This is a genomic window from Massilia consociata, from assembly GCF_042432755.1.
Classification (GTDB): Bacteria; Pseudomonadota; Gammaproteobacteria; order Burkholderiales; family Burkholderiaceae_D; genus Telluria; species Telluria consociata.
Genome location: NZ_JBHLWP010000009.1, coordinates 338532 through 566800 on the forward strand (window position 1 = coordinate 338532; position 228269 = coordinate 566800).

Consider the following 228269-nt stretch of genomic DNA (forward strand, 5'->3'; position numbering starts at 1 on the left):
CGGATCAGCCGCCCGCGGTGAGTAGTGCCACAGGTGGAACGCTTCGAAACCAGCTTGCGTGATGCTTCCCGGTTTGGCACAATGTCTAATCCTAGACAAACAGTCTTACGAAAATGCCGTTGTCCGCATACCTCGATTCCGCTCGGAACCTAGCCGAACGTGCCTATGTTCACCGCACGATGATCGGTGCCGGTAGCCTCGTTCCACCCGGCAAGACGTGCTACGTACGGGTCAAGGACAACTACCTGCAGGGCCGGCCATGATGCACGATACCGATGTATTCGGCGACAAGGTCCAGGCTGCGCTGATCGAGCAGGTCAAGCAGATCGCCGACGGCCTGGCCCAGACGTTCGCGCCGTTTTGCGAAGTGGTCGTGCACGACCTTCGCAACCCGGAGCATGCCGTGCTTGCCATTCACAATAACCTGTCGGGGCGGGCGGCCAGCGACCCTGCTACCGAACTCGGTCTGGCACGCATTGAGGATAAATCCTTTCCGCAGATTGTGGCCAACTACGCCAACCAGTTCGCGGACGGCCGCCCGGCCAAGAGTACCTCGATCGGCATCAAGGATGCAGAAGGGCGCTACGTCGCGGCCCTTTGCCTGAACGTGGACCTGACGCTGTTCCGCTCGATGCAAAGCGCGCTGGAACAGTTCACCGCCACCGACGCCTCGCCCGTGCCCGAGTCCCTCGATCCGGCCAATGCCGAGGTACTGCGCCAGCGCATCGACCAGTATGCCGCTCGCCTGGCATCGTCGCCGCAACTGCTCAAGGCCGACCAGCGCCGGGCACTGATGCGGGAACTGAAGGCCGGCGGCTTCCTGGAAATGCGGCGCGCCATGGAGATCGCCGCTTCATATCTCGGCATCTCGCGTGCCACGGCTTACAACGACATCAAATAACCGGAGGAATCCAAGATGAATACGCTTAACCTGCCTGCGTACGACGACGTGCTCCAGGCAGCCACCCGCATTGCCGGCACCGCCAACCGTACTCCCGTGCTGACTTCGCGCACCGTCAACGAAGAATTCGGCGCCGAGCTCTTCTTCAAATGCGAAAACATGCAAAGGATGGGAGCATTCAAGTTCCGTGGCGCTTATAACGCGCTGTCGAAGTTCACGCCCGCACAGCGCCGCGCCGGTGTGGTCGCTTTCTCGTCCGGGAATCATGCCCAGGCCATCGCACTGGCGGCCAGGCTGCTCGGCATGCCGGCCACGATCGTGATGCCGCGCGACGCACCGGCGGCGAAGGTGGCGGCAACGAAGGGTTATGGCGGCAATGTCGTCATCTACGATCGCTACAAGGAAGACCGCGAACAGATCGGCCGCGAGCTCGCGGACAAGCACGGACTGACGCTGATTCCGCCTTACGACCATCCGGACGTCATTGCCGGCCAGGGCACTGCCGCGAAGGAACTGTTCGACGAGGCCGGGCCGCTCGATGCCTTCTTCGTTTGCCTTGGCGGCGGCGGGCTACTCGCCGGATCAGCCCTGTCGACCCGGGCGCTGTCACCGCAATGCAAGCTGTACGGCGTCGAGCCGGAGGCCGGCAACGACGGGCAACAATCGTTCCGTTCGGGCGCCATCGTCCACATCGATACGCCCCAGACCATCGCCGACGGCGCCCAGACCCAGCACCTCGGCCAATACACGTTTCCCATCATCCGGCGCGACGTCGACGACATCCTGACCGTGTCGGACGACGAACTCGTGCAATGCATGCGCTTCTTCGCAGAGCGCATGAAGATCATCGTCGAACCGACAGGATGTCTTGGTTTCGCAGCGGCGCGGCGCATGAAGGACGCGTTGCGGGGCAAGCGGGTCGGCATCCTCGTCAGCGGCGGCAATATCGACCTGGCCCGCCTGAGCGGTTTCCTGGCAGGTTGATACGGCTTATCCATGATCAAGGCGATCCTGTGGGATAACGATGGGGTGCTGTGCGATACCGAGCGCCTGTTTTTCGAAGCCAACCGTCGTGTCCTGGAGCCCCACGGCGTGGCGTTGACGCGAGAACAGTACGTTGCCTGGTACCTCGAAGATAATCGCGGCGCGTGGCATGTCCTGCGTGGACGCGGCTACGACGAATTGCAGATCGCACAGGTGCGGACGGCGCGCGACAACTGTTACGCACACCTGCTGTCGGATGCCGGGCAGCTGTGTTTCGCAGGCGTGGAGCCGATGCTGTCCCGCCTGGCGCAGCGGGTATCGATGAGCATCGTCACCGCGTCGTTTGCCGAGCACGTGGCCCTGGCCCACCGTGCAGGCAAGGCCCTGGATCATATCGATCACATCATCGCCCGCACCGATGGCCTGCGGCCGAAGCCGCATCCGGACGCCTACCTGCAGGCGTTGGGCAGGCTCGGCTTGCATGCCGGCGAGTGCATCGCCGTCGAGGATTCGCCGCGCGGACTGGCCGCGGCACGCGCCGCCGGGTTGCGCTGCATCGTATTGCGCAGCGAGCTTCTGGACGGCTACGGGTTCAGCGGTGCATACCGTGTCGTCGACTCGCATCGGCAACTCGAATCCGAGCTCGATGCACTCCTGGGACCGATTGGACCCACGATTCTCCATACCTCACATTCATGACTGAATCATCGAATCCGCCAGGCGTCGGCCCCACGCCAGTGTTTGTCAAACTGGTCGAACTCCTGTGCGCCGAAGCTGCCCGCTATCGGGTCATCGAACATCCCGCTGCCGGCAAATCCGAAGAAGTTGCCCGTATCCGTGGTACGGAAGTCGGCCAGGGCGCCAAGGCAATGGCCTGCAAGCTCAAGGTTCCGGATGCGCCACCCAAGTACGTACTGGCCGTGCTGGCCGCCGACCGACAGCTCGACCTGGAAACGCTTGCCGCCTACTGTGGGGCGAAGCGGGCCAGCCTGCTGAGCCCGCGGGAAATCGAAGGACTGACCGCTTGCGTGCTCGGGGCTATTCCGCCGTTTTCGTTCCACCAGGACCTGCAACTGGTAGCGGATCCCGAGCTCTTCACGCGCTACCGGGAGATCGCTTTCAACGCGGGCCGGCTGGATGCATCGATTGTTCTCGCCACCGAAGACTACCTGCGAATCGCCCAGCCACAGTTGGCCGATATCCGCCAATCTTGAGCCTCCTGTTCACTTTCATCGGAGACTTCCCATGTCCAGCCAGGCCCAACTGCTGATGCTCGACCGAGACGCCGTCGCCGCCGTCATGACGACCGACATGATCGACCGTGCTGTCCGCGACGCCTTTGCACTGCATAGCGCACGGCAAGGCCGTGTTTTTCCCGTTGTACGGGAAGCCCTGAGCACGGGCGGGATTTTCGGCATCAAATCGGGAGATGTGGCGGCACGTGCCCTGTTGGGCTTCAAGGCCGCCGGCTTCTGGCCACGCAACCGCGAACTCGGCGGCGAGCCGCATCAGGCCACGATCATGCTGTTCGATCCGGCGACGGGCCGTCCGCGATGCATCATGGACGGCAACGCCATCACGACCGCCCGGACTGCGGCTGCCGGCGAGCTCGGCCTGCGTATCCTGGCACGTGCCGACAGTACGTCGGTATGCGTATTCGGCACCGGCGTGCAGGCACGAGCCCAGTTATCGGCCGCGCTGCGTGCGTTCCCGTCGTTGCGTACGGTTCGCTATGTCTCGCAAGATGGAAGGCCCAAGCCGGATTTCGAAGCGTGCTTCGACGGCACATGCCGCCCGGTCCTGGCCCTCGACGTCGACGCAGCCGTTGCGGCCAGCGATGTCGTCATTACCGCTACCCCGGGCGCCGGGCCGCTGTTCAGTGCAGCGGCGGTGCGGCCCGGAACGCACCTCAATTGCGTCGGTGCCGATACGCGCGGCAAACGCGAACTGCCAGGGAGCCTGCTTGAGCGGTGCCGGCTGGTGGTGGATGACAGCGAACAAGCCAGGAGCCTCGGCGAAACGCAGTGGGCACCATCCGTGCCCCATGCGGAACTCGGCGATCTCCTGACGGGGAAATGCGCGTTCGATCGCCAGGCAGATGACGTTACGGTGTTCGATATGACCGGACTGGCCTTGCAAGACTTGGTGGTGGGTGAATACCTTTACGACGCGGCCAATGCTGCTCGAGTCGGCTGCCTCATCTCTTGGCCTTGGTGAGTCACATCAATCGACTGATAATTTGCGTCGACTTGAACGTGCTTGGGATATCCTACGATGAACCTGCACTGCCAGTCGAACGCGATGTCCGGTTTTGCTCCGAAGGCAGCCGTTGGGCTCGGCATGGTTGCTCGCAGGGCCGAAAAATCGCAGGTATCACGATTGGCAGAACCGACCCGAAGAGGACCTCGCAGGAACGAGGAGCACCTACTGGGCTGCGATGAACCAGGCGTTAGCTCGGTTTCGTCCGGCCGGACTTGGCTTCCCTGGTTCGGCATAGACACGGGCGTACCAATGATTCGCTGGCGCTGGATGGCCGGTGCCAGGCTGCACAAGCAAGCTGCACGGCCGGCGCCTGGCGGTTTTTTCGTCTCCGTTTCCTTCGCCGCCAACCGTGCGCGCCTGTCGCGCGCAGGCGATTCATACTGCTTGCCTCCGACTACGCGTAAAGGATTAGCCATGTCCACAGTCAATCTGGACGAACTCGAAGGGGCGGCCATGATGGTAGAGGATGGCGGCGGCACGGTCACGGCCCTGGTGTCGCGCGAGACAGGCATGATCCACCTCTTGAACGACGAGTACATGGACGACGAGGCGCCGATGCCCTCGGCATCGGAAGGCGACGAGCGCTATGTGCCGGTTCCGCCCGCGGGCATGCTCGGCATCGGAGACGGGCTCGTGCTGCGCTTTGCCGCCACCCACCTGGCCGACGACCAGGACACTGTTCGCGACCTGTTCCGTGACCGGAACACCGAAGGTTTCGCCCGCTTGCTGGAAGAGCGTGGCGCGGGCGAGGCCTGGGATCGTTTTCACGAGGAAGTCACGCGGACCGCCCTGCGGCAGTGGTGCGAAGAAAACGGCTTGCAACTGGCCGGTTGAGCGTTCGCCGCTTCTGCTTCACCCAATAAAACTATCGGGCAAGTTCCAGCGCCCTGGTGGCATCGACGCGATACAGCTGTGCCGGTAGACTTACCGAGGCGTCACAGCTCATCGCGACCTTGCTTCCGTCCCGCATGCCCAGCACCGTCTTCCCCTGCGTCCGGCAGGCGGCCACCGACGCCTCGAGGGCGGCACTGCCGTCGAACAGCGGCAAGCCTTCCGCACTGGTGACGATCATGCCCGGGCGGAGTGTCTTGCACGTGGGGCCGTCGGCAATCCGTGCCGATGCCGGTTCGTGGTACATGCTGATGCTGCCGTTGCAGTCGGCGCGCATCAGCGCGCCCACATGGCGGAATGCGAGCGGCTTGACCATGGCCGGGGCGATCTCGCTCGTGGTGCGCAACAGCGAGCCGGGCTGGCGCGCATAGGCCTGCAGGACGGTATCGAGCGGTTCGCTGCCGGCCATGCGGGGAATCCAGCGTGGGGCGCAGCCTTGCGCGGCGCCGCATTCGAGCGCCTGCGCAAAGTCCGTGGGCTGGCCTTGCTTGGCCTTTACGTAATAATCGCGCAGCCGCAACAGTGCCGGGGTCGAGGCTGGCCCTCGTTCCAGGCCGACCAGGTAGAACGTCAGGCCGCAGTGGTAGGGGTTCATTCCCCAGTTCCTGTTGCGCATCGTTTTCCAGGACTTTCCTTCGGCCGCCAGCACGCAGGCGTTCACGGCCTGGTCGAGTTCGGCCTGCACGCCCGGACGGTCGAGCCAACCCAGGCGCGACGCCGTGACCACCCGGAGAAACTCGGCGCCCCCTTCGCCGATGGTGGCGCTGTCTTCCTTCCAGCTGTCGTTCCAGACCGACGGCTGGGAGAGGTGGGCCATTTCGTGCGTCACGAACGCATGCAGGAGCTTTTCCTGTTCGGGGCCGGGCGTGGGGAAGAAACTCAGGCGCATGACGGTGCGGTTGGCGACGTCGCCCCAGTAGGTACCGGGTTCGGATGGGGAGGCGACGATGAACGGTACCGTGAAGGCGAGTCCGGGCAGCATCTTCCTGAGCTCGCCGTCGATGCTGGCCACGGCATCGGCCAGGAACGCCTTGCTTGCCGGTGTGAACGCGCTGCTGGCATGGATGCGCGGCATCGCGCCCGAGGGAAAGCCTCCTTCTATCAGCACGGTCGGCATCGCTTCGCCACCGCCGTCGGCGGCGCGGCGGGTGGCGCTGCCGGCCGCCATCTTCCCGTCGATCACGACCGTGCCGCCGGGAACGTCGAACGTCCAGTCGACCGGGCCACAGGCATCGGTTGGCGCATAGGCGCTCGTATGCACGTATAAACCGCGTTCTACCGGATACGCCTACGGATAGACGCGGTCTGCGGTACGGTTGCTTGCCGGGACGCGCAGGCGCAGTGCGGTGCAGGATGGATGCTTGCGGCGCAGTTGTTTCCCGTCGAATTCGGTACAGTCGTCCGCAGCCTGCCAGTCCTTGCGGACGTCGGCGCCCATGCCCGGACGCCAGCCTTCGTTGCGAAAATCCAGCGCGGCACACGACGCCGGAACCCGGTAACTGACTTCAAGAAAAGCTGGATCCCGCATTGTCAGGCTCGCCTGTACCGGCGCCTGGCCCGCAGACGTCTGCGGCACGGCTTCCTGGGCGACGCACACCGGCGCGATCGCCAGCGCCAAGCAAGACAAGTGAAACTTCATTACCGGGCTCCCGTGATATCGACGGGCAAGGGTAACATCGCCGGGGCGCCAGAATTGCGCAGATTCTCACGGCAGATCGTGAGACGGATCGATTCGAATCCGTGCCTCAGTCGTTGCGCGGGTAGCGGCGCCGCTCGCTGCGCCGACGCCTTTCGGGCTGCTCGATGGCACGCAGCAGGATGTCGCGAGGGATATGGCAGTTGTCGAGGTAGTCGAGCGCGAAGCGCAGCCCCCGGGTTTCCGCCAGGAAGAAGGCGTACTCGGCAGTAACAGCAGTCTCGTCGTCTCGTCGTCGTTGCGGCATGGCTAGCTTTCTGCCGGAGACGCGGTGCAAGACCGTCGTTCCGGCGCATCCAGGGCGGCAGAGACATCGCCTCCGCCTGGCCGGTACCCCCGATTCACGTACCGACTTGTTGCCAATAATACATGACCAAGACGGGCGCACGGCTGGATTATGTTAGCGATTGTTACAGTAACAACGAAACAGCAGCGATGGCGGTTGACAGCATCGACGACGGCATCAGCACCGGTTTACTGGCGCAGCAGGCGGCGCAGCGTCGTGGCCAGGTCCTCGGCCGAGAACTTGGCGACGTAGGCGTCGGCCTGGACGTTCCTGACGTGTTCCTCGTTGGTGGTGCCGGAAAGCGATGAATGGATCACCACCGACATGCCGCCGAAGCGGGCGGTCTTCTTGATGTTGCGGGTGAGGGTGAAACCGTCCATCTCCGGCATCTCGAGGTCGGTCAGCACCAGCGCCACCTTGTCGTGCACGCTCTTGCCTTCGGCTTCGGCGGTGTTGGCAATGCTGTTGAGCTGGTCCCAGGCTTCCTTGCCGCTCTTGGTCATGACGAAGGGCAGGCCCATCGCGTTCAGGCCTTCTTCGATGAGGGCGCGCGCCACCACCGAATCGTCGGCCGCGAGGATCACCGAGCCGGGCTTGATATGGATCTTCGCGCCGACGGTCTGCTGGGTGATCTGGGGCGTGGCGTCGGGGTTCATGTCGCGCAGGATGGTCTCGACGTCCAGCACCTGTGCCAGCCGTTCGGGTTCGCCGTTCTCCGCAGGCAGGCGGGCGATGCTGGTGACCATCCCGCTGGCGGCCGTGCGCTCGGCCGACATCACCTGGTTCCAGTCCAGGCGTACGATTTCTTCCACGCTCTCGACCGCGAAGGCCTGGGTGGTGCGGGCGAATTCCGTCACCAGCATGATGTTCAGGCCGGTCTTCGGCTTGACCCCGGCGATGGCCGGCAGGTCCAGCACCTGGATGATCTGGCCGCGCAGGTTGACCACGCCCAGCACGTGCGGCATCGAGCCGGCCACGGCGGTGATTTCCGGCATGGCGACGATCTCGCGGATCTTGAAAACGTTGATGCCGAACAGCTCGCTGCGCTCGCCATGCTCGTCGCCGCCGAGGCGGAACAGTAGCAGCTCGAACTTGTTGGTGCCAGTCAGGTTACTGCGCTCGTCGACTTCTTGTTGAACCGATTTCATAGTCCGCCATGTAATGTGGGTAATGCCGATAGGAAAGCATTTTACGTTCGAACTGTCCGGAAACGTAAAGACTCCGTCAACATCGGCAATTTTTTCAACGGGCGGCGGCGGGAAAACAACGAAATGTAACAAAATGACAAGCGTTTCCCGCGTGGGCAAGCGCTTGAATCGGCAGCGCCGGAGAGTGGCGGGCGTGCCGGGCGCTCAGGCCTGGTGCGCCCGGTCCGGCGCCACGAAGGCCAGTCCTTCCTCGAACGAGCGCAGGATCATGTCCACGTACGCTTCCACCAGCGCGCGCTTCGGCAACTGCTCGTCGTATGGCAACAGCACGGTGACCAGCAGCGCCTCAGGCAGCCCGGCGCGCAGTTCGGTGACCGCGCCGACCCATTGCTCGAAGTTGTCCTGGCGCGGATAGGTGATGAAGACGGTGGAGACCAGTCCGGGGGCGCCCCCTTCCGGACGCTCCTGCGGGACGCCGGCAACGATGCTGCGCGCATCCACGTCCGCTTCGCGCAGGGCGCGCACCAGCAGCTCGGTGAGGAACTCGTCGCGTTCGGACGGCAGGCCGGCGCACAGCACGACCGAGCCGGGCGGCACGTCGAGCGAGCCCTGCCAGCGGCCGGAGCGGGCTTCGCGCATCTGGCGCAGGTGGGCGCCGATATTGGCATCGAGCAGCGGCACGGGCTTGCGACGCGCACGCGCGCCGCTTTCCGAGGCCGAGGCGACGGTCTCGGCGATATTCGCGATCACGGCGCGCATGCGCAGTTCCTGCGCCTTGTCGATCGTGCCGGCGCCGAGGTCGGACACGGCCATGCGCAGGCCCGGCAGCAGGACGTGGTCGCAGTAGCGCGCGAAACTGTAGCGGCGCACGTAGGCGCGCGCGTCCTTGGTCAGTTCGTCCGCTTCGCCGGCCAGCACGCGCTGGTGGAAGCGTTCGGCGTCGCTCATGTTGGGCGCGTCGCCCAGCAGGATGGTGACCGGGGCCAGCGCGCGCACGTGGCGCCCGGCCACCACCAGGCACAGGGTCAGCGGGGTCGACAGCAGCAGGCCGACCGGGCCCCACAGCGCGCCCCAGAACAGCGCCGACACGATCACCGCCAGCGGAGACAGGCCGGAGCTGTGGCCGTACACCTTGGGCTCGATGAAGCTGGCCAGCACCAGCTCGAAGGCCAGGAACACCGCCATGCAGGTCGCCGCGAGCGTCCAGCCGGGGTCGATTGCCGCGACGAACACGGCGATGATGGCGCCGGCCAGCAGCACGCCCAGGTAGGGCACGAAGCGCAGCACCCCGCTCAGCACGCCCCACAGCACGGCATGGGGCACGCCGATGAGGCCGAGCGACAGCCCGATCACGGCGCCGAAGGTCGCATTCACGATGAACTGCGAGAAGAAGAAGCGCGACACGCCCTGGGCGGCGTCACCGAGCGTGCGGATGGTGCGGCTCACTTCCGCCTGGCCGGCCAGGCGCACCAGGCGGTCGCGCAGCGAGCCCTGCTCCAGCAGGATGAACACCAGCAGGATCAGGACCACGCCGGCCTTGCCGATCGGGCCCCAGACCAGGGCGATGGCGCGGCCCAGCGTGTCCTTCATGGTGCGCGGTGTGCGCACTTCGACCGGCACCGGCTGGTTGCTCGCGGCCAGGTTGCCGCGGCGCGGCTTGACCGGCTCCACGGCGCCGGCCGGGGCGACGGCGCTCAGCTCGGCCTCGATCCGGGTGATCGGCCGCTCGACGACTTCGCGCACCTTGGCCACCTTGGTCTTGATCGCGGCCCGGTACTGCGGCAGGTCGCGCGTGATCGTCACCAGCTGGCCGGCCAGCACGGCGCCAATGCCGACTACCAGGGTGGCCACCAGCGCGACCGACAGCAGCACCGCCGGCATGCGCGCCAGCCCGGCCCGCGTCATGCTGCGCACCAGCGGCGCCAGCACCAGGCTCAGGATCAGGGCGAGGGCCAGCGGTTCGAGGACTTCACGGCCAAAGTACAGGAGGGCGACGACGCAGGTGGCGCTGACCACGGTGTTGGCGTTCAGGCGCAAGGAGGGTGGCGGGGCGTTCATGCAGGGCGTCGGCCGTTCTAAAAGGATGAGAAACGGCTATGTATAAAGGAAAACGTTGCATTCGCCAAGTAGATGCGCGCCGATCATGCCGTCAAGCTGTGCTCCTGCACCCTCACCGGCGGGCGCCGGTGAGGCCGGACGCCGCGGGGCGGATCAGTCCGCCGGATCGGGCTTCACGCGTGTGAAGTTGTAGTCGGCGGCGGAGCGCTCGAGCGCCAGGCCGAGCACATCCTTGAGTTCGTCGGCACGCGCACCATTGTCGAGCTGGCGCTTCGCGAACGTGTTGCGCAAGGTGCGCCCGCCGGAACGCGCCAGGTCCATTCCGGCACGCTCGAAGGTCGCCCGCATCTGCACGTAGACCGTTTTCCTGGTCATCCGTGCGCCGGTCAGGTTGGCCGGGAAGACGAACTGGCCCGGGATCGCCATCGCTTCGCGCTCCTGCAGCCAGTGCCGCAACTCATCGGCGCCTTGGCGGGGGAGGGTGACCGTGTGTTCATGGCTCGTGTCGTGCTTCTCGTCGGGGGTGATGGTAAGCACGATCGATCCGTCGAGCGCGATCTGACGGCCCACCTCCGGGAGCAGCAGGCCGACCGCTTCGGAAACCCGCAGGCCGGTCAGCGCGATGACGACCTGCATCGCGCGATCGCGCCGGCGCTTCCAGCCATCGAACGGGGTGTTGCGCCGCAGTCGCGGCGCCTGTGCCGGCAGCGCCGCGAAAAAGCGCTGCAGCTGATCCTCGGACAAGGTTCGCCCAGGCTCGTCCTTCGACATATGGGCGCGGTCGATACCGATGATCGCCTGCTGTGCCGGGTTGGGCGCCACTTCGAGGTATTCATAGCAGCGTTCGAGCAGGCGCAGGTAACGGTAGGCGATCTTGCTGTTCAGGACGCGCTTGCCGTTCTCGGTGCGGTTGATGAAGCGCAGCAGGTCGGCATGCGTCACCGAGGAGAAGCTAAGCCCTTGCTCGAGGATCCAGCTTGCCACGTTACCGAACATGAAGATATAGATCTTTGCCGATTCCGCAGAGAGCGCCCTGAGCGTGCCGTCGGCGCGCAAGCGCCGGCCGGTCTGGGCAAAAGCAGTGGTGGACACGAACTCCTTGAAGGCGCGAACTGGATCGGTATCCCACGGGATGAGCTTGTGCATGACGGGACGGGTCGAAATCGAAAGGTGCAGACTACCATAAAAATGTAACTAACCAACGTGTGACCACACACAATCCGTAAAACGACACGTCGACAACTACGGCAACGATCACAACTACACGAACAAGGCCAGCAAAAAGGAGGGCACGGCAGTCAGAGCAGGCGCCCGGGGGGCATGCCCGGTCTCAGGACTGCAGCACGTAGCTGCCCGGCGCGTTGTCCAGGCCGGCAGCAGGCGCCGGCGGCGCGACCTGCGGCCCCGCCTGCCGCGCCAGCCAGGCTTCCCAGGCCGGCCACCAGCTGCCTTCGTGTTCCGGCGTGTCGCGCTGCCAGCGCTCGGGGTCGACATACGGGTCGTCGTGCAGGTGGGTGGCGAGCTGGTAGCTGCGTCCCTGGATGCCCGGCGGCGAGACGACGCCCGCGTTGTGGCCGCCGGAGGTCAGCAGGAAAGTCACGTCGGTGTCAGTCAGCGCCCCGATTTTATAGACCGAGCGCCATGGTGCGACGTGGTCGGTGCGGGTGCCGACCGCGAAGATCGGCACGTGGATATCGGTCAGCGCCACCGGGTGACCCTCCACGATGTAGCGCGCGCTGGCCAGGCTGTTCTTCAGGAACAGCTTGCGCAGGTATTCGCTGTGCATGCGGTAGGGCATGCGGGTCGCGTCGGCGTTCCACGAAGCCAGGTCGTTGTCCTTGTCCGGGATGTCGAGCAGGTAGTGGCGCAGGCGCCGCGACCAGATCAGGTCGTTCGAGCGCAGCAACTGGAAGGCGCCGGCCATCTGGCGCGCGTCGAGATAGCCCTGCTGCCACATGACCGCCTCCAGGAAGCTGACCTGGCTTTCGTCGATGAAAAGCGACAGCTCGCCCGGTTCGGTGAAATCGACCTGGGCGGCGAGCAGGGTCATGCTCACCAGGCGGCGGTCGCCGGCGCGCGCCATCGCCGCCGCCGCGATTGCCAGCAGCGTGCCGCCGAGGCAGTAGCCGCAAGCATTGATGCTCGCCGCGCCGGTCTGCCGCCCGATGGTCTCCAGCGCGTCCATCACGCCGAGCCGGCGGTAGTCCTCGAGTGCCAGGTCGCGGTCCCCGGCCCCCGGGTTCTTCCAGGAGATGATGTAGACCGTGTGACCGTGCTCGACCAGGTAACGCACCAGCGAGTTGTGCGGCGACAGGTCGAGGATGTAGTACTTCATGATCCAGGCCGGCACGATCAGGAGCGGCGCCGCGTGGACGGTGGGCGTCACCGGATCGTAGCGGATCAGTTCGACGAGCCGGTTCCGCATGACCACCGTGCCCGGCGTGACCGCGACATCGCGGCCCGGGCGAAAGCGCACCGGGGGAAGCGCGCCGGTCAGGGCGCGCCGGGCGTCCTCGGCCGCGCGCAGGGCGCCGTGCATCAGGTTGCGCCCGCCGCTGGCGAGCGTGGCCTGCTGCGCCACCGGATTGGTCGCGATGAAGTTCGATGGGGCGACCCCATCAAGCAACTGGCGCGCGACGAAGGTCACCACGTCCGTGTGATGGGCCGAGACCCCGCGCACGCCGCAGGTGGCGCGGTGCCACCACTGCTGGGTGAGCAGGAAGGCCTGGCTGAGCTGGTTGTAGGGCCAGGTGTGCCACAACGGGTCGGTGAAACGCTTGTCCTGGGCCAGTGGCCGTACCGGCGCGGCAAGCGACCCGAACATCGCGCCCGCGCTGTACTGCAGCCAGCGCTGCCCCGCAACGGCGGCCTGCATGCCCAGTTCCATCTGCTTGCTGGGCGACAGGAGCAGGTGGCTGGCCCAGTCCTGCCATGCCCCGGCCAGGGCCGCCGGCGAGACGTGGCCGGTGAAACGGCCCAGCCAGGCATTCAGGAGAAGGTCGACCTGCGCGTGCTCGGCCTGGGCCTCCGGATGATGCGCGCGGACATGCGTACCGCCTTGCCAGGTGCTGCCCTCGCGCCGCTGCTCGCTCGGTGGGATGTCGGAAACGGTATTCATGCGTTCAGTGGGCAATGAGGAGCGGGGCCGGGATGCCTGTCGATCCGGTCGTCAGCGCGAGCCCTCGACACGCGTCGGCTGGCCAGGTGCGGCTCGCCTGGCCGCGGCGGCCCGTTCCGGCAGGTGCGTGGCGGACCGGAGGCGATGCGCGCGTGCGACCGAGTGGCGTCCGCAGTCGGCGTGCAGGACGCCTGGCACCGTGACCGGCCAGCCCGTGGCAAGGACCCCGGCCATGGCGTCGATGACCTGCCGCCCCAGCCCGATATCGCCGCCCTCGACCCGGGCCATGGCGCGATGCAGCCCGGACAGGATAAGCCCATGGCTGGCACGCAGCGCATGGAGGCAGTCGTCGCCGAGCAGCTCCAGGATGATCTCTTCGTGGCGGAATGCCGCTTCGACATGCGCCACGACCGCGGGGAAATGCCGCGCGAACGATCCGTCCGGCTCGGACTGGAGCGCGACCACGCGGGCGCGCACCAGCTTGCGCCGGTGATGGAGCGCGGAACACGCCACGCGCGGCGACATGTCGATCGGGCGGTACATGCCTCGGACGCCGCGGTCAGCGGTGCACCGGCACCGGGGTGCCGGTTCGGGCAAGCACCTTCCGGGCGTCGGCGCCAGGGAATTTCGCTGGCGCGACGCCGGCAGCGACTGGGCGGCGGGTGGCATCGGTACCGCCCTTCGGCGGGAAGATGCGCTTGTACATGGCCTGGTCCTCGATAAGTCGATCTAAGTCGGTTGGGATCGGGGCACCCGTCGGACCGCGCCCCGGACCACGCATTAGATCGCCGGGACAACTGGCGGTTCCCCGCGCGTCGAAGCCAGTTAAACGGGCCGCCGCTGCAGTTTTTTTGAATCCGGCGCCAACTCGACGGCGTGGCGGTTGTCATATGGTTGGGCTCCTTCGCCGCATCCGGCGGGAGCGCAACCCAATGACGGAGACGCCATGAACATGAAAAAATTCGCACTCGTGCTGTTGACGGCCGCCCTCGTGTCCTGCGGCGGTGGCGACAACGGTCCTGCGCCGGGCAGTGAGGACTTCACCACCAGATTCAGCGCCCAGGTCAGCTTCGGCGACAGCCTGGCCGACGTCGGCACCTATGCCGTCGGGGCGGTGGCCGCGCTGGGCGGCGGTAGATTCACGATCAACGGCGACAACACGGCGCGCTCGCCCGACCTCACCGGCCGCAACTTCACCGAGCTGCTGGCCGCGCAGTTCCGGCTGCCGGCGCCATGCCCGGCCCAGACCGGCCTGCAGGGCGACCCCGCCCGCAACCTGCGGGTGGCCGTCACCAATCATGCGGGCTGCTTCGGCTATGCGCAGGGCGGCGCCCGGGTCAGTACGCCGGCCGGAGCGGGGAATGGCCGGGACGACGCCTCGATCGGGCTGCTCATGCTGCCTGTCACGGCCCAGGTCGGCAATCACCTGGCGGTGTCGGGCGACCGCTTCCAGGGAAGCGAAATCGTGTTCGTCACCGCCGGTTCCAACGACGTGCTGGCCGAGCTGGAGGCGTTGGCGGCGGGGGCCGCGGCAGCGGGCAGTGCCGAGGCCGCGTCCAGCTACCTGCTGGCGAACGCGCCGCTGGCCATCGCCCGGGTGGCGCGCGCGGCCGAAGAGCTGTCGGTGCTGGTGCGCACGCAGGTGGTCGGGAAGGGCGCCAATCACGTGGTGGTCAACAACGTTCCCGATATCGCCGCCACGCCCCTCGGCCAGGGGCAATCGGCGTCGCTGCGCCAGCTGCTCACGACCATGGTCACCACCTTCAACAACCAGCTCTCGGCAGGGCTGGCCGGCGAAGACAAGGTGCTCCTGGTCGACCTGTACACGCTCACGCGCGAGCAGGCGGCCAACCCGGCGGCCTACGGCTTGGCCAATACCACGACGCCGGCCTGCCTCCAGAATGCCTTCGGCGGCAGCGCACTGGCCTGCAACGGCGGCAACATCGTGCCGGCCCCGGACGTGGGGCGCTACATGTTCGCCGACAGCCTCCACCCGACGCCGTACACCCAGGCCCTGGCGGTGCGCCACATCCTGGCCCAGATGATGATCAAGGGCTGGATCTGACGCCGGGTCAGGTGCCGGCGCAGCTGATGGCTCAGTCGTCGTTGCGCATGGCCCGCGCCTGCTTCATGTCGCGCAGCACCTCGCGGGCTGCATTGTGTCCGGGCGCCCCGGTCACGCCGCCGCCGGGATGCGTGCCCGATCCGCAGGTGTACAGGCCGGGCACCGGTCCGCGATAGTCGGCGTGGCCCAGCATCGGCCGCGCCGCGAACAGCTGGTCGAGCCCGAGCGCGCCATGGAAGATGTCGCCGCCGACGAGTCCGAAGGTGCGCTCCAGGTCCAGCGGGCTCATGATCTGCCTGCCCAGCACCGCGCGCTTGAAGTTGGGGGCGTAGCGGTCCACGGTATCGATCATCAGGTCGGCCACGCGTTCGCGGTGCGCATCCCAGCTCGAGCCGTCGGGGAGTTCGGGCGCCACGTGCTGGCAGAACAGGCTGGCCACATGCTGGCCGGGCGGCGCCAGCGTCGGGTCCAGCGTGGACGGAATCAGGAGTTCGACGATCGGCTCGCGCGACCAGCCGAAACTGCGCGCGTCATGGTATGCGCGTTCCATGTACTGCAGGCTGGGGGCGATGATGATGCCGCTCCCATGGTGCTCCGCCATGAGCTTGCCGGGCAGGCAGCTGAAGTCCGGCAGTTCCGACAGCGCCACGTTCATGCGGAAGGTGCCCGAGCCGCAGCGCCAGGCTGCCATGCGCCGCAGGAAGTCGGCGGGCAGGGCGGCCGGATCCACCAGCCTGGTATACAACAGCCGCGGATTCAGGTTCGACACGACCACCCTTGCATCCAGGCGCTCGCCGTCCACCGTGACGACACCGGTGGCACGGCCCTTGGCCAGCAAGACCTCGCGCACGGCGCAACCGGTCCGGATCTCGGCGCCGCGGGTCCGGGCGGACTTCGCCATCGCCTGCGTGATGGCGCCCATGCCGCCGATCGCGTGTCCCCAGGCGCCTTTTTTGCCGTTCACCTCGCCGAACACGTGGTGCAGCAGCACGTAGGCCGAACCGGGCGTATAGGGGCTCGCATAGTTGCCCACCACGCTGTCGAAACCGAACGCGGCCTTGATCGGTGCGCTCTCGAACCAGCCGTCCAGGTAGTCGCCCGCCGATTTGGTGAACAGGTCGAGCAGTTCACGCTGGGCCGCGAGCGACAGGCGGCCCACCCGGTTCCCGAGCCTGCCGGCCTTGATGAGCTCGGGCAGGGCATGGAGCCAGCCGCCTTGCACCATGTTCGGCGGCGTCTGCAGCACCAGGTCGCGCAGGAGGTCGGCCGCCATGTCCAGCTGCGCCGCATAGGCTTCCAGGCGCTGCGCGTCACGTTGCGAGTAACGGGCCACCTCGGCGGCGGTCCGGCCTGCGCCGACCTTGAGGTAGCACGTGTCGTCCAGGGGCAGGAAGTTCGAGAGCGGACGCTCGACGATGCGCAGGCCATGATCGGCCAGCGACATGTCCCGGATCACCTTGGGATTGAGCAGGGAGACCGTATAGGCGGCCACCGAGTTGCGGAAACCGGGATGGAATTCCTCGGTCACCGCGGCGCCGCCGACCACGCCGCGCTGCTCCAGGACCGTGACTGTCAAGCCTGCGCGGGCAAGGTAATACGCGCACACCAGACCGTTGTGGCCGCCACCAATGATGATTGCATCGCGCATTCGATTTCTCCTGGTTACACGGGATACACGGGAGCATTGTGTGCCGGGTATCGCGCAATTGCACCTAACATAGTGACGAGGTGTGTGTGCCGCGTCAAATGCAATTGTTGGGAGAATATCGGTGGCGGTAACAGCTTGCAGTTGAATGTTCGTGCAGGCAGGTGCCCGGGCCGGTTTGCCGCCCGTTTCCGGCATTGCAGTGCCTGCGAATCCTCAGTGCGCGAACAGGACCGGCACCGGAGCGCGTTCGAGAAGGATGCGCGTGACGCCGCCGAGCACGATCTCCCGCAAGCGGCTGTGGCCAAAGGCCCCAGTCACGAGCAGGCCGGCGCCGGCGGCACGCGCAATGCCAAGGAGCGCCTCGCCTACCGGCGCATCGGTGCGTTCGCTCACCACTTCCACGCGCACGCCGTGGCGCGCCAGGTAGAGCGCCATGTCGGCGCCGGGCTCGTCGCCATGCAGCCCGGTCTCGCGCTCGGGATTGACAAGGGCCAGGCGTACCACGGTGGCGCGCTTGAGCAAGGGCAGCGCAGCTGCGATGGCGCGTATCGCGGGAACGCTGCCGTCCCAGCCGACCACGATATTGTCCTCAATGGGCTCGCTCGCATAGGTCGGCGGCACGGACAGGACGGGCCGCGCGCCGTGCAGCGCCAGGTACTGGGGCAATCCGCGCACGGTCAACATGTCCGCACTGTCCTGGCTCGTGATCAAGAGGTCGGCATAGCGCGCCTGCAGCAGTAATCCACTGCGGTCATCATCTTCTACCAGGCGCTCTTCGAACGATCCGATCCCGAGGCGGCGCGCCGTTTCGGCGAAGCGCGCCAGGTGCGTGCGCGCCCGCGTGCACAGTGAATTGAAGTCGTTGCCGGGGCCTACTGGCACCGATCCGGCCAGAATCTTGAATGCGGGCAAGGACAGGCCGGTTGCCGCCGCACCAACCACGTGCGCATCGTGTGCGTCGGCCAGCAGGGCGGCCGCCCGCAGCCGGGACTCCATGGTCGGGCTCGCGTCGACATGAACGATGATGGTCTTGTACATGGCAAGTCCTTTCGGGATGAAGGAGGTGGTGTTGCATCAGCCCGTTGCAGCGAGCAATTGCGTAAACCGCTTTTTTTTCATCTGAAGGGTTGGCTCGCGGCGCGCGGTTACCTCACAACATCGGGCGTACCGGCCGGCACGTCATTGATGCACATCAAAAACGGTGCTTACGTTGACGCTGATCGACGCCGGAAGCGTCACCGGGATCAGATCGGCAACTACAAACACCGGACGGGTGCCAGCCCCTACAACATTGCCGTCGGCTCCGGCAACCGCGTCAGAGACCTCAAGCGTGCCGGAATCGGCCTTCAGAGTACTCGATGACAATCGGCCCGGCCGCGCACGTTCGTGCCGCGCTGTTGTCTAAGATGTCTTTGAGGCCGGGGCTCTTGAAGCACGCCCGCGGCTGCCGCTTCCTTGAGCCAATTTGGGTTGAGATGATTTATCAGAACTTCGATTTGGAGATCATCCGCCCGGACGGAGGTGAGCAGCTGTGTGCGAGGGTGCTTGAGTCGCCATACGGCGACTGTCGCTTCATCGACGTGAAGTGGCCCTTCAGCGCCGACGAAGAAAACCAGATGCGCTCGGAGATCTACGGCCGGCTGAGACAACACCGTGGCCGCTCGAGCCAGGCCAGCACGATCGAAGATATCGGCGGGCGGCTGTTCGAAGCCGTTTTCTCCGTTGACATCGAACATCTGTTCCGGTCTTCGCTCGATAGCGCATTCCGTTCCGGAAAAGGCTTGCGCGTACGCCTGCGGCTGCCGGAAGACAGCGAACTGCATGCGTGGCCGTGGGAATTCCTGTTCGACACCGGAAGCAGGGAATTCCTGGCAGTCAGGCATCATACCCCCCTCGTCCGTTACCTGCCGGTTGCGCAACCGATCCCGCCAATCGCGGTGGAGGGACCCTTGCGGGTACTCATGGCCATGTCCTCGCCGACAGACCACCCGCCGCTCGACATTGGACACCAGTGGGACATCCTGCGCGATGCCCTGAAGCCGTCGATTGCCGCCGGCCGGCTCGAACTGCGCCAGGTACCGGGACGCTGCACTTTCGACAACCTGCGGGATTCATTCCGGCATTACGGCGCCCATATCTTCCACTTCGTGGGGCACGGGGTGCCGGGAGCGCTGGTGCTCGAGCAGGAGTCCGGCAAGGGCATGGAGATGGAAGCGACCCAGCTGCGCGCGGCGTTTCCGATCGGTGCCTTGCCACGGCTGATCGTGCTGAAGGCCTGTGCCGGCGCCCTTAACGAAGATGGGGCGTTTTCGGGCCTGGCCCAGGCATTGCTGAGGCGGGGCGTGCCGGCCGTGGTGGCGATGCAGGCCTCGATGACGGATGACGCCGCTCTCATCTTCACCCGCTACTTTTACCGCAAGCTGATCGAGATCGGCGCGGTGGATACCGCCCTGACCGAAGCCAGGCTGCGTGTGCAGGCCAACGGCTACCCGATCGAATGGGGTACGCCGGTACTCTACATGCGGACACTCAGCGGCCAGCTGTTTCAGCCGTCAGCACACCCGGCGGTAGGCCCGGAAGTAGAAAAAAAGCCGGAGTTGTTCGTAGCGCAGCATTCCGCCGTGCTCCCTCACGAGGGTTCAGGCATTGCCAAAAGAGCACCGGCGAGGCCAAGGCGGGTCAAGCAGGCGCCGCCACCGGTTACGCGGGGACCCGCACCGGCCGAGCAGCTGAGGCCGCCGGCAAGGGAGTCGACGCCACCGCAAACATCGCAGCCGAAGATCTACCCTTTGGAGGTGCCAGCGTACGTCGAGGCGCGCGCGCCGCAGCCAGCAAAGGCAAAGCGCTCGCTGAACGTCTTTCGGTATCTGAAACAGTATCTGTCGCTTTCAAAATATGAGCAGAAGCGCGAGCCATATCTCCCCTCCCGGATCGACCCTGAGTTCGCGGACCCGGCGGGGCCGGTCAGCACCGCTTCGAGCCCGAGCACTTCGGTAGCGTGTCACTTTCTCGCGGAAATGCCCCAGCAAGTCTTGCTGAACCATACCAGCACGATCGAAGTGATCATTTCACGTGAGCTGGTCGACCCTACACCGGGATGCGAAAGTGCAGCGGCAACTGGAACAATCGACCGAACGCGGAAGTTACTCATGCAAGTCGTGCCAAAGTGCAACTTTGTCCTGGCTGACGCACAAGCGGACCGGGTCGAGATCGATCCTCCGCTCGACAACGAGCTCAAGTCCGTGTACTTCGACGTCAAGGGCGCCTGTCTGGGCCCAGGGGAAATATGGATCATCGTTCGCCAGAGGCAAACCGGCATCGTTCGCCTTGTGCTGGAGCCCAAGGTAGTCGACCGGGCGCAAGCGGCCCGTACATATCGAGCAAAGGCTGAGGCAAGCGCGGTTGAGGCACCGCTCCTAGAAAGTCCGATCGACCAGCTCCTGGTAATCGAGCAAACCATCGGGGACAAGGTGCAGTACATGTTTGAACTGGACATGCCATCCGCGAACGTATTCGAACAACATACCTCGAAACCATTGCAGGTAAAGCGAGAGGAGTACGTCCGGGCGCTGTATCGGCAAATCGAGGAACGCTATCTGAGCCACTATAGCGAGTCGACCAGAACGGCTGATGTGGAGGCATTCACGGCCGAGCTGCAGGCGTACGGCGTGACCTTGTTCGAAGAACTGTTTCCTCGAGAAGTGCAAGCGCAGTTGTGGAAGCACCATGGCAAACTAAAAAATATACGCGTGGTCTCTACCGAACCGTTTATTCCCTGGGAAATCGTACACCTCAAGGCCCCGGGCGAGCCGCTCGATCGGGGGGCGCCGACGCTGTTTTTTGGCCAGTTGGGATTGGTGCGATGGCTCCACAATGTCAATGGTCACCCACCTGTGCAACTGCAGGTTCGGGATGGACGCGCCCGGTATGTCATTCCCGACTATCCGCACCCGGACTTGGCATTGTTTGAAACGGCCGAGGAGCGTGCGTTCCTGGAACGGAACTTTACGGCAACCGCCGTGAAACCGCAGCCCAATGATGTGCGCGAACTGCTGGGTCGTGGCGGTGCGTTCGACCGCTGCACTTTGCTGGCCATGGTGAGGCCAATCAGGATGAGATCGGCTACGCGCGCATTGTCCTGGAAGGACGCATCGAAGGTTCCACTTACATCCCGACCTGGCTGGATGCGACGACCGTCGAGGCGTTTGCCAAGCTGCGCGGACAGGACGGCACACAGCCGATCGTGTTTCTCAACGCCTGCAAGGCGGGGCGCGCAGGTTACAAGCTGACTGGAATCGGGGGTTTTGCCCAAGCATTCCTGCGCGCCGGCGCTGGTGCTTTTGTCGGCACACTCTGGTCGGTGGGAGACGAGCCGGCGTTTACCTTTGGAAAGACTTTCTACGACGCGTTGCTGAGTGGTCAAAGCGTACCCCACGCGACAACGCTGGCACGCGAGGCGGCCCGGGAAGCCGGAGACGCAACATGGCTCGCCTACGTCGTGTACGCCCATCCGCATGCACGGCTTTCGCATTGGCGACGTCAGCGACGGTAGCCGAGGTGCTGCGGCCCTGGGCCACCGTCGCCGTCGGAGGACTGTTCTCAGCGACTCTGCTGACGCTGTTCATGTGCCTTCGCTTTACGTGGGGTTGAGACGTCCAAAGCCCGACGATCCTGCGTAGTGAAAATGGCGTGATGGCGATGGAAATGGAATGTAAATGCCGGCGCCCTGGATTTTGGCGGCTCATCGAATTTGCACTGGACTTGAAAAAGAACGCGTAGTGAAGAAGACACTTGCCAAATTTGCTGCGGTAACGGGTCTTGCAGCTGTTTCGACGGCCGCTTTCACTGCTACGAGCCGGTGCTGCAGCAGCATCGAATGCTGCTTCAGGATGCTGGGTTGCAGCTAAGTATGCAAGAGCGGGCAGGGCGGCAGGAACCAAACTTTTTCCATTCGCAGTCAATGAACTGATTGCTTCTTTTTCGGAGTACGGCTATATGGTCTTTCCGTTCGAGCCTGTTAGCTTAACTCCAACGCAGCGTGTTAGCTTAACTCCAACGCAGTACGAGCTGGCCGTCAAGGAGATCCTCGACGGGAGTGGTCTGCCGCTCGAACAGTTCACGTCAAACCACCTCGATGCAGTAAATGGTGTCGATGGTAGTTACGTGAACAAGGTTACTGCACGGTTTTCAGCGATGGGCGCCAGCTTTCTCGACTTGATCGAGTGTCAGCACGAGCAACGCAAAGTGGAGCGTCAGGCTATGCAGGTGCTGCATGCGAAAGTGATGTCAACCGGAGCACAAAAGGAAATGCTGTTTTCCGTTGCAGGTTTCAGTCGGGTGCTGTCGAGTACGCGAGAGTGCACGGCATCGCACTGATTCAAATGGCCGATGGGAACTCCACGTGGTTCACCAGGAGCTTTGGACCCTCTATGCTGCCGGCAGTTTTGATCGACGATCCGCGATACGTTGGGTGGTGGTGCCGCGGTAACGAATTCAGAATGGAAGTAAATGTGTCAGATCGATGCAGGTTGGGTATCTGAGAAATTTACTTCCAAAGATCTGAGCGTTTTACTTCCGAGAGCTTGAAGCTTGGGCGAGGTCCGCATGGAAATCATGCGGCTGCCCGGCTTGCACCATTAAGCGCATAATCTATATTATGTTAAATCAGGTATTTGGAAATCGATTCGATGGCGCGGCTGGTCCGTTCCCATCCGGCGAACTAAAAGTGTACATTTAGACGAACTAAATGTGAGACTCCCCGAAGGCTGCGAACTAATTTTGAGACATTCACCGAGTACAGCTAGCCTCCTCAGCTCTTTGGAGGTTGTCTTCTGCGACATGACATTGTCTCGCCGCTGTGAAATCCAGTTGGCATGACGGACGGGCCTGCGCGTGATACTGCAAGCTATGCTCATATGCAGGACGCGTAGCCGTGGTTCACCACTGCTGGACGTATGGCGGGAACGTTTATTGAGAGATCCCACCAGGTTGTAGACTATCTTTGGCTGAGCATTGCCGCGTAAGCATCCTGCTCCGAGCATAAATGGGGCTGGCGCCTGCTCGGGCATGGGCCGAGCTACGGTGGGGTCGCGTGCGTTCTAGGTCACGGTTTTGCTTATGCAGCGGCGTGGTGTTCAAGCGGTGCCACGCTGCAGTTGAAACGATTAGCGAAGTGCTAGAGCGGATCGGGCAAACGGGTGGTTCCTTCGGTTTTTCCGGTTACTTCGCGTTGTTTATACCGTACCCGCGCGTCGATCAGGTCGTCGTCTGGGTGCCTTCATTGCTTGGCCAGCCATTACCTGATTTAGTGCCTTTCGCACGGCTCGCGTGGGGATGGCGACACCACACATCGTCTACGAAAAGAATCCCTGTCCTGGCATAAGCAACCTGTCAAAAAAGACGAACTCGACATTATAAAACCTAATGTCGAGTCACTTTGAGGTCCACTACTCGACGCTGGATTGATACCAATCGCCACTAGCAAAGGGCGTAAGATTCGCCTACCAAATGGCGCAGCTCATATCTTTCGCCCCAACCTGATTGGTGCACCGCTCTTTTCCAAAATTCGCGATCCATAATTATGTTTTCGCCATCGCGCGCAGCGCCTTCCTTCAGGGCGTGTTCGATCGTTTTAGCGAAATAGGACATCGGCACTTCTGTCCTGGTATCCGCGCCGGTGGTCCGATCTGCCTCGACGAATTCCTGCCATAGGTCGCCTGCGTATGCTGCCAGACGGAAGCCGTTCAGATAAGCCTGAGGTAAGAAAAAACGGGTATGAGACCAGCCGCTATCGCGCGGAAAGCAGTCGTTGTCGAAAGCCTTGAGGCAGTGCTCGATTTCCGTTATCGAACGCATGCCGTGTAGCTCAAACGCTTCCGTTGGTACGCTGGGAACGAACGTGGGGAAGTCGCTTGCGTATGCAACACGCTTTTGTTTAAGAGTTCGTACGCGCGGATGACCAACAAGGACACTAAGTAATCGAATCCCGTTGTTCTTGAGTCGGTCCTGCAGGTTGCGCAGCGTATTTTCCGTGGTCGGATCCAATAACTGTGATTCGTCAATCCAGAGGACCAATGAGCGCTGGCCTGCCCGCTCGATCAGCTCCATAACGTGTTTTTCTAGGAAAAGACGCTCACGCCCAGGTGCGCCACTGACGGCCCCAGCGTGCACTTCCAAAAATCTAACATCTGGAAATTTAGCAGGTAGGTGTTCGGTGACATATCGTATGGCATATGTTTTGCCGATGCCGGGCGGTCCAAATATGACTGCCTGCTGTACACCTTGGTTAATCCACGCGGCAACACGGTCCGCCAATTCCTCCGCCTGCAGCGTTGAACAACTGTACGTGCGAAGGCGGACAGGATGTTTTTCGAAATCGATCGGGCGAGTTGTCGAATCCGCTTCCGGCACTGAAGAATTCGTCTGGGGGGCACCTTGGCCGTTGCTGTCTTGTAGAACAGTCATACGCTTTCCTTTCAGATGTCTAAGCGAAGCGAATACAAAGCTGCCTGGTCTTGACCAGATGATAACCTGGACTTGCAGTTAGGTGGCCGCTTCGACAGCGTTAAACCAACGATTCTTAGCGGAGCGACGGGTCGGCCCTCCAATGAGGATAGGCGGACAGTGCTTGAAGCTTACTTACTTCTTACCCTGCCACGACGCAGTCATACAGCTGGCTTTGCTTTAGCCCGGCGCGTGATGCGAATTTTCCCCTCCGAACTTGGTTTTGCTGCGCGTGCCGACGCAGAGGGACGGCGGTTTAGCTGTTCACGAAGGATCTCCGCGCGTGCCCGCTCGACCGCGATCTGCCCAGTCAAATCCGATATGGCGACCTGCAATTGCTCGGCCTTGTCTCGAGCAATGTCCCTCTCATTGATTGCGGCTTTCAGCTTCTCTTCTAGCGCGGCAAAGTCTCTGGCCTGCTTCGCCGCTTCGATCCGAGCATTCGTCAGCTCGGACTGGAGTCGCTGCGTTGACGTCGCAGACAGGCTTCGCTCTGACTCGAGAGCCTTCTCCAGTTTGTTTGCGGTCGTACGTTCGCGATCGATTTCGACCAGGGCGCGGTGTTCCAACGCAGCGAAGCGCTCCTCGGCGTGCGCAATCCGCGCCGTAACCCGCTCGATCTCCTCAGCGTGTTGGATACGCGTTACCTCAAGCCGCCGCTCCGCTTCCGAAACAGCGTGGAGAGCATCCGAAAGCCTTGCGTTCATCTCGGCAGTTGCCGCCAAACTGACGGCCGCCTCTTCACGCAAGTTCGCGTTTTCTCGGAAAGCGGTCTCCAGTTTTGCGGTGAGGATCTGCCGTTCTCGATTGGCGTTATCGAGTTGATCCTGGACAGTCTGTCTATCTTGTAGTGCCGAGTCACGTTCTTGCACTGCTGCCTGCCGAAACTGGTCAAGAGACTGGTCAGCCGCGGTCCGGGCCGAGCTCCAGAGCTTTGACACCAGATCGCCGGCGGCCTGCGCCAAGTCGACAGGCAGATCAGGTTGACCCAGATCCACCTTGCCCGACCGGCGTAGATCGGCCCAGAAAGCGCGCAGCGCCTCGGTCGGGGCCGACATGCTCCCTTTACGAACTAGCTGATACAGCTTATTGGCGGTCGGTGTAACGCCGTACCGGAAAAACATGACGATGCATACCTCCCTGTAGAGGTCAGGGGTCCGCGGATGCTCCGCGCGCAGCTTTTCCACATCCGCCTGCAATGCGGCGTCTAGATCGTTTTGCTCCGGCATAAGGCCCTCCGTATGTTCTAATATTACTACGTATTACATTAGATTTACGATCCCCTACCTCGGAAATATGACATTATTCTTATAATGTCAAACCTGGCGGCTGCCACGCGGGGGAGGTTCGCCCCGCCGTTTGTTCTCCGTCCGGCAGCAGCGCAAATCTCAGCTCTCATGTGGAAGTGCTTAGTTGTATGCGCAGTCAACGTAGAGTCCAAATTGACAATGCGAAAGGTAGCTCTATACCTATTTAGCTGGTGGTTATGCTAAGGACTGTTCGCTGATCTATAATCAAGTAGGACGATTCCTACGAGTCGCTCCGCAGCTCATGTGTTTCTAAATAACATTAACTTGATGTGGAGAATGTGTATGGCGCTGTACAAATTTGGTCAACGGTTGACGCAAACTAACGATGCGGCCTTCGACGGTACGCATACCCCCGGAACCGCTGCGCCTCATCCAGGGATCTATCGCTGCACCTCGTGCGGCGACGAGATTGCTATCGCGGGCGGCCACATCTTGCCGCCCCAAAATCATAGGCAGCATAATCCGCAAAGCGGCGACATCCGTTGGCAGTTGCTCGTTTATCCCGTTCAGCAGAAGTAAGTAGCCTGGGGCATGCTTCATGAGCTGTGCCGACAGACTTAGTCGGCGCAGCTTTCCGAAAATTCCCTACCGCCCAGTCGATAGATCGGTCACCAGGTCCATACAACGACCTTCCAAGTCTGTCGAATTCGTCGCGGAAGAAAGGTCGTACCGGCGGGCTGCTATGCCTTAGACAAACCGTTTTGAGCATTAAGCTAGAGTGGGCTGCCGCAGTTATTCTCGAGGCTCGCTGGCGACTCCAAGCCTCGGGTCAAAACCAGCGCCCTATTGCTAATGTGAGGCCGAAGCATCACTGCAGGTCGCTCCTGTCAACTGGTCTCACAGAGCTCAGTACCGGCCTGCACGGGTTCTCTAGCCCTGCCCTTGCCTGGATCTCCATGGCAGCACGGAGGGTCTGCAGTACAAGTGCGCTTCGGTTATCAAATGACGCGGCTGTTGCCAGTACATCGTCCGTCACGGCACCATCGAACCACTCCCGCGATCGCACGTCTACGCGCCAAGCGGCAAACTGCTTTTTGATTACACTCTCCCTGCGCAACGCTTCGGACTTGCTGCCGCCCACAAGGAATGCCCGGCTGCGCTCCAAGTCGAACACCTCCGCGACTGCACGGTACGGCAAGGTGAATGCCGAGACGCGGGTCGGCCACCGGTCATTCCGATCTTGACCTCGGTCCCGTCCAGCCGGCACAGTACATAGAAACAGTACACGGGAATGCGGACCGGGGCGAAAACGGCGACCGGAACTCTGAGGTTGTACCACTTCAATAGTGTCGAGACGAACGGCTGTTGTCCGGGCCAACGGTTTTGGGACTTGTCGACGCTCTTTCGCAGCTTGGCTTCACCGATCCGATTGACGAGCCAGAATAGGAGTGCACGGCCCATGTCGTTCTCGACCATTAATTGAACCGATCTGGCGGCAGCTCTTCGACTACTGGAGTTCGCTCGACAACGGTTCTAGCCGCTCGTGTAACCGTATTAGCTCTCACGGTGGCGACCTCCCTCCCCTGTCGTTGCATCGCAATATCGCGTCGTCTTTCCCACCCATCTTCGCACTCCCAAATGACGGATATTTGATGGGAGACCAGCAAGTTCGGGCGCGCGGCGGGGCGGATCGCGCGCATCTGGCAACGCCTCGAAGTACACTAGTAAAGATTCTGCGCCCAGAGGTTGTCTTAGGTCCGTGTTACCCATGGTAGAGTAATATTTTGATGGGGCCAGCCGCACAGCCAGCTGTGGCCGACCGATAAGCCAGTAACGAATAGTTCGAATCATGGACAAGATTAAGGTGAAGTACCGCTTCACGAGAGCCAATAATTCGGTCGCTGCTTTCCTGAGTAGCAACCGCGCGAGCACAGACGCACTCACTGCGCTACTCCGTTGGAAGGCCGGTTCCTCTGGGCGAGATTTTGTGAGGCTCGTCGACGAGGATGACTACATCGATGTCGAGGTCACATGCGACCCCGCTGACAAGGCCGCCGGCGCACAACTTGAGATGGAATCCGACAAGGTGGGCGTCGAAAGAAATGTTCTGACCTAAGCTGGCACTACTGAATATGGGTGAAGCAAAGTCCGCATACCTCGTTGACGTCGTTGAGGTCGACCGTGACAGGCGTGTCCGTTGCCAAGCCGAGGGATGTGGGCATTCGGTCTATGCCCGCATTCACATCTTGCTGGTCGGTGCACAGTTCCAGGTATTGGGAGGCAACTGTTTCCAGCGCCTGTATGGCCGGGTTCTGCAAGATGCGAAGTCGTACTATGGCGGCTCCGTGGGCTCGCCAACCCGGCTGGATGAGGACATGAGACTGCTGCTTGCAACGAACACCGCAGAGTTTGTCGGGCGGTTGGAAGCCAGGAGGCTCGAACTCGAGGCGTTAGCCGAAACCAGGCCAGCTCTGGTCCAGAACAAGGCCGATCGTCCGGCAGTGCATGACGAGGTTCCGCCAGCGGCTACCGGCGGCGAAGACCCCTCCTCTCGTCAACGGAGCCCAGTCGGTAAGGCTGGGTTCGATCCACCGAGCTTCGTGTACGTTTTCGATGATCCATCGGTGGCCGCGTACGAAGGCCGAGCAGTGCTTCGATGGCAGTGGCTCAAGGACAAAGCAACCGTTGCTTCGCGCCTGGCCGCATACAAGGCAAGTCCAGCTCCAGGCACGAACCAGGACATCGTAGCCAGGTGCTACGAGCAATTTGCGCACAAGACGCCGTACCTGTTCGCTCTCGCCGTAGAGTACGTTCATTTCATGCCGAAGAAAAACACTCTGCGGGCTCTTGACGAGTTGGGGCTGATCGAGCAGGTTTAACGATCAGGCTTCGCGCAATCTGACCCAGTTCGAGTGATTGTTCATCTGCGCCAACCACACAGCAAGGTTGAATGGTTGCCCCTTGTTTCCAAGAATGACAAGCAGGAAACCGGTCATATGGCCATCGAATTCGCTCAGGAAGTCTTGTGCCGTCGCGCGGTCTTGTGCCGAGGGCGTAGGATTGGCCTCTGGATGGGTATGCCATAGTCCCACGGCGTGACGGTGCTCCAGAAAATGTCGATGCCTGTCATCCGTTGCCTGTCTTGCATCGGGCACGAATGCGTGCCGACGCCGCATATCGCTTGTGTAAGGCCCGGTAGCATGCGAGATGATCACGGCCGTGTCCTGTGGTGTCGGACTGAACAGTTGTCCCCCTGCTTCACGTTGGAACCAGCGCGTTTGGGCATGCTCGTACATGTGCGCAAGCACAGGCCCGTCGAACAAGACATAACCGTGATTATCCGGAAGATAAAACAGTCGGCTGCTCATGACCATGTTCTCTCGATCAGCACGCCATCGTGTTCTGCTGCAGACTGCGCCCAATCACGGAGCTTCAAGCTGGGAAGTTGTGCGTCGAGGAAGCGCTGTCCTCGTACCCAACTGCGCACATGGGACCTCGATACAGTGCCATCGATTAGCTGCAGTGCTGTCTCTGCAACGAGAGCAATGCCATAGTTGGCTTGCACAGGCGTATAGCTCTGGAACTGGCTGCTGCAACCTGGTTCATTCTGTATGACGGTATCGGGCCAGTCGACGGCCTGATACCCCAACAGACGATCTGGCAGGCCGTTGAGCCAGTAGTCAGTGTCCTTCAGCACGCATGCATGTGCGGCAGCGACGTACGGCTCGAACCAACCGATCAGCAGATGGCGAGGATGCACCAGTCTCGCGGACTCAAGAGCTGACCTCACTTCTGGCTCGCCGGTAAAGTCCAGGACCACACTGACTTCAGCGAGTGTGGAACGTTGAAGCCATGCTTCCGCAGAGTCGCTCGTTCCACTCAACTGGCACGATGGAACCGAGCGGCCGACGTGCGTGGCCACGCTTTTGGCCTTTGGGCAGCCCAACATGTCGGCGCCAAGCAGATGTCGTCCGATATTGGGAGAGGAAAGGTAGTCCGGGTCAACTATCGTGATTTTTCCTACTCCACTGCGAGCGAGCAGGTCGATAACAGCGCTGCCAAGAGAACCAGCCCCAAGGACAAGTACGTGGGATTGCTGTCGATTTGATACTTGCGGATGCTGCGCGCGTCCGCAAGTCCAGGAGGGATCCATCCGCTCCACCCCCAAAGGCAGAAGACGGAGTGTAGGATAGGCACGCTTCGTCTTGTGCTTGACAACACGCGTTGGCGGCCCGCCAGGTAGCAGAAACGCGTATGTGCATGTCAGAGCCCTTAAAAGGACGACACGGTGCAAGGTGCGGCGCTTGCTTATCTTCTCGAACTGGTGATACTGGGCCGGGGTCAGGCGGCTCTCGAGCAAAAGGTTAACGTCGGCCAGAGTTGCGGGCCATGTCGCTGGGGTGTACGGGTAGTCGATCGGCACGTCCGCAACGACAGCGTTCGACACTTCAGTGGCACGCGGGCCGAGCGATGCCACGAAACGCGATGCCAGCGCCTCGTCGTCATTCACAATGAGCGCGCGCGAAGGTTGCACCAACCGCGCAATGAGAACGCGGGGCTCACTATGGCGCACTGCAAAGGTATAAACCCGCCTTACTGCATCGACGTCCGACGCCATCCGGCTGACGTGTATTGACCAATAATTTGCTGTCTCCTTTTCAAAATCCCCGTCGAGCCTTCCAGACAGCCAAGGGATCAGAAATTCCTGCTCAAAAAGATACAGCATGGCGCCCACCCGCTCTTCCGGAGACGCGCCGCTAGCTGGACCGGCATCGCCGGAAAAGCACAAGTCTGCAGCAGAATCGATGTGAGGAACACGTAAGACGGCGTCTTTCGAAAGCTGAATGCGCGCTCGGGCCTCAGGAAAATTTGCGGGCAATACTAACCATGCACCTGCGAAAGCACGGTCGGCCGGCATCGCAGGCAGCGCGAGCGCAAATTTACGCTCGCTACGTGTGCCCGCCGTCCTCGTCTCCGCCAGCAGAAGCGGATGGCTTTTCAAGAAATGATCGAAGGGACTGGTCACGTACAACTCAATTTAGGCGAGGCCCCGACCTGGGCGAATCGGTTGAACCTGTCGCGGCTGTGCGGGCGCAAGCCCAGTGAATATTCCCTGCGTTGCCGCATTTGGAAAGGACGCCCCTTCGCACCCAAAAGTCTTCTGGACTCGCTTGCGGACCTCTGCTGGTTCGGATGCTCCGAGAATGTATGTCAAGTCCGTGACCAGCAATCTGCACCAGTTCTTGAATGCTTGTGCACGTTGCCCTTCATCGGTATTCCAGCGCTCGGCGAAGTTCTCGCCGTGAACTGTCGGGTTGGCGACGACATACTGACCGTTATGGCATTCGACCATCGCAGGCAGCAGCACCGCAAGGTCCGCAAGAAGCTCGACTGGATGGTTGTAGAGGCGATGCCGGTCGGCGAGGCCGGCGTAACACTGCGTCAGGAGCGTCACGATGATGACCGAGATAGGTTTGAATTCGGCCGTGATATGCCCGCGGCGAACAGCCATGCAGCGGTGACGTTTGAACAGACGGATCGCTACACGCAAGGTATCCGACAGCGGCACCTCCTGGGATGGGACAGGCCGGATGTCCGCGCGCTGGGCCATGGCCTCTGCCTTTTGGAGAGGCTGAACGAGAAGCTGACGTCGTGCCTGTTCGTTCACCCATGCCGCGAAGCCGGCCGGATTCGAGGTTTTCCACTTTCCAGAAGGCCGATCAACTACTGCCAACGCGGTCGCTTCGTAGCCGGTTTCGGGCCGGTACTGAACATCACCACGCTGGCCAAGTGGTATCTTTGCCAGGGGCACCGAGGGAGTAAAGTCGATGTAATATCCCTTGTTCGGGAAGTTGATACGCCAGCACCGGCTCTTCTCTTGCGGCTCATGACCTTCGAGCGCAGCTCCAACGTCTTCAAAGAACTGCATTGGGTCCTGTGCCTCTACCCGCGACAGGTCAACTTCGCAAACTGCGTCCACGTCAAATCGCTCTGCCGTCGGAGCCCGTACTAAGGTCTTTGTGTTCGTGGATCCTTGAGGCGCGATTATGATAGCGTCCGCTGGCCAGCGCAGGCGATCGACAAGGAGCTTCCCCAGATCTTCGTAACTCGTTGCCGCTTCCCCCACCAGGGCCGGATCGACCGTAATGTGCTTGTTCACGACATCGAGCTCCCTGGCCCAGACATCGAACACATCTGTACCGTACTGGCGGAATGCCTTCTCAAGCGAATCGTTGCGGGACTGTGATGCCGACTCGACGAGCAGGCTAAACTTAGTTGTGGACATTGAGTTCTCCTGTTAGCGCAACTGAATGCTGGTAGTTCGACCACTGCCGGGCGCCAAAGCATCGGTGGCCTGTTGGCCTTCGATGATCAGAGCCGGCATGAACGATGCGGCGTGGTGCGGCCGGTCATGGATGATGTATTTGCAGTGATGTCCGGGCTGTAGAAGCTGGCCGAAGCGAAAGAGCGTACTGGCCGGAGCTACCGGAATCAGGTGTACTTTTGCGACGCGCATACTGTCCTGGAGGACAGCAACCGCTTGACGGGCAATCGCGGTAAACTGCTCGAGATCGTCAGGATGGCCAATGCACGCGTTATTCGGAGCTGTGGCACGCAAACGGATCCAGGGAACGGTGTTCTGGCGCACCGCCTCCTGCAGGTGCGAAGGAAGCGCCTGCTCATCCAGCGAAGCGGTCAACTCAATCGAGAGCAATGCTTCCGTCGAGCCGACACGGCTCTCCCCCTCCAAATAGAATTCGCCTGCTGGCTTGGGCCTCACAGCGCTATCCCAACCCCACGTACCACGATGACGGTGATACTGGAACACCTCGACCTTCCTGGCCTCGCCGACCATCCGGCCTGTCAGCAACAGCAGGGGCATCGAGTGCAGCGGGAAGACGGACAGTACCTCGGCGTAATCGTCCTGCTCGCGGTGAGCGATAAGTTCTCGCATGAACGCGTCCAGTTCCAGCGCATGCTCATGCAGTAAATGCCGCCAGAAATCCGGCTGAGTGCGATCATCTCGCTGCGTGCGCCTTAATGGATAACGGACTGACGGCAGGGAAGCAAGACCACGTTCCAACATGGCTTGGCGAATGTCTCGTTCCGAGGCCTGTGACCACACGCCTGCGACATTGGCCAATATCGCCATCGCCTTCGAGCGCGGGTACGTCAGGCAATCAAGAGACCGCCGGACCATATCCACGTGTTCCCGGCGCATCTCGCGTAGCAGCGAAACCGAAAATCCATCCGGATCGATCCGGTCGATCAGGCGATGGTGCTCATCGCACATGAGCATGACGTTCTCCGGGTCGTCCGATAAACGGTACGAATCGGTATTGCAGCCACGCGGCCCATCTGGATCAGCTGCGACAATATGGGCCAAATACCCGACAGCGGCAGATGCTGTCGTCAACGATGTTCTGCCCAGGTCCATCCCACATCCACGGAACATACATCGTCCGGCAGCATCATGCCAGACCCGTCGGCTGCCGGGGGCAGAAAGTGGCTTACCTCGCCCAATGTCGAACATTGCTGCCCGTGCCTTCAGCCAGTGCTTGATGTCGGCCTCGTCTGCACTGAATGCTGCGTGACTCCAGCCAGCCTCAGGCTTGATTGCGTCTCGCAAGACGGCTTCGGACAGTTCCAGCCGGCGCAAACGCCCTGCCCGTGCAATAAGTTGAAGTGTTTTCTTGGAGTCTCCCTCTGGGTCTGCCGGATACAGCTCGAAGGGGGAGCCGTCGCTATAAAACGCACACCGGTGCTTCGCATACACCATCGTAACAACGTGCTGTTCCCTATGGCTGCGCTTCAGCCATTCATTTGCATCGCTATCGCTAAGCATTCTCGCCGTCACACTCGACGGCCGACTTGGTTCGGCGGCAACAGTCGTGTTCGTAAAATTGTTCTGGAAAGAGGGAGTTGCTAACCTCATCATTTCTCCAACGCATTTAGCGGACGTGTGATGCTTAACAAAAAACCCTCCGAAATCCCTACGCCAAGCGTACCTCTGTCTTGCCATTTTGAAACTAGCAAACCGCTACGCAGGAAGGGACTCAGCACGCGGAAGTGCCATATCTAGTGCCGCAATTTGCAACGACACTAGATCTAGTACGTATTGATTATGCGCTACTTTAACTTAATTTCTACCGGAGACAAAGAAAAACTGTATGGTTGTACAGTTTAAAGACACGACGCAGTGCTGCCTTTCGTTCAGCCTTGTGACTGGCGGACGGCGACGGCGCGGTGGGTGTGGACCGAGAACGGCCGGGAAGGCTGCATCCATGTAGAGAACGACGCGAGCCCTGCGTTGGTCTGAGATGAAAGGCCGCGGGGTCGCGGAGGTCCTTTGGCGGCTACGAGACTTATCGTCCCTACGCTGCTTCTCGTGCGGCCTCTATTTCGCCGTACTGAAGACCCTGAAACTGGAAATGAGCTTCGCACCGCAGCTAAGCCGTCGAAGGCGAGTTGCTTGCCGTTGATGAGGTGATGAGGCGATCCAGTCGCAATCGTACATTCGCTGTGTCCAGGGATCGGGCAACTGCAGGCGTCTCCCACGCACGCTACCGGTACGCCGTGGATCTTGAAGTGGGTGGCACTGCTGCTGACTACCTTACCGCCGTGTGAGGTGGCGTCGCCTAACCGGATAACGTTGCGCATTCATTGTTCTCTCTGTTGCGTGGCTCGTGCTTCGTCGTTCCCCAAGACTTCACCAACCGTTGGCGATCTGTAGTTCTCGGGATCGATCGAGGGCTTGACTTGGTGCTTGAACACGTTCCAGTGCTCCTGGGCCTTGCGCCGTTGCACGGTCGGCGGGCTGATGAAGACAATGGTGGCCCCGGTCGGGTCACGCAAGTTGATGGCGGCCGACGGTCCACCGTCGATGTAACTGCCCATGACGCCGATCGCCATCTGCATGAAGAAGCTTGCCGCCCCCGTGTTGCCCAGTCTTCTGTCCGTGTTGATGAACTGGGCAGTCTTGCCGGTGTCGATTTCCGGTCCGCCCTGCGCCGCGTACTGATGCAATACGCCTTCCATCGCCACCAGGTGGTCGACGATGTTGTCGAAGGCGGCGATAATCCTCGCCGGTCCTTTCGCGCGCTCATCGTCCGACAGGGTTTGCAAGGCCTTGTGCCAGCCGTTTTCCAGCAGCTTCTGGCGAGCGTCGCGCCGCGACACTGGCTGGCCGTGCTCATCCTCAAACTTGACGAAAACCGGGCGGTGGATGAAGCCCAGCGACGGCAGGTTGTCGAACGCCTTCATTTGCTCGCGGTTCCACGGAAGCGGAAACCATGGCGTGGGCTTCCAGTCCTTCGGGGGATGGTTGGCCCAGCGCTTGAATGCGTCGAGCAGCGGACTGCCGTCCTTTTTTTCGAAGACCGGGCGCGTGGCGAAGGCTGCCGCCGCTTGTAGCCATTCCGATATCAATGGTTGGCGGTCGTCGTTGAACTTCTCGACATCGTCCGGTTTCTCGGGCCTAGGGACGTCCCCCTGAAGTTTGAAGTACATACGTCGCAGATTCTCTTGCAGGTAGGCGCTGTCCGGATCGTCCCACACGTAGGGCCGCAGCGGCTCCACCCGCTCGCGCCGCGCCAGCACGAACACGGCGGTCGCATCCGGCCGCTCGGGAATGTAGTAGCCGTCCTTGATTAGCGTCGGGGTGCCAGGGGGGCGAGTGCTGTCGCGCGAATCCATGTCATCGTTAGACAGCAAGACAACGTAGGGCAGATCGGGGTATTTGTCGAAGAGCGCGAATGCCTGCTCCAGCAGCTGGTCCGGACGTTCGCTAAGCTGCCAGGGTCCGGTCACGAACAGGTGCCAAGCCATGCCCGTGCCTATAGCGCTGGCAGCCAATCCCGCCATTGGCTCGATTTCGCTTGGCTGCTGAGCCGGGTTGTCAATCGGGCCGCCTGCATACATGCTCGGGACACCCCAGAACATCGGAGACGGTTCGACGCCGTTCTCCAGCGCGTCCAATGCGCGGCTCCCCGAATTGCCGATTTTGTCGGTATCTGCCCACTCATACTTCTTCGGGTCGCTTTCCCGAATGCTGGTGTACGGACTCCCTTGTTGAAGTGCATCCCACAACTTGCCCTGCCGGTACTTCTCGTAGGTGACCCCCAAGCCCAGCACCTCGAGCACATATTCGCGGCTAGCCTTCTCGGTGCGCGCGGCAGCTTCCTGCTCCTTTAGCTGCTGCGTCTTTTGGTGCCAGTCATGCTCGCGCGCGTTCGCGGCGAATGAGTCCTTGATCCATTTGCCTCCGAATAGGACAACGATTAGCAGCAAGGGCACGCCGAACCAGCGTATTCTGTCCATCGTCGTCTCCACCTCAACATTAGCAAGCTCCGGATGCAGCACGAAGTAATCAAACGCAACCCACAGTACAAATAGAAACGGAAACATTACCACTGCGCCAAAGACGTACTTCCAAGCTTTCGGTCGTCTAAGTTCCCCTGGATCCGGGAGCGCGTAGCTGTTCATGCTTGTCCCTTCCGGGGAATCGCCTGGCCCACGCGCATGCCCGTGGTCGTTTCCGAAACCACTATCTCCCACAACCCGCCCGTCAGGACCGGCAGACATTTCGGAAGCGTGCCGTCGCTGTAGTAGTCGACGTTGCCCTTGATGATCTGCAGGCGCCAGTCGGACTCGCATTCGTAGTAAGCGCCATATTTCGCCATGAACTTGTCCCAGGTGAGGACTCCTATGCGGCCTTTGTCATATTTTGTCTTTGCTGGCTTCTTCAGCCGCCAGTCCGCCACGGCGCACAGATAGGCATGGAACTGCGGATGACTGGACGCCTTGCCACTGCCGATTGCGACGTCATAAGCGGTCACATTGCGGTGGTTCGCCGGGCTGTCGTAAATCGCGCTATGGAATGACTTCTCGCCCAGCTCGTGCTGCCAACGCTTGCGCGCGGCGTTGGGACTTTCCATCACATATGCCACCACGGTACCGTCCTTCCTGCGGCTGGCACTGAGAATGGTGTAGCTGTTATCCGGACTAGCGTCATTTGGATGCTTCGCTTCGTTGTAGACTGCTTGCATCCGTTGGCACTCCAGCTTCGATAACCTTCCAGGCTTGGTATCAACGCATGCAGCGGCCACGGCGGGCGACAGCTCTTCCAGGTTGGTGTCCATGCCGCTGGTCGCGGTAACGGCGATGGCGGCGGTTATCGGATCGACTTCCTCGCTCGGCCCCCTCTTGTTCAACGGAGCCTGGGCCAGACGCGAGCTGGCCGGAATCATGTCCGGTGCTATCTGGTTGCCCCGCAGGTCGGCCTTGTACGGTGGATGCAGCGGCTCGCCGTTGATCCGGCGGATACCCCACCTCTGCGCCTCGGGTTTGTCTGTCTGGTTGATTGGCCACGTGGCGACCGGGAGCTTTTCGCGCAAACTCCGCGCGCTCGCTGCGACGTGTGCATGGCCGTCTTCGTCCTTGACGCATAGCGCGAAATCGTGCGGTGATTGTCCTATCAGTACCGGAACGGTTTTCCCGGTGTGTGGATCAAGCCGAAGTTTCGCAGTAAACACCCTTTGAAAGAAGCTGGTCCCAATTTCGTCCATAGGCTTGCGGGTCACGATTGTGTGCCGGGGCTGATAGCCGGCCTTGCTCACCGCGTAGCCGGATTGAACCTGCGGCTTCAATGAGACGGTGTGGAGATAGTCGGGCACCCCCTGCCAACCGATGCCGCGCATGTTATCCAGGGCGACCGTCATGTCTTCGGGGCAGAAGTAGAGGTACACCTTCCCGCGGTTGTCACGGTCCCCTTCAGGTTGCCAGCAACTGGCAACCATGCCACCGTTGTCACTCTCGTTGATCTTCGAAAAGGCTGGAGCGCCCGCCTTGGATTTCGCCACGCCGGCCACGATGTTCACCAGCGTCTGCAGCCTGGCGTGCATGCTCTGGCGACCATCGAGCAACTCATAGTCGGCCTCAGTCATCGCCGCATCCTTCCCGCCACGGAAGAAGGTCAAGCCCTTCATCATGAGGCTCATTTCCTCTTCCAGACTGTAAGGCGGATGGGTCAGGATCAAGGTGTCGGCCGTACGTTCGCCTCGCTCCATCAGAAGAGCTTGCGCGAGAAGGCTCAGCAGGCAGCCTTGACTGTGTGCGACGATGCTGACCGTGTCCTTCAGCTCGAACTTGCGGATCATGCTGATCAGGGCTGCAAGGCGCATTGCGGCCAGTACCATGTACATGCGCCCTGGCCCGGTCTTGATTGGCCTGAGCGCGTCCCCTACCGGGTCGCCGGCGGCGTAGACGCCGCGGTTCCACATGTCCGGCAAGGTCGCGGTCGCGTTGCCGAATGGGCCGCCTCCCTTGGTCAGGTCCTTGTCGAGACGGGTACCGTAGCGGTCAGTCTTCTGGCCGTTGACAGTCCTTGTCTCGAGGTGAAGTTCCCTGTAGCCCCAGTAAAACGGGATCACTGGGCTATCGGTGTCCGGTGTCGGTTTGCGCTTGAAGAATACGTCGTCGGGATCTTGTTCCAGTTTCTGCTTGTCCGTCTTGGTCGGGAGCCTGTATTCAGCGGGCTTGAAGTAGCGGAACAGTCGGTCTTGCAGGCCGGCGCAGATGCCCTTCTCCGCCGCGCTGTAGCCCATGCCAACATCGTTGACGCCATGAACAAGGATGATGTTGCCGGGCAGTTCACGCGGTACTTCAATCACTTTGTCCCTGACGCGGCTGCACTGGAGAACAGCGCTCTCGCGTTTGACGACATACTCGATCTTCGGATAGGGCTTCTCCGCCATGTCTTCTCCTGGAGGGCTACTTGTCGCTACCGCCACGCAGCAAACCAATGTCGGCCAGGTGCATCGCTTCACGCGCAATCAGTTCGGACTTGCCATCGGCGCCGCTACGCGCCTTCATACTCGACCCGTCACTCAGCGATATATCCATGCTCGTGTCCCGGACGATTCCGCCCATGACCGGCTCGCCGTCTTCCACCCGGGTTGAAGACGGATAGCGCAGCTCGAACTTCTGGTCCGCTCCTTCGCTGTTGAAGGTCGGACGCAGAGGCGTCATCGTTTCCGGTCCATCGTAGAGGTAGTCCGGTGCATGGAACTGGATGGGATGCTTGCTGCCGATGACAAACACACCATCACCCATCCGAATGAAGGAGCCGTCGCCCACCACCAGGTGCAGTGCCTTCGCCGAGACGGTTACCACCCCGTCGCTGGCGGTCAGCTGCATGTTCTTGCCCGAGTCGATACTGGTGTCATCGTGCTGGCTCTGGATGACCAGCTTGCCGTTATGGGCGATTGCGTTCAGCCCGCCGTGCTGTGCGAAGAGCGATATGCCCTTGCCGGCATTCACGGTGAAGCGCTGGCCAGCTGCTAGCTGCACGTGCTGCTGCGCGACCGTGTCGATGTTCCTCGCCGAGTAGCTGACGATCGCCTTGGAGCTGGCAAAGCCGATGCCCGCCGGCGACGTCACGCCGATCACCGGCTCGCGCGGCGCAGGCGCGTTCGGCGCGGTGTTGCTGCTGTCTTCCCAGTTCTTGAAGCGTGCCAGCAGTTCGTCCTGTTCCTTGGCGTCAGCCTGCAGGCCGTTGTGTTCGGCCGCATAGCTCCCGAGAGACGCGAAAAGCTCGCCGCACTCGCGCATCATGCCGAGGAACTCGCCCCGTTCCAATTGGCCGCCCTTGGAAGTTGCGGCGCCCAACAGCTTCCAGGCGCTCAGGAAGATCCCACGCGCAGCGTGCAAGGCGATCGCTTCACTGGTGCGCAGCTCGGCCCCCTCGCCCCTCGGTGCGGCCTGGCCGTCCTGCCGCAACTCGGTGAGGAAACCGAGATTCAGCTCAGTCGTCGCGTGGTCGCTCGCGAGCTGGGCGCTGATTTCTCGTGGCGTGTCGTCGAACCGTAACTGGTTTCCGCGGTGGCCGTGCACTTCACGGCTGCGCAGGCCCGATTGATACCGTGTGGCGGGCAGTGCAGCTTCGTGCCGAAACGCCGGGGGAGGCGCAACGGCGTTGTAAAGCTGGCCAACGATGATGGGTTTGTCCGGGTCGCCCCCCGCCCAGTCGACCAGTACCTCGGTGCCGACCGGCGGCAACAATCTGGCCCCGCATTGCGTGCCGCTACCGGGACCGTTGCCGGCCCAATTCGAGGCCACGCGGACCCACGCCGAGTCACGGTCGGAACCGGAAGCGCCGGCGCCACCTGCATGGGTATGGTCCTGCGGCCTTGCGGCTGGAAAGCGCACCTTCACCCGACCCATGTCGTCGCACCATACGTCCTCGCCGGGCGGGCCAACCACGATGGCGGTTTGAATTTGAGGACGCCTCAGGACGCGACGCGGCGGAACGATGCGCACTCCCCGCCGGACGCAGGAAAAGCGCGTCTTGTAGCCGGATCGCTCCCCGCTGCCTGCTGCCGGAGTGCCGTCGTCGGCCTGCTTCCAGCCATTCCGGTTGAACAGGCGCTCGACTCGGGCGCTAATGTCGACCGGCAGGTTGTTGTGAGCCACTATTCGCTGCTCAGTGATGACAAATTCCCGTTCTTTCTGCGGATGCATGTCGATCTCCGGATGCCCCGCGAGACAGAACCACTCACCGACAGCCAGATCACGCACACCTCCTTCGCCGTGAAAGGACTTCGAGACGTACTCGAAGCGCGCCATCTGGACGTCGCCTAGCGCGGTCAAATCCAGCGCCGTGTCGCCCAGGTGTGGCGCCGCGACATAGTACTCTTCGATGCCTGCCGCCAATCGGTTGCCAAGCTCGCCCTGATCCGCCCGGGACTGGGATTGCGCCGTTGTGATTGGCGTCGCGGCGGGACTCCTGTAATCGGGGCTGTACACAGAGAATCTGCCGGGCTGCAGATTGCGCTCGGCACTCCAGTCTGTGATGGCGTCACGCTCTTCGGTCGCGGCATCCCGGTGGAAGCGCACGCTCCCCGCTTCGTTCTGGCGAAGGCAAGCTGGGTCGTCGAAGAGCACAAGAGTGTGTCCGATCGCACTCTTTGGTTGACTGCCGGCGGCGACCTCCCGTTCGGGAAGCCCGGGGCGAAAGAACCAGGCGATTCCGCGCCGCTGCATCAGGCGCCGAAGGAACACTGCATCCGATTCGTTGTGCTGCATGGTGAATTCGCGCTGCGGCAGCCTTCCGTTCAATAGGCTCGCATGGATGTCGAGGTCGAACGTGGCCGCAAGAAGCGGATTGTTGGAACGCCACTCCGCGATGAGGGTCTCGACGATGTCCAGCTCGCTCATGTTTCGGAATATTCGCGTATTCACGCGGTTTTCCATCACTGACAGCGCGTCGCGCATGACCAGCTGATAGGTTGCCAGTCCACCGTCGCTCTGGCCTGACAAGGCGCCGGTAACGATGCCGCACAGGCGACGCAACTGCCCTCTGTCTGTGACGATTTGCAGCTCCGCAGGCATCCCGATGAAGTTCTTGAGAGCGAGGGATGCACTCTCGGCGAGGCACAGGATCCGAAACTCGAAGCCGCCACATATTGCTTCGTGACCGGTGATTTTCTGGGCTAGCAGCTGTCCATCCGGCTTGTCGCCAGCATGATCCAGCATGAGCCGGATCGGCCTGTTCTGTGTCGAAAGGAGATACTGGGCCAGGTCGGCAATTCGCGCGGTGTCAAACTCTGCCATATGTTGTTTCCCTTTACGGGGTTCCCGTCCATTTACTGACAGGAAAGGGATTATGTTTATTCTTCTACTAAGGAAATACTGCCAACTTCGCTCTACGGTTCGTAAGCACGAAAGCAGGATTATTAGTGTGGCAATGCCCCTGTATGCTGTGGCGCCGCAAGTTGCATGGGAAACGGGGTCTCGGGCACCTCAAGGTATCGAGTCCCAGGCCAGACGGTGGCGACAGTTAGTACCGTCGAGCCATCGGAAGTCCAACTGGAGGACATCCTGAACTGACTTATCTGGTAGTAGTATCCGTCAAGCAACCATACACGCATTGCTCAGCCGCAGTTAGGGACAGGAGCTAGGACAGATAGTGCTACCTACGAACAACACTGGATAGCAGCGGACGCCGAATCATTCGCCAGGGCGAGCGATATGATTAGCTAAGAACTCCCCGCCACAAACTAGCCAATACTCACCACTTTCAACAAGTACGCACCGAACTTGCCAGAGCAGCGGCCCTTCTCTCAGCTACCGTTAGAAATTGGTCTTTGCTACACTACTAGTCAGCAATAATGGACTGCCGGTCGAGCTAGTCGCTTTTTAACCTTGGTAAGGAGGTTCTGGTTTGCGAGTGCCCGACATCGAATTGACCGAGCGCGAGACCGCGCTCTTGAACCAAATCAGGTTCCGCTATTCATCGCATGATGAGCTCCGCGCGTCCCTTATGCCGATGGCCGGCCTGACGGAGTCTTTATTGGAACGCGGAGCCATTCCCGAGGTGCGGCTTTTATATTTCACCGATCCCGAGCGAAATCCAGGAGGGCGCGGGAAATCCCGTCAGCAGGTTTTCGAGAATAACGGCACCTCAGGCACTGAAATCTATGCTCATGGGAATTTCCTGAAGTTTCTCGAATATTTCATTTATGGTCCAGCCCTTCCGCCGAATATCGTTGCGAAATTCACGGAGGCCATGTCGTTCTCCGGGTATTTGACCGCTGGGGACATCAATGACCTGGCTCCTGCTGCACGTGCCGCTGTGCGATCAGCTCGGCTTATTCCTCATGAGGCGGCGGAAGAGTTCCACAAGTTAGCGCTTGAGTGCGGCGCAATGCCGTCTAGTGCTGAAAGTATCCGGAAGTCGATCCTGACTGTGCGCTAGCGCCTAGCTTCCAGCGACCTTGCGACCGGGCGAATACTCCTCATGCGCCAGAGCACGTTGTGAGCCCGCCCGCAGCCGGCCAATGTGCGAAATTGCGCCCTACCTGCTCTTGCCAGCCCTGCCAGGCTTTCTTCTGCCGCGCGTATTGGCTTCTTTCGCCCGGCCTTTGCGACCACGACGTCGCTGGATCTCGCCGTAAGCAATGAACCCGGCGGCGATGATGCCGAAGATGACCCCGACCAGTACCGTCAGGCCGACCATCTCGTCGGTAACAACGAAGTTCATGCGGTGCTTCCCCTCAAGCGTAGTGCATTGCCGATCACCGACACCGAGCTTAAGCTCATGGCCAGCGCCGCGATCATCGGCGAAAGGAGTTGCCCGGTAAAGGGATAAAGAAGGCCTGCAGCTAGCGGAATTCCCATGGCGTTGTAAATAAAGGCAAAGCCGAGATTCTGCCTCATGTTGCGTACAGTCTCCAGCGAAAGGAGTCGCGATCGCGCAATCGCACGCAAGTCGCCTTTGATGAGGGTAACGTGAGCGGAGTTGATCGCGACGTCGGTACCAGTACCCATCGCAATCCCGACGTCCGCCTTCGCCAGCGCCGGCGCATCGTTGATGCCATCGCCGGCCATCGCGACAATCTTGCCCTGTTGCTGCAGCCGTTCGACCAGGGCCAGCTTGTCCTGCGGTTTGACCTCGCCGTAGACGTCCGAAATGCCGAGCTTTGCAGCGACCGCCTTTGCCGTGGTGACGCCATCGCCGGTCGCCATCACCACGGTCATGCCAGCGTCGCGCAGGGTTGCCAGGGCTTCCGGCGTCGTCTCCTTGACGGGGTCCGACACTGCGATCAGGCCCACGAGCTTTCCTTGTAGTGCCAGGTACATCACGCTTGCACCGACATGTCGAAGCTCTTCCGCGGCCTTTTGTAGCGGCGTCCAGTCAACCTTCTCAATGTCCATGAGCGCGGTGTTGCCCAATGCAACCCACTCACCCTGCACGGTCCCGCGGACACCGATCCCGCTGGACGATTCGAAGTTCTCAGGCTTGTGCAGCGGCAGATTCCGCCTGCGTGCCTCAGCGACGATGGCATGTGCCAGCGGATGCTCGCTACCCTGGTCGATGCTGGCGGCGATCCGAAGCACATCCTCTTCCTGGAATCCGGATGCGGCGATCGCGCGGTCGAACGCAGGCTTTCCTTCTGTGAGCGTACCGGTCTTGTCGACAATGATCGTGTCGACCTTTCGCATTGCTTCGATTGCCGCAGCGTCGCGGAACAGCACGCCCTGGGTGGCCGCGCGGCCTGTCGCGGCCATGATCGACATCGGCGTCGCCAGTCCCAATGCACAGGGACAGGCGATGATCAGGACCGCGACGGCATTCACGAACCCATAGACCCAGCTGGGTTCCGGCCCGAACAGGCCCCACCCCAGCAGGGTGAGGAGCGCGACGACGACGACGACCGTGACAAAATAGCCGGCGACCACGTCAGCCAGGCGCTGCATGGGCGCCCGCGAACGCTGCGCCTGCGCGACCATCTGCACGATCTGCGACAACATGGTCTGCGACCCCACGCGCTCGGAACGGATGACGAGACTGCCGCTCGTATTGATGGTCGCGCCGATCACCTTGTCGCCCGGCCGCTTTGTCACCGGCAGCGGTTCGCCGGTGAGCATGGCTTCGTCCACTGCGCTTTCGCCCTCCAGGACCACCCCATCAACCGGTACCTTCTCGCCAGGCCTGACCCGCAGCGAGTCGCCGATGTGGACGTGCGAAAGTTCGACGTCTTCTTCGGTTCCGTCCGCACGAATCCGCCTGGCCGTTTTCGGCGTCAGGCCGAGCAAGGATTTGATCGCCGCCGAAGTTTGCGAACGTGCGCGCAACTCAAGGATCTGGCCGAGCAGGGTCAGCGAAATGATGACGGCGGCGGCCTCGTAGTACACGCCAATGCGGCCATGCATCGCAAAGCTCGGCGGAAACAGGCCTGGAAACAGAGTCGCGACCACGCTGTAGCCGTACGCTGCGGCGACCCCGATACTGATCAGGGTCCACATGTTGGGACTGCGATTCTTGAGCGACTGCGCCCCACGGACGAAGAAGGGCCAGCCGGCCCACAGGACGACAGGCGTGCTGAGAGCGAGCTCAATCCAGCTCTGGTATGCAAGCCCTCCGCTGAAGATCCGGTGCCCTGCCATCGCCAGGACGGTGACAACGATGGTCAGCGGCAGCGTCCACCGGAAGCGACGGCGGAAGTCCACCAACTCCGGATTCTCTTCCTCCTCCAGCGATGGCAGCATCGGCTCCAGCGACATTCCGCAAATCGGGCAGTTGCCTGGCGTGGATTGCTGGATTTCCGGATGCATCGGGCAGGTGTAAATCGTCCCCGGCGGCGCCTCCGGCATGGCGGCAGAGGCAGCTTTCTCTGTATAGCTGGTGGGGTTGGCGCGAAACTTGTCCATGCATTTCACGCTGCAGAAGTGATAGGGAGTTCCTTCGTGCTCGATGCGTCGATCCGGCCGGTCTGCAACGCTCATCCCGCATACCGGATCGGTATAGGGCTTATCCGACGAAGTGGACGGATAATGCTGGGATCCACCGGGCATACCTTCGCCAGAGTTGGCGTTGCCGGCATGATGCTCATGCGAGTGGTGACATTCCTGATTCTTATGCTGGTGACCGGCGTGATCATGCATTTCATTTTTCATGGCAGCTCCAGTAAAAAGCGACTGAGGTTCTCGCGCGGCCCACTTGTCGCAAGCGGTGCGCGGCCTGTTATGCCTATCCGTTTTCCTTGGCGTGATTCAGCGAATACCGTGGAATCTCGACCGTAAGATCCGCCTCCGCGACAATCGCCTGGCACGACAGACGGGACAAGTGCTCCACGCCCCAAGCCCGGTCAAGCATGTCTTCCTCATTGTCGCTGGCTTGCGCGAGAGATGGGAAACCCTCCCGTACGATGACGTGACATGTCGTGCAGGCACCAACCTTGCCGCAGGCATGCTCGATGTCGATGTCGTTTTCGAGCAGCGCATCGCAAATGCTGGTGCCGGGAGTGGCTTCGATCGACGCCCCGGATGGTACGCAATCCGGATGCGGCAGTACGGTAATTCTAGGCATGTGCCAACTCCTTCCCGGCACTTGGGCTTCGGTATCGGCAGAAGAGACAGCGCGAGGTCGCTGTCGCCGTCTCCGAACCGGACACCGCGCTCGTTACCTGTTTCGACCCCACCGGATCGTGCAGGCCTGTGCTGGACATTGCTGTTACGCGATCGGCGGAACGGTGGGCCTCGCGGCCAATGGACTCATACATAAGACGCCTCCGGAAAGTGGACCATTCCACTGTAAACCTTCCAATGATGGAAAGGTCAAGCGAATTTTCCGCTGAACGAAGCGCAGGTTGGGGTGCACACCATCCAGGTTGAAACGGCTTTGCAGCCGCTTCAACCCTTTCCTCGGTCAGAACTCATTGTCCTTCCGTTTGTCGCCTGTCATCGGCACAAAACCACAGTCTGAGTAGCGCTTGCACAGCATCTCGCGCATATCGTTGATTCCGTTCTTCTGAACGACCACGATGTTTTCGCAGTAACGCCGTAAACCGTCATGGTTCAGGTCGCTCTTCACTGTACAGTGCAGGCTCGGTGCAAGCGCACCCAGGTGGTGGTTACTGAACGATCTCAGGAAGACCTGGTTGAACTGTGCCCCAGCCGGCGTCGCCTCGAGCATGGCGATCATTCGTCTTCCATCGGCCGTGAGCTGCGGCTGATATTGGATGCCGTACCACTCCCTCAGGAAGCGCTGGGCACGGCCAATCTCTTCGCGCTGCTCCCGGTTGCCCATGCGCGCCATCGACTTGATCTCGTCATCGCTCGCCTTGGGCGGTGTCGCATTGAAGCCAGGGGTCGGCGATGTCCCTTCCTGGGGAGCGACGACCTGCGCGTCCCGGGTCAGGTCCGTGCCGGCCGCCAGCTCCGTCATCCGCAGGGCGGAGTAATGGTGATTAATAATAAAGACGAGGTAGTTCTTTTCGAACTGAGCGGTCGCTCCCCTGCCTGGCCCCTCGGCATGCGCCACGCCCATGCCGGGCACGAGCAGGCTCAAGCCCAGTGCGAGACTACGGCCGAGCACACGAATGTTGCCGACACCGGAAGAACTAGTAATCTGCTTGGTTGCGGTTTCCATGTTTGCTCCTTTGAATGATTGAGAACAACTCATTTGGACGACGTGAAGGCAGCGCATCGCCGGCGCCGTAAAGAGCAGGCTGCGACTCCTGCCCCCACTAGGAACATCGCGTATGACGATGGTTCCGGCACTGCAAGGACAACATTGTTCGAAGTCGCCCAGTAGACATTTCCTTGTTCGCCAATCGTGCTCAGCGAGACCTCGGTCAAAGGCGCGGTCGACAGGAATCCGAGGAACGAGGTTGGCGACGATCCATCGAGCGTATAGCTCGCGATACTTGATCCATCCATTGCCGTGAGCTCGATCGTGCGCCCGGGTACATAGCTGCCATAGGCATCGGTCGCAAAGAAGCTGCCGCCAAAGCCGAACACCCCAGGTGAAAACGCGTTGAAGCGCACGACATCCGCGGCAAGCGTCGGCGCCAGATAGACGTCGCCTTCATTCATCACTGGGAAAAAGCCGCCGCCTGCTGGCCCCGCATTGATCCGATACCCGTGTGCACCTGCGGTACGCGAGAGCTGGGCTTCCAGTGCGGAGGCTGGAAGGTCGTCAAAGCGATCGGTCCCGGTCGCCGACACTGCCGAAAGGAACGACGCCTCGCTGGTGAAGATAGTGATGTCAGCACGTGCTGGCATCACGACTGATAATAGAAGCGCTGCCAGCAGAGCCGGCTTAGGCAATGCGTTATTGCTTTTCATGTTCTACCTCATTGCTCAGTTGTTGATGCGAACGCCACCGTGCCCGCGCGGATACGCGCGGACCTGCAGCTTCGTAATTAAGCTGAAACACCTTGCGGCCCTGCACCGCTTGGATAACTGCGACGCGAGGGCGAGACACAAGGATGGAACGGCCTGCTGAGCTAAAAACGCGGAGGCGGATCGACGACGGGAGGAATGAAACTGGAAAAGTCAGTCGGCAAGGAATGCGACCGTTCGGGAGAACTAGAAGGTGCGCTCAGCGGCGCGAATGATGGAATCGGGGCGTAGGGGACGACGAAGTTCGAATAGCAGAGCGACTTCGATTTGCAACAGCTTCCGTCGCTACTTTCTGCCGTGCCGGAGCGCATGTCCGGGCAATCATCTTTCTCAGCCTGGGAATCGAACTGCACTACCTGCAATTCCGCCTTCAAGTTGTGGCATGTGACAGCCGCGGTCGCATACCCATGGTACCCGACCATCAGACACAGCAAACACCAGGCGATTTTGCGGAAGATGGCAGTCATGCAAAAACTGTAGCATCAGCCTCGATGTACCGTTGTACGATACAGATCGGCAAACCATTTCTATGGAAATGCGTGAGGAAGCGAGCATTGCGGCGCCGCTGCGCATGCTCGCGGCGCCATGCCTGCAGCAGCTTACTTGCTTGACGCCTTGTGCTTCGCCAGCCACTGGTCGAGCTTCTTGATTTCCTTGGTCTGATCCGAAATGACCTTCTTGGCCATTGCCTGCATCTGCGGATCCTTGCCATTCTTGAGCTGAGCCTTTGCCATGTCGATGCCGGCCTGGTGGTGCGAACGCATCATCATTGCGAAGTCATGATCGTGATCGCCGGTCATCTGCATGCTCGACATTTTCTGGTGCATGGCCTCCATCGACTGCATCATTTCGTGACCAGCCATGTCATGGTGCTGCCCCGCCTGGCCCGACGCGGCGCCGTGTTGCGCATGTTGCCCTGACTGCGCAAAGGAATTTGCGGACACACCAAAGACAAGTGCACATGCACCGGCCATGAGAGCGATACGGGTTTGTACTGTCTTCATGCTCGTCTCCTTGAACTAATTGATCAGTGTGCGGCGCCGGCAAACGAACGCGGCACGTCCAGTGGGATTCTGGAAGGAGTCCGATGACACATGCTGTGCGCTAACGCACCCTGTCTGTACATCTCTGCAAGTTGGCCATGCCCGGCCCCCTCGACACGTCATTTCGCCGCTATTCCACGCCTGTGTTTAGTCAGCCTTAAGCCTGCGCCCGGCCAAAATTGTCGTGCTATACTCACGGCATCTATGAACCGCTCGATCAAGACATTTCTGGTTTGGCTACTGTTGGCCGTGCTTCCGCTGCACGCGGTTGCGGCTAGCCGTATGTCGTGCGGACCGGTTCACCCGCAGTCCAGCCAGAACCTGATCGATGTTGGCTCACAATCCCACGAGCACATGGCCGATGCGCACGCCCATCACGGCGGCGAGCATGCAAGCCAGCCGGATGACACCTTGGCCGATGCCGATTCGGCAGACTCCAAGGCCGGAAAAAAGCCACACTCCACCTGCAGCGCCTGTTCCGCGTTCTGCCTGGGCGCCGTTGCGCCACCCTCCACCCATCTCGCGGTCCCGGCTTTCGATGGCTCCAATGCCGTTATCGTCGCGCCTGCGGCCTTCGCCGTAGGCTTCATCCAGGACGGCCCCCAGCGCCCTCCCCGGCACCAATCCGCTTAATCGTAGGAAGAGCTGACCCGCTGTCCTCCAGCGCTGTCGTCATCGCTCTTGAGCACTCGCGCGTGCCTGTGCACGCCCTGTCACCGATTTCGAGGATTGACCATGACCTCCAAGCTTTTGGCCGCCGTTGTCGGCGCCCTGCTGGCCCTGCCGATCTACGCGCAGGCCCAGCAATCCCGTCCGTCGGCAGACCCTGCCGACCCCACTGTGGCCGTGCCGCCGACCGTATACGAATCGGTCATCGCCAGACCTTCGCCGGGTCCGCAAGACGTCCAGACGACGCCTGACAAATCCTGGCGTGCCGCAAACGATGCGGTCGCCGGCGTGCCGGGCCACGCCGGACATGGTGCGCCTGCCAGTGAGCAGAACCACAACGGTCATGGTGCAGCGCCGGCTCCGACAACGCCCGTGGCGCCTGGAAAACCGGCCAATCCTGTGCCTGTCGACCACAGCAAACACCATTAAGCCGAACACATAATGACAACAAAGCTTTCTATTCCCACACTGCGCGCCGTCGCGGCAGGCGCCATGCTCGTCGCGTTGAGCGGTTGCGCCACGATTTCCAAGGACGGCGGCCTGGACGCAGTCTCATCCTTGACCGCTGAACGCACCGGCCAGGACGTCCGCCTGCCCAAGACAAATGCCGATGGCGCGGCCATCCAGGACGAACTGAACCAGCTGCTGAAACAGCCGCTTTCCGCCGACAGCGCCGTCCGCATCGCCCTGCTCAACAACCGCGGCCTGCGGGCCTCGCTCGCCGAACTGGGTGTCGCCGAGGCCGACCTGGTGCAAGCGGGCCGCATGGCCAACCCTGGCTTCAGCTTCAGCCGCATGTCCGGTGGCGGCGAGACGGAGATCGAACGCAGCGTCATGTTCGATCTCGTCGGACTCGTGACCATCCCGATCCGTCGCGATATCGAGTCGCGCCGCTTCGAGAGTGCCAAGCTGGTCGCGGCAACCGAAGCGGTCCGGCTCGCGGCAGACACGCGCAAGGCCTACTTCAATGCCGTCGCGGCAGTGCAGTCGGCGCACTATGCGGCGCAAGTGCGTGAAGCGGCCGGCGCGAGTGCCGAACTGGCGCAGCGCATGGCAAAGGTCGGGAACCTGAGCGCCCTCGACCAGGCGCGCGAACAGGCATTCTCGAGCGAAGCCTCGACCCAGCTGGCACGTGCACGACACAGTGCGACGGCCGCGCGCGAGCAGCTTGCCCGGCTGATGGGTGTGTGGGGAGAAAACACGGCATTCCAGCTTCCGGACAAGCTGCCCGAGCTGCCGGCGGTTCCGCGAGAGGCAGGCAATATCGAGTCGCTCGCGATGCAGCAGCGCCTCGATGTGCGCCTGGCAAAGCTCGGCACCGAGTCGACTGCGCGCGCATTGGGCCTGACGAAGGCAACCGGCGTCATCAACGTCCTCGACGCGGGATACGTCAACTCGAGCAAGTCCGGCGCACCCCGGGAAAACGGATACGAGATCGAACTCGCCCTGCCGATCTTCGACTGGGGAGGCGCACGTGTGGCGAAGGCCGAGGCGCTCTACATGCAATCGGTGCACCGCACGGCCGACACCGCCATCAATGCCCGCTCGCAGGTCCGCGAAGCGTACTCCGCCTACCGGACCACCTACGACGTCGCCAGGCAGCATCGGGACGAGCTGGTACCACTGCGGAAGAAAATCTCCGAAGAGAGCCTGCTTCGCTACAACGGCATGCTCATGAGCGTGTTCGAATTGCTGGCCGACGCACGCGCACAGATCGCGGGCGTGAATGCGGCCATCGACGCGCAGCGCGAATTCTGGATCGCCGAAACGGATCTGCAGGCCGCCATCAGCGGCAGCGGCGGTTCGTCGATCTCCATGGCTTCAACCGCCGCGCCCGCCGAAGGTGCGGCGGAACACTAAACAAGGAATGAATCAGCAATGAGTTCTCGTCGAGATTTCTTCACTGGCGCAGCCGCCCTGGTCGGCGCCGGACTGGTGAGCCGCGCCGGCGCGGCCACCCTCCCCGAAGCCCCGATCATGACCAGCGCGGCCACCCAGCCGCCGCCACCGCCGCCGAACGGCCGGCCGTACAATCCGGTCGTCACCCTGAACGGCTGGTCGCTGCCCTGGCGCATGAACAACGGCGTCAAGGAGTTCCACCTGATCGCCGAACCGGTGGTGCGCGAGATCGCGCCTGGCATGAAGGCGAACCTGTGGGGCTACAACGGCCAGAGCCCGGGGCCGACCATCGAGGTGGTGGAAGGCGACCGGGTGCGCATCTTCGTCACCAACAAACTGCCGGAGCACACCAGCATCCATTGGCACGGCCAGCGCCTGCCGAACGGCATGGACGGCGTCACGGGTCTGAACCAGCCGGGCATCCAGCCGGGTAAGACCTTCGTCTACGAGTTCGTCGCTCGCCGCCCGGGTACCTTCATGTACCACCCGCATGCCGACGAGATGGTGCAGATGGCGATGGGCATGATGGGCTTCTGGGTCACCCACCCGAAGAACCCGGCCCATCACAAGGTCGACCGCGATTTCGTGTTCCTGCTGAACGCCTACGACATCGAGCCGGGCAGCTACACGCCGCGCGTCAACGAGATGCTCGACTTTAACATCTGGACCTTCAACAGCCGCGCCTTCCCGGGCATCGACACGATGAACGTACGCCAGGGCGACCGTGTGCGCATCCGCGCCGGCAACCTGACGATGACGAACCACCCGATCCACCTGCACGGGCACGAATTCGAGGTGACCGGCACCGACGGCGGCTGGACCCGGCCGGAGTCGCGTTGGCCAGAAGTCACCACCGACGTCGCCGTGGGCCAGATGCGCGCCATCGAGTTCATCGCGGACGAGCCTGGCGACTGGGCCTTCCACTGCCACAAGTCGCACCACACCATGAATGCGATGGGCCACGACGTCCCGACCCTGATCGGCGTCGACCACCGTGGGGTCGCCGAGAAGATCACGAAGCTCGTGCCCGATTACATGGTCATGGGCGAGAAAGGCGGCTCGATGGGCGACATGGAGATGCCGCTCCCGGAAAATACCCTGCCGATGATGACCGGCCAGGGCCCTTTCGGCGGCGTCGAGATGGGCGGCATGTTCACCGTGCTGAAGGTACGCAAGGACCAGAAGCCGGGCGACTACAAGGATCCGGGCTGGTACAAGCATCCGGCCGGCACCGTTGCCTACGAATGGAAGGGCGAGGCCCCGGCAGCAGTGCGCAGCCAGAGCGCCGGCGGTCAGGCGATGCCGGCTGCGAAGAAGACACCCGATGTGGAAGTCACCGTGCGCAAGCCGACGGGCCACAAGGGCCATCACTAATCGTAACGGGAAAGGACGAACTCATGATCCGACGACTAGCAAGCAAAACAGCACTCGCCGCCGCCTTGTGCGCTCCGGTGCTCGCAATGGCGGCCGCACCGGTCATCGACGTCTTCAAGAGCGCCTCGTGCGGGTGCTGCACCGCCTGGGTGGAGCACCTGAAATCGAATGGCTTCAAGACCAGGGTGGTCAACGTCGACAACCCTTCGGACTACCGCGAACGCGGTGGAATCCCGAACGAACTCGGCTCCTGCCATACCGGAATGGTGGGCGGCTACGCCATCGAGGGCCACATTCCGGCGAGCGACATCAAGCGCCTGCTTGCCGAGAAGCCCAAAGCGAAAGGACTGGCCGTTCCGGCGATGCCGCTCGGCTCACCGGGCATGGAAGGCCCGCGCAAGGATCCGTTCGACGTCCTGCTGGTACAGGTCAACGGCAGCACCAAAGTATTCAAGCACTACAACTGAACGCTATTTCTTCACCAACGAAAGGAATGAACATGAACGCATTTTCGAAACTGACTCTTGCTATCACCCTGGCCGCCGCAGCTTCCGTTGCCGCCGCCCAGAACGGCGCCCACAGCGGCCATGGCGCTCATGACGCACATGCTGGCCATGCGGCACCGGCGACGGCCGAACTCACCGAAGGCGAAGTCAAGAAGATCGACAAGGAGGCAGGCAAGATCACGCTGCGCCATGGCGAACTGAAGAACCTGAACATGTCCGCCATGACGATGGTGTTCCGCGTCAAGGATCCGGCCATGCTTGACCAGGTGAAGGCGGGCGACAAGGTCAAGTTCGCAGCCGACCGCGTCAACGGTGCAGTCACGATCGTCCAGCTCCAGGCTGCCAAGTAAGCAGCATCCGCGAACCAGGGCTCGATACGCCTGATCGCGTTTTTCGAGCCTTCCAGGAGATAGCATGAAAACCAAATCCTTCTTTGCAGCGGCAGTAGCAGTTCTCGGACTGGTGGCCACTTCCGCGGCATCCGCTCACGCCAAACTCGAGTCTTCTGCGCCACTGGCCAATGCAGTGGTGAGTCCGGCGCCTTCGCAGGTTCGCCTCCAGTTCAGCGAGCAGCTTGAGCTGCCGTTCAGCAAGGTCAAACTGATCGACGAGAAAGGTGCCGTCGTCGAGCCAAGCAAGACCGCCCTGGACGATGCCAATCCCAAGGTGTTGGTGGCGACGGTTCCGACCCTGCATTCCGGGGCCTGGCGTGTCCAATGGTCCACCGTCACCCGGGACGGCCACAAGGTCAAAGGCCAGTTCGACTTTCGGGTAAAGTGACATGGAGTCCGACCTCACACTGGCTCAACGCTTCGTCACGGTCGTCCTGAACCTGTCGCTGGCCATCCTTGTCGGCGCCAGCGCAGCCCATGTCTGGCTGCGCAGCGCACGGTCGGCATGGGGAATCGGCCTGGTCCCGCGCTTGCGCAAGGTCTTGGTCTTCGCCGTCGCGGCGGCAGCGATGGCGTATGTCGCAGTGCTGTGGCTCGAAGCGGCATCGATGGCGGAGGTACCGGTAAGCGAGGCCTTCCCTGCAGTGCGGTCCGTTATCACCGCCACTCATTACGGCCTCGCCTGGATGATCGGCGCAGCAGCGCTGCTGGTCGTCTCCTTCACCCTTCGCACACGCAATGGTGTCCGGCCGAGTGCTGCAGCGCCGCTCATCCGTGCAGCGGCGCTCGGCGTACTGCTATATGCCCGCAGTATGGTGAGCCACGCCGGCGCCGCAGGTGATTTCACCTGGTCTGTGCTGGTCGACTGGGTCCATCTTGTCCTAGTCAGCCTTTGGGTAGGCGAAGTCATCGTCGCCGGCCTGGTCACGCTGCGCTCCCCGCCTGAATGGGAGTCGAAGAACCGGGGCGAATGCGCCCGCTTCATCACATCGCTGTCGACATCGGCCACTGTCGCCCTGGTCGGCATCTTCATCACGGGTGTCCTGAGCGCCTGGCGCGGGCTGGGAAGCTTCGAGAACGTCCTCGGCAATCCATACGGAACGACCCTGCTCATCAAGGTCGGACTGGTGCTGTGCGCAGCCGCGCTGGGTGGCCTGAACCGGTTCGTCGTGATGCCGAAGCTGCTGGCACAACTGCGCAAACCGAAGCCGGAAGGCGGGGCCAATGGGAAGTTCGCCCTGATCCTTCAGCTCGAAGCTGTCATCCTGGTGGCCGTGCTCATCGCAGCTGCCGTCCTGAGTTCCACCTCACCGCCAACGGCGTCGTGAGCACTTCTTCGTCCAAGGGATAATAATGAAAAGCAAAACCATTCCGGCTCTCGTCCTGAGCGCCCTCCTCATTGCGGTTTCTTCGGCAAGCCAGGCGGCGTCACCGAAAGAGACGCTCGCATCCTTCCATGAAGCCCTCACCAGCGGCGACAAGGCGAAGGCGCTCAGCCTGCTTTCCCCGGAGATTGCGATCTACGAATCAGGCTACGTCGAGCGATCCCGAGATGAATACGCCAGCCATCATCTAGGCGGCGACATGGAATTTGCCAAGAACTCGACCCGGAAAGTGCTGAAGCAGACCGAGCGCATCGATGGGAATACCGCTGTCGTGTGGGAAGAATCCGAAACCACGGGTACGTCTCGGGGAAAACCGGTGCACGTTTTTGGAACCGGCACGGCAGTCCTTGAAAAAAAAGGCGATTCCTGGTCCATCGTTCACGTGCACTGGTCTTCCAAGAAAGCGAAGTGATCACCGCAGGGCTGTGCAAACACAGCTCGCGGTGCGAGGAACATGGTACCTGCGAGCAGATCGGAATGTCCGCATGCAGCGCGGCGGACATCCATCCTCCGGTCAAAGTCTGTTGATCTGCTGGTCGATTGCCTTTTGCGCATGCTCGTTTCGCTCGCTGTACCGGTCGGTCAGGTAATCGGTCCGGCCGCGCATCAACAGCGTGATCTTGAATAGCTCTTCCATCACATCGACGATGCGGTCGTAATAAGCCGATGGGCGCATGCGTCCTTCGTCGTCGAACTCCTTGTACGCCATCGGCACCGAAGACTGGTTCGGGATCGTGAACATGCGCATCCAGCGTCCCAGCAGGCGCAGGGTATTCACGACATTGAACGACTGCGACCCGCCGCACACCTGCATCACCGCCAGGGTACGTCCCTGGCTGGGGCGTACCGCCCCCATTTCCAGCGGAATCCAGTCGATCTGGTTTTTCATCACGGCCGTAATCGCACCGTGACGTTCGGGGCTGCACCACACCTGGCCTTCCGACCACATGCACAACTCGCGCAGCTCGACCACCTTCGGATGTGTCTCAGGCACGCTTCCCACCATCGGCAGTTCCATCGGATCGAAAATCTTCACCTCGGCGCCGAAGTGTTCCAGGATCCGGGCGGCCTCGTAGGTGAGGAAGCGGCTGAACGAGCGCTCGCGCAAGGAGCCATACAGCATGAGAATGCGCGGCGGATGGCTCATGTCGCCGACCTGCGCGAGCTTCTCCAGCGTCGGCTGGTCCAGCAACTCCGGCTTGATGTTGGGGAGATTCGGGATCTTGTTCATTTGATTCGCTTTCCTTCGGCGTTCACAACTGGCTCGCCGTCTTCTTTCGTGAATGCGCCCTGCTGCTGGGCAGGAAAAATGTCGAGCACGGCTTCCGACGGCCGGCACAGCCGCACGCCGAGCGGCGTAACGACGAACGGGCGATTGATCAGGATCGGATGGGCGAGCATCGCATCGAGCAGCTGCTCGTCCGTCATGGCCGGATTGTCCAGGCCGAGCTCGAGGAAGGGCGTACCCTTCTCGCGAACTGCGCCCCGCACCGTCACCCCGGCGCGCTGGATCAGGTCGGCCAAGGTCACACGATCAGGCGGATTGTTCAGGTACTCGATCACGGTCGGTTCGATCCCCGCATTGCGGATCAGGCCGAGCGTGTTGCGCGAGGTGCCGCATGCAGGGTTATGGAAAATCGTGACGTCCATGGTGACTCCTTTTCAGCTCAGGCGAACGGCGAGCGCACACAGGGTGACGAAGAGGATCGGCAGCGTCAGCAGAATACCCACGCGGAAGTAGTATCCCCACGAAATCTGGATATTCTTCGCCGACAGCACGTGCAGCCACAGCAGCGTCGCCAGGCTGCCGATCGGGGTAATCTTCGGTCCCAGGTCAGCGCCGATCACGTTGGCATACACCATCGCTTCACGTACCACGCCGGTAGTGGCAGTGGCATCGATCGCCAGTGCGCCCACGAGCACGGTCGGCATGTTGTTCATGATGGACGACAGGATAGCGGTGATGAAGCCGGTACCGAGCGCCGCACCCCACACGCCATATTCGGCGCAGCGGTCCAGCAGCGCCGTCAGGTAATCGGTGAGGCCAGCGTTGCGCAGTCCGTAGACCACCAGGTACATACCCAGCGAGAACACGACCACCTGCCATGGCGCACCGCGCAGCACTTCGCGCGTCGAGATCCGGTGGCCACGTGCGGCGACGGCCAGCAACACCACTGCTCCCACCGCGGCGACAGCGCTGATCGGGATGCCGACATCGTCCAGCCAGAAGAATCCAACCAGCAGCATCGTCAGCACCCACCAGCCCGTAACGAAGGTGGCGCGGTCATGGATCGCCTCTTCTGGACGCTTGAGCTGGGCCAGGTCATAGTCGGCCGGGATGTCCTTGCGGAAGAACCAGACCAGAGCGGCGAGCGTGGCTGCGACCGACACCAGGTTGACCGGCACCATGACCGCAGCGTAGCGCGCAAAAGTAATGTCGAAGTAGTCGGCCGATACGATGTTGACGAGGTTCGAGACCACCAGCGGCAGGCTGGCGGTATCGGCGATGAAGCCTGCAGCCATGACGAAGGCAAGCGTTGCGCGTGCGGAGAAGCGCAGGGCAACCAGCATGGCGATGACGATAGGCGTCAGGATCAGCGCGGCGCCGTCATTGGCAAACAGCGCGGCCACTGCCGCACCCAGCAGGACGAGCAGGACGAACAGGCGCCGGCCATTGCCCTTGCCCCAGCGCGCCACGTGCAAGGCTGCCCATTCGAAGAAACCGGCCTTGTCCAGCAACAGGCTGATGATGATGACGGCCACAAAGGCCCCAGTGGCATTCCAGACGATGTTCCAGACGACAGGGATGTCGCTGATCTGGATGACCCCTGCAAGTAGGGCTACGACCGCACCGGTGGACGCGCTCCAGCCGATGCCGAGGCCGCGCGGTTGCCAGATAACGAAGATCAAGGTTGCCAGAAAGATGAGAAAAGCGATCAGCACAAAAATCCTTTGGACGGTGGTGGTTCACCACGAAAAAAGGCCGGGGGCATGCCCGGCCATCATGAGACCCGGCGTGTTCAGGCGCCGATAAGGCCGATTCGGTCGAGCTCCGCCTTGAATAGTTCCCGGTCGCCCTTCAGTTCTTCCAGCGGCAATGCAAGAAAGGCCTCGATCCGTGCGCGCAGCGTGGCGTAGGCTTTTTCGAATGCGGTGTTGATTTCCTCTTCCGTGCCGACCACGTGGCCAGGGTCTTCGACGCCCCAGTGCGTGCGCAGAATGGGGCCGAGATAAACCGGGCATGTGTCGCCAGCGGCACTGGCACACACGGTGACGACGACGTCTGGCGTAACCGGCAGGTCATTCCACGATTTGCTGTAATAAGCTTCCGTGGAGATGCCTTTGCTTGCCAGCAGTGCAACCGCTTTTTCGTTCAGTTTGCCAATTGGCTGGCTGCCTGCACTGATGGCATGCAGGCCTTCAGGGGCGATATGGTTGAAGACTGCTTCACTGATGAGCGAGCGGCAGGAGTTACCAGTGCAGAGGAAAAGTACGTTCACGGAAAGCCTTTCGTAGAAAAAATAGATCAGTTTGTTGCAGCGGCGTCAGCGCTGTCGCAGGAGGCATTGCCGACCGGCGTACAGGGATTGCCGCCGCAGCAGTTCTCGGTGAGGAAGCCCAGCAAGGCATTCATCGTGTCGAAATTCGCGGAGTAGATAATGAAGCGCCCGTCCTGGCGCGGAACCACCAGGCCAGCGTGCGACAGTTCCTTGAGGTGGAAAGAAAGCGAGGACGGCGGCACGTTGAGCGCCTCGGCGATCCTGGTCGCTGGCAGCCCGGCCGGGCCCGCCTGGACCAGCAGGCGATATGTGGCGAGCCGCGATTCCTGGGCTAGTGCAGCCAGGGCAGCGATTGCCGGTTTAGTGTCCATGACATGTACCCTTCTATTTGATATTTCTAGTATATTGGAATTGAAGCCATTACAGCAAGGAGTCATATGCGTGACGGTCGGGAACAGCGCCTTACAGCTTCCTCTCGGCGATTGCCCGGACGGCTTCGCGGCGTACCGAGTCGTCCTCCAGCCACTCCAAGGGCAGCGAAACGAACTGTTCGACCCGCTTTTTGATCTGCAAGAAGACCTGCCTGAAGGCTTCTTGCTTGTCCCTGTCGTTACCAGAAACCTGCGCCGGGTCCGGGTAGCCCCAATGCGCCGTCGTCGGGTGTCCCGGCCAATGGGGGCACACCTCTCCGGCCGCGCTGTCGCATACGGTGATGATGAAGTCCATGTGCGGCGCATCAGGCTGCCCGAATTCGAGCCAGCCCTTGCTGTGCATCGCCGCTACCGGGAAGCTGGAATCGAACCGTTTTATCTGTTCGATTGCCAATGGATTGACGACACCTGCCGGGCGGCTTCCCGCGGAATATGCCATGAAGCGCCCCCTGCCCAGCACAGTCAACAGTGCTTCCGACATGATGCTGCGCGACGAGTTGCCGGTACAAAGAAAGAGAACGCTGTAGCTCTTGCCTGCCATCGTCTGTCCGTTAACGCGAGGCGTTTTCAAGGCTCGCATCTGGGCGGGCAATGGCGCTCAGCTCTTCCTCGATGGCCATGCGTGAAAGTTTCGCGAAAGGCAGCATCGCGAAGATATCCAAGCGGTTCTTGATCTCACGGCACACCTTGCTAAACAGCTGCCGATGCTCCTGCGCACTGCCTACAAATGTCGCGGGATCTTCGAAGCTCCAGTGGGCCGTGATTGGATGCCCGGGCCAGCGCGGGCAAACCTCGCCAGCTGCCCTGTCGCATACCGTAATTACAAAGTGCATGTGGGGTGCATCGGCAGCGGCGAATTCATTCCAGCTCTTGCTGCGCAGATCAGCATACGGAAAACGAAGATGTTCGATCGCCTCCATTGCCAGCGGGTGAACAGAACCGGTCGGATGGCTCCCTGCGCTGTAAGCACTGAAGCGGCCGGCGCCGATCGCATTAAGGATGGCCTCGGCGATGATGCTGCGCGACGAGTTACCGGTACAAAGGAAAAGCACATTGAATGTTTCGTGGTCAGTCATCGCGGCCTCCAGGCAGACGGGTTGTTCATACGACTATTCGAAATATATCGAAGTTTCTTGACCGTTTGATGACACCGATATATTCTTTATTCGTCGAATGGCGAATAACGGCTATTGCCAGCCTCGCGCGGTGCTGACAAACAGCACGTCTGCATGCGTCTTCAAGCGGCACGCAATTCGTATTTTGTCGAATAACGAATAGTTTCCATGCGGGTCGACTACAGTCAAGCCACTTAAGGAGAGCAAACATGAAAAATGAGAACGCACAAAACTTGCCAGTCGCAGTGCTCGGCGCAGGTCCAGTCGGGCTCGCCGCAGCGGCCCATCTGATCGAACGCGGTCTAACGCCCCTGATCTTCGAAGCAGGTGCTGCCATCGGTGCGAACCTTGCGACTTATCGCCACGTTCGCTTGTTCTCGCCGTGGCAGTACAACATCGACAAGGCTGCCCGCCGCCTTCTGCTTGGACAAGGATGGAGTGAGCCGGCAGGCGAAGAATTGCCGACCGCTGGCGAACTGGTCGACCATTATCTTGCCCCACTGGCTTCGATTCGCGAGGTGAACTCGAATCTGCTGCTCGGCTACCGCGTCACGGCCATCACGCGCCCGGGGTTCGACAAGGTCAAGACAAAGGGGCGTGAAAGCGCGCCATTCCTCATTCGTGCTAACACGCCGGATGGCTCGTGCCAGTTCTTGGCCAGTGCCGTGATCGATGCTACCGGTACCTGGTCACACCAAAATCCTCTGGGTGCGGACGGCATCCCAGCGCTCGGCGAACAGGCGCTGTCCGACCGGATCGACTATGGCATGCCGGACGTTCTTGGTTCAGCCCGCGAAACCTACGCCGGGAAAAAGGTCATGGTAGTGGGAGCGGGCCATTCTGCAGCAGGCACCTTGCTCGCCCTCGCCCAGCTTACCCAGGAACATCCGGACACGCGTATCGTGTGGGTGACGCGCGGCAGCCAGCTGGCACGGTTTTTTGGCGGCGGTGAAGCCGACGCTCTCAAGGCGCGTGGGCAGCTTGGGCTGCGTTTGAAGGCATTACGCGATTCGGGCGGCCTCGAGATGCGGCAGAACTTCCGGATCCTGGAGCTGGCCGAGACCGATGGCAAGATCGCCGTGACCGCCGAGCCGATCGACGGTCCGGCCCCGGTCATCGAGGGAATCGACCGGATCATTTGTGCTGCCGGCGCACGGCCCGATCTCGCACTCACGCGGGAGCTTCGGGTCCGTCATGATCCGTGGCTTGAGAGCACGGATGCGCTGGCACCGCTGATCGATCCGAACGAGCATAGCTGCGGTACCGTGCGTCCACACGGTCACCGGGAACTGGCACATCCGGAATCTGGTTATTACGCCGTCGGTGCCAAGAGCTATGGCCGCGCCCCCAACTTCCTTTTGGCGACGGGCTACGAGCAGGTTCGCTCGGTGGCAGCAGCCCTGGTAGGAGACATGGCTGCGGCGGATGACGTCCAGCTGGACTTGCCGGAAACCGGAGTGTGCAACACGCGGCTGGCATACGAGGCAGCACCTGAGCCGACGGGCTCGTGCTGCAATGTTGCGCCGGCAGCAGCCGCTGCCTGCTGCGTTCCCGCGCCGTCGCCGACCGGCGCCTGCGGCTGCAGCAAGCCAGCCGAATCCACCTGCTGCGCTTGAGCTGACTGAACCCGCTGCCGGCAGATGCCGGCAGCGCCCAATCGGAACATTCCATGTCCCAGCCTTCGAAAACCATCGGCATACTGGCGATTACCCAAATCGTCTCCTGGGGAACGCTGTACTACGCCTTTACGATCCTGGCCGCCGGTGTGCAGCCTGAGCTTGGCCTCTCGCCTGAGCTCGTCTTCGGCGCTTTCTCCTGGAATCTTCTTGCGGCTGGCCTGGCGGCGCCCCCTGCCGGCATCCTGCTCGACCGCTAAGGGGGCCGCTACGTAATGGCCCTAGGTTCGTTTGTTTGCGCCATTGGCCTGGCCGTACTAAGCCGTGCTGGCGGTGTCGTTTCCTTGTACATCGCGTGGACGCTGATCGACATCGCGATGGCCCTCACACTGTACGAGGCAGCTTTCGCAACGATTAACCGCAAGTACGAGACCGGCTCAAGGCAAGCGATTTCGACCCTGACGCTGTTTGGCGGCTTTGCCAGTACGCTGCTCTGGCCGCTCACCGCCAAGCTGGATACGGTCTTTGGCTGGCGTGATACCAATTCGTGCTTCGCTGTCATGCAGCTGCCTCTCTGCATGCCTTTGCACTTATGGCTTGGCGCGGCCCCTGTGCGGCAGCCTCGACATCATCTCAGTGCCGAAGACCAGGGGCACACTTTGAAACATGCATTGCGTCACCCCGCGTTCTGGACGCTGGCATTGGCCATTTCGGCTAACACGTTCGTCTTTTCGGCGATGTCGGTGCACCTGATCCCACTGCTCGAGCGCCTGGGACTGTCACTGTCCACGGCTGTCTTGTTGGCCTCGCTGATCGGTCCAATGCAAGTAGCCGGACGTATCGGGGAGATGACGCTCGGCCGCAATACGTCTCTGCAAATCGTAGGAATTTTGACCTTCGCAATGCTGCCTGCTGCGCTGCTCGTGCTCGTATTGTTTGGAGCCAATGCATGGATTGTTGCCCTGTTCTGCATGCTGTACGGCGTGAGCAATGGCATCCTGACGATCGTACGCGGCTCGATCCCGCAAGCCTTGTTTGGCCGCCAGCATTACGGGGCGATCTCCGGTGCGTTGGCAGGGCCATCGCTACTATCGAAGGCTGCAGGGCCGCTCGCAGCTGCAGCATTACTGCGCCCGGAGGGTGGGACCACAATGCTGCTCATCGTGCTTCTGGCCGTTTCCATCGCCTCCCTCGTCTTCTACCTGCGTGCCGTGAGTATCGGCAGCTCGCCATCGATCGCGAAAGCCTTTGACAAGAACACAGCCTGACCACTAAGCTGCGTTCGCCGAATAACGAATGAGCGTTTCCATGTCTAAATCCTGCTGCTCCCCGGACGCCCGCAACACCCCGGGAAAAGAAATTGATGTCGATGACCTCGCACGCATGTGCAAGGCACTGTCACACCCCGCGCGAGTGCAGTTGCTCAGGCATCTTATCGATTACGGCGAGTGCTATTTCGGCAGCCTGGCGGACGTGCTGCCTTTGGCGCCATCGACAATCTCCAAGCACGTCTCGATCCTGAAGGATGCGGGCTTGATCGAAGGGTCATCGGATGTGCAACGGGTTTGCTATTGTGTCAATCACGAACGGCTTCTACAGTTCAAAGCAGTAGTACAAGATTTTTAGAATGAAGACGAGCGATCGGCATCATCGTCTGAAGTGCATTTGGGTAGGTCTGCTATCGCCGAGAATGAAGCTTCATTTCGCTGCCATTACGCGGTGATATACGGAGTTATCGCAGCACTGACTCTGGTTTTATATTCAGTGGCCTGCCGCACAGTCAGTCGTCGATCAATGCCTGAATGACTGGACAGCTTGTATCCGGAGCCCCACTGTCGCAGCGCGCAACCATTCCGGCGAGTGCTGACTTCATCGCCAGAAGGTCGCCTATCTTGGCCTCTACCATGGCGAGCTTTTTCGCCGCCAAAGCGCGCGTGCTCGAACATGTCCCCGAACCTTCCAGCTTGAGCAGGCTCGAAATTTCCTCAAGCGTAAAGCCCAGAAGCTGTGCGCGCTTGATGAAGCGAATTCGGCGTACATCTTCGTTGCCATAGGTGCGGTAGCCGGAACTTGGCCGTTCCGGCTCATCGATCAATCCACTTCGTTGATAGAAGCGAACGGTCTCGACGTTCACACCGGCGGCGTCAGCCAAGCGGCTGATGGTCATTTTCTCAGGCATGCGCTTGACTCCGTATCTATATACGGAGTTTATCCTATCTCTGTCTTAAACCGATCAGGATAAACATGAAGATGGGAACGAAAGGACCGCTAGTCGCGGGTGTGCTGGCTGCGCTGGGAGCATCGGCTTGTTGTGCGGGCCCGCTCGTCCTGCTATTGCTGGGCGTCGGCGGCGGTTGGGCATCCCGGCTTATCGCGCTGGAGCCCTACAGCCCCTATCTCACCGCGCTTACGGTACTGTTCCTCGGTACTGCATTCCATAACTTGTATCTGCGCCGGCCCGCGTGCCCCCCTGATGACGCCTGTTCCGATGACCATGTCTTGAGGAACCAACGCATTCTGTTTTGGCTCATTTCCTTGCCAGTCATACTGCTACTGACCTTCCCCTTGTACGCCGCGCTCTTCTACTGAAAGGATTCTTCGATGCACTTCTTTAACATCGCTATCGCCGGGATATTGCTTGCCAGTCCAGCCATCGCCGGTACGTCGCAAACCCTGACCCTCGACGTGCAGAACATGAGCTGTGCGACTTGCCCAATCACCGTTAAAAAAGCGTTACAGCGAGTTCCGGGCGTGATTGACGTAAAAATCGATTACGAGCGCAAGACGGCCACTGTGCAACTCGACTCCGACAAGGCTAGCGTAACAATACTGACCAAGGCGACGACCGACGCAGGCTTCCCTTCGACGGCCAGGAAAGTGCAATGAGCGATGCAATCCTCGAGTCGGTCCTGACCTGTCCGCATTGCGGACACAGCAAACAGGAAATCATGCCGACTGACGCTTGTCAGTTTTACTATGCATGCGAGGGCTGCGCCAACGTGCTGCGCCCAAAGGCCGGAGACTGCTGCGTTTTTTGCTCTTACGGCACAGTGAAGTGCCCGCCTATCCAGCTTGAGCGCCCCTGCTGTGGTTAAGCTGGGCTGTCGCCGAAATGCATCCTGTAGCTGGTTATAGTGATGGCATGGCATGTTGACAGAGCCGCGTAAGAGACCCGCGGCTCTGCTCGACGGAGGACTTGGCCGTTACATACCAAGCCTACGATCAGATCTTGAAATCGTCAAAGGCAACGTTTTCTTCCTTTACACCAAGGCCGCGCAGCATTGCCTGTGTCGCCGTCAGCATGGCCGGGGGACCGCACACGTAGAACTCGAGCGATGCGATGTCCGGGTGCGTGCGCAAACTCTCCAGCGCGGCTTCGTGTACCAGTCCCGCTGGCGCCCCGTCCCCTGCCTTTTCCTCGGACAGCACCAGGTGCCATTCGAAATTCGGGTGTTTCGCTGCGAACGCCTGCATTTCGTCCACATACGGCGCATCGCGCCGGCTGCGCGCCCCGTACCAGAAGTGCAGTGGTTCGGTCTCCCCCTTTGTCAGGAGCTCATGGATCATGGCGCGCAAGGGCGCCATCCCGGCGCCGCCACCGATGAATACTTTCTCGCGCGATCCCGGCTTCAGTGCGAAATCGCCGAAGGGGCCGCTGAAGCGAACTTCGTCGCCCACCTTCAGGGTGTACATGTAGCCTGATCCCCTGCCCGGCCGTTCTCCAGGCATGAAGCGAACCAGAAAAGTCAGTTGCCAGCCTGCGCATTCGACCGGCACCGATACCGAGTACGACCTGCGTACTGGCGTATCATTTGCGAGACTAGCCAGCGTACCGATCGCGCGCCAGTCGTCCTGATGATGCTCCGGGACTTCCACTTGGCTGGCGTCCCGCTCATACGGAGGAACATGAATCTGTACGTAGGCACCTGGACGGCAATCGACACGGCCTTGGGGGCTTAAGGTGATCTCTCGCAGGAAGGGCGTAACCGGTCTCACGCTGGTGACTATTCCAATCCGCTCGGCCGGCATTGCCAGGGCATTTCCGATATCGACATCGAGGCTGCGCTTCACGGGAAGGTTGCAGGCCAACCTGTATCCCGCCTCGAGCTTCCGGGGCGACAGCAGCGCACGGTCTGCGCTCGTAGGTTCGGGCGCCTGGCCAACGCATCTCACTTCGCACAGGCCGCAGCTTTGGCCGCCACCGCAGTTCGACGGCAGCTGCAGGCCCGAGCGGCAAAGCGCCTGGAGTACGGTATCGCCCTGCACCGCCTCGACCGAGCGCTGCGTCGTGCCGCTGCCGTCGACCAGATTCACGGTACGGCGCCGGCGCCAGCGGCTCGGGACGAATTCCGCAAGTCGGACGCTGACGAACAGCAGCCAGACACCCGTCAGTGCCATCCACAATCCGCCGATTGCACTGGAGACGAGCAAGGGATTGTTGAAGTTGGTCCGCTCGCCGTAGTCCATGATGTGAAGCATCCAGAACAGGTCAAACAGGCGCCAGGTACTGTTCCTGTGTTCGAGCACGGCTCCCGACCGGCTGGAGACATAGACCGAGGTCTCGTCCGCATCGTCGAAGTCGACGCGCCAGACGGGCTCCTTGTGGGCGCGGGCCTCCAGCGTGAAGTTCAGCAGGCGGGGCGTGCCGGCCTTGCCGCTTCCGGAGTAGGATGCACGGGCAATCTCCCTTGCCAAGCTGGCGTCCACCGCCACGGCCTTCCCGTCTGCGGCGCTGACGAGCCAGCTGCGCTTGTCGTTCTGCAGCCGATATACCGGCCGGTCGAGCAGCCAGCCGGAAGTAATCGCCATGACCTTGTCGCGGCTGGCCGCAAGCACGGCGTCCGTACTGAGCACGTCGCGCGGCCATGCCGGCGGCGCCGGCGGCTTGATGCGGAATTCGCGTCCCTGAACCTTGTTCGCGTCGAGCAGGCTCATGACAACCCCACTCGACATCCACAGCAGGAACTGGATCGCCAGGATCACCCCGACCCACTTGTGCAATCGTCTCATCCAATGGCTCATGCCTGCTTCCTCCGGTTGAAGCTGTAGAAGAGCAGCCATGCTCCGATGAGGGCAAACAGCAGGCCGGTAATCGAGGCCGTGCGCAGCAGCGTGTTGTTCACGTTCTCACGCTCCTCGTAGTCCATGATGTGGAACATCCACAGGAAATCGAACCACCTCCAGAGCTCATGCCTTCTGGCCACCAGGTCCCCGGTATGCGGGGAAAAGTACAGCGTCGTCTGGCCTGGCTCGTCGTAATGGACGGCCCACAGCGGTACAGGCCGTGAACCGACTTCCTGCGGCGCCTTCGTCACCCATTCGACGCCCTTGATGCTGCCCTCCCCCGCGTAGGCCGCATCCGCGAGGGCAACGATCTGGTCGCGATCGAGCGGGCTGATCTTCTTGCCACTGGCGGCGTCCACGAGGCTTGCTTGTTTGCCATGCTTGATCTCGTAGACTTCCTTGCCAAGCAGGCTTTTCATGCGAACGGCGGTGAGGCCTGGGTAGGCCTCGTGCAGGCGAGCCTGGCTGATACGGGTGGCTGACGGGTTGAGCCTCTCAGTCGGGACGTGGGCAAGGTGGTCGCCGTGGATCACCTCCAGCGGGACGACGACCATGTAGAGACCACTGATCATCCAGAGCAGCGCCTGCACGCCGATGACAAGCCCGATCCATTTGTGGGCGCGTCGCACCCAGAAAGCTAATTGCATAGTTGTTGTAATAGTAAAGTTACCCGGTCAGTTGGGCGGACCGGAGCGAAGCATACATGCTCGCGGACCGCCCGGCATCATTGAATGGCTAGAACTTGTAGCCCAGGCGAACGTGCCAGCGGCGACCCAGCAGGTCGTAGGTCATCGTATCGGTGTTCCCGTCCGTCCAGCTCTGGATATACGGGGCACGCTTGTCGAACAGGTTGTCGACCCCGAACGAGAGTGCCATCGCTTTGTTGAATGCGTACTTCACGCTAGCGTTGTGATACGAGATGCTCGGTGCGTGCGAGCCGATGTCCTCCGGTGCGGCGTTAATGTCGTCCGCCTTGCCGATATACTGGACCGTATAGGAACCCGACCACGGCCCGTTGGACGCCGTCAGGGATGCCGTCGACCGCCACTTGGCGTAGCTTCCTCGTCCACCCGTGATCTTGCCGGCGTACTCGATGACCTCGCCGCCAGGGAATGGCGTCACGTCGTAGCGGTTGAGGCGCGAGACGTCGGCCGTGACGGACGAGGCCCAGCCGAAGAGGCTGAAATCATACATGGCGCCGAAGTCCAGGCCAGCAACCTTCTGCTGCGCCGCGTTCTCCGGCTGGGACGACAGGAAGTTGATCTCGCCTGTGCGCGGATCGCGGGTGAAACTCGAAGGCCGGCAGAAGATGTGGGACAGTCCTGGCGAGTTATAGCACACCGACAGTTTGGTCGATCCCGGGACCGTCTCGATGGCGTTGTCGATCTCGATGTTGAAATAGTCGAGGGTCAGGGTCAGCGCCCTGGACGGCGTCCACACCATCCCGACCGTGAAGGTATCCGCCTCTTCCGGCTTCAGGTTCTGGTTGCCGCCGCCGGTCGTCAGGATCGACGGGCCGAACTGCCTGTAGCCGGCAGGTACGCCGGACGCCTGGCAGTTCTTGTAGACCGCGGAGTTCGGATCGAGCGTGTTCCAGTTGTTGCATGGGTCGGTCGTCGTCAGGTTGCCCTCGGAAACACCGCCGAACAGTTCCGGCACGTTCGGCACCCGGAAGGCCGTCGACCTGTTCGCGCGCATTTTCAGCGCCGGCATCACCTGCCAGTCCAGGCCCAGCTTATAGGTTCCCTGGGAACCGAACAGGCTGTAGTCGGAATAGCGGGCCGCCGCATTCATGGTCAGCGACTGCACCAGCGGCAGCTTGGCCAGCAAGGGAACGGACAGTTCGGCAAACACTTCACGCGCGCTGTACTGGCCGGCAATCGGGTCCATGGCAGGTGTATTTGCCGCGCCCGACACGATCAGGCTGTCCGGGTCCCGCCAGCCTTTCTCACGCCGGTATTCGAAGCCGGAAGCAAATCCCACCGGACCTGCCGGCATCGAGAACAGCTCGCCGCTGATGCTGGCATTGAAGCTCTTCTGGTCGTTTCCGCCATGGTCGCGCGTCGTGAAGTGGATGTACTCCAGCACCGCCGGGCTCAGGTTGCCGTAACCAAGGTAATTGCCGCAGGGAGCGGCGGTCGGTGTCCTGCCGCAGGTCGCAGCGTTCAGGGTCGCATCGACACGGTCCAGGTTGATGATGTTCGTCATCCCATCCACGCCTGTGTTGCGGCCCCAGTTGAGGGACGCCGACCAATCCCACTTGTCTCCAAGCGCGCCTTTGAGGCCGGCGACGATGCGGAAGGTGTTCGTTTCTTGGAAAAAGTAGCGTGGCCCCACCTCGGCCACCCTGCGCCGCTCTAGGGTCAAGTTCTGACCCGTCGGGTTGGTCGGATGGTTCGCGGCGATCTCGATCGGACGGTAGACCCCGATCGCGCCGGGCGTCGCCAGCTGCTTCGATTTGCGGTTCGTGAACATGAGCTCGCTGAACATGTCCACCCGATCGGTCAGGCGCATATTGCCGAAGGCACTGACGCCGACACGCTTGATCGGGTTGACCGCGTTCAGGAACGGATTGCTGTTGTAGGCGTGCTTGGCCGCGCTGTAGGTTTCGAATCCACGTGGATTCCCGTTCGGATCCTGGTTGAAGTTGACGCGGCGACCATCCGCGAGGCGGGCACGGCCGCCGATGGTGGACGAGCTGCCGGAGCAGACCAGTTCGCCATTCTCTTCGAATAGTGAACAAGGCGCACGCGACGCCAGGTTGACAGCGCCGCTCTCGGAGTAGTTCAACGACGCCATCAGCGATCCGCGCTCGCTCCGCGTACCCCATACGAGATCAGCGGACTTCTCGTCGCCGTCGCCGCGCTCCGTCTTGCCGTACCGGACAGAGGCCTCGGCACCGTCGATTGCCTTCTTGGTGATGATGTTGACGACGCCGGCGACAGCGTCCGCGCCATAGATCGCGGATGCGCCGTCCTTCAGCACCTCGATCCGCTCGATCATCGCGACCGGGATCATGTTCAGGTCGACCGAGCTGTTGGCGCCCGTCCCTCCCGACACGACGCGGCGTCCGTTCAGGAGGACCAGGGTGCGGTCGATGCCGAGGCCGCGCAGGTTGACCTGAGTGGTACCATAACCGTTACTGGTCCAATAGGCACTGGTCTGGCTCCCCGCGGTGCCCGCGGAAGACGGCATACGCTGTAGCAGCGTCTCGACCGAGATCGCGCCCGAGCGCTGGATGGTTTCCGCGTCGATCACGGTCACCGGGCCGACACCGGACAGCTGCTCCTGTCGCAGATTGATCCGGCTGCCCGTGATCTGGACCCGTTCCATCCCGGTCGCCTGGGTGTTCTCGGTGGTAGCGGGTTGCTGTGCATGGGCGCCTTGCTGCAGGACCAGCATTGCGAGCGCGGCTGTCGTTCTTGGGACGAATTTGTGAACCATTTACCCTCCGGGGCTATTTTTGTAAGAGCAATAAGACCGCAAAGCTTACAGCTTCGGTCGCGGCATATGGTGGGTGAAGCAATCGATTACTTCTTGTATATACAATTGCGCAGCATTTTTAATGTAGCGCGCTTTCTGCCGATAAGCAATAAACACGCATTTTTACAAAAACTTTCCGAATAAAATTTCAGAATGAGCGAATGCGCCGGCGCAAATTCGCGCCGGCATGAGCTTACTTGGTGGCGGAGGGAGTTAGGTGTCCTGCCCTGCCGCCTGTCCCTGCTCAGGTCACGATCATGCTGCAAGCATCCGGCGGCACTCTTCGGCACACCGGCGGCAGGCCGCAGCGCACTCCTGGCAATGCTGCATCTGATGCTTTCCGCACTCTTCGGCACACATGTCACACAGCGCGGCGCATGCCTCGCAGACGAGCTTGGCCGCTTCGCTGCCCCGTGCCATCATGGCGGCAGCGACCCGGCAGAGCTGAGCGCAATCGATGTCGAGTGCGATGCAGCGGGCCATCATCTTTACGTCCTCCTCCTGCAGGCAGGCGGCGGCACACATGTCGCACGCATCCGCACAGTCATTGCAGGCCTCGATACAGGTTTCGTGTTGCTGGTTCATGGTGATCTTCTAAAAACGGTTGGTCTCGGTCTCTATCAGGACAAAACTTTTGCGCGCCGCAGAACGATGCCGCGCCGCGGGTCAATCAAAACCAAAGGCGCACTCCCACCACCGCCTGGACTTCGCTCCGGTCGCCGCCACGCTGTCGCGTGTAATCAGCGGTTCCGCCGAACTGGCGGTTCCAGGTGACGCCGATGTATGGCGCGAACTTGCGCGTGATTTCGTAGCGCAGCCGCAGGCCCATGTTGATGTCGGATAGGCCTTTCCCAGTGGCCCGCTCGGGATCCGCGCGGCTGTACAGGTTCGCGCCCAGCTCGGGCTCGAGGATCAAACGGGGCGTGAACAGGATTTCGTACTTCACATTCAGGCGCGCGGCGAGGCCGCTTCCGGGCCGCCAGTACGCGGTGGCCTCGGTCTCGAACCAGTAAGGGGCCAACCCCTGCACCCCGACGGCAAGCCAGTTCCTTCCGCCACCCTCACCGCTGTCGTGCCGCACACCCAACTGGGTACTCCAGAACGGTGCGAATGCCCGGTCCCACAGTAGCTCGGTGCGGGACGAATCGAGCGAGCCGCCCCGGCGCTCTCCCTCTACCTTGAGCCAGGCCTTGTTGTAGTCATTGCCATACCACGCCTCGGCTTCGAGGTTCTGACCGTGTTCGCCATCGCCCCTGGCTGCTTCGAGCTTGTCGACCAGTACCTTCCCGAACGGAGCGTTGTCGTTCATTTCGTGGTTGCCGAAGTTGGCGTGGCGAGTCCCCTCGTTATAGGCGTTCGGATCCCGGGAGTCCGGCGGAGGGTCGCCTCCCTGCATGGGTCCCATTCGCATGGCATGACCTGCCATGACGCCCTCCGGGCCTGCCGCGCGTTCCTGGCCACCGCTTCCTGCTGCGGGAACTGCGCCGTGTCGCATGGCTGCATGATCCATGCCGGGCATGGCCCTGGTTGCCGGCTGGGCCTGCGGCTTCGCGGGAGTTGCTGCTTGTGCTGCGTGACCCGTATGGCCGGTAGCGTGACCCTGGTGTTCCGCCGCCTGCGCTGGCGGGGCCTTCTGCGCTGCGACTGGAGTGTTCGCATGCACGGCATGGCCAGCAGCATTCGACGCAGCCGGATTGGGCGGTGTCTGCTGCGGCGACTTCTTGCTGGCCGGCGCGGGTGTCCCGTGTCCCATCTTCGAGTGGTCCATGGTCGACATGTCGTGACTGCCGGTAGACTGGGGCGGCTGGGTTGGAGCTGCCGTCTGTGCTGCAGCGTGCGCCGCAACCAGGCACGCCAGCACGAGCGCGCAAGGCGCAGGCTTGATCGATGGGTTTTTCATGATACGACCACCTCCCTGAACATCCCGGCTTCCATGTGGTACAACAGATGGCAGTGGTAAGCCCAATGGCCGGGCGCATCGGCCGTGACCCGGTAGGTGATCCTTTGCGCCGGCTGTACATTGATCGTGTGCTTACGAACCTGGAATTTCCCGTCGGGAGACTCCAGCTCGCTCCACATGCCATGCAAGTGGATCGGATGGTTCATCATCGTGTCGTTCACGAGCACGATGCGCAGCCGCTCCCCGAACCGGAAGCGGATCGGCAAGGATTCCGAGAATTTCTGGCCATCGAACGACCACATGAAGCGTTCCATGTTTCCGGTCAGGTGAAGCTCGATCTCGCGGCTCGGTTCCCGTGGATCGACCGGCCCGCCGATCGTGCGCAGATCGGCATAAGTCAGGACGCGCCGGCCGTTGTCGCGCAGGTTGACGCCAGGGTCGTCGAGGTTGGTGCGCGGCATATCGACGTGCATGTCGACGCCCGGCCCGTATTCGGTGCGCGCATGCGTCGCCTTCGGCGGATGGCCCGCTGCCGGCGCGCCGGCCGCTGGCATCTGCGCATGCCCACCCATCGCATGGCCGCCCGCGGCCCCCGAACCATGCATGCCTGACATGGCCATCGCACCCATCATGTCGGTCATGCTGAGCCACTGGGCCTCGTCCATCTCGGGCACTGGAGCCTGCATTCCCGGCCGTGGTGCCAGCGTGGCGCGGACGAAGCCCGAGCGGCCGATCGACTGTGCAAAGATGGTGTACGCCATGTCGTCTCGTGGCTCGACGATGACATCATAGGTTTCGGCGACCGAAATCCGGAATTCATCCACAGTGACAGGTTCGACTTCCTGTCCGTCCGCGGAGACGACGATCATTTTCAAACCCGGGATGCGCACGTCGAAGATGGTCGTCGCGGCGCCGTTGATGAAGCGCAGGCGCACTCGTTCGCCGACGCGGAACAGGCCGGTCCAGTTCATCTCTGCTGTGGAGCCGTTGATGAGGTAACGCAGTGCCCCGCTGATATTCCGGCTGGCCGTCACATCGCTGAAGTCGGTCGGCATCATGCGCATCTGGTTCCACATCTTGCGCTTGTCCACGGCCGCAGCGAATCCCATGCTCCGCACGTCCCGGATGAACTCGCCGAAGGTGGGCTGTTTGTTGTTGAAGAAGTCGCTCATCTTCTTCAGGTTGGCCAGCACCCGCTCCGGCTTCTCGTCCGTCCAGTCCGACAGCATCACGACATAGTCGCGCTCGGCCTCGACCCACTCGCCGGCTTTCGGGAGTACGACGATCGGGCCGTACAAGCCGAGCTGCTCCTGAAGTCCAGAATGGCTGTGGTACCAGTACGTACCGCTCTGCTTGACCTCAAACCGGTAGGTAAATGTCTGCCCTGGCTGGATCCCGGCGAAACTCAGACCCGGCACCCCATCCATGTCGGCGGGGAGAAGGATGCCGTGCCAATGAATCGAACTGACTGCCGACAACCGGTTGGTCACCCGAATCGTGACGGTATCGCCCTCGTTCCAGTAGAGGGTGGGCGCCGGCACCTGGCCATTGACCGCAATGGCGATGCGGTCCGCTCCGGTGAAGTTGACGCGCATCGGTCCGATCTCGAGATCGAAACTGGTACCGCGAAGATGGCGCCTGTCCTGCGCGGCAAACAACGCGCCAGGGCTGAAGCCCGCGAGGCCTATCGCTGCGCCGATCCCTTGCAGGAAGCGGCGGCGCCAGCTGCTTGCGCAGCCGTGAGTAACTACTGAACGTTTCATAAGGTTCTCCGATTCGACATGCGACTTCTGGCACAGTACACAGTAATCTGCTCGATTCGGCCCAAACGTTCCCCATGCCGGTAACCAGGGACGCGGACACACCTGCCCCGCGGCGGATAGCCAACAGGGCACGACTCGATTGTTTGATCTGATTTGTTTGAACGCGTGCCCGGTCAGGTTGACTCATTCGCGCAGGCGCGAGCGCAGGCACGGGCCGGTCTTCCGCAAATCAGGAACGCATCGCCGGCGTTAGCCGTGAAGGATTACGCCGCGATTGACGCGGCAGTGCGTGGGGGGCGTTCGATCCGGGCAGGAATATGCCCGGGGAACGAAGGCAAGGAAAATTGCAGGGCAGTGCTGACCGCTTCCTCGACCGCAGTCACGGCCATTACAGGCGGTGGCGCATAGGCGCCGATGGAGCAATTTGCACAGGTGCCGCAGCCAGATCGCGCGTGCGCGCCGTCATCGTCGCAGTCTTCATCCTGCGCTGCGACTCTCTGCGCCGGCGCGGCGGCATGATCGTGCCCGCCATCTTGTCCCTCACCGGCCACCGTCGCCTCCATCGGCATGCCAGCGGCATGGTCAGCGTGGGCGGCCAAGGGATGATGCGCCATGCCGCACTCGAACCTCGCCACTCCCGCAATGCTCTGCAAAGGGAGGGAGACGATGAGTAGGCACAAGAAAAATGTTCGAAGCCTGGCGCGCATATGGTCAATGTAGCATGCTCCCGGCATAGCGTGCACACAATTCCGTGGCGCTGCCCGCGCGGCTCTTCGCCGCACTCACCCAGTTCGCCAGCGTCCCTTTCGGGATCCCGATCCGCTGGGCCGCTTCCTCCTGAACAATCCTTGCTCCAGCAGCTTCACCGCCTCGGCCCAGAAATCCGGCAGGTATGTCTTCGAGTTCTTGAGTTTGCTCCTTCCGACAAGACACGATCAATAATTCCTCGTCACACCCTGCATGCCTGGGGCAGATACGGCGTTTCCATGAAGGCCCATTCAATTGACAAAGACATAGGGCGAGCCTAGACTTCGAACTGACCATGAGACTTCCACGCACATCTCGACTAATTGCCGCGACAATAGTGCTGTTCAGCATATTGTTTATGCAACTCGCTGTGTCGGCTTATGCGTGCCCAGCGCTGGGTCTGGGGCATGACCGTCAGATGACCTCGTCTGTGCAGACAATGCCAGCCGATATGGTCCCATGCGAAGACATGGATAAGGAACAGCCGAATCTGTGCCATGCGTCCCACCAGACAGCTAAGCAATCGCTCGACAAGCCTGCGACGCCACCTTTGGCAGCTTTCGTTGCTGTCGGCTACGGTCTTCCGATAAACCTGGAAGTAATTTCATTCGAGCGCTTTCTCGGCAGGTCAGCTCCTGCTTTCCTCGCGCGCGCGACGGCTCCGCCTATAGCCATTCGCAACTGCTGCTTCCGAATTTGATCCTTCAGTCTGCTTGATTCCTCATCGCTACGCGTCGGCGCGAGCGATGTTACTCAATGCATTCTGGAGGTTTCATGCTTTCCCGAGATATCAAAGCGCGCCACCCCGCGCCTCGTCCGGCTGTTCGGCCTCTCCGAGCAGTCCTCTTTGTTGTATTCACAGTATCGGTCGTCGTTACCAACGCCACCGTTGCCAGCGAACGGGTACTGTCGCTGGTTGAAGCCCAGCAGCAGGCAGTCGAGCGATCCCGATTGTTGGCGGCGAAGGACCATGCTGTCCAGTCTGCACGGGAGATGTCAGTCGCTGCCGGTCAGCTCCCCGATGCGGTCCTGAAGCTCGGTGTCGACAATCTACCGATCAATGGACAAGATCGCTTCAGCATGACGCGCGACTTCATGACGATGCGACGCATCGGCGTGATGCAAGAGCTGACGCGTACCGACAAACGTCGCCTGCGTGCGCAACGATTTGAACGCGAAGCGGAAAAGTCGGTGGCGGAAAAATCTGCCACGACCGCGACAATCGAACGCGAGACCGCACTGGCCTGGCTGGACCGTTACTACGCCGAAGCAATGTCGACCGCAATAGCCGAACAGCTAGATCAGGCGAAGCTCGAGATCCAGGCGGCGGAGTCGGCGTATCGGGCCGGCCGGGGCAACCAGGCAGACATCTTCAACTCACGAAGCGCATTCGCTTTCCTGGAAGACAAGGCAAGCGATATCAGGCGCCGCATCGGCAATGCCAACATCGTGTTGGCCCGATGGATTGGCGACGCGGCTCAGTTGCCGCTCGGCGACAAGCCGGCAGTCGACTCCATCCGCCTCGACGAGGCTACACTCGAGGCCCAACTCGGACACCATCCGGAACTTGCCGTGCTTGCCAAACAGGAAGACATCGCAACGACAGAAGCGCAGCTTGCAAAGGCGAACAAGAAGGCGGACTGGAGCATCGAGGTCGCAGTCCAAAAACGCGGTCCAGGGTATTCGGACATGGCATCGGTCGGCCTTTCGGTGCCCCTGCAGTGGGACCGGAAAAACCGCCAGGACCGCGAACTGTCGTCGAAGCTGGCCCAGGTCGAACAAGCAAGGGCGGAACGCGAGGACGCGCTGCGCGCCCATGTCGCTGAAGTGCGGGCCATGTTGAACGAGTGGCATACAAACAGGCAGCGACAGATCCGCTACGAGCAAGAACTGATCCCTTTTGCTCGCTCCAGGACAGAAGCGTCGCTTGCCTCTTACCGTGGCGGCAAGGCCACGCTGGCAGACGTCCTCGTGGCGCGGCGCAGTGAAATCGATGTGCGCTTGCAGGCTTTACAGCTCGGGCAGGAAACCGATCGCCTGTGGGCGCAACTTAATTTTCTTTTCCCGCAATACGGCCATACCCAGCCATTGAGAAGCAGGGCGAACAAGGATTTTTAAATGAATGCTAGAAAATTAACAACTGTACTGCTAGTGGCTGCGGCACTGAGCGCCGCCGGGTACGGCCTCTACAAGTTTGGTATGAATCGCGGGATGGGGATGTCCCCTGCTCCACAATCGGCGCCCTCCGCCCAAGAAGCAGGTGCAGATCAAGCTACTGGACGCAAGGTGCTTTATTGGCATGACCCGATGGTCCCGGGCCAGAAATTCGACAAGCCGGGCAAGTCGCCGTTCATGGATATGCAACTCGTTCCTGTGTATGCCGACGAGGCTGGCGATGAGGGCAGTGTCAGCATCAGCCCACGAGTGGAACAGAACCTGGGTATCCGTACCGCCGAAGTCACGAAGGGCAGGCTTGCCTCCAGCGTGGAGGCTGTCGGCAACGTGGCTTACAACGAGCGTGACGTCGCCGTCGTGCAGGCGCGCAGTAACGGCTACGTCGAGCAGCTCTTCGTGCGCGCACCCCTCGACCAGGTGAAAAAGGGGCAGCCCCTGGCGGCTTTGTATGTGCCTGACTGGGTCGCAGTGCAGGAAGAATATCTGACGGCCAAGCAGATGAAAGGTCCAGGGACGGACGGCCTGGTGGAGGGCGCGCGGCAGCGTATGCGCCTCGCCGGGATGACGGACGCGCAGATCCGAGGTGTCGAATCCAGCGGCAAGGTGCAGCCTCGGGTAACCATCAGCGCGCCCATCAGTGGTGTCGTTGCAGAGCTCGCAGTTCGTGAAGGGATGACCTTCGCCTCCGGCGCTCCGATGTTCCGAATCAATGGGCTCAGTACAATCTGGGTCAACGCCGAGGTGCCCGAAGCGGCGGCGGCTGAAGTACGTCCTGGCACCAGAGTCGAAGCCCGTACCCCCGCGCTGCCAGGCACTGTCTTACATGGCAAGGTCAGCGCAATCTTGCCTGAAGTTGAAGCGACTACACGCACATTGACGGCGCGTGTCGAACTCGCCAATCCACAGCAACGCCTGGTGCCGGGTATGTTCGCGACCGTAAGCTTCACGCCGGCAGCCAGCGCGGAAACCTTGATGGTCCCGACGGAAGCGGTGATCCAGACAGGTACACGCAGTGTTGTGATGGTCGCTCAAGGTCAGGGCAAATTCAGCCCTGTCGACGTCCAAACCGGCCGCGAGAGCAATGGCCAGACTCAAATTCTCAAAGGTCTCGACCTTGGGCAAAAAATCATTGTCTCGGGTCAGTTCCTGATCGATTCGGAAGCCAGCCTGAGAGGTACCACGAACCGGCTAAGCGGCCCCGTGCCAACCGAAGGCAATCAGCAAACCGCTGGCCCGACGACGCATCGCGCTCAAGGCAAAGTCGAGGATATCGACAAGGATGAAATTACGCTTTCGCACGATCCGATCCCAAGCATGCAATGGCCGGCAATGACGATGGGATTCAAGGTGCCGGTGGCGGGCGCACCGAAAAATCTGGCAATCGGCGATACGGTGAACTTCGAGTTCCAGCAAACCAAGGACGGCTCGTTCCAGATCACCAGCATTTCCCCTGCTGGACCGTCGATGCAGGGCATGGGTGACATGGGCGCCGCCGCTATCAAGCATGGCGCCCACACTCCTGCCGCTATGGGAGACGCAAAGAAATGATCGCCAAACTCATTCGCTGGTCGATCCTGAATCGCTTCCTGGTACTTCTGGCAACAGTGGGGATCACGGCGTGGGGCATCTACGCGTTGCAGCGTACTCCGCTCGACGCCCTGCCTGATTTATCCGACGTGCAGGTAATCATCCGCACATCCTACCCGGGCCAGGCGCCTCAACTAGTCGAGAACCAGGTCACCTATCCGCTCACTACGACAATGCTGTCGGTGCCGGGCGCGAAAACGGTACGCGGCTATTCCTTCTTTGGCGATTCCTTCGTCTACATCCTGTTCGAGGACGGCACCGACCCGTATTGGGCGCGCTCGCGTGTACTGGAATACTTGAATCAGGTGCAGTCGCGCTTGCCGCCGCAGGCGAAGACCTCGCTCGGCCCCGACGCTACGGGAGTTGGTTGGGTCTACGAATACGCACTCGTCGACCGCAGTGGCAGGATGGACCTGTCGCAATTGCGCGCGTTTCAGGACTGGTTCCTCAAGTACGAGCTCAAGACGGTCGCCAATGTGTCGGAAGTCGCAAGCCTGGGCGGCATGGTGCGGCAATATCAGATCGTACTCGATCCCGCGAAGCTTCGCGGCTACAACATTGCGCATGGCATGGTCATCGACGCGGTGCAGAAGGCCAACCAGGAGGCCGGCGGTTCAGTGCTCGAGCTGGGCGAAGCCGAATACATGGTACGTGCGAGCGGTTACCTGCAGTCGCTCGACGACTTCCGCAAGATTCCCCTGATGACTTCGGAGGCCGGTGTTCCCGTCCTGCTGGGTGACGTCGCGCGAATCCAGCTGGGTCCGGAAATGCGACGCGGCATCTCCGAGCTCAACGGCGAAGGCGAGGTTGCAGGTGGCGTCATCGTCATGCGCTCAGGGAAAAATGCGCTGGAGACTATCGATGCGGTGAAAGCGAAACTGGCGGCTCTCAAGCCAAGTCTGCCCCCTGGAGTTGAGATCGTTCCGACCTACGACCGATCGCACCTGATCAGACGGGCGGTAGACAATCTGCGCGACAAGCTGGTCGAGGAATTCGTCGTCGTTGCAATTGTGTGCGCAATCTTCCTGTTCCATTTGCGCTCGGCGCTAGTTGCGATTGTCACACTGCCGATCGGTATCTTAATCGCCTTCATCGTCATGCACTACCAGGGGGTAAACGCGAACATCATGTCGCTCGGCGGTATCGCGATTGCGGTGGGCGCGATGGTGGACGCCGCCGTGGTCATGATCGAGAACGCGCACAAGCATATCGAAGTGTGGAACCACGCTCATCCGGGGACGAAGCTGGAAGGAGAAGATCGCTGGCGGGTCATTGGAGATGCAGCGGCCGAAGTCGGGCCGGCGCTGTTCTTCTCGCTGTTGATCATCGTGCTGTCGTTTATTCCAGTGTTCACGCTGGAGGCGCAAGAAGGCCGCCTGTTCTCGCCGCTTGCGTTCACGAAGACCTACTCAATGGCAGCGGCGGCAGGGCTGGCTGTGACCTTGATCCCGGTACTGATGGGCTACCTGATCCGCGGACGCATTCCCGAGGAGCACAAGAACCCACTGAATCGCTTCTTGATTGCCGTGTACCGCCCCTTGCTCGATGGGGTGCTGCGCTTCCCCAAGGCGACGCTGATCGCGGCCGCTGCGATTGCCCTTGTGACCGTGTGGCCGATGACGCGGCTCGGCGGGGAATTCATGCCGCCTCTTGATGAAGGCGACCTCCTGTACATGCCTTCGGCGCTGCCAGGACTGTCGGCAGGCAAAGTGTCGCAGCTGCTCCAGCAGACTGACCGCTTGATCAAAACCGTACCCGAAGTGCAAAGCGTGTTTGGCAAAGCAGGGCGGGCCGAGACGGCAACCGACCCTGCGCCCCTGGAGATGTTCGAGACCACGATTCAATTCAAGCCCAGGGATCAATGGCGCTCAGGAATGACCACGGACAAGCTGGTGGAGGAACTGGACAGCGTAGTCAAGGTGCCTGGACTTTCCAATATCTGGGTACCGCCGATCCGGAACCGCATCGACATGCTGGCTACGGGCATAAAGAGTCCGGTCGGCGTCAAGGTGGCCGGTAGCAGCCTGCAGGAAATCGATCGCGTTGCCAGTGAAATCGAAAGGATCGTCAAGAAGGTTCCGGGCGTGTCATCGGCATTGGCTGAACGTCTCAATGGAGGACGCTATATCGACGTCAACATCAGCCGCGACCAGGCAGCCCGGTACGGCCTGAATATCGCCGATGTGCAGAGCGTCGTCTCGGCGGCAATTGGCGGTGACAACATTGGTGAGACCGTGGAAGGCCTGCAGCGCTTCCCGATCAACGTCCGCTATCCGCGCGAGGTCCGGGATTCCATCGAAAACCTGCGGCAATTGCCCGTCCTGACGCCGCGCGGGGCACAGATTCGCCTGGGTGATGTGGCAGAGATCCGCATCAATGACGGCCCACCCATGCTCAGGAGTGAAAACGCGCGCCTGTCCGGTTGGGTGTACGTCGACATTCGAGGACGCGACATGAATTCGGTGGTGCGCGACATGCAGCAGGTTGTCGCGAAGGAGGTCAAGCTGCAACCGGGGTATTCGATTTCCTGGTCAGGTCAGTTCGAATACCTGGAACGCGCCAGTGCGAAGCTCAAGTTCGTGGTGCCGGCAACGCTATTGGTAATCTTCATCCTTCTCTACATGACATTTAAGCGCTTTGACGAGGCCATCCTCATCATGGCGACCTTGCCGTTCGCACTGGCCGGCGGTATCTGGTTGCTCTGGATACTTGGGCACCACATTTCGGTCGCCAGCGCGGTGGGCTTCATTGCACTTGCAGGCGTTGCGGCAGAATTCGGGGTGATCATGCTGCTCTACCTGAAACATGCCTGGGAAGCCCGCCTGGCGGCAGGAAAGGCGTCGGAAGCTGATCTGTTAGACGCTATTCGCGAGGGCGCGGTTCAACGTGTGAGGCCAAAGGCAATGACCGTCGCGGTCATCATTGCCGGTTTAGTGCCGATCATGATCGCCCATGGCACGGGTTCGGAAATCATGCAGCGTATTGCAGCGCCAATGGTCGGTGGGATGTTGTCCGCGCCATTGCTGTCGATGTTTGTGGTGCCAGTGGTCTACATGTTGATGCGCCGTCGGGAGGTACAACAAGAGAACGTCCGTCAATCCGGAGCCAAGGAGGCCATCTATGAAAATACATGAGTTACAACGACGGGATAGCACGAGTCGACCAGGTCTCCGTGGATTACTCAATCATTAAAGGAGACGATCATGAAGAAGATATTTGGGATGTCGTCTGCTCACGGACGAAAATTACTTTACCCACTTTGAGGAGAAATCTCATGAAACGTTTTGCCCCCCTGTCCCTTCTCGCTGCATTGGCCAGTTCCGGCGCGGCCTTCGGTCAAGCTGCCGATATGAAGGGGATGGGCATGAAACAAGCCTGTATGGATATGAAGGACATGAAGGACATGAAGGGTATGGATATGTCGGCATGCAAGGACATGATGAAGGAGAAAGCGGCCGATAGCAAAGCCCAAGGTGCATCCAAGAATGGAGTGGTACACAAAACCTCAGCTGTAGTGAAGGGGGTCGATCGAGCAAACGACAAAGTGACGCTTGCACATGACCAGGTGAAAACGCTTAAGTGGCCACCAATGACGATGAGCTTCGGCGTTAAGGACAAGTCATTGCTTGACAAGCTGGTAGTCGGCAAAAAAGTTGAGGTGGAGTTCACCCAGCAAGGGTCGGACTACGTCATCTCATCCGTCAAATAAGGCGGACGCGAGCGTTCATGCTCGTATCCGAGCTGTTCAGTGCGGTGGCAGGCCAAGGCATTCCTAGCCTCCGACATGCCATTGCGCTGAGGTTGATTGAATATGATCTTGCGCACTACATCTTCAGGAAGACGCGTCACGTGTCAGTTTTGGGTTTTGTTCAAACGCTTTTGGAAAGTGGCGTAAATAGAACCGAGAAATGGCACAACGAGCTGTCGTCCTGACCTGATTGACTCGCCAGCAGAGCGTGACGGGGTTCCCAAAGAGGCTCCCATAACCCTGAGTACATTCAAGGAGAATATCATGGTGCAAAGTCAATTCCAGTCGTGTATCAAGGCGTGTTACGAATGCGCCGAGGCGTGCGATACCTGCGCCGCGGCGTGCCTGCGGGAGACGGACCCCAGGATGATGGCGCGCTGCATTATGCTCGATGACGAGTGCGCGGCAATCTGCCGTCTTGCCGCGCAGCTGATGAGCCGCGCAACCGAGCATGCTCATCAGCTATGCCAGCTGTGCGCCGACATTTGCGACGCCTGCGCCCAGGAATGCGCAAGCCACCAGATCCAGCATTGCCAAGATTGCGCCGCCGCCTGCCGCCGCTGTGCGGACGAGTGCCGCAGGATGATGCAGCCGACCAGTGGTCAAGGAACTTCCGTAGGCACTCACGCCCACTAAAGTACCTTTTTCGGGATCTGCGGCGCGGATCCCGAAGTTGACTCTGCCGTTATGCGGGTGATCCCGTCGAATTGCTGCTACTTGCGACCTTCGAACCCACGACCCAATTCATATCGGCGCCAGCATAGACCGGCTGCGCGCTTCGCGCTATGGGATGAGCGTGGCCGACATCCAGACAGTGGTGTCCGGCGATCGGTGGCGACAACGCCCGCGAAGTCGTCGACGGGCGCCGGCGCTTCCCGATCAGCTTGCGCTACCCGCAGGACCACCGCGACTCATTCCAGGTCCTGCGCTAGCTGCCGATCGTCACCGCTGGGCCCGCAGATTCGTCTTGGCGACGTGACGACGGTCGTCGTGATGGACAGTTCCCTAACGATCCGAAGCGAGGAAGCGCGCCTGTCAGGTTGGGTATACGTCGATGCCCGCGGTGTTGGCCTGCTCACTGCGGTTCGTGCGATGCCGGAGCGTGTCCGCGACAACGTCTCGCTGCCGCCAGCTTATGCCATCGGCTGGTCGGGGCAGTTCGAATATCTCGGAAGCGCGGCCGGCTCCAAAATCTTGCAGCGCATCGATGCACCGATGATTGGCGGAATGGTCACCGCACCGCTACTTTCGCTGTTTGTGATCCCTGCCGCCTGGCGGCTACTACAAGAGCGGCGTATAGGTAAGCGTCAGAACGAAGTGACCTAGCTTCAAGGCGCCGGACGTCCATGAAGGCGTGCTTCGCATTACGATTCGAAAAGGCCGCGAACACCAACCTTCCGATCTTCGGGCGCTTGGCAGGAGGCCGCCGATCGCAGACAGTTTGACTAGCCTCCTCTTACGGGCGTCGTTTTTATTCGCATAACTGTAGGATGCTCAACAGTACTTTAAAGAGTCTGATAAGCCATTCGACTGGCATTTACCGATGAGGAATGATGGATGGGAGACCAGCACCGCCACAACGTCCACAACGGCAGCGGCAACCTCAAGGTTGCATTTCTACTGAACTTTACGTTTACGCTGATCGAATTCGCCGGCGGACTGTGGACGAATAGCGTGGCCATTCTCAGCGATGCCGTGCATGACCTCGGTGACTCGATCTCGCTCGGACTCGCCTGGTACTTCGATCGTCTTTCAAAGCACGGCAGCACCCCGAAAGACACCTACGGCTACGCTCGATACTCACTGCTTGGCGGCCTGATCACCGCTATCGTATTGATTGCCGGCATCGGCTTTATCCTGTGGAACGCAGCGCAGCGCCTTCTCGATCCGGAGGAAGTCAACGCGACGGGTATGATCGTTCTGGCGGTGGTTGGCGTCATCTTCAATGGCGCAGCGGTTCTGCGTGTTCGGAAGGGGGAGTCGCTGACCGAGAAAGTCGTCAGTTGGCACCTGCTGGAGGACACCCTCGGCTGGATTGCGGTGCTGATCGGCGCAGCGGTGATGGCAGTCTGGGACCTCCCCTGGATCGACCCGGCCCTATCGATCTGTATTTCGCTCTTCGTGTTGTGGAACGTTTTCCGCAATCTCCGGAAGTTCTTCGAAGTTTTTCTGCAGCGGACTCCGTCCACCTTTGACCTTCCTGCCTTCGAAACTGCGGTGAGGGCTATTCCCGAGGTCATCGATGTACACGATACCCACAGTTGGTCGATCGACGGCGAGAAGCACGTACTGACAACCCACGTCATCGTCTCGCAGAAAGCGTTTCCAGACAAAGTCATGTCGATCAAGTCGCACGTGACAACCCTCATTGGCGACAAGGCCTTTGAACACATTGCAATCGACATCGGAACGCCTATGGACCATATTGAAGAGAAAACACGTACAGGGTCCGAGATTCGACAAAGGCGGCAGGACTGAAGAATGACAAGAGCGCAGTCCATTGCATGAGGCCATGCTATACTTTTCCTATGACCCGCCGGTTTATTTACCTTGTGCTTACAATCATGATGCTTCAGCTTAGCTGGAGCGTCGTGGCAGAGTATTGCGAGCACGAAACCGGCCGCGCTGCACAGCATCTTGGCCACCATGCGTCGCACGACGAGCCTGCTCAAGAGGCTTTCAGTTCGCTCGACCAGCCATCCAAGTCGAAAACAGGGACGCTGCATTCGCACTGCACTTCCTGTACCCACACGCCCCTGACGTTCGAGGCGCTGCCTGTCATGGCCGCGGTTTCCGAACCTCTGCGCATTGCACCCATCTCCCCCCTGCTTCGCCTCTCCTCTATCGATGTGGCCCCGCCCGAGCGGCCCCAATGGGTTGCCGTCGTCTGATTCGGCGGCGACTCGTAACTAGTCAGTCTTAATGTCTCTCAGGAGTGTCGTCACGGCACTCCTGATGCGGATCGTCGCTGAATATCCTTCGCCTATTGTTTTCGGAGTTTATTCATGCACCCCAAACGTATTGTTGTTGGGTCGCTCGTGCTATTGGCATGGGCGCTCCCTGCGGCCGCACAACTGGCTGGCGATCCGCCAGTCGGGCGCGCGGCCGCTGTTCCCACCGTACCCGCCGCCGGCACGCTATTGACCCTCGAAAAGGCGGTCGACATGGCCATGGCCGCCAACCCGAGCCTGCGCGCCAGCGCCCTGGACATCGTCATCGCCGGCGCCGGGCGCCGCCAGGCGGGATTACTGCCAAATCCCACAATCTCCTACACGACCGAGGGAACGCAGCGCGGTACGAGAACCCGTACCTTCGAGCTGAGCCAGCTGGTCGAGCTTGGCGGCAAGCGGCGCGCCCGCGTGGAGCTCGCCGAGCGCGACAGCCGGCTTGCACTTGCGGCCGCAAGCGTGGCTCGGGCCGAACTACGCGCTGACGTCACTGCCGCCTATTTCAACGCGCTGGGCGCCCAGGAACAGGTACGCCTTGCGCAAACCTCGCTCGACATTGCGTCAAAAGCAAGGGCGGCGGCTGAGAAGCGTGTTGCCGCCGGGCGTGTCTCGCCTGTCGAACTGTCGCGTGCAAAGGTAGCCGAGTCGACTGCACGCCTCGACCTTTCCCAGGCCGACGGCGAACTGCTTATCGCGCGCGGCTTGCTGACGGCGTATTGGGGCCAGGCACAGCCGGGAACTCTGGCCCTGGTCGAGCCAGTAGACGAGCTCGCGGCTGTTCCTTCCCTTGAAGACTTGCGAACACGCCTGGCGGGCTCGCCGCAGCTGCAGCGCGCACGCCTGCAGGTCGAGCGCGAAGAGGCGCAGGTGTCGGTCGACCGCGCGCAGCGCATGCCCGACGTCACCCTTGTCGTCGGCCGCCAGAAGGATGAGGAGATGGGGCGAACGCAAACCGTGCTCGGCGTCTCGCTCCCGCTCCCCTTGTTCAACCGGAACCAGGGCAATCTGCAAGCTTCGCTCGCCCGTGCGGACAAGGCGCGCGCCGAAAGCGATGCGCAGCAGCTGAGGCTCGACCAGACCTTGACCAGTACCTATCAGCGCGCCCAGCTGGCGAGGGACCAAGTGCGCACCATGCGGCAGGAAATTCTGCCGGAAGCGCAACGTGTTTTCGATGCCGCCGTCATCGGTTTCGAGGCTGGCAAGTTCAACTTCCTGGATGTTCTCGATGCCCAGCGCACTCTGCTGCAAAGCCGCGCGCAGTACGTACAGGCACTCTACGACAGCTACCGATTCAGCGCGGAGCTTGGCCGATTTGCCGACGCTGGCACCGGCGCCACCAATACCAACAGGATTACCCCATGAAGTTCAATATCGACAAAAAATCGGCGCTTTCCATCGCGGCTGTGATCGCAGTCGGCATCGTACTGGCCCTGCTGATCGTGTTCTGGAAAAGCGATAGCACTCCGGCACCGGAAGGCGGCGAGCACGCGGAGGAAACCGCCGAGACGAAGGCCGAACACGGCGACGAGAAGGAAGAAGGTCATGCCGAAGAGCCCGGCCTCATCGAAATGAGCCCGCAGCAGATCCAGACCGCCGGCATCGCCACTGCAACGGCCGGTCCGGCAGCCATTCGCACCGAACTTGTCCTCCCCGGCGAGGTGCGCTTCAACGAAGACCGGACGGCACACGTCGTGCCGCGCGTTGCGGGCGTGATCGAATCGGTTGCCGCCTCGCTTGGCCAGGATGTGAAAAAGGGACAACCCCTGGCCGTCATCGCCAGCGCCGAACTGGCGGACCTGCGCAGTGCCGCGCTCGCTGCCGGCAAGAGGCTCGAGCTGGCGCGCATCACCTACGAGCGCGAAAAGAAGCTGTGGGAACAAAAGGTCTCCGCTGAGCAGGATTACCTCCAGGCCCAACAGGCCTATCGCGAAGCCGAGATCGAGTCGCAGGCGGCTCGCTCGAAACTGACCGCACTCGGCGCGGACGTATCGGCCGGCGCGGTCAACCGCTTTGTCCTGCGAGCTCCGTTTACCGGTGTCGTCGTCGAAAAACACCTCGCCCAGGGTGAAGCAGTGAAGGAGGACGCGAACGTCTTCCTCGTCTCGGATCTGTCGACCGTGTGGGTGAACATCGCGGTCGCGCCGAAAGACCTGGCCTCGGTCCGCGTCGGCCAAGCGGTCACAGTCAGGTCGGCAGCCGGTGGCCCGTCCGTAGCAGGCAAGGTCAGTTACGTGGGCAACCTTCTCGGCGAAGAGACCCGGACCGCAAGCGCACGGGTCGTGATCGACAATCCGGGACTCGCATGGCGCCCCGGCCTGTTCGTCAACGTTTCCGTGGTCAGTGGGCAGAAGGACGCTGCGGTTGCCGTTGCTTCCGACGCCCTGCAGACACTGGAAGGCAAGAACGTCGTGTTCGTCAAAACCGCCAAGGGGTTCCAGGCCCAGCCGGTGACCACCGGCGTCAGCGACGGAAAGCTGACGGAGATCGTCTCCGGCCTGGCCTCGGGCGCACCCTATGTCACGACCGGTAGCTTCGTCGTGAAGGCCCAGCAGGGCAAGGGCAGTGCCGAGCATGAACACTGAGCGAGGATCCGGACATGTTTGAACGCATCATTCGCTTTGCCATCGAACACCGATGGCTAGTCATGCTGGCCGTCATTGCGATGGCCGCCGTCGGCATCTACAACTACCAGAAGCTGCCCATCGACGCGGTACCCGACATCACCAACGTCCAGGTGCAGATCAACACCTCGGCGGCCGGCTATTCGCCGCTCGAAGTCGAACAGCGTGTCACCTTTCCCATCGAGACCGTGATGGCCGGCCTGCCTGGACTCGAAGAGACCCGCTCGCTGTCGCGCTATGGCCTGTCGCAGGTGACCGTCATCTTCAAGGACAGCACCGACATCTATTTCGCACGCCAGCTCGTCAACCAGAGGATCCAGGAAGCCAGGGAAAACCTGCCTCCCGGCGTGACGCCCATGATGGGGCCGATCTCGACGGGCCTGGGTGAAATCTACCTATGGACGGTCGAAAGCGAGCCAGGGGCCAAAAAGCCTGACGGCACGCCCTACACGCCCACCGACCTGCGCGAGATCCAGGACTGGATCATCAAGCCGCAGCTGCGCCAGGTTCCCGGGGTCACCGAGATCAATTCGATCGGCGGCTTCGCAAAGGAATACCTGATTGCCCCGGATCCGGCAAAACTCAGTTCCTATAGGCTGTCCTTGTCGGACGTCGTCAATGCGATTGACCGCAACAACAGCAACGTCGGCATGGGATACATCGAGCGCCGCGGCGAGCAGTTCCTCGTCCGGGCGCCCGGCCAGGTGCGCACACTGGACGACATCCGCAACACCATCCTCAGCAACGTCGACGGCGTTCCCATCCGCGTGCGTGACGTCGCGACGGTCGACGTCGGACGCGAGCTGCGTACCGGGGCGGCAACGGAGAACGGCCGCGAAGTCGTGCTGGGAACGGTCTTCATGCTCATCGGCGAAAACAGCCGGGCCGTCTCCCAGGCAGTGGCCAGCAAGATGGTCGAGGTGAACCGTTCGCTGCCGAAGGGCGTAGTGGCGATTCCCGTGTACGACCGCACGACACTGGTGGACAAGGCGATCAATACGGTCAAGAAGAACCTGCTCGAGGGCGCGGTTCTCGTGATCGTGATCCTGTTCCTCTTCCTCGGCAATATCCGCGCTGCAATTATTACGGCCCTGGTCATCCCGCTCTCGATGCTCTTCACCTTTACCGGGATGGTGACTTACCGGGTTAGCGCGAACCTGATGAGTCTTGGTGCGCTCGACTTCGGCATCATCATCGACGGCGCGGTCGTCATTGTCGAGAACTGCGTACGGCGCCTCGCGCACGCGCAGGAACACCACCGGCGCCAGTTGACCCTTACCGAACGCTTCCACGAGGTGTTCGCGGCTGCAAAAGAAGCGCGTCGCCCTCTGCTGTTCGGCCAGCTCATCATCATGGTGGTGTACCTGCCGATCTTTGCTCTTTCAGGCGTCGAAGGCAAGATGTTCCATCCCATGGCTTTTGCCGTTGTCGTCGCGCTGCTCGGGGCGATGATCCTGTCGATCACCTTCATTCCCGCAGCCGTCGCCCTGTTCATCGGCAAGCGCGTCACGGAAAAGGAAAACCGCATCATGGTTGCGGCCAAGCGAGCCTATGCACCGGCCCTCGAAAAGGTCCTCCGTAACGGCGCCTTAGTGATTACCAGCGCCGTCGTGCTGGTGCTCCTGTCGGGACTGCTGGCCACACGGCTGGGCAGCGAATTTATCCCGAACCTGAACGAAGGCGACCTCGCGCTGCAGGCGATTCGCATCCCTGCCACGAGCCTGAGCCAGTCGGTGGAGATGCAGCAGAAGCTCGAGGCCGGCCTGAAGGCGAAGTTCCCGGAGATCGATCGCGTATTCGCCCGCACCGGTACCGCCGAGATTGCTTCGGATCCGATGCCACCCAACATCTCGGACGGTTACATCATGCTCAAGCCCGAGTCCGCGTGGCCGGCACCAAGGAAGACCCGTGCCGAGCTGATCGAGGCGATCGAGGAGGAAGCGGAAAAGTATGCCGGCAATGCATATGAACTTTCGCAGCCGATTCAGCTGCGGTTCAACGAGCTCATTTCGGGTGTACGCAGCGACGTCGCCGTGAAGGTCTTCGGTGACGACATGGCCGTGCTGGAAACCACTGGCAAGGAAATTGCCGAGGTCCTCCAACGGGTGCCTGGTGCGGCTGAGGTCAAGGTGGAGCAGACCGGCGGCCTGCCGATGCTGACCGTCGATATCGACCGCGAAAAGACGGCCAGGTACGGCCTGAACATCGGCGACGTGCAGGAAGCACTGGCAATCGCCACTGGTGGGCGCGAAGCCGGCACCATGTTCGAGGGTGACCGCCGCTTTGACATCGTGGTTCGCCTGCCCGAAGCGATGCGCACCGACCTGGACGCATTGCGGCAGCTGCCAATTCCCCTGCCAGCCAAGGAAGGTAGCGCAACGACCTACATTCCCCTCGCCGAAGTCGCCACCCTGAACTTCACGCCAGGGCCCAACCAGATCAGCCGGGAGAACGGCAAGCGGCGCATCGTCGTGAGTGCGAACGTGCGAGGCCGGGATATCGGCACCTTCGTTCCTGAAGCGCAGGCTGCCATCGCAGGCAAGGTCAAGGTCCCACCGGGGTATTGGACCAGCTGGGGCGGCACCTTCCAGCAGCTAGAGTCGGCGACCCAGCGCCTGCAGATCGTCGTGCCGCTTGCCCTCTTCATCGTGTTCACCTTGCTATTCGCGATGTTCGGCAACGTGAAGGATGGCTTGCTCGTCTTTACCGGCATCCCGTTCGCGCTCACCGGCGGCGTCATCGCCCTGGCCCTGCGGGGAATTCCGCTGTCGATTTCCGCGGCAGTGGGATTCATCGCCTTGTCCGGCGTGGCCGTCCTGAACGGCCTCGTGATGATTTCCTATATCCGGACCTTGCGTGAAGAGGGAATGGACCTGGACACGGCAATCACGCATGGCGCGCTCACACGACTGCGGCCGGTCCTGATGACTGCCCTGGTCGCATCGCTGGGCTTCGTGCCAATGGCGATAGCGACCGGGACGGGCGCCGAAGTCCAGCGGCCGCTGGCAACCGTCGTCATCGGCGGGATCCTGTCCTCGACCGCACTGACGCTGCTCGTTCTTCCCCTGCTCTATCGGCTCGCGCATCGCAAGGATCCTGATGACGAACCGGTAAAGCCGGCGAAAGTGGTCGTCCAGTAAGCGTATGGGCCGCAGCTGCCGTTTGCGGCCCAACTCAGAGAGGACGATATGGGTCGAGACAATCCGGGTCGGCGTTTCCCGGTCGGGCGCCGGCTTGTCAGGCTGGACCTCGCTGCGCATGGAGCGGCCTTCGCCAGTTGCGCGGCGGGAGGAATCATTGTTGAAAGCGTTATCCTGGTGGCAGCCGCTACGCATCACGCCGCAACGATTGCGTTCCGGCTGTTATCGATCGAAAAGCTGACGATGCAAACGAGACCCAAAACCGAGGTCGCGTTCTCGGTCCTGCAGATCGCTCTATGCATGTGTTGCGTTGTCATGGTCTTGGTCGTGATCGCGCTGGGGACGCATGGCATCTTTCACGGAGAATCTTTCGATGCCGTGGCCGTTGCTGCGTTTGCCCTGCCTGGATCGGTCGCCATTGCCACGACGGCTGGATTGGCATGTGGGCGGGCTAGCGCCGGCGAGGCCCCCAGCAGAGTCGATGCAATTCTTTCCGCGGTACCGACCGCACTCGCGCTCGGCGTCGCTTTTTGCGATTTGGGCATCGCTGCAGGAAGGTTGGACGCGCTCGCCGGACTTGCAGCTGTACTGGTCCTGTGTGTGCGCACCGTGATCAATCTCGGCCAGACGCTGGATTGAATGGCTGGAAGCAAGCAAGTGAAGGACAACATCGAATGGAGGTGACATGAGACTGCCACAACAGGCACCAGAGCCATTGCACGAAAACCTCTTTGAAGTTTTCGGCATTATCGGCCTTGCATTGGTCGGGGTGATTATGGTTTTTCTCGGCTGGCTGAAGTACAGAGACCGTTACAAGCGCCCCGGGCCGAAACCTCGGAAGCGTGCAAAGGAAAATGGCAAGAAAAAGTAGGAGAAGGCAGCAACACGATCATCACAACGTGAGGGGAGCACGATGGGTTCAGGACATTCTCATGCAGCGCAGCCGGGTCAGAATGAGCGTCCGCTCTGGATAGCGCTCATTCTCACGACGACTTTTCTTGTAGCCGAAATCATCGGAGGTATTCTCACTAACAGTCTTGCGCTGATTTCGGATGCGGCGCACATGTTCACCGACACCGCGGCGCTGGCGATCTCGCTTGCGGCGATCCGCATCGGCAAGCGGCCGGCCGACAGCGAACGAACCTTCGGATACTACCGCTTCGAGATCCTGGCCGCGGCTTTCAATGCCATACTGCTGTTCCTGGTGGCCATCTACATCCTGTATGAGGCGTACCAGCGTCTGAACAACCCGCCGGAAATCCAGTCAGGAACGATGCTCCTGGTTGCTGCCTTTGGCCTGGTCGTCAATCTCATCAGCATGAAGCTGCTATCGAGCGGCAAGGACAGCAGCCTGAACGTCAAGGGCGCATACCTCGAGGTATGGAGCGACATGCTCGGTTCGATCGGCGTCATCATCGGCGCCCTCGTCATCCGCTATACCGGTTGGAGTTGGGTCGACTCGGCGATCGCCGTTGCCATCGGCTTATGGGTGCTTCCCCGCACCTGGACGCTGCTCAAGGCAAGCATGAACGTGCTGCTCGAAGGCGTCCCCGAGGGTCTCGGCATTGCTGAAGTCAAGGACGCGATCACGCGCATACCGGGCGTGGACAGCGTGCACGACCTGCACGTCTGGTCGATCACAAGCGGCAAGGCCAGTTTGACGGCACACGTCGTGCAACGTGAAGACGTCACTGACGCGCAAGCGCTCCTGACCAGCATACGCCAGCTCATCGCGAGCAAGTACGATATCCACCACTGCACCATTCAGATCGAGACAACGCCGTGCGAGCAGGCTGTCGAGGAACACAGCTTCGGCCCGGCTGCATCCCACGACCATGCCGGTCACGATGAACATGAGGGAGAAAAGCGATGATCGACCATATCAGGAACAATCTTGTTGAAGCGCGCGATGCACTTGATCGCCTCATCAGCGACGATGCCCAGCTGGGCAATATCCAGGCCGGTGCAAACCTGCTCGTCGACGCATTGGGAAGCGGGCACCGCGTTATCTCGTGCGGTAACGGCGGCTCTATGTGCGATGCCATGCACTTGGCGGAAGAGCTGTCGGGGCGGTTCCGCGAGGACCGCCCTGCCATGGCAGCGGTAGCCATCAGCGACCCAAGCTACATCAGCTGCGTCGCCAACGACTATGGTTACGAGCAGGTGTTCGCTCGCTTCGTCGAGGGCAATGGCGCCGCCGGCGACGTCCTGTTTGCGATCAGCACGAGCGGCAGCAGCCGGTCCGTGATCCTCGCCGCGCAAGCCGCCCGTGCGAAGGGCATGAAGGTGATTGGCTTGACCGGGCGTCCCGGCGCGGCGCTCGCGGAAAGTTCCGATGTCTGCATCTGCACGAGTGCGGGACGCTATGCCGACCGGGTGCAGGAACTCCACATCAAGGTGATTCACATCCTGATCGAATTGGTGGAGCGCACCCTTCAACCAGCCAACTATGTCGTAAAACCATAAGATCAGGATAACGGTCGCAAGAATGGCCCCTCCCCCATGGGGGGCGGCTGCCGGGTACAAGGCGAGCCGGCATCGCACGGCCGCCATGCCTAGCCGCGTTTCTCCCGGCTCTTGAGCAGCCGCAGTCCGTTGAACACCACGAGCAGGCTCGCGCCCATGTCCGCGAACACGGCCATCCACAAGGTAGCCGATCCTGCAATAGCGAGCACCAGGAACACAGCCTTGATCAGCAAGGCGGCGACGATGTTCTGCTTGAGGATGGCAGCGGCCTGCCTGCTCAAGCGGATGAACTGCGGGATCTTGCGAAGGTCGTCATCCATCAGCGCGACGTCGGCTGTTTCAATGGCGGTGTCGGTGCCCGCTGCGCCCATCGCGAACCCGATATCGGCCTTGGCCAGCGCCGGAGCATCGTTGATGCCATCCCCCACCATGCCGACGGTACCGAATCGCGCCACTTCGTCATTGATGGCAGAGAGCTTATCCTCGGGCAGCATGTTCCCGCGGGCGTCATCGATGCCGACCTGCCGTGCGATCGCCTTGGCCGTCACTGCATTGTCGCCGGTGAGCATGATCGTCCGGATTCCCAACCCGTGAAGCTGGGCCACAGCTTCGCGACTGGTTTCACGAATGGTATCGGCCACCCCGATCACCAGCAGTGGCGACGTTTCATCGCAGAGAACAATCGCAGTCTTGCCTTCACCCTCCAGTGTCGACAGGACGCTTTCCGTCGCGGTGCTGCAGATGCCGAGCTCCTCGACCAGGCGGTGATTGCCGAGGTAGTACCATTTCCCGTCGATCCGCCCTTTCGTGCCACGGCCGGTCAAGGCCTCGAACGCAGTCACGGATGCGAGGGGAAGGTCCAGGCCCGAGTTTTGCCAGTAGCGGCTCACCGCGGTCGATACCGGATGGTCGGACCGGTCCGCGAGCGCGGCTGCGAGCTGCAGATGAGTCTGTGCATCGCCTTGCAGGGGCAACACATCCGTCACCTCGGGCTTACCCTGGGTGATCGTGCCGGTCTTGTCCAGTGCGAGCGAGCGCAGCTTGCCACCCTGCTCCAGGTAGACGCCGCCTTTGACGAGGATGCCGGCCCGCGCCGCGGCAGCTAGGCCGCTGACGACGGTGACCGGGGTCGAGATCACCAGGGCGCAGGGGCACGCGATCACCAGCAGGACGAGCGCCTTGTAAATCCATGGCATCCATTCGGCGCCCAGCATGAGCGGCGGTACGAGGGCGACTCCGAGCGCGATGGCGAACACGATGGGCGTGTAGATGCTGGAGAAGCGGTCGACGAAACGCTGCGTGGGCGCGCGGCTGCCCTGCGCGTCCTCGACCGCGCGGATGATGCGCGACAGGGTCGAGTTGCTGTGGCCCGCGGTGACACGGTATTCGAAAGAGCCGGTTTCATTGATCGTGCCGGCAAACACCTTGTCGCCGACTGTCTTTGGTACCGGCATGCTCTCACCCGTGATCGGCGCCTGGTTGACGGACGACTGACCGGTGGTCACTTCCCCGTCCAGGGCGATCCGCTCGCCCGGCGCGACACGGGCCAGGGCGCCGATCGCGACCGTGGTGGCGTCCTGTTCACTCCAGCTACCGTCGTCAAGGCGCACGCTGACCCGCTCGGGTGTCAGTGCCATCAGGCCCTGGATGGCGTTTCTCGCACGGTCGAGCGAGCGGGCCTCGATCATCTCGGCGATGGCGAAAAGGACCATCACCATTGCCGCTTCCGGCCACTGCCCGATCAGTACCGCGCCGGTCACGGCGATCGACATCAGGGCATTGATATTCAGGTTGCGGTTCTTGAGCGCGATCCAGCCTTTCTTGTATACGTTCAAGCCCGTCGTCGCGATCGCAAGCAGCGATAGCAGGATGACTGGCCACCAGTTTTCATCGCCCGTCGTCCATGCGACGATTTCGGCACCGACTGCTGCGGCCAGGCCCAGGGCAAGGACTGCATACTGCCGCTTTCGGGAGGCAGGTGGGACCGTCTCGGCTCGTCCTTGTCCCGCTGCAACGAGCACCGCCTGCATACCGATGGACGTCAGTGCATCCTGGATCGCCGCTGCCGGCCCACTATGCCTGACGACCAAACGACGCTGGACGAGATTGAAGTCGAGCTGTTCAACCTGAGCCAGGCCGGACAGCTTGTTACGGATGAGCGTCTCCTCGGTTGGGCAATCCATGTTGTCGATGCGGAAAATGGTACCGGCTGCTGAGCCGCTTTGCTCATCGGTCTGTTCAACCACCGGGTCCATGCCGACCGCCCGTACTGCTGCAAGGATCGCATGTGGATCGCCGAGGCTATGCTCCACCCGCAAGCGGCGCTGGACAAGATTGAACTCGAGCTTTCCGACGCCTGCGACGCGCCCGAGCGCTTGCCGCAGCAGTCCCTCTTCTGTCGGGCAGTCCATCTGGTCGATGCGAATGACAAGGGAACGGTCCAGGGCTGCAGATGAGGCACCCGCGGTCTCGATCGGTGCAGATTTTTCGCAACATGATTTGGTCTGGCATTCCGACATGACGACTCCTTGAGAACTGTGTATAGTTCCCATTGAACACCCTGTAGCGGGTACGGGGTCAAGCATTAAGTTAACGTACCGGGATTTCTCTTGAAAATTGGCGAATTGGCAGACCGCTCGGGCTGCTTGGTTGAAACCATCCGCTACTATGAGCGCATCGGGTTGCTTGCCCCGCCAGAGCGGTCGGCAAACAATTATCGAGCCTATAACGAGCTTCACGCTGAGCGCTTGCTGTTCATCCGGCATTGCCGCGCCTTGGACATGACACTCGATGAGATCCGGACGCTGCTCGATTTTCGCGAGGCGCCGGGAAAAAATTGCGAGAGCGTCAACGCGCTGCTCGACAAGCACATCGGGCACATCGTCGACCGTATAGCAAACCTGTCAGTACTGGAAGCGCAGCTCAGAGACCTCAGAAGCCGTTGCGTCGCCACCAACAGCACAAACCCATGTGAAATCCTGCAGGCGCTCGGCACTGCCGACGCTTGCGACGAGCCAGCAAGGCTTGGGCGCCATTGACCAGCCCTGGACTTTCCGCGCCATCACTGCATTGCCGAATCAGCGAACAGCCGGAACAATGCGCTTGACCTTCAAGTAGCTAGAAGGTGTTTAATATCAGGTTCTCGAACCTGAAGACAAGTATCCCGATATGACGTACCCCATTTGGCGTCGGCTAATCGCCTTCGTAATGTTCTGCTGCTGCGTGATCGGTACGACACACGCTAATCCCACATCATCGGAAGCAGAAGTCCGACAGCTCTGGCAGTTGCTCGATTATGTCGCCGTCGATTACGCCGGCGCGGTCCAGAACGGAGCGATTGTCAGCGAACTCGAATACGGCGAAATGCAGGAGTTCTCGACGCGCGCGCAGAACCAGGTGAAGGCATTGCCTCCGCATCCCCTGCATGCAGAACTGGCAGCTGCCACCATCAAACTAAAGCAGGCGGTCGAGCGTAAGGAGTCGCCGCAACAGGTTGCCCAGCTTGCGCGCGAGGCAAACCGTTTGCTGCTGCAGGCCTACCCCTTCCCTGTTGCGCCGCGCGCCCTGCCCGATCTGGCCCGCGGTGCGGCGCTGTACCAGGCGCAATGCGCTTCATGCCATGGAGCGGCCGGCGCCGGCGATGGGGCACTCGCGGCCAAGCTCGAACCCAAACCAATCGCATTTACCGATGAGGAAAGAGCCCGCTCGCGCTCTCTCATGGCCCTGTATCAGGTCATCAGCCAGGGTGTCGAGGGCACATCGATGCCGGCCTTTGCAGGCTTGTCCGAGCATGACCGCTGGTCTCTGGCGTTCTATGTCGGCAGCCTGGCGTTCAAGGACACGGACATCGCAGCCGGAGAGTCTGCATTCGCACAGAACAACGCCGCGTCCGCAACGATTCCCGACATGAACACGCTAGTGACGGCAACCGAAGAAGAACTGGCGAAGGCAGGCTCACCGTCGACCGCGCGGGCGGTTCTGGCCTACGCACGCATCCACCCCGAGGCCGTACAGGAGCAGCAGGAACGCAAGGGCATCGTCCTTGCGCGCAAACTGCTGCAGGACAGCCTGGATGCCTTGAAGAATAACCAGCGGGCGAAGGCCACCGAGCTTGCTTTATCGGCTTACCTGGACGGCTTCGAGCCGCTCGAGGCCAGGCTCGACGCGACGGACCGCCAGCTCCTGGTGGACGTGGAGCGAACCATGCAGCTGTACCGGGGCGCGGTTGCACAAGGCAATGTGTTGCGTGCGACCGAATATGCCGGGCAGCTGGACGCGTATTTCGTACGTGTCGAGGAGCTTACCGGCGCGAACAAGACCGACGCGACGACGGTGTTCGTGGGCGCGTTGACCATTCTCCTGCGCGAAGGTGTCGAAGCCCTGTTGATCGTGATCGCGATGGTCGCGTTCCTCCGCAAAGCGGAGCGTCCACAGGCCTTGCACTACGTGCACGCAGGCTGGATCTCGGCGCTGGCCGCCGGCGCCTTGACCTGGGTGGTAGCCACCTATGTGGTCAGCATCAGTGGCGCAAGCCGTGAAGTGACCGAAGGCCTGTCGTCGCTCTTCGCCGCAGCGGTGCTGCTGTCGGTCGGGCTATGGATGCACCAGAAAGGCCAGGCTGGACAATGGCAAGCCTACCTCAAGCAGCATCTGACGGCGGCAATGGAAAAACGCTCCGCATGGGCCCTGTTTGCCCTGGCATTCATCGCGGTATACCGGGAAGTCTTCGAAACGGTCCTGTTCTACTCGGCGCTCGCCGCCGACGGCAACGGCCCCGCCCTGCTGGCAGGATTCGTTACAGGCCTGGTCCTGCTGTCGGTGATTGCCGTGATTTTCCTGCGTACCAGTGCACGCATGCCGATCGGCAAATTCTTCTCGTTCAGCTCCGTGCTGGTGGCCGCCCTGGCAGTTGTCCTGGTCGGAAAAGGGATTGCAGGGCTGCAGGAAGCCGGATGGCTGACGGCCACGCCAGTCTCGGGACCGCGCATGCCTGTTCTGGGCCTCTACCCGACGATACAGACTTATGCGGCGCAACTGGCCCTGCTCCTGGCGGCTGGTCTTGGCTTCGGCTTCAATCTGATGAAGGTCCGCAAATAACAAGCGGACGCTCGCAGCTGGCATCGCGACCGATGCCAGCCGGAGCAATCTTCGGCTTGAGCCTTACCTGGCTTGACGCATGCAATCATCACGTTATCGCCGGGAGGTAAACAGCTTGAACCGCGAAAGCTTGGAGCGGAATCAGATTCCAGTCTATGTTGTAAGCGCCGCCTTGGCCGTGCTTGGGGGGATCCTTGCGCCTGACGCTGCGGCCAAGCTTGACCTGTTGGTGACACCTGCCATTGCGGTCCTGATGTATGCGATGTTTCTGCAGATTCCCTTTCTCGAGCTAAAGCAGGGGTTGGGTAATAGAGCGTACATATCTGCAGTTTTGGTCGCCAATTTTGTGCTGATACCGCTTCTGGTATGGGTCTTGACGCGTGGACTGAGCGATCATCCCGCGCTCCTCATCGGCGCTCTCCTGGTCCTGCTGACCCCATGTATTGACTACGTGGTCGTATTCACCCATCTCGGGAAGGGCGACTCGCGCCTGACCCTGGCCGCTACGCCAATCCTGCTTCTGCTTCAGCTGCTCCTTCTGCCCATCTACCTCAGCGTAATGACTGGCGGAGAATCCGGGGTCGTCATCGCTGTCGCGCCGTTTGTCGACGCATTCCTGCTGCTGATCGTGGCTCCGCTGTTGCTTGCAGTGGCTACTGCCGGGCTGGCGAAGCGATCGTCCATCGTCGAGAAATGGAATGCCGGATGGGCCTGGCTTCCGGTCCCTGCCATGGCCGCAGTGCTGGTCGTCGTCATCGGTTCGCAGATCGGGGCGATCATCAGGGAGATCGAGCAATTGGTGCCGGTCATTCCGGTTTATATTGGCTTCATGGTGCTCGCCCCACTGATAGGAGCCTTTACGTCGCGCATGTTTAAACTGCCGGTAGCAGCGGCTCGCGCCGTGACCTTCAGCGCGTCGACGCGCAATTCCCTGGTAGTGCTGCCACTCGCGCTCGCGTTACCCGAAGATTTGCGTGGAATTGCGGCGGCGGCTGTGATCACACAAACCCTGAGCGAACTGGGCAGTGAACTGGTCTACGTCCGTGCAATTCCTGCCCTGGTCAAGTGAGGTGTACTGTCAATCGTGGACACGTCCGTTTCAAGCAGCCAGCTGCCGTCTGCTGATCTTTTCGGCAAACGATGCTGGCGATAGATAGTCGAGACGCGAATGGCGCCGCTGGCGGTTCCAGAAAATCTTGATTTATTTTGTAATTGCCGATTCAGCGTTGGCCCTGGTCGCATACCTCTGGCGATGGATCAATTCGTTCTTCAAGCCTCCCGAAAACCTCCATGCTTGCGTTGTCCTGGCAGTTTACTGCAAGTGCTCGGCAGCCCTAATCCAAGCCTCTTACCTGGATCTTGTTTGATATGTGCGCGCTCGCTTTGGTAACTGACGTATTCTGTGTTCATCCAAGCGCGTCCGGTCGAGAAAAGCGCAGGGCGCATTCTTCCTGCAATCTTTTGGAGATCCGATGTCGGATATTGGCAAGGACAGCGATGACGAATCAGGTCTGGACGCTTCCAACGAGCGTGATCGTGGCATTTTATGGAAGGTCTTGCTAATCAATCTGGGCCAGTGTTTGGCCGGGGTGGCTGTCGGAACATGGGCATCTTCAACTGCCGTAGTTGGCGCTGGCCTTGACAACTTGGGTGACGCTGCAGTCTATGGCGTCAGTCTGTACGCGGTCGGCAGATCCAGCACAATCAAGAAGCGTGCGGCGCAATTATCTGGCTGGCTCCTCATTGGTTTCGCTTGCCTGTTGTTAGTTGAAGTTGTCCGTCGCTTTCTTGGCGGTGAGGCACCACTGGGACCAGCCATGATGGCCATAGCTGCAACAAATGCCCTACTGAATATCTATTGCATTCGCGTGCTGAAGCAGCATCGCGGCCAGGACATCAATTTCAAGGCCTCGACTATATTCACGAATAACGATTCGCTTGTAAATGGCGCGATCGTGCTTTCGGGCGCGTTAGTAATGTGGACAAATTCAAACCTTCCTGATCTGTTGCTTGGAACAGTGGTTTCGTTCATCGCCGCCAAGGGAGGTTATGAAATCCTCTCAGAGGCAAAAGGACATCAGTCGTGATACGAGGTCTGCCATCCGAATTCTGCACGCGCAACAGAAATACATCCAGTGTGGTTCTCTGTCTGGTCGGAGCATGAATGGCGACGCAAATCAGGGAAGCCTGGCGCGGGACCCTGGACATTCTCATCAGGCAGGTATTTCCCTTCCCTCAGGTGATCAGATTTGTACATTACCAATCACAAAACGGCTGGGCGGCAACGCCGGTATGCGTGAGAGGCTCATCCGCAAATCCTGCTGAGGCACGCTGTACCGTAAGCTTGTGCTGAGAAACATAACGGCAACTTTCATCAGTTCGATGGTGATCCACTCACCAGGGCAACGGTGACCATCGAGATATTCCCCCCCTCCCTGTGGAATGAAGCTGAAAGGGCTACGCTTCCATTGACGAAAACGCTCGGGCATGAATGTATGGGGATCGTCCCAAAGCCTCGGATCGTGATTCGTCCCATACAAGTCGAGCAGGACTCTTTCGCCTTTCGGAAAACGATAGCCCTTCGATTCGAACTCCCGCCGCGTGCGTGCAGCTACCACCGGGAAAAACGGATAAAACCTGCGGACTTCTTCAACGAAATAATCGAGGTAGTACGCTTCAGCAGCCAGCAGACGCTCCCGGCATTGCGGGTGCTGATGCAAAGCCATGGCTGCGAACATGATATACCAGGCGACCGCGACGGTTGGCCTTGCAACATTGATGAGTTCCACCGCCGCAGTCCGCTTGTCGAGCAATTCCCCAGACAAATCGCGATGCCAGGAGATCGCATATAGTGCGCAGTCTTCATCCACCGTTAGCCGATGATGACGCACATCTTCTACCAGACCCTCGATCCAGCGCTCAGCGCGGTTTCTCGCCCATCTTCCACGCCAGTGTCTCGGGCCGATCGCCGCGCCAGCGTCGATCATCGCTACGAAGTCATCCGTTCTACGCCTGACTTCGGACTCAACCAGCGGGATTCCTGTCCAGGCACAGACGGCCCGGCACAAGCTTTCACACGCTTCGTCGAATAAAACCACCTGACTGCGGCGCTCCCAATTTGCCGCGGACCTGTGCCATTGCGCGGCACTGAGCTCCGCCAGTTCCGCAATACGCTCGGCGCTCATCAAGGAGAGAAACATCTCCTTTCGGCACCGATGGGGATTACCGTCCAGTCCTTGCACGCCTCCTCGGCCAAACAGTGTTTGCTGGAGTCTCGATGGAGCAACACCGGCGCGTTCGAACCTCTCATTGTCATAAAAGAGTCTGGCCAATTCTTCGCCGCGCATACAAACTGTCGATTGAAGCATCAGTCGTGAGCGGAACAGGTCGGTCCCCAGGCGCGTACAGCGTTTAGTGATGAAAAGATAGCCGTCCCAGGCGAACGAAAGAGTACTGTCCGGAACACCATCTCGCGGTATCTCATGCATGAGCGTCTCCGTCAAATTGAGCCGTCTTCATACTGCCCGAGTACATAGTTCAGCGGCGCTTGTTTCAGCACTGCTTATATCAATAGCGTCGCACGCGGGGTACGCGCACCCCGCTTGTTGTCGCCCGGTAGCTTGCATATCAGGCTTCACACTAGTTCGATGCCGCGGGCGGCTTCGAACTAGTGATAGCGCCCTACCAGAACGCCAAATGGCGAAGCTTAGTTGGCGTACATTGGACTTTCCTCAACATAGATTGTTACATTCGTTGCGTTTGGAAGGATGTTCGCCAAGGAGATCGGCAACAGGCCGAGCGTATCGAAGGTCCAGGTAACGCTTCTTGGACCGTCTACAATACGGATAGTCTCGAGTCGCTTGACGTGAATCGATCTGGTCTTGCCTGCCACTATCGTGATAACGCGGTCAGGCGCTGCATTGGAGGAGTATCCGAACGGTGCTTCTCGACCAGTCTTCGCTTCTGCAGCGCTCCTTGCGGGTATGCCCCCCTCATTGGCCCGCGAGTCGAGTGGAATGAACATGCACGCGAGAAGTACCGCGGATAAGAAGTTGATGTGAGTTTTCATTGAATTTTCCTGTTGAACATTTGATTTTTCAAGCGCACTGACTCTCGACGTGGCCGATTGTGGACCGCCATGGTCGGGAGTAAGTCAGATGCGACTGCTTTATTTGTAGAGACGGATGGAGTCGTGCAGTGCTTGTGCACGATTACCCATCAAGCGCAGGCGGTAGTTGCCGGCTTCGATGATCAGAACCATTTCGGCCGAATCGGGCCGTCCAGTATTGGAGACTGGTAATTCAGTTGACTAAGACTGGCGGGGCAGGAGCGTGACTGTCCTGACCATCCGATTGCGGAAGAACCGCTGCCGAGGGGCTGCAAGTCGCATGCCGATACACAAGTCGCGCTGCAGCCAGCTTCGAACAGCACTTCTGTTGGATTCTTAGAACCGGTGACGTCGGACACCGCTTCGGTGGCCGACGCTTCGTCGGAAATCACGCACCATCCTGCCGCCCAGCCGGTCTGTAAGGGCAAAAGCGCGAGCAATATGATCAGAAACAGGCGCTTCATGGAGTCGTTGACTGCTTGGTCACGGAAGAGAACACTGGAGTATGGCAAATTTTACAACGCCCGCTGGGCAAAAACATGGGTCTCGAATTGTTGTAGATCTGATTATCTTTGTTCTGTGGGCCCGGATCGTCGCCCTGCTCAGACCGCCCGGCGCAACTGCCCATGCTTCCGGCGGCAGTGCGCGCCCAGGGAGGCGATGACTACCTTGTCTTGTCGGTTACCGAAGGCGCTGCGCGGTCGCCGAACAGTGCGTGCAACACGATGACCGCGGCGCCGACCGTGATCCCGATATCGGCGATGTTGAAAGCTGGCCAGTGATGCGCTCCTACATGCACATCGATCCAGTCAACGACGCCCATCCGCGCAGTTCGGTCAACGAGATTGCCAAGCGCTCCGCCAAGGATCATGGCCAGAGCGATCCTTTCCGCGGAGCCTGTTTCCGGTTTCCGGATCATCCGGACGATCAGGATCGACGCGAGTACGGCTACAACGATGAAAAGGTAGCGTTGCCATCCGCCAGCCGTGGCCAGAAGACCGAACGCCGCTCCCTGGTTGATCACATGGACGATGTTCAACAAGGGTAACAACTCGATCTGCTGGCCGTAGGCCAGATGTTCCACGATTGCGGCCTTGGTGACCAGGTCGGCAAGGGCGATCAGCCCGGCGACCAATACGGCAGCGAGCGGTGAAAAGGGTTTGGCCACTATTCGTTTCCTGTGCAGTTGCCGGTCAGATGTTCAGCGCACGCTTGTCGACAGCGAGCGCCGCTTCCCTGATTGCTTCATACAATGTCGGGTGCGCGTGGCAGATCCGGGCAATGTCCTCCGAAGACGCCGAAAACTCGAGCGCCATTGCCGCTTCACCGATCATTTCCGACGCGAGCGAGCTGACGATATGCACGCCCAGCACAAGGTCCGACTGGGCATCGGCCAGGACCTTGACAAACCCCTGTGCGTCGCCGTGGCCGAGTGCGCGCCCGTTGGCCGAGAAAGGAAACTGTCCCGACTTGAATGCGCGTCCTTCGCGGGCCAGTTCCTGCTCCGTCTTGCCAACCCACGCGGCTTCCGGACTCGTATAGATGATGAAGGGGATGGCGGCGTAATTCACGTGCCCGGATTGCCCTGCGACGATCTCGGCGACCATGATTCCCTCTTCCTCGGCCTTGTGCGCAAGCATTGGCCCGCGCACGACGTCACCGATGGCGAACAGGTTCGGCAATTTCGTCCGGCAGTGTTCATCGACCGGAACATAGCCGCGCTGGTCGAGCTCCAGGCCAATTGCCTCGATTCCCAAGCCATCCGTATTCGGCACGCGCCCGATCGCCACGATCACCTTGTCGCAGGCGAGCTCCTTGGCGGCGCCGGCGCGGTCGCGATACGAAATGTGCGCCCCGCCGACGCTGAGTGCAATGCTGTCGATCGCCACGCCAAGGTCGAATTTCAGCCCCTGTCCAGACAGCAGCTTGAGCATTTCCCTGGACACGGCGGTGTCGCAGCCCGGCAGGAAGTCCGGCATGGCGTCGAGCAGGGTGACATCCGCACCCAGGCGCCGCCACACTGACCCGAGCTCGAGACCGATCACGCCGGCACCAACCACGCACAGGCGTTTCGGCACCTCGCGGAAATCGAGTGCTCCGGCGTTGTCGCAGATGATCGCATTGTCGATCCGGGTGCCCGGCAGCTGGCGCGGCTTCGACCCGGTGGCGATAATCACGTTACGCGCGCTGATCTGCTGCACGGAATCCCCGGCCGAGACTTCCAGGGAATACACCCCGTCCTGCATCCCGACGAAGCGCGCGCGCGCCTTGATAAAGTCGACCTTGTTCTTCTTGAACAGGTATTCGATCCCTTTGGCCATCTTCGAGACCACCCCGTCCTTCCGGTCGATCACCTTGTCGACGTCGATCGCCGCGCCGCCGGTGGTGATACCGTGCTCGGCAGTGTGGTGCAGGACCTGTTCGTACAGGTGGCTCGACGCAAGCAATGCCTTGGATGGGATGCATCCCACATTCAGACAGGTTCCTCCGGGGCGCGCCTGGCCGTCGGGTGCGGCGTAAGGATTCGATTCGATGCAGGCCACGGACAAGCCGAGTTGTCCGGCGCGGATTGCGGCGATGTAACCGCCTGAACCCGCGCCAACGATGACCAGGTCGTATTGCGCTTTCATGTGATTCCTTTTAATGTCCGAGTCGTTGCGTTCACTCTACTGGATTGTTCAAATTCCCTCCGCCACGTTCTCCGGCGGACGGGCGAAGCGCTGGTAAAGCGTCGGCAGCACGAACAGCGTCAGGATCGTGGCGGAGATCAGGCCGCCGATCACGACGGTGGCCAACGGGCGCTGCACCTCGGCGCCGGCGCCGGTTGCCAATGCCATCGGGACGAAGCCCAGCGACGCGACCAGTGCCGTCATCAAAACGGGGCGCAGGCGCCGCAGCGCACCTTCGCGCACCGCCTGCGCCCACGGAAGCTGTTTCGCCAGGTCGTCGATCGAACCCGCCATCACCAGCCCATTGAGGACGGCAACGCCGGACAGTGCGATGAATCCGACGGCTGCCGAAATCGAAAATGGCAGGCCACGCAGCCAGAGTGCGGCGATACCCCCGATCAGGGCGAGAGGCACACCCGTGAACACGACCGCGGCAGCGCGCCAGGAACCGACGGCCGAGTACAGCAACAGGACGATGAGCGCGAAGCAGGCCGGTACCACGACCGCCAGGCGCATCCGCGCACGCTCGAGGTTCTCGAACTGCCCGCCCCAGGCGAGCCATACGCCGGCGGGCACCCGCACGTCCGCGTTGATGCTTGCGCGCGCTTCGCCGACCACGCCGGCGATGTCGCGTCCGCGCACGTTGGCCTGAACGACGACCCGGCGCTTGCCGTTCTCGCGGCTGATCTGGTTCGGTCCCTTGGCCGTCTCCAGCGCGGCCACCGACCCCAGCGGCACGAAGCTGCCGCCCGGCGTCAGCACCGGCAACAGGCGCAAGGCTTCGACATCGTTCCTGGTCTTCTCGCCCAGTTTCACCACGACGTCAAAGCGCCTATCCCCCTCGTAGATCGAGCCGGCCTCACGTCCCGCGACGGCTGCCGCCAGGGTGTCGTGCACGTCCTGGGCGGTCAGCCCGACCCTGGCCATGGCGTCGCGGTCCAGGCGGACATCGAGCAGCGGAAGCCCCTGCACCTGCTCTACCCGGACGTCTTCCGCGCCCTCGACCGCACGCAGTTTTTCGGCAACCTGCTCGGCGGTGCGGATCATGGCGTCGAAATCGTCGCCGTAGACCTTGACCGCGATGTCGCCCCGTACGCCGGCCAGCAGTTCGTTGAAGCGCATCTGGATCGGCTGGGTCAGCTCGTAGTTCTGGCCCGGGATGCCTGCAACCGCCTTCTCGATCTTCTCAACCAGCTCGGCCTTGCTCATCCCGGGTTCCGGCCATTCCGAACGGTCTTTAACGATGACAAAAGTGTCCGTGATATTCGGCGGCATCGGGTCGGCGGCCAGTTCAGCCGTACCTGTTCGGGAGAACACCAGCTTTACCTCAGGCAGCTTGCCGACCGCTTTCTCGACAGCGAACTGCATCGCCTGGCTCTGGTCCAGGGAGGTGCCGGGAATGCGGGCTACCTGCAGCAGCACGTCCTGCTCGTCGAGTGTCGGAAGAAACTCCTGTCCAAGCGTCGTGAACAGGCCGAGCGCGCCTGCGAAACCGGCAGCCGCCAGCACGCCGACCAGCTTGGGTTTCGCGAGCGCGCGGTCCAGCCAGGGCGCGTAAGACGACGAGGCAGCCTTAACCAGCTTGTTCTCCTTTTCGTTGACATGGCGCGAAAGCCACAGCGCGATCGCAGCCGGCACAAAGGTGAGCGAGAGGATGAAAGCGAAGACCAGGGCCAGAATCACCGTTACCGCCATCGGTGCGAACATCCGGCCTTCCACTCCCTGGAACGTCAACAGGGGGACGTAGACGAGAATGATGATCGCCTGGCCATAGACGCTCGGCCGGATCATCTCGCGCGCGGCGGCGGCAACGGTATCGAGACGCTCCGCCCTGGTGAGTATCCTGCCGGTGGCGTGCTGGCGTTCGGCGATGCGGCGCAGCGCGTTCTCCACGATGATCACGGCGCCATCGACGATCAGGCCGAAGTCCAGCGCACCAAGGCTCATCAGGTTTGCGGAGAGTCCCGCTTCGAGCATGCCGGCCGAGGTCAGGAGCATGGTGACCGGGATGACTGCCGCGGCAATCAGCGCCGCGCGCAGGTTTCCGAGAAGTGCAAACAGCACCGCAATGACCAGGAGCGCGCCCTCGGTGAGGTTGGTTGCCACGGTCTTGATCGTGGCATCGACCAGGCGTGTCCGGTCGAGGACTGGCCGGATCAGCAAGTCGGGCGGCAGGGAACGTGCGATTTCCTTCAGTCGGACGTCGACGGCGGCGGCAACGGTCCGGCTGTTCTCGCCAATGCGCATCACAGCCGTACCGACGACGACCTCCTGGCCGCCTTCGGACGCCGAGCCGAAACGCAGCTCCTGCCCCAGGCCGACGCTAGCGACGTGCGACACCAGCACGGGCGTGCCGTTACGGGTGGTGATGACGGTCTTCGCCAGTTCTTCCGACGAGGTGATGCGCGCATCGGCCTTGACGGTGAGGGCCTCGCCGTTCTGGACGACGACGCCGGCGCCGGCGCTCGTGTTATTGCGCTCCAGTGCCTCGCCCAGCATCGTCAGGCTGATGCCCAGGGCCGCGAGTCGTTGCGGATCCGGTGTGACCACATACTGCTTGACGTAGCCCCCGATGACGTCGACGCCCGCCAGCCCTTCGGTATTTTTGAGCTGCGGTGCGACGATCCAGTCCTGCACCGTGCGCAGGTAGGTCGCCTTCTCGGCAGCGCTGCGCAGCACTTCCCCTTCCGGGGTGATATAGCTGCCGTCCGCCTGCAAGCCCGCCGACGTGCCGGCTTTCTGGGCCGGCTTGGAGGCATACTCCACCGTCCACATGTAGACGTCGCCAAGCCCGGTCGCGATCGGGCCCAGGCTCGCGGTAGCACCCGGGGGCAAGTTGCGCTCGACGGCGCGCAGCCGCTCCGCCATCTGCTGGCGAGCAAAATAGATATCCGTGCCGTCCTTGAAGACCGTCGTGACCTGTGCAAATCCATGCCTGGTCAGCGAGCGCGTGGATTCCAGTCCGGGAATGCCGGCAAACGCCGTTTCGATCGGATAGGTGACCTGCCGTTCGACGTCGGCCGGCGCGAGCGCTGGTGCGACGACGTTGATCTGCACCTGCGTGTTGGTGATGTCCGGTACCGCGTCGATCGGCAGGCGCGTCAGTGCGAATGCGCCGAGGATCGACAGCAGGATGGTGGCGATGAGGACGTGCCACCGCCGCGCAACGGAAAAGTTGACGATGCGAGCAATCATGGTTGGGTATCCTTCAGGAGCCGTTGAATGAGGAAATCAGTCATCGTCCCCTGCCTCTCCCTTGCCATGCTCCGCCTTCAGCAGATAAGTATTGCTGACCGCAATCTGTTCCTTGCCGTCTAGGCCGGACATCACCTTGACGTAGCCGGCAGCGTTACCGCCGAGGACAACGTGCTTGATCGCGAACCCTTCTTTCTCCCGGACGAACACGCTCGGCTGGTCCTCCACCGTCTGCACGGCGGTCCGTGGAATGGCCAGCTGAGTGCCGCTGGTACCGCCCTCGAGCGCGATCGACGCCCTGACCGTTTCGCCGATGCGCCAGCTGCCCTGCCCGTTCGACAGCCGTGCAATGGCGCGTACCTGGCGGGTGGCGGGATCGAGGACGCGCGATACGTGGGTGATGCGGCCTGCACCGGTTCGGCCGTCAGTCGACACGTCCACCGCCGTACCAACCGTGACGCGGGCAGCGTCGTTCGGCGACAGCGAAAGCTCGACGGCCAGTTCGTTGAGGTCGGCCACTTCGAACAGATGTGCGTCCGGCGCGACGATGTCGCCCAGTGCGATCTGCCGCGCCGTGACGTTACCCTTGATCGGGGAGCGCAGCATCAGGCGGTTAAGCTGCCCTCCGCCCGTTCCCCCGGCGGCGGCAAGTTGTTGCTCGGCCAGGCGAAGGCGGGTGCGTGCTTCTTGCGCGGCATTGCGCGCAATCTCGAATTCCTGTCGCGAGGTGACTTTTTCGCCAAACAGACGTTCTTCGCGCGCGAACGTGGCTTGCGAGAGTTCGTATTGCCGCTTGGCGATTTCGACGTCGGCCCTGAGCTGGGCTACGTCACGGCTTTCGATTACAGCCAGCACGTCGCCCCGAGCGACCGGGTCGCCCAGGTTGCGCCGGACCTCGACAACCCGGCCGCCAACGGCGCTCGAGACGACGGCTGCATGCTTCGGGTCTGCCGCGATGACTGCAGGCGCCTCGACCGCCCCAGCGAAGGACTGTCGAACCGACATGATCTCGATACCCGCGGCTTTGATTTGCTGGTCCGATAGCGCAACAAAGTCTTCCTTGCCTTCGGCTTCGCCTTCCCTCTCCGCGGCTTCGCCCCGCTCGCCGGCTTCGCCGCTCTTCTCGGCCTTCTCGGCTTTCTCGCCCTTTTCGGAATTTTCGGCTTTCTCGCCTGAGGCGTTCGCCGTTTTTTCACCCTGTTCGGCAGCTTCTTTTGGGGCTGTTTCTGGTTTGGGGGAGCATGCGCCCAACAGGATCATCGCGGCGCACAGGCCCGATCGGAATACCGCTTGCATGGGTCAATCCTTATAAATTGGAGAGTTGGAACCTTGGAGCCGAGCCAGACGTGCCCGGGCAGTATGGAGTGCTGCGAGCGCGTCGACCGAGCTTTCGCGGGTTTCGGCTAAAGAGCGCTCGGCCTCGATTAATTCGAGTTGCGGGAATTTCCCTTCCGCATAGCCGATTCTGGCGATGCGCGCCGCTTCTTCTGCGGCGGCGAGCGCGGGGCCATTGGCGGCCCGTGCGGCTGCCAATGCGTCGGCCACCTCGCCTTCCGCCTGCGCGCTGGATTGCTCGAATTCCAGTGCGACGGCGCGGCGCGCGGCGGAAGCCCGATCAAATTCCGCCCGCAAGCGCGCCAGCGCGGCCGTACCCTGATTGAACAATGGCAGCGGGACCGAGAGGCCGAGCACAGCGGCCTTGTCGGACGATTCGCCGTAACGGCGCATGCCTGCGGTCAGCGTTACGTCCGGTATCCGGTCGCGCCTGGCCGCATCGACGCGGGCTTCCGCAGCGGCCACCTCGGCCTCTGCTGTCGCGATCGCCAGCCCCTGCCCTGCCGGCGGCGGCGTCTCGCTGCGTTCGATCTGCTCGAACCACGTGGAAGCGATCGTGAGCGGCATCGCCATACCTGTCAGTCGTGCGATCGTTTTCTGCGCCAGTTCGACGGCGCGTAGTGCTTTGCCCAGCCGAACCTCGGCATTGATTCGCAGCACGTCCGCCCTTTGCTCTTCTATCGGAGATGCTTTTCCGACGCGTACCCGTTCACGTGCTGCATGGTGAGCACGCGCAGCCAGTTCATGACCAGCTTTTGCGATCGCGACATGGCGTTCGCTGGCAGCAAGGGTAACGAACGCCTCGGTAATCAGGAATGTCAGCTCCGCTTCAGCGGAGCGCGCTCCAATACCCGCGGCGGCCCGTTCGGCCTGTGCCACGCGCATCCTCGCGCCCCGCTTCCCACCGAGCTCCAGGGGCATCGACAGCGCGACTGTCTTTTCTCCCCCACCAAAACCGGAGTAGCGTCCCGATCCCATGACATTTTCGGCCTCAAGGGAAAGTGTCGGGTTCGGTCGAAGTCCAGACTGCCGCACATTCGCATCGGCGATGCGCAGGGCTGCTTCAGCGCCCTGCAATTGCGGTGCTTGGCTACGTGCCCGAGCGACGGCCTCGCCAAGCGTCAGTGGAGTGCCCTCAGCAAAGGCAGAGCCTGCGGTCATACACATGACCAGCAGGGCCGTGGCAACGGAAGCGTTCATCTTGATGCGCATGATTGGATTTGCTTGACGGATTAATAAATGAGCTTTATAAACCTTGAAGCCACTTTAATGTCAAGCACATGTCACGCACATTTACGATAGGACAGCTGTCCGCTGCGGCGCAGATGCCCCCAGCGACGATTCGCTATTACGAGAAAATTGGGTTGCTCGACTCTCCATCCCGCTCGGGCAGCAACTACCGGCTGTATGGGAACGAGGATGTAGCCCGCCTGAGCTTTGTTCGCCGTGCACGGGAGATCGGGTTCACGGTCGACCAAGTTCGAAGCCTGTTGGCCTTCTCCGACCAGCGAGACGGCGACTGCTGCGCCGTGACAGCGCTGACAGAACAACACCTTGCCGAGGTCGAGCAAAAGATCAGAGACCTCAACGTATTGAAAGAACACCTTTCCCGTCTGCTGGTTTCATGCCGGGGCGGTCGATTTGCCGATTGTCGGATCATTGATGCCCTCACGCCGCCGGGACAAGCCGGGTAGCTCACTCAGCCTGGCGCCGATCGCAGGTCCTGAACACACTTGACCTTAAAGCTGGTTGAAGGTTTATCCTCCGATAATCAGTCACCATAGGTTCATTGTCATGACACAAGATCAAACCACAGCGGGAACCCGCCTTGAAACCGAACTGTTCGTTTCGAAAATGGACTGTCCGTCCGAGGAAAACCTGATCAGGATGGCTTTGGGCAAAGTCGACGACGTCGATCACATCGCCTTCGACCTCAATACCCGCACTGTCACTGTGCTGCACCATGGGAACGCAGATGCCATTGTCGAGGTGCTGCAACCCTTGCGACTCGGCGTCGAACTGCGCGGATCGCGCCCGGCCAAGCCAGCCAGCCAGCGTACGATCAGCACACTTGGAATTCCGAAGATGGACTGCCCATCCGAGGAAAACATGATCCGCATGGCACTCGCTGATGTCGATGGCATCCAATCGCTCAACTTCGATCTCTCCCAGCGGCAGCTCCACGTCTCGCACACGGCAGATGTCAATCCCATATTGGCGAAGCTTGCCCCGCTAAACTTCGGCACCCATTTGATTGGATCCCGACCTGACTTGTCTCAAGCGGCCCCTGATAGCGACAAGGCCGGTGACGCATCGGAGGCGAAGACGCTTCGACTGCTGCTTGCCATCAATGCCGTGATGTTCGTGGTCGAGCTGGTGTGGGGATTGATTGCACAATCAGCCGGGTTGGTGGCTGATTCGCTGGACATGTTCGCCGACGCTGCCGTCTACGGCCTGGCCTTGTACGCGGTTGGCCGTGCGGCTGCGCTGAAGACCCGTGCAGCCCACGTGGCTGGGTGGCTGCAGCTCGTATTGGCCTTGGGCGCCCTGAGTGAAGTGGTTCGCCGCGCCTTCTTCGGCAGCGAACCCGAATCGGCGTTGATGATGGGTGTCGGCGCGGTGGCCCTCGTTGCGAACGTTGCTTGCCTGGTGTTGATCGCCAAGAAGCGCGATCGCGGAGCGCATATGAAGGCAAGTTATATTTTCTCTGCGAACGACGTCATCGCAAACCTCGGCGTGATCGCCGCCGGGGCGCTCGTCACCTGGACTGGATCGCCTTATCCGGATCTGATCGTTGGCACTGTCATCGCCGTCATCGTTCTTACTGGCGCGCGTCGGATTCTCAAGCTGAAGTGACGTTGCTGCCGAGCGCCCCCTGCCTTGACAGCGGGGGCGCAGCCCGGCGAAAGAACTTCTTCTGCTACATCATCCACTCACAGTAGCTGCACCAGTACAACGGGGCATCGGCTGCGCATATTCCCACGTCGGCTGTGGGAGTGCCGACCACTGAGCCGACTGTGCAACCCCACGTGATTACGCTCGGACAGCACGTCCGCGGGCATAAAGCACTGTTTTCAGCCATTCCCGAACACGGTAGGTCTTGGCTTCGAACGGCAGGTGGAACAGGTAAGCCCCGGCGACCAGCCCGAGATACAAGATCAGGTACACAAGCATGTCCAGCGGCTGGTTCGGGTTCAGCTTGCCATCTCCGAGGACTGGCGCGGCAAGCCGCAGTAGCGCCGCGATCAGCGGGATGTGCAGCACATACAGCGTGAACGAAAACTCCGAGAAGAATCGGCCAATCCGGTTCAGCCACTCGGTTGCGTGCCCTCGCGTACGCCGGAACTGCATGCTCGAGAGAAAGAGCACGAAGACCAGGCTGAACAACAGGTACTGGGCAAAACTGTCGACGGCGATATGGCTCTTTCCTTTCAGTCGAATAATGACTGCGGCAGCGACGACACCAAGGAATAATGCCCAGCGCAGGAGCGGGCCACATTCAATGCGCACGCGTGAGAATGCTGCCCCCAAGAGCCAGATCGAGAAGTACAGCAGGATTGCTTCGTTCAGCAAATGCACGATTGCCACGACTGCTACCAGTATCACGAGCCGATATGAAGTGGACCGCGTGCGAAACAACATCACCAGCAGTGGGAACAGCACGTAATACCAGGTCTCGTTCGACAGGCTCCACAACGGGAAATTTCCGCCGAACTCGGGCACGACAATATTTTGCAGTCCGACGAGGTTGCCGATAAACGCCGGCGCCGAGTACGCATTGTCGAGCGCAAACGAGGGGCGCGCAGGATCGAGCGTGGATGTGGCCATTCCCAACAAGAGCATTGCGCCGAACGTCGGTATCAACACGAACCACAACCTGGTCACACGGTCGATAGCGTAATTCGCGATCGCACGGTCGGTGTCTAGGCGGTTCAGCAGACTGCCTCCGACCAGCCAACCACTGAGCACGAAAAATACGATGACAGCAAGGTAGGCGAATCCTGTAGCGAAGGCCAGTCCCTGGAATGCAAGCGAGGGGTCCTGGACGGTGTCGAAGCCTGGGTATACCTGGGCGCGCAGGTGAGCTGCAGCAACCTGTAGCGCAGCCAGGCCGCGCAGAAGCGAGATGAGCATCGAATGCCATTGGTCTTCGGACAGGTTCGCGCGCTGAAGTACTGTGATCTTTGGCATGGCTGAAGTCCGGATGTCGAGGTTTACCAATCCTAGGGCCAGCCAAACTTAACGATCTGATAATGGACAAGCGCTTTGGATTCGCGCTTCAGCAATGGGAGTGCCCCCCCGGCGCCGGCGGCACAGTGATTCACTCGTTTAATTCGCCCTGGTTTCCTATAATCGGCAGACAATCCTTTAACCCTCCCCTGCTCATGCCTGACTCGAACAGCATCATTGCCACCTCACATTCCGTTGCGCCCCTTGAATTGGTTGTGGTACCAGCACATATCGATGGTTCAAACGGAAGCAACCGGGCACACGGCGGCACGCGCCAGATTCGTGCCGATAACGATATCGATGCGATCAAGGCCTGGCTAGCACGTTTCCTGGATAAGCAGACCACGTTCGACAACTATCGCAAGGAAGCCGAGCGGTTGCTACTGTGGTCCACGCTGCAACTCGGTAAGCCGCTTTCATCGCTGACCCACGAGGATTGGCTCGTTTATCAAGGATTCCTTCGTGATCCCAAACCTGTTGGCCGATGGATTAGCGCCGAGGGCCGCAAGTATCCGCGAAGCCACCCCGGGTGGCGACCTTTCGCCGGGCCGCTGTCGGCATCAAGCCAGCGTCAGGCTGCGGTTATCCTGAATACCATGTTCTCCTGGCTTGTCAACGCGGGTTATTTGGCCGGGAATCCACTCGCGCTCTCGCGTGAGCGTCGGCGCCGGCCCCAAGCAAGGGTTACCCGATATCTCGATGACGAAATGTGGCACGAGGTCAAGATGACGGTCGACACGATGCCGCGAGAAACACCGCGGGAACGCGAACGCTATTTAAGGTTGCGTTGGCTTGTTTCGCTCTCGTATGTTTGCGGGTTGCGCATTTCTGAGATTACCAGCAACAGCATGGGCGGATTTTTTCGCCGACGCGACCGCGACGGCGAAGAGCGGTGGTGGCTGGAAGTGGTCGGAAAGGGCGACAAGTTGCGCATCGTGCCGGCAACCGACGAGCTGATGGTAGAGCTCGGTCGTTACAGACGTGAGCTCGGACATTCACCGTACCCTGTACCCGGGGAGTCGATGCCTCTGCTGTTGCCGATCGGGGGCCAACTGCGGGCGATGACACGTGGCGGCGTGCACGAAATTTTCAAAGTGATTTTTGCCCAAACCGCCGATCGACTTAGTCAGCGTGGTCCCGAGTACGCGGCGGCTGCCGCCCGGATGACGCAGGCGTCAGCCCACTGGTTGCGACATACAGCAGGTTCCCATATGGCGAACAATGATGTCGATCTTCGGCACGTGCGCGATAACCTCGGGCACGAGTCGATCAGCACGACGAATACCTACTTGCATTCGTCGGACGACGCTCGCCATGCCGAGACAGAGAGCAAGCACAAGATCGGATGGTAACTGTGGTTCATCGTGATCCTGGCGATCCGATGAACGCGAGGCCCAGCTTCAGCTGGTTGAGGTACTGAACTATGCGTCAGGGTCTTGTTCGACCAGTTCCTGGGTGAGTTGAATCAATCGCACTGGCTCCAGCTTTAAGGCAGCTGCGAGCCTGAAGAGTACACGCACAGTCGGCTGCCGCTCGCCGCGCTCCATGAGGCTGACAAATGTCCGGTCTATCTCTGCAGCGTGGCCCAGCTCCTCCTGCGTCATACCGACTTCCTTCCGCACTACCCGCAAAACTTTACCGAACGCCAGTCCTGGATCCAAAGAATTCTCCCGATTGCATAGGAGAAATCATGTCTCTGCTGTATCATTTCGTCTTCGGACTATAGTCATCATTTTGGCGGCACAGAACCGGAGTCGCCTTACGCAGCTTCCGGGCTATTGGGTGCTGCACGCCTCCCTGCCTCATTCTTCAACGATGTCAACCAGCTTTCCTTTTCTCTGCTTTCTTACCGATGACCCTCTCCATCAAGCCTTCTGCCTAAGGTACTGGGCTGTGAACGACGGAGCATGGGTCGAAAAATTTGACGCAATACTGCACGATTCAGGAATCAGCAAACCCAAACTGCTTGAGATACTGAAGTCCAGTTGCCGCGCATACTTGCGTCACTTTCCCTGTGTCGATTGCGGTGCTCCACTGGAGATACGAAATAGAAGCCAGTATGCGCCGCTGAGCGGGCGGCCAGTTGGCTCCGCGTACTATCGGAGAGTGAACCGGTGTGGATCCTGTTCGGCTGCAGCCCTCGCCGCCGACAAGAGGGCCATTGAACTCGCGTTGGTGCAACACAGAGCTCGCGTAACGCAGGCACTGTCGCGTGCCCGAGGGGAGGCCTTGTCCATTGATTACTCGGAATTAAGCTATATACAGTCGTTCTTCCTTTACTCCGTACTGGTCGCAGCCAATGGCGGATGGGAAGGTAATCGGATCGCGCCGCTGGACTCGCAACCAGGGGACCTCGGTCCAACGCCAGACTTGTCGGAGCATGTCTATAGGGCGCTCTACGAAGACAAGATCATTTCTCCTGATCCCGCGTCCGATACTCGGGCGTTCAAACTTCCTGATGGGGACGGAGACATTGACTTCTCCTTAGGCAGCGTCGCGTGGGTACTGGCTCCTGATGCATCCGGGCGCACCATGAAAGAGGTCTTTTCCCTACTGCTCACGCGTCTCGACGACCCGGAGCCGGAAGCCGTTGAGCAGCTGTGGTTCATGGTCGCAGAAAGCGAATGCCGCCGGTACTTCGTCAAGCAGTGTGAGCGGTATCGCTTTTTTCAGCCGGAGATCTATTCCGCAAAGGTCGCGGCCGCGATACGTGACTTCCTGCCCCACTATTCCATTGGACAGATGTGGAACGTAATCTACTACGTATTAAAGGACATCGCTGCGCTATCGCAAGAGAGGAGTTACGCCCGCCAACACGTTTACAACATGATTCCTGGAAGCATACGGCGCTACCTCGACTACCGCTTAAGCAACAACAAAACGATACGGCCGTGGAACCGTCCGGCACCGATAACGGAATCATGGATGACCAGTATCCTTTTTGACAAGGTTCTAGGAGATGGAAATGTGTCGTTTGAAATGCTAACCGGGCAGTCGGTGGGGGCGCACGTGGAGTTCAACCACCGGTTGCCCGAGCAGATCGGCTAACTACTGGCCTGACCCATCAAAGTTGCGCCTCGCTGTCGGTGCCTGACTGGGCTAATTCATACACGGGTTCGAAAATGCGGCGGAGAGTCTTGTCATCCGCGCTCGGCTCACGGGCGTCGAGCAAGTACGCATGAATTCCAGCAAGAAAGGCTGACTCTTCCCTGTCCAGACTGAGTGCGGAATTGGTGTGCCAAGCCTTCGCGATGACTTGGGCGACGGACGCTGGCGCGTCGGATTCTTCTGAGGACTCGTCGATACCCATGCTGTGTTTAGGCGTGCAATAGCCGAACGACGAGTGTACTCAGCGCTGAGAGCAATATCTTGACGCATCACACGTCGACGAGGTCCTGTTGTGTGGGCGCTCGTTGCGGCACTTTCCTGGACCGGACAGCAGGAAGCTATCGATAGATTGTCGAAAGACGTGTGATGTGGTTCTTAAAGTGAGCCTGCCGAGTAGCTTCAGCTATTCGAGGGCGAAACGCCGGCATCGGCGATCGCACATATACATAGGTTGGGCGGTCGGCACAGTCGGCGCCTCCGACTGCCCAGTATGTGTCGTACCGGGAAGCAGTGCGCTGGCGGAGCCAGTATGTTTTGCCTCGCTCTGAGTTTTTTTGTGCTACCGCTAGTAGTTCCCGGAAACTTTCAATGCAAGCACTAGAAAATATATGGGCGAGCACCCAAACTTGTGTCGCTGGCGACCAGTGCCCAGGGCAAGGAGAAGCCCGAGCTGACAGCCAGCCGACAATACCGTACATTTCTAGATCGGTTTCGCTAAAAAGATATCGTGGAGTGCCGCAGCCTTCCCAGATCATCCTCCAGCGGATAAAAGCCTCGGCGACTGGACAGAAACTGCTGGTGATCTCTCCTTCAACCCGCCACCAGAGATGCTGGGCGGCGGTGAAAACACAACGGCGATGGGGACCTACCACGTGCCGCCATAATCGCCGACGCAGGGCTCGATACACAGCCTTTAAGCTCGCCAACTCGGCATCGCTCTTTGATGCGACTGTCCGTGCAACCGAGAGGTCAACGTCGGCGGAATCATCTGCTAAAGGGTCATCGTCTTCAAATAGAATGGTACGTGATACACCTCGCTCACAATGTTCAACGCGGTCCATTGTAAGATGCAGCTGCTGACTACCTCTGCCGTATCCAGTTTCCTCAAGTACATGCGAAACGAATCCGAGGTATCTTGAGATGTAGCCGGAGCGCTCGATCGGCGAGAATGAAATTTCCCCCTGTGCGAGCTGAAGGGTCTTTTTGCCGAGTTCGAGTTTCGAGGTAAGCACACGATCCTCGAACTGAAAAAACCGTTGAAGCCTGGTTAAGAAACCATGCTCTTTCAACCGAGGTATCAGCATGTTCGCACGCGGCGCGCGCAACCTGGGAGCCCAGTCCATTCCGCAATGGATGCATGCAAAAGGTTTTGAGAATATATCCGACCTCAACCTGTAAGGCATCTCAGAATTACATTGAGGGCATGTGGAGCGAATAGCAGTCCGATGAATAGGGCAATAAGCTGCCATCGAGACTTGGAATATAGCCGGATGAAACCCGCGCTGAAGGCATAATTCGCACCAACGCAGATTGTCGCTTGATCTGAGCCTCCCCTCGGGAAGAATTTCTTGGAGAAATGCCGAGCGCACTTGAGTTTGACCAACTCGAAAAATATTGCTCATCTCTTCAAGATCGAATACGTCGGCGCTGCGGAGGTCGACATCGGGTCGACCACATATCGCAGCCCTCCTCCGGCAATTTGCGCTCACGAATATTTTTGCAAGCTCGCGAGCGGACAGCGCGTTGAGCATAGCAAACTTCATAAGCAGGCCGAAGCTTGAGTCGATGCCGCTGTACCAGTCGTCGCGCCAGGTCCATCCAGCGACTGGTGGCCGAACAGTATCAAGAATTATTCGCGCGCTCTTCATTACGCTTCTTCGCGGCTAAATCCGTCGCTGGCAACCCTAAGCGCAGCTCCTCCTGCGCTTCTACATACATGGCATCCTTGATCGCCTTGTTCCAGATATCCCGACTAAATCGAAAATCAGGCGCGTCAAGATGCTTATTCTCTGACAGCGCGATCTCTACGGTATGGGCGAAGTACTGCATAGGAATCTCGATGTCAAAGGTAAAGCCGGCATTAGCATGCGCCGTACAAAATGCCTCCCACAGGACGTTTGCCTGATCAAGCAGCCTTAGGCCACTGTCATAAGCATTCGGATAGAAGAACCTTGTGTAGGACCAATCGGACCCTTGAGGAAAATAAGCTTCGTCGTATGCTGCTAAACAAGTAGCTATGTCTTCGGCGCTGCAAAGCCCGTCGAAGCGCATTTCTACAATCATGAAGCGTAATACGATCTGGGTGTGGTTACTTTGCCGTAATGCTGTCTTCTGATGAAGCAATTGTGGCTGCCCCACCAAAAAAGTGATCATTCGAATCCCTCTCCTTTCAAGCTTATCGTGCACATCGCGCAACCATTCGTACTCCGTCACCCCGAGCTTCTGCGCCTCGTCCCCGAAAAAAACAACCCAGTTGTGCCCCGATCTGTCGACAAGCTCACATATTCGCTCAATCAGTCGTATGCGTTTCTTCGTTACAGACCCTGGCGCTGCTCCCTTATGTCCTACTGCTTCAAGAAGGTTTGCGAAGAAGCCATCTTCCGATGGCGCTTTCTTAAACTCACAGCCGAAACTAATAAAAACCGATTCAGGGAAGTCTGCCTGGAGGACATTGATGACGTAGCGAATACTGTAGGTTTTGCCGAAACGGGGATACGCGTAGATAATCGCACCAGGAGTTCGTAGGCGAATCAGGCGTTTGACACGTTCAGTCAGAGCATCGATCGAAGGCGTCGGAACAATGTAGGTTTGCTGTGTTACCGGATGCTCAGCAAATGTGACGGGCCGGAGATACGTTATCAAAGCAACTCCTAGAATGTAACAGTACGACGGATTTTAAGAACCCGTGGCTGCGCTGGAGTCAGATCGGAGGAATTTGGTTCAGCGGTGTTTTCTTTCTGCTCCTCGCTGCTTGCACGGAGAGTTCGGCTAGCTAAACTGTTCTCCGGTACGCGTGGAGCTGGGGCGCTTGCCGGGGGAAGCAACGAAACGTTCACATGTGCTTTCGCTAAATCATTTGCCGCCTTCTTGTTTGTTTGAGCTTGGCTCCACTTGTATTTTTCCCACAGTTCGATCGGGTTTTCACCTTCTCGGACGAGCAGCTTTTTCTCTGCTATCAGGCGATGTATCTCTTGTCGAACGCGAAGCGAATGCGGCGTAAAGCACCATGGCCGCGCTGCGGTTAAAATGCCGAGTTCCGATCCATCTTCGAAGAACGCCTTCACAACTCGGATGTCCCGAACGTCATAATAGATTCGCAATTTTTTTCCAATTAATCCAGCATTACTAGCCAAGACTTCGTTGGTATACCGAGCGTTGGAGAAGTTGATGTGGGGACGGACGCCGTTTCGAAGTGAACCTTTCACTGTAACGACGCGAGCCTCCTGTAACAGGCAAAGACTTGAGCGCAGGAATACTGGAAGCTTTCGTAAATATCCAGGTCGATTCACTGAATATGCGACCGCCTCCAACGGAGTGCGCCCGCCAATGCCGCCGTGAGGTTCACCGTTATAATTTCCGAGAAGAACTTCGATCAGTTCTTCCAATTCGTGATACTCCACTAGCAGAGAGATATCAGAGCCAGGATCGCTGAGGGCCCTCTCTATTGACGACGGATCACTCCCCAGATTTCCCGGCAGTCGGTGCGCGAAGTGAAGTGAGATAAGGTGAAAAAAACGTTCGATGAAGGGTCGCTCGTTTGGCTCACCAGCCGGCCCATTGTCCGACCAACAGCCGATAATCTGGTTTAACCTGATCTGCGTATCCACGGCGAGATGCGACTTTGCGCCGTCGACACGCAACCAGTTCCAGCACGCGTACGCGGCGCCTGGAACCGATGACGATGGAAAACCTCCACCAGCCTTTATTTGGAGACCAGGAATCGTATACGAGCGTGGCGCGAATGGGCTGAGCGCTGACTGCAATGCGGTTGCCACGTCGTCCTTGTTATATTCTTTTCCAAGGGCGAGCGAATACCCAATCACGCTTCTCGAATAGACATCGAGAAGCACAAGAATCCAGATGCGGTGAAGTTCGAGACACTGCTCGAACCCGAAGGGATCCTTCAGTTTTACCGTCAAACGTAGGTCGATCTTGTGCCCGTCAAACTCAACGACTTCGAACGCACGCGTGGCAGCAGGCGCCTGTTCTTTACCACTTACCGCCGCACCCGCCTTCAGGCCGCCTGCATTGGTCACTGCTGTCCCGTATTCCTTCTCTGCCATGGTTTTGAAATACTTTTGCAGCGTTCGAAAGCCGAGTCGACTCTCGGTGAACGGGTATTCGTTTGGCTTGATCCCTTCCGTACGGCACGCTTTGAGGAATAGATCGTGCACCTCTCGAAGTGGCTTGCGCACTTCGCGCGCCGACTTTATCTTCTCGTTGCGTTTCCTTGCATGCTTGTTCAGAAGCTTCTCGATATTCGGATAGTTGCGCAACAAGCGCTGGAATGCCCCCGATGAACCGCCGTGCCCCAACATTTCCTCACGTATCGCTGCGGATCGTTCGTAGGACTTCAGTCGACTATAGGGAATGGCCCCTCGGAATCCGTAGATGCGCCCATCAGGGTGTTTTTTCCAGCAACGAGCGAGCGCACGATATAGTGAGGCCCTGGTCACTCCAGTGGTCTCGAGGATGATGGAGACAGGTGTGTGTGGGTCTGTCAGGAAGATTGTGATAGCTTCGCAAAGCTGCTTGAAGGAGGATCGCGACTCCTCTGAAAGTGCCATTGGATCGACGGCAGGCCAGCTTATGAGGTCGGCCAGGTGCTCAGGTATCGAGAATCTGTCAAACTTCAGCGCCCCAAAGACTAGCTCTTTCATGATTTAGCCTCGATCACAGTTCGGGACGAGAACGTTTCGCTTCCAAGGGTGCTGCATATTGCACGCCCCTGGTGAAGTAAGGACACGACCGCAACACGTAACAGTACGGGATCCTCTTCAGCGAAATGTTGCTCGAGTTCGGTCAGGGTTTTAAAGGAAGGAAGCGCTTTTAGTACCTGGTCCGATAATGCCTTTGGAACATATCTTCCAAAAGCAGAGAGGTCGCAGAGGAAAGACTCCCAATTCGACAACAACAATTTTTGCCGCGCAATGTCATCAGGATCCACGAAGGCAGGCTCGACGTTCGAACTAGCAGCCCAGGCCCTGAACGCTGGGATCGAAGAAGGATGATCTAATCTGGATGCAAGTTCGCTGGGGCGCAGTAGAAAAATGAATTCTTCGCGTTCCTTCCGGCAGACCCAGAAATCCACTACCCGCTTGCGCTTAAGGTCGGGGAGGCTAAGCGGACGCTCGCAATAGGCTACGACGTCTGGATCGGCCTCAAGCAGAGTCCATGCATCGAGCGCGTCACGTCCGAAGAGTGCCAACTGCCGTTGTATCTTGGGACCGAACACATCATAGCGATGGCTTCCGTGCGGACGACTATTGTCAGTGGGACTTGCGAACCTCAGTGGAACAGACATGACACCTCCTGAACCCAACGTTAGCGATTAGGCAATCTTAACTTAGAGAATCTTTTTGTGCCATAACATTTTTCCGCGGCCCTGCTCTACCCTCTGATGTGCTGTTAGGCGTTTGAGTCTAAGATCGTTGGATCCAGTTTTTGGTTGAGAAGCCTGCGATTCGCGACATTGAGGCCGCGCAAGAAGGCTATGATGAAGTCTTTGCCGGCATGTCTGCGAGATCTACAGGGACCTTCATGAAGGGTGCCGAGTGAACTCCATTGAATAGAGTATGAAGACCTTCCAATTGACTCGCATGGGCGAAACCGCTCTAGGTGGCAGCGCACCCCAGGCCAGAGTCATCGCGAAGTTTCAGAATTAGTTCGCGCGTTCGCCGAGTTTCAAAGTTAGTTCGCGATAAAGCGAACTAACTTTGAGATAGCAGAGTAAAGAAATCGCGTAGAATCAAATAGTTACATGCGAACGAGACAGGTCGAATTTAGTTCGCCGGACGGTTCCGCAGTACCCGTTACCCAAGATACACACCTACCCTCCCAGCGACGCACTGTTCCCCTTCGCCTGCCCAGGGACGACCAGGCACGCCAGGCTTTCCGCGGCATCCTCGGAACACATTGCCCCGGCAGAAAGACAGGCGCGAAAAAAACCGCGGGCTTGCGCCCGCGGCTTCGTTCAAGACAAGCAGCTCAAGGCTTAGAACTTGTGGTTGTACTCGACCGTGAAGCGCCCATAACGCGGCGTCTGGGTCGACAGGACACGCTGGTAGCTGTCCAGCCTGGTCTGGGTCGAACCGCTGTTCAGCATTTCCTGGATCGACTGGGTGGTCTGGCGATTCGCGACGTTGAACACGTCGAGTTTCACCGACAGGCCCGGGACGAAGGACGGCAGGTAGGCCACGTTCAGGTCCAGGCGCGTGGTCCACGGCAGGCGGCCTTCGGAGCCGCGCGGAGCCGGACGGCCGAAGCAAGTCGCGTAGTACGAGCCATAGCTGTGTGCGGCCGGCACGGTCGGGTCGGCGCCCAGGCAGTTCATCGGACGGCCCGATTGCGCCAGCAGGTTGCCGCCGACCATCCACTCAGGCGTGACCTGGTAGAAGCCGAAGGCCTTCAGCTGGTGGGTGCGGTCGTTCGGCAGCGGGCCGTACTTGTCGCGCATCAGCTCGGGTTTGTCCCAGCTGATGGTGTGCGACACGTCGAGCTGGCCGATATCCGATTGGGTCTGGCCCTCGGTATTGCCGTAGTTCTTCGACCAGGTGTAGTTCACGCGGCCGTACCAGCCGTTGCGGAACGGATGCTCAAGGAACAGGTCCACCGCCTTGTAGGTGCGCTTCGCATCGTCAAAGCCGAGGTCGGCCTTGGAGAGCTTCACTTCCGTCAGGTTGGTACCGGTGTTGGCGAAGTCGACCAGGAAGGTGTTGTCCTCGCCCGGGTTGAAGGCCGCGCAGCCGAAGCCGGTCCAGTTCCTGGTGTCCACGTTCGGGTTACGTGCCAGCCACGCCTTGAATGGACGGTCGTCGCACATGTCGTCGATGGTCGAGCGCAGGGTGCGGTAGGTTGCGCGGGCGCCGAACGTGAGGTCGGGCGTGAGCGCGCGTTCGAAACCGAGCGTCAGTTCGTCCTGGAAGGTCGGACGCAGGTTGGTGGCGGCAACGCTGTTCGGGTGCTTGACCTGGAAGTACTCGTTGTTGGTCGAGAACGGCGCCGGCACCAGCGCTACCAGGCCCTGCGGTGCACCGGTGGTCGGATCGACGCCGGTGTAGGTGAACGACTGGGTGGTGAACAGCGAACGCGATGCGCCACGGACCGAGATGTTGGTCGGGACCTGCACGAAGTAGCGGCCGGCGGTACCAAACACCTTGAAGCTCGAATCGCCGTTGACGTCCCAGGATGCCGCGAAGCGCGGGGCGATCTGGTCCTTCATGTCCATGAACTTCTGCTGGTCGCCGTTACGGTTCTCGAACTGCTCGTTACGCACGCCGATCGTCAGCAGCAGGTCCTTGGTGACTTGCCAGCGGTCTTCGATGTATTGCGCCGACTGGTCCGAATAGGCGTCGGTCACCGAGGTGAACTTGGTTTCGGTCACGTAGTAACCCTGGAGGCCATAGCCTCCGCCGCTGGCGGGCGCCACGACCACGTTCTGCAGCGGAATCGGGGTGGTAGGCGGCTGGGCGCTGCGCGCATAGGTCCAGAGACCGCCGCCGGCGCGGTACAGGCCGGCGTCCACCGAGCTCAGACGGTTCTCGTCGATACCGGCGCGGATCGTGTGGTTGCCGATCTTGTATTCCAGGTCCAGACGCGCGGATTCGACCGTATCCCGGCCACCCGTTACCGGAATGTTGCCGCTGATGGGGTTCGGGTTGGGATAGGAAAGTCCCGGGACGCGTGCCGCGACCGTGGACGAGACCTGGTAGACGTTCGGGTTCACGCCCGGATACGTGCCGTAGGTGTTCTCGTGCTTGGTGGTCGAACGGCCATACAGGGCGGTCAGCGTCAGGTTGTCGGTCAGGATGCCGGTGTATTTTGCAATGTTGACGATGCCGCCGACCGGCGTTTCGCCCGAGAAGTTCTTGTAGTGTTCGCTCGCGCCGATGACGCCGTTGCGAGCGCTGGTGGCGTAGTTATAGCCGGAGAGGTATTTGTCCTTCTTCGACGTATCGCCGAAGCCGGTGTACTCGAGACGGTGGTTGTCGTTGATGTTCCAGTCCAGCTTGACCAGGTAACGGGTGGTCTCGGTTTCCGACTCTTCCCAGCCGCGGATGCCGGCCGAGGTGCTGGTACGCAGGCCGTTAACGGCATTGGTGCCCGAGAAGTCGGTCCGCGACTGCTCCAGCGAACCGAAGAAGAACAGCTTGTCCTGGATCAGCGGACCGCCGACGTTGACGCCGACCAGCTTGCGATCGGTTTCGTTTTCCGAACGGCGGCGGTACAGGGTGCCGTCGGTCGCGGCCGTATTGGTCGCGCCCACGACCGGGTAGTAGATGTCGACCTGGCTGGCTCCCAGCTTCTTCGGTTCCCATTGCGCGATGCCGCCCACTTCCCAGCGGTTGGTGCCGCTCTTGGTCGTGATGTTGGCAACCCCGCCGACCGAGCGGCCGAATTCCGCGCCGAAGCCGCCGGTGAGGATCTGCGCCTGGCTGATCGCCCCGAACGGCAGTTCCATGTAACCCAGCTGGGTCAGCGGGTTGGTGACCGGGAAACCGTTGACGTAATAGGCGTTTTCAGAGACCGCGCCGCCGCCGAAGCTGTTGGCGCCGTTCGGGTAGCGGTTGTCGCCCTGGGTCGTGTTCGGCGCGATCAGGATGATCGACTCGACGTTGCGGGCAACCGGCAGGTTCTGCAGCTGGGCCGCAGTGAAGATGGCGCCGTTGTTGGTGTTGGTCACGTCGATCGCGCGGCGGCGGCCGACCACCTGCACCTGCTGGGTCGTGAACACGGCTTCGGCGCCCTGGCCGATCAGCACCTCGACTTCGCGGGTCTGGATGACCGTGCCGTTGCGCACCAGCTGGACCGAGTAGCGGCCCGGCGGCAGCGAGGTAGCCGCGAAGCGGCCGTTGCTCTCCACGGAGGCAGTCCGGCGCAGCTTGGTGTCCAGGTTTTCGATCACGACTGTCGCGCCGGCCGGGCTCTCGACCACGCCGTACACGTTACCCGTTGTATTCGATTGCGCCAGTACTGTCGAACTCATGCCCAGCGTCAGTGCGGTCGCCCCGAATGCGAGGGCAAGCGAACGGGCCAGTTTCGTTTTTACTGCCATGAACTCTCTCCTATTCTCTGTATATCTGCCGCCAAGGTGGAAGCAGGCTGACATCTCCCCCGGCCACGGGCAGCATCGTGGGCTGTCCGGCGCTAAGAAGAATGCAACGATTGTATGTATAAACTACATTGTTGCGAGCAACGTTTGCGAAATAGAAATTCCGGTTTCAGCATGCGATTAGCATGCAGATTGTCAATATTCGTAAATACGCGGGAGATACGGGCTCATCCGGCACTTTTCGCTGCAAATCGCGCAGTGGACGCGGGAGACGCCGGCCGGGGGGCGCGCCAAATTGATGTTGTGAAAACGCAACCGCCGGGAGCGGGCACCATCGTTCAAGAGTCATTCATACTGGTGAACCGGGTAGGTGTCCGACCTACCCGATAGTTCGCCTCCCACCTTGCGGTACAACGAAATCTACTCGACATTAGCATACATAATGTCGAGTTCGATCCTGGCTGGGGATGACGCCTATGGGTAACCTCTTTTGTACGTTTTTGAGCTGAGGACAGGTAGTTGCGGTAGTTCTGCCCGGCATGTTGTTTGGGAAGGCAGCCAGTTTGTAGCAGTTCGTACCGGCACCAATACGGGACGTTGGCAAACACGGCCCACTTTCCATAGACCCGCCTTTTCCGCGAGTGCCTGCCGCTACGCTTGGCGTTCCCTCCCCCTGCAAAATCCGTTTCCACCCCATGCTTTTACACGCCGGTCGTGCCGGTCCTGCCCTTCTGCCCGGGTCGCGCAGTGGGGCACGGGCGCCGCTGCCCCGCCCGCCCGTCATGGACCATGCTCCCCCGCCATGACACGCGCATACCCAGCGCAGGCAGGAGTCGCCCATCGACGCTGGCGCGGCGGTGGTGGCGCCAGTTGAGGACTACCTCCCCCGCCGCACCTGCGCTGGGGACACGCGCCCGCGCACGGATGGCGCACGCCCGTTTGCGCCCGGATGCTCAAGTGGGTAAGAATGTGCTTATGCGAACTGATCACTCGAAAGGATGAGCATGGCCATTACCGTGAAGAACACGACGCCGGACACCACCAAGGTGATGCTGGTCGGCGAGATGATGGACGGCAGCTTCGACGCCAAAGTCATGGCGGAAACCGATGTGCCCTATACCAAGTACTGGGACAACGAACTGGAGCAGCGGATTGTCTACCTGCAGCCCGACCAGGAGCAGCTCGCTTCAATCGTCGCCGCATTGAACGAACGCCGGCTCTCGCTCGACGACCTGCAGAACTTCGGCGGCTCGGCCGGCGGCACGTCCGAACTGCCCATCTGAGCGAAGGCTATCCGGACTTGTCCGGAGGGACCAGGCGCGAGCCCGATCCCAGGATCTCGTCGTGCCGTTCGTGATCGCGCTTGTGCAGGTAGGCCGCCGTGGTGGCGATGTTGGCGTGGCCGGCGGTGTCCTGCAGCGTCTTGAGCTGCACGCCGCTGTTGGCATGGTTGGTCAGCATGCTGTGGCGCAGCCAATGGGTTGAAGCCTGGCGCAGCGCCGCCGCGCTGTCGCCGTCGCCCTTCGCCGCGGCATTGCCGGCCGCGGCAAGGAACACGGCCTTCAGGGCCTCGGAGGCCGCTTCGTCGGTGATGCGCGCCGGCTCCTTGCTCCGGCTCGACAGCACGAGGGGGGTGCGGTCGGTGCGGTTGGCCTCGGGCGGCAGGTTGAAGGCCCCGCGGTAAGCGCGGTAGGCGGCCAGCATCGCCGGCGGAACCGGCAGCCGGCGCGGCTTGGCGCCCTTTCCCATCACGTCCAGCCACCAGCGGCCGTCACCCTCGCTGTACACGGCGCCCATGTTCGCGCTGACGATCTCGCTCAACCGCGCGCCGGTCTGGGCGAAGGCGATGAGCAGGAAACGGTCGCGCTCGCGCTGGCGGATCGCCGCCGGGGTGTCGGCGCTGCGCGCGCCCACCGTATCGATCGCATGGGCGATGGCTTCCGGCGTCAGGTAGCGCGTGATGCGGCTTGCATGCGGCGCCCGCACGTTACGCACCAGCCGGGCCGGGTTGCGCCGCAGGTAGCCGGTCTGCTCGGCATAGTTGAGCAAGCCCTTCACGGCGATCATCGCCTGGCGCCGGCTCGCATCCGACAGCGGGCCCGAGAACGGACGGTAGCGCGGATCGTTGCGCGGCCACTTCGTCGCCGAGACCCATTCCGGCGGTGGATTGCGGATGAACTCCTTGTAGGCGTTCAGGTCGGCCACGTTCAACTGGTGGAAGGTCTTGCGCGCCTCTTCGCGGCACCAGGTCAGGAAACGGTACAGCTCCTTCTGCGTGTTGGCGATCGACTTCGGACTGAGTTCGCCATGGCCGATGTATTCGCGTGCCAGTTCGGCGTCGGTCTGGGCGTCGGTGACCGGTTCGTCCGCGATGCCGCGAAATACCCCGCCGCGGGCGCTTGCAGCGGTGCGCTCCAGCGTATCTTCGGGCGGCGGATCGAGGTCGATCGGGAGGAAATGGGGCATGGTGATGCAAGTAATACTGTGATTATGTACAGTATAGCACCGTGCTCGACCGGCACCAAGGGCGCCGCGGGATGCCGCTTCCGTAGCCGTTCACGCCGCCGTTCCGGTATAGTATTGGCGCCTTCCGTCCCCTCATTGGAGCCTTCATGTCCCGTTTCCTGAACCAGGCGGCGCTCGCCGCCCTGCTCTCCCTTCCCTTCGCCGCCGGCGCAGCCCAACCGGTCATCGAGGTCTACAAGACCGCGACCTGCGGCTGCTGCAAGCAGTGGATCAAGCACCTCGAAGCCAACGGGTTCACGGTGAAGGCCCAGGATGTGGACGACCCGTCCGGCTACCGCGAAAAATTCGGCATCCCGGCGCAGTACGGTTCCTGCCACACCGGCCGCGTGGGCGGCTATGCGGTCGAGGGCCATGTGCCGGCCGCCGACATCAAGCGCATGCTGGCCGAGAAACCGAAAGCGCGCGGGCTCGCGGTGCCGGGCATGCCGATGGGCTCGCCCGGCATGGAAGGTTCGCGCAAGGATACGTACGAGGTGCTGCTGGTGAAGGATGGCGGCAAGACGGACATATACAAGCGCTACGAAGGGGACCGCCAGGCGGGCCGCTAGGCCGGCCGGTCCGAAAGCGCGCGCCTGGCCGGTGGCGGCTGGGCGATAATCGGCTTCCATGCACATGGAGGCCGACATGCCCAACCAGACCACTCAGAACGACCCATCCACGACGCTCGGCGTCGGCGGCACCACCAGCGGCCAGCAAGGCGCGACCCCGCAGCACGAGACCCAGCAGGAGACCGGGGGCAGCGGCGGCGATGGGCTGACGCGCAACCAGGCCGGCGAGACCGCCAACGCGCCGGACGGCACGGTGGCGGCCAGCCGGCACGGGCATGCGCACGGGAGCGAGCACGAGGGCGAGCACGTCGTGGCCGAAGGCAGTGCCATGACGAACGCGGGCCGCGGCCCGCAGGACACCCGCCCCGACCAGGCCAGCCCGACCGGCACCGGCCTGGGCACGCCGGAAACCGGCGGCAACCAGGACGAGCGCGACCTGCCTCCGGCACGCTAGGCGGTCTGCTGCCGGGGGCGGCAGGTCTGCTACATGCGGATGGTGCCGTGGTCGGCGTCCACGTCCGGCGTCGTACCGGTGACCGCGGCCTTGGCCATCGCGAACAGGCGCACCATCTTGCTGTCGTTCGAGTCCCAGTATTCGGCCGCATGCGGCATCACCCGCACCAGGACCACGTGCTCGTCTTCCGGCCCGGCCGGGAACCAGGCCTGTACCATCGGGTTCCACATCGCCTGGACCTGGGTACGGTCCACCACGCGCTCGGCGATCCCGCTCACCGAGACGTAGGTGCTGTCGTCGCTGTTGGCGAAGCTGACGTTGACTTCCGGTTCGTGGGCGATGTTGTCCCACAGTTCGGTCGTACTGCGGGTATAGAACCACAGGCCGCCCTCGGCGTCGACCTGCTGGTTGGTCATCGGCTGGCTGACCAGGTGGCCGTTGGCATCGCGCGTCGTGAACATGGCGAAGCGCATCGATCCGATCTTGTCCGACAAGGCGGCAGCGCGTGCCTGGGCATTGTGTGCTGACATGGCATTCCCCGTTGCTTGATTGGTGGTGGGATCGATGCTAGCGCGCCGCACCCGGGTCATCGGTGCGGCTGCGAACACTGTCCCGCCCTTGTCCCTCTGGCAAGGCCCCGGCGCGGAATGTGCAAATCGTCTATAGTGATGCCTCGCTACAAAAACAACATCCACAACACATCCCAATGAAATTTGACGTTGCAATCGTCGGCAGCGGACTTGCCGGCCTGTCGGTCGCCCTGCACCTGGCCCAGACCCGCAAGGTGGCAATCATCTCGAAACGCGCGCTGCTGGACGGTGCCAGCAACTGGGCACAAGGCGGCATCGCCGCCGTCCTCGATTCCGCCGACAGCCACGACCAGCACATCGCCGATACCCTGGTGGCCGGCGCCGGACTGTGCGAGGAAGCGGCAACCCGCTACATCGTCGAGAACGGCCGCGCGGCCATCGAATGGCTGATCGAACAGGGGGTGCCGTTCACGCGCGACGCCTCGGCCGAACTGGGCTTTCACCTCACCCGCGAAGGCGGCCATAGCCAGCGCCGCATCATCCACGCCGCCGACGCCACCGGCCACGCGGTGCAGGTCACGCTGGAGCAGAAGGTGCGCGCGCACCCGAACATCTCCCTGTTCGAGCACCACTGCGCGATCGACGTCATCACCTCCGACAAGCTCACCGGCTCGGGCGTGCACGGCGCGATTCACGGTGGTATTCCGCACCTGGTCGGCCAGCCGCGCTGCTATGGACTGTACGTGCAGGACGAAGAGAGCGGCCAGGTGCTGACCTTCGAGGCCGAGCACACCGTACTGGCCACCGGCGGCGCCGGCAAGGTCTACCTGTACACGACCAACCCGGACACCGCCACCGGCGACGGCATCGCCATGGCCTGGCGCGCCGGCTGCCGGGTCTCGAACATGGAATTCATCCAGTTCCACCCGACCTGCCTGTACCACCCCTATGCAAAGTCCTTCCTGATCACCGAAGCGATCCGCGGCGAAGGCGGCCTGCTCAAGCTGCCGCCAGGGGCAGGCGCCGCCGGCGGCACCCGCTTCATGCCGGCACATGACGAGCGCGGCGAACTGGCCCCGCGCGACGTCGTCGCGCGCGCCATCGACTTCGAGATGAAGAAGCGCGGCCTCGACTACGTCCACCTCGACATCAGCCACCAGGATCCGGCATTCCTCAAGGAGCACTTCCCGACCATCTACGCGCGCTGCCTGGAACTGGGGATCGACATCACGAAGGAACCGATCCCGGTGGTGCCGGCGGTGCACTTCACCTGCGGCGGCATCGTCACCGACCTGGCCGGGCGCACCGACATCCCGGGCCTGTATGCCGTCGGCGAGACCGCCTGCACCGGCCTGCACGGCGCCAACCGCCTGGCCAGCAATTCGCTGCTCGAATGCGTCGTCATCGGGCGCGCCTGCGCGCACCAGATCGCGGCCGCGCCGAAGATCGAGAACCCGGCCCTGCCGCCCTGGGACGAGAGCCGCGTCACGAACGCCGACGAGGAAGTCGTCATCGCCCACAACTGGGACGAACTGCGCCGCTTCATGTGGAATTATGTCGGCATCGTGCGCACCACCAAGCGCCTCGAGCGGGCCCAGCACCGGATCGCGCTGCTGAAGGAGGAGATCGACGAGTACTACCGCAACTTCCGCATCACGCACGACCTGCTGGAACTGCGCAACCTGGTCGAGGTCGCTTCGCTGATCGTCAACAGCGCGCTCTCGCGCCACGAAAGCCGCGGCCTGCATTATTCTCGCGACTTCCCGGACACGCTTCCCAAGGCACTGCCGAGCGTGCTGACGCCGGACCGCCGCTGACTCCCCGCTTCTACCGGCCCCGTATCGCGGGGCCGGCTTCCCCGCCATGAACCGCCCCTCCCTCACGCCTTCCACCATCCTGCTGCTGACCGTGCCGCCGGTCCTGTGGGCCGGCAATGCCATCGTCGGCCGCCTGGTGCGCGACGCCGTACCGCCGATGACGCTCAACCTGATCCGCTGGACCATCGCGCTCGCGGTGCTGGTGCCGCTGGGCAGGGCCGCATTCCGGCACGGCAGCGGCGCCTTGTCCAATTGGCGCCGCTACGCCGTCCTCGGGCTGCTGGGCGTGGGCCTGTACAACTCGCTGCAGTACCTGGCATTGCAGAGCTCCTCGCCGATCAACGTCACCCTGGTCGCCTCCGGGGTGCCGGTCTGGATGCTGCTGGTCGGACGCCTGTTCTACGGGGTACCGGTGCGTCCGCGCCAGGTCGCCGGTGCCGTGCTTTCGGTCGCCGGCGTGCTGGTCGTGCTGTGCCGCGGCGACCTGGGCGAGCTGCTAAGCCTGCAGCTCGTCATCGGCGACCTGTACATGATCCTGGCGACGATCGCCTGGTCCTTCTACAGCTGGATGCTGATGCAGAAAAAGGATGCGCCGGCGCTGCGTGCGGACTGGGCGGCCTTCCTGCTGGTGCAGGTAGGCTATGGCGTGCTGTGGTCGGCAGCATTGACCGGTGGCGAATGGGCGCTGCAGGGGGTAGAGGTCGGCTGGAGCTGGAGCCTGGGCGCGGCGCTGCTGTATGTGGCGCTGGGTCCGGCGATCCTGGCGATGGGCTGCTGGGGTGCGGGGGTTCAGCGCGCCGGCCCGAACATCGGCGCCTTCTTCATCAACCTGACGCCCCTGTTCACGGCGCTGCTGTCCTCGGCCTTCCTCGGGGAAGCGCCGCACCTGTACCACGTGCTGGCCTTCGCCATGATCGTCGGCGGGATCGCGGTGTCCGCCCGCTGAGGCGGCCGAACCTCGTTCAACAAGCCGGAAGATACGGTAGCGAAACGTGTTTCGGTGCCGTGGAGCGTGATGTTACGATCCCAGCCAATGGAGGATCACGCAACATGGCAGAAGGTTACACCGTTCAAGACCATGCCGAGAGGCTGGCGGAGTTCCTGGAACGGTATCCGCGCACGCTGGTACTGACGGGCGCAGGCCTGTCCACCGCCTCGGGCATTCCCGATTACCGCGACCGCGACGGCACCCGCCGCGGCCGCCTACCTATCCAGGGGCCGGAATTCCGGCGCTCGGTCGACATCCAGCGCCGTTACTGGGCACGCAGCATGGTCGGCTGGCCGGTCATCGCGCGGGCGGCCCCCAATCCCGGCCACCGTGCCCTTGCCGGACTCGAACAGCACGGCCGCTTCGGCTACCTGCTGACCCAGAACATCGACGGCCTGCACCAGCAGGCGGGCAGCCATGCGGTCCTCGAGCTGCATGGAAACATCCACAGCGTGATCTGCATGGGATGCCGCGCGCAGTTCCCGCGTGCATTCGTCCAGACCCAGCTCGAAGAAGCGAACCCGGAGCTGGCCAATGCCCTGGCGACGCCCTTGCCCGACGGCGATGCCGCCATCGAACCGGATTCGCTGCTGGGTTTCAATCTGCCGGCCTGCGTCCATTGCGGCGGCCCGCTCGCCCCGGACGTCGTATTCTTCGGAGACGGCATTCCGCCGCCGCGCACGGCCTGCGCCCTGGCCCAGATGGAAGCGGCCGATGCGCTGCTGGTGGTCGGCTCCTCGCTGATGGTGTATTCGGGCTTCCGGTTCTGCCGCATGGCGACGGAGAATGGCAAGCCGATCGCCGCGATCAACCTCGGACGCACCCGCGCCGACCACCTGATCGCACTCAAGATAGAAGAGTCGGCCGAGCGGTTGCTGCCGCGCGTAGCCGGCCTGCTCCACGCGGAGGAGCCGGAGGAGTCACCACCCGTCATCGACCATAGGGGAATTCTGTGACCACAAGCTACCGTAGCAGTACAAGCACCACCACAAGGACCGGCGGCACGCGCCGCTCCGGCGCGCTGAGCGCCGGCGCCGTCCTGGCAGGCATCGGCCTGGCTGCCTCTTTCTTTTATGTCCGCGCCAAGACCAGGCAGGCCGAGCGCGACAATCCGCCGCAAGGGCGTTTCGTCGAGGTCGATGGCGTGCGCCTGCATTACCTCGAACGCGGGAGCGGGCCGGCACTGGTGCTCCTGCACGGCAATGGCGTGTATGCCGAAGATTTCGCCACCAGCGGCCTGCTCGAACGCGCGGCGGAGCACTACCGCGTCATCGCGTTCGACCGGCCAGGCTTCGGCTACAGCGAGCGTCCGCGCACCACCGTCTGGACACCGGACAAGCAGGCGGCCCTGCTGCACGGCGCCTTGCAACAGCTGGGCGTCGAATCCGCGATCGTCGTTGGCCACTCCTGGGGCACGATGGTCGCGCTGGCAATGGGTCTGCAGGCGCCGGAGTTCGTGCGCGGACTGGTGCTGCTGTCGGGCTACTACTACCCCAGCGTGCGGCTCGAGGTGCCGGTCCTGGCGCAGCCGGCGGTGCCCATCGTTGGCGACCTGATGCGCTATACAGTCTCGCCGCTGCTCACGCGCCTGTTGTGGCCGAAACTGACGAAACGGATGTTCGCGCCGATGCCTGTGGCCGAGCGCTTCAAGCGTTTCCCGGTATGGATGGCGCTGCGGCCGAAGCAGCTACGTGCCAGCGCGGCCGAAACCGCCCTCATGGTGCCGGCGGCGATGTCGCTGGCGAAGCGCTACACCGAGCTGAAGGTCCCGGCGGTTGTCGTGGCCGGCACGCGGGACAAGATCATCGACTGCGGCCACAACTCGGAGCGTCTCAGCGAGCGCCTGGCGGACAGCCAGTTGTTGCTGGAACCTGGCGTCGGCCACATGACCCACTACGCCCATCCGGAAAAGGTGATGGCGGCGATCGACGAGATCGCGGCCCACGTGGGCGAACCGGTGCACATGCGCACGCCGGAGGCCGAGGCGCTGGCGCGGGCCAGCGAGAGCGGGGTCTGATCTTGCCCGACTGAAGATCAAGCAGCAAGCTTCGTCTGCCCGAGGAGTCGTTCCGGCACGGGCCGGACGAGGCCGGGAACCTGCAGTCCCCGGCCGCTCAGCCGTTGATGACGAACTTGATGACGATCCCTGCGGTCAGCGCGAGGAAGGTGACGAGTGCCAAGCCGCCGTGCAGCGCCGGCGAGCCGATCGACACCTGGGACGTCCTCGGATCCTGCTCCAGCCTCAGCGCTTTTCCGAACATCACGGGACGCAGGAAGCCCCGGATGCCTACCAGGGACATGCCGATGCCGAAGCACAGGTCGGCCGTGCTGTTCGTGCTGATGCCGATCGACAGCGACGGCAGGCCCAGGAAGAGGCCGAGTGCCAGCCACAAGATACGCGCGCCCAGCGAAAGGCGAAGTCTGCTCCAATCCATTGTTCAATCCACCTTGTCGACGATACGAAGCGAATAATCGGTAGCGCGCACGTCCTTGGTCAGGCTGCCGATCGAGATGCGGTCCACGCCCGTCTCGGCGATGGCGCGCACCGTGTCCAGGTTGATGCCGCCCGAGGCCTCGAGCAGTGCGCGGCCGGCATTCACACGCACCGCTTCGCGCATCATGGCGAGGTCGAAGTTATCCAGCAGCACCGACTTGACGCCGGCTGCCAGCGCTTCTTGCAGCTCGGCGATGGTTTCGACTTCGATCTGTACCGGCACGCCGGCGCCCAGCGCGTCGGCAGCATGCAGGGCCCTGGTGACGCCGCCGGCTGCCGCGATGTGGTTTTCCTTGATCAGGATCCCGTCGTACAGCGCCATGCGCTGGTTCTTGCCGCCGCCGACGCGTACCGCGTATTTCTGCGCCTGGCGCAGGCCCGGCAGGGTCTTGCGGGTGTCGAGAATGGCCGCGTTGGTACCCTGGATCACATCGACGTACCTGCGGGTCGCAGTCGCCACGCCCGACAGCAACTGCATGAAGTTCAGCGCGGCGCGCTCGGCCGTGAGCAACGAACGCGGGCAGCCTTCGATGGTGCACACCACCGAATCCTTCGCCATCACGTCGCCTTCGGCGTATTGCCAGTCGATCTCGGTGTCCTGGTCGACGGCCAGCATCACGCCTTCGAACCAGGGCGCGCCGCACAATACGGCTTCTTCGCGGACGACTACGCGGGCCTGTACGCGCGGCTCGAGCGGGACCAGCTTGCCGGTAAGGTCGCCGGTGCCGACGTCTTCCAGCAGCGCCGCCAGGATGTTGGTCTCGAAAGCCGACTGCAGTTTCTCGTCGAACCGGCCCTCGGAAATAAACGGGTTACGCAACGTGGTCATGCCGGGCCCACTCCCTGGAACAGCTTGGCGTTCTGCTCGAGCGCACCGCTCGGCAGGGCTTGTGCCTTCTTGGCGGCGGCGAAGTCGAGCATGCGGTCGATTGCGCGCTTGGCCTGGCGGCCGATCTCCGGATCGACGTGTACTTCGTTGGCGCCTGTTTCGAGCACGTCCGCCAGGTTCTTCAGGCCGTTCATGGCCATCCACGGGCAGTGCGCACAGCTCTTGCAGGTGGCGCTGTTGCCGGCGGTCGGCGCTTCAATGAAGTGCTTGCCCGGCGCGGCCGCGCGCATCTTGTGCAGGATGCCGTTGTCGGTGGCGACGATAAAGGTGGTTGCCGGCAGGTTGACCGCCGCGTTGATCAGCTGGGTGGTCGAGCCGACCACGTCGGCCTGCGCCACCACCGAAGCCGGCGATTCCGGATGCACTAGCACCTTGGCCTCCGGATGTTCGGCCTTGAGCAGGTCGAGTTCGACGCCCTTGAATTCGTCGTGCACCAGGCAGGACCCCTGCCATAGCAGCATGTCGGCGCCGGTCTGTTTCTGGATGTATGCGCCCAGGTGGCGGTCCGGCGCCCACAGGATCTTCTTGCCCTGCGCGTGCAGGTGCTTGACGATGTCCAGGCCGATCGACGAGGTCACCATCCAGTCGGCGCGCGCCTTCACGGCGGCGCTGGTGTTGGCATACACGACCACGGTGCGGTCCGGGTGCTGGTCGCAGAACGCCGCGAACTCGTCTGCCGGGCAGCCGAGGTCCAGCGAGCAGGTCGCGTCCAGGTCCGGCATCAGAATGGTCTTTTCCGGGCTCAGGATCTTGGCCGATTCGCCCATGAAGCGCACGCCGGCCACCACCAGGGTCTGGGCCGGGTGATCACGGCCGAAGCGGGCCATCTCCAGCGAATCCGACACGCAGCCGCCGGTTTCCTCGGCCAGGTCCTGCAGGTCGGCGTCCACGTAATAGTGGGCGACGAGCACCGCGTTGCGTTCCTTGAGCAGGCGCTTGATACGTTCCTTCAATTCCGTCTTCTCGGCGGCGGTCGGGGTGGCGGGCACGCGCGCCCAGGCCTCGGCCGTGGCCGGATTGATGGTGCAGGCGTCGCCGACCTGCGGGCGGTCGTATTCGTATGTCTTGATCGGTGCTGTAATCATGTGGGTGACGGTCTCATGATGTGTATGCGGAAGCGTTCCGGCGCTCGTAGGGTGGCCGGGTTTTCCCGGCCGCGCGTCCAGCTCCGCTATGCGTAGTAGCAGCGCAGTAGCAGATCGCGCCGGAGTCGAACGCGCGGTCGGCAGAGCCGACCACCCTACCCATCCTTATGCAATGCCCTGGCTCGTGAGGTACTCTTCGTAGTTACCCTGGAAGTCCACGATTTCGTTCTCGCGGATCTCGAGGATGCGGGTGGCCAGCGAAGAGACGAACTCGCGGTCGTGCGAGACGAAGATCAGGGTGCCGGCGTATTTATCGAGCGCAATGTTCAGCGACTCGATCGATTCCATGTCCATGTGATTGGTCGGTTCGTCGAGCAGCATCACGTTGTGGCGGCCCAGCATCAGCTTGCCGTACATCATGCGGCCCTTCTCGCCACCGGACAGCACTTTCACCGACTTCTTGACTTCGTCGCCGCCGAACAGCAGGCGGCCCAGGATCGAGCGCACCGCCTGGTCGTCGTCGCCTTCCTGGGTCCACTGGCCCATCCAGTCGGTCAGGTTCTCGCCGCCGGCAAATTCCTCGGTCGGATCCTGCGGCATGTAGCCGACGTTGGCGTTCTCGGCCCACTTCACGCGGCCCTGGTCGCTAGAGAGGCCCGTGATCTCCTGGCCGCCGATGCAACGCAGCAGCGTGGTCTTGCCGGCGCCATTGGCGCCGATGATCGCGATGCGCTCGCCGGCCTCGACCATGATCGAGAAATTCTTGAACAGCTGGCGGTCGTAGGCTTTCGACAATCCTTCGGTTTCGACGGCCAGGCGGTGCAGCTTCTTCTCGCCTTCGAAACGGACGAACGGATAGGCGCGCGAGGACGGCTTGAATTCCTCGATCTTGATCTTGTCGATCATCTTGGCGCGCGAGGTCGCCTGGCGGGCCTTGGACTTGTTGGCCGAGAAGCGGCGCACGAAGTCCTGCAGTTCGGCGACCTTTTCCTTGGCCTTGGCGTTGTTGGCCAGTTGCTGGTTGCGCGCCTGCGTCGAGGCCAGCATGTAGTCGTCGTAGTTGCCCGGATAGATCTTGAGCGTGCCGTAGTCCATGTCGGCCACGTGGGTGCAGACCTGGTTCAGGAAGTGACGATCGTGCGAGATGATGATCATCGTCGAGTTGCGCTCGTTGAGGATGTTCTCCAGCCAGCGGATCGTGTTGATGTCCAGGTTGTTGGTCGGTTCGTCCAGCAGCAGGATGTCCGGGTTCGAGAACAGGGCCTGTGCCAGCAGCACGCGCAGCTTCCAGCCCGGCGCGACGGCGCTCATCGGTCCCTGGTGCAGGTCGCCGGCGATGTCCAGGCCGAGCAGCAGTTCGCCGGCGCGCGCTTCGGCCGAGTAACCGTCGTATTCCGCGACCTTGCCTTCCAGTTCGGCGGCGCGCATATAGTCTTCGTCGGTCGCTTCCGGATTGGCGTAGATGGCGTCGCGTTCCGAGATGGCGTGCCACAGCTCGGTATGGCCCATCATGACGACGTCGAGCACGCGCACGTCCTCGTAGGCGAACTGGTCCTGGCGCAGCTTACCCAGGCGTTCGCCCGGGTCGAGGCTGACGTTGCCGGCCGACGGCTCGAGGTCGCCGCCGAGGATCTTCATGAAGGTCGACTTGCCGCAGCCGTTCGCACCGATCAGGCCGTAGCGGTTGCCTTCGCCGAACTTGACGGAGATGTTCTCGAACAGCGGCTTGGCGCCGAATTGCATCGTGATATTGGCTGTGGATAGCACTAGGAAACCTTTAGAAGCAGAGTTTGCGCGGAGTTCGCACGACATTCGCGCGAACAGCCCGATAAACCCTGCATTTTAGCACGCCCCACCCTGTTTATCGCAGCCTGGGGCGCCAATCCCCTACCCGCTTGCCTGTGTCAGGCCGGTTGGCCGGACGGGATCCCGGCCATCAAGCCGAGCGCGACTTCGCGGTTGCGCCGCGTCACACGCCGGATCTTGAAGAAAACCGCGCAGGCGGCCGCAGCCAGCACTGCCGCGGCACCGCCCGCGCCGCCGAACAGGAAGCCACCCACCGCGAAGAAAGGCCCGTACATGAGGATGTCGCCCAGTTCCTCTACCCACTCCGACCAGGTCGGATATTTCAGGATCGGCTTTCCCGAAGGAAGCTCGCGCCAGCCCAGGACGCTAGCCCAGTTCCCCGGCTCGGCAAACGCGACGGCATAGGCCGCTCCTGCCTGCGGAATGGCATTGCTCCGAAACGTAACGCCGTAATACGCGTGGCCGCCGCTCCTGAAGCTGAAGTCGCCACGGCCAGCCGCTACGTCGAACACTTCGTCGAAGTGGACTAGCTCGACTCGCATGCGCATCCTTGCGTGACGAGCCGGTCAGGCGCAGCCTGGACCGCTGCGCAGCGTCGGATAATCGGACAGCTTGAGCGTGAACCCGCAGGCATCCGCATCCAGCTGTCCCTGCGCGCCGAACGGAATCGTGACGCGCGTCGGAATGTGTCCGAAGGTGAGCCCGTGTATGACCGGAACCGGCAAAGTAGCGCGCAGGTAGGCCAGCATGGTGTCGAAATCGTAGCCGTTGTCGTTGGCGCCCAGCTTGTAGCCGGAAAAGTCGCCCAGCACGATGGCGCGCTGGCGGGCCAGGACGCCGGCCTGGTGCAGCTGCAGCAGCAGGCGCTCGACCCGGTAGGGATGCTCGGCAATGTCTTCGAGATACAGGATGCCATCGTCGATGCGCGGGAACCAGGGCGTGCCCAGCAAGGACACGAGCATGGCCAGGTTGCCGCCCCAGACCGTTCCGGCTTCCTGCACCCGCGGGTTGCCCGGCACGCATTCGGTAATGGTGTGGGTCGGCCCCGCCAGGCAGCGCCAGAAGTCGTCGAGCGTGAACCGCACCGGCTCGGCGACGCCGAAATCCGGCGTGATCATCGGGCCGGCATAACTCAGCGCGCCGGTGCGCGCGAACAGGCCCATGTGCAGGGCTGTGATGTCGGAGAAGCCGACCACCAGCTTGCCGCTGGCGGCGATCGCCTCGAAATCGACGTGCGGCAGCAGCCTGGTGGTGCCGTAGCCGCCGCGCAGGGCCATGATGAGATGAACGTCCGGGTCCTGGACGGCCGCATGGAGCTGGGCCAGCCGGCCCTCGTCGGTGCCGCCGAAACGTTCATGGATGCAGGCGTGGTCGTAGTAGTTGTGGACCAGGCAGCCCTGGCCTTCCAGGCGGGCGATGGCGCGGTCGACCGCGCACGGTTCGAGCGCCTGGCCGGCGGGCGCCACGATGGCAATGCCGATTTTCGGGGTGATCACTGATTGACGATTATTGTTTGACAAATAAGCGGGGTGTTGAGTCTGGCAACATCTTACCCCTGGCGTGGGCGTCGATCAAGGCAAGGAGCCGCTCGGCCAACTGCGGCGGGAGGTCGTGGCCCATGCCCTCGATGATCTCGAGGCGGGCGCCGGGGATCCGGCTGGCGGTGTCTTCGCCGCAGGCGGGCGGCACCAGTGGGTCGGCGGCGCCGTGGATGACCAGCGCGGGCGCGGTGATGGTGGCCAGTTGCGCGCAGCGGTCGCCCGAGGCGGCGATTGCCATCATCTGGCGTGCGACGCCGCCGGGACAATAGCTGCGGCGCACCGAGCGGGCAACGCGCTTGCGCAGCAGTTTTTCCGGCGTCGGATAAGCGGGGCTGCCGATGGCGCGCATGATCTTTACGCCCTGGTCGATGATGCTCTCGATGTCGGCGGCGTCGCCCGGCCGGCTGGACAGCATCTTGCGCACTTCCTTGGTGGGCCCGGGCAGCCCGCGGCGGCAAGTGCTCGACATGATCGAGGTCAAACTCAGGATGCGCTGGGGATAACGTGCTGCGAGGATCTGGGCAATCATGCCGCCCATCGAAACCCCGACCACGTGGGCGCGGGCCACGCCGAGCGCGGACAGGACGCCGATTGCGTCTTCGGCCATGTCGTCGAGGCGGTAGGCCGCGCGTAACGGCCAGCCGAGCTTGGATTTGAGCCATGCCAGCGTGAGGTTGGGCACGCCGGCCTGCTCGAACTTGGTGGACAGCCCGCAGTCGCGGTTGTCGAAGCGGATGACATAGAAGCCGAGCTCGACCAGGCCGTCCACGAACTCGTCGGGCCAGGCGGTCAGCTGCATGCCGAGGCCATGTACCAGCAGGAGCGGTACAGCCTTGGGGTCGCCTGCGGTGTCGAAGGCGATGCGGATTCCGTTGGCGTTCAGCGTAGGCATGGCACGATGTCGGCGCCGCGGCACACGCGGCATCAAATCATTCGGACGTCAGTCGGGCGACAGGAAAACCTCGCAGCCCGGAGGCAGCTTGAAACCAGCATACCACTTTCGATGGCGTGGGGGCGCTCAGGCAGGATCGGCGACCGGCTTCTGTTCGGCGGAAGGGATTTTCCGGGCTGCGGCCCTGCGTTCGGCGAAGAAGGCCTTGAGCAGGCTGCTGGCCTCTTGCGCCATCACGCCGCCCTGCACGGTCGTGTGGTGGTTCAGCGTTTCGTGCTCGAACAGGTTGACCACGGAGCCGGCGGCGCCGGTCTTCGGGTCCACCGCGGCGTACACCACCCGCGCCAGGCGCGCGTGCATCATCGCGCCCGAGCACATGATGCAGGGTTCCAGCGTGACGTAGAGTTCGCAACCGGGCAGGCGGTAGTTGCCAAGCTTTTCGGCCGCGGCGCGCAGCGCAACGATCTCGGCGTGGGCCGTCGGGTCGTGGCGCCCGATCGGCTGGTTGTAGCCGGTGGCGATCACTTCCCCATCCTTGACCACGACCGCGCCGACCGGCACCTCGCCCTCGGCCCAGGCCAGGCGCGCCTGCTCGATCGCCAGTTGCATGTAGCGTTCCGGCATAGGGTCACCCATACGATCAGGCGTCCGTGATCTCTGCCCAGCAGTTTGGGGTTTCGTGCAGCACCAGCTTGTGCAGGCGCAGGCCGGTACCGTAGCGGTCGGTAAAGACCGTCTTCAGGATGTTGAAGGCGACGCGCGCCAGGTTCTCCACGGTCGGGATGCAGCCGATGACCACGGTCTTGTGGCCGGGCAGCGATGCGAGGAACTCACGCACCTTGTCGTCTTTTTCGTACACGAGAAAGGCATGGTCCCACACGTCGATCAGATGCTCTTTCGCCAGCGTCTTGACGTCCGAGAAGTCCATGATCATGCCGTTGTCGGAATTTCCTTCAGCATCGATGACATCTCCGGTCAGCGTGATCTCGAGGGTGTAGCGGTGGCCGTGCAGGTTGCGGCACTGGCTCTTGTGGTCGGGAATGCGATGGCCGGCATCGAATTCCAGCTTGCGGGTAATGGTCAGCATTGCGGATGAAGGAATCTGGAACTTATGGAATCTGGAGGAGTTTGTGGGTCTGGATGCTGAGCTTCCACTTCGGGTTGCGGCGGCAGGTTTCGATCGCCAGGCGCGTGTTGTGCGCGGCGAGCGGGCCGTCCATCGGCTGCACGTAGAAGTTCTCGAAGTCCAGGTGTTCGTAGGCGGACAGGTCCTGCCCCGCCTGCGGGATGACCACCTTGATCTCGTTGCCCTTCTCGACCACGAGCTTCGAGCCCATTTTCGGGCTGACGCAGACCCAGTCCACGCCTTCCGGGACCGGCAGGGTGCCGTTGGTCTCGATGGCGATGGCGAATCCGCAGGCGTGCATCGCATCGATCAGCGCGTGGTCCAGTTGCAGCAGCGGCTCGCCGCCGGTGAAGACGACGTACTTGCTGGCAGCGTGCATGGCCGGCCACAAGCTGTCGATTTCGGCGGCCAGCAGCGCCGCGTTGCGGAACTTGCCGCCGCGCTCGCCGTCGGTGCCCACGAAGTCGGTATCGCAGAACGTGCAGACCGCGCTGGCGCGGTCTGCCTCGCGGCCGGTCCACAGGTTGCAGCCGGAGAAGCGGCAGAACACGGCCGGACGCCCGGCATGGGCACCTTCGCCCTGCAGGGTATAAAAGATCTCTTTGATGCTGTAAGTCACGAGATGGAATGGAAGGTAAGCCTTTCGGTAACCCTCCATTATAGCGCGGCCTTCCTTCGCAGTGGTCCCGGCGCCTGTCTTTCCGCTGCGGCTGTCGTGTTCATGCATTGAGGATCGACAATATTCGTGGCCGGACTGCGGTGTACCTTCGTACGGAATCTTCCGAATGCTCGTAAGAAGGATGCCATGACGAAATCCCTCTCATTCCTAGTCCTTGCTATGGCCAAACGCCTGCCGCGCCGGTTGGCAATCGGCGCCGCGTTCGCCGCCAGCACGCCGGCGTTCGCCTCGGTGCCGCTACCCCTTCCGATGCGCGGCACCGCGCCCGAGCTCCTGGCCGCCGCCATGGTCACGCTCGCCGCGCTCGCGATGGCCGTGCTCCTGTCGCGCCGCACCCAGGCGGCCGAAGAGCGCTCCCGATCGCTCGAACAGCAGTTGCAGGCGGAACGCCGCGCACATGCCGATGTCGAAAATGCCTTGGCCGGCAGCCATGAAGTGCTGTGCCGCCTGGTGCGCAAGCAGGAAGGCGTGCGCGACAGCGAGCGCAACCGGATCGCGCGCGACCTGCATGACGAGCTCGGCCACCGGCTGCTTTCGTTGCGGGTCGAATTGGCCCTGCAGCAAGCCGCAGTGCGTGGCACCTCGCCGGCGGCACACGATAAGCTGTCGGTCGCGATCGCCAACCTCGACGCCGCGATCCGCGCGGTGCGCGCCATCGTCGCGGGCCTCAGGCCGATCGCCCCGGGAGACACCCTGCGCCAGGCCGCCGAGCGCCACCTGGCCGATTTTGCGCGCCTGCATGGACTGGACTACCGCTTCGATGCCGGCGTCGATCCGGCGCGCCAGCCGGGCGACCGCGAAGCCGACGCGGTGCTGTTCCGCGCCTTGCAGGAGTCGCTGTCCAATATCGCGCACCACGCGCATGCCACGACCGTCTGCGTCACCCTGGTCGAATCGGCCAGCGAGATCATGTTGAAGGTCGAGGATGACGGCGTCGGCCTGGCGGTACCGGTGGTCCGTGGTTGCGGCCTCGACGGCATGCGCGAGCGCGCCGAGGCGTTCGGCGGGACCATGCGGGTCGCCAACGGGCGCCGGGGCGGTACCGTGGTCTGCGTTACCCTGCCGGCAAGGCGGGAGGCAATCCCGGTCTGAACCGATCCACAGGACATGTTCTCTTGCTGAAAATCAAGAAGGCGACCGCGGCGCGGTAGCAGAATTCTTTCCTGTTGGCAGTCATTTCGGCTGCCGGACCGGAACCGCAGAGGACGACCATGATCAGTTCGACAAGCGACGGCGCCGCCGACGGTGCTCCTGCCCCTACCGCACTCGTGAAGGACAGTGCTTTCGTCGGGCAACTGATGGAATCGCTGTCGATCCCGGTCTTCGTGCTCGACCGGCAAGCCCGCGTCATGATCTGGAACCGCGCCTGCGAGCGCCTGACCGGCGTGTCGGCCAGTGAAATCGTCGGCACCAGCGAGCATTGGCGCAGCTTCTACGAGCATCGCCGCCCGACGCTCGCCGACCTGGTCTTGCAGAACCGCACCGCGGAAGTGCGCCGGATAATGCCGCGCTGCGCGCCGGAGGGCATGCCGTCCAGCCTGTGCATCGAGTCCTGGTTCGACATGCCACGCGCCGGCCGCCGCCGCTACCTGGCCGCCGAGGCCAGCCCGATCTTCGACGCCGAGGGCGAACTGGCGGCGGTGGTGGAAACCCTGCGCGACCTGACCGACGAAAAAATGGCCCAGGTCGCGCTCGAGCAACTGGCCACCCGTGACGGCCTGACCGGCCTGGCCAACCGGCGCTGCTTCGACGACACGCTACACGCCGAATGGGCACGCGCCCTGCGCCAGGGGCAGCCGTTGTCGCTCCTGATGGTCGACGTCGACAACTTCAAGGCCTACAACGACGCCAACGGCCACCTCGGCGGCGACGAATGCCTGAAACGCATCGCCAAGGCGGTGTCGAGCGAGATGCGCGCCAACGACCTGGTAGCGCGCTATGGCGGCGAGGAATTCGCCGTCATCCTGCCGAACCAGTCGCTCAAGGGCGCCGCGATCGTGGCCGAACGCATCCGCTGCCGCGTGGAGCAGCTGCAACTGCCTTCCACTGCGCCCACCCGCCACGTGACGGTGTCGATCGGCGCAGCCACCGCCATCGCCGGGCCGGACAACAACGCCAGCCAGCTGGTGGCCACCGCCGATGCCGCCCTGTACCGCGCCAAGCATCTTGGCCGCAACCGCATCAGCCTGCCGCTCAGCGAAGCGGCCTGAATCGCCCGCATCGCCTGCCGCATTGCCCGGATTCTGTGCGGGCCTCGGCCCGGGCCGCCTCGCGTATGCATGCCTGATTGTGCTGTTCTTTCCTTGCCGAATATTCTATCCTTTGCGGTTAGCAATATTCCATAAAGGAGAGAACGTGCTGAAACCCACCCTGTCGCGGACCGTGCTCGCGACCCTCATTTCCACGGGCATGCTTGCGTTTGCCGCACCTGCCCTGGCGGCGCCAGCCACCAAGGCAAGCGCGGCGAGCGCGGCCGGGGGCGACGTGTTGCCGTTCAAGGCCACCGAGAAGACCCTGCCCAACGGCCTGAAGATCATCGTCGTGCCGACCGGGTTCCCGAACCTGGTATCGGTGCACATCCCGGTGCAGACCGGCTCGCGCAACGAAGTCGAGCCGGGCAAGTCCGGCTTCGCCCACTTCTTCGAGCACATGATGTTCCGCGGGACGCCCACCTACCCGCCGGAGAAGTACCAGGAGATCATCACCAGGGCCGGTGCGCGCCAGAACGCCTACACCAGCGACGACCTCACCAATTACTACACGACCTTCGCCAAGGAAGACCTGGAAACGGTGCTGAAGGTCGAGGCCGACCGCTTCCAGAACCTATCGTATCCGGTCGAGGCATTCAAGACCGAGTCGCGCGCCGTGCTGGGCGAGTACAACAAGAACAGCGCGAACCCGATGCAGAAGCTGTTCGAGACCCAGCGCGAAGCCGCCTTCAGCACCCACACCTACCGCCACACCACCATGGGCTTCCTCAAGGACATCGAGGACATGCCGAACCAGTACGAGTACTCGAAGGTCTTCTTCGACCGCTGGTACCGTCCGGAACGCACCACCGTGATCATCGCGGGCGACGTCGAGCCCGCGAAGGCGGTCGCGATGGTCGAGAAATACTGGGGCGCCTGGCGCCGCGGCAGCTTCAAGTCCAACGTGCCGGTCGAGCCGGCGCCGAAGGGGGCCCAATACCGCCACGTGGCCTGGCAAACCCCCACCCTGCCGCTGGTGACCGTGGCTTTCCGCGCCCCGGCCTTCTCCGACACGCAAAAGGACCAGGCCGCGTTGTCGATGCTGCTGTCGCTGTCGTTCGGGCGCACCTCGCCCCTGTACAAGCGCCTGGTGCAGGACGAACAGAAGGTCGACCAGCTGTTCGACTTCGTTCCGAACCGCGTCGACCCGACGCTCGCCACCATCGGTGCGCGCGTCAAGAAGCCGGCCGATGCCCTCTACGTGCGCGACGCCATCCTGCAGACGGTGGCGAAGCTGCGTGACGAGCCGGTGACCTCCGCCCGGCTCGCCGACGCCAAGTCGGCCAACAAGTATGGCCTGATCCGCTCGCTCGACAACACCGAGGCGATCGCCTCGACCCTGGCCTCGTACGTGCACTTCGACCGCTCGTTCGGCACCCTGAACCGCTACTACCGCGTGGTCGACAGCTTGACGCCGGCCGACCTGCAGGCCGCCGCCCGCAAGTACCTGGTGGACGACTCGATGGTGGTGACCACGCTGTCGCACGAGGCGCTGCCGGCCGGGATCCAGACCCTGCCGAAGCTTGCCGACCTGGCGCCGGCCGCAGCGCTGTCGGACGCCAGGTTCGATGTGCTGGTGCAGAAATCGGCCCTGCCGCAGATCCGCTTCAAGCTTCTGTTCGCGGCCGGCTCGGCGCACGACCCGAAAGGCAAGGAAGGGCTGGCGGCGCTGACTGCGGCGATGGTCGCGTCGAGCGGCTCGCGCGAGCGCAAGATCGACGAGGTGACCAAGGCCCTGTTCCCGCTGGCCGGCAGCTTTACCGAGCAGACCGACAAGGAGATGACCACCTTCACCGGCACCACCCACAAGGACAACTGGGACCAGTACCTGGGTATCGCCCTGCCGCTGCTGGTGGAACCGGGCTTTCGCGAGGAAGACTTCCGGCGCCTGAAGGATGCGCAGAAGAACGCGCTGGTGCTCGACCTGAAGGACAATAACGAAGAGGAATTCGGCAAGGAAAGGCTGCAGGCAAATGTCTTCGCCGGCACGCCCTACGGCCATCCGGTGCTGGGCACCGTCAAGGGCATCGAGTCGATCACCCTGGACGACGTGAGGAATTTCTATCGCCAGGCCTACACGCAGGGCGCGGTACGGGTCGGCATCTCGGGCGACGTGTCGGACCGGATGGTCGCCTCGCTCAAGGCCGCACTGGCGCGCCTGCCGGGCGGGAACGGGCTGGCGGCGACGCCGGCCATCCGCGGCCGCATGCCGAACGGACTGGAGGTCGAGATCATCGAGAAGAACACGCGCGCGACCGCGATCTCCTTCGGCCTGCCGCTGGAAGTGACCCGGTCGCATCCGGATTTCCCGGCCCTGTGGCTGGCCAAGACCTGGCTGGGCGAGCACCGCGCCTCGAGCGCGCGCCTGTACCAGCGCATCCGCGAAGAGCGCGGCATGAACTACGGCGACTACGCGTATATCGAAGCCTTCCCGCGCGGGATGTTCCAGTTCTTCCCGAGCCCGAACCTGGGCCGCAAGGCGCAGCTGTTCGAGGTCTGGATCCGTCCGGTGGCGCCCCAGAACAGCCACTTCGCCCTGCGCGCCGCGCTGTTCGAACTGGACAAGCTGCTCGCCAACGGCCTGTCCCAGCAGGACTTCGAGACCACCCGCGGCTACCTTGAAAAGAATGTGTTCGTCATGACCGCGACCCAGGACCAGCAACTGGGCTACGCCCTCGATTCGCAGTGGTACCGTACGCCGGAATTCACGCGCATGATGCGCGAAGGTTTGCAGAAGCTGACGGTGGCGGACGTGAACGCGGCAATCAGGAAGCACCTGTCGAGCAAGAACCTGTCGGTGGTGATGATCACCAGGGACGCGGCCGGGCTGAAGGAAAAGCTGGTGAGCGATGCGTTCTCGCCGATCAGCTATGACGCGAAAAAGCCGCAGGCGCTACTGGACGAGGACCAGCAGATCGGGTCGATGAAACTGGGGATCAGGCCGGAAGCGGTGCGGATCACGCCGGCATCGGCGGCGTTCGCAGAGTAAGGCAGTCCGGCTGCGGGCTGTAGCAGTGAAATCGGCGCCCCGGGGGCGCCGATTTTGTAGGTGCTGCGGGCTGTGTTGGAAAACTTGGGTTTCCGCCTGCGCGGGAACGACGTCTGCAAGTACCTGGCCACGCTTTGGTTCCCGCTTTCGCGGGAACGATGCACAAGGTTAGGTGCCCGCGACACCTCGTTTCATTCACCAGCCTGAAGACCGTCGCTCCCGCGAAGGTGGGAGCCCGATTGTCGCGGGAGTACCATCAATGCATGCGCCCGCTCAGGACGTCATGCGATCCCATCCATGGCGAACCGCCGACTTCATCTTCTCCCAGGTCGACTGCCCACCGCTGCCGTAACGGGTATCCCAGTCGGTCCGCAGGTCGTTCTCCACCTCGTTCCACTGGCGCCCGCGGTACTTCTCGTTGAGCGCCATCTCCGAACCGTAGGAATAGGCCGGCTTGTACTCGTCGTACGTGCTGCCGCTTTCGGTGCTGTAGGTGGCGTTCCAGTGCGAGCGGTATTCGCGATCGTTGTCGTCGTCATCGGTCATGCGCTCCCATCCGTGACGCACCGCGGACTTCATCCTGTCCCAGGCGCCGCCCACGGCCGCGCCCGCCCCGCCCGTGGTGCCGGCCGAGGTGTCGGTGGTGTCGCCGGAGACGCCGGTGCCGACGTTGACGCGCGAATCCCAGCCGCGGCGCATGTCGCCCTCGATGTCGTCCCATGGGCGGTTGCGGTACAGTTCGCTCTTGCGCATTTCGGCGCCGTAGGAGTACGCCGGCTTGGCGCTGTCATAGTCGACGCCCGAATCGCGCAGGTGCGTGTCGTAGTGGCTGCGGTAATAGCTGTCGTCGTCATCGGTCGTCATGCGGTCCCAGCCCTGACGCACTGCGGCCTTCATTTTTTCCCAGGTCGAGGGGCCGCCGCTGTTGCGGGTATCCCAGTCGCTGCGCAGGTCGTTCTCGACCTGGTCCCACTGGCGGCCGGTGAACCTGCCGCTGCGCGCCATCTGCGACCCGTAGCTGTAGGCCGGCGCGTAATCGTCGTACGACTCGCCCGAAACGCCGTAGGTGCTGGTGAAGTGGTTGCGGAAGTAGCTGTCGTCGTCGCGCATGTCGGAGCGCGCCATCGTGCCGTCCAGGCGCTGCACGTCGACTTCGGTATGGCGCACGGTGTCGTGGATCTGCTCCTGGCGCTCGCTCACCTGCTTGCCGACCGTGACTTCCTCGACAATGCGGGCCGACTTCTCGACCACGGGCTCCTCGGCGGTCTCGCGCATCTCGATGCTCTGCTCCCGGAACGCGGCGCTGTCGCCGGCGCCGAGCGGCTGGTTCACCGGACGGCGCTGCACGTCCACATGCTCTTCGCGCAGGCTCACCGTTTCATTGACGGGCGTTTCGCGCACCCGCGAGTAGATGCGCACGCCGCCGCGCTGGACTTCGCGCTTGCCGACGCTGAGCTGTTCCTCGACCACCGGGATCGATTGGGTGCCGGCCGCGTGCATGGCGTCGCTGCGTAGCGACTCGGTGCGGCTGGAACCCGGCTGGTAGCTGGTGTCGCGCTGCTGCGAGACCCCGGTGGCGCCGGTCAGGTTGCCCGAGTCGAGCTGCCGGGAACCCAGGTGCGCGTGGCTCGGGCTGCCCACCGGATCGCCGCCGAGTCCCGAGCCGGGCGTCTGGATTGCGTTCGTCGCCGAGCTGCCTTGCAGGGTACCGCCCTGCTGGCCCGAGCCCAGGAACGAGGTGTCGCTCTTTTGCGTGCCGTCGAGCGAGGAGCCCTGCACCGAGTTTTCCTGCAGGGTCGAACCCTGCAGCGAGGTGCCGCCGGTGGCGCTCAGGCCGCTTTTGCCCTGCGGTTCCTGGTAGGTCTGGCCCATCGGCTCGGCCTGGTTGAGCGACTGCTGGGCGAACAGCTTGCGGTCGCCCGGGTTGTCGAGTTGTGGCGTCGCCAGCTGCTGGCTCTGGCCAAGGCCCGACTGGGTCGACTGGGCCGACATGCCGGCCGACTGCTGCATGCCGCCCGCGCCGCTCATGCGCATGGACTCCGGCGTGGAGGCTGTCGCGCCCATGCCGGCCATGGCGCCGGCCCCCATCGCGCCCACGCCCGAGGCCTGCTCGTCGATGTCGGTCGGCCCGTAGCGCTCGACGATATCTGCAGCGCGTTCGACCTCGGGCAAGGAATCGGCGGTTACGGTCAGCACGTGGTGGCCGCGGGTGACGGCGCCCTCGTACCTGCTGGCATGCTCGCTGTTGTCGGCGCCGAACAGGTCGGTGAAGAAGTTCTTGATGGTGGAGCTGATGCCGCCCCCGGTGTCGTCGGCGTCGGTATTCGTCGCGCTGGCGCCGGTCACGCTGTCGGTCATGCCGGTCGGGTCGGAGTTCGACAGGTGTACATCCTGGCGGGAAAAGTTCGACGACAGGAGTTCATTCATCGCATTCTGTGCGTCGGTCCGGTTGTCGAACACGGCTACAAGCGTATGTTGCATGGTCGTTCCTCCGTAAAGTAGTTGTCCTTGCCTCGTGGCCTTGAGGCTAGTGAGTTGAGATTACATCAATCACGTCAGGGCGCGCGCGCGGCTGCCGGTCCGGCCCGGCACGGCGGTTTCGCTTCAAATCGTCGGGAAACGCGGGCAATAAGAAAACGGCGCCGCAGCGCCGTCGTCCGCCGCCCGGAGAGGGGGCACGGGCGACCCGCCCAGCCCGGCTACGAAAGCAGCCGGGCTGGCCAGGTCGCCCCAAATGCTCAATACGAGCGGTTGGTGCCGCCGCTGTCGGTCATGCGATCCCAGCCGTGGCGGACCGCCGCCTTCATCTTCTCCCAGGTGGAAGTGCCGCCGGTATTGCGCGACTCCCAGTTGGTGCGCAGGTCGCTTTCGACCTCGTCCCACTGGCGGCCGGCGTACTGGCCGCTGCGCATCTGCGAGCCGTAGGTATAGGCCGGCGCATAATCGTCGTACGCCGCTCCGGTGCTGCCGTAGTTGCTCTGGAAATGATTGCGGTAGTAGCTGTCGTCGTCGATGCCCGACTGCCCGGACACGCCGCCCAGGCGCTCGACCTCGACCTCGGTATGGCGCACCGTGTCGGTGATCTGCTCCTGGCGTTCGTTCACCTGCTTGCCGACGGTGACTTCCTCGACCACGCGGGCCGACTTCTGCACCACGGCTTCCTCGGCGGTTTCGCGCAGTTCGATGGTCTGCTCCTTGAACGCGGTGGCGTCGGCCGGGCTGATCGGCTGGTCGACCGCGCGGCGCTGCACATCCACGTGCTCCTCGCGCAGGCCGATGCTCTCGTTCACCGGGGTTTCGACGATGCGCGAGAAGATCCGCACGCCGCCGCGCTGGACTTCACGCTTGCCGACCTTGAGTTGCTCTTCCACCACCGGGATGCTCTGGGTAGCGGTATCGCGCTGCAGCGAGTCCACGCGCTGGCCGCCGCCCTGCATGCCCTGCAGGCTGGAGCCGGTCTGGGTCGACTGGAGCGTGCCGGCGGACTGTGCCGACATCGACGACGACTGCTGCATCCCGGCGCTCATTCCCGCAGCCCCGGCCGTCGTGCCCATGCCGGCCATGCCCACGCCGGCCGAGTGCTCGTCGATGTCGATGGGACCGAAGCGCTCGACGATGTCGGCGGCGCGCTCGACTTCCGGCAGCGAATCGGCGGTCAGGGTGACCACGTGCTTGCCACCCGAAACCGCGCCCTCGTAGCGGCTCATGCGGTCGGCGTCGTCGTCGCTGCCGAACAGGTCGCTGAAGAAGTGCTTGATGCTGCTGCCGATCCCGGTGCCGCTGTCGGTGTCCGTGCCGGCGGTGGTACCGGTGGTGGTGCTGCCGGCGCTCATGCCGGTATCGCCGGACATGCGCACGTCCTGCTGCGAGAAGCCCGATGCGAGCAGTTCATCCATCGCGCCCTGTGCGTCTGCGCGGTTGTCGAATACGGCTATCAGGGTATGTTGCATGGTCGTTCCTCCGTCATGGTGGGTGTCAGGGTGTTGGCGGTGTGCCGGCCTCGTCGAAGCGCTCGACCTCGACCCGCTCGGCCTTGAGCGGGACGGTGTCCTGGTAGCGTTCTTCGTGCCGGATGCGGGTGATGTGCAGTTCCTCCTTGATGCGCAGGCGGCGTTCGACCACCAGCACTTCCTCGAGGACGGGTACCACCAGCGTGTCGCCTTCGTGGCGCGTTGCGGGTGCCTCTTCCAGGGCGACGATCCGGTCGACCGGGACGTGCCGGACATCGACTTCCTCGCGCGTGAGGCGCTCGTCGATGGTGACCGGCTGCTCGGAAACCGTTTTATGGATGCGGACGCCGCGTCCGGTTTCGACGACGCGGGTGCCGACGTCGAGCTGCTCCTCGATGACGGGAATGCGCAGGCCTTCCTGTGAATTTGTTTCGGGGATATTGCTAGACATCGTCTCGGCTCCTTGTCGCAGGCAGTCGAACGAGATTACCGCAATCGGTGCGCGGCACGCGCACCGTTGCCGCGCCGGAACGATGAGCCCGCATGGCGCGGGCGGGCCGGTCAGAGGAAAGGGTTGTCGACGGTCTTGACGTCGGGCGGGGGAAGCGCATCGGGCAGTTCGCCCTGCTGCTCGCGCGCCTCGAGCGCGGAGACGACGGCGGCGAGCGCCGCGTGCAGGCGCCGCGCCGCGGCCAGGCCGGGCTTGTCCACGGTGAGGTCGACGTCGCCGGACACCGTGATGCGGTCCAGGCGGTTCTCGAGCATCAGGTTGCCGATCTCGAGCACGTCGGCTTCGTTGGCGTAGGGCTTGAAGGTTTTCTTTGCTGGCATGGATTTCCTCGGCGTGGGTTGTGCGGCGGACCGGCTCCACCGGATCAGTTCCGGCTCTTCCTCTGGCGGATTTTCGGTAGCGACAGCATGCGCTCCTTCTGCTGTTGCGTGAGCGAAGGCAGCAGCTCGATGCCGACGATGCGCTCGAGTTCGGCGACCGGGATCACGTGGATCGGTGCGTCGCCGCGGTTCTCGACGAACCAGGCGGCGGCGGCCTTCTGGCGGGGACTGTACACCACCTTGTACAAGTGGCTCGGCACCAGTACGTTACCGACCTTGCGCAGGTTGCTGCCAAGGAAAGCCGGGCCGGTGATGACATACAGCGCGCCATCCTTCTTGACCATCTTGCGCACTGCACCTTCGATCGGCGCCCAGATGTGCCGGTTATGCTCGCGGTCCTGCGGCACCATGTTGGCCAGCGAAAAGCTCTCGCGCTGGGCGCGGCGGTCCGGCATGTTGCCGTTCGGGGCAAGGTGCCCGCGGTCGAAGCCGCTGCGCGCATAGTCGGACAATTCGGCCCGCTGCGAGCGCGGCAGGCGCGGCTCCGGGTGGAAGGCATTGTCGCGGTCGAGGCCTTGCGCGGCCTCGATCTGGTCGGCGCCAAGGTATTCCGCCGACCACAGCGCGGTACGGGTGACGCCCGAATGCATGATGCCGAATTGGCTGTAGCACAGTTCGCGCGTCGCGGCGGCCAGCTTGGGGTTACGGATTTCCGGCGGGCGGCCGTCGAGATAATGGTTGGCACAGCTGGCGGCATGGACGGCGCCGGAAGCCAGCAGCGTCGCCAGCGTGGTAGCCACGGTCGCGGCAAAGCCGAGGCGGGCCAGGAAGGGTCGGAGCATGGTGTATCGGGTGAACATAAACAACCCGCATTGTAGCCGAGCACCATTGAGGGAGGTCAAACGCCCAGTCGCGTATGGTCGCGCACGATTGAATCGCCATTTCTTGCGAGAATGGTCTAAAATTGCCCCTTCCTCAACAAATGATTCCTTTTGGGAAACCTAACCCGAAGAGAATGAATCGAACGTCGATCCCAGAGGAGTTGCGCCGCTTTGTCCTGACGAGCGTACCCTCCGTGCCCTTCCTCGAGGCGCTGCTGCTGCTGCGCGCCAACCCCGGCCAGCAGTGGACCGGGGCGATGCTGGCCGGCCGGCTGTACATCAGCGAACGCACCGCGCAGGCCCTGCTCGACGACCTGTGCCGCGCCGGCATGGCCGCCCCTTGCGCGGCGCCGCACGAAGCCTGCTTCTGCTACGCACCGGTCTCCGACACGCTGCGCGAGCGCATCGACGGCCTGGCCGACCTGTATGCGCGCCATCTCGTCGATGTGACCAACCTGATCCACTCTACCCTCGACCGGAAGGCGCAGCAGTTCGCCGATGCATTCCGTTTGCGCAAGGATACCTAAAGGAACCACATGGGCGAACTCATCTATACCCTGTGCATGCTGACCTCGCTGGCCTGTACCTGGCTGCTCTTCGCCAGCTACCGGCGTACGCGCTACCGCCTCCTGTTCTGGAGCGGCTTGTGCTTCGCGGTAATGACCTTGAACAACCTGTTCCTGATCTTCGACAAAGTCGTATTTCCGAATGTCGATTTCATGCCGCTGCGCGTCGTCAGTGCGCTGGCTGCCTGCCTGCTGTTGTTGTACGGACTGATCTACGAGAAGGAGTGAGCCGATGGTCCATATGATGTACGGCGCGATATCGATGGCTTCCCTGACCATCGCGCTGTTCTTCCTGCGCTTCTGGCGCAATACGGGAGACCGGTTCTTCCTGTATTTCGCCCTCTCGTTCTTCATCGAAGGACTGCACCGGGTGTATTCCGCCGTACTGAATGAAGCTGGCGAGGATTCGCCGCTGCATTACCTGATACGGGTGCTGGCCTACGGCATGATCGTATGGGCGATCGTGGAGAAGAATTTGCCGCAGAAGGAAAGGCGCGACCGGGAAGATGCAAACTAGCGTGCGCCCGCTCGTCCGGGCCGGCGCGATAATGGGCCATGAAAAACCGTCAACAGGAGGACAGCATGGCCCCATCGATCCAACCAGGTAGTCAACCAGGCAACGAACAGAAAGCCGCGGACCAGGCCGCGCCGAACGCGGGCGGCGGCCAGGACCAGCGTTCCGAGAACCTGCTCCCGGGCGAGGAAGGCGCCGAGGACGGCCGTTTCGACGTGGCCGAGGAAGTCAGCCTCGACCAGCATTCGGACGAGGCGCGCCGGGTCGGCCAGATGCCTGAAAACGGCATTGCGGATGCCGTACCGGACGCGCTCAAGACCCCGGTACCGTCGCAGCAGGTACCCGACAAGGACTGACCCGGCAGGGCTGCCGCAGCGCGGCCCTGCCGGCGAGGCGTTCCCGGCTCCGCCGGGCGCCTCGTTCGCTATCCCCCCATCGCTCCCATCACACCCATCGCCACGCCCATCTTCAGGCCCTCGATCGTGTGCGCCTGCTGGATCGGTTCGAGGCGCTCGACCACCCGGCAGCCGAGATTGTGGCGCAACTGCTCCGGCAGGCTCTCGTAGAATGCGCGCGACACCTGCAGGTCGTGCTTGATGGCGTTGGTGGCGTCCGGGGCGTCCGCCCCGACCACCAGAACCGGCCGCGAGATGCTGGAGCGGTTGGCCGTACCGCGGTGGATCGTGAGCGCCGAGCGCGCCGAGATGTCGCCCACCTTCGGCAGCTTGCGCTGCGCACGCGCCTCGTAGCGCGGCCACAGTTCCTTGGCCGGAAACATCGGGTCGCCGTCGTAGGTATCCCACTGGGTGCCGGGTGCGATTTCGAATGGCCCCATTTCCTCGGTCACGTCGACGGTCGTGATGTTGAAGGCAAGCGAGCTCAAGCGTCGACCCCGGACCGTCTCCGGCGGCGCCGCGAAGTCGCGGTGCCAGGGTTGGTGCATGGCGCCCGGACCCGGTACGTCGAAGCCGACTTCGACCAGCCGGTAATCCGGCCCCAGCACCGCGCGGCACACGGCGACCACCCATGGGTGGCTGGCGATGGTGACGAAACCGCGCAGGCGCTCCGGGTGCACCTCGACGTAGTAGCGGTTCGGTCCGCGGTTCAGGGCGCCGCCTTCGCGTGCCTGCGCCTCCTCGAACAGCATGTCGATGTCGGCGCGCAGTTCCTCGATGGTGCTGCGTTCGAAGGCGCCGCGGCAGGCGATGATGCCGTCGCCGTAGATGCCGCCCATGATGGCGCCGACGTCGTAGTCGGCGCCGGTTTGTGCGTTGTTCATTCTTCCTCCTCCAATACAGGCCAACGGCAATGGCGCCGCGGCACGTCAATACTATGGATATTATCCCGTCCGCGTCGCCGACGTCGCTTGCATCGGCTGCGGCGCGCCCCACCTCTGACCCGGCCGGCGGGTTGCGGCATTGACAGCGCCCGCAGCGGCTCGTACATTGTTGAACTTACCGCAACCCTGTGCAAGCCATGCAAGCCATGCGACCATCATTCCACTGCCGGCCGCTGCCGGCCGCTACCGAGGGTGGCGCGCAGTGAAGCCTCCCGGACGCGCCAGCGTACTGCTGGTGTGCGAGCGGCCCGCCCCGGATCCGGTGGTGGCCCGGGTGCACGAGGAGCTTGGCCAGGCCCTGGTGTGGGAACGCACGGCCGCTGAAGGACTCGCCCTTGCGCGCAAGCAGGATTTCGCGCTGATCCTGGTCGACTATGGCGGCGACCCGCAGTCACTCGCCGATACCATCCGCCAGGTGCGCAGCAACCGCCGTTCCAGCCACACCCCGGTGGTCGCGCTCGGGTTGCCGGCACAGGCACCGTTCCCGGTGGACCCGCTGTATGAAGCCGGCGCCATCGCGGTGCTGACCGAACCGCTGTCGCCGACCGTCCTGCGCGCCAAGGTGCGCTTCTACATCGATGCCTTCGTCGCGATGGAGGAACGGCGCCGGGCCGAGGCGGCCCTGCTCGAGACCCGTTCGCGGCTGGAGTCGATCATCGCCGCCGCCGAACTGGCGGTGTGGAGCTGGGACATCCCGCGCGACCGGGTCAGCGCCGATGCGCGGATGATCGAGATGTTCGGCATTTCCTCCGCGCTGCGCGACGGGGAGCCGGTGGCGGCGTATTTCGATGCCCTCCATCCCGACGACATCGCGGCGACCCGGGCGCTGCTGGACAAGGCCATCGCACACGGCGGCGTGTACGACGCCACCTTCCGCATTCGGCGCGGCGGCGGCTGGCGCTGGGTCATCGCGCGAGGGCATGTCGAGCACGACGCGGGAGGCGCGGCGACCTGCATGCAGGGCGTCGTCATCGACGCCACCCGCCAGTTCGAAGCCGAGCTGCAGCTGCGCCTGAGCGAGGAACGCTACCGTACCCTGTTCGACTCGATCGACGAAGGCGTGTGCGTGATCGAGATGCTGTACGACAGTGCCGGCCAGCCGAACGACTACCGTTTCCTCGAGACCAATCCGGCCTTCCTCAAGCAGACCGGCCTGGCCGACGCCATCGGCCGCACCATCCGCCAGATGGCGCCCGGTCACGAGCGGTACTGGTTCGACATCTACGGCCGCGTCGCCGCCAGCGGCGAGCCGGTGCGCTTCATCAACGAGGCCAAGGAGCTCGGCCGCTGGTACGATGTCTACGCCGCCCGCATCGGGCCGCCCGAGCAGCATCGGCTCGCGGTCGTCTTCAACGACGTCACCGAACGGCGCCGCAACGAAGATGCGCTGCGCCAGATGGCGGCCGACCTGGCCGAGGCGAACCGTGTCAAGACCGAGTTCCTGGCCACCCTGGCACACGAGCTGCGCAACCCGCTGGCGCCGATCCGCAGCGGCCTGCAGTTCATCCGGCGCGCGCCCGACGACCCGGCCGCCGTGCAGCGCATCCACGCGATCATGGAACGCCAGCTGGGCCACCTCGTCAACCTGGTGGACGACCTGCTCGACGTGGCGCGCATCACCCGCGGCCAGATCGAACTCAAGCGCGAGCGGATCGAACTGGCGGCCGTGCTGTCGGCCGCGGTCGAGACCAGCATGCCGCTGATCGAGGCGGCGCGCCACCACCTGGACGTACGCATGCCGGTCGAAGCGCTGGTGGTCGACGCCGACCTCACGCGCCTGACCCAGGTGGTATCGAACCTGCTCAACAACGCGGCCCGCTATACCCCGCGCGGCGGCAACATCGTGCTTGCAGCCGAACGCGACGGCAATGAAGCGGTGATCGCGGTGTCCGACAACGGCGTCGGCATCGATCCGGCTTCGCTGGACGACGTGTTCAAGATGTTTACCCAGGTTGGCGACAGCCGCAAACAGGGCGCAGGGGGACTGGGAATCGGCCTGTCGCTGGTGCGCAGCCTGGTCGAGCTGCACGGCGGGACGGTACATGCTGCGAGCGCCGGTACCAATGCCGGCAGCGTGTTCACCGTGCGGCTGCCCCTGTCCGATGCCGCGCCGCAGATGGCTGCGCCTGCGGACGCGCCCGCGGGCGTTGAGCCGGCGGCGCCTGCCGTCCCCCGCCAGGGCTTGCGCGTGCTCGTGGTGGACGACAACCGCGACGCGGCCGAAACCCTGTCGGCGCTGCTCACCCATATCGGCCACAGCGCACCGGTGGCCAACGACGGGCACCAGGCCTTGCGCATGATGGCCAGCTTCCAGCCGCAGGTCGTGTTCCTCGACCTCGGCATGCCGGGCATGTCCGGCTACGAGGTGGCGGCGGCGATCCGGCGCGACCTGCGCCATGCAGGCGTCAAGCTGGTCGCCCTGACCGGCTGGGGCGGCGAAGCGGACCGCGAACGTACCGCGCAGGCCGGCTTCGACCTGCACCTGACCAAGCCGGCGACCACGGCGGCCATCGAGGACGTGCTCGCGCGGCTTTGAGCCGGCCCGGGCACGGCTGTTCGTCCATCTCCTGACACAGCAGCGGCTCGCCATCGGCCCGCTCCCGTGCCTGTCAATTGTGCGCGCTCCATGCGCCCGGGACCGCACACTGTCAGGTGTTTTGTCTCGAGCCGATGGAGTTGTGGATGGAGTATTTACTCAACAATAATGAACTTGAAAACTGGATGCTCGCGCTCGGCGTGTGCATCGGCAGCACAGCGGTGATGTACTTCATCAAGGCCATCTTCCTGCGGCGTCTCGGCGACCTGTCGCGGCGCACCGTTACGCGCGTGGACGACCTGGTCGTCAAGATGCTGAACAAGACCTACCTGGTGCTGCTGCTGGCGATCGGCGTGCACCTGGGCTGCATGTTCCTGGTGCTGCCGGACACCTACCGCCTGATCGTATCGCGCCTCGCCGTCGCCGGCCTCGTGCTCCAGCTCGCGATCTGGGGAGATACTGCGCTGCGCGCATGGCGCAGCCAACTGCTGAGCGTTCCCGGCGATGGCGCCCGCAAGGCTTCGAGCACCATCCTGTTCTTCATGATGCGCCTGATCGTGTGGACGGTCGCGTTCCTGATGATGCTCGACAATTTCGGCTTCAACATCACCACCCTGGTGGCCAGCCTCGGAATCGGCGGCATCGCGGTGGCCCTGGCGACCCAGAACATTTTGGGCGACCTGTTCGCCTCCTTGTCGATCATGCTCGACAAGCCTTTCGAGATCGGCGACTTCATCATCGTCGGCGATGCGCTGGGCGCGGTCAAATACATCGGCCTGAAGACCACGCGCCTGCGCGGGCTGGGCGGCGAGCAGATCGTGTTTTCGAACGGCGAACTGCTCAGGAGCCGGATCCACAACCACAAGCGGATGCTATCGCGCCGCGTCGCCTTCGTGCTGCGGGTTGCCTACGGCACCACCGAAGCGCAGATGACGGCCATCCCGGGACTGGTACGCGATATCGTCGCGGCCAGGGACAACGTCGACTTCGAGCGTGCGCACTTCTTCCGCTATGGCGAATGGTCGCTCGATTTCGAGGTCGTGTACCACTTCAAGAGCCCGGACTACGTCCTCCACATGGACGCGCAGCAGGACGTCCTGCTGGAAATCTACCGCGGCTTCCAGCGCGAAGGCATCCAGTTCGCCCACCCCCTTTCGGTGGTGCGGGTGGCCGACCAGAAGGACCCCGCAGGTGGCTGGCCACCCATCGGCGCCACAGTCGGAAATTCGCTAAGACACTGATTGGAAACGACTTCATAGGCCGGACCGATCCTACATGGATGGGCCGGCCAGTCCTATTCCCCGGTCCAGCCTGCTCGCCTATCATGGACTCACCTCTTCCCGAAGACGCCATCCGCAAGACGCGGACGGCGTGGCGGAAGGGATTCCGACCAACTTTGTCATTGCTAAAGGAGACGATCATGGCATCGAACAACCAGGGCAACAGCAAACGTGGCTTCGCATCGATGGACGAACAGAAGCAGCGCGAAATCGCTTCGGCCGGCGGCCGTGCTTCCGGCGGCGGAAATCGGGGCAACTCCCAGGGCGGCAACTCGCAGAGCGGCAACCAGGGCAACAGCCAGAGCGGCGGTTCGAGCAACCGCGGCTTCGCGTCGATGGACCCGCAGCGCCAGCGTGAGATCGCTGCCGAAGGCGGCCGCGCGGCACACGCCTCGGGCAATGCCCACGAGTTCACCTCGCAGGAAGCACGCGAGGCCGGCCGCATGAGCCACAAGAACGACGGCAACCAGCAGAGCGGTAACCGCGGCAATGGCGGTAACAACGGCGGCGGCAACCGCTGACGCGGCAGCCTGAGCTTGCTCATGGCCGGGCCGGTAGCGGGGTGACCGTTACCGGCCTTTTTCATGAGCTCGCCAAGTGCCTGCAGGCGCAAGACCGGTGCACCCTCATTATCCTTGCGGTTCTCGAGTGACTGGCATCGGCCCGACGGCCGCTTTCGCGTCATGCGCAAACGACGCGGGAGGCCGTACCCGGCCCTGCCCGCAGCACCCGGCGCAGCGCCGGGCAGAGTCCCAGGGCAGGCCTGGACTCAGGCGGTCTTCGCGACCGGAACCTGCTTGGCCTTGGCCGGCACGACGTCCTTGACGGGATCCTGCGCGGCGACCAGGCGGCGCGAATTCTCGCTCGGCACGGCGGTGGTGATCAGCTCGTGCATACGCGAGGCGGTCAGGTCCCACGAGGTGTTGGCCACCACTTCGCGCATGCGCTTGGCCATAGCCTGGCGTTCGACTTCGGTCAGGGCCAGTTGGCGTTCGCAGGCGGCGATGAACTGTTCCGGGGTCTCGGCGATCGCCACCACGTCGCCGTACGGCACCTTGACGTCGGTGATCGGGGTCGACACCGCAGGCAGCTCCGCCGCCATGTACTCGAGCACCTTGGTCGGGCTGATGAACTTGGTCGAGTCGTTCATGGCGAACGGCAGCAGGCAGACATCCCAGCCAGCCAGGAATTTCGGCAGCTGGTCATAGGTGCGCTGGCCCATGTAGTGCACGTTCGGCTGCTTCGGCAGCGTTGCGGGGTCGATCTTCACGACCGGGCCGACCAGCACGATCTGCCATTCCGGATGCGCGTCGGCCATGGCGGACACCAGGTCCACGTCGAAGCGCTCGTCGATCACGCCGTAGAAGCCCAGGCGCGGACCCGGGATGTGGGCCTGGTCCGGATGCGAGATCTCGCGGTCCTGGGCCTGGCGGAAATGCTTGGCGTCGACACTGCTCGAGAAGCAGTGAGCGTTGGCGTGGCGGTCACGCTTGGACTGGTACAGGCTCGGGCCGCCGGTGAAGACGACATCGGCCATGTTCAGCAGTGCGGTTTCGCGCTGCAGCAGCTGTTTCGGGGAGTTCTTGAACATTGCCAGCTCGTCCATGCAGTCGTAGACGATCTTGGACGGATTCAGGCCCTGCAGCAACGGGAGGGCCATCGGGGTGTAGAACCACACGATCGGCTGTTCGCCTTCCGGTACGAGACCGGCCAGCAGGGCCTGCAGCGTCGGGAGCTGGTCGTCATGGAAGCCCGGCGCGTCGATCGCGGTGTGCGGCCGGCAAACCGTGATATTCGGCGCCACGGCCGTCTTCTTCAGGTATGCCTCTCCTTCGCTATACACCGGTTCCTCGACAAAAAGGATTTGGTAGTGTTCCGCCAGGCGGGTCATCAGGTGCTGTGGGCGCTGGAAGACGAAATCCCAGCGCAGGTGGCAAAACACGATCAAGGTCGGCATATTCATTTCCTTTCGCCTTGTGGCGCTATAGTTGTTGGCAATAGGCCAGCTGGTTCTTTCTCTCTCTGTTGCCAGTGTCCGACGATGCGGGAACCAGACCGGACCCCGCTATCGTAACATGTAAATTTTTTAATGTTTTCATTTATGCATTGCAATATTGCAATGAGGAAAATATTGCACCGGGGTTGTACCGGGCTCCGTCATAGGAGAGAGACGGCTGAAGAGTCCGTTCACGTAAGTAGCGTCCTACAGCGATAAAGGAAAATCCACTACGAAAAGTGCCCCGCGCTGCTACCTGAAAACGGAGGCTGGGAGCGTTTCCAGCCTCGTTTTCATTCGGGAGAAGCCGCTGCGCCGCCGTGCAAACCGAACACGGAACGGCGGCGGGAAGAGAAAATCAGTCCGGACGGTAGGGCTCGGCGCCTTCCGCATGGCCGTCGGCGCTGAACCCGGTTGCAACCGACACCCCTTCGAGCCCGAGGGCCAGCAGCGCATCGCACAGGTTGTCGACCTCGGCACTCAGGTCGGCGGCCAGGTCCACCGGCGTGTCGACGCTGCCCCAGGGCGTGCCGCCGTCCAGGGCATACAGGTTAATCCTCAGCACGATGTGCTCGCCCGCGTCGAGCGGCGCGACCGCGGCGTGCACCTGGTCCGCTTCGAGGTCCTTGGCCGACAGCGTGCGCGCCACCTCCGACAGCGTGCCCAAGGTCGCCAGTTCGCCCACGCCCTGCTCCTTGGCGCCGTAGAACAGATCCTGGTAAAGGAAGTCGAGCTGGATGCGGTCGGGATCCGCGGCCAGGCAACGGCGCAGCAAGGGCGCATGCCGCACGGTCCAGGCACGGTAGCGCTCCTCGCGCGCGGCGTACCACGCGTCGGACGCGCTTTCTTCGGGGGGGATGGCGTAGAACGGATCGTCGGCGCGCTTGAGCGAGAAGCCCAGCAGGAAACGCAGCTCCATCGCGGACTCGTCGGGAGCGAAGCGCTCCCCGGTCCAGCCGCGGATACTGGCTTCGATCGTCGGCGCCGGCTGCAGCTTCTTCTCCAGCAGCGAAGCCGCGGCTTCGCGCAGCATCTCGTGCAGGGTCGAATACGCCACGTGGTCGATCTCGGCCAGGTCGTAGGCATGCTGGATCAGCACCACCTTGGCATCCGTGCTCTCCAGACCTGCAGGGTGAAAGCTCGCGGCGAGCTCCTCGAAGGCGGCGTCGTCCTGGAAGGTTTCCTCGGCCACCAGCCCGCCGATGCTGCGCGCGAACAGCGGGATCAGGAAAGCGTCGATTTCGTATTCGGTGTCGTCGCGGCGCAGGCGCAGGGTGGCCGCTTCCTCCTCGATACGGCTGCGCAGCAGCCGGCAGGCTTCCGGGTCGGTGTAGCGGGCCAGCTCGATCGCTTCGTACAGCGGTTCGTCGCGCTTCTTGCGCAGCAGCCTGCGCACGGCCAGCAGCAGTTCCTCCCCGCGCTCGGCGCCGGAGCCGAAGCCGGGCGCCTCTTCGCGCTCGACGACCTCAAGGGCCAGGTCGGCCAACTCCTGGGCCTGGGTGGCAGTATCGGGCTCGCGCGGGTTGTTGGAAGTACGAGGCAGCGGGCGCTTGTTCTTTGGCATGGATATTCGTTGATGTCGATGTTGATATTGATGTTGCTAATGTTAGCACCGGCATGGGATTACCATGTCCGATTCGCCGCGGGTTGCGTACCGGTCATTCCCATACGCCTGCCCGGCGGGAGATGTTATGCTTCGGGCAAAACAACTACGGAGCGCACCCGAGATGCTCGAAAAACTCTTCAAACTCCGGCAAAGCGGCACCGATGTCCGCACCGAACTGCTCGCCGGCCTGACCACTTTCCTGACGATGGTGTACATCATCTTCGTCAATCCCTCCATCCTCGGCGACGCCGGCATGCCCAAGGAGTCCGTGTTCGTCGCCACCTGCATCGTGGCTGCGCTGGGCACCGCCGTGATGGGCCTGTACGCGAACTACCCGATCGCCATGGCGCCGGGCATGGGCCTGAACGCCTACTTCGCCTATGCCGTCGTGCTGGGCATGGGCGTCGCCTGGCCGGCTGCGCTGGGCGCCGTGTTCATTTCGGGCTGCCTGTTCATCCTCGTCACCCTGCTCGGCCTGCGCGGGATGATCGTCAACGGCATACCCAAGTCGATGCGGGTCGCCATCACGGTCGGCCTGGGCATGTTCCTGGCCCTGATCGCCCTGAAGAACGCCGGCATCGTCGTGTCGAACGAGGCCACGCTGGTGAAAGCGGGCGACCTGCACCAGCCGGCGGCGATCATGGCGATCATCGGCTTCTTCACCATCGTCGCGCTGGACAGGCTCAAGGTGCGCGGCGCGATCCTGATCGGTATCGTCCTCGTCACCGTGCTCTCCTTCTTCTTCGGCGGGAATACCTACCAGGGCATCTTCTCCGCGCCGCCGTCGATCGACCCGACCCTGTTCAAGCTCGACATCCCCGGCGCCCTCTCGGCCGGCATCCTGAACGTGGTCCTGGTGTTCTTCCTGGTCGAGCTGTTCGACGCTACCGGTACCCTGATGGGCGTGGCGCGCCGCGCCGGACTGCTGGTCGAAGGCAAGATGGACCGACTGAACAAGGCCTTGCTGGCCGACAGCGGCGCCATCGTGGCCGGCGCGGTGCTCGGCACCTCCAGCACGACCGCCTACCTCGAGAGTGCATCCGGCGTACAGGCCGGCGGGCGCACCGGCCTGACCGCGCTGACCGTCGCGGTGCTGTTCCTGGCCTGCCTGTTCATCGCGCCGCTGGCCGGCGTGGTGCCGGCCTACGCCACCGCACCGGCCCTGCTGTTCGTGGCCTGCCTGATGCTGGCCGACCTCGGCGACGTCGAGTGGGGCGACTCGACCGAGAGCATTCCCGCTGCCGTGACGGCGCTGGTGATGCCCTTCACGTTCTCGATCGCGGAAGGCATCGCCTTCGGCTTCATCACCTACGCCGTGCTCAAGCTGCTCACCGGGCGCGCCCGCGAAGTTGCACCGGTGGTGTGGGTGATTGCGGCGCTATTCACGTTCAAGATCGTTTATATCGGCACCTGAGCATGACCGGGTGGCCCCCCGGGGACTGGCCGCCCCTGGGAACGCACGTTTGCGATTAATCGCGGCAATTGTGTCCTAAAGCATCGTTTTCTGATTTCTTTGCGCTACAATGTCGCCGATCTTGCGAGAAACGTTGCCGGCACCTTCTGCCGGCAGCCTGCTGCTAACCGAATGTCCATGAAATCACCTCACATCCTGGCAAAGGCGCTGATGCTGGTCCTCGGCGCCGCGTGCGGCGTGACACAGGCCGCGCCCGACGACCTTCCCGCGGTGGGCAATGTCCATGCTCCCCTGACGGTCGCGCTCCCCGAGATCCCCGAAGGCGGCTGGTTCACATCGGCCGAACTGGGCGCGATCGCGACCTCCGGCAATACCACCGGTACCTCGGTCACGGGCAAGATCGACGCCCGCCACGAAACCGCGAACTGGAGCCACGAGTTCGTCGTCAGCGCCTTCTTCAAGGAAGACAAGTACAAGGACGACGAAGGAGAGCTGCAGCGCAGCAAGTCAGCAGAGCGTTTCGCCGCCTCGGCCAAGGCTTCGCTCAAGCTGCTCGGCGAAGGCAAGCGCGCCTTCATCCTCGGTTCGCACGTCAACGACCGCTTCGGCGCCTACACCCGCTATTCGTCGATCGCGATCGGTCACGGCTCGCGCTGGCTCGATGCCAACGACAGGACGCTCGACGTCGAGATCGGTCCCGGCTATTTCGCCGGCGAACGCGCAACCGGCGAGGACGAGAACGGCGTGACCGTGCGCGGGGCGGCCCAGTTCCGCTGGCGCGTCAGCCCGTCGGCCTTCTTCGCGCAGACGGTCAGCGTCGAGAAAGGCACCTCGAACACGCATTCGGTGGCGGAGACCTCGCTCAGCACCAAGATCAATTCGACCATGCAGATGAAGGCCGGCTTCAGTGCCCGCAACGACACCAGCGTCCCTGCGGGCAAGAAGAATACCGATACCCAGACCTCGCTGACGATGGTCTATTCGTTCTGACCTGCGCAGCTGCGCCGTCAGAGCGCGAATCCGCCTGATTCCCGGGTGAATGCATTGATCCCGGCGCTCATCGCCGTGATCAATGCACGTTCGGCTTCGGACAGCTGCGGGTGCCAGATGTCGAAGATCAGGACCACGCGCAGCTTGTCGCTGTCGTTCCAGGCCTCGTGCTCGATGGTGTCGTCGAACACCAGGGCCTTTCCTTCCTCCCATGCGACGCGGTCGTTCCCGACCCGCAAGCCGCAACCCGGTGGCACGATCAGCGGGAGGTGCGCGACCAGGCGCACGTTGCTCACGCCCGTGTGCGGCGGAATCCGCGTGTTCGGCTTCAGCACCGAGAACATTGCGCTCGGCGTGCGGCCCGGCTGGACCGGCTGCGGCGCACTCTCCAGCAGTGCCATGGTGCGCGGGCAGCGCGCCGCGTTGCCGGCCACCGCCTCGCCATTGTCGATCAGGCGGAAGGCGCTCCAGTCGAGCGAGCGGTTCAGGCCCGCCCACTGGGCCAGCGGCTGGTCGTCGCCGTAATTGACGTAGGGGGTGAAGCCTTCCTCTTGCGCCAGCACGGCCAGGAACTCCTCGCGGATCTCGCTTGTCGCCGCCTCGAACGCGTCGAGCCAGGGAAAATCGGCGCGCTCGAAGAAGGAGGCCGCTGCCAGACCCTGGTAGTGGAACAGTTGCGGCTGCGGATCGTAGCGCCGCTTTCGGCCCAGCATCACATCGAGCGAGTCGCGGAAACGCCGCAGGTTCTCGCCCTGTTGGTCCCGCAGGTGCGGTGCGAGGAAGTCGTCGAGGAAGCCGCCGAACTCGCGGTTGTAGGCCTCGTGCCAGGCCAGTGCTTCGCGCACCGCAGGCTGCAGGTCGGGCGCGAGGGTGTGCAGCGGCGGGGCGACCGCCGCCACCGCGGCGCAGGCGCCGGCCGCCGCATGGCGCCTGCCCTGGCGGATGTAGAGCCGGCTGCGCAGTACCAGGGCGACCAGGTCGTACGGATCGACGACCAGCGCGCCGCGGATCGCGGCTTCCTCGCCGGCCTCGTCCTGCATCGCCAGGCAGACCACGGCCAGGTTCAGCCACTGCTGGACCTCCTTGCCGTCAGCGGCGACGAGCCGGTCGAGCAGCGCCCGCGCATGCGCCAGGTTCCCCGCCTGGAAAGCCAGGTGGGAGAGCGAGCGCAATGCACGCGGATGCGCCGGCGCCCGGGCCAGGATGGCTTCCCACAGGCGGGCGGCGCGCTGTGCGGCGCCCCTTCCTTCGGCCTGGAGCGCCTCGCGCTCCAGTGCCGCGATCTTGTCGATGTCCGCTTGCTGCACGAGTCTCCCGCATGTCCTGACTGTCAATACATTCTGGACGAGACATATGCATATTGGCAAGCAGTATTTACATCAAGCCACCTTCTCCGCCGCGTCCGTCCGAGCACTGCCGGCCATCAGCAAGGCGAGCAGGCTGAGCAAGGCTGCGGCAGTCAGGTAGTAACCGACCCAGGGCAGCCCGTAATTGGTGGCCAGCCAGGTCGCCGCGTAGGGCGCCAGCGAGGCGCCCAGGATGCCGGCCAGGTTGAAGGTGAGCGAGGCGCCCGTGTAGCGTACCTCGGGCGGGAACAGCTCGGCCAGCAGCGTGCCGAGCGGGCCGTAGGTGAAGCCGACCAGGCACATCCCCGCCACCATGAAGGTCCCGACCGCCAGCAGCGTACCGGCGCCGAAGAGCGGGCCGAACAGCAAGCCGAACACGGCAATGGCACCACTCACCAGGATCATCGCCATGCGCCGCCCGTGGCGGTCGGCCAGCAGCGCCGACGGCGGGATGGTCAGGCCGAAGAACACGACGGAGACCAGCTGCAGCAGCAGGAATTCCTGGCGCGAGAAGCCCAATTGCGCCGTGCCCCAGCTGAGGGCGAATACCGTCATCAGGTAGAACACCACGAAGGTTGCCAGCGCGATGAGCGTGCCGAGTACGAGCGCGCGCCGGTGCTCGCGCAGCACCGCCACCACCGGCACCTTGACCCGCTCGTTACGGTCGAGCACCTTCTGGAAGTCCGGCGTTTCGGTGATCTTCAGGCGCACATACAGGCCGACCACCACCAGCAGCGCACTGGCGAGGAAGGGAATACGCCAGCCCCAGCTGAAGAAATCCTCGTCAGCCATGAAGTGGCCCAGCAGCAGGAAGGTGCCGCCCGACAGGAAGAAACCGATCGGCGCGCCCAGCTGCGGGAACATGCCGTACCAGGCCCGCTTGCCGGGTGGCGCGTTCTCGGTCGCCAGCAGCACGGCCCCGCCCCATTCCCCGCCCAGTCCGAGCCCCTGGCCGAAACGGCACAGGGCCAGCAGCAGCGGCGCGGCGGTGCCGATCGCCTCGTAGGTCGGCAGCAGGCCGATGAGGACGGTGGAGATGCCCATGGTGAGCAGCGCCGCGACCAGCGTCGCCTTGCGGCCGATGCGGTCGCCGAAGTGGCCGAACACGGCCGAGCCGACCGGGCGCGCGAAAAAGGCGATCGCGAAGGTGGCGAGCGACTGCAGGGTCGCCGCCGCCGGGTCGGCGGCCGGGAAGAACAGCCGCGGGAACACCAGCACCGCGGCTGTGGCATAAATATAGAAGTCGTAGAACTCGATGGTGGTGCCGATCAGGCTGGCGAACAGGACCGTGCGCGGCTTGTTCGCCGGCTGGCCGGCCGGGGCGGATACGGAGGCAGCCGCGCTCATGCGGCACCGGCCTGGGCCAGCGCCACGAGCACTTCGTCGGCCGACTCCGGGCGCACCACGCGCGCCACTTCCTGCCCGTCCTTCAGGACGACCACGGTAGGCCAGAGCTTGATGCGGAAGGAGCGGCCCAGCGGGCGGCCCGGGCCGTCTTCGACCTTGATGTGCTGCACGGCGCCTGCGTTCGACAGCGCTTCCCCGATGACCGGTTCGGCGGCGCGGCAGTAGCCGCACCAGTTGGCGCCGAAATCGAGTGCGACGACGCCGGGCAGCGCGTCCACGGCGCTGCGTTCGGGTTGGGCGGTCTGGTATGTCATGCGGATGCTCCTCAATAGTGCCGATATGGCAAGCGTACCTCAAAACCCTATCGCGGAGCCAGCACTGCCGCCCTTCACCACGCCGACGATGCTTCAGCGGCCAGCCTCAGTGGGCATGGCCGCCACCCGCCTCCCCGCACTGCACAGGCTGCTCGTGGCAAAAGCGCTCCTGCGCCTCGAGCGCCAGCTCGCGCGCCTTCAGCTGCTCCGGCGTGCGCGCCGGCGCCAGGATCTCGTCCTGCGTGATCACCCGGCCGTTCTTGATCACCAGCCGCACGTCGGCGGCGGCGCGCAGGTCGGCCAGGGGATTGCCGCGCACGACGATGAGGTCGGCCAGCTTGCCCTTCTCCACCGTGCCGAGGTCGTCGCCTACCAGCGCAACCCGGGCGGCGTCGCGCGTGACCGAGTACAGCGCCGTCAGGTTGCCCTGCACCAGGGCCGCCCCGCGCATGTTCAGGTGCAGCGAGATGCCCGGCACCACCAGCGGCGAATCGGTACCGTTGGCCACCAGTGCGCCCGCCGCGCGCACCTTGGCCTGCTGGGTGGCGTCGTTGACGATGGTGCTGATCTGGGCTGCCGTCGGCGGCTGCGCATTCTGCAGGCCGGTCACGAAGTTCGGCGGCACCAGGACGAAGCGCGGGTCGGTGACGATCCCGCGGTCGAGGCCTGCCAGCGCGCTGGCCGAGAACAGGGTGTCGATCAGGAAGAATTCGCCCTGGCCGTACACGGCCGCCGCGTCCTGGTAGGTGATCGCGCGCGCGAAGGACTTGGACCAGCCGTAGCCCATGCGCTGGGTCGCCGACAGGTGGGTGGTGCCGCCCAGGCCGGTGGCAGCGCCCGGCTGAACCATGTGGGTCCCGCTCGGCACGCCCAGGTCGAGCGCGCCCTGCGCAATGCGTTCCATGATCGGGATCGGCGCCCGCACATAGCTCTTCAGGAAGTCGGCGTCGAGACGCTTGGCCTTGGCGATCTCGAGCTCGGCGATGCGGGGTGTGCGCAGGGTGCGCGCGAAGCTGTAGAACTGGCGGTTGCCTTCCCACAGCGGCGGCGAGACGAACAGGCGCGGCCCGAGCAGGTTGCCGGCTTCGAGCGCTTCGCGCAGTTCGACGCTCTGGTGCAGCGGCCCACCGACCGACTGCGCCGTGGTGATCCCGTACGAGAGCATCAGCTGGGCGATCTGGCCGAACTGGCCGCCCTGGTAGAGCGTCAGCGGATGGACGTGGGTCTCGATCAGGCCCGGCATCACGGTCAGGCCGCTGGCGTCCACCACGCGCACGCCCTCCGCATGGGCGCTGTGTGGTTGGACCGAGACGATGCGGTTGCCCTCGACCACGATGTCGACGTCGTGGCGCAGGTTCTCGCCCACGCCGTCCCACAGTGCGCCGGCGTGGATCAGCGTGCGCCCTTCCGGAATGGCCTGGCGCCACTGGAGCCGCACCGGCACATTGCGCGTGGCGCGGCCGTCGGCGCGCACGGTACGTACCCGCTCGGCCGATTTGTACAGGATGGTCTGCGAATCTCCGGCCCAGGACGGCAGGTCCGCGATGTCGTCGGTGACCTGCCGTGCCGGACCCGTGGGCGCGGCATCCGGTCCCACCGGGATCACGTGCAGGCGCGAATCCATGATGAAGGCGACCTTGGTGCCGTCCGGCGACAGCGCGGCTGCGCCTTCGTCGCGTTCCGAAATCTGGCGCGGCTCCGGCGCCACGTCGTGGAAGCGCGCCTGGCGCGTGGCCAGGTCGATCACCCGCAGCTTGTTGTAGCCCTCGCGGAAGCGGTTGTTGATGCGCTCGTTGTCGACCAGCAGGATGCGCCGACCGTCCGGCGTCCATTGCGGCGTGCTGACCTGGGTGCTGAGCGAAGGCAGGATCACTTCGGATGTGCCGGTGGCGCGGGTCCAGATCTCGAGCTGGCCCGAGAGCGTGGTATAGGCAATGCGCGTGCCGTCCGGCGAGAGCTTGGGCGTGGCGATCGAGCGGCCGGGAATGGCAGCGAGCCGGGTGCGGGTACGGCTCGCCACCTCGACCTGGTCGACCGCCAGCTGGCCCGCATTGTTGCGTTCGGAGGAAAAATACACCGCACTGCCGTCGGCCGTCCACTGCGGGTTGAGGTCGCGGTCCGGGTCGTTGGTCAGGCGCACCGGCTCTTCGCCGATGCGCATCATCCAGATGTCGTTGAGCGCGCCGAAGGCGATGCTGCGGCCATCCGGCGACAGGACCGGGGCGCTGATGCCCAGCGCCTGGCGTGACGCGCGGTTGTCGAACTGGCGGTCCTTCGGCTTCTTGAATACGGGGCGCCGCAGCTTGAGTTCGGCGCTGAAACCGATGTCGGCGGGCGCCGTGCCGTCGGCGGCGCGGGTGCGGATCTTGCCGTCGGCGGTGTACAGGAAGCGGCCATCCGGGAGGAAGCGCACCGGGAATGGGAAGATGTCCTCGTCCGTGGTGACCTGGGTCGCGCCGACGACCAACTGGCGCGCCGCGTTCTGGCACACGAGGCTGGCCCCGTCCGGCGTCCAGGCCGGGGCCGTACCCGGCGCCACGACCGTGGGCGCCCCGCCGGCGAGGGGCGCGGTGACCACGTTGGCGCCGTCCACGTAGGCCAGGCGGGTGCCGTCGGGCGACACCACCGGGTTGCTTTCGGCGCCGGGGCCCGTGGTTACCTGCACCGGCGCGCCGCCGCCGATCGACACCCGCCAGATCTTGTACTGTCCATCGTCGCTGCGGTCCGACGAAAACACCAGGCCGCTGCCGTCGGGCAGCCAGGCCGGTTCGCGGTCGTCGAAGTGGCCGGTCGTGTGCTCCCGGGGATTGCGGCCGTCCGGGGAAATGGTCCAGATGTGGAAATTCCCTTCCGGCGCGTAATTCTGGAAGGCGATCCGCTTGCCGTCGGGCGACCAGACCGGGTGGGTCGGCTCCAGGCGGTAGTCGGTGATGCGCACCGCCTTGCCGCCGGTGGCGGGCATGACCCACAGGGCGCCCTGGGCGGAAAACACGATGCGCTTGCCGTCCGGCGAAGGCGCGGCGGCCATGTTGGTGCCCTCCCGCAGCTCGACGCTCAGGTCGCGCGTGGGGCCGCGCAGTTCGTTGAGCTGGTCGACCTTCGGGCCGCCCGGCCACTGACAACCCGACAGCAGGGCCGCACCGACGGCGATGGCGAGGATGGCGCGCACGGGTGCTCGCGCACTGCCGGGTGGCCCGGCAAGCCGGCGGGTGAGCGGGAAGTTGAACGCGCTGCGGGTCTTCATGTTTGCCTCCAGGATTGGTTACCAAAATGCACCAAAACGGTGCGCGGATGACCAATCGATCCTCGGCTGAGCTCCTTACACCAAACTTACTGCTGAGTCCGGCTGGAAACGGATCGGCAGCAAAGCGCATGAAGGCTGAGCGCGATCAAGGTAGAGCCAATCCGTACGGGAACTTTTGCAGCCAAGCAGTGCGGATCAAATACGGTTCAAAGGTGAAATGCCTAACGGACCACGCCTGGGCCCGGTGGCATAGTCAGGCCAAACACCTTATCAGGAGGCCAATATGGCGGACAATCTGCAAGACCGTGGCGCGCAGGATCGTGCCCGCATCAATGTGAACGAAGAGTGGGAAGTACGCCACTGGACCGAGGCGCTGGGTGTCAGCAAGGAACAGCTGGAAGAGGCCGTCAAGCAGGTCGGGCCGAGCGCCCAGGCAGTGCGCGAGCACCTGAAACGTCACTGATCGGCGGGACGGGGGCGGCATGCCCCCACCCTGGATTTCCATATCGGTTGACCTGGGTCAGGAAATCCGTCGGGGGCAACCTGCTCCTCTTCTTGCAAGCCTGGCTTGCGAGTCGTGGTGGTTTCCGTAGTCAGTGGCGCTTGAATCATCCGGTTTGGTTTGAGCCACCTGTTGATTAGTTACATTTTATGTATTGGACTGAACCGCTCCAATCCGATGCGCATCGCCATCGTTCAATATGTTTCGGGGGTACCGATTCACTTCGTCCATTCATGGAATGCTGCCCCATCCACGCGACACGTGCCGGAGCCTGCGCCGATGCTGGTCGGCGTCCTGCGCGGGAAGTGGGCTCCGGAACGGCACCGCTGCCGGGGCGGGCCGACCCCGGTGTCGTGGGCCGGCCGTGTCGAGCGGCCTGCCCTTCCCGTCCGTCCGGGACGCGGCCGGCGTTGGCCGTCCCAACAAGGAGTCCGGTTTGAACAGTATGATTGATTTCTACCATTCCCTCGATCTCACCCCGACCAATGCCCTGTTCGGGCTGGCGGCCGCGGTGGGCAGCTACGCCCTGATGCACGGCGCGCTGATCCTCTTCCGCAAGCGCCTCGGCCAGCTGAGCGAGGAACGGATGCACGGCCCCATGGTGCAGGTCCTGCACAAGACCCTGGTCAGCACAGGCGCCTTCTGGATCTTCGCGACCGCCGTCCTGATCGGCCTGTCCGTGCTGGACCTGCCGGAACCTTGGAACACCCGCCTCGGCCACCTCTGGTTCTTTACGCTGGGCATGCAGATCGCCATGTTCCTGCACCGCGCCGTGAAGATCGGCTCGCGCCATTATTTCCTGACGCACGGACGGGCTGCCGGCAACCAGCAGGTAACCGTCGCCCATACGGTGGTCATCTGGCTGTTGCAGACCGCCGTGTGGGTGGTGTTCGTGCTGGCGATGCTGTCCAACCTCGGCATCAACGTCACCACCTTCGTCGCCAGCCTCGGTATCGGCGGCGTGGCCATTGCGCTGGCGGTGCAAAATATCCTCGGCGACCTGTTCGCCTCGATGTCGATCGCGGTCGACAAGCCTTTCGAAGTGGGCGACTTCGTGTCGGTCAATAATTTTTCCGGCACGGTCGAGCATGTCGGCCTGAAGACGACCCGCCTGCGCGCGCTGGGCGGCGAGCAGATCGTCATTGCCAATGCCGAGTTGTTGCGTAACACCGTATTCAACTTCAAACGCATGTCGACGCGCCGCATCGTGTTCAGCCTGCGTGCCTGCCCGAATACGCCGCCGGAGCTGGCCGCACGCGTGCCGGAAATGCTGCGCGACATCATTGGCCGCCAGGAGAAGGCGCGCTTTGACCGGGCGCACCTGAAGACCGTCGACCAGAACTGGATCGAGTACGAGATTGTCTACACCATGCTCGACGCAAGCTACGACCTCTACATGGACACCCAGCAGGCGATCAACCTCGACGCCATGCGCATGTTCGCGGACCTGGGCATCTCGACCGCGCCGCGGCCGCAGCATGTGCTGCTGCAGGCGGCGCCCGGCGTCCAGGCCGATGTCCGCGGCGACGCCAAGGGTGCCGCCAACGAAGACGCGCCGGCCCAGCGCCCGCGCTACCTCAACCACTGACGGGGAGAATGCACGATGAACCAACCGAAGCAGCAGCAGGAACCACCAGGGCTGGAATCGGCCCTGCAACCGAAGGCCGACCACGGCGAAGCCAGCTACGTCGGCTCCGGCAAGCTGAAGGACAAGGCAACCGTGATCACCGGCGGCGACAGCGGCATCGGGCGCGCGGTCGCCCTGGCCTTTGCGCGCGAAGGCGCGGACGTGCTGATCGCCTACCTCAACGAACACGAGGATGCGCAGGAAACGGCGCGCCTGGTGGAGGAAGCGGGACGCAAGGCCATCCTGATGCCGGGCGACCTGGCCGACGCCTCACATTGCCGCGCCATCGTCGCCAAGGCGGTGGAGGAGTTCGGACGCATCGATGTACTGGTGAACAACGCCGCCTTCCAGATGACCCACGACTCGCTGGAGGAGATTCCCGACGAGGAATGGGAGTACACCTTCAAGGTCAACATCACTGCGATGTTCCACATCTGCAAGGCTGCGGTCCCGCACATGAAGCCGGGCTCGTCGATCATCAACACCACCTCGATCAACTCGGACAATCCGAAACCGACCTTGCTGGCCTATGCGACCACCAAGGGGGCCATCGCCAACTTCACTGCGGGACTGTCCCAACTGTTGGCAGAGAAAGGTATCCGCGCCAATTCGGTGGCCCCAGGTCCGATCTGGACGCCCCTGATCCCCGCCACCATGCCGCCCGACCAGGTAGAAGGCTTCGGCCAGCAGGTGCCGATGAAACGGCCGGGCCAGCCCGCCGAGGTCGCGCCGGTGTATGTGCTGCTGGCATCAAGCCAGGCCAGCTATATTTCCGGAGCGCGTATCGCCGTCACCGGCGGGACGCCGATCCTGTAAAGCACTCAGTCCCCCGCATTGCCGCGGGGGGACAGGCCGGCACCGACCGACAGCGCAGCCGATGCCGAGGCATTGCCCGAGGCGCCGGCCTGGCCGGATGGCGCCGGCGCGCCGCTACTCTGCGCGCCGCCGCCCTGTGCACCGTTGCCGGATGCCGAAGCCGCACCGCTCCCCGCGACGGAAAGCGCTTTTCCTGCAGTTGCGGCCTTCCCTGCTGCTCTGGACAGCGCCGGGCCTGCGCCGGCGAGTGCAGCCCCGCCGCGCTCGGCGGCCGCCTGGCTGCCCGCGCGCAGCGACGCGTCCGAAGAGGCTGCGGTTTCTCCTGCTGCCCGGCGTGTGTGCGCTGCCCGGTTGGATGCCGCCTCCGCCGTGCCGCTTGCGGCCCCGCGCAGTGCCCCGGCTGCTGCGCCCGCCGAACCTGCCGTCCCGTCCAGACCGATCCAACCCGAACCGCCGGCCTGGCCAGCAGCTTGCGTGGCGCCCTGGTCCGCCGCGCCGCCAGTGGATCCGCCGGCGCCCATTACCGCATCGCCACCCCTGCCCGCATCTGCCCTGGCCTGCGCCGCCTTCGAGACCGCAAGGTCCCCCAGCGCCTGGCCCCGGGCGGAGGTAACGCCGAGGCTGCCGTCCACGGCGCCGCGCACCTGTCCCGCGACGCCGCCCGCGGCCTCCTCGCCACGCCGGGCGGCAGCGGCGTCGAGGCGGCCGGTATGGCGCACACTGCCCATCGCATCGATCGCACCCATCCGGCCAAGATTGCCGCCGGCGCCGATCATGCCGCCGACCGAGCCGCCCAGCCCGCCCCCTCCACCGAGCAGTTGCGCGTGGGCGGACACGGCGACGCCGAAGGACAGCACGAAGGCGAGGTGTTGAACGAGTTTCTTGGTTTGCATGGTCATTCTCCTTGTTGGTGGCGCGGACCGTTCCGTTGCCGATACAAGGAAAACGAAGCACGATGGAAATTTATTCCATGAGGTCAAAAAAAAATGTTCAGCGCAGGCGCGAGGGGTCGGTGCGCACCCACGCGCCCACGATCCCCAAGCCCGTTTCATTACTGACCGTGTCAGCTTCGGCGCGCATGGCCTCGCGCGCCAGCGCGGCCACGGCCCGGCGGGCGGCGTCGGTTCCGGGCGCCGGCAGGTGGCGCGCCAGCAGCGCGGAGACGATCGGCGCCGCGTAGGAGGTGCCGCGCACCTGGCGGTACGGCGGCGTGCCGGGCACGGCGCTGACCATCTGGCTGCCCGGCGCGGCGAACATCACCTGCGGGCCGCGCGCGGCCTCGGGCAGCGGCCGGCTGCGGCGATCCACGCCGCTGACGCCGACCACCCCGGGATAGCTGGCCGGGTACAAGGGCGGCGCCGCGGGTCCGTCGTTGCCCACGGCGGCGACCAGCAGGTGCCCGCGCGCCTGCATTGCCGCCACTGCCCGTGCCAGCGCGGCGTTGGCCGGGCCGACCAGGCTGATGTTGATCACCCCGACCTCCTGGCGCGCCAGCCACGCCAGCGCGTCGGCGATCCGGTCGACCGCGCCGCCGGCGGGGCTGTCGCAATACACATCGGCTGCGTACAGGCTGGCGCCGGGTGCGGCACCCTCGAAGTGCGCCGAACTGCCGACCATCAGCGCGGCCACCGCGGTGCCGTGCGCGGCCGGATGCGCCTTGCCGCCGCATCCCCATGACTGCAGCCGGGCGCCGGCGAACACCACGTGGTCGCGCTCGACGCCACTGTCGATGAGCCCCACCCGCACTCCGGGCGCCGGGGCGCCGCCGGGCCGGCGCCGGCCGGGCGCTCCGGCATCGGCGGCGGCCGGCCGGGAGCCGTCGCTCGCGCCGGCGCCGAAGACGTGGTTGAAGTCATAGGCCCCTTCGGGGTCGGCCGCCCGCAGCGCGTCGAGCAGCCGTGCCGACGCCAGGCCTGCCGGCACGCCGAACACGACCAGCCGCTGCGCCAGCTCCGGATACGCCTCCTCGCGGACAACGGTCAGACCGGCTTCTGCCGCGGCCCGCAGCCCGGCCGGGCCCGGCGACCATGCCAGGATCTGGCCGCGCACGGCCAGATTGCCGCGCGGGTCGGCTTCCAGCACCTGCGGATGCCGCGCCAGCAGGGCCGCGGCCTGCTCCAGGCGCAGCCTTCCGAGCTCCGGCAGCGGGGACCGATCCAAGAGCTGCTCCACCGGACGGCGCAGCAGATCGGTTTCCAGCGGCCCGACCCGCTGCGGCATGGCCAAGGACGGCAGCCCCAGCTGGGCATTCGCCGGAACCGCTGCCGCAGCGAGCAAGACAGCGAGGGCAAGGTGACGATATGGCAAACGGGCAAATTTCATGCGTGGATCATATATGATTACAGTCAATACATCGATAAACGACGGGCGCATGGAAGAAATTCCCTGCGCCAGGCGTTTTCCTTTTACAGGCCACCAATGCTAGCGACCGATATTGCTTCCCTGCTGCCGCGCATGCGACGATTCGCGCGCGCGATCACCTTCCACAGGGAGGACGCCGACGACCTGGTGCAGGTGGCGATGGAGCGCGCGCTTGGACGGAGCGAACAGTGGACGCCGGGTACCCGGCTGGACAGCTGGATGTTTCGCATCATGAAGAATGCGTGGATCGACGAAGTGCGCAGCCGTGCGCGCCGCGCCGACCTGTTCGTTCCAGAAGAAGCCGGCGAGCATGTCGGCGACGACTCGGCGCATGCGCACCAGCAGCGTCTCGCGATCCAGAAGGCGGTCGCCATGCTGAGCGAGGAACACCGGCTGGTGGTCGGCCTGGTGTTGATCGACGGAATGGCATACAAGGAGGCGTCCGAGGCACTGGAGATCCCGATCGGAACATTGACCAGCCGCCTGGCGCGGGCACGGGAAGCACTGCAACAACTCTTATCTGACGGGACAAAGGCATGACCAAGACGTTTGACGACGAACTCCTGATGGCCTACGCCGACGGCGAACTCGATCCCGGCCAGCGCGCCGCGATCGAGGAGGCGATGCGGTCCGACCCCGAGGTGGCGGCGGCCGTCGCCCGTCACCAGAACCTGCGCCGCGACGTGTTCGGCGCGTTTGCCGATGTGCTCGCCGAGCCGGTTCCCGAGCGCCTGCAGCCTGCGGCGCCGGCCCGGGTGATCCAGTTCGACGAGTACAGCCAGCGGCGGGCCGCGCGCGGCCTCGAGCCGGCGCCGCGGCGCTGGTCGTGGCCGCAATGGGGCGCGTTGGCCGCCTCGCTGGCCGTCGGCGTGCTCGCCGGTGTCCTGGGCGCCGGCCTGCTGGGCGGTAGCGGCGAACTCGCGGTCGCACGCGGCGCCAACGGCGAGTTGCTTGCCAAGGGCCGCCTCGACCGTGCCCTCGACCGCCAGCTGGCAGGCACCGGGGCCGTCGACGCCGACATCCGGGTGGGACTGAGCTTCGTGGCAAACGGCGGCGGTTATTGCCGCAGTTTCGTCCTGGGTGCCTCGGCCGGGCTCGCCTGCCGCGAAGGCGGCCAGTGGCGCATCCCCGTACTTGCCCGCGCGCAGAGCCAGGGGACCGCGTACCGGCAGGCCGGCGCCGCACTGCCTCCTGCCGTGCTCGACGCGGTGGACGCGCGCATTGTCGGCAACACGCTCGATGCCGCCGCCGAGCGCGCCGCGCGCGACCGCGGCTGGGTCGCCGCCGGCACAGCAGACCGGTAGATCGATAAATTGCCCGGCTTACGCCATTGCGGCGCCGGAATCCTGGTTTCCAAAGCAATGATTCCTGCCAGAATTGTATTGAGTCTGTTAAGCTTCTCAGTTGACTATTTACAATTCCGTCGCACATTCCCGGCCATCCCACCGCCAGCATGAAAACCCGCACCTACCTGTTCCTGATGGCGGCCGCCATCCTGGTCCCCGTGGCCCTGGTCTTCTGGATCGGCGTGTCCATGCTGCTCGACTGGGAACGCGAGACGCGCATCCAGCGCGTGCAGGAAACCGCGCGCGCCACGGCCCTGCTGGTGGACCGTGAAATAGCCGTCGCGGAAACGCTGCTGCGCGTCATTGCCAAGTCCGAAGCCCTCGACGAAGAAAATTACGCGCGCGTGTACCGGCTGGCGGTCCGCCTCAACGAAGGCGAACCATTGTCGTGGACGACGCTGGTCGACGACCGTACCCGGCCGATCTTCAACACCCTGCTGCCCTTCGGCACCCAGCTGGCCGGCACCACGCGTCCCTATGCGGCCGAGGTCCTGCGCACGAACCGCACCCGCGTGTCCGGTTATTTCCAGGGCCCGACCTCCAGGCGGTCGGTGGTATCGGTCGATGTGCCCTCGCCGCCAGGGGATGGCCCGCGTTATGTCGTCAGCCAAGTCTTCGATACCCGCTACTTCGAGCGGGTCTTCGCCAACCGGGCGCTGGAGCCGACCTGGCTGGTGGGCATCTTCGACGCCAACGGCGTCACGGTCGCGCGCAACCGCCACGGGGCGCAGGCGGCGGGCAAGCCGATGCACCCGGAAATGCACACCACGGCCAGGCATGCGGGCAGCGGCGTGCTGCGCCATACGACCCACGAAGGTGTCGAGGTATATGGCGTGTACACGCGCTCGGCTGCGAGCGGCTGGACGATCGTGATCGGCGTTCCGGTCGCGGAAATCGAGGCCGCCGCCCGTACCGCCGCCATGTTGGCCACGGTGGCGCTGATCGTGCTGATGGGGTTCGCAATCGTCATCGCGGTATTCCTCGGCAACAAACTGTCGGCGGCGCTGCAGCAGGCGGGCAGCGTAGCCAACGCGCTCGCGCGCGGCAGCATCGCGAAACCGCGCCCGACCAGGGTCGACGAAGTCGATGCCCTGCTGGACGGCCTGCATTTCACCAGCGGAGCCCTGGTGCGCGAAAGCAAGGCACGCCAGGCGCTGCAGCACGAGCGCGAGCAATTGCTGCTGAGCGAGCAGCATGCTCGCCGCGAGGCGGAGGCGCAAAGCCGCGCCAAGGACAGCTTCCTGGCCATGCTCGGCCACGAACTGCGCAATCCGCTGGCCGCCATCTCCGGCGCCATGAGCGTCCTGGACATGCCGAACCTCAAGCCCGAACTGGCGGCCAATGCACGCGACGTCAGCCGGCGCCAGATGCGCCACCTCACCCGCATCGTGGACGACCTGCTCGATGTCCAGCGTATCCTGTCGGGCAAGATCGTGCTGCAATGCGCACCGCTGAACCTGGGCGAACTGCTGCATGCCTGCGTCGAGGCCAAGCGCCTGGTCGACGCCGGCAGTCACGCCTGGGAAGTCGCGCTCGAGCCGGCCTGGATCGACGGCGACCGCACGCGCATCGAGCAGATTGTCGACAACCTGCTACACAATGCCATCAAGTACACACCGGCTGGCGGCAGGATCGCCGTGCATTGCCGCCAGGCCGAGGGCTGGGTCGTGGTGGAGGTCGTCGACACCGGGATCGGCATCGCCCGCGAACTGTTGCCGCTGATTTTCGACGTGCTGGTGCAGGGTCCGACGAGCATCGACCGTGCCCAGGGCGGCCTGGGGCTGGGCCTGGCCCTCGTCAAGGAACTCACGGCGCTGCACGGGGGCAAGGTTTCGGTCCACAGCGAGGGGCATGGGAAGGGCTGCACCTTCACGGTCTACCTGCCGCTGCGGCCGGACGGCGCCTTCGAACCGGCGACAGGCGCGGACGCGGCACCCGCGGTCGCACCGCGCAGCAGCCTCGACCCGGCCTGAGTTTGTAAAACGCAGGGTTCGCCCATACGTGTCACTTATCTGTCCACAAACGGACGCCGACACCTACAGCCATGCGAACATTCCTGCGCAGCCTGCTGCTTGCCGTACTCCTGATTGCCGCATGGGGCCTGCTCGAGCCCTGGGTCCGGCACGCCGTCTATGCAATGCGGCTGGCCGCGATGCCGGCGCCGTCCTCGCTCGCCATGCCGGTCAGCGGCGTGCGGCCGAAAGCCTTGCGCGATACCTGGCATGCCGCCCGTGGCGAAGGCCGGCGCCACGAAGGCATCGACATCTTCGCCAAACGCGGCACGGCGGTGCTCTCGGCCACCGAGGGGATCGTGCTGCGCGTCGGGACCAACCGGCTCGGTGGCCAGGTCGTGTGGGTACTGGGCCCGGGCGGCCAGCGTCACTATTACGCGCACCTGGACCGCTTCGCCGACGTGGTGCCGGGGATGCGGGTCGAGGAAGGTCGCGTGCTCGGGTATGTGGGCAATACCGGGAACGCCGTGACGACACCGCCGCACTTGCATTACGGGGTGTACGGCAAGTCCGGCCCGGTCAACCCGTATCCGCTGCTGCGCGAGGAACCGGCACGCTCGGCGGCAAAGTAAACCCGGGCGGGAACGGCGCGTCGTCCGGACGCTGCCGCCCCGGTCGCAGGCCGTGCCGGATCAGAATACACCCTCGTCGCCGGTCGCCGGCGGCGGTGGGGGCGGTGGCGGCAAGGGGATCGCCTGCTGCACCGGTTCCGCAGGCAGGTCCTCATCGTCCTCGATCGGCTCCGGGTCGGGCACTTCGACCGCCTCGTCGTGCCCTGCGTCTTCGAACTCCAGCTCGCCGGGCAGCTCCTCGTATTCCTCTTCCGGCTGCTGGACCGGCCGGGGCGCCGGCGGTCGTCCGCCCGGCAGCAGCGCATTCGGATCGAGCTTGCCGCTGTCGATGGCCGAACGCATGAAGTCACCCACCAGCAGCAGTGCGTTATGGCCGCCCTGCCCCCAGTAGCTGCTGCGCATCGTCACCCGGTTGTCGTTGAACCCCACCCAGGCGCCCGCGACCAGGTTCGGGTGCATCAGGATGAACCAGCCGTCGGTGTTGTTCTGGGTCGTGCCGGTCTTGCCCGCCACATCGCCGTGGACCCCGAAGCGGTAGCGCACGCCGCCGCCGGTGCCGCGGTTGACGACGCCGCGCAGCATGTCGATCAGGTTCTGCGCCGATGCCTGCGACAGCGCGCGTTCCGGTGCGCCGGGCGCAAAATCGGCGATGACCTTGCCTTCGCGGTCGGTAATGCGGCGCACGAAGATCGGCTTGCGGTATTCGCCCTGGGCGGCAATGGTGCTGTAGGTGCTGACCATCTCCAGCAGGGTCACCGGGCTGGTGCCCAGCGCGAGCGAAGGCACGGCCGACAACTGGCTCTGGCGGATGCCCATGCCCTGGGCCAGGCGCACGACCGGATTGACGCCGACTTCCTGCATCACCTGGGCCGTGATCGTGTTCTTGGAATACACCAGGCCGTCGCGCAGGCTCATCATGCGCCCGCTGTTGCCGGACATGTCGGTCGGGCGCCAGACCCTGCCGCCTCCGAGCTGGATGTCCTGGACCACGTCGCGATAAGTCTGCTCGGGCGAAATCCCGCGCTCCAGCGCCGCGGCGTAGACGATGGGCTTGAAGGTGGAACCGGGCTGGCGGGCGGCCTGTGCGACGTGGTCGAACTGGTCGCGCTCGAAGCTGCGGCTGCCGATCCAGGCGCGCACCTCGCCCGTCAGCGGGTCCATCGCGACGAAGCCGGCCTCCAGGCGCGATTTGGCGGCCTTCAGCTCCGCCATGAACTTGCGATCGCCCTTGAGGCGCTTGAGCGCGGCCGCCGGCGCTTCGCCGTCTTCCACCGCGCGCCGGTATTCGGCGGATTCGCGCACGAAGGCGTCCAGCGTGCGTGCGCGCGACGCCCAATAGTAGGCGAAGGGGTTCACGCTGCTGCGCATGGAGGTGTACATCCCGGCGGAGGTCGAGCGCGGCATGGCGGACGAGGCCCACTCGACGTCCGCGATCGCCTGCAGCGTGTCGGCCTGGCGTTCCACCGCGCGCCGGGCGGCTTCCTGCAGTTCCAGGTCGAGCGTGGTATGCGCCACGAGGCCGTCGAGCTGCAGGTCGTAGTCGTTCTCTTCCGCCCAGTCCTGGAGCCACTTGCGCACGTGGGCCGTGAAGTGGTCGTCCTTGCCGCTGCGGTCGTTCAGGCGCGCGAAGCGCACCCGCAGCGGACGCTTGGCCAGGGCGCGGTAACGCTCCTCGCTGAATGCGCCGTGCCGCGACATCTGCCTGAGCACCACGTTGCGCCGCAGCTTCGAACGCTCCGGGCTCGTCACCGGATTGTAGTAATGGGTGCCCTTGAGCATGCCGACCAGGGTGGCCGATTCCAGCACGTCCAGGCGCGCCGCCGATTTGCCGAAATAGGTGCGCGCCGCCATCTCGATGCCGTAGGCGTTGTACAGGAAAGGCACCGTGTTCAGGTAGGCTTCGAGGATCTCGGTCTTGCTGTAGGTGTTCTCGATCTTGATCGCGGTGATCAGTTCCTTCATCTTGCGGTTGATGCTGCGCGCGCGGCCGATCTCCTGCGGGAACATGTTGCGCGCAAGCTGCTGGGTGATGGTCGATCCGCCCTGTGGATCGCCCTTCAGGTTGGCCAGCAGCGCGCCGCCGATGCGGGTGAAGTCGACGCCATGGTGGTCGTAGAAGCGGTGGTCCTCGGTCGAGATCAGTGCCTTGACCACGTGCGGCGACACCTGCGACAGCTTTACGCGCTCCTGCAGGCCTTTCTCGAAGCTGCCGAGCGGCTTGCCGTCGCTCGACAGGATGATGCTCGGCTGCGCGTTGCGGACCTGGTGCAGGTCTTCGATGCCCGGCGTGAGCGGAATCAGGACCAGGAGGTAGACGAAGAAGGCCATCAGGCCCGCCGCCAGGCTCCAGAGACCGATGAGCGCGGCCTGTTCGATGCGCGGCCGGTCGCGCAGGCGCGCGGAGGCCATCGAATAGCCGGCGTGCGCGCGGCCGCGTGCGCCGTCGAACAGGCGCCGCCCATGGCGCCTGAACGTGTTTCCGTCGGCATTGTCCTTGATGTCGGTCTTCTCGTCCTGATCCACTCTGGGTGTCCTTGCTGCCTGTTCAGTGCAAACATCTTGCGTATGCGACAAGTATAGCTGACCGCAGCCTCGACCATGGTCCGGCACGTGCGCGCCGGTCGGACACAGCTCAGGCATCCGCCGGCGCCGGCTCCACCCTCCCCCTGCGCAACAGCGCCTCGACATCGCCGCTCGGTTCCGGGCGAGCGTAGATATGGCCCTGGACCTCGTCGCAGCCGCAATCGCGCAGGTAGTCGAGCTGCTCGATGGTTTCCACGCCTTCGGCGATCACCTGCTTGCGCAGGCCGTGCGCCAGCGAGATGATGGCGTCCACCAGCGCCGCGCCGTCGGCGTTGCCGACGATGTCGCGCACGAAGGACTGGTCGATCTTGAGCACGTCCACCGGAAAGCGCTTCAGGTAGGCCAGGCTCGAGTAGCCGGTGCCGAAGTCGTCGATGGAAAGCTTCACGCCCATGGCCTTCAGGCCACGCATGGTCTCGATCGCCGCCTCCACGTCCGCCATCATCATGCTCTCGGTCAACTCGATTTCGAGCGAGTCCGCGTCCAGTCCGGTATCGTCCAGCACCCCGCGCACGGTCTGCACGAGGCCGGGTTCGGCGAACTGGCGCGCCGACAGGTTGACGGCGATGCGCAGCGGCCCCAGCCCGGCTCGCTGCCACTCGCGGTTCTGGCGGCAGGCCTTTTCCAGCACCCATGCGCCGATCGGCACGATCAGGCCGGTTTCCTCGGCCAGCGCGATGAAGCGGTCGGGCCGCACGGTGCCCAGGTGGGGATGGCGCCAGCGGATCAGTGCCTCGGTGCCGACCACGCGTCCGCTGTGCAGGTCGACCTGCGGCTGGAAGTGCAGCTCGAACTGGTCGTCGCGCAGGGCGCCGCGCAGCGCGCCCTCGAGCGCGAGGCGATCAAGCGCATGGGCATTCATGTGCGGCGCGTAGAAATGCACCGCGTTGCGGCCTGTCTGCTTGGCGCGGTACATCGCCACCTCGGCGTGCTTGACCAGGGTTTCGGCGTCACGCCCGTCGGTGGGGTAGCCGGCCACGCCGGCGCTGGAGCCGAACTCGAGCACGTGCTCGTCGACCCGCAGGGGCTTGCCGATGGCTTCGCGCACCGATTGCACCTGGGCCGCGGCCTGCCCTTCGTCGGCGCAGGCGCACAGCACCAGCATGAAGTCGTCGCCCCCGGTGCGGGCCGCGGTGTCGACCTGGCGCAAGGCGCCGGCGATACGCACCGCCAGCGCGCACAGGGCTTCGTCGCCCAGGCGGCGGCCGAGCGTGTCGTTGACCAGCTTGAAGTTGTCGATATCGAGCGCCACCGTCCAGACCGGCATGCCGCCCGCGGTGGCGATGGCGCGTTCGATGCGGTCCGACAGGAGCGCCCGGTTGGCCAACCCGGTGAGCGTGTCGTAGCGCGCCCGATGGGCCAACTCCGCCTCGTAGCGCTTGGCGACCGTCACATCGTAGGTGGTGACCACGAAGTGTTCGGTGACGCCGTCGGCGTTGTTCACCGGAGCGATATAGACTTCGCTGAGCAGCACGCGGCCGTCGCGTGCCGCCTGCCTGACCAGCGCGTGCCCCTTGCGGCATTCGTACAGCGCCTGTCGCAGTTCCTCCAGGCCGGGCTCGTCCGGATCGGAGAGCGCCAGCCTGGCCAGCGGCAGGCCGGCCAGTTCGCCCGGATCGTAGCCGAGCGTGCGCTCACAGGCCGGGTTCGCGTATTCGATGGGGTAGCCGTGCCGCGTGGCGCTGACCAGGAGGATCGGGTTGGCGGCCGCCTCGATGGCGCGCTGGTGCAGGCGCAGCGCGCCGGCGGTCAGGGCCAGGTCGGCGGTGCGACGTTCGACCAGCGCCTCGATGCGCCGCGTGCGGGCGCTGCGCATCTGCACCAGCCAGGCCGCGGCGAAGCTGAGCAGGATGCCGGAGCCGAGGATCAGCAGCGAACCGGATTGCGTATCGAGGCGCCGGGTCAGCCGCCTCGATTCGAATTCCCAGCGCGCGCCCGCGACGTGGAAAATCCTGGTGTCGGCGACCGGCCCGCCGCCGAGCCAGCGCGCGAGCGCCGGTTGCGCTACCGGCATGCCGGCGTGGCGGAACACCGGGACGCGCGTCCCGTCGGCGCCGTAGCCGTACAGCGTGAAGGTGTAGTCACCGTCGTTCACCAGGCGTGCGGCTTCCAGGCTGCTGCCGACGAGCACCGCCGCGTCGAGCACCACCGCCGTGGTGCCGAGCGCGGCCGCGCGCCGCTCGGGCACGCGCGCCGGGTCACGCCCGCCGCGGTAAACCGGCATGACGATCAAGACGCCACGCAGCGCACCGTCGCCCTGCACCAGCCTCAGGACCGGGCTGGTCGTGGTGGCATTGCTGTCGATGGCCTGCTGGACGAAGCTGCGCTGCTGGAGATCGGCCCAGGAATCGTAGCCGACTACCTCGGCGTTATCGGCGATCGGGACCACGTAATCGGTGACCAGGTACAGCGCGCGCTGCGGGGCGGGGACCAGGCCGCCCGGGCTGCGCTCGCGGATCGTGAAGCCGGGCCGGTCGCGCCGGTGCGCGACCTCGAACGCGGCGCGCCCGGCGCCGCTCACGAAGCGCTGGTACTCGAGCGAGCGCACATAGGGATTGCGGGCCGCCAGCGGCCCGGCGAATGCATCGAAGGCCTCGCGCGAGACCTCGCCGCGCCCGGCCACGAACAGCAGGTTGAGCGAGCGCAGGTCGGCAACGGCTTCGAAAAAGGCTCGGGTGACGGCCGCCGTGCGCTCGGTGGCCCGCTGCTCGAAATCGACGCGTGCGCGCTCGGCCTCCTGCTGGCGCGCCACGCCGAACAGCATCGCTGCCAGCGCAAGCCCGACCAGGAAGGTTGCCACGGCGGCGCGCGACACCATGTGCCGGCGCCGCCACAAGGGATTTGCCGGCAGCCGATTCATGCAGGCCATGCTAGCAAAAGCCGCCCCTTCCCGCGCCACGTTTCGTCCGCGCAAACGCCGGGACCGCTTCTGCGCCAGGGGCGTTTCGGCTATGATGGCGGCATGCCTTCCACTCCTCCCCCGCTACCCGATTCCGCGCCGCCGACGCGCGTGCTGCGCCAGTTCCGCATCGTCTTCAACGCCGTCAAGTCCCATTTCCGCCAGGTCGAGCGCGAAGCCGGCCTCGGCGGCGCCCAACTGTGGGCGCTGTCGGTGATCCAGCAGAATCCCGGTATCGGCGCGACCGGCCTGGCGCGCGAGCTCGACATCCACCAGTCCACCGCCAGCAACCTGGTGCGCGGACTGGTCGAGCGCGGCTACGTGGCGGGCGCACGCGAAGGCAGCGACCGCCGCAACGTCGCGCTGCGGGTGCTGCCGGCCGGCGCCGACGTCCTGCAGGCGGCGCCGCTGCCCTTCGCCGGCGTGCTGCCCGACGCGCTGGCCAGCCTCGACCCGGAGACGCTGGCCAGGCTGGAGCGGGACCTCGGACGGGTCATCGAGCAGCTCGGCGCCGACCCGGAAGGCGCCAAGGTGCCGCTGGCCCAGCTGTAGGCACCGGCCTGCGCCGGCGCTGCACAGACCTTCAGTTGCCCGCTTCGAAGATTTCGCTGGCCACCCGCGCCAGGTCGTTCATGCCGCTGCCGGCCGCGAGGTGCCTGCGCAGCAGGCCGGCCTGGCCGCCGTCCTTCATCAGATCTTCGATCACGGCGCATGCCTTCTCGAAACCCGGATCGCGCGAGCGCCGGCGCAGCCGTTCGAGGTCGGCGCGGATGACCTCGGCGACCCGCAGCGCGGTTCCCGTTTCCGGATCGATCCAGTTGGCCTCGACGCCGTCGCGCGCCGCATTGAAGCGGTTCCAGGTGTACAGCTCGCGGCTGCCGTTCGACGGCCAGCGGCCGGGCTGGGCGGCGAATTCCAGGCACAGCTCGCGCGCATAGCAGGCCAGCGCAGCGGCGTACACCGGCTTGAGCGGGGTGTCGAGCACGCGCAGTTCGATCGTGCCGTACTCCGGCTTGGGACGCACGTCCCAGTAGAAATCCTTGATGCTGTTGACGATTCCGAAACCGGCCAGCCGGTCGAAATACGCGCGGAAGTCCTGCCAGCTGCGCAGCTCGTGCGGCTGGATGCCGCTCATCGGGAACGCCCCCACCACGTTGCTGCGCGAGCTGCAGAAACCCGACACTTCGCCCTGCCAGCAGGGCGAGTTGGCCGACAAGGCCACGAACAACGGCGCGCGCTGGGTCAGCCAGGCGCACAGCCTCACCGCCTCGTCCGCGGTGCCGGCCCCGATGTGCACGTGCATGCCGAACACCGTGAACAGCTTGGCCAGGTAGCCGTACTTGCGCTCGGATTCGAAGTAGCGCTCCTTCGGGTAGATGCGCTGCTCGTTCCAGCGCTGGAAAGGATGGGCGCCGCCGCCGGAAATCGAGGCGCCGACCTCGAAGGCGGCGCGCTGCACCGTACTGCGGATGTGCTCGAGCTGGGCCGCGGCTTCGTCGAAGGATTCCAGGATCGACGTCGCCACCTCCAGCATCGAGGTGGTGATTTCCGGCGTATGCACCCAGGGCTTGTCGTGCTTGTCGAGCACGCGCAGGATGTCCGGCGCAGCCGGGAACAGGTCATAGGTCAGGCGGTCGAGCACCATCAGTTCCAACTCGATGCCCATGGTGCCCGGCGTCGAGGACTTGAATTCCGGCAGGAATGCGGGGCCCTGCCCCGCCACCGCCCGGGCCTGCGCCTGCGCGTGCGCCTCGGCCGACAGCCCGGAGGCGCCCTCGTTGATCAACAGTTCGCTCATTGGTGTGCCTCCGCGCCAAGTTGTCGTTGACCGGCCGGCTGCTCGTCGCCGCCGCGCCGGTAGGTTTCGCCCGCCAGCCGCAGTCCGAGCCAGGTCAGGCCGGGCGCCAGCAGCACGTTCAGGGCCAGCAGTGCGCCCATGAGCTCGGTCGACGCGGCGTCCAGCCCCGTATAGGCATTCAGGGTGTTGTCGACGACCAGCCCGCCATAGCTTACCAGCGAGCACATCGACAAGGCCATCGCATGCTTCTTGCGCCGGTCCCAGGCGGTCGCCGGCCACAGCGCAATGCGCGTGGCGGCGATGCGTACCGCGAAGACCGTGAGCGCCGCCAGCAGGGTCCAGCCCTGGGCCAGCTGCTGCAGGTCGACCAGGGCGGCGGACATCAGGAACAGCACGACATAGCCGATGTCCTGCGCCGTCTGCAGCTGGGCCTGGAACACGTTGTCGCGTTTCTCCACGTTGCGCAGCAGCACGCCCATCAGGAGCAGCGACAGCAGCGCGCTCGACGCCGTGACCGAGCACAGCCCCAGGTCGATCAGCAGCGCGGCCAGCAGCAGGCCCGGGCGCATCCGCGCCGGCACCTTGCACAGGCGGGTGGCGAGCGCATACAGGCCATACGACAGGCCGGCGATTGCCGCCCCCAGCACCAGCTTGCCGCCCTGGCGCATCAGTTCCTCGCCGAAGGCGCCGAGCGTGCCTGCGGCGCCGGCGCCGTGGCTGCGCGTCCACGCCATCGTGACCGCCAGCACCAGCAGCGCGACCAGGCTGCTCAAGCCGACCATGTTGGCGGTGGCGAAGGTACTGGTGCCGCTGGCATTCTCGTCGGCCACCATCGAATTGACGATCACCGGATTCACGGCGATCAGGATGGAGCCGATGAAGATGGCCGAGCCCCAGGGAAGGCCGAGCAGACGCAGGGTGACGGTCACCGCCAGGCAGCGCGCCAGCGTCGCCAGCAGCAGGCTCCCGCCCTGGCGGCCGCTGCGCAGGAGCCAGGCCAGGTCCATCTTGCGGCCGACCTCGAACAGCACCAGCGCCGCCGCGGCATTGAGCAGTTCCTGGAACAGCGTCAGCAGGGCGCGATCGATCACGCCGGCGCCGGCCGAGCCGAGCAGCAGCCCGGCGACGACGGCGCCGTAGAGTTTCGGTACCTTGAAGCGTTGCAGCACCAGGCCGATCACCAGGGCCAGCATCAGCCCGCCGCCCAGCACGGCCAGCGGCGACATCAGCCACAGGGGCGTGCTCAGTTCTTCATTCATGGTGCGCCTCCCAGGCATGGGCGAGCGCGGTCAGCTCGCGTTCGATCAGGGCGGCGCGCTGTTTCACGGTCTCGGCGCCCGCGCCACCGGCCGCGGCATTGACCGGCACGTCGCTGGAAATGCGGGCACGCAAGATGCCGCCCTCGTCGCGCATCGTGATCCACAGCTGGCCGTGGACGGTCTTGCCCTCCTTCCAGAGAGCAAGGAACTTCGCGCCGCTGCGCGCGCCGGGCGCGGCAGGTTCGATCAGGGTGAAGGGCTGCAGCCATTCGGCGGCCGGATAGCGGCGCACGAGCTGGACCTGCATCGCGCTGCGTTGCTCGAGCCTGGCGTCGTCGCGCGAGTACGGCAGGTGCAGCTGCGACTGGCCGATGCCCGCGGACCGCATGCTCAGGCAGGCACGGTCGGCCACCCAGCGCCAGGCGTCCGGCTCGACCATGCGCGGCTTGCCGCGCGAGGCTTCCAGCCAGGCGCTCATCAGCGGCGACTGCCAGGTGGGCGCGCTCGCGGCGGCATTGGCAGGACCGGCGCGATCGGCAACGGGGACGCCGACGGTGCCGGCGCTCCGCACGCCTTGCAATATGGTGTTCCAGTGCCCGGCCTGCCACTCGCGTGTCGCAAGCCGGGACGATGGACGCCAGCGCCACAGCGCGGCCGACCACTGTCCGTCAGGCTGGCGCCATACCGCGCCGGCATGATGCAGGGCGCTGTTCTGGGCGAACAGGGACTGTCCTGCCCAGCTGCCGTTCCAGGGCGGCAGCGTCGCGCCAGCCGTCGCGCCAAGGCGGTGCCAGGCGATGGCGGGCGTCGGCAGGCAGGAATTGGGAACGTCCGGAACCGATTGCCAGTACAGGAGTTCGAGGTGCTGGCTCCAGGCGCAGCGCCGCAGCGCCGGTTCGCCCATGCCGGAGAGCGCGACGTCGAGTGGTGTGCTGCAACTGGCGGGAAACGAACCGCTCAGGCCGCGGAAGTCGGCGACTGCGGGCGTTGCCGCGCCGCGCTTGGCTGCCTGTGCCGGCATCGCGGCGAACACGCAACACATTGCGAGCACGCCTGTCGAGACGGATGCCCGGATGCGGCCTGGCGAAATGGGGGTGACGATCCGGGGTAGTTCAATCGTCGGGAAAAGAATCGTGCTCAAGGTTCCTCCGGTGGGGTCGCACAGGAGAAGCACGGGCTTCGGCCTGGGCGGTGGGCCGGCAGGCGCATCGTGCGCCAGCCGCGGCAAGCTTGGCCGCGGCACCGAAAAAAGGTCCCCTGCAAGGATGCCGGGGACCAAAAGAAACGGACACTACCGCTTCATCGCTGATCGGGCTAGCCGCTGTTGCAAGCAGGCGCCACCCGGCTATAATGGACTAAAAATATACCAATGGCAACCTTATTTGTACGCATCCAAGTAGCGCCGCTGCCGCCGCAAGCCCGGCCTTGCGATGCGGATGCGGTGCGCCGATGCGTCATTCGAACAAGCCGGCCCCGTCCCAACGTGGCAGGCCGGTGGCGGCGCGCGCCGGCGCCGCCTTGGCCGCATGGTCCGCCCGCAGCCGCGCAAGCATGCGCGGAAAGGTCCTGCAGTAGCTCGACTGGATGCCGGCCATGCGCGCCAGGTCGGCATAGCCGACGACCATTCCCTCGGGCACGGCCGCGAGCACCAGTGCGACGCGTTCGCGCCAGTCTTCCGGCAACGCCGGCATGCGCCGTTCGAGCAGCGTCACCGTATCGCCTTCGCGCACGCTGCCACCGCCCACCACGCGGGCCAGCATGCCGCGGCGCGCGCCGATCGCGCGCAGCGCGCCGGGCGCATGGGCTTCGAGCCGGCCGCAGGCTTCGCACTGGAAGGTGAGGCGGAACGTCGCGCGGCTCCCGATCCGCAGCAGCATGCCGGAGCCGAGCGCGGCGGTGTCGAGGTCAAGCAGCAGGTTTTCGCGCAGCGCGTGCGGCGCCAGCTTCAGCGCGTCATAGACGGCGGCGCCGGCCAGCAGCACCTGGCGCGGCGAAGCGGCATCCGCATGGATGTCGTCGCGCAGGCCGAGGCCGGCGACGGCATGGGCCTCGTCCACCCGGGCCGGCAGTGGTGCCAACGGCCGCCGCAGGGCGAGCGCGACGACCTTCCCGATCGGCTTATCCACGCAAGGCCGGCGCCCGCATCAGGGATTGGCGCCCTTGAACGAGCGCAGGTAGGCCAGCAGTTCGGCGATCTGCCGCTCGTTGCCCATGGCCCAGAAGCGCATCTTGTTCCCCGGGACGACCTTGTCCGGGTCGCGCAGGAAGGCGGCGAGGTTTTTCTCGTTCCAGACGAAGCCGGCCTGCTTCATCGCCGGCGAATAGGCGTAATCGGGCGCGGCACCGGCACGGCGGCCGATGATGCCGTTGAGCTGGGGACCGAAATTGCTGCGCGCGTTCGGCCCCACCTGGTGGCAGTTCGCACAGCGCTTGAACACGGCGCGTCCTGCTGCGAGGGGGTCGGCAGCGCTGGCAGGCGCCGCCGCCAACGCCGCCACAATTGCCGCCAGTGCAAGCGGCAGCGACAGCAACAGCGAACAGGACCGCCTGCGCATGCGCCCTCCCTATTTCACGCGCTGCTTCTCGAGCTTGCGCGCCAGGGTGCGCCGGTGCAGCCCGAGGCGGCGCGCCGCTTCCGAGATGTTGAAGTCGGTCTCGGCCAGCACTGCATGGATGCGCTCCCACTCCAGCGTCTTGATCGAGGTCGAACGGTTGGTCACCTCGACATCGGTGTTGCCGGCCACGTGGCCGAAGGCGGCCTCGATGTCGTCGGTGTTGGAAGGCTTGGCCAGGTACTGCACGGCGCCCAGCTTGATCGCCTCGACCGCGGTGGCGATGCTGGCGAAGCCGGTCAGCACGACGATCAGCATGTCGGGATCGTGCTCGTGCAACAGTTGCACGCAGGCCAGTCCCGAGCTGTTGCCCTTGAGCTTCAGGTCGACGACTGCATAGCCCGGACAATGTACCTGGAGCAGCGCGGCCGCCTCGTCCTGGCCGTGTGCGACCAGCACGCGGTAGCCGCGGCGTTCGAACGAGCGGCTCAGCGTGCGTGCGAAGGCCTCGTCGTCCTCGATGATGAGCAGCAGGCGCTCAGGATTATCCGTCAATGCGTTCCTCTTCCAGTTCGATGCTCGACAGCGGCAGGCTCAGCGTCACCTGCGCCCCGCCCTGCGGCCGGTTCTCGGCGCTTACCGAGCCACCCAGCTTGCGCGCCACGTTCACTGCCAGGAACAGGCCCAGCCCGCGCCCCGGCTTGGCCTTGGTGGACTGGTAGGGCTTGCCGATCTGGCCGAGCATGGCGGGTGAAAATCCGGGACCGCGGTCGGTCACGACCACGTGCAGGGTGCCGTCCTCGATGACCGCGTCCAGGCCGACCCACGCGGGGGACGCTTCCAGGGCGTTGTCGAGCAGGTTGTCGATGGTCTGCTTCAGGGCCGAATCGGAGGCCACCGGCAGATCCTCGGCGATGCGGTTATTGTACTGGAAGCCGGCGACCTGGCGGCTGGCCTGCCAGTGCGCGACGAGTCCGTCGAGGAAGCTGCGCACCGTCGTGCGCACCGCCGACTCGCCGCGCGCTTCCCCGGCCGACAGCAGGATGCCGCTCACGATCGACTTGCAGCGCTGCAGCTGGTTCTGCATCTCGGTCAGGTCTTCCAGCAGGCCCGGGTCGTCGCGGAACTGCGGCATGCGCTTCCAGTCGCCCAGGATCACCGAGACGGTCGCCAGCGGCGTGCCGAGCTCGTGGGCCGCGCCGGATGCCAGCAGGCCCATGCGGACGATGTGTTCCTCTTCGACGGCCTGCTGGCGCAGCGCCGCCAGCTGGGCCGCCTTGTCGCGCAGGGTGTCGGAGATGCGCGAGATGAACATCACCAGCAGCGCGGCATTGAGCGCGAAGCACACCAGCAGGCCCTGGATGTAGATGCTCGAGATCCCGCGCGCATGGTCGAACGGCAGCGCGAGCGGCTGCGCGTACATCGCCAGCCCGGCCATGCAGCCGATCGTGATCAGGACGATGATCCAGGTCCACATCACTTCGAGCAGCACGGCCGACAGGATCACCTGCAGCAGGTAGAGGAAGGCAAACGGATTGGTGATGCCGCCGGACAGGTAGAGCAGCACCGTCAGGCTGGCCACGTCGACCAGCAGGGCCATGAACACCTCGCCGTTCGAGACCGGACGGCGCTCGTGCCAGCGCAGGTGGCTGGCGATGTTGAAGGCGATCAGGCAGGCCAGCACCTGCAGCATGGGAAGCAGCGGCAGCTCGATCTGGAAGATCAGGATGGCCGACGCAATGGTCGTGATCTGGCCGATGACGGCGATCCAGCGCAGCTCGATCAGCTGCAGCATGTTCTTGTGGCCGGCGGCGAACTCCACGTTCGCGGCCGCCGCCTGGGGCGAACTGCGCGCCGCCTTGGCGAAGAAATCGAGGGGGGATTGCATGGGGTGCGGGCGCCTGCCCTGCCTTGTTATTGGTCGTCGTCGCGTATTGTAGCGCTGTGGCGGCCAACCCACCACCATGCACCCAGCACCATCAGGGCCAGGACATACCAGGTGAGGGCGTAAACAAGGTGATTGTTCTGGAAGGAGATGACGGTCAGGCCGCCGATCGCGCGCTCGGGCGCGCCGGACGGGTCCTGGTTCTTGCCGGCATCGATAAAGAACGGCGCGACGACCGGAGCGCCGTTCGGCGCGGCCACGGCGCCGCCGGCCAACCCGCGCGCCGCGGCGATCGCCGCGATGTCGCGCGAGAACCAGCGGTTGGTCGAAGGATCGTTCTCGCGCAGGAAGCCGCCACCCGGTTCGCTGATGCGCAGCAGCCCGGTGACGATTGTGGTTTCGCCCAGGGTCTTGCCCTTTCCTGCGCAGGGATCCGTCCGGGCAGCCGCGCGATTCGCGGCATAGGTGCCCGGACGGTTGTCGGCGGCGTGGATGAAGCCGCGATTGATGAAGACGATGTGGCCCTCCTCCGTGCATAGCGGAGTGAGCAGCCAGAAGCCCGCGCCGAGCTCGGAGACGGCCTGGACGGGCGTGGTGAATTCGTAGAGGTAGTGTCCGGCAAGACGTACGCGCCGGTATTCGTCGGATTCCCTGGTGACCTGCGCCCAGCGCGCCGCGGGAGGCGGCGGCACCGGGGCAGCGTTGACGCGCGCGTCGACACGCGCGATCAGGTCCAGCTTCCACTGCAGGCGAACCACCTGCCAGGTACCGAGCCCCGCAAACAGCACGACCAGCAGCAGGGCCACCACCGCGAGCACGCGGCGCGCGGTGGCGCTGCGTGGCGGGTGGGACGACGGTCCTGGATGCTGGTCGCGCTGCTGCATTACTGCATGTCGTGAGGACCGTGCAGGGTGTCGCTTGCGCCACCCATGGCCGGCATCATGTTGGCGTTCATGTGGTACATGACCCAAATGGAGCCGGACAGCACGATCACCAGCAGGACGATCGTGAGGATCGTCGCCATCATGTTCCAGCCATCCTCGGACTTCGAGTTCAGGTGGAGGAAGTAGATCATCTGCACGACGACCTGCACGCCCGCGAAGGCGAGGATCACGATACGGGTGGTATCGGGCGGCAACACGTTGCCCATCACCAGCCAGAACGGGATCACGGTCAGGATCAGCGACAGCACGAAGCCGATCGCGTAATCCTTGGCGCTGTAATGCGTCACATAGGTTTCGTGGCCATCGTGGTTGTGGCCGTGCTCATGGTGTTGGGCGCTCATGGCAGCACTCCCATCAGGTAAACAAAGGTAAACACGAAGATCCAGACGACGTCCAGGAAGTGCCAGAACAGCGACAGGCACTGCAGGCGGCGGAAGTTCTCGACGCCCAGGCCATGCTTCTTCAGCTGGAACATCAGCGTGACGAGCCAGATGAAGCCGAACAGCACGTGCAGGCCGTGGGTGCCGACGAGCGCGAAGAATGCCGTCAGGAAGCCGCTGCGCTGCGGGCCCGCACCGAGGTTGATCAGGTGCGTGAACTCGTAGATCTCGATCGCCAGGAAGCCCAGGCCGAGCAGGCCGGTCACCGCCAGCCACAGCTGGGTCGCGCCCAGCTTCTTGGCCTGGGCCGAGATCATGGCGAAACCGAAGGTGATCGACGACAGCAGCAGGAAAGCCGTGCCGACGGCGATCAGCGACAGGTCGAACAGCTCCGCGCCGGTCGGACCACCCGCGTAGTTGCGACCCAGTACCGCGTAGGTCGCGAACAGGGACGCGAAGATGAGGCAGTCGCTCATCAGGTAGATCCAGAAGCCCAGCAACGTGCCGTGCTGCGGATGGTGCTCGCGCACCATGTAGCGCGCGGTCACCTCTTCGGCGGTCAGACCGCCGGGAATGGTTGCATTATTTGCCATATTGTTTCAGACGTAGCTCTTCAGCAGACGGGTATGCGCTTCCTCGGTGCGGGCAACTTCTTCCGCAGGGATGTAGAAATCGCGCTTGTAGTTGAACGTGTGGATGATGATCGCGGCCATCATGGCGACGAAGGACAGCCCGACCAGCAGCCACATGTGCCAGATGATCGCGAAGCCCACCACGGCCGACAGTGCCGAGATGCCGAAGCCGGCCCAGGTGTTCTTGGGCATGTGGATAGGCACGAAGTCCTTCAGCGGACGCTGGTAACCGTTCTTCTTCATGTCGGCGAAGGTGTCGTTGTCGTGCACCACCGGGGTGAAGGCGAAGTTGTAATCCGGCGGCGGCGACGAGGTCGACCACTCCAGGGTACGGCCATCCCACGGGTCACCGGTCACGTCACGCAGCTTGGCGCGGTCTTTCCAGGTGAAGAAGCACTGGAGCAGCAGCGCACCGATACCGGCGGCGATCATCAGGGTGCCGAACAGCGAGATCTGGAACAGCGGCTGCAGTTCCGGGTCTTCGAAGTGGCTCATGCGGCGGGTCACGCCCATGAAGCCCAGGATGTACGGCGGGATGAACGCGAACCAGAAGCCGATCGCCCACAGCCAGAACGAGACGTGGCCCCAGAACTGGTTGAGCTTCACGCCGAACATCTTCGGTGCCCAGTAGTTGAAGCCGGCGAACAGGCCGAACAGCACCCCGCCGATGATCACGTTGTGGAAGTGCGCGACCAGGAACAGCGAGTTGTGCAGCACGAAGTCGGCTGCGGGAATAGCCAGCATCACGCCGGTCATGCCGCCGATGACGAAGGTCAGCATGAACGCGATGGTCCACATCATCGGCAGTTCGAAGCGGATACGGCCGCGGTACATCGTGAACAGCCAGTTGAAGATCTTCGCGCCGGTCGGGATCGAGATGATCATCGTCGTGATGCCGAAGAACGAATTGACGCTCGCCCCCGCACCCATGGTGAAGAAGTGGTGCAGCCAGACCAGGTACGACAGCACCATGATGACGACGGTCGCGTACACCATCGAGGTGTAGCCGAACAGGCGCTTGTTGCAGAAGGTCGAGACGACTTCCGAGAAGATGCCGAAGGCCGGCAGGATCAGGATGTACACCTCCGGGTGGCCCCAGATCCAGATCAGGTTCACGTACATCATGGCGTTGCCGCCGCGGTCGTTCGTGAAGAACGCGGTATCGAACAGGCGGTCCATGCCCAGCATGGCCAGCACGGCGGTCAGGATCGGGAACGACATCACGATCAGGATGTTGGTGCACAGCGAGGTCCAGACGAAGACAGGCATCTTCATCAGGCCCATGCCCGGTGCGCGCATCTTGACGATGGTGACGATCAGGTTCACGCCGGACAGCAAGGTACCGACCCCCGCGATCTGCAATGACCAGATATAGTAGTCGACGCCGACCCCCGGACTTGCCAGGATGCCCGACAGCGGCGGATAGGCCAGCCAGCCGGTACGTGCGAATTCACCCACGAACAGCGAGGCCATCACCAGGACGGCGCCCATGGCGGTCATCCAGAACGAGAAGTTGTTCAGGAACGGGAACGCGACGTCGCGCGCGCCGATCTGCAGCGGCACCACGTAGTTCATCAGGCCGGTCACCAGCGGCATCGCCACGAAGAAGATCATGATCACGCCGTGGGCGGTGAAGATCTGGTCGTAGTGGTCCGGAGGGAGGAAGCCCTTGTTGGCGCCGAAGGCGAATGCCTGCTGGGCGCGCATCATCAGCGCGTCGGCGAAGCCGCGCAGCAGCATGATCGCGCCCAGGATCATGTACATGATACCGATTTTCTTGTGGTCGATACTGGTGATCCAGTTACTCCACAGATTGCCCCACTGGCGGAAGTAGGTGATCAGGCCCAGCAGGGCCGCACCACCGACCACGACGCCGGCGAAGGTAGCGAGCAGGATCGGATCGTGGAACGGAATCGCGTCCCAGCTGAGCCGACCGAAGATAAGCTTCGTCAAGTCGAGAGAGTCTTGCATGGTTACTTCTTCACAGTATTGATTGGGTTGGCGACGCCCGGCGTGGTCTCGCAGATATACGCATCCGCCACCTGGGGAGCACCATTGCGCGGCAGCTGCTTGATCGCGGCCGCCACCTGGTTGCGCTTGTGGTCCTGGGCCATCTGCTCGTTCATGCAGACGGTGCCTTCGGTCACGCAGCGGTTCAGGATGCGGTTGAACAGCGCAGGCTCGACCTGGCCGTAATGGCGCACCGGCTCACGCACGGACGGCTTTTCCAGTGCCAGGTAGTCGGCGCGGTTCAGCAGGGCCGGATTGGTCTTCATCTGCTGCACCCATGCGTCGAACTCGCCCGCGGTCACACCCTTGTAGGCGAACTTCATGTGCGAGAAGCCCTCGCCGCTGAAGTTGGCCGACAGGCCCTTGTAGTCGCCGGTCTTGTTCAGCACGGCGTTCAGGGTCGTTTCCATGCCCGGCATCGCGTAGATCATGCCGGCCAGGGTCGGGATGTAGAAGGTGTTCATCACGGTCGACGAGGTGATCTTGAAGCGGATCGGCACGTCGATCGGGGTGACCAGTTCGTTCACCGAGGCGACGCCCTGCTCCGGGTAGATGAACAGCCACTTCCAGTCCAGCGCCACGACCTGCACCTCGAGCGGCTTGGTCGATGCCGGGATCGGGCGGTGCTCGTCCAGGCGTTCGAGCGGACGGTACGGGTCCAGCTTATGGGTCGAGACCCAGGTGATCAGGCCGAGCACGATGATGATCAGGAGCGGTGCGCCCCAGATCACGAGCTCGAGCTTGGTCGAGTGGTCCCAGTCCGGTTCATACTTGGCTTCAGTATTACTCTTGCGATACTTCCACGCGAAGAGAACCGTCAGGATCATCACCGGGACGATGATGATCAACATGAGCAGAACCGATATGGTGATCAGGTCTGCCTGCTGCTTTGCGATATCGCCGGTGGGATTCAATACCACCGTATTGCAGCCGGAAAGCAGCGCAAGCGGGAGTAATGGGAGTCCGCGGCGGACAATTTTAGGAATCATGCTAGGTATCTAACGTTACATGGGAATAAGAACATGCTACTGTAACGCCAACGGCCTACGGCAACCATTGGACACTTTGTCCCACCCTTGCTATATTGCAATTGCAAAATTGCTGTAATTGCAAATAAACAGGGCATTTCCGGGCTGTCGAGGCCTGCTGACCTCAGGAGACGAAGATATGCAAAGCACGACGACGTACGGCGGCGCAGGTGCCGCTCCCATCACCCACCCGACCAGCGGGGCCCGCAACATCAACGCCCGGGACGGCGAAATCCACCCCGGCGACATTGCCGTCGGCGTGGTCATCGGCCGGGCCTCGGAATATTTCGAATTCTTCGTCTACGCCATCGCCTCGGCGCTGGTCTTCCCCGCGGTCTTTTTCCCGTGGGCCGACCGGCTTGAAGCGACACTCTACTCGTTTATCATTTTTTCGTTCGCATTCATCGCGCGCCCGTTCGGCACGGTGATCTTCATGTGGCTCCAGACCAGGTTCAGCCGCGAGATCAAGCTGACCATCGCCCTGGTCCTGATGGGCACCAGCACCATCGTGATTTCCTTCCTGCCGGCGTATGGCCAGATCGGCATGGCGTCGATCGTGCTCCTGTCGCTGATGCGCATCGGCCAGGGCGTGGCCCAGGGCGGCTCCTGGGACGGCCTGCCGTCGCTGCTGGCCCTGAGCGCCCCGGAACACAAGCGCGGCTGGTACGCCATGCTCGGCCAGCTCGCCGCCCCACTCGGCTTCCTGATCGCCGCCGGCCTGTTCGCCTACCTGCTCCTCAACCTGTCGCAAGACGACTTCCTGGTGTGGGGCTGGCGCTTCCCGTTCTTCTGCGCGTTCGCGATCAATATCGTGGCCCTGTTCGCGCGGCTGCGCCTGGTGTCGACCAGCGAGTATTCGCGCCTGCTGGATGCCCATGAACTCGACCCGGCCCCGGTCGGCGAACTGGTCAAGAGCCAGGGCAGCAACATCGCCATCGGCGCCCTGGCCGCACTGGCCAGCTACGCGCTGTTCCACCTGGTGACCGTGTTCCCGCTGTCGTGGATCCAGCTGTACGACACCCGCCCGATGGGCGAATTCCTGCAGATCCAGATGTGGGGCGCAGGCTTGGCGGCGCTGGGCATCCTTGCCTCCGGCCTGATCGCCGACAAGATCGGCCGCCGCACCACGCTGGGCACCCTGGCGGCGCTGATCGCGATCTTCTCGGGCTTCGTGCCGTCGCTGATGGATGGCGGGGTGACCGGCCAGAACATCTTCATCCTGGTCGGCTTCACCCTGCTCGGCCTGTCCTACGGCCAGGCGGCCGGCGCCGTCACGTCGAACTTCAAGCGACAGTACCGCTACACCGGCGCGGCCCTGACCTCGGACCTGGCCTGGCTGGCCGGCGCGGCCTTCGCCCCGCTGGTGGCACTGGGCCTGTCGGCGCATTACGGGCTGGGCTACGTCAGCCTCTACCTGCTGTCGGGCGCGGTCGGCTCGCTGGCGGCGCTGAGCCTGAACCGCGCGCTCGAGATCCGCGACTAAGCCCACCGATCCCGCAGGCGGCATCTTCGATGCCGCCTTCCCAAGCGCCAGCCCGCGGGCTGGCGCTTTGCATGTCGACCGCAGCCATCAGCGCGGTTCGAGCTCTGGCATGCCGGCGTTTGCAGGGCGTCGCCCCAGCCACCGGGCCAGAACCCGCCCGATGGGCAGCTCCACCCAGCGGAAGAAGGCCGCGCCGACCGCCAGGCTCGCCGCCCAGGCAAACACGGCGCCGGCGGCCTGCCAGTGCGCCCCGTGCGGAGCGAAGCGGGTAAAGGCGGCATTCACGACCAGGCACACCGGGAAGTGCACCAAAAACACCGAGTAGGAAATCCTGCCCATGCCGCCCGCAAGCGCCCAGAACCGGTGCGCGGCCGCGGGCGTGCGTACGCGGCCGAACAGGAACAGCGCACAGGCAACCGTGAACGCGAGCATGACCCGCTCGCGGAAATCGAGCATGAGGGACAGCAGCGCCGGCAGCGCCATCATGCACAGCAGTACGGCGACGCCGCGTGGACGACGGGAAGGGTTGCTTGCCCACCACGCGAGCGCGCCCATGCCGTAGCTCCCAAGGAAATATGGCGCCCAGACGTCCCAGTCGGCATCGAGGTTGAAATACAGGAGCGATGCGGCCACGCCCGCCGTCACCGCCGCCGGCGCCAGCCAGGACAGCGGCCGCCCGCCTGCCAGGCGGCCGCAGGCCCAGAGAAGCAGGCTCATCAGCGCATAGAGCTGGAAGTCGATCGCGACGTACCATGCGCCCGCCGACAGGGCCCCATACCCGAGTACGTCGTGCAGCAGCAGCGCATGGGCTACTACCTGCGCCAGGCCAGGTGGCGCGGAAATGGAATCATGTGTCATCCACATGCCGGCCAGCAGGGAGGCGCCAGCCGCCAGGAACATCGCTGCCATGAATGGCGGAGCCAGTTTCAGGTAGCGGCGCCAGATCGCGCCGACCGGCGCGCCCGGACCGGGGCGACCATCGGGGCACAGCGACTTCGCAGCCAGGAAGCCGCCGATCACGAGAAAGACCTGCACCGCCATGCGCGCCTCGTCGCCCAGCCAGCCGACCAATCCCGGCGCCAGCGGACGCGCACGGTCGGCCATCGGGCCGTAGAAAGCGAGGTGATGCAACACGATCAACTGCGCGGCGCCTGCCTTCAACAGGTCGATGACGCCAAACTGCGCCTGCGGCGCCCCTGCTGCAGCGGACGATCCGCCTTGTATTACCCTCATTCGATTCCCATGCCTGCACGACAACACTCCCGACGCTACCGGTGCAGGGTTGCTGCTGATATTGCCGACCGGGGCGAATCATAGCCGAGCCCGCCGAGTTGAGACCACCTGCGCGTGACAATGTGTTAGTTTTTTGCACCTCAAATGCTGCAGCGCATCCAGCAAGGCATAGGGAGAGGGTTGTTCGGCACAGCGACAAGGCGATGCGTGGCCGGATGAACTGCTCGAGGAATGACAATTGTCGCGCGACAGCGCTAACGAGAGGCAATATGAACTTCATCATATGAGAAGCATCATATGATGACGATCATATTATAGCGCTCATATGATCGTCATCATATTTGAACGGCGACTTGCCTCAGCTGCACGCCTCTTGGCGGATCACGCAATACGCATCGCAGCGCACAGTTCCGCGAGCGCGCGCCTGGCCGACGCGAGCACCGCCCTGCCCTCGGCATTGCTCCCCTGGATTCGCGCCAACTGCAGGTTGCCTACGAGTGCCCCGGCAAGCACGCTGGCCAACTCGGGAGCAGCGCCTTCCGGCAAGGCCAGGGCAACGCGCCGCACGAGCCGGTCGACACGCTGCACCGAGGCGTCGCGCACGGCGTTCTGCTGGCGCGGCATCTCGCTGGCGAGCGCCGCAACGACGCAACCCTGCTCGGCATCGGCCAGGTGTTCGTCCGAGAGGTAGAGCGCGATCAGGGCTTGCAGCGGAGTATCGCCTTCCTTTACCCGGGCCGCGATACGCTCATCGAGTACGGCGTTGCCGATCGCACCGGCGTGCTCGATGGCTTCCACCAGCAGCGCGTCGCGCGACTCGAAGTGGGCGTAAAAGCCACCATGCGTGAGCCCGGCTTCCTTCATCACGTCCGCCACGCCGACACCGCCGACGCCATGGCGGCGCACCGCCCGACTCGCGGCCTCGACGATGCGGTGGTGGGACTGCTCGCGCTTGCTGGATTTGATAGAGCCGGACATGATGATGATGATGATGATGATGCGTTAGAGATATGACGATGATCATATTATCGCCATCATATTGCGGAGTCAAGGACGGATCCTTCGGGTGCCCTGCGACCAGAGATGTATTGACTCGCGGGGAGGCTCCTTTCCGCCGCAGGATTGGCCTGCACCGCGGCCGCCACGGCGCAACACGGCAGGCTCGGCCGCCGCCGAGCGCCGCCGCCTCGCTTCTCAGGACAGCGCCGTGTCCAGCACCGTCATCAGGATGAAGCCGAACACCAGCGCGATGCTGGCCCAGGTACCGTTGCCGTTCTGGCGCGATTCCGGCACCACGTCGTTGATGATCACGAACAGCATCGCGCCGCCGGCGGCCGCCAGTGCGAAGGGCAGCATGCCCGCCGCGATGCCGATCAGCGCCACGCCGAACACGGCGGCGATCGGTTCGATCAGGCCCGACACCACGCCCATCCCCACCGCGCCGAGGCGGCTGTAGCCCACCGTACGCAGCGCCAGGGCGACCACCAGCCCTTCCGGGACGTCCTGGATCGATACGCCGGTGGTCAAGGCATTGGCCTTGTCCAGGTCGATGCCGGCATGGGCGACCCCGATCGCCAAGCCTTCCGGCAGGTTGTGCAGCGCGACCGCCCATACGAACAGCCAGGCGCGGCGCACGGACACGCTGTCGGCGCCCTGCTCGAGGATGCCTTCCGAATGGACGGCGCGCCCGAGCAGCAGGATCGCGCCGGCCCCGGCCATGATGCCGGCGCCGGCCAGCAGGCTCGCTTCCCAGTTGCCCGCGCCGGCCGACTTCGCCGCATTGATCGCGGGGATCACCAACGAGAACGCGGTCGCGCCGAGCATGACGCCGGCCCCGAAGCCGAGGAAGCAGTCGTAGGTACGTTTCGAGAAATTCTGTGCGAACAGGACCGGCAGCGTGCCGAGCGCGGTGGCCGCGGCGGCCATCCCGCCGCCGAGCAGGGCGCGGTGCATCTTGGGATTCGCGTTCATGACCTGCTCGGCCAGACTGCCCAGCAGGAGGATGCAACCGATACTGCAGATGAGCAGGCCGATGACACGGCGTACCGTCAGCAGGCGCAACAGCGACCGCGCCGAGAACAGCCTGTTGTCATGGGATTTTTCTATATGAAAGTTCATGAAATGCCCGGGGAAAAACCGCGCGGCGCAAGGCTGGGCCCGGTGCGCTGCGCGGCACTTGGCTTACTTCTTGGTCGGCTTCATCGCCTTCATCGACTTGGCCACACCTTTGTCGACCGGGTGGGTCAGTCCGGTGTCGTCGAGCTGGCCGCCCTTGTTCATGGTCGTCGGCTGGCCCATCGCGTTGCCGGTCGATCCGCCCATCGTAGCACCACTATCCGACTGCATGCTCATACCGAGTTCGGCGCCGGTGCGCGGCGAGGCCATCGGGTCGGACATGGTGCGCATCGCCATCTGCTTGAGCAGGTCGATGTCGCCGCTCGGCAGGGCCACCTCGGCCTCGCCCGAGCCGCCGTCCACGGCCATCTGCTTCTCGCGATCGGTGACGAAGTCCCAGTCGGCGCCCTGGTTCCACGGGCCGCGCATCTCGCCCGGGCCCTGCGACATGTTGTAGTACACGCTCGCGAAGCGCGGGTCGGCGGGCATCTTCCCTGCCGGGAAGTTCGGCTCGATGGCGTACAAGGCCTTCTCGAACGACTTCTGGTGCGCCACTTCGCGCGTCATCAGGAAGCCCAGCGCTTCCTTCACGCCCGGGTCGTCGGTGAGGGCGATCAGGCGCTCGTAGACGATCTTGGCGCGCGCTTCGGCCGCGATGTTCGAGCGCAGGTCGGCGGTCGGCTCGGTGATCGAGTCGATGTAGGCCGCGGTCCAGGGCACGCCGGCCGAGTTGGTCAGCGGGGCGCCGGCGCCGTACAGCACCTGCGTGATGTGGCTGTCGTTGCCGGGGCCGGTGATGGCCCTGTACATGTCGGCTTCGCTGTCGACGGCCTCGGCCAGGCGGCCCTTCGCCCCCTTGTTCAGCATGGCGACGATGTGGCCGATGACCTCCAGGTGGCTGAGCTCCTCGGTGGCGATGTCGTAAAGCATGTCCTTGCGGCCTGGATCATCCTCGGCAACCGCCTGCGTGAAATAGCGCATCGCCGCGGCCAGCTCGCCCTGCGGGCCGCCGAACTGTTCCAGCATCAGGTTCGCCAGTGCCGGATTCGGTTCGCTGACGCGGACCGTATATTGCAGGCGTTTATTGTGTGCAAACATAGACCGATTCCTCCGTTGATGGGGTGACGTGGGCATCCACGCGTCCAGCGTGCGCGGCCCACCGGGCTACTGCCGCCGTGGCCGGCAGCACGATGTGGCCATCTTGGCAGTTGGCGGCCGTTGAGGTAATCAGGTGGCAGCGCGTGTGGTTGTAGGAATAGAGTGACAACTTGTAACGATAGGGAAAGATTACAAGCATCCGCGTAAAGACGTGCGCCACGAAGGCGGCCGCTGATGTCTACTCGTGGCTGCAAGCAGGCTGCGGGAACGCACGCGCGGCGCTGCCCGAACGGCGCCGACAGGGGTACGGCGTGCGCGCCTACAGTAAGGACGAGCCGCACCGCACTACCATGTTAGTCAACTGACCACAAAGGGGGTAGAACGATGTTCAATCTAAACAAGCTGAGCCCGACCATCACCAACATGATCCGCTTCGACCATTCGCACGTGATGGTCACCTTCCACCAGTACGAGAAGGACAAGCCGCCGCGCGTGAAGAAGGCGCTGGCCGATACCATCTGCGACGCGCTGGAAATCCACGCGACGCTCGAGGAAGAGATCTTCTACCCGGTGATGCGCCAGCGCGACGCCGGCGAGCCCTTCATGCACAAGGCCGAGCCCGAGCACATGGAAATGCGCCGCCTGATCGCCGAGCTGCGCCGAACCAGCGGCTCCGACCCGCGCCACGACAAGCTGGTGATGGAACTGATGCGCGACGTGATGCACCACGTGGCCGACGAGGAAACCACCCTGCTGCCGCACGCAGAAGCCAAGCTCAGCCGCGAAATGCTGTCGGAGATGGGCGCCAAGATGACCCGTCGCCGCCTGGAACTGGTGGGCCCGAAGGCCGGCAAGCTGGCCAAGGAGCATGCCGTCGGCTTCTCGGGCAGTGCCGCCGCGGTGGTGGTCGGCCTGGCGAGCGCCCTGTTCGCAGCCAAGGCGTTTGGACCGAAGAAGACCTGGAAGTCGACTCCCGCCTGAGCCAGTCCGCCGGCCGGCGCCAGGCCGGCCTTTCGCCAGGTAGCCGCGGAAACCGGCTGGAGCGCGCGAGCGCCCCGCCGGTTTTTTCATGCCGCCGTCACGAGTAAAAGATCGGGCCCGGGTCGAGCGTCGAGCGCTCGCCGATGTCCTTGAAGTGACGCTCCAGCCACCGCTCGGCCGCCTCGACGCCGCGGTCGTGCAGCATCTGCAGGTAACCCGGCTCGGCGTTGAACTTGCTGGAGATGCTCAATTCACTGAGCATGTCGTTGGCCGTGATCAGGTGCAGCCGCGCCGACGTGAAGGTGGTCGATGCGCCCTGCTCCTCGTCCGGCACGGCGTGGGTATGCAGCAAGGCATTGATCTCACGCACAAAACTGATGTTGAAGGCGATCTCGTTGCTGCGGTTGCTGATGTCGGCCAGGGTGCGCGGCAGCTCGGCGCGCCCGATCGGATTGATCTGCACCACCAGCACATCCTGCGCGCCGCCCGACTCGACCAGCGGCGCCAGCGGAGGGTTGGCCACGAAGCTGCCGTCCCAGTACGACTCCCCGTCGACGACCACCGAGGCGAACACCGTCGGCAGGCAGGCCGCCGCCAGCACGCGCTGCACGTCCAGTTCCGCGCGCCGGAACAGCTTGCCTGCCCCGGTGCGCACGTTGGTGGCGCTGATGAACACCTCCAGTTCCTTGCACGCGCGCACACGCTCGAAGTCGATGGTCGCGCTCAGCAGGTTGCGCAGCGGGTTGAGCGTGACGGGCATTTCGCGCACCGGACCGGCCAGGGCGCCGGCCATCTCCATCAGTTGGTAAGCCGGCGAATGGCTCATCGTGAAGCCGCCCGCAAGGTGGTCCAGCGGCGTGCGCTGGAGGGGGCTGAACATGGCGGTATTCGCCAGCGTGCGCCAGAAGCGGTCGAGCGCCTTGCGCGCCCCTTCCCGTCCGCCGCCGTGCGCGTAACCGTCAGCCACCACGGCGGCATTGATCGCGCCGGCACTGGCGCCGCTCAGCGCGGTGATGTCGAGCCGCTCCTCCTGCAGCAAGCGGTCCAGTACGCCCCATGTGAAGGCGCCGTAGGTGCCTCCGCCCTGCAGCCCGAGGCTGATCTTCTTGTTGGTCGTTACCAAGCTACACTCCCTATGCATGGCGGCCACCATGGCCGCATCGATCATGGAAGTCTAGCAATGGAGGAAAATGTCCGGCGCTACGCTTCGCGTGGGAAGACTCACGCCAGCCAACGCATCACGAGCGGCACCAGCCACGGCGCAAGCAAGGCGGTCATGGCGCCGTTCAGGCCCATGGCCAGCCCGGCGAAGGCGCCCATCTCCGGGCTGACCTGGAAGGCGCGCGCGGTGCCGATGCCGTGCGACGCCAGGCCCAGGGCGAATCCGCGCGCCGCCGGCGACACGATGCGCAGCAGGTCGAAGACGTAACGGCCGAACACGGCGCCGAAGATGCCGGTGCCGATCACCAGCGCCGCCGTGAACGCCGGGATGCCGCCCAGGCGCTCCGACACCGCCATCGCGATCGGCGAGGTAGCCGACTTCGGGCCCAGGGTCGCCGCCAGTTCCGGCGTGGCGCCGAGCAGGACCGCCACCGCCACCGCCGACACGATGGCGGTGACGGAGCCGGCCACCAGCGCGCAGGCGAGCGGCACGAAGGCTCGGCGCAGGCGCGGCAACTGGCGCACCAACGGCACGGCGAGCGCCACCGTCGCGGGCCCGAGCAGGAAATGCACGAATTGCGCGCCGGCGAAATAGCGCTGGTAGGACATCCCGGAAACCAGGAGCACCAGCGCGACCAGGGCGATCGCGATGGCCACCGGATTGGCAAGGGGCGAGCCCTTGCAGAAGACGAAGATGCGTTGCGCCGCCAGGTAGGCGCACAGGGTCATCGTCAGGCCCAGCAGGGGCGAGGCGGACAGGTAGACCCAGAAATGGCTGAAATTGGCGAGATCAAGCATCGCCGCTCCTGCGCTGGGCCGCGGTGTCCGGCCTGCCTTGGCCCGGACCGTCCAGGCCGCGCAGCAGCAGGCCGGTCACGCCCATGGCCAGCACGGTGCTGGCCACCAGCGACGCCAGGATCGCGCCCCAGTGGCCACTGCCGCTGGCCGCGGTGGCGACGATGCCCACGCCGGCGGGAATGAACAGCAGCGACAGGTGCGACAGCAGGATATTGGCGCCCTCCTCGACCAGCTTCCCGAGGGCGGGCCAGGCGAGCAGGGCCGCGATCAGGAGCAGCATGCCGGCGACCGGACCGGGCAGCGGCAAGTTCAGCAGGAAGACGATGCCTTCGCCGAGGCACTGGAAGAGCAGGAGGATGGTGAAGGCGGCCAGCATGAAGGCTTTTCGTGGGAAAAGCGCTCAGGATAGCAAAAGGGGCGTGGCGGCGTGCGCCCCGGATGCGTTCATGGGATGCCGCGAACTTGGGTCCCGGCCTTCGCGGGGACGACCTTGGCTGGATGAGGCGGCTGATCAACGCTCGATTCCCGCAAGGCCGCCAACGTCGCTCCCGCGCAGGCGGGAGCCCAATATCGGTCGTGTGCGCTGCGCGCCGGGTATCAGGCCTCGGCGGCCGCCCCCGCAATCGCCCCACGGCGCAGCTGGTCGCGCTCGATCGACTCGAACAGCGCCTTGAAGTTGCCTTCGCCGAAGCCGTCGTCGCCCTTGCGCTGGATGAACTCGAAGAACACCGGGCCGAGCTGGGTCTCGGAGAAGATCTGCAGCAGCAGGCGCGGCTTGCCGTCCACGACGGCGCCGTCGAGCAGCAGGCCGCGCTTCTTCAGCTCGTCGGCGTTCTCGCCGTGGCCCGGCACGCGCTCGTCGAGCATCTCGTAATAGGTTTCCGGCGGGGCGCTCATCAAGGGTACGCCGGCGGCGCGCAGGCCGTCCACGGTCTTGATCAGGTCGTCCGTCAGCAGGGCGATGTGCTGGATGCCCTCGCCGTTGAACTTCATCAGGAATTCCTCGATCTGGCCGCCGCCCTGCTTGCCTTCCTCGTTGAGCGGAATGCGGATCATGCCGTCCGGCGCGGTCAGCGCCTTCGAGGTCAGGCCGGTGTACTCGCCCTTGATGTCGAAGTAGCGGATCTCGCGGAAGTTGAAGAGCTTCTCGTAGAAGTTGGCCCAGAACGTCATGCGGCCGCGGTAGACGTTGTGGGTCAGGTGGTCGATGATTGTCAAGCCGTGGCCGGCCGGATGGCGGTCGACACCGTCCAGGAATTCGAAGTCGATGTCATAGATCGACTTGCCCTCTTCGAAGCGGTCGATCAGGTACAGCGGCGCGCCGCCGATGCCCTTGATCGCCGGCAGGCGCAGCTCCATCGGGCCGGTCGGGATCTCGACCGCCTGGGCGCCCAGTTCCAGCGCACGCGCATAGGCCTTGTGCGCATCCTTCACGCGGAACGCCATGCCGCAGGCCGATGGGCCGTGCTCGGCGGCGAAGTAGGAGGCGTAGCTCTTCGGCTCGTTGTTGATGATGAAATTGATGCCGCCCTGGCGGTACAAGGCGACCTGCTTCGAGCGGTGCACGGCCACCTTGGTGAAGCCCAGCGCTTCGAACACCGGCTCCAGCACGCCCGGCGCCGGCGACGCGAACTCGACGAATTCGAAGCCCATCAGGCCCATCGGGTTGTCAAACAGGTCTGCCATTTTCTCTTCCTTGTTCTCTATCGTTGGTCAGTCCGGCCGTCTCCACGGCCGCTCATGCAAAACGCTCATGTACATCAAAATAGCGCTTCATTCCGCGAATACTTCCGCCAGCAGGCCGCGCAGCCACTGGTTGCCCGGGTCCTGGCTGTAGCGCCGGTGCCAGAACACGTTGGTCTGCAGCGCCGGCAGCGCCAGCGGCGGCACGATCCACTCCAGCCCGAACGCCGCCGCGGCGCGCTCGGCCAGTTTCTGCGGCACCGTCACCACCAGGTCGGAGCTGGCCACGATGTAGGGCACCGCGGTGAAATGCGGCACCCGGACACGCACCGCCGGCCCGATCCCGGCCCGCGCCAGCAGGACGTTGATGCGGTCGTACGGGCTGTCGCTCGAATCGACCAGCATGTGCTCGGCCTGCACGAAACGCTCCAGGCTCACCTCGCCCCGCCCCAGCGGATGGCCCTTGCGGAACATCGTCACGTAGGGCTGGCGAAACAGCTGGCGCTGGTACAGCGCTTCCGAGATGTCCTCGAACGGCCCGATCGCCAGGTCGACCCGCCCGCCTTCCATTGCTTCCTTCAGCGCGAGCGTACCGGCCCGCACCGAGCTGATCTCCACCAGCGGCGCCAGCGAGCGGCAACGCTCGATCAGCGGCGGCATGAAGTAGATCTCGCCCACGTCCGTCATCGCCAGCACGAAACGCCGGTGGCTGCTGCCCGGGTCGAAGCGGCTGCGCTGGTTCAGCGCCAGCGCCACCTGCGCCATCGCCACCCCGATCGGCTCGGCCATCTGCGTCGCCAGCGGCGTGGGCTGCATGCCGGTTGCGGTGCGCACGAACAGTTCGTCGCCGAAGCTGCGCCGCAGCCGCGCCAGCGCATTGCTCACGGCCGACTGGCTCAAGCCCAGCCGCCTGGCGGCCGAGGATATCTGGCGCTCCCGGTAAACCTCCTGGAATACGCTCAGGAGGTTCAGGTCGATGCTGTGCGGTTCGATCATGTTGGCGTCGGTGTCGGCGTCGAGGCGCATTGTGGGCGCGCCCACCGCGCAGGAACAGTAGTATTTAGATGGTGAATAGTCTACATTTTTCTATTCATCTCGTAAAACACGGTGAATTCTTCGAGAATGGCGCCGATGCGCATCACCGATGCGTGACATCCAGGAGACCCAGCATGCGCCCACCCGCCGCCTACATGAGCGGTTTCGGCAACGAGTTCGCCACCGAAGCCCTGCCCGACGCCCTGCCCCGGCACCGCAATTCGCCGCAGCGCGTCGCCTACGGCCTGTACGCCGAACAGATTTCCGGCACGGCATTCACGGCCCCGCGCAGCCACAACCGCCGCTCCTGGCTGTACCGCATCCGCCCGGCCGCCGTACACGGCACGTTCACGCCGATCGACGCCGGCCGCATCGTCGGCCGCTTCGACACCCCGGCGCCGCCCAACCAGCTGCGCTGGAGCCCCCTGCCGATGCCGGACGCGCCCACCGACTTCATCGACGGCTGGGTCACCATGGCCGGCAACGGCTCACCCGAATCCATGAGCGGTTGCGCGATCCACCTGTACGCGGCCAACAAGCCGATGGAAGGCCGCTACTTCTACAGCGCCGACGGCGAACTGCTGGTCGTGCCGCAACTGGGCCGCCTGGCGATCGCGACCGAGCTGGGCCTGCTGGAAGTCGAACCGCAGGAAATCGCGGTGATCCCGCGCGGCGTGCGCTTTCAGGTATCCCTGCCGGACGGACAGGCGCGCGGCTATATCTGCGAGAACTTCGGCGCACTCCTGCAACTGCCCGACATGGGTCCGATCGGCTCGAACGGCCTGGCCAACCCGCGCGACTTCCTGACCCCGGCCGCACGCTACGAGGATGTCGAAGGCGACTTCGAGCTGGTGGCCAAGTTCTGCGGCGGCCTGTGGCGCGCGGACATCAAGCATTCGCCGCTCGACGTGGTCGCCTGGCACGGCAACTACGCGCCGTACAAGTACGACCTGCGCCACTTCAACACCATCGGCTCGATCAGCTACGACCACCCGGACCCGTCGATCTTCCTGGTGCTGCAGTCGCCCAGCGACACCCCGGGCGTGGACACGCTCGACTTCGTCATTTTCCCGCCGCGCTGGCTGGTGGGCGAGGACACCTTCCGCCCGCCCTGGTTCCACCGCAACGTGGCGAGCGAATTCATGGGCCTGATCCACGGCGCCTACGACGCCAAGGCCGAGGGCTTCGTGCCGGGCGGCGCCAGCCTGCACAACTGCATGAGCGGCCACGGACCGGATGCGGCGACGTTCGACAAGGCCAGCAACAGCGACACCACCCGCCCGCACAAGGTGCTCGACACCATGGCCTTCATGTTCGAGACCCGCCACGTCATCCATCCGACGGCGTACGCGCTGTCCTCGCCGCAGTTGCAGGCGGACTACCAGCAATGCTGGGCCGGCATCCAAAAGAATTTCCACAAGGAATTGTAATCAGGATGGCAATCATCCGTGTGGCGCAAGTGGCGACTGGCATGAGATGATGCGCCGTGCGCCGGTTTCGGCGTGCCCGGCGACGGCCCGGACAGTCCGAGAGAGGCGTGTGCGCCAGTGTTGACCGACATATTGATCATCTCCGTCCTCATCCTGATGAACGGAGTGTTCGCCATGAGCGAGTTGGCGCTGGTGTCGGCCAAGCGCATGCGCCTGGAACGGCGCGCCGAGGAAGGCAGCCACGGCGCACGTGCCGCGCTGAAGCTGGCGGACGACCCCAGCAACTTCCTGTCCACGGTGCAGGTCGGGATCACCCTGATCGGCATCTTCAACGGTGCCTTCGGCGAAGCCTCGCTCGCCAGCAACCTGGCGACCCACCTCCAGACCGTTCCGGTCCTCGCCCCGTATGCGCGCGAGGCCGCCACCGGCCTGGTGGTCGTATTCATCACCATCGCCTCGATCATCTTCGGCGAACTGGTGCCCAAGCGCATCGCCATGCGCTACCCGGAGGCGATGGCCACCCTGATCGCCCAGCCGCTGCGGCTGCTGTCGGTCATCATGTCGCCGTTCGTGAAGTTCCTGGCCCTGAGCACCAACGCGATCGTGCGCGTGCTCGGCATCCGCCAAGCCAAGGAAGAAGCGCCCACCGAGGAAGACATCACCGGCATGATCAAGGAAGGCGCCGACACCGGCGTGTTCGAGAAGACCGAGTACGACATCGTCCAGCGCGCACTGCGCCTCGACGACCAGCACCTGAAGTCCCTGATGACCCCGCGCGTCGACCTGATCATCCTCGACCTCGACGACGACCGCAAGACCAACCTCGAGATTCTCGCCTCCCATCCGTTCAGCCGTTTCCCGGTCTGCCGCGGCGACCGTTCGCACATCCTGGGCTACGTGATGGCGCGCGACCTGCTGGCCCAGGCCGTGCGCACCGGCACGCTGGAGGCCATCGACCTCGACGGCGCCGTGGAGGAACTGCTGTACGTGCCGGAAACGATCAGCGCGATGGCCCTGCTCGAGACCTTCAAGAAGAACCGCGCGGAACTGGCCCTGATCGTCGACGAATACGGCGACATCCAGGGCATGGTGACCCTCAGCGACGTGATGAGCGCACTGGTGGGCGACGTCACCGTGATCGACGAGGAGCACGACCCGGACGCGACGCAGCGCCCGGACGGCAGCTGGCTGCTCGACGGCGGCGTCGCGCTCGACCGCTTCCGCGACCTGCTCGCCACCGACGTGGAGTTCCCCGACGAGGACAACGGCGGCTACCACACCCTGGCCGGCTTCCTGCTCTACCAGCTGGGCTACATCCCGAAGGTCGCGGACATGGTGGAATGGGAGGGCTATCGTTTCGAGGTCATGGACATGGACGGCAACCGGATCGACCGCATCATGGTGAGCCAGATCGCGCCGTCGGCCCAGGTGCAGGCCAACGAGGCGAATTAATCTTCTGTTAAGCCTGGCGCGCTAAGCTTCCGACAACTCAACAGCGGGAGACCGCGATGGATGTCGTCAAGCTCGGGCCCCTGGTCCTTTCCGTCACCGTGCTGCTGGTCCTGGCCGCCGTCCTGGTGGCCAACGGCGTCGCCGCGTGGTACCACCGCCGGCGCGGGGTCGATGCCGGGCCGGTCCTGTGGAAGATGATCGTGGCCGGGTTCCTGACCGCGCGCGCGGTCTTCGTGCTGCGCCACCACGACATCTTCGTCTCCGCGCCCTGGAAGGCGCTCGACATCCGCGACGGCGGCTTCGACGGCACCGCAGGCCTGGTCGTGGCCTGCGTGATCGCCGCCGAACTCACGCGCCGGCATGCGGCCCTGCGCCGCCCGCTGCTGGCCGCCACGCTGGCCGGCTGCGCGGTCTGGCTGGGCGGCACGCTGCTGTCCCAGGCGTTCGCGCCGGCGCGCGTGCCGCTGCCGGACGTGATGGTGCGGCGCCTGGACGGGGTCGAAGTGCCGATGCAATCCTTCGCCGGCAAGCCGATGGTGGTCAACCTGTGGGCCACCTGGTGCCCGCCCTGCCGGCGCGAAATGCCGGTGCTGCGCGCGGCGCAGCAAGCGCATCCCGGCATCGCCTTCGTGTTCGTGAACCAGGGCGAGTCGGCGCAAACCGTTGCGCGCTACCTGGCAGCGCAGGGCTTGCACATGGCGAACGTGGTCATCGATCCGGCAGGCCAGATGGGCGCGCGCACCGGCTCCCCCGGCTACCCGGCAACGCTGTTCTATGACGCGCGCGGGGTGCTGCAGTCGCGGCATGTGGGCGAACTGTCGGAGGCGACCCTGCGGGAGAAACTGGCCGTCCTGGCGAAACAGGCGCGCACGGGACGCTTCTGATTGCCAAGTCGTCAACATCTGCGTACACTCAGCCGTACAGCCGTGCTCGTGCGGCTGCGCATTCCCGGCGCCGGCGGCCATGTCCGTTCCGTGCGCATATTCCCAGATCCTGGCCGGCGCGGCACGCGCAACGGCATCCCCCGGCCGGAAGCTATTGAAAGGACCCACCCGATGATCCCACCAAACGCCGCATGCGCGCGCGCCCTCCGCGACGGCGGAATCGACGCGATGGCCGCGCTGGACTTTGCCATGCCGGCGGCCCTGAACGGCCTGTCGCCCGAGCAGGATCAAGAGCTCAAGCTCGTCTTCGCCCGCCTGATGGCGCACGTGGTCGAGCAGTTCATCAATCCTGCCATCCGCGCGTATCCGGAACTGGCCCCCGACAGGGAAACCTGGGCGGCCATCGTCGAAGAGCGCGCCGCGCTGCGCAGCAAGCGCAGCGCCGCCGATAGCGCGCAGGCGCCGCAGGGCGGCCAGGCGGGCTGAACGCGGCACGGGCGGCGGCCCTTTCCCTGCCGCCCCGCCTGTGGTACAAGGTCGCGTCCCCCAGGAGAGCGCATGCAAGTCAACCCGATCCAGCTGTTCGACGCCGAATCGTCCACCTACACCTACATCCTGTCCGCACCGGACGGCAGTGGAGCCGCGATCATCGACCCGGTGGACCGGCACCTGGCGCGCGACATGGCCCACATCGCACGCCTCGGCCTGCAACTCACCCATGTACTGGAAACCCACGCCCACGCCGATCACGTCACTTCCGCGGGCCGGCTGCGCGCGATGACGGGCGCCAAGGCCTGCGTGCCGAGCGGCTGCGGCATCCCGCCCGCCGAAGTCCAGCTCGAAGACGGCGACCTGCTGCGCTTCGGGGCGCGCGAGCACATCGCCGTGATCCACACTCCGGGCCACACCGCCGGCAGCATGTGCTACCTCTGGCGCGGCAACCTGTTTTCTGGCGACACCCTGCTCGTGGACGGCTGCGGACGGACCGACTTCCAGGGCGGCAGCGCCGCCGACCTGTACGACAGCGTCACCCGCAAGCTCTTCACGCTCGACGAACGCACCCGGGTCTGGCCAGGCCACGACTACCAGGGCCAGTCGGTATCCACCATCGGCTGGGAAAAGCGCCACAACGCGCGCCTCGCGCACCGCTCGCGCGACGAGTTCGTCACGCTGATGGCGGCCCTGGAACTGCCGCGCCCCCGCCTGATGGACGTCGCGCTGCCGGCCAACCGCAAGCTCGGCCTCGCACACGGCATCTGATGCGGCCGCCTTTCCACCTGGAATGACAGCCGGACCCGCCTCCGGTATCATATTGCTTTGGTTATAATCGATAATGCTCATAAGAAACATGTGGGCTGCAGCGGGCCGGCCTGATGATGCAGTTTGACGATATTTTCCAGTGGCGCACGCGCATCTTCTCGAGGCTGATGTCGATCGTGGTCGTCCTCGGCACGCTCGCCGCGGTCCCGAGCGTGGGCCTGGCGCTGGCCGACGGACTGTGGCCGGTCGCCGTGATGGACACCCTGGCGCTGGGCTGGATCGTGGCGATCTGGTGGTTCGACCGCCTGCCATACACGTTCCGGGTGCTGAGCTTCCTCGCCGTGCTGTTCTTCGTCGGGATCGGCCTGATGCTGTGGGTCGGCCCGGTCAGCCAGGTCTTCCTGCTCGCGCCGCCGGTCATGGCGGTGGTCCTGCTCGGCACGCGCCAGGCGGTCGCCGCCCTGCTCCTCAGCGGCGGCGCCATCCTCGCCCTCGGCCTGGCCGGCCACGCCCGGCTGTTCCTGCCCGGCCTGGCCCAGGACGACCTGCTCGCCTCGCTGGTCGTCACCCTGAATTACCTGTGCGTGGGCGGCCTCATCACTATCACCTGCGGCACCTTGCTGCAGGGGCTGTCGCGCAGCCTGGACGACCTGCGCGGCTTCGCCGGCTCGCTCGAAGCCAAGCAGGACAAGCTGCACGCACTGAACGCCGAACTGCGCCTGACCTCGGCCGCCGTGGCGCGCCTGAACGACATGGTCCTGATCGCGGACGCGATCGACGCCCCTGGCGCACAGCAGCCGATCATCTTCGCCAACGATGCCTTCGCGCGCCGCACCGGCTACACGCGGCAGGAAATCGTCGGCGAGAGCATGCGCCTGCTGCACGGGCCCGATACCGATCCCGACGAAACGGCGCGCATCCTCGAGGCGGTGGCGGCCAGCCAGCCGGTCAGGACCGAACTGGTGCTCTACACGAAGCCCGGCGAGCCGTTCTGGGCCGAGATGGAGATGGTGCCCTTCGCCAGCGAGTCCGGACGCAACACGCACTGGGTGGTGGTGGGCCGCGACATCACCGAGCGCCGCAACGCGGCGAAGGCCATCCACCGCCTCGCCTTCTACGACGTGCTCACCGGCCTGCCCAACCGCCGCCTGTTCACCGAGCGCCTCGACGCGCTGGTGGCGGCGCGCGATGCCGGCGGCACGCTCGGCGCGGTCCTGTACATCGACCTGGACAACTTCAAGACCGTCAACGACGCGCGCGGCCACGCCACCGGCGACGCCCTGCTCAGGCACGCGGCGTCGCGCCTGCTATCGGTGGTGCGCAAGGGCGACACCGTGGCGCGCCTGGGCGGCGACGAATTCGTCATCCTGTTGGGCGAGCTGGGCCATGAGCCGGAATCGGCCACCCGCACTGCGCTGATGGTAGCCTACAAGGTGCTGGCGGCGCTGGGAGAGGAAGCCACGATCGGCGGCCATGCCTACCGCTCCTCGGGCAGCATCGGGGTGGCGCTGCCGCTGCGTCCCGGCCAGACCGCCGCCGACCTGCTGCGCGAGGCCGACACGGCGATGTACCAAGCCAAGGCCGCCGGCCGCAATGGCGTCGCGCTGTTCGAGGCCACCATGCTGGCCGAGGCCGAGTGCCGCCTCACGCTGGAGCGCGACCTCGGCTACGCCCTCGAGAGAGGCGAGCTGGCAATGCACCTGCAACTGCAGGTCGACCACGCCCGGCAGCCGGTCGGCGGCGAGCTCCTGATGCGCTGGCGCCGGGCCGGCGGCGTGCTGGTGCCGCCCGAGGTGTTCATCCCGGTTGCCGAATCCAGCGGACTGATCGTCCCGCTCGGGAACTGGGTGCTGCGCCAGGCGTGCGTGGCCGTGCTGCGGCTCGACGCGGCAGGAAGCCCGATCCCGCTCTCGATCAACGTCAGCCCGGTGCAGTTCCGCCAGCCCGACTTCGTCGAGCAGGTGCGCACGGTACTGCGCGAGACCGGCGCGCCCGCCGAACGCCTGATCTTCGAGATCACCGAAGGGCTGCTGGTATCGGACCTGGACGCCACCATCGCCCGCATGCACGAGCTGGCGGCGATCGGCATCCGCTTCTCGATCGACGACTTCGGCACCGGCTACTCGAACCTGGCCTACCTGCGCCAGATGCCGCTGTACGAACTGAAGATCGACAAGAGCTTCACGCGCGACGCCCCGACCGACCTGAACGGCGCCGCGATCGTGCAGTCGATCCTGGCGATGGCGGACCACCTGGGCCTGCGCGTGGTGGCCGAAGGCATCGAGACCGCGCAACAGGCCGAGTACCTGGCGGCCCACGGCAGCCCGTGCATGCAGGGCTTCCTGTTCGCCCGGCCGGCGCCGATCCACGAGGTGCTGGCGAGCCTGGCCTGCGCCTGACCAGGGGCGGCCTCTGCTAGTCTGCAGCGTGACAGAAAGGAGGCAGCCATGGCACACCAGTCCATCCTCGAATTTTCCACCCCAGGCCGCGGCACGCGCGACATCACCGATGCGGTCGCGGCCGCCGTCGCCGAGTCGGGCGTGCAGTGCGGCCTGGCCCACGTCTTCGTGCAGCACACCAGCTGCTCGCTCCTGATCACCGAAAACGCCGACGCCGACGTGCGGCGCGACCTCGAGACCATCCTGGCGCGGCTCGCGCCGGACGGCGACCGCGCCTACCGCCACGACGCCGAGGGGCCCGACGACATGGCGGCCCACGTGCGCAACATGCTCACGGGCTCCGGCCTGAGCGTGCCGGTCGGCGACGGCCGCCTGCTGCTCGGCACCTGGCAGGGCATCTACCTCTACGAGCACCGCACCGCCCCGCACCGGCGGCGCGTGGTGGTCACCGTCCTCTAGCCGGGAGCGCCGAGGCGGGTCTCGCATCGGCGTCGGCAGTTGTATGATGACACGCAAACTGAGACGCCGCCCGAATGCGCAACGCGGGGTTGGGCAAGGGAAGCAGGATCACCGGTCATGTTGTATGATGTCTGATGAGCCTGCCGGGGACCGCGTTTCCTGCGGCCTGCACCGTCACCCACAGGACCGTTTGCCACATGACTTCCACTTCCCTGAAGTGCGGCCCCTCGCCCCGCGAAACCGCTTTTTTCTCCCAGCCCGCCATCGTGGTCGCACTCGCCACCTTGTGCTGCCTGCTGTGGGGAAGTTCCTACCCCGCGATCAAGAGCGGATATGTACTGTTGGGCATTGGCCAGGAGGACGTTCCATCCAAGCTGGTATTCGCCGGCTACCGGTTCGTGCTCGCCGGCCTGGGCGTGGCGGTCGCGGCAAAGCTGCTCGGCAAGCAGGTCGCCCTCGTGCGCGCCGACCAGCTGCGCCAGGTGACGCTGCTGGGCCTGGCGCAGACCAGCCTGCAATACGTGTTCTTCTATATCGGGCTGGCCTACACCACGGGCGTCAGGGCATCGATCCTGAATGCCACCACGACCTTCTTCAGTGTGCTGCTGGCGCACTTCCTCTACCAGAACGACCGCCTGTCCGCCCGCAAGGCGCTGGGCTGCCTGCTCGGCCTGGGCGGCGTCCTGGTGGTGAACGCCGACTCCGGCGCCCTCGGCGGTGCCTTCCATTGGCAAGGCGAAGGCTTCATCGTGCTGGCGGCCTTCGTGCTGTCGGCCGCATCGATCTATGGGAAACGGGTCTCGCAACACATGGATGCGATGGCAATGACGGCCTGGCAGTTGTCCATCGGCGGCCTGGTCCTGCTGGCTGCCGGCTACGCCGCAGGTGGCAGCCTGGGGCAACTGAGCGTCGTTTCCGGCGCCTTGCTGGGCTACCTCGCCCTGTTGTCGGCAGTCGCCTTCACGCTCTGGAGCCTCCTGCTGAAGCACAACCGGGTCGGCTTCGTCAGCATGTTCGCATTCCTGGTCCCGCTGTTCGGCGCCATGCTGTCGGCCCTGTACCTGCGCGAGGACATCCTGAAGTGGAACAACCTCGCGGCACTCGTTCTCGTGTGCGCCGGCGTGGTGCTCGTGACCCATGCCGGCGGCGGGGGCGCACACGGAAAGCGCTGAAGGGGCCCGGCAGCCTGGTCGCGCGGGAGCGCGCCTGGCATATGCATCGGTTTTCGTTGGACAGCACCCGGCGCGGGCGCTAATCTGGCGGCCTGTCTCGACTGCCAGGGGGTCCACGATGTTCCGTCCGCTTGCCAGCTTGCGCGTCGCAGCCACCCTGCTGTCCCTTGTGCCGTTCGCCATTCCCGCTTCCTGCCTGGCCGCGCAGCCCAGGCCGGCGCCGGCAGCCGACCACCACCAGCACCTGTTCAGCCCCGGCATCATCGCCCTGCTCGCCCCGGCGCCCGGCCCGGACGCGCTGCGCGAACTGCCGGCGGGCGAGCTGGTGGGCTACCTGGACGCTGCCGGCATCCGGCGCGCCGCCGTGCTGTCGGTCGCCTACATGTACGGCAAGCCCGGACGCGCGGTCGAGGACGAGTACGCGAAGGTGAAAGCCGAGAACGACTGGACCGCTGCCCAGGCCGCGCACTACCCGGACCGGCTGCGCGCCTTGTGCGGCTTCAATCCGCTGAAGGACTATGCCCTGGCCGAACTGGCGCGCTGCGCCGCGCACCCGGGCCTGCGCCATGGAATCAAGATGCACTTCGGTAATTCGGACGTCCAGCTCGACAACCCCGCCCACCTCGCGCGCCTGAAGGAAGTCTTTCGCGCCGCTAACAAGCACCGGATGGCGATCGTCGTGCACATGCGCGCGTCGATCTCGCTCAAGCGTCCCTATGGGCAAGCGCAGGCGCGCGCCTTCCTCGATCACTTGATGCCGCTGGCCACCGACATCGTGGTGCAGGTGGCCCACCTGGCCGGCACCGGGCCCGGCTACGACGACCCGCCCGCGAACGAGGTCATGCGCGTGCTGGCGGAAGCGGCCGCGCGCAAGGATCCGAACACCCGCCAGCTGTGGTTCGACGTGGCCTCGATCGCCACGCCCGGCATCGCGCCCGCCCACGCGCGCGAGATGGCCGACCGGATCCGCAAGGTGGGCGTGGACAGGATCCTGTACGGTTCGGACGCGGCCTCGCCGGGCAACATGACACCGGGCGAAGCCTGGGCCGCGTTTCGCGCCCTGCCGCTCACCGGGGAAGAGTTCGACCGCATCGGGAGGAATGTCGCGCCCTATCTGCGCCGGTAATGCGCCGACGATGCGCCGGCTGCTTCGGCCGGGCGGCGGCGGCCGCAGAAGCATGCTATCGTTGCCCTGCCATTGTGGCGCTCGCCGGCAGGGGAAACGCATGCATCCATCGAACATCGTCCTTCTCACATTCCATCCGGAGCGCGATGAGCTCAGTCCGGGCAAGGAATTGCGCGACGGCCTGTCGGTTGCCCTGCGCATGGGGCGCACGCTGTGGCTTGCCAACGACGAGTCGGTCAGCCTCGAACGGCTGACACTGTGCGACGAGGACAGCAGCGGCAACACCAGCTTCACGCGCGACCACAAGCAGTTTGCGCTGCACGACTACCTGGAGCTGCCGCTGCCGCCATATGGTGAAAAACCCGGTGAAACACCGCTTGACGGACCGGATGGCAAGCCGGGGAGCGATCCGGGCAATGACATGGCCGACCGTTCGGGCGTGGCGCCCGGCGACGCGGGCATCGGCGACAGCGCGCGCGGCCGCATCAACGAAGCCGATATCGAGGGCCTGGCCTGCGACGGCAAATACCTGTGGCTGGTCGGGTCGCACAGCCTGCGGCGCAAGCAGCCAAAGGCGGGGGACGGCGTGAAGAAGGCGCACAAGCGCCTGGCGTCGGTCAGCGCCGACGGCAACCGCTACCTGCTGGCGCGCATACCTGTGGTCGAAGAAAACGGGCTTTATTCGCTGGCGGTACAACACATGCACAAGGACAAGCCGCGCTCGGCCGCCCTGCTGCGCGGCGACGAGCACGGCAATGAGCTGACGGCCCTGCTCAAGGACGACGTGCACCTCGGTCCCTTCCTTGCCATTCCCGGCAAGGACAACGGTTTCGACATCGAAGGCATTGCCGTGGCCGGCAAGCACCTGCTGCTGGGCCTGCGCGGACCGGTGCTGCGCGGATGGGCGATCGTCATCGAGGTCGCGCCGGTCGAGGACGATCGGCCGGGACGACTGCGCCTGGGGCCGCTGGGCGACGACGGCCAGCGCTACCGCAAGCATTTCCTCGACCTGCACGGCCTCGGGATCCGCGACCTGTGCCTGCACGGGCAGGATGTGCTCGTGCTGGCCGGCCCGACCATGGACCTGGACGGGCCGGTGACGGTATTCCGGTGGCGCGGGGGCGCCCGGTTGGGGACGAAAGACGCCGACAAGGAATGCGTGGTGGCAGCCGACCAGTTGGAACGGGTGCTGGACCTGCCTTTCGGCCAGGGTGTCGACCATCCGGAGGGCATCACCCTGTTCTCGTCCGCCGGCGGCGGGGATGAGGCCCTGCTCGTGGTGCACGATTCCGCGGCGCCGAGCCGCCAGATCGGCGAGAGCATCCTGTTGGCCGACGTGTATCCGCTCCCACAGCGGCGCAAGCAAGACAAATGAGGCGCGTTGCCCACCCGCCTGCGGAAAAAATCTTTCCAGCAGGCTTGAAACTTTTCGGCACATCAATAATGTGTGCTTTGTGACTATTGTTGAATTTTGCGACCTGCCGCGGATGGTATGCTCGCGGCCTTTCGTAGTCGATTCGACGCATGACACCCAAGAATATCCTGTGGGCGCTGCTGGCGCTCATGCTGGCCGCCGGCATGTCCGAAAGCCTGTACGGCGCCGTGCACGTGCGGGCGCCCACCTGGTGGATGGCGCTGTCCAGTTTCCTGATGAGTTTCCTGCCCTATTACTGGTATCGCCTCGACAGCGAAACCCGGCTGTTCCCGCGTTCGCGCTGGATGAGCACCGCGGTCGTCGCGCTGGCGCCGATCGGCATTCCCGTCTACCTGGTGCGCAGCCGCCCCAAAGGCGCGCGCCTGCGCTCGCTGTACCGCATGTCCGGCTTCGTCGTGCTGATGTGCGCCGCGGCGGTCGTGGGCGCGGGAGCCTTCTTCTTCATGCCGGGCTGACCCAAGCCTGCGCCCCTCCGGCGGCGTCCTTGGTAAGCTGGGGCATCGCGGCGCCTCCCGCGTCGCAGGCCCTCAACCGTTGGAAATCAAGGAGATTACTATGCGCAAGATCATCATGATGGCGATTGCAGGCTTCCTTTGGAATAAGTTCGGCGGCAAGATGGCGCAGCGCTATCCGTACCGCCGCGGCGGCTATCGCCGCTTCTAGGCGCTGGCCGGAAGCCAGCCGGCAAAGTTTCGCCCGGCTGGCCCTCCTTGCAGTAGAATCGCTGGCTTTAAGGCAAGTTTCGTATTCTTAAGGCCGACGATGGACCACGCGCAACACGCACCTGCAACCCCACCTGCAGCCCCACCCTCAGCCCCTGCAGCCGCACCTGCAACCGCACCGGCAGCCGGCGGCAATGAACTCAAGCGCGGCCTGAAGAACCGCCACATCCAGCTGATCGCCCTCGGTGGCGCCATCGGCACCGGCCTGTTCCTGGGCGTGGCCCAGACCATCCAGATGGCCGGCCCCTCGGCCCTGCTCGGCTACGCGGTCGCCGGCCTGGTGGCCTTCCTCATCATGCGCCAGCTCGGCGAGATGATCGTCGACGAACCCGTCGCCGGCTCCTTCGGCTATTTCGCCAGCAAGTACTGCGGTCCCATGACCGGCTTCATGTCGGGATGGAACTACTGGGTCATGTACATCCTCGTCAGCATGGCCGAGCTGTCCGCGCTCGGCATCTACGTCCAGTACTGGTTCCCCGACGTGCCGACCTGGGCCTCGGCGCTCGGCTTCTTCGTGCTGGTCAATGCGCTCAGCCTGCTCAACGTGCGCGCCTTCGGGGAACTGGAATTCTGGTTTTCGATCGTCAAAGTCGCGGCCGTGGTCGGCATGATCCTGTTCGGTTCCTACCTGTTGTTTACCGACACCGCCGGGCCGCAGGCCGGGGTGGCCAACCTGTGGCAGCACGGCGGCTTCTTCCCGAACGGCTTTGCCGGCCTGGCGTTGTCGATGGCGGTGATCATGTTCTCGTTCGGCGGCCTGGAGATGATCGGCATCACGGCCGCCGAGGCCGACAACCCGCAGCGCACGATCCCCCGGGCCGTCAACCAGGCGATCTGGCGTATCGGCATCTTCTACGTCGGCGCCCTCGCCGTCCTCCTGATGCTGTACCCGTGGCAGAAGGTGGTCACCGGCGGCAGCCCCTTCGTGCTGATCTTCGCCGCCCTCGACAGCAATGCCGTGGCCAACGTGCTCAACCTGGTGGTGCTGACCGCGGCGCTGTCGGTGTACAACGGCTGCGTGTACGCCAACAGCCGCATGCTGTTCGGCCTGGCCGAACAGGGCAATGCTCCGCGCGCCCTGCTCAAGGTGTCCCGGCGCGGCGTGCCGCTCGCGGCCCTGGGCGTGTCGGCCATCGCGACCGGCATCTGCATCTGCATCAACTACTTCCTGCCGCGCGAGGCCTTCGGCATGCTGATGGGCCTGGCGGTGGCGGCGCTCGTCATCAACTGGGGCATGATCTGCTGGAGCCACCTGCGCTTCCGCCGCCACAAGCGGCAAGCCGGTGCGGCGACGCTGTTCCCGAGCCCGTTGTTCCCACTAACTAACTACCTGTGCATGGCCTTCCTCGCCGGCATCGTGGTCGTGATGTACCTGACCCCCGGCCTGCGCCTGTCGGTGTGGCTGATTCCGGCCTGGCTCGCCCTGCTCGGCCTGGGCTACTGGCTGCGCCGGCGCGGCGCGGCGGCCGCGGCGGCGGTTTCGGCCTGAACCGGGCAGGCCGAGGCAGGCGCATCTGTTACAATTCCGCCAACGCTTGGGGTAGAAATGATCACGAAACAGCTTATTTTGAATGTCGACGACTACGACCAGGCGCGTTATGTAAAGACACGCCTGCTCCAGAACGCCGGCTTCCTTGTCGAGGAAGCGTGCTGCGGCCACGATGCGCTGGAGCTGGCGCACAAGCTGCGGCCCGGCGTGGTGCTGCTGGACGTCAAGCTGCCGGATATCGACGGCCTGGAAGTCTGCCGCCGCATCAAGGCCGATCCGGCCACCCGTTCGGTGGGGGTCGTGCATACCTCGTCCGCCTTCATTACCGAGCAGGACATCCGCAAGGGTCTCGGGAGCGGCGCGGACAATTACATTCCGGTCCCGTTCCAGCCGCACGAGCTGATCGCCGCCATCCGCGCCGTCCTCCACTGAGGACAGCCGCTTGCCAACCTCCCCCGCCATGCGCCGCTGTCGCGCGCGCCGTTACCATGATGCGCAGTACCGATGACGAAGCGAATCCTCCTGGTCGATGACCTGCTGCTCGATGTCGTGCTGACCAGGCGCGCGCTGGACGACTGCGCGATCCGCCACGAGGTCGTGGCCGCCTTCGACGGCGAGGAAGCCTGGCGCCTGCTCGGCGAAACGCGCTTCGACCTGCTGCTGCTCGACCTGAAGATGCCGCGGGTCGACGGTTTCGAGCTGTTGCAGCGCCTGCGCGAGCACGGGCGCGCCCCGGTGCCGGCGATCGTCCTGTCCGGCTCGGTGCTGGCCGCCGACCGGGTGCGCGCCGCGGGCCTGGGAATGGTGGAGTTCGTGCACAAGGCGCTGGACTATAGCGAATTCAGGGAGTCCTTGCGCGCGGCACTCGGCCGTCACGGTTTCTGCTGAGCGCACCCGACCAGGCCCGCATGGCGGCGTCGCGTCGGGCGCTCCGGGACGCCATCATCCCGCACGCGCCACCGCTTCTTCGTCCTCGGCCGCGGCGAGCCGGCGCAGGATCTCGGCGAACGGCATCGGCTGCCCGAACAGCCAGCCCTGGGCGAACTGCACGCCATGCCGGCACAGGAAGTCGGCCTGGGCCTGGCTTTCCACGCCTTCGGCCATCATGCGCAGGCCGAGGTCCCTGGCCATGCCGATGATGTGCCCCACCACCTGGCTGGTCGGGGCGCCGGTGCCGATGGCCTCGATGAAGCTGCGGTCGATCTTCAGGTAGTCGAGCTCGAGCGATTCGAGGTAGGACAGGCTCGAGTAGCCGGTGCCGAAGTCGTCGATGGCCACCGCAAAGCCGTGACGGCGCAAGGCGCGGGTGGTCTCGCGCGCCACGCGCGGATCGAGCAGGCCGCGTTCGGTCACCTCGAGGATCAGGTTGGCCGGGCGCGCCTGGATTGTCGCCATCCTCTGCTGCAGGCCGGCCAGCAGCTCCCGCGAGTGGAAGTCGGCGGGCGAGACGTTGATGCCGACGTGGAACTCCGGATGCGCCGCGAGATAGCTTCCGGTATCGCGGCAGACCGCGTCCAGCACCTGCCTGGTGATGCGCACGATCAGGTCGTTCTCCTCGGCGAGCGGGATGAACAGGTCGGGCATGACCACTTCCCCGGTCTGTCGCCGCCAGCGTACCAGCGCCTCGAGGCCCATCCAGCGGCCGCTGCGCAGGTCGACCACCGGCTGGTACTCGAGAAAGAACTCCTTGCGCCGCAAGGCGGTCTTCAGCGCGGCCGGCAGGGCCATCTGCTGGCGTGCCAGCAGCAGGATGGCCCCGGCCAGCGTGACGCCCGCCAGCAAGCCCACCGGCACCAGGCGCAGGGCAAGGTCCTGCGAGCGCCCCGCCATGTAGTGCGCGGGCACGGCGGCCACGGCGGCGGTGGTGAAGTTCGGCGAACGCACCACCGCGACGATGTGGCCGGCTTCCTCGAATACCGTTTCGCGCTGGTTGCGCAGGCGGCCGGCCCAGGACCGGTCGATCTTCCCGCGGAAGACCAGCGGTTCCGCCTGGCCCAGCGCGATGACGGCCAGCGATACGTCGGGCTCGCTCAAGGCGGTATCGATCCCCAGCTGCCGGTGCAGGATCGCCGCGACTCCCTCGATCTGGATGACCAGGAAGCTGTCCTGCGGCGCGAACGGGAAGCGCACGTTGCGGCGTACCAGGGCGCCGGTGGAAGCGCGGTAATCGGGCGGGCCAAGCTCGAACGTGCGCGAGGCCCCGGCAATGGACGAGCAGACCAGCTGTGTCCCTTCGACGTAGCCGATGGCCTGGATGTAGCTGGACGCGAGGTCGATCTGGCGCATCGTATCGATGCTGGCCGGGGCGCACGGCTGCGCGGCGTGCTGCTTGACCAGCCGGGTGACGCCCGCGGTCACCTGGCGCCCGGTCGCGTCGGCGCGCAGCACGACGTCGCGCGCGTAGGCGAGCGCATGGGTGCTTTCAGCCTTGAAAGCCTGGCGGCCCGACTCCTCGATGGCGAGCCAGATCGGCAGGCCGACCGCGGCAAGCGCAACCAGCAGCGTGAACAGGACAACGACCGGTTTTTTCATGGTTCCCTGCGAACGGGCATGATCGCCGCGCACCGCAGGTCCATACTACAGACGCCGTGCGCCGCCCGCAAACACACACGGGACAGTGCCGGGTCGGCCGGCGCCTGCCGCCGCATGCTGCCCGTATGCCGCACGGCACAAGAGACCTGGAACGCCGCCGAACCCGGCGCATGCCCGGGATGCAGCACGCCCGGGCGACACAGCGCCACGCCGCAGCACCATGCAGTCCAGCACTATGCTGCATAGCAAAATGAAAATATTTAGCCA

General features: G+C 63.5%; 203 protein-coding genes and 3 pseudogenes. 97 read left to right on the top strand and 109 right to left on the bottom strand.

Going from position 1 to position 228269, the window contains the following annotated elements; all coding sequences use genetic code 11:
• The first annotated feature begins 262 nt into the window (after positions 1-262).
• The 6 genes from ACFFJK_RS08545 to ACFFJK_RS08570 all read left to right on the top strand — a co-directional run bounded on the left by ACFFJK_RS08545 (position 263) and on the right by ACFFJK_RS08570 (position 4981).
• Positions 263-901: a helix-turn-helix transcriptional regulator gene (locus ACFFJK_RS08545; protein ID WP_379679000.1), complete on the top strand. Its 639-nt coding sequence runs from the start codon at positions 263-265 to the stop codon at positions 899-901.
• Between the two features lie 15 nt (positions 902-916).
• Positions 917-1885: a threo-3-hydroxy-L-aspartate ammonia-lyase gene (locus ACFFJK_RS08550; RefSeq protein WP_379678754.1), complete on the top strand. Its 969-nt coding sequence runs from the start codon at positions 917-919 to the stop codon at positions 1883-1885.
• Positions 1886-1897: 12 nt separating this feature from the next.
• Positions 1898-2584, top strand: coding sequence for an HAD family hydrolase (locus tag ACFFJK_RS08555; RefSeq protein WP_379678755.1), 687 nt, complete (start codon positions 1898-1900; stop codon positions 2582-2584).
• Positions 2581-3099, top strand: a complete 519-nt coding sequence (locus ACFFJK_RS08560) for a YbaK/prolyl-tRNA synthetase associated domain-containing protein (RefSeq protein ID WP_379678756.1) — start codon at positions 2581-2583, stop codon at positions 3097-3099. The genes ACFFJK_RS08555 and ACFFJK_RS08560 overlap by 4 nt, the downstream gene beginning before the upstream one ends.
• Before the next feature lie 31 nt (positions 3100-3130).
• Positions 3131-4102: an ornithine cyclodeaminase family protein gene (locus ACFFJK_RS08565; protein WP_379678757.1), complete on the top strand. Its 972-nt coding sequence runs from the start codon at positions 3131-3133 to the stop codon at positions 4100-4102.
• A 459-nt stretch (positions 4103-4561) separates the two neighbouring features.
• The gene (locus tag ACFFJK_RS08570) at positions 4562-4981 is read left to right on the top strand and encodes a hypothetical protein (protein WP_379678758.1); all 420 of its coding nucleotides are present in this window, start codon (positions 4562-4564) and stop codon (positions 4979-4981) included.
• A 31-nt stretch (positions 4982-5012) separates the two neighbouring features.
• Here the strand turns inward: ACFFJK_RS08570 and ACFFJK_RS08575 are convergent, their stop codons facing one another.
• The 9 genes from ACFFJK_RS08575 to ACFFJK_RS08615 form a co-directional block, all read right to left on the bottom strand.
• Positions 5013-6299 carry a hypothetical protein gene (locus ACFFJK_RS08575; RefSeq protein WP_379678759.1) on the bottom strand — a complete coding sequence of 429 codons (1287 nt, stop codon included), beginning with the start codon at positions 6297-6299 and terminating at the stop codon, positions 5013-5015.
• A gap of 27 nt (positions 6300-6326) precedes the next feature.
• Positions 6327-6677 (bottom strand): hypothetical protein, encoded by a 351-nt coding sequence (locus tag ACFFJK_RS08580; RefSeq protein ID WP_379678760.1) that lies wholly within the window; start codon positions 6675-6677, stop codon positions 6327-6329.
• Between the two features lie 106 nt (positions 6678-6783).
• Entirely contained in the window at positions 6784-6981 is a 198-nt protein-coding gene (locus ACFFJK_RS08585; protein ID WP_379678761.1) for a hypothetical protein, read from the bottom strand.
• 227 nt (positions 6982-7208) lie between these two features.
• Positions 7209-8168 carry a chemotaxis protein gene (locus ACFFJK_RS08590; RefSeq protein ID WP_379678762.1) on the bottom strand — a complete coding sequence of 320 codons (960 nt, stop codon included), beginning with the start codon at positions 8166-8168 and terminating at the stop codon, positions 7209-7211.
• A gap of 204 nt (positions 8169-8372) precedes the next feature.
• Positions 8373-10226 carry an AI-2E family transporter gene (locus ACFFJK_RS08595; RefSeq protein WP_379678763.1) on the bottom strand — a complete coding sequence of 618 codons (1854 nt, stop codon included), beginning with the start codon at positions 10224-10226 and terminating at the stop codon, positions 8373-8375.
• 153 nt (positions 10227-10379) lie between these two features.
• The gene (locus ACFFJK_RS08600; protein WP_379678764.1) at positions 10380-11372 is read right to left on the bottom strand and encodes a tyrosine-type recombinase/integrase; all 993 of its coding nucleotides are present in this window, start codon (positions 11370-11372) and stop codon (positions 10380-10382) included.
• 184 nt (positions 11373-11556) lie between these two features.
• Positions 11557-13344: a PHA/PHB synthase family protein gene (locus ACFFJK_RS08605; RefSeq protein WP_379678765.1), complete on the bottom strand. Its 1788-nt coding sequence runs from the start codon at positions 13342-13344 to the stop codon at positions 11557-11559.
• A 51-nt stretch (positions 13345-13395) separates the two neighbouring features.
• Entirely contained in the window at positions 13396-13887 is a 492-nt protein-coding gene (locus ACFFJK_RS08610; protein WP_379678766.1) for a hypothetical protein, read from the bottom strand.
• A gap of 16 nt (positions 13888-13903) precedes the next feature.
• Positions 13904-14050 (bottom strand): hypothetical protein, encoded by a 147-nt coding sequence (locus tag ACFFJK_RS08615; protein WP_379678767.1) that lies wholly within the window; start codon positions 14048-14050, stop codon positions 13904-13906.
• A 240-nt stretch (positions 14051-14290) separates the two neighbouring features.
• On the opposite strand from ACFFJK_RS08615, the gene ACFFJK_RS08620 reads away from it, so the two are divergent.
• A complete protein-coding gene (locus ACFFJK_RS08620) occupies positions 14291-15409 on the top strand; it encodes an SGNH/GDSL hydrolase family protein (RefSeq protein ID WP_379678768.1) in 1119 nt (372 codons plus the stop codon).
• A gap of 31 nt (positions 15410-15440) precedes the next feature.
• Here the strand turns inward: ACFFJK_RS08620 and ACFFJK_RS08625 are convergent, their stop codons facing one another.
• Positions 15441-17057 (bottom strand): phytoene desaturase family protein, encoded by a 1617-nt coding sequence (locus ACFFJK_RS08625; RefSeq protein ID WP_379678769.1) that lies wholly within the window; start codon positions 17055-17057, stop codon positions 15441-15443.
• A gap of 213 nt (positions 17058-17270) precedes the next feature.
• Positions 17271-18095 carry a universal stress protein gene (locus tag ACFFJK_RS08630; RefSeq protein WP_379678770.1) on the bottom strand — a complete coding sequence of 275 codons (825 nt, stop codon included), beginning with the start codon at positions 18093-18095 and terminating at the stop codon, positions 17271-17273.
• On the opposite strand from ACFFJK_RS08630, the gene ACFFJK_RS08635 reads away from it, so the two are divergent.
• The 4 genes and pseudogenes from ACFFJK_RS08635 to ACFFJK_RS08650 all read left to right on the top strand — a co-directional run bounded on the left by ACFFJK_RS08635 (position 18072) and on the right by ACFFJK_RS08650 (position 22433).
• The gene (locus ACFFJK_RS08635) at positions 18072-18419 is read left to right on the top strand and encodes a hypothetical protein (RefSeq protein WP_379678771.1); all 348 of its coding nucleotides are present in this window, start codon (positions 18072-18074) and stop codon (positions 18417-18419) included. The two genes, ACFFJK_RS08630 and ACFFJK_RS08635, sit on opposite strands and share 24 nt — an antisense overlap.
• Before the next feature lie 254 nt (positions 18420-18673).
• Positions 18674-20380, top strand: a pseudogene (locus ACFFJK_RS22925) (CHAT domain-containing protein); the annotation flags it as partial.
• 809 nt (positions 20381-21189) lie between these two features.
• Positions 21190-21609, top strand: coding sequence for a CHAT domain-containing protein (locus ACFFJK_RS08645; protein ID WP_379679001.1), 420 nt, complete (start codon positions 21190-21192; stop codon positions 21607-21609).
• A 266-nt stretch (positions 21610-21875) separates the two neighbouring features.
• Positions 21876-22433 (top strand): hypothetical protein, encoded by a 558-nt coding sequence (locus ACFFJK_RS08650; protein ID WP_379678772.1) that lies wholly within the window; start codon positions 21876-21878, stop codon positions 22431-22433.
• 1101 nt (positions 22434-23534) lie between these two features.
• Here ACFFJK_RS08650 and ACFFJK_RS08655 read toward each other — a convergent pair.
• The gene (locus tag ACFFJK_RS08655; RefSeq protein WP_277477772.1) at positions 23535-24521 is read right to left on the bottom strand and encodes an ATP-binding protein; all 987 of its coding nucleotides are present in this window, start codon (positions 24519-24521) and stop codon (positions 23535-23537) included.
• A gap of 200 nt (positions 24522-24721) precedes the next feature.
• Positions 24722-25789, bottom strand: coding sequence for a DNA-binding protein (locus tag ACFFJK_RS08660; RefSeq protein WP_379678773.1), 1068 nt, complete (start codon positions 25787-25789; stop codon positions 24722-24724).
• A 363-nt stretch (positions 25790-26152) separates the two neighbouring features.
• Between ACFFJK_RS08660 and ACFFJK_RS08665 the strand changes: the two genes are divergently transcribed.
• Positions 26153-26389, top strand: coding sequence for a hypothetical protein (locus ACFFJK_RS08665; protein ID WP_258829620.1), 237 nt, complete (start codon positions 26153-26155; stop codon positions 26387-26389).
• 519 nt (positions 26390-26908) lie between these two features.
• Here ACFFJK_RS08665 and ACFFJK_RS22980 read toward each other — a convergent pair.
• Positions 26909-27286, bottom strand: a complete 378-nt coding sequence (locus tag ACFFJK_RS22980) for a CppA family protein (protein ID WP_512700279.1) — start codon at positions 27284-27286, stop codon at positions 26909-26911.
• A gap of 373 nt (positions 27287-27659) precedes the next feature.
• On the opposite strand from ACFFJK_RS22980, the gene ACFFJK_RS08670 reads away from it, so the two are divergent.
• Positions 27660-27926, top strand: coding sequence for a hypothetical protein (locus ACFFJK_RS08670; RefSeq protein WP_277477778.1), 267 nt, complete (start codon positions 27660-27662; stop codon positions 27924-27926).
• 16 nt (positions 27927-27942) lie between these two features.
• Positions 27943-28689 (top strand): hypothetical protein, encoded by a 747-nt coding sequence (locus ACFFJK_RS08675; RefSeq protein ID WP_277477780.1) that lies wholly within the window; start codon positions 27943-27945, stop codon positions 28687-28689.
• A gap of 3 nt (positions 28690-28692) precedes the next feature.
• On the opposite strand, the gene ACFFJK_RS08680 is transcribed toward ACFFJK_RS08675, so the two are convergent.
• The 8 genes from ACFFJK_RS08680 to ACFFJK_RS08715 all read right to left on the bottom strand — a co-directional run bounded on the left by ACFFJK_RS08680 (position 28693) and on the right by ACFFJK_RS08715 (position 41422).
• The gene (locus ACFFJK_RS08680) at positions 28693-29178 is read right to left on the bottom strand and encodes a Mov34/MPN/PAD-1 family protein (protein ID WP_277477782.1); all 486 of its coding nucleotides are present in this window, start codon (positions 29176-29178) and stop codon (positions 28693-28695) included.
• On the bottom strand, positions 29175-30836 hold the full coding sequence (locus tag ACFFJK_RS08685) for a HesA/MoeB/ThiF family protein (RefSeq protein WP_379678774.1): 1662 nt from the start codon (positions 30834-30836) through the stop codon (positions 29175-29177). The genes ACFFJK_RS08680 and ACFFJK_RS08685 overlap by 4 nt, the downstream gene beginning before the upstream one ends.
• Before the next feature lie 12 nt (positions 30837-30848).
• Positions 30849-32096, bottom strand: coding sequence for a nucleotidyltransferase domain-containing protein (locus ACFFJK_RS08690; RefSeq protein WP_277477787.1), 1248 nt, complete (start codon positions 32094-32096; stop codon positions 30849-30851).
• A gap of 12 nt (positions 32097-32108) precedes the next feature.
• A complete protein-coding gene (locus ACFFJK_RS08695) occupies positions 32109-33746 on the bottom strand; it encodes an SAVED domain-containing protein (RefSeq protein WP_277477789.1) in 1638 nt (545 codons plus the stop codon).
• A gap of 278 nt (positions 33747-34024) precedes the next feature.
• Positions 34025-34471, bottom strand: a complete 447-nt coding sequence (locus tag ACFFJK_RS08700) for a PAAR domain-containing protein (protein WP_379678775.1) — start codon at positions 34469-34471, stop codon at positions 34025-34027.
• Positions 34472-36295 carry a type VI lipase adapter Tla3 domain-containing protein gene (locus ACFFJK_RS08705; RefSeq protein ID WP_277477793.1) on the bottom strand — a complete coding sequence of 608 codons (1824 nt, stop codon included), beginning with the start codon at positions 36293-36295 and terminating at the stop codon, positions 34472-34474. It abuts the gene before it with no gap.
• On the bottom strand, positions 36292-38565 hold the full coding sequence (locus ACFFJK_RS08710) for a Tle3 family T6SS lipase effector (protein WP_379678776.1): 2274 nt from the start codon (positions 38563-38565) through the stop codon (positions 36292-36294). Before ACFFJK_RS08710 ends, ACFFJK_RS08705 begins: the two co-directional genes overlap by 4 nt.
• Before the next feature lie 16 nt (positions 38566-38581).
• Entirely contained in the window at positions 38582-41422 is a 2841-nt protein-coding gene (locus tag ACFFJK_RS08715; RefSeq protein WP_379678777.1) for a type VI secretion system Vgr family protein, read from the bottom strand.
• 616 nt (positions 41423-42038) lie between these two features.
• Between ACFFJK_RS08715 and ACFFJK_RS08720 the strand changes: the two genes are divergently transcribed.
• Positions 42039-42566: a hypothetical protein gene (locus ACFFJK_RS08720; protein WP_379678778.1), complete on the top strand. Its 528-nt coding sequence runs from the start codon at positions 42039-42041 to the stop codon at positions 42564-42566.
• Between the two features lie 99 nt (positions 42567-42665).
• Here ACFFJK_RS08720 and ACFFJK_RS08725 read toward each other — a convergent pair whose 3' ends face one another.
• The 6 genes from ACFFJK_RS08725 to ACFFJK_RS08750 form a co-directional block, all read right to left on the bottom strand.
• Positions 42666-42851, bottom strand: coding sequence for a hypothetical protein (locus ACFFJK_RS08725; protein ID WP_258829973.1), 186 nt, complete (start codon positions 42849-42851; stop codon positions 42666-42668).
• Positions 42848-45268 carry a heavy metal translocating P-type ATPase gene (locus ACFFJK_RS08730; RefSeq protein ID WP_370663638.1) on the bottom strand — a complete coding sequence of 807 codons (2421 nt, stop codon included), beginning with the start codon at positions 45266-45268 and terminating at the stop codon, positions 42848-42850. The genes ACFFJK_RS08725 and ACFFJK_RS08730 overlap by 4 nt, the downstream gene beginning before the upstream one ends.
• A 73-nt stretch (positions 45269-45341) precedes the next feature.
• Positions 45342-45680 carry an ISC system 2Fe-2S type ferredoxin gene (gene fdx / locus ACFFJK_RS08735; protein WP_258829974.1) on the bottom strand — a complete coding sequence of 113 codons (339 nt, stop codon included), beginning with the start codon at positions 45678-45680 and terminating at the stop codon, positions 45342-45344.
• A 339-nt stretch (positions 45681-46019) separates the two neighbouring features.
• Positions 46020-46742: a DUF305 domain-containing protein gene (locus ACFFJK_RS08740; RefSeq protein ID WP_258829975.1), complete on the bottom strand. Its 723-nt coding sequence runs from the start codon at positions 46740-46742 to the stop codon at positions 46020-46022.
• A gap of 29 nt (positions 46743-46771) precedes the next feature.
• On the bottom strand, positions 46772-47440 hold the full coding sequence (locus ACFFJK_RS08745) for a PEP-CTERM sorting domain-containing protein (RefSeq protein WP_258829976.1): 669 nt from the start codon (positions 47438-47440) through the stop codon (positions 46772-46774).
• A 656-nt stretch (positions 47441-48096) separates the two neighbouring features.
• Positions 48097-48501: a DUF305 domain-containing protein gene (locus ACFFJK_RS08750; RefSeq protein ID WP_258829977.1), complete on the bottom strand. Its 405-nt coding sequence runs from the start codon at positions 48499-48501 to the stop codon at positions 48097-48099.
• Positions 48502-48744: 243 nt separating this feature from the next.
• Here ACFFJK_RS08750 and ACFFJK_RS08755 point away from each other — a divergent pair, with 243 nt between their 5' ends.
• The 9 genes from ACFFJK_RS08755 (at position 48745) to ACFFJK_RS08795 (ending at position 55177) form a co-directional block, all read left to right on the top strand.
• On the top strand, positions 48745-49173 hold the full coding sequence (locus ACFFJK_RS08755) for a hypothetical protein (protein WP_277477807.1): 429 nt from the start codon (positions 48745-48747) through the stop codon (positions 49171-49173).
• Positions 49174-49275: 102 nt separating this feature from the next.
• Positions 49276-49638 carry a hypothetical protein gene (locus tag ACFFJK_RS08760; RefSeq protein WP_379678779.1) on the top strand — a complete coding sequence of 121 codons (363 nt, stop codon included), beginning with the start codon at positions 49276-49278 and terminating at the stop codon, positions 49636-49638.
• A 12-nt stretch (positions 49639-49650) separates the two neighbouring features.
• Positions 49651-51069: a TolC family protein gene (locus tag ACFFJK_RS08765; RefSeq protein ID WP_258829980.1), complete on the top strand. Its 1419-nt coding sequence runs from the start codon at positions 49651-49653 to the stop codon at positions 51067-51069.
• An 18-nt stretch (positions 51070-51087) separates the two neighbouring features.
• Positions 51088-52482, top strand: coding sequence for a multicopper oxidase family protein (locus ACFFJK_RS08770; protein WP_258829981.1), 1395 nt, complete (start codon positions 51088-51090; stop codon positions 52480-52482).
• Positions 52483-52505: 23 nt separating this feature from the next.
• Positions 52506-52949, top strand: a complete 444-nt coding sequence (locus ACFFJK_RS08775) for a DUF411 domain-containing protein (protein WP_258829982.1) — start codon at positions 52506-52508, stop codon at positions 52947-52949.
• Positions 52950-52981: 32 nt separating this feature from the next.
• Entirely contained in the window at positions 52982-53338 is a 357-nt protein-coding gene (locus ACFFJK_RS08780) for a copper-binding protein (RefSeq protein ID WP_258829983.1), read from the top strand.
• 64 nt (positions 53339-53402) lie between these two features.
• A complete protein-coding gene (gene copC / locus ACFFJK_RS08785) occupies positions 53403-53768 on the top strand; it encodes a copper homeostasis periplasmic binding protein CopC (RefSeq protein ID WP_258829984.1) in 366 nt (121 codons plus the stop codon).
• A gap of 1 nt (position 53769) precedes the next feature.
• Complete coding sequence (locus ACFFJK_RS08790) at positions 53770-54708, top strand: CopD family protein (protein WP_258829985.1); 939 nt, start codon at positions 53770-53772, stop codon at positions 54706-54708.
• Between the two features lie 25 nt (positions 54709-54733).
• Entirely contained in the window at positions 54734-55177 is a 444-nt protein-coding gene (locus ACFFJK_RS08795) for a YybH family protein (protein WP_258829986.1), read from the top strand.
• Between the two features lie 102 nt (positions 55178-55279).
• Here the strand turns inward: ACFFJK_RS08795 and arsH are convergent, their stop codons facing one another.
• The 7 genes from arsH to ACFFJK_RS08830 form a co-directional block, all read right to left on the bottom strand.
• Positions 55280-55996, bottom strand: a complete 717-nt coding sequence (gene arsH, locus ACFFJK_RS08800) for an arsenical resistance protein ArsH (RefSeq protein ID WP_277477814.1) — start codon at positions 55994-55996, stop codon at positions 55280-55282.
• On the bottom strand, positions 55993-56415 hold the full coding sequence (gene arsC, locus ACFFJK_RS08805) for an arsenate reductase (glutaredoxin) (RefSeq protein ID WP_258829988.1): 423 nt from the start codon (positions 56413-56415) through the stop codon (positions 55993-55995). The genes arsH and arsC overlap by 4 nt, the downstream gene beginning before the upstream one ends.
• A gap of 12 nt (positions 56416-56427) precedes the next feature.
• Positions 56428-57708, bottom strand: coding sequence for an arsenic transporter (locus ACFFJK_RS08810; protein ID WP_379678780.1), 1281 nt, complete (start codon positions 57706-57708; stop codon positions 56428-56430).
• 77 nt (positions 57709-57785) lie between these two features.
• Positions 57786-58265 carry an arsenate reductase ArsC gene (locus ACFFJK_RS08815; protein ID WP_258829990.1) on the bottom strand — a complete coding sequence of 160 codons (480 nt, stop codon included), beginning with the start codon at positions 58263-58265 and terminating at the stop codon, positions 57786-57788.
• Between the two features lie 26 nt (positions 58266-58291).
• Positions 58292-58636 (bottom strand): ArsR/SmtB family transcription factor, encoded by a 345-nt coding sequence (locus ACFFJK_RS08820; RefSeq protein WP_258829991.1) that lies wholly within the window; start codon positions 58634-58636, stop codon positions 58292-58294.
• A 91-nt stretch (positions 58637-58727) separates the two neighbouring features.
• Positions 58728-59237: an arsenate reductase ArsC gene (locus ACFFJK_RS08825; protein ID WP_277477820.1), complete on the bottom strand. Its 510-nt coding sequence runs from the start codon at positions 59235-59237 to the stop codon at positions 58728-58730.
• Positions 59238-59247: 10 nt separating this feature from the next.
• Positions 59248-59772 (bottom strand): arsenate reductase ArsC, encoded by a 525-nt coding sequence (locus ACFFJK_RS08830; protein ID WP_258829993.1) that lies wholly within the window; start codon positions 59770-59772, stop codon positions 59248-59250.
• Positions 59773-60020: 248 nt separating this feature from the next.
• Here ACFFJK_RS08830 and ACFFJK_RS08835 point away from each other — a divergent pair, with 248 nt between their 5' ends.
• Genes ACFFJK_RS08835 through ACFFJK_RS08850 form a run of 4 tightly spaced genes read left to right on the top strand, consistent with a single transcriptional unit; the run spans position 60021 to position 63053 of the window.
• The gene (locus ACFFJK_RS08835) at positions 60021-61427 is read left to right on the top strand and encodes an NAD(P)-binding domain-containing protein (RefSeq protein WP_258829994.1); all 1407 of its coding nucleotides are present in this window, start codon (positions 60021-60023) and stop codon (positions 61425-61427) included.
• A gap of 53 nt (positions 61428-61480) precedes the next feature.
• Positions 61481-61687, top strand: a complete 207-nt coding sequence (locus ACFFJK_RS08840; RefSeq protein ID WP_258829995.1) for a hypothetical protein — start codon at positions 61481-61483, stop codon at positions 61685-61687.
• Positions 61688-61702: 15 nt separating this feature from the next.
• Positions 61703-62695, top strand: coding sequence for an MFS transporter (locus ACFFJK_RS08845; RefSeq protein ID WP_258829996.1), 993 nt, complete (start codon positions 61703-61705; stop codon positions 62693-62695).
• Between the two features lie 40 nt (positions 62696-62735).
• Positions 62736-63053 (top strand): ArsR/SmtB family transcription factor, encoded by a 318-nt coding sequence (locus ACFFJK_RS08850; protein WP_379678781.1) that lies wholly within the window; start codon positions 62736-62738, stop codon positions 63051-63053.
• A gap of 154 nt (positions 63054-63207) precedes the next feature.
• Here ACFFJK_RS08850 and merR read toward each other — a convergent pair whose 3' ends face one another.
• Complete coding sequence (merR, locus tag ACFFJK_RS08855; RefSeq protein ID WP_258829998.1) at positions 63208-63606, bottom strand: mercury resistance transcriptional regulator MerR; 399 nt, start codon at positions 63604-63606, stop codon at positions 63208-63210.
• A 65-nt stretch (positions 63607-63671) separates the two neighbouring features.
• On the opposite strand from merR, the gene ACFFJK_RS08860 reads away from it, so the two are divergent.
• From ACFFJK_RS08860 to ACFFJK_RS08870, 3 genes are read left to right on the top strand one after another with little or no spacing between them, the layout of a single operon-like run.
• Complete coding sequence (locus tag ACFFJK_RS08860; protein ID WP_379678782.1) at positions 63672-64016, top strand: mercuric transporter MerT family protein; 345 nt, start codon at positions 63672-63674, stop codon at positions 64014-64016.
• A gap of 12 nt (positions 64017-64028) precedes the next feature.
• A complete protein-coding gene (gene merP, locus ACFFJK_RS08865) occupies positions 64029-64313 on the top strand; it encodes a mercury resistance system periplasmic binding protein MerP (RefSeq protein WP_258829999.1) in 285 nt (94 codons plus the stop codon).
• Entirely contained in the window at positions 64310-64522 is a 213-nt protein-coding gene (locus tag ACFFJK_RS08870) for a GDCCVxC domain-containing (seleno)protein (RefSeq protein WP_379678783.1), read from the top strand. Before merP ends, ACFFJK_RS08870 begins: the two co-directional genes overlap by 4 nt.
• Before the next feature lie 127 nt (positions 64523-64649).
• Here ACFFJK_RS08870 and ACFFJK_RS08875 read toward each other — a convergent pair whose 3' ends face one another.
• The 7 genes from ACFFJK_RS08875 to ACFFJK_RS08905 all read right to left on the bottom strand — a co-directional run bounded on the left by ACFFJK_RS08875 (position 64650) and on the right by ACFFJK_RS08905 (position 74251).
• The gene (locus tag ACFFJK_RS08875; protein WP_258830001.1) at positions 64650-66449 is read right to left on the bottom strand and encodes a 2Fe-2S iron-sulfur cluster binding domain-containing protein; all 1800 of its coding nucleotides are present in this window, start codon (positions 66447-66449) and stop codon (positions 64650-64652) included.
• Positions 66446-67138, bottom strand: coding sequence for a PepSY domain-containing protein (locus ACFFJK_RS08880; protein WP_258830002.1), 693 nt, complete (start codon positions 67136-67138; stop codon positions 66446-66448). Before ACFFJK_RS08880 ends, ACFFJK_RS08875 begins: the two co-directional genes overlap by 4 nt.
• Positions 67139-67226: 88 nt before the next feature.
• Positions 67227-69935, bottom strand: a complete 2709-nt coding sequence (locus ACFFJK_RS08885) for a TonB-dependent receptor (protein WP_258830003.1) — start codon at positions 69933-69935, stop codon at positions 67227-67229.
• A gap of 294 nt (positions 69936-70229) precedes the next feature.
• Positions 70230-70559 carry a four-helix bundle copper-binding protein gene (locus tag ACFFJK_RS08890; RefSeq protein ID WP_277477829.1) on the bottom strand — a complete coding sequence of 110 codons (330 nt, stop codon included), beginning with the start codon at positions 70557-70559 and terminating at the stop codon, positions 70230-70232.
• Between the two features lie 85 nt (positions 70560-70644).
• Entirely contained in the window at positions 70645-71874 is a 1230-nt protein-coding gene (locus ACFFJK_RS08895) for a copper resistance protein B (RefSeq protein WP_258830005.1), read from the bottom strand.
• Positions 71871-73637, bottom strand: coding sequence for a copper resistance system multicopper oxidase (locus ACFFJK_RS08900; RefSeq protein ID WP_379678784.1), 1767 nt, complete (start codon positions 73635-73637; stop codon positions 71871-71873). The genes ACFFJK_RS08895 and ACFFJK_RS08900 overlap by 4 nt, the downstream gene beginning before the upstream one ends.
• A 263-nt stretch (positions 73638-73900) precedes the next feature.
• Positions 73901-74251 (bottom strand): hypothetical protein, encoded by a 351-nt coding sequence (locus ACFFJK_RS08905; protein WP_258830007.1) that lies wholly within the window; start codon positions 74249-74251, stop codon positions 73901-73903.
• A 907-nt stretch (positions 74252-75158) separates the two neighbouring features.
• Here ACFFJK_RS08905 and ACFFJK_RS08910 point away from each other — a divergent pair.
• The 15 genes and pseudogenes from ACFFJK_RS08910 to ACFFJK_RS08980 all read left to right on the top strand — a co-directional run bounded on the left by ACFFJK_RS08910 (position 75159) and on the right by ACFFJK_RS08980 (position 93069).
• Positions 75159-76502 (top strand): TolC family protein, encoded by a 1344-nt coding sequence (locus tag ACFFJK_RS08910; protein WP_258830008.1) that lies wholly within the window; start codon positions 75159-75161, stop codon positions 76500-76502.
• Complete coding sequence (locus tag ACFFJK_RS08915) at positions 76503-78107, top strand: efflux RND transporter periplasmic adaptor subunit (RefSeq protein WP_258830009.1); 1605 nt, start codon at positions 76503-76505, stop codon at positions 78105-78107.
• Positions 78104-81226, top strand: a pseudogene (locus tag ACFFJK_RS08920) (efflux RND transporter permease subunit); the annotation flags it as partial. The gene ACFFJK_RS08915 and the pseudogene ACFFJK_RS08920, both read left to right, overlap by 4 nt.
• 50 nt (positions 81227-81276) lie before the next feature.
• Positions 81277-81855 (top strand): copper-binding protein, encoded by a 579-nt coding sequence (locus ACFFJK_RS08925; RefSeq protein ID WP_379678785.1) that lies wholly within the window; start codon positions 81277-81279, stop codon positions 81853-81855.
• A gap of 303 nt (positions 81856-82158) precedes the next feature.
• Positions 82159-82530: a four-helix bundle copper-binding protein gene (locus tag ACFFJK_RS22985; protein WP_258830012.1), complete on the top strand. Its 372-nt coding sequence runs from the start codon at positions 82159-82161 to the stop codon at positions 82528-82530.
• A 109-nt stretch (positions 82531-82639) separates the two neighbouring features.
• Positions 82640-83220: pseudogene (locus tag ACFFJK_RS08935) on the top strand (efflux RND transporter permease subunit); the annotation flags it as partial.
• 231 nt (positions 83221-83451) lie between these two features.
• On the top strand, positions 83452-84372 hold the full coding sequence (locus tag ACFFJK_RS08940; RefSeq protein ID WP_258830013.1) for a cation diffusion facilitator family transporter: 921 nt from the start codon (positions 83452-83454) through the stop codon (positions 84370-84372).
• Positions 84373-84458: 86 nt separating this feature from the next.
• Positions 84459-84785, top strand: coding sequence for a cobalt-zinc-cadmium resistance protein (locus tag ACFFJK_RS08945; RefSeq protein WP_258830014.1), 327 nt, complete (start codon positions 84459-84461; stop codon positions 84783-84785).
• 114 nt (positions 84786-84899) lie between these two features.
• Positions 84900-86204 (top strand): TolC family protein, encoded by a 1305-nt coding sequence (locus tag ACFFJK_RS08950; protein WP_258830015.1) that lies wholly within the window; start codon positions 84900-84902, stop codon positions 86202-86204.
• On the top strand, positions 86201-87424 hold the full coding sequence (locus ACFFJK_RS08955) for an efflux RND transporter periplasmic adaptor subunit (protein ID WP_258830016.1): 1224 nt from the start codon (positions 86201-86203) through the stop codon (positions 87422-87424). The genes ACFFJK_RS08950 and ACFFJK_RS08955 overlap by 4 nt, the downstream gene beginning before the upstream one ends.
• A 14-nt stretch (positions 87425-87438) precedes the next feature.
• Entirely contained in the window at positions 87439-90603 is a 3165-nt protein-coding gene (locus ACFFJK_RS08960) for a CusA/CzcA family heavy metal efflux RND transporter (RefSeq protein ID WP_258830017.1), read from the top strand.
• 48 nt (positions 90604-90651) lie between these two features.
• Positions 90652-91242, top strand: a complete 591-nt coding sequence (locus ACFFJK_RS08965; protein WP_258830018.1) for a hypothetical protein — start codon at positions 90652-90654, stop codon at positions 91240-91242.
• Positions 91243-91288: 46 nt separating this feature from the next.
• Positions 91289-91474, top strand: a complete 186-nt coding sequence (locus ACFFJK_RS08970) for a hypothetical protein (RefSeq protein WP_258830019.1) — start codon at positions 91289-91291, stop codon at positions 91472-91474.
• Between the two features lie 42 nt (positions 91475-91516).
• Complete coding sequence (locus tag ACFFJK_RS08975) at positions 91517-92476, top strand: cation diffusion facilitator family transporter (RefSeq protein WP_258830020.1); 960 nt, start codon at positions 91517-91519, stop codon at positions 92474-92476.
• Positions 92473-93069, top strand: coding sequence for an SIS domain-containing protein (locus tag ACFFJK_RS08980; protein ID WP_258830021.1), 597 nt, complete (start codon positions 92473-92475; stop codon positions 93067-93069). Before ACFFJK_RS08975 ends, ACFFJK_RS08980 begins: the two co-directional genes overlap by 4 nt.
• An 89-nt stretch (positions 93070-93158) precedes the next feature.
• Here ACFFJK_RS08980 and ACFFJK_RS08985 read toward each other — a convergent pair whose 3' ends face one another.
• Complete coding sequence (locus ACFFJK_RS08985) at positions 93159-95588, bottom strand: heavy metal translocating P-type ATPase (protein ID WP_277477842.1); 2430 nt, start codon at positions 95586-95588, stop codon at positions 93159-93161.
• A gap of 90 nt (positions 95589-95678) precedes the next feature.
• Here ACFFJK_RS08985 and cadR point away from each other — a divergent pair, with 90 nt between their 5' ends.
• The 4 genes from cadR (at position 95679) to ACFFJK_RS09005 (ending at position 100253) form a co-directional block, all read left to right on the top strand.
• Positions 95679-96107: a Cd(II)/Pb(II)-responsive transcriptional regulator gene (gene cadR / locus ACFFJK_RS08990; RefSeq protein ID WP_258830023.1), complete on the top strand. Its 429-nt coding sequence runs from the start codon at positions 95679-95681 to the stop codon at positions 96105-96107.
• Between the two features lie 130 nt (positions 96108-96237).
• Positions 96238-98166 carry a cytochrome c/FTR1 family iron permease gene (locus ACFFJK_RS08995; RefSeq protein WP_258830024.1) on the top strand — a complete coding sequence of 643 codons (1929 nt, stop codon included), beginning with the start codon at positions 96238-96240 and terminating at the stop codon, positions 98164-98166.
• A 115-nt stretch (positions 98167-98281) separates the two neighbouring features.
• Complete coding sequence (locus ACFFJK_RS09000) at positions 98282-99235, top strand: arsenic resistance protein (protein ID WP_277477843.1); 954 nt, start codon at positions 98282-98284, stop codon at positions 99233-99235.
• A 403-nt stretch (positions 99236-99638) separates the two neighbouring features.
• On the top strand, positions 99639-100253 hold the full coding sequence (locus ACFFJK_RS09005) for a cation efflux transmembrane domain-containing protein (protein ID WP_258830026.1): 615 nt from the start codon (positions 99639-99641) through the stop codon (positions 100251-100253).
• Between the two features lie 156 nt (positions 100254-100409).
• Here ACFFJK_RS09005 and ACFFJK_RS09010 read toward each other — a convergent pair whose 3' ends face one another.
• The 8 genes from ACFFJK_RS09010 to ACFFJK_RS09045 all read right to left on the bottom strand — a co-directional run bounded on the left by ACFFJK_RS09010 (position 100410) and on the right by ACFFJK_RS09045 (position 110685).
• On the bottom strand, positions 100410-101654 hold the full coding sequence (locus ACFFJK_RS09010) for a cytochrome P450 (RefSeq protein WP_379678786.1): 1245 nt from the start codon (positions 101652-101654) through the stop codon (positions 100410-100412).
• A gap of 218 nt (positions 101655-101872) precedes the next feature.
• Entirely contained in the window at positions 101873-102235 is a 363-nt protein-coding gene (locus ACFFJK_RS09015) for a CzcE family metal-binding protein (protein WP_258830028.1), read from the bottom strand.
• Between the two features lie 182 nt (positions 102236-102417).
• Positions 102418-102738, bottom strand: coding sequence for a hypothetical protein (locus ACFFJK_RS09020; RefSeq protein ID WP_258830029.1), 321 nt, complete (start codon positions 102736-102738; stop codon positions 102418-102420).
• A 200-nt stretch (positions 102739-102938) separates the two neighbouring features.
• The gene (lspA, locus tag ACFFJK_RS09025) at positions 102939-103442 is read right to left on the bottom strand and encodes a signal peptidase II (protein WP_258830030.1); all 504 of its coding nucleotides are present in this window, start codon (positions 103440-103442) and stop codon (positions 102939-102941) included.
• 25 nt (positions 103443-103467) lie between these two features.
• A complete protein-coding gene (lpdA, locus tag ACFFJK_RS09030; RefSeq protein ID WP_258830031.1) occupies positions 103468-104904 on the bottom strand; it encodes a dihydrolipoyl dehydrogenase in 1437 nt (478 codons plus the stop codon).
• A 48-nt stretch (positions 104905-104952) separates the two neighbouring features.
• Positions 104953-108138 carry an efflux RND transporter permease subunit gene (locus ACFFJK_RS09035; protein ID WP_258830032.1) on the bottom strand — a complete coding sequence of 1062 codons (3186 nt, stop codon included), beginning with the start codon at positions 108136-108138 and terminating at the stop codon, positions 104953-104955.
• A gap of 36 nt (positions 108139-108174) precedes the next feature.
• Complete coding sequence (locus ACFFJK_RS09040) at positions 108175-109434, bottom strand: efflux RND transporter periplasmic adaptor subunit (RefSeq protein ID WP_379678787.1); 1260 nt, start codon at positions 109432-109434, stop codon at positions 108175-108177.
• Between the two features lie 3 nt (positions 109435-109437).
• Positions 109438-110685, bottom strand: coding sequence for a TolC family protein (locus tag ACFFJK_RS09045; protein ID WP_258830034.1), 1248 nt, complete (start codon positions 110683-110685; stop codon positions 109438-109440).
• Between the two features lie 68 nt (positions 110686-110753).
• Here ACFFJK_RS09045 and ACFFJK_RS09050 point away from each other — a divergent pair, with 68 nt between their 5' ends.
• Together ACFFJK_RS09050 and ACFFJK_RS09055 are read left to right on the top strand one after the other, a co-directional pair.
• Positions 110754-111167, top strand: coding sequence for a MerR family transcriptional regulator (locus tag ACFFJK_RS09050; protein WP_258830035.1), 414 nt, complete (start codon positions 110754-110756; stop codon positions 111165-111167).
• Between the two features lie 100 nt (positions 111168-111267).
• A complete protein-coding gene (locus tag ACFFJK_RS09055; protein WP_258830036.1) occupies positions 111268-112329 on the top strand; it encodes a cation efflux transmembrane domain-containing protein in 1062 nt (353 codons plus the stop codon).
• Between the two features lie 177 nt (positions 112330-112506).
• Here ACFFJK_RS09055 and ACFFJK_RS09060 read toward each other — a convergent pair whose 3' ends face one another.
• On the bottom strand, positions 112507-113664 hold the full coding sequence (locus ACFFJK_RS09060) for an acyltransferase family protein (RefSeq protein WP_379678788.1): 1158 nt from the start codon (positions 113662-113664) through the stop codon (positions 112507-112509).
• 194 nt (positions 113665-113858) lie between these two features.
• On the opposite strand from ACFFJK_RS09060, the gene ACFFJK_RS09065 reads away from it, so the two are divergent.
• A complete protein-coding gene (locus ACFFJK_RS09065; protein ID WP_258829966.1) occupies positions 113859-115055 on the top strand; it encodes a tyrosine-type recombinase/integrase in 1197 nt (398 codons plus the stop codon).
• Between the two features lie 69 nt (positions 115056-115124).
• On the opposite strand, the gene ACFFJK_RS09070 is transcribed toward ACFFJK_RS09065, so the two are convergent.
• Positions 115125-115364, bottom strand: coding sequence for a helix-turn-helix domain-containing protein (locus ACFFJK_RS09070; RefSeq protein ID WP_083415470.1), 240 nt, complete (start codon positions 115362-115364; stop codon positions 115125-115127).
• 568 nt (positions 115365-115932) lie between these two features.
• On the opposite strand from ACFFJK_RS09070, the gene ACFFJK_RS09075 reads away from it, so the two are divergent.
• Positions 115933-116751, top strand: coding sequence for a hypothetical protein (locus ACFFJK_RS09075; RefSeq protein WP_258829900.1), 819 nt, complete (start codon positions 115933-115935; stop codon positions 116749-116751).
• Positions 116752-116767: 16 nt separating this feature from the next.
• On the opposite strand, the gene ACFFJK_RS09080 is transcribed toward ACFFJK_RS09075, so the two are convergent.
• The 5 genes from ACFFJK_RS09080 to ACFFJK_RS09100 form a co-directional block, all read right to left on the bottom strand.
• Positions 116768-117013, bottom strand: a complete 246-nt coding sequence (locus ACFFJK_RS09080) for a hypothetical protein (RefSeq protein ID WP_258829901.1) — start codon at positions 117011-117013, stop codon at positions 116768-116770.
• A gap of 1640 nt (positions 117014-118653) precedes the next feature.
• Positions 118654-119673 carry an AAA family ATPase gene (locus tag ACFFJK_RS09085; protein ID WP_258829902.1) on the bottom strand — a complete coding sequence of 340 codons (1020 nt, stop codon included), beginning with the start codon at positions 119671-119673 and terminating at the stop codon, positions 118654-118656.
• Between the two features lie 8 nt (positions 119674-119681).
• Positions 119682-121691: a Mu transposase C-terminal domain-containing protein gene (locus ACFFJK_RS09090; protein ID WP_258829903.1), complete on the bottom strand. Its 2010-nt coding sequence runs from the start codon at positions 121689-121691 to the stop codon at positions 119682-119684.
• Positions 121688-122335: a hypothetical protein gene (locus tag ACFFJK_RS09095; protein WP_277477860.1), complete on the bottom strand. Its 648-nt coding sequence runs from the start codon at positions 122333-122335 to the stop codon at positions 121688-121690. The genes ACFFJK_RS09090 and ACFFJK_RS09095 overlap by 4 nt, the downstream gene beginning before the upstream one ends.
• 690 nt (positions 122336-123025) lie before the next feature.
• Positions 123026-126085, bottom strand: coding sequence for an outer membrane beta-barrel protein (locus ACFFJK_RS09100; protein WP_379678789.1), 3060 nt, complete (start codon positions 126083-126085; stop codon positions 123026-123028).
• A gap of 1001 nt (positions 126086-127086) precedes the next feature.
• Here ACFFJK_RS09100 and ACFFJK_RS09105 point away from each other — a divergent pair.
• A complete protein-coding gene (locus ACFFJK_RS09105; RefSeq protein WP_379678790.1) occupies positions 127087-127365 on the top strand; it encodes a hypothetical protein in 279 nt (92 codons plus the stop codon).
• 7 nt (positions 127366-127372) lie between these two features.
• Here ACFFJK_RS09105 and ACFFJK_RS09110 read toward each other — a convergent pair whose 3' ends face one another.
• Entirely contained in the window at positions 127373-128548 is a 1176-nt protein-coding gene (locus tag ACFFJK_RS09110) for a tyrosine-type recombinase/integrase (RefSeq protein WP_379678791.1), read from the bottom strand.
• Positions 128549-128694: 146 nt separating this feature from the next.
• On the opposite strand from ACFFJK_RS09110, the gene ACFFJK_RS09115 reads away from it, so the two are divergent.
• Both ACFFJK_RS09115 and ACFFJK_RS09120 read left to right on the top strand, forming a co-directional pair.
• On the top strand, positions 128695-129156 hold the full coding sequence (locus tag ACFFJK_RS09115) for a DUF411 domain-containing protein (protein ID WP_379678792.1): 462 nt from the start codon (positions 128695-128697) through the stop codon (positions 129154-129156).
• 76 nt (positions 129157-129232) lie between these two features.
• Positions 129233-129610, top strand: coding sequence for a hypothetical protein (locus ACFFJK_RS09120; RefSeq protein WP_379678793.1), 378 nt, complete (start codon positions 129233-129235; stop codon positions 129608-129610).
• Between the two features lie 29 nt (positions 129611-129639).
• Here the strand turns inward: ACFFJK_RS09120 and ACFFJK_RS09125 are convergent, their stop codons facing one another.
• Complete coding sequence (locus ACFFJK_RS09125; RefSeq protein ID WP_379678794.1) at positions 129640-130140, bottom strand: pyridoxamine 5'-phosphate oxidase family protein; 501 nt, start codon at positions 130138-130140, stop codon at positions 129640-129642.
• Between the two features lie 176 nt (positions 130141-130316).
• On the opposite strand from ACFFJK_RS09125, the gene nadB reads away from it, so the two are divergent.
• From nadB to ACFFJK_RS09145, 4 genes are all read left to right on the top strand, one after another.
• The gene (gene nadB / locus ACFFJK_RS09130; protein WP_379678795.1) at positions 130317-131957 is read left to right on the top strand and encodes an L-aspartate oxidase; all 1641 of its coding nucleotides are present in this window, start codon (positions 130317-130319) and stop codon (positions 131955-131957) included.
• Between the two features lie 46 nt (positions 131958-132003).
• Positions 132004-132903, top strand: a complete 900-nt coding sequence (locus ACFFJK_RS09135; protein WP_379678796.1) for a DMT family transporter — start codon at positions 132004-132006, stop codon at positions 132901-132903.
• Positions 132904-133007: 104 nt separating this feature from the next.
• Positions 133008-133901: an NAD-dependent protein deacetylase gene (locus tag ACFFJK_RS09140; RefSeq protein WP_379678797.1), complete on the top strand. Its 894-nt coding sequence runs from the start codon at positions 133008-133010 to the stop codon at positions 133899-133901.
• Positions 133898-134962, top strand: coding sequence for an alpha/beta fold hydrolase (locus ACFFJK_RS09145; protein WP_379678798.1), 1065 nt, complete (start codon positions 133898-133900; stop codon positions 134960-134962). The genes ACFFJK_RS09140 and ACFFJK_RS09145 overlap by 4 nt, the downstream gene beginning before the upstream one ends.
• A gap of 97 nt (positions 134963-135059) precedes the next feature.
• On the opposite strand, the gene ACFFJK_RS09150 is transcribed toward ACFFJK_RS09145, so the two are convergent.
• From ACFFJK_RS09150 to queE, 10 genes are all read right to left on the bottom strand, one after another.
• Positions 135060-135338, bottom strand: a complete 279-nt coding sequence (locus tag ACFFJK_RS09150; RefSeq protein ID WP_379678799.1) for a hypothetical protein — start codon at positions 135336-135338, stop codon at positions 135060-135062.
• Positions 135339-135383: 45 nt separating this feature from the next.
• Positions 135384-136268, bottom strand: a complete 885-nt coding sequence (gene nadC, locus ACFFJK_RS09155) for a carboxylating nicotinate-nucleotide diphosphorylase (protein ID WP_379678800.1) — start codon at positions 136266-136268, stop codon at positions 135384-135386.
• Positions 136265-137413 carry a quinolinate synthase NadA gene (nadA, locus tag ACFFJK_RS09160; RefSeq protein ID WP_379678801.1) on the bottom strand — a complete coding sequence of 383 codons (1149 nt, stop codon included), beginning with the start codon at positions 137411-137413 and terminating at the stop codon, positions 136265-136267. Before nadA ends, nadC begins: the two co-directional genes overlap by 4 nt.
• Before the next feature lie 165 nt (positions 137414-137578).
• Entirely contained in the window at positions 137579-139180 is a 1602-nt protein-coding gene (locus ACFFJK_RS09165; protein ID WP_379678802.1) for an ABC-F family ATPase, read from the bottom strand.
• A 137-nt stretch (positions 139181-139317) separates the two neighbouring features.
• Entirely contained in the window at positions 139318-139761 is a 444-nt protein-coding gene (locus ACFFJK_RS09170; RefSeq protein WP_379678803.1) for a hypothetical protein, read from the bottom strand.
• A gap of 24 nt (positions 139762-139785) precedes the next feature.
• Positions 139786-140715: a muramoyltetrapeptide carboxypeptidase gene (ldcA, locus tag ACFFJK_RS09175; protein WP_379678804.1), complete on the bottom strand. Its 930-nt coding sequence runs from the start codon at positions 140713-140715 to the stop codon at positions 139786-139788.
• Between the two features lie 10 nt (positions 140716-140725).
• Entirely contained in the window at positions 140726-141652 is a 927-nt protein-coding gene (locus ACFFJK_RS09180; RefSeq protein ID WP_379678805.1) for an alpha/beta fold hydrolase, read from the bottom strand.
• Between the two features lie 126 nt (positions 141653-141778).
• Positions 141779-142288, bottom strand: coding sequence for a tRNA adenosine(34) deaminase TadA (gene tadA / locus ACFFJK_RS09185; protein ID WP_379678806.1), 510 nt, complete (start codon positions 142286-142288; stop codon positions 141779-141781).
• 4 nt (positions 142289-142292) lie between these two features.
• Positions 142293-142739, bottom strand: coding sequence for a 6-carboxytetrahydropterin synthase QueD (gene queD / locus ACFFJK_RS09190; RefSeq protein WP_379678807.1), 447 nt, complete (start codon positions 142737-142739; stop codon positions 142293-142295).
• Positions 142740-142761: 22 nt separating this feature from the next.
• Positions 142762-143397 carry a 7-carboxy-7-deazaguanine synthase gene (queE, locus tag ACFFJK_RS09195; protein WP_379678808.1) on the bottom strand — a complete coding sequence of 212 codons (636 nt, stop codon included), beginning with the start codon at positions 143395-143397 and terminating at the stop codon, positions 142762-142764.
• Positions 143398-143616: 219 nt separating this feature from the next.
• Between queE and ACFFJK_RS09200 the strand changes: the two genes are divergently transcribed.
• From ACFFJK_RS09200 to ACFFJK_RS09210, 3 genes are all read left to right on the top strand, one after another.
• Positions 143617-144549: a sensor histidine kinase gene (locus ACFFJK_RS09200; RefSeq protein WP_379678809.1), complete on the top strand. Its 933-nt coding sequence runs from the start codon at positions 143617-143619 to the stop codon at positions 144547-144549.
• A 206-nt stretch (positions 144550-144755) separates the two neighbouring features.
• On the top strand, positions 144756-145667 hold the full coding sequence (locus tag ACFFJK_RS09205) for a sensor domain-containing diguanylate cyclase (RefSeq protein WP_379679002.1): 912 nt from the start codon (positions 144756-144758) through the stop codon (positions 145665-145667).
• 145 nt (positions 145668-145812) lie between these two features.
• The gene (locus ACFFJK_RS09210) at positions 145813-148695 is read left to right on the top strand and encodes a M16 family metallopeptidase (protein ID WP_379678810.1); all 2883 of its coding nucleotides are present in this window, start codon (positions 145813-145815) and stop codon (positions 148693-148695) included.
• 273 nt (positions 148696-148968) lie between these two features.
• Here ACFFJK_RS09210 and ACFFJK_RS09215 read toward each other — a convergent pair whose 3' ends face one another.
• The 5 genes from ACFFJK_RS09215 to ACFFJK_RS09235 form a co-directional block, all read right to left on the bottom strand.
• Positions 148969-151176: a DUF2382 domain-containing protein gene (locus tag ACFFJK_RS09215; protein ID WP_379678811.1), complete on the bottom strand. Its 2208-nt coding sequence runs from the start codon at positions 151174-151176 to the stop codon at positions 148969-148971.
• Between the two features lie 257 nt (positions 151177-151433).
• Entirely contained in the window at positions 151434-152645 is a 1212-nt protein-coding gene (locus ACFFJK_RS09220) for a YsnF/AvaK domain-containing protein (protein ID WP_379678812.1), read from the bottom strand.
• A gap of 25 nt (positions 152646-152670) precedes the next feature.
• On the bottom strand, positions 152671-153096 hold the full coding sequence (locus ACFFJK_RS09225; RefSeq protein ID WP_379678813.1) for a DUF2382 domain-containing protein: 426 nt from the start codon (positions 153094-153096) through the stop codon (positions 152671-152673).
• Positions 153097-153206: 110 nt separating this feature from the next.
• Positions 153207-153476, bottom strand: a complete 270-nt coding sequence (locus tag ACFFJK_RS09230) for a hypothetical protein (RefSeq protein ID WP_379678814.1) — start codon at positions 153474-153476, stop codon at positions 153207-153209.
• 44 nt (positions 153477-153520) lie between these two features.
• Positions 153521-154318 (bottom strand): DNA/RNA non-specific endonuclease, encoded by a 798-nt coding sequence (locus ACFFJK_RS09235; protein WP_379678815.1) that lies wholly within the window; start codon positions 154316-154318, stop codon positions 153521-153523.
• 233 nt (positions 154319-154551) lie between these two features.
• Between ACFFJK_RS09235 and ACFFJK_RS09240 the strand changes: the two genes are divergently transcribed.
• The 4 genes from ACFFJK_RS09240 to ACFFJK_RS09255 all read left to right on the top strand — a co-directional run bounded on the left by ACFFJK_RS09240 (position 154552) and on the right by ACFFJK_RS09255 (position 155793).
• Complete coding sequence (locus ACFFJK_RS09240; RefSeq protein WP_379678816.1) at positions 154552-154884, top strand: hypothetical protein; 333 nt, start codon at positions 154552-154554, stop codon at positions 154882-154884.
• Between the two features lie 9 nt (positions 154885-154893).
• On the top strand, positions 154894-155151 hold the full coding sequence (locus tag ACFFJK_RS09245) for a DUF5985 family protein (RefSeq protein WP_379678817.1): 258 nt from the start codon (positions 154894-154896) through the stop codon (positions 155149-155151).
• Positions 155152-155155: 4 nt separating this feature from the next.
• Positions 155156-155440: a DUF5985 family protein gene (locus tag ACFFJK_RS09250; protein ID WP_379678818.1), complete on the top strand. Its 285-nt coding sequence runs from the start codon at positions 155156-155158 to the stop codon at positions 155438-155440.
• Between the two features lie 65 nt (positions 155441-155505).
• Positions 155506-155793, top strand: a complete 288-nt coding sequence (locus ACFFJK_RS09255; protein ID WP_379678819.1) for a hypothetical protein — start codon at positions 155506-155508, stop codon at positions 155791-155793.
• A gap of 68 nt (positions 155794-155861) precedes the next feature.
• Here the strand turns inward: ACFFJK_RS09255 and ACFFJK_RS09260 are convergent, their stop codons facing one another.
• Positions 155862-156716 carry a phytanoyl-CoA dioxygenase family protein gene (locus ACFFJK_RS09260; protein WP_379678820.1) on the bottom strand — a complete coding sequence of 285 codons (855 nt, stop codon included), beginning with the start codon at positions 156714-156716 and terminating at the stop codon, positions 155862-155864.
• 262 nt (positions 156717-156978) lie between these two features.
• Here ACFFJK_RS09260 and ACFFJK_RS09265 point away from each other — a divergent pair, with 262 nt between their 5' ends.
• The 3 genes from ACFFJK_RS09265 (at position 156979) to ACFFJK_RS09275 (ending at position 161113) form a co-directional block, all read left to right on the top strand.
• Complete coding sequence (locus ACFFJK_RS09265; RefSeq protein WP_379678821.1) at positions 156979-159312, top strand: hybrid sensor histidine kinase/response regulator; 2334 nt, start codon at positions 156979-156981, stop codon at positions 159310-159312.
• Positions 159313-159458: 146 nt separating this feature from the next.
• Complete coding sequence (locus ACFFJK_RS09270) at positions 159459-160553, top strand: mechanosensitive ion channel family protein (protein ID WP_379678822.1); 1095 nt, start codon at positions 159459-159461, stop codon at positions 160551-160553.
• A 179-nt stretch (positions 160554-160732) separates the two neighbouring features.
• Positions 160733-161113, top strand: coding sequence for a KGG domain-containing protein (locus tag ACFFJK_RS09275; protein WP_379678823.1), 381 nt, complete (start codon positions 160733-160735; stop codon positions 161111-161113).
• Positions 161114-161361: 248 nt separating this feature from the next.
• On the opposite strand, the gene ACFFJK_RS09280 is transcribed toward ACFFJK_RS09275, so the two are convergent.
• Positions 161362-162549 (bottom strand): glycosyltransferase, encoded by a 1188-nt coding sequence (locus ACFFJK_RS09280; RefSeq protein ID WP_379678824.1) that lies wholly within the window; start codon positions 162547-162549, stop codon positions 161362-161364.
• A 397-nt stretch (positions 162550-162946) separates the two neighbouring features.
• Complete coding sequence (locus ACFFJK_RS09285) at positions 162947-164152, bottom strand: hypothetical protein (RefSeq protein ID WP_379678825.1); 1206 nt, start codon at positions 164150-164152, stop codon at positions 162947-162949.
• Between the two features lie 163 nt (positions 164153-164315).
• Here ACFFJK_RS09285 and ACFFJK_RS09290 point away from each other — a divergent pair, with 163 nt between their 5' ends.
• Complete coding sequence (locus tag ACFFJK_RS09290; protein ID WP_379678826.1) at positions 164316-165608, top strand: NCS2 family permease; 1293 nt, start codon at positions 164316-164318, stop codon at positions 165606-165608.
• 177 nt (positions 165609-165785) lie between these two features.
• Positions 165786-166598, top strand: a complete 813-nt coding sequence (locus ACFFJK_RS09295) for a DUF481 domain-containing protein (protein ID WP_379678827.1) — start codon at positions 165786-165788, stop codon at positions 166596-166598.
• A 17-nt stretch (positions 166599-166615) separates the two neighbouring features.
• Here ACFFJK_RS09295 and ACFFJK_RS09300 read toward each other — a convergent pair whose 3' ends face one another.
• The 4 genes from ACFFJK_RS09300 to ACFFJK_RS09315 all read right to left on the bottom strand — a co-directional run bounded on the left by ACFFJK_RS09300 (position 166616) and on the right by ACFFJK_RS09315 (position 172849).
• Positions 166616-167905 (bottom strand): aspartyl/asparaginyl beta-hydroxylase domain-containing protein, encoded by a 1290-nt coding sequence (locus ACFFJK_RS09300; protein WP_379678828.1) that lies wholly within the window; start codon positions 167903-167905, stop codon positions 166616-166618.
• A gap of 72 nt (positions 167906-167977) precedes the next feature.
• The gene (locus ACFFJK_RS09305; RefSeq protein ID WP_379678829.1) at positions 167978-169291 is read right to left on the bottom strand and encodes an MFS transporter; all 1314 of its coding nucleotides are present in this window, start codon (positions 169289-169291) and stop codon (positions 167978-167980) included.
• The gene (locus tag ACFFJK_RS09310) at positions 169288-169605 is read right to left on the bottom strand and encodes a thioredoxin family protein (RefSeq protein ID WP_379678830.1); all 318 of its coding nucleotides are present in this window, start codon (positions 169603-169605) and stop codon (positions 169288-169290) included. Before ACFFJK_RS09310 ends, ACFFJK_RS09305 begins: the two co-directional genes overlap by 4 nt.
• A 106-nt stretch (positions 169606-169711) precedes the next feature.
• A complete protein-coding gene (locus tag ACFFJK_RS09315; protein WP_379678831.1) occupies positions 169712-172849 on the bottom strand; it encodes an amidohydrolase family protein in 3138 nt (1045 codons plus the stop codon).
• Positions 172850-173132: 283 nt separating this feature from the next.
• Here ACFFJK_RS09315 and ACFFJK_RS09320 point away from each other — a divergent pair, with 283 nt between their 5' ends.
• The 3 genes from ACFFJK_RS09320 to ACFFJK_RS09330 all read left to right on the top strand — a co-directional run bounded on the left by ACFFJK_RS09320 (position 173133) and on the right by ACFFJK_RS09330 (position 175794).
• Positions 173133-173312: a DUF3606 domain-containing protein gene (locus ACFFJK_RS09320; RefSeq protein ID WP_379678832.1), complete on the top strand. Its 180-nt coding sequence runs from the start codon at positions 173133-173135 to the stop codon at positions 173310-173312.
• A gap of 484 nt (positions 173313-173796) precedes the next feature.
• Positions 173797-174939 (top strand): mechanosensitive ion channel family protein, encoded by a 1143-nt coding sequence (locus ACFFJK_RS09325; RefSeq protein ID WP_379679003.1) that lies wholly within the window; start codon positions 173797-173799, stop codon positions 174937-174939.
• A 15-nt stretch (positions 174940-174954) separates the two neighbouring features.
• Positions 174955-175794 carry an SDR family oxidoreductase gene (locus ACFFJK_RS09330; RefSeq protein WP_379678833.1) on the top strand — a complete coding sequence of 280 codons (840 nt, stop codon included), beginning with the start codon at positions 174955-174957 and terminating at the stop codon, positions 175792-175794.
• A 5-nt stretch (positions 175795-175799) separates the two neighbouring features.
• Here the strand turns inward: ACFFJK_RS09330 and ACFFJK_RS09335 are convergent, their stop codons facing one another.
• Together ACFFJK_RS09335 and ACFFJK_RS09340 are read right to left on the bottom strand one after the other, a co-directional pair.
• Positions 175800-176687 carry a hypothetical protein gene (locus tag ACFFJK_RS09335; protein WP_379678834.1) on the bottom strand — a complete coding sequence of 296 codons (888 nt, stop codon included), beginning with the start codon at positions 176685-176687 and terminating at the stop codon, positions 175800-175802.
• A gap of 97 nt (positions 176688-176784) precedes the next feature.
• On the bottom strand, positions 176785-178116 hold the full coding sequence (locus ACFFJK_RS09340) for a S8 family serine peptidase (protein ID WP_379678835.1): 1332 nt from the start codon (positions 178114-178116) through the stop codon (positions 176785-176787).
• 96 nt (positions 178117-178212) lie between these two features.
• On the opposite strand from ACFFJK_RS09340, the gene ACFFJK_RS09345 reads away from it, so the two are divergent.
• The 4 genes from ACFFJK_RS09345 to ACFFJK_RS09360 all read left to right on the top strand — a co-directional run bounded on the left by ACFFJK_RS09345 (position 178213) and on the right by ACFFJK_RS09360 (position 182085).
• On the top strand, positions 178213-178695 hold the full coding sequence (locus tag ACFFJK_RS09345) for a sigma-70 family RNA polymerase sigma factor (protein WP_379678836.1): 483 nt from the start codon (positions 178213-178215) through the stop codon (positions 178693-178695).
• Positions 178692-179459, top strand: coding sequence for an anti-sigma factor family protein (locus ACFFJK_RS09350; protein WP_379678837.1), 768 nt, complete (start codon positions 178692-178694; stop codon positions 179457-179459). Before ACFFJK_RS09345 ends, ACFFJK_RS09350 begins: the two co-directional genes overlap by 4 nt.
• A 149-nt stretch (positions 179460-179608) precedes the next feature.
• Entirely contained in the window at positions 179609-181474 is a 1866-nt protein-coding gene (locus tag ACFFJK_RS09355; protein WP_379678838.1) for a sensor histidine kinase, read from the top strand.
• A gap of 71 nt (positions 181475-181545) precedes the next feature.
• Positions 181546-182085 (top strand): M23 family metallopeptidase, encoded by a 540-nt coding sequence (locus tag ACFFJK_RS09360; RefSeq protein ID WP_379678839.1) that lies wholly within the window; start codon positions 181546-181548, stop codon positions 182083-182085.
• Positions 182086-182145: 60 nt separating this feature from the next.
• On the opposite strand, the gene ACFFJK_RS09365 is transcribed toward ACFFJK_RS09360, so the two are convergent.
• A complete protein-coding gene (locus ACFFJK_RS09365; protein ID WP_379678840.1) occupies positions 182146-184608 on the bottom strand; it encodes a penicillin-binding protein 1A in 2463 nt (820 codons plus the stop codon).
• Positions 184609-184717: 109 nt separating this feature from the next.
• Positions 184718-187528, bottom strand: coding sequence for a bifunctional diguanylate cyclase/phosphodiesterase (locus ACFFJK_RS09370; RefSeq protein WP_379678841.1), 2811 nt, complete (start codon positions 187526-187528; stop codon positions 184718-184720).
• 102 nt (positions 187529-187630) lie between these two features.
• Between ACFFJK_RS09370 and ACFFJK_RS09375 the strand changes: the two genes are divergently transcribed.
• A complete protein-coding gene (locus ACFFJK_RS09375) occupies positions 187631-188119 on the top strand; it encodes a MarR family winged helix-turn-helix transcriptional regulator (protein ID WP_379678842.1) in 489 nt (162 codons plus the stop codon).
• Positions 188120-188150: 31 nt separating this feature from the next.
• Here the strand turns inward: ACFFJK_RS09375 and ACFFJK_RS09380 are convergent, their stop codons facing one another.
• From ACFFJK_RS09380 to cyoA, 12 genes are all read right to left on the bottom strand, one after another.
• On the bottom strand, positions 188151-189365 hold the full coding sequence (locus tag ACFFJK_RS09380) for a YbdK family carboxylate-amine ligase (RefSeq protein ID WP_379678843.1): 1215 nt from the start codon (positions 189363-189365) through the stop codon (positions 188151-188153).
• On the bottom strand, positions 189362-190624 hold the full coding sequence (locus ACFFJK_RS09385) for a cation:proton antiporter domain-containing protein (RefSeq protein ID WP_379678844.1): 1263 nt from the start codon (positions 190622-190624) through the stop codon (positions 189362-189364). Before ACFFJK_RS09385 ends, ACFFJK_RS09380 begins: the two co-directional genes overlap by 4 nt.
• The gene (locus ACFFJK_RS09390; protein WP_379678845.1) at positions 190617-191765 is read right to left on the bottom strand and encodes a hypothetical protein; all 1149 of its coding nucleotides are present in this window, start codon (positions 191763-191765) and stop codon (positions 190617-190619) included. The genes ACFFJK_RS09385 and ACFFJK_RS09390 overlap by 8 nt, the downstream gene beginning before the upstream one ends.
• A gap of 313 nt (positions 191766-192078) precedes the next feature.
• Positions 192079-192750 carry an MOSC domain-containing protein gene (locus tag ACFFJK_RS09395; protein ID WP_379678846.1) on the bottom strand — a complete coding sequence of 224 codons (672 nt, stop codon included), beginning with the start codon at positions 192748-192750 and terminating at the stop codon, positions 192079-192081.
• Positions 192751-192768: 18 nt separating this feature from the next.
• Complete coding sequence (locus ACFFJK_RS09400) at positions 192769-193179, bottom strand: c-type cytochrome (RefSeq protein WP_379678847.1); 411 nt, start codon at positions 193177-193179, stop codon at positions 192769-192771.
• Between the two features lie 9 nt (positions 193180-193188).
• Positions 193189-193731, bottom strand: coding sequence for a response regulator transcription factor (locus ACFFJK_RS09405; protein ID WP_379678848.1), 543 nt, complete (start codon positions 193729-193731; stop codon positions 193189-193191).
• Positions 193721-195064 carry an ATP-binding protein gene (locus ACFFJK_RS09410; protein WP_379678849.1) on the bottom strand — a complete coding sequence of 448 codons (1344 nt, stop codon included), beginning with the start codon at positions 195062-195064 and terminating at the stop codon, positions 193721-193723. The genes ACFFJK_RS09405 and ACFFJK_RS09410 overlap by 11 nt, the downstream gene beginning before the upstream one ends.
• 26 nt (positions 195065-195090) lie before the next feature.
• Entirely contained in the window at positions 195091-195945 is an 855-nt protein-coding gene (locus ACFFJK_RS09415; RefSeq protein ID WP_379678850.1) for an SURF1 family protein, read from the bottom strand.
• On the bottom strand, positions 195945-196346 hold the full coding sequence (gene cyoD / locus ACFFJK_RS09420) for a cytochrome o ubiquinol oxidase subunit IV (RefSeq protein ID WP_379678851.1): 402 nt from the start codon (positions 196344-196346) through the stop codon (positions 195945-195947). The genes ACFFJK_RS09415 and cyoD overlap by 1 nt, the downstream gene beginning before the upstream one ends.
• Positions 196343-196978, bottom strand: coding sequence for a cytochrome o ubiquinol oxidase subunit III (gene cyoC, locus ACFFJK_RS09425; protein WP_379678852.1), 636 nt, complete (start codon positions 196976-196978; stop codon positions 196343-196345). Before cyoC ends, cyoD begins: the two co-directional genes overlap by 4 nt.
• 6 nt (positions 196979-196984) lie before the next feature.
• Complete coding sequence (gene cyoB, locus ACFFJK_RS09430; RefSeq protein WP_379678853.1) at positions 196985-198988, bottom strand: cytochrome o ubiquinol oxidase subunit I; 2004 nt, start codon at positions 198986-198988, stop codon at positions 196985-196987.
• Between the two features lie 2 nt (positions 198989-198990).
• A complete protein-coding gene (gene cyoA, locus ACFFJK_RS09435) occupies positions 198991-200016 on the bottom strand; it encodes a ubiquinol oxidase subunit II (RefSeq protein ID WP_379678854.1) in 1026 nt (341 codons plus the stop codon).
• Positions 200017-200194: 178 nt separating this feature from the next.
• On the opposite strand from cyoA, the gene ACFFJK_RS09440 reads away from it, so the two are divergent.
• Positions 200195-201538, top strand: a complete 1344-nt coding sequence (locus ACFFJK_RS09440) for an MFS transporter (protein ID WP_379678855.1) — start codon at positions 200195-200197, stop codon at positions 201536-201538.
• A gap of 87 nt (positions 201539-201625) precedes the next feature.
• Here the strand turns inward: ACFFJK_RS09440 and ACFFJK_RS09445 are convergent, their stop codons facing one another.
• The 4 genes from ACFFJK_RS09445 to ACFFJK_RS09460 form a co-directional block, all read right to left on the bottom strand.
• A complete protein-coding gene (locus ACFFJK_RS09445; protein WP_379678856.1) occupies positions 201626-202771 on the bottom strand; it encodes an acyltransferase family protein in 1146 nt (381 codons plus the stop codon).
• A gap of 381 nt (positions 202772-203152) precedes the next feature.
• The gene (locus ACFFJK_RS09450; protein WP_379678857.1) at positions 203153-203749 is read right to left on the bottom strand and encodes a TetR/AcrR family transcriptional regulator; all 597 of its coding nucleotides are present in this window, start codon (positions 203747-203749) and stop codon (positions 203153-203155) included.
• Positions 203750-203965: 216 nt separating this feature from the next.
• Positions 203966-204889 (bottom strand): ZIP family metal transporter, encoded by a 924-nt coding sequence (locus ACFFJK_RS09455; RefSeq protein ID WP_379678858.1) that lies wholly within the window; start codon positions 204887-204889, stop codon positions 203966-203968.
• 63 nt (positions 204890-204952) lie between these two features.
• Positions 204953-205984 (bottom strand): manganese catalase family protein, encoded by a 1032-nt coding sequence (locus tag ACFFJK_RS09460; protein WP_379678859.1) that lies wholly within the window; start codon positions 205982-205984, stop codon positions 204953-204955.
• Between the two features lie 384 nt (positions 205985-206368).
• Here ACFFJK_RS09460 and ACFFJK_RS09465 point away from each other — a divergent pair, with 384 nt between their 5' ends.
• Positions 206369-206965, top strand: coding sequence for a hemerythrin domain-containing protein (locus ACFFJK_RS09465; RefSeq protein WP_379678860.1), 597 nt, complete (start codon positions 206369-206371; stop codon positions 206963-206965).
• A gap of 97 nt (positions 206966-207062) precedes the next feature.
• On the opposite strand, the gene ACFFJK_RS09470 is transcribed toward ACFFJK_RS09465, so the two are convergent.
• From ACFFJK_RS09470 to ACFFJK_RS09490, 5 genes are all read right to left on the bottom strand, one after another.
• On the bottom strand, positions 207063-208088 hold the full coding sequence (locus tag ACFFJK_RS09470) for a patatin-like phospholipase family protein (RefSeq protein WP_379678861.1): 1026 nt from the start codon (positions 208086-208088) through the stop codon (positions 207063-207065).
• Between the two features lie 98 nt (positions 208089-208186).
• Positions 208187-208924 (bottom strand): LrgB family protein, encoded by a 738-nt coding sequence (locus ACFFJK_RS09475; RefSeq protein ID WP_379678862.1) that lies wholly within the window; start codon positions 208922-208924, stop codon positions 208187-208189.
• Entirely contained in the window at positions 208917-209300 is a 384-nt protein-coding gene (locus ACFFJK_RS09480) for a CidA/LrgA family protein (protein ID WP_379678863.1), read from the bottom strand. Before ACFFJK_RS09480 ends, ACFFJK_RS09475 begins: the two co-directional genes overlap by 8 nt.
• Before the next feature lie 221 nt (positions 209301-209521).
• Entirely contained in the window at positions 209522-210610 is a 1089-nt protein-coding gene (gene hppD, locus ACFFJK_RS09485; RefSeq protein WP_379678864.1) for a 4-hydroxyphenylpyruvate dioxygenase, read from the bottom strand.
• Positions 210611-210697: 87 nt separating this feature from the next.
• A complete protein-coding gene (locus tag ACFFJK_RS09490) occupies positions 210698-211603 on the bottom strand; it encodes a LysR family transcriptional regulator (RefSeq protein WP_379679004.1) in 906 nt (301 codons plus the stop codon).
• Between the two features lie 173 nt (positions 211604-211776).
• Between ACFFJK_RS09490 and hmgA the strand changes: the two genes are divergently transcribed.
• The 14 genes from hmgA to ACFFJK_RS09560 all read left to right on the top strand — a co-directional run bounded on the left by hmgA (position 211777) and on the right by ACFFJK_RS09560 (position 226358).
• Positions 211777-213072 (top strand): homogentisate 1,2-dioxygenase, encoded by a 1296-nt coding sequence (gene hmgA, locus ACFFJK_RS09495; protein WP_379678865.1) that lies wholly within the window; start codon positions 211777-211779, stop codon positions 213070-213072.
• 132 nt (positions 213073-213204) lie between these two features.
• Complete coding sequence (locus tag ACFFJK_RS09500; protein WP_379678866.1) at positions 213205-214524, top strand: hemolysin family protein; 1320 nt, start codon at positions 213205-213207, stop codon at positions 214522-214524.
• A gap of 56 nt (positions 214525-214580) precedes the next feature.
• Positions 214581-215408: a TlpA family protein disulfide reductase gene (locus ACFFJK_RS09505; RefSeq protein WP_379678867.1), complete on the top strand. Its 828-nt coding sequence runs from the start codon at positions 214581-214583 to the stop codon at positions 215406-215408.
• 171 nt (positions 215409-215579) lie between these two features.
• On the top strand, positions 215580-215894 hold the full coding sequence (locus ACFFJK_RS09510) for a hypothetical protein (protein ID WP_379678868.1): 315 nt from the start codon (positions 215580-215582) through the stop codon (positions 215892-215894).
• Positions 215895-215966: 72 nt separating this feature from the next.
• Positions 215967-216668 (top strand): MBL fold metallo-hydrolase, encoded by a 702-nt coding sequence (locus tag ACFFJK_RS09515; protein ID WP_379678869.1) that lies wholly within the window; start codon positions 215967-215969, stop codon positions 216666-216668.
• A 113-nt stretch (positions 216669-216781) separates the two neighbouring features.
• On the top strand, positions 216782-219067 hold the full coding sequence (locus ACFFJK_RS09520; protein ID WP_379678870.1) for a putative bifunctional diguanylate cyclase/phosphodiesterase: 2286 nt from the start codon (positions 216782-216784) through the stop codon (positions 219065-219067).
• Between the two features lie 48 nt (positions 219068-219115).
• Complete coding sequence (locus tag ACFFJK_RS09525) at positions 219116-219526, top strand: secondary thiamine-phosphate synthase enzyme YjbQ (protein WP_379678871.1); 411 nt, start codon at positions 219116-219118, stop codon at positions 219524-219526.
• A 197-nt stretch (positions 219527-219723) separates the two neighbouring features.
• On the top strand, positions 219724-220698 hold the full coding sequence (locus tag ACFFJK_RS09530; RefSeq protein WP_379678872.1) for a DMT family transporter: 975 nt from the start codon (positions 219724-219726) through the stop codon (positions 220696-220698).
• A 118-nt stretch (positions 220699-220816) separates the two neighbouring features.
• The gene (locus tag ACFFJK_RS09535; protein WP_379678873.1) at positions 220817-221824 is read left to right on the top strand and encodes an amidohydrolase family protein; all 1008 of its coding nucleotides are present in this window, start codon (positions 220817-220819) and stop codon (positions 221822-221824) included.
• A gap of 100 nt (positions 221825-221924) precedes the next feature.
• Positions 221925-223199 carry a DUF3616 domain-containing protein gene (locus ACFFJK_RS09540; protein WP_379678874.1) on the top strand — a complete coding sequence of 425 codons (1275 nt, stop codon included), beginning with the start codon at positions 221925-221927 and terminating at the stop codon, positions 223197-223199.
• A 149-nt stretch (positions 223200-223348) separates the two neighbouring features.
• The gene (locus tag ACFFJK_RS09545; protein WP_379678875.1) at positions 223349-223714 is read left to right on the top strand and encodes a hypothetical protein; all 366 of its coding nucleotides are present in this window, start codon (positions 223349-223351) and stop codon (positions 223712-223714) included.
• Between the two features lie 307 nt (positions 223715-224021).
• Positions 224022-225470 carry an amino acid permease gene (locus ACFFJK_RS09550; protein WP_379678876.1) on the top strand — a complete coding sequence of 483 codons (1449 nt, stop codon included), beginning with the start codon at positions 224022-224024 and terminating at the stop codon, positions 225468-225470.
• Between the two features lie 57 nt (positions 225471-225527).
• Positions 225528-225902 (top strand): response regulator transcription factor, encoded by a 375-nt coding sequence (locus ACFFJK_RS09555; RefSeq protein WP_379678877.1) that lies wholly within the window; start codon positions 225528-225530, stop codon positions 225900-225902.
• A gap of 72 nt (positions 225903-225974) precedes the next feature.
• Positions 225975-226358, top strand: coding sequence for a response regulator (locus tag ACFFJK_RS09560; protein ID WP_379678878.1), 384 nt, complete (start codon positions 225975-225977; stop codon positions 226356-226358).
• A gap of 54 nt (positions 226359-226412) precedes the next feature.
• Here ACFFJK_RS09560 and ACFFJK_RS09565 read toward each other — a convergent pair whose 3' ends face one another.
• Positions 226413-228002, bottom strand: coding sequence for an EAL domain-containing protein (locus ACFFJK_RS09565; protein WP_379678879.1), 1590 nt, complete (start codon positions 228000-228002; stop codon positions 226413-226415).
• Between the last annotated feature and the right edge of the window lie 267 nt (positions 228003-228269).

Excerpts from the sequence above, each read along its gene's own strand:
- ACFFJK_RS08545 (WP_379679000.1), top strand. The coding sequence starts at position 263 with ATGCACGATACCGATGTATTCGGCGACAAGGTCCAGGCTGCGCTGATC.
- ACFFJK_RS08550 (WP_379678754.1), top strand. The coding sequence starts at position 917 with ATGAATACGCTTAACCTGCCTGCGTACGACGACGTGCTCCAGGCAGCC.
- ACFFJK_RS08555 (WP_379678755.1), top strand. The coding sequence starts at position 1,898 with ATGATCAAGGCGATCCTGTGGGATAACGATGGGGTGCTGTGCGATACC.
- ACFFJK_RS08560 (WP_379678756.1), top strand. The coding sequence starts at position 2,581 with ATGACTGAATCATCGAATCCGCCAGGCGTCGGCCCCACGCCAGTGTTT.
- ACFFJK_RS08565 (WP_379678757.1), top strand. The coding sequence starts at position 3,131 with ATGTCCAGCCAGGCCCAACTGCTGATGCTCGACCGAGACGCCGTCGCC.
- ACFFJK_RS08570 (WP_379678758.1), top strand. The coding sequence starts at position 4,562 with ATGTCCACAGTCAATCTGGACGAACTCGAAGGGGCGGCCATGATGGTA.
- ACFFJK_RS08580 (WP_379678760.1), bottom strand. The coding sequence starts at position 6,677 with ATGAAGTTTCACTTGTCTTGCTTGGCGCTGGCGATCGCGCCGGTGTGC.
- ACFFJK_RS08585 (WP_379678761.1), bottom strand. The coding sequence starts at position 6,981 with ATGCCGCAACGACGACGAGACGACGAGACTGCTGTTACTGCCGAGTAC.
- ACFFJK_RS08590 (WP_379678762.1), bottom strand. The coding sequence starts at position 8,168 with ATGAAATCGGTTCAACAAGAAGTCGACGAGCGCAGTAACCTGACTGGC.
- ACFFJK_RS08595 (WP_379678763.1), bottom strand. The coding sequence starts at position 10,226 with ATGAACGCCCCGCCACCCTCCTTGCGCCTGAACGCCAACACCGTGGTC.
- ACFFJK_RS08600 (WP_379678764.1), bottom strand. The coding sequence starts at position 11,372 with ATGCACAAGCTCATCCCGTGGGATACCGATCCAGTTCGCGCCTTCAAG.
- ACFFJK_RS08605 (WP_379678765.1), bottom strand. The coding sequence starts at position 13,344 with ATGAATACCGTTTCCGACATCCCACCGAGCGAGCAGCGGCGCGAGGGC.
- ACFFJK_RS08610 (WP_379678766.1), bottom strand. The coding sequence starts at position 13,887 with ATGTACCGCCCGATCGACATGTCGCCGCGCGTGGCGTGTTCCGCGCTC.
- ACFFJK_RS08615 (WP_379678767.1), bottom strand. The coding sequence starts at position 14,050 with ATGTACAAGCGCATCTTCCCGCCGAAGGGCGGTACCGATGCCACCCGC.
- ACFFJK_RS08620 (WP_379678768.1), top strand. The coding sequence starts at position 14,291 with ATGAACATGAAAAAATTCGCACTCGTGCTGTTGACGGCCGCCCTCGTG.
- ACFFJK_RS08625 (WP_379678769.1), bottom strand. The coding sequence starts at position 17,057 with ATGCGCGATGCAATCATCATTGGTGGCGGCCACAACGGTCTGGTGTGC.
- ACFFJK_RS08635 (WP_379678771.1), top strand. The coding sequence starts at position 18,072 with ATGAACGATGATGGTCTTGTACATGGCAAGTCCTTTCGGGATGAAGGA.
- ACFFJK_RS08630 (WP_379678770.1), bottom strand. The coding sequence starts at position 18,095 with ATGTACAAGACCATCATCGTTCATGTCGACGCGAGCCCGACCATGGAG.
- ACFFJK_RS08655 (WP_277477772.1), bottom strand. The coding sequence starts at position 24,521 with ATGACTGTTCTACAAGACAGCAACGGCCAAGGTGCCCCCCAGACGAAT.
- ACFFJK_RS08660 (WP_379678773.1), bottom strand. The coding sequence starts at position 25,789 with ATGCCGGAGCAAAACGATCTAGACGCCGCATTGCAGGCGGATGTGGAA.
- ACFFJK_RS08665 (WP_258829620.1), top strand. The coding sequence starts at position 26,153 with ATGGCGCTGTACAAATTTGGTCAACGGTTGACGCAAACTAACGATGCG.
- ACFFJK_RS22980 (WP_512700279.1), bottom strand. The coding sequence starts at position 27,286 with ATGGTCGAGAACGACATGGGCCGTGCACTCCTATTCTGGCTCGTCAAT.
- ACFFJK_RS08670 (WP_277477778.1), top strand. The coding sequence starts at position 27,660 with ATGGACAAGATTAAGGTGAAGTACCGCTTCACGAGAGCCAATAATTCG.
- ACFFJK_RS08675 (WP_277477780.1), top strand. The coding sequence starts at position 27,943 with ATGGGTGAAGCAAAGTCCGCATACCTCGTTGACGTCGTTGAGGTCGAC.
- ACFFJK_RS08680 (WP_277477782.1), bottom strand. The coding sequence starts at position 29,178 with ATGAGCAGCCGACTGTTTTATCTTCCGGATAATCACGGTTATGTCTTG.
- ACFFJK_RS08690 (WP_277477787.1), bottom strand. The coding sequence starts at position 32,096 with ATGTCCACAACTAAGTTTAGCCTGCTCGTCGAGTCGGCATCACAGTCC.
- ACFFJK_RS08695 (WP_277477789.1), bottom strand. The coding sequence starts at position 33,746 with ATGAGGTTAGCAACTCCCTCTTTCCAGAACAATTTTACGAACACGACT.
- ACFFJK_RS08700 (WP_379678775.1), bottom strand. The coding sequence starts at position 34,471 with ATGCGCAACGTTATCCGGTTAGGCGACGCCACCTCACACGGCGGTAAG.
- ACFFJK_RS08705 (WP_277477793.1), bottom strand. The coding sequence starts at position 36,295 with ATGAACAGCTACGCGCTCCCGGATCCAGGGGAACTTAGACGACCGAAA.
- ACFFJK_RS08710 (WP_379678776.1), bottom strand. The coding sequence starts at position 38,565 with ATGGCGGAGAAGCCCTATCCGAAGATCGAGTATGTCGTCAAACGCGAG.
- ACFFJK_RS08715 (WP_379678777.1), bottom strand. The coding sequence starts at position 41,422 with ATGGCAGAGTTTGACACCGCGCGAATTGCCGACCTGGCCCAGTATCTC.
- ACFFJK_RS08725 (WP_258829973.1), bottom strand. The coding sequence starts at position 42,851 with ATGAACTTCGTTGTTACCGACGAGATGGTCGGCCTGACGGTACTGGTC.
- ACFFJK_RS08730 (WP_370663638.1), bottom strand. The coding sequence starts at position 45,268 with ATGAAAAATGAAATGCATGATCACGCCGGTCACCAGCATAAGAATCAG.
- fdx (WP_258829974.1), bottom strand. The coding sequence starts at position 45,680 with ATGCCTAGAATTACCGTACTGCCGCATCCGGATTGCGTACCATCCGGG.
- ACFFJK_RS08740 (WP_258829975.1), bottom strand. The coding sequence starts at position 46,742 with ATGGAAACCGCAACCAAGCAGATTACTAGTTCTTCCGGTGTCGGCAAC.
- ACFFJK_RS08745 (WP_258829976.1), bottom strand. The coding sequence starts at position 47,440 with ATGAAAAGCAATAACGCATTGCCTAAGCCGGCTCTGCTGGCAGCGCTT.
- ACFFJK_RS08750 (WP_258829977.1), bottom strand. The coding sequence starts at position 48,501 with ATGAAGACAGTACAAACCCGTATCGCTCTCATGGCCGGTGCATGTGCA.
- ACFFJK_RS08755 (WP_277477807.1), top strand. The coding sequence starts at position 48,745 with ATGAACCGCTCGATCAAGACATTTCTGGTTTGGCTACTGTTGGCCGTG.
- ACFFJK_RS08760 (WP_379678779.1), top strand. The coding sequence starts at position 49,276 with ATGACCTCCAAGCTTTTGGCCGCCGTTGTCGGCGCCCTGCTGGCCCTG.
- ACFFJK_RS08765 (WP_258829980.1), top strand. The coding sequence starts at position 49,651 with ATGACAACAAAGCTTTCTATTCCCACACTGCGCGCCGTCGCGGCAGGC.
- ACFFJK_RS08770 (WP_258829981.1), top strand. The coding sequence starts at position 51,088 with ATGAGTTCTCGTCGAGATTTCTTCACTGGCGCAGCCGCCCTGGTCGGC.
- ACFFJK_RS08775 (WP_258829982.1), top strand. The coding sequence starts at position 52,506 with ATGATCCGACGACTAGCAAGCAAAACAGCACTCGCCGCCGCCTTGTGC.
- ACFFJK_RS08780 (WP_258829983.1), top strand. The coding sequence starts at position 52,982 with ATGAACGCATTTTCGAAACTGACTCTTGCTATCACCCTGGCCGCCGCA.
- copC (WP_258829984.1), top strand. The coding sequence starts at position 53,403 with ATGAAAACCAAATCCTTCTTTGCAGCGGCAGTAGCAGTTCTCGGACTG.
- ACFFJK_RS08790 (WP_258829985.1), top strand. The coding sequence starts at position 53,770 with ATGGAGTCCGACCTCACACTGGCTCAACGCTTCGTCACGGTCGTCCTG.
- ACFFJK_RS08795 (WP_258829986.1), top strand. The coding sequence starts at position 54,734 with ATGAAAAGCAAAACCATTCCGGCTCTCGTCCTGAGCGCCCTCCTCATT.
- arsH (WP_277477814.1), bottom strand. The coding sequence starts at position 55,996 with ATGAACAAGATCCCGAATCTCCCCAACATCAAGCCGGAGTTGCTGGAC.
- arsC (WP_258829988.1), bottom strand. The coding sequence starts at position 56,415 with ATGGACGTCACGATTTTCCATAACCCTGCATGCGGCACCTCGCGCAAC.
- ACFFJK_RS08820 (WP_258829991.1), bottom strand. The coding sequence starts at position 58,636 with ATGGACACTAAACCGGCAATCGCTGCCCTGGCTGCACTAGCCCAGGAA.
- ACFFJK_RS08825 (WP_277477820.1), bottom strand. The coding sequence starts at position 59,237 with ATGGCAGGCAAGAGCTACAGCGTTCTCTTTCTTTGTACCGGCAACTCG.
- ACFFJK_RS08830 (WP_258829993.1), bottom strand. The coding sequence starts at position 59,772 with ATGACTGACCACGAAACATTCAATGTGCTTTTCCTTTGTACCGGTAAC.
- ACFFJK_RS08835 (WP_258829994.1), top strand. The coding sequence starts at position 60,021 with ATGAAAAATGAGAACGCACAAAACTTGCCAGTCGCAGTGCTCGGCGCA.
- ACFFJK_RS08840 (WP_258829995.1), top strand. The coding sequence starts at position 61,481 with ATGTCCCAGCCTTCGAAAACCATCGGCATACTGGCGATTACCCAAATC.
- ACFFJK_RS08845 (WP_258829996.1), top strand. The coding sequence starts at position 61,703 with ATGGCCCTAGGTTCGTTTGTTTGCGCCATTGGCCTGGCCGTACTAAGC.
- ACFFJK_RS08850 (WP_379678781.1), top strand. The coding sequence starts at position 62,736 with ATGTCTAAATCCTGCTGCTCCCCGGACGCCCGCAACACCCCGGGAAAA.
- merR (WP_258829998.1), bottom strand. The coding sequence starts at position 63,606 with ATGCCTGAGAAAATGACCATCAGCCGCTTGGCTGACGCCGCCGGTGTG.
- ACFFJK_RS08860 (WP_379678782.1), top strand. The coding sequence starts at position 63,672 with ATGAAGATGGGAACGAAAGGACCGCTAGTCGCGGGTGTGCTGGCTGCG.
- merP (WP_258829999.1), top strand. The coding sequence starts at position 64,029 with ATGCACTTCTTTAACATCGCTATCGCCGGGATATTGCTTGCCAGTCCA.
- ACFFJK_RS08870 (WP_379678783.1), top strand. The coding sequence starts at position 64,310 with ATGAGCGATGCAATCCTCGAGTCGGTCCTGACCTGTCCGCATTGCGGA.
- ACFFJK_RS08875 (WP_258830001.1), bottom strand. The coding sequence starts at position 66,449 with ATGAGCCATTGGATGAGACGATTGCACAAGTGGGTCGGGGTGATCCTG.
- ACFFJK_RS08880 (WP_258830002.1), bottom strand. The coding sequence starts at position 67,138 with ATGCAATTAGCTTTCTGGGTGCGACGCGCCCACAAATGGATCGGGCTT.
- ACFFJK_RS08885 (WP_258830003.1), bottom strand. The coding sequence starts at position 69,935 with ATGGTTCACAAATTCGTCCCAAGAACGACAGCCGCGCTCGCAATGCTG.
- ACFFJK_RS08890 (WP_277477829.1), bottom strand. The coding sequence starts at position 70,559 with ATGAACCAGCAACACGAAACCTGTATCGAGGCCTGCAATGACTGTGCG.
- ACFFJK_RS08895 (WP_258830005.1), bottom strand. The coding sequence starts at position 71,874 with ATGAAAAACCCATCGATCAAGCCTGCGCCTTGCGCGCTCGTGCTGGCG.
- ACFFJK_RS08900 (WP_379678784.1), bottom strand. The coding sequence starts at position 73,637 with ATGAAACGTTCAGTAGTTACTCACGGCTGCGCAAGCAGCTGGCGCCGC.
- ACFFJK_RS08905 (WP_258830007.1), bottom strand. The coding sequence starts at position 74,251 with ATGGCGCATCATCCCTTGGCCGCCCACGCTGACCATGCCGCTGGCATG.
- ACFFJK_RS08910 (WP_258830008.1), top strand. The coding sequence starts at position 75,159 with ATGCTTTCCCGAGATATCAAAGCGCGCCACCCCGCGCCTCGTCCGGCT.
- ACFFJK_RS08915 (WP_258830009.1), top strand. The coding sequence starts at position 76,503 with ATGAATGCTAGAAAATTAACAACTGTACTGCTAGTGGCTGCGGCACTG.
- ACFFJK_RS08925 (WP_379678785.1), top strand. The coding sequence starts at position 81,277 with ATGAGTTACAACGACGGGATAGCACGAGTCGACCAGGTCTCCGTGGAT.
- ACFFJK_RS22985 (WP_258830012.1), top strand. The coding sequence starts at position 82,159 with ATGGTGCAAAGTCAATTCCAGTCGTGTATCAAGGCGTGTTACGAATGC.
- ACFFJK_RS08940 (WP_258830013.1), top strand. The coding sequence starts at position 83,452 with ATGGGAGACCAGCACCGCCACAACGTCCACAACGGCAGCGGCAACCTC.
- ACFFJK_RS08945 (WP_258830014.1), top strand. The coding sequence starts at position 84,459 with ATGATGCTTCAGCTTAGCTGGAGCGTCGTGGCAGAGTATTGCGAGCAC.
- ACFFJK_RS08950 (WP_258830015.1), top strand. The coding sequence starts at position 84,900 with ATGCACCCCAAACGTATTGTTGTTGGGTCGCTCGTGCTATTGGCATGG.
- ACFFJK_RS08955 (WP_258830016.1), top strand. The coding sequence starts at position 86,201 with ATGAAGTTCAATATCGACAAAAAATCGGCGCTTTCCATCGCGGCTGTG.
- ACFFJK_RS08960 (WP_258830017.1), top strand. The coding sequence starts at position 87,439 with ATGTTTGAACGCATCATTCGCTTTGCCATCGAACACCGATGGCTAGTC.
- ACFFJK_RS08965 (WP_258830018.1), top strand. The coding sequence starts at position 90,652 with ATGGGTCGAGACAATCCGGGTCGGCGTTTCCCGGTCGGGCGCCGGCTT.
- ACFFJK_RS08970 (WP_258830019.1), top strand. The coding sequence starts at position 91,289 with ATGAGACTGCCACAACAGGCACCAGAGCCATTGCACGAAAACCTCTTT.
- ACFFJK_RS08975 (WP_258830020.1), top strand. The coding sequence starts at position 91,517 with ATGGGTTCAGGACATTCTCATGCAGCGCAGCCGGGTCAGAATGAGCGT.
- ACFFJK_RS08980 (WP_258830021.1), top strand. The coding sequence starts at position 92,473 with ATGATCGACCATATCAGGAACAATCTTGTTGAAGCGCGCGATGCACTT.
- ACFFJK_RS08985 (WP_277477842.1), bottom strand. The coding sequence starts at position 95,588 with ATGTCGGAATGCCAGACCAAATCATGTTGCGAAAAATCTGCACCGATC.
- ACFFJK_RS08995 (WP_258830024.1), top strand. The coding sequence starts at position 96,238 with ATGACGTACCCCATTTGGCGTCGGCTAATCGCCTTCGTAATGTTCTGC.
- ACFFJK_RS09005 (WP_258830026.1), top strand. The coding sequence starts at position 99,639 with ATGTCGGATATTGGCAAGGACAGCGATGACGAATCAGGTCTGGACGCT.
- ACFFJK_RS09010 (WP_379678786.1), bottom strand. The coding sequence starts at position 101,654 with ATGCATGAGATACCGCGAGATGGTGTTCCGGACAGTACTCTTTCGTTC.
- ACFFJK_RS09015 (WP_258830028.1), bottom strand. The coding sequence starts at position 102,235 with ATGAAAACTCACATCAACTTCTTATCCGCGGTACTTCTCGCGTGCATG.
- ACFFJK_RS09020 (WP_258830029.1), bottom strand. The coding sequence starts at position 102,738 with ATGAAGCGCCTGTTTCTGATCATATTGCTCGCGCTTTTGCCCTTACAG.
- lpdA (WP_258830031.1), bottom strand. The coding sequence starts at position 104,904 with ATGAAAGCGCAATACGACCTGGTCATCGTTGGCGCGGGTTCAGGCGGT.
- ACFFJK_RS09035 (WP_258830032.1), bottom strand. The coding sequence starts at position 108,138 with ATGATTGCTCGCATCGTCAACTTTTCCGTTGCGCGGCGGTGGCACGTC.
- ACFFJK_RS09040 (WP_379678787.1), bottom strand. The coding sequence starts at position 109,434 with ATGCAAGCGGTATTCCGATCGGGCCTGTGCGCCGCGATGATCCTGTTG.
- ACFFJK_RS09045 (WP_258830034.1), bottom strand. The coding sequence starts at position 110,685 with ATGCGCATCAAGATGAACGCTTCCGTTGCCACGGCCCTGCTGGTCATG.
- ACFFJK_RS09050 (WP_258830035.1), top strand. The coding sequence starts at position 110,754 with ATGTCACGCACATTTACGATAGGACAGCTGTCCGCTGCGGCGCAGATG.
- ACFFJK_RS09055 (WP_258830036.1), top strand. The coding sequence starts at position 111,268 with ATGACACAAGATCAAACCACAGCGGGAACCCGCCTTGAAACCGAACTG.
- ACFFJK_RS09060 (WP_379678788.1), bottom strand. The coding sequence starts at position 113,664 with ATGCCAAAGATCACAGTACTTCAGCGCGCGAACCTGTCCGAAGACCAA.
- ACFFJK_RS09065 (WP_258829966.1), top strand. The coding sequence starts at position 113,859 with ATGCCTGACTCGAACAGCATCATTGCCACCTCACATTCCGTTGCGCCC.
- ACFFJK_RS09080 (WP_258829901.1), bottom strand. The coding sequence starts at position 117,013 with ATGGGTATCGACGAGTCCTCAGAAGAATCCGACGCGCCAGCGTCCGTC.
- ACFFJK_RS09090 (WP_258829903.1), bottom strand. The coding sequence starts at position 121,691 with ATGAAAGAGCTAGTCTTTGGGGCGCTGAAGTTTGACAGATTCTCGATA.
- ACFFJK_RS09095 (WP_277477860.1), bottom strand. The coding sequence starts at position 122,335 with ATGTCTGTTCCACTGAGGTTCGCAAGTCCCACTGACAATAGTCGTCCG.
- ACFFJK_RS09100 (WP_379678789.1), bottom strand. The coding sequence starts at position 126,085 with ATGGCAGTAAAAACGAAACTGGCCCGTTCGCTTGCCCTCGCATTCGGG.
- ACFFJK_RS09105 (WP_379678790.1), top strand. The coding sequence starts at position 127,087 with ATGGCCATTACCGTGAAGAACACGACGCCGGACACCACCAAGGTGATG.
- ACFFJK_RS09110 (WP_379678791.1), bottom strand. The coding sequence starts at position 128,548 with ATGCCCCATTTCCTCCCGATCGACCTCGATCCGCCGCCCGAAGATACG.
- ACFFJK_RS09115 (WP_379678792.1), top strand. The coding sequence starts at position 128,695 with ATGTCCCGTTTCCTGAACCAGGCGGCGCTCGCCGCCCTGCTCTCCCTT.
- ACFFJK_RS09120 (WP_379678793.1), top strand. The coding sequence starts at position 129,233 with ATGCCCAACCAGACCACTCAGAACGACCCATCCACGACGCTCGGCGTC.
- ACFFJK_RS09125 (WP_379678794.1), bottom strand. The coding sequence starts at position 130,140 with ATGTCAGCACACAATGCCCAGGCACGCGCTGCCGCCTTGTCGGACAAG.
- nadB (WP_379678795.1), top strand. The coding sequence starts at position 130,317 with ATGAAATTTGACGTTGCAATCGTCGGCAGCGGACTTGCCGGCCTGTCG.
- ACFFJK_RS09135 (WP_379678796.1), top strand. The coding sequence starts at position 132,004 with ATGAACCGCCCCTCCCTCACGCCTTCCACCATCCTGCTGCTGACCGTG.
- ACFFJK_RS09140 (WP_379678797.1), top strand. The coding sequence starts at position 133,008 with ATGGCAGAAGGTTACACCGTTCAAGACCATGCCGAGAGGCTGGCGGAG.
- nadC (WP_379678800.1), bottom strand. The coding sequence starts at position 136,268 with ATGACCACGTTGCGTAACCCGTTTATTTCCGAGGGCCGGTTCGACGAG.
- nadA (WP_379678801.1), bottom strand. The coding sequence starts at position 137,413 with ATGATTACAGCACCGATCAAGACATACGAATACGACCGCCCGCAGGTC.
- ACFFJK_RS09170 (WP_379678803.1), bottom strand. The coding sequence starts at position 139,761 with ATGCGAGTCGAGCTAGTCCACTTCGACGAAGTGTTCGACGTAGCGGCT.
- ACFFJK_RS09180 (WP_379678805.1), bottom strand. The coding sequence starts at position 141,652 with ATGCCTACGCTGAACGCCAACGGAATCCGCATCGCCTTCGACACCGCA.
- tadA (WP_379678806.1), bottom strand. The coding sequence starts at position 142,288 with ATGGGTGACCCTATGCCGGAACGCTACATGCAACTGGCGATCGAGCAG.
- queD (WP_379678807.1), bottom strand. The coding sequence starts at position 142,739 with ATGCTGACCATTACCCGCAAGCTGGAATTCGATGCCGGCCATCGCATT.
- ACFFJK_RS09200 (WP_379678809.1), top strand. The coding sequence starts at position 143,617 with ATGGCCAAACGCCTGCCGCGCCGGTTGGCAATCGGCGCCGCGTTCGCC.
- ACFFJK_RS09205 (WP_379679002.1), top strand. The coding sequence starts at position 144,756 with ATGGAATCGCTGTCGATCCCGGTCTTCGTGCTCGACCGGCAAGCCCGC.
- ACFFJK_RS09215 (WP_379678811.1), bottom strand. The coding sequence starts at position 151,176 with ATGCAACATACGCTTGTAGCCGTGTTCGACAACCGGACCGACGCACAG.
- ACFFJK_RS09220 (WP_379678812.1), bottom strand. The coding sequence starts at position 152,645 with ATGCAACATACCCTGATAGCCGTATTCGACAACCGCGCAGACGCACAG.
- ACFFJK_RS09225 (WP_379678813.1), bottom strand. The coding sequence starts at position 153,096 with ATGTCTAGCAATATCCCCGAAACAAATTCACAGGAAGGCCTGCGCATT.
- ACFFJK_RS09230 (WP_379678814.1), bottom strand. The coding sequence starts at position 153,476 with ATGCCAGCAAAGAAAACCTTCAAGCCCTACGCCAACGAAGCCGACGTG.
- ACFFJK_RS09235 (WP_379678815.1), bottom strand. The coding sequence starts at position 154,318 with ATGCTCCGACCCTTCCTGGCCCGCCTCGGCTTTGCCGCGACCGTGGCT.
- ACFFJK_RS09245 (WP_379678817.1), top strand. The coding sequence starts at position 154,894 with ATGGGCGAACTCATCTATACCCTGTGCATGCTGACCTCGCTGGCCTGT.
- ACFFJK_RS09250 (WP_379678818.1), top strand. The coding sequence starts at position 155,156 with ATGGTCCATATGATGTACGGCGCGATATCGATGGCTTCCCTGACCATC.
- ACFFJK_RS09255 (WP_379678819.1), top strand. The coding sequence starts at position 155,506 with ATGGCCCCATCGATCCAACCAGGTAGTCAACCAGGCAACGAACAGAAA.
- ACFFJK_RS09260 (WP_379678820.1), bottom strand. The coding sequence starts at position 156,716 with ATGAACAACGCACAAACCGGCGCCGACTACGACGTCGGCGCCATCATG.
- ACFFJK_RS09270 (WP_379678822.1), top strand. The coding sequence starts at position 159,459 with ATGGAGTATTTACTCAACAATAATGAACTTGAAAACTGGATGCTCGCG.
- ACFFJK_RS09275 (WP_379678823.1), top strand. The coding sequence starts at position 160,733 with ATGGCATCGAACAACCAGGGCAACAGCAAACGTGGCTTCGCATCGATG.
- ACFFJK_RS09280 (WP_379678824.1), bottom strand. The coding sequence starts at position 162,549 with ATGCCGACCTTGATCGTGTTTTGCCACCTGCGCTGGGATTTCGTCTTC.
- ACFFJK_RS09285 (WP_379678825.1), bottom strand. The coding sequence starts at position 164,152 with ATGCCAAAGAACAAGCGCCCGCTGCCTCGTACTTCCAACAACCCGCGC.
- ACFFJK_RS09290 (WP_379678826.1), top strand. The coding sequence starts at position 164,316 with ATGCTCGAAAAACTCTTCAAACTCCGGCAAAGCGGCACCGATGTCCGC.
- ACFFJK_RS09295 (WP_379678827.1), top strand. The coding sequence starts at position 165,786 with ATGAAATCACCTCACATCCTGGCAAAGGCGCTGATGCTGGTCCTCGGC.
- ACFFJK_RS09305 (WP_379678829.1), bottom strand. The coding sequence starts at position 169,291 with ATGAGCGCGGCTGCCTCCGTATCCGCCCCGGCCGGCCAGCCGGCGAAC.
- ACFFJK_RS09310 (WP_379678830.1), bottom strand. The coding sequence starts at position 169,605 with ATGACATACCAGACCGCCCAACCCGAACGCAGCGCCGTGGACGCGCTG.
- ACFFJK_RS09315 (WP_379678831.1), bottom strand. The coding sequence starts at position 172,849 with ATGAAGACCCGCAGCGCGTTCAACTTCCCGCTCACCCGCCGGCTTGCC.
- ACFFJK_RS09320 (WP_379678832.1), top strand. The coding sequence starts at position 173,133 with ATGGCGGACAATCTGCAAGACCGTGGCGCGCAGGATCGTGCCCGCATC.
- ACFFJK_RS09325 (WP_379679003.1), top strand. The coding sequence starts at position 173,797 with ATGATTGATTTCTACCATTCCCTCGATCTCACCCCGACCAATGCCCTG.
- ACFFJK_RS09330 (WP_379678833.1), top strand. The coding sequence starts at position 174,955 with ATGAACCAACCGAAGCAGCAGCAGGAACCACCAGGGCTGGAATCGGCC.
- ACFFJK_RS09335 (WP_379678834.1), bottom strand. The coding sequence starts at position 176,687 with ATGCAAACCAAGAAACTCGTTCAACACCTCGCCTTCGTGCTGTCCTTC.
- ACFFJK_RS09340 (WP_379678835.1), bottom strand. The coding sequence starts at position 178,116 with ATGAAATTTGCCCGTTTGCCATATCGTCACCTTGCCCTCGCTGTCTTG.
- ACFFJK_RS09345 (WP_379678836.1), top strand. The coding sequence starts at position 178,213 with ATGCTAGCGACCGATATTGCTTCCCTGCTGCCGCGCATGCGACGATTC.
- ACFFJK_RS09350 (WP_379678837.1), top strand. The coding sequence starts at position 178,692 with ATGACCAAGACGTTTGACGACGAACTCCTGATGGCCTACGCCGACGGC.
- ACFFJK_RS09355 (WP_379678838.1), top strand. The coding sequence starts at position 179,609 with ATGAAAACCCGCACCTACCTGTTCCTGATGGCGGCCGCCATCCTGGTC.
- ACFFJK_RS09360 (WP_379678839.1), top strand. The coding sequence starts at position 181,546 with ATGCGAACATTCCTGCGCAGCCTGCTGCTTGCCGTACTCCTGATTGCC.
- ACFFJK_RS09370 (WP_379678841.1), bottom strand. The coding sequence starts at position 187,528 with ATGAATCGGCTGCCGGCAAATCCCTTGTGGCGGCGCCGGCACATGGTG.
- ACFFJK_RS09375 (WP_379678842.1), top strand. The coding sequence starts at position 187,631 with ATGCCTTCCACTCCTCCCCCGCTACCCGATTCCGCGCCGCCGACGCGC.
- ACFFJK_RS09380 (WP_379678843.1), bottom strand. The coding sequence starts at position 189,365 with ATGAGCGAACTGTTGATCAACGAGGGCGCCTCCGGGCTGTCGGCCGAG.
- ACFFJK_RS09385 (WP_379678844.1), bottom strand. The coding sequence starts at position 190,624 with ATGAATGAAGAACTGAGCACGCCCCTGTGGCTGATGTCGCCGCTGGCC.
- ACFFJK_RS09400 (WP_379678847.1), bottom strand. The coding sequence starts at position 193,179 with ATGCGCAGGCGGTCCTGTTCGCTGTTGCTGTCGCTGCCGCTTGCACTG.
- ACFFJK_RS09410 (WP_379678849.1), bottom strand. The coding sequence starts at position 195,064 with ATGCAATCCCCCCTCGATTTCTTCGCCAAGGCGGCGCGCAGTTCGCCC.
- ACFFJK_RS09415 (WP_379678850.1), bottom strand. The coding sequence starts at position 195,945 with ATGCAGCAGCGCGACCAGCATCCAGGACCGTCGTCCCACCCGCCACGC.
- cyoD (WP_379678851.1), bottom strand. The coding sequence starts at position 196,346 with ATGAGCGCCCAACACCATGAGCACGGCCACAACCACGATGGCCACGAA.
- cyoC (WP_379678852.1), bottom strand. The coding sequence starts at position 196,978 with ATGGCAAATAATGCAACCATTCCCGGCGGTCTGACCGCCGAAGAGGTG.
- cyoB (WP_379678853.1), bottom strand. The coding sequence starts at position 198,988 with ATGCAAGACTCTCTCGACTTGACGAAGCTTATCTTCGGTCGGCTCAGC.
- cyoA (WP_379678854.1), bottom strand. The coding sequence starts at position 200,016 with ATGATTCCTAAAATTGTCCGCCGCGGACTCCCATTACTCCCGCTTGCG.
- ACFFJK_RS09440 (WP_379678855.1), top strand. The coding sequence starts at position 200,195 with ATGCAAAGCACGACGACGTACGGCGGCGCAGGTGCCGCTCCCATCACC.
- ACFFJK_RS09445 (WP_379678856.1), bottom strand. The coding sequence starts at position 202,771 with ATGAGGGTAATACAAGGCGGATCGTCCGCTGCAGCAGGGGCGCCGCAG.
- ACFFJK_RS09450 (WP_379678857.1), bottom strand. The coding sequence starts at position 203,749 with ATGTCCGGCTCTATCAAATCCAGCAAGCGCGAGCAGTCCCACCACCGC.
- ACFFJK_RS09455 (WP_379678858.1), bottom strand. The coding sequence starts at position 204,889 with ATGAACTTTCATATAGAAAAATCCCATGACAACAGGCTGTTCTCGGCG.
- ACFFJK_RS09460 (WP_379678859.1), bottom strand. The coding sequence starts at position 205,984 with ATGTTTGCACACAATAAACGCCTGCAATATACGGTCCGCGTCAGCGAA.
- ACFFJK_RS09465 (WP_379678860.1), top strand. The coding sequence starts at position 206,369 with ATGTTCAATCTAAACAAGCTGAGCCCGACCATCACCAACATGATCCGC.
- ACFFJK_RS09475 (WP_379678862.1), bottom strand. The coding sequence starts at position 208,924 with ATGCTTGATCTCGCCAATTTCAGCCATTTCTGGGTCTACCTGTCCGCC.
- ACFFJK_RS09480 (WP_379678863.1), bottom strand. The coding sequence starts at position 209,300 with ATGCTGGCCGCCTTCACCATCCTCCTGCTCTTCCAGTGCCTCGGCGAA.
- hppD (WP_379678864.1), bottom strand. The coding sequence starts at position 210,610 with ATGGCAGACCTGTTTGACAACCCGATGGGCCTGATGGGCTTCGAATTC.
- ACFFJK_RS09490 (WP_379679004.1), bottom strand. The coding sequence starts at position 211,603 with ATGATCGAACCGCACAGCATCGACCTGAACCTCCTGAGCGTATTCCAG.
- hmgA (WP_379678865.1), top strand. The coding sequence starts at position 211,777 with ATGCGCCCACCCGCCGCCTACATGAGCGGTTTCGGCAACGAGTTCGCC.
- ACFFJK_RS09505 (WP_379678867.1), top strand. The coding sequence starts at position 214,581 with ATGGATGTCGTCAAGCTCGGGCCCCTGGTCCTTTCCGTCACCGTGCTG.
- ACFFJK_RS09510 (WP_379678868.1), top strand. The coding sequence starts at position 215,580 with ATGATCCCACCAAACGCCGCATGCGCGCGCGCCCTCCGCGACGGCGGA.
- ACFFJK_RS09515 (WP_379678869.1), top strand. The coding sequence starts at position 215,967 with ATGCAAGTCAACCCGATCCAGCTGTTCGACGCCGAATCGTCCACCTAC.
- ACFFJK_RS09520 (WP_379678870.1), top strand. The coding sequence starts at position 216,782 with ATGATGCAGTTTGACGATATTTTCCAGTGGCGCACGCGCATCTTCTCG.
- ACFFJK_RS09525 (WP_379678871.1), top strand. The coding sequence starts at position 219,116 with ATGGCACACCAGTCCATCCTCGAATTTTCCACCCCAGGCCGCGGCACG.
- ACFFJK_RS09530 (WP_379678872.1), top strand. The coding sequence starts at position 219,724 with ATGACTTCCACTTCCCTGAAGTGCGGCCCCTCGCCCCGCGAAACCGCT.
- ACFFJK_RS09535 (WP_379678873.1), top strand. The coding sequence starts at position 220,817 with ATGTTCCGTCCGCTTGCCAGCTTGCGCGTCGCAGCCACCCTGCTGTCC.
- ACFFJK_RS09540 (WP_379678874.1), top strand. The coding sequence starts at position 221,925 with ATGCATCCATCGAACATCGTCCTTCTCACATTCCATCCGGAGCGCGAT.
- ACFFJK_RS09545 (WP_379678875.1), top strand. The coding sequence starts at position 223,349 with ATGACACCCAAGAATATCCTGTGGGCGCTGCTGGCGCTCATGCTGGCC.
- ACFFJK_RS09550 (WP_379678876.1), top strand. The coding sequence starts at position 224,022 with ATGGACCACGCGCAACACGCACCTGCAACCCCACCTGCAGCCCCACCC.
- ACFFJK_RS09555 (WP_379678877.1), top strand. The coding sequence starts at position 225,528 with ATGATCACGAAACAGCTTATTTTGAATGTCGACGACTACGACCAGGCG.
- ACFFJK_RS09560 (WP_379678878.1), top strand. The coding sequence starts at position 225,975 with ATGACGAAGCGAATCCTCCTGGTCGATGACCTGCTGCTCGATGTCGTG.
- ACFFJK_RS09565 (WP_379678879.1), bottom strand. The coding sequence starts at position 228,002 with ATGAAAAAACCGGTCGTTGTCCTGTTCACGCTGCTGGTTGCGCTTGCC.